This is a genomic window from Pelagovum sp. HNIBRBA483, assembly GCF_040931995.1.
In the GTDB taxonomy this organism is placed as follows: domain Bacteria; phylum Pseudomonadota; class Alphaproteobacteria; order Rhodobacterales; family Rhodobacteraceae; genus JAEPMR01.
On record NZ_CP162412.1, the window covers coordinates 450,450 to 674,742 of the forward strand.

The window sequence follows — 224,293 nt, forward strand, 5'->3', positions numbered from 1 at the left end:
CCGAGAGATTTTCGGCTGGCCAGCGCAGCGATCTCATCCACAGGGAACTCGCGCTCGGCGAGGATATTCAGCATTTCGCGACCCACATTACCCGTGGCGCCGACGACGACGACTTTGTAGCCCATTGGCTTTGCTCCTTCATTGAGACGGGCGCGTCTTATAAGGAACAAAGGCCAAGTAAAAGGGGAAAGCCGAAATATGCCTCCAAAAGCCACTACATTGCGCGGCTATGGCGGCCGTCGGGCATTTGGTAGGCATCAATCTCTTGTGCGGCGAGACGCGCGATGAGGCGCGCATCCCTGATCAAACGAATTTTTGATCCCGTGACCTCGATGTGATCGGCAAACCGCAACCTAAGTGATGTCGTCATGTCGAAGATTGCGAGTTGGGTCGTGCCGAAGCGATGGGCAAGCGAGGCGGCATCCAATTCGAAATTGCACATTAGCTCGTCAATCATCGTGCCACGCAGTTGATCGTCTGCGCTCATCGTGTGCCCGCGTGCGGTCGCAAGGTGCCCGTCTTCAATTGCCGCAGCGTATTTGGACGAGGTGGAGTGGTTTTGCGCGTAGCCTTGGGGGTAGCGCGAAATGGCAGACGCTCCAAAGCCGATCAGCACGTCAGCGCTATCTTCCGTGTAGCCCTGAAAGTTGCGGCGCATCGTCCCGTCCCGCGCGGCGACGGCGAGGCTGTCGTCAGGGCGGGCATAGTGATCAATGCCGATTTCTTCGTATCCGTCCCAAACGAACAGTTTGCGCGCGATTTCAAAAAGCTTCAGCCGATCTTCGGCGTGGGGCAAGGCCTCACTTGGGATCATCACCTGCCGCTTCGCCATCCACGGCACATGGGCGTAGCCGTAGAGCGCGACACGGTCAGGCGCTAGGGAAAGCACTTTTTGCACCGAGTCGGTCAAGCGGGCATTTGTTTGATGGGGCAGGCCATAGAGAATATCCATGTTGAGCGAATTTACGCCAGCTTCGTGCAACATGTGGACCACGTTCTTGGTGTCTTCGTAGCTTTGCTGGCGACCGATGGAATCCTGCACAAGCGGGTCGAAATCTTGCACGCCGATTGACGCACGGGTCATACCGATTTTGCGCAATGCGTCGATACGCTCTTGATCCACTTCGGTGGGGTCGATCTCCACCGAAAATTCCAGATCGTCCGATTTCGGGCGGAAGTTGTTGACCAGTTCACCGAGCCGTTCGATCAGGCTGGGGTCGAGGATGGTTGGCGTGCCGCCGCCTAAGTGAATGTGGCTGACCTTCACGTCTTTGGGAAGGTACTTGTCCACAATCTCGAACTCTTTGGCGATCTGCGCGAGGTAAGGGACCAAAGGACGGTTTGTTGACGTGCCTTGGGTGCGGCAGGCGCAGAACCAGCAGAGCCTTCGGCAATATGGGATATGCACATAGAGAGAAACGCGCCCTTTGATCGGAACTGCTGACAGCCATTTTGCTGTTGTTTCAGGGCCGTTGGCCTCCGTGAAATGATTGGCTGGCGGATAGGATGTGTAGCGGGGGACACGGGCGTCAAAAAGTCCAAGCTCTCGAAGGTCGCTATGTGTGGTCATTGTTCTTATGATCCGGTAATCTAACCGAAATCTCCGTTGATACCGGAGACGGCAGTTGTTGCATTTTGAGGGTTCGAATGGCTGTTTCGATGGCAAAAGCGGATTGTAGTGAGTGCCCTATCCGTCATCGTGCGGTTTGTGCGCGCTGTGATGCCGATGAGCTCGAACGGCTGGAACAGACGAAATACTATCGAAACTATGAAGCCGGTCAGACTATTGCTTGGGCCGATGACGAAATGCCATTTGTTGCTTCCGTCGTTGCTGGCGTCGCGACTCTCAGTCAAACGCTTGAAGATGGCAGGACGCAGATGGTCGGCTTGTTGCTGCCGTCCGATTTCATAGGGCGTCCGGGGCGCGCAACGTCTCCCTATGATGTCACTGCCGTCAGCGACGTAACGCTGTGCTGCTTCCGTCGGAAACCGTTTGAGGAGCTTCTGCTTTCCACGCCGCACATCTCCGAGCGCTTGCTTGATATGACGCTTGACGAATTGGATGCTGCTCGCGAGTGGATGCTGGTCCTCGGAAGAAAAACCGCGCGAGAGAAGATCGCCAGTTTGCTGACCATTATTGCGCGGCGAGAATCGGTAATTGGCATGGCGCCTTTGTCTGGGCCGATCGTGGTTCATTTGCCGCTGACGCGCGAGGCGATGGCGGACTATCTGGGGCTGACGCTCGAAACCGTAAGCCGCCAGATTTCCGCACTGAAGCGGGAGGGGATCATCCAGCTTGATGGAAAGCGCCGAATTATCATTCCTGATTTTCAAGGTCTTTTGATAGAAACCGGCGACGATATGGATGGTGGCTTGATCTCCTGACCAAGGCCCTCTGCCGCCGGTATCGAGACACTCCTGAAGCAAATCAATGTGCCAGCAGGAGTGGGCGTTTGGCGCCTTCGAGCATGTCGCGCGTCGCGCCACCCAGGATCGACTCGCGGAACCGAGAGTGGCCATAACCCCCCATCACGATCATTGAGCCGCCATGCTCTTCGGCGAATCTTTCGAGCACCTCTGATACGCGCGGCAACGTCTTGGAGAGGATGGAAACCTCGGCCTTGATGCCATGTCGCGCAAGCATCAGGCAGATTGCGCCACCCGGATCGGCTCTTTCAGGCGAATGCGCGGGCGGATCAACCATAACGATGTCTACATGCTGGGCGGCTTGTAGAAGAGGGAGAGCGCCACGAACTGCTGCGAAGGATTCGCTACTCTCGTTCCACCCAACGATGATGCGATTGAAAGCCTGCTTCTGCGTCCCTTCAGGTACCATCAAAACGGGTGCGCCCGTGCCAAATAATTCGGCTTCCAGCACAGTTACTTGAAGCGGTTTGCGCGACTGGCCGTAAGGCTGGCTGGCAATAATCAGATCGGAATAGCGGGTTTGGCGCGAAACCAGTGTATCAAGCCCTAAGTGGGGAATGACGACCGGATTGACGGATACTTTCGACAGTGTTGCAGGTAGAATGTCCTTGCACCAGTCGCTTAGGCGTTCGGCCTGCTCCATCGCCTCTGCCGCGCCAGTTTCGAGCACGATTGCCGCCGCGCCAGCTGGAAGGGGTTCGTAGCGAGCGGGATCAACGCCGACGCAGTGCACATCCAGATGTGCGTCTTGCGATTCGGCGAAATCGGCGGCGAAGCGAAGTGCCGCTTCGTCGGAGCTGCTGTCAGTGACGACAATACTGATTGTCTTGTAAGCCATCTGGGTTCTCCCTGGGGCAATCCGGTCATCGGCGCAATGTGATGCGACTTACGGCGCGCAAATCTTGCGTATCCAATCCCTATCAAACGCCGGTTTGAAAAAACTTGACATGGATCAAGGCGCCAGACCGAGCCTTTTGGGAAACCCACTACACAGCTGAACGACTGGGCGAAGTTTGCCCGGACGAAAAATAAGGGACAGATCTCATGTGGGATTGGATTAAGATCGTGGCGTTGGGCTTGGTGGCCCTTTTCGCTGCGCTTGCCGCGAACTGGGCGCGCGACCTGGCTTATCAGGTCCATGCTCTGATCGTATTTGCCGTCGCGACCGGCCTCTTCATCTGGACGGTGCGCAATGCGGGCGAGGGCCCCAAAGCCGCGCCGACCGGCTATGCCGATGGCGTTATTCGGGCCGGTGTTATTGCAACCTCATTCTGGGGGATTGCAGGGTTTCTGGTGGGCGTAATTATTGCATTCCAGTTGGCATTTCCGGCGCTCAACTTCGAGTTTCTGCAGGGATATGGCAACTTTGGGCGCTTGCGTCCGCTGCACACATCGGCGGTGATCTTTGCATTTGGCGGCAACGCCTTGATTGCCACGTCCTTCTATATTGTCCAGCGCACCAGCGCAGCGCGCCTGTGGGGTGGAAACCTTCATTGGTTCGTATTCTGGGGCTATAACCTGTTTATCGTGCTCGCCGCGACGGGCTACCTAATGGGCGCAACGCAATCCAAGGAATATGCGGAGCCCGAATGGTATGTCGACCTGTGGCTAACAATCGTCTGGGTTGCCTATCTGGCGGTTTTCCTTGGCACGATCATCAAGCGCAAAGAGCCGCATATCTATGTTGCGAACTGGTTCTTCCTCAGTTTCATCGTGACGGTTGCCTTGTTGCATGTGGTCAATAATCTTTCCGTCCCTGTCTCCATTTTTGGGTCGCGTTCGGTGCAGCTTTTCGCGGGTGTGCAGGATGCCATGACGCAGTGGTGGTATGGCCACAATGCGGTGGGCTTCTTCCTGACTGCCGGTTTCTTGGGCATGATGTACTATTTCATTCCCAAGCAGGCCGAAAAACCGGTGTTCAGCTACAAGCTGTCAATTATCCACTTTTGGGCGCTGATCTTTCTTTACATCTGGGCCGGTCCGCACCACCTGCATTACACTGCGCTGCCTGACTGGGCATCGACCCTCGGCATGGTGTTCTCGGTCATCCTGTGGATGCCTAGCTGGGGTGGCATGATAAACGGATTGATGACGCTTTCGGGCGCGTGGGACAAGATCCGCACCGATCCGATCATCCGCATGATGGTTATCAGTCTCGGTTTCTACGGGATGTCGACTTTCGAAGGACCGATGATGTCGATCCGTGCGGTCAACTCGCTGTCACACTACACGGACTGGACGATCGGCCACGTTCACTCGGGCGCACTTGGTTGGAACGGCATGATTACTTTTGCCGCTCTGTACTTCCTGACGCCACGACTGTGGAACAAGGAACGGCTCTATAGCCTGAGACTGGTTAGCTGGCACTTCTGGCTCGCAACGATCGGTATCGTTCTGTACGCCGCGTCAATGTGGGTGACCGGCATCATGGAAGGCCTGATGTGGCGTGAAGTTGATGCGCAAGGCTTCCTCGTCAACTCCTTCGCCGACACGGTTGAAGCGAAACTGCCGATGTACGTTGTTCGTGGCCTTGGTGGGGTTCTCTACCTCACTGGTGCTCTGATCATGTGCTATAACCTCTGGATGACAGCCTTCGGAAACCGCGTACCCGCGATCTCCGCTGCCGCTGCCACCCCCGCAGAATAAGGAGAACTGATCATGGGAATCCTTGATCGTCATAAGGTTCTGGAAAAGAACGCGACGCTTCTGCTGGTGGCCAGCTTTGCGGTCGTCACCGTTGGCGGGATCGTCGAGATTGCCCCGCTATTCTACCTGGAGAATACGATCGAGGACGTTGAAGGCGTCCGGCCGTATTCTCCGTTAGAACTCGCTGGACGTGAGATTTACATCCGTGAAGGGTGCTACGTCTGCCACAGCCAGATGATCCGTCCGATGCGGGATGAGGTCGAACGGTATGGGCATTACAGCCTCGCGGCTGAGTCGATGTACGACCACCCGTTCCAATGGGGATCGAAGCGCACCGGGCCTGATCTGGCGCGGGTCGGCGGCCGCTATTCGGATGAATGGCATGTAGATCACCTCATGGATCCACAGGCAGTTGTCCCCGAGTCGGTGATGCCGAAGTACAGCTTCCTCTCGAATGCGGAGATCGAAGCCACCTACATTCAAGACCTGATGGAAACCCATCGGTTCGTTGGTGTGCCTTACACGGACGAAATGATTGAGGCGGCAGCGGACGACTTTGAGGTCCAAGTGGATCCGTTCGGTGACTGGGACGGCCTTGTCGAACGCTACCCTGGTGCTCAGGTCCGCAACTTTGACGGACAGCCTGAACTGACGGAGATGGATGCGTTGATTGCTTATCTCCAGATGCTTGGAACTTTGGTGGATTTCTCCACCTTCACTCCAGATGCGAGCCGTTAGGGAGGGTATGAGATGGACTATCATTTTCTAAGAGAACTGGCCGACAGCTGGGTTCTGCTCGCGCTTTTCGTTTTCTTCGTTGGAACATGGGTCTGGGCGTTTCGCCCGGGCAGCCGTGACATCCACGGCGACGCTGCGAATGTACCTTTCCGTCATGAGGACAGGCCGATTGCGGATGATACCTGCGAAGGCAATTGCGCTGACTGTGCCTGTGCAAAGAATTTCAATTCCGTTCCGGAGGTCCGGTCATGAGCAAAGATGACAAGAAACAGGAAGTCGGCACGACTGGCCATCAGTGGGATGGGATCGAAGAGCTGAACAATCCGCTGCCGCGTTGGTGGGTATGGATCTTCTATGCGACCATCGTCTGGGGCATTTGGTATACCATCGCTTATCCCGCATGGCCTATGATGAAGGAAGCGACAGCAGGGTATCTTGGCTATTCGACTCGTCAAAACGTGGCGGACGACATCGCCGCTGTCGATGCGCGGAATGCTGATATCATCGCACGTTTGGAGGCGACTGATTTGTCTGCAATCGCAGATGATCCCGAATTGCACCAGTTTGCTGTCAATGGCGGTGCGGCGGTCTTCCTGGCGAATTGTTCGCAGTGTCATGGATCTGGTGCCGCTGGCGCAAATGGGTATCCGAACCTGCTCGATAATGATTGGCTCTGGGGTGGCTCTATTGAGGAAATCGCCTACACGGTCGAACATGGCATTCGGAACGAACAATCCCCCGATGCCCGTTGGACGGAGATGCCTGCTTTCGGCGACATTCTCAGCAAAGAGGAAGTTGGCGCTGTTGTGCAGCATGTTCTTGCGATTTCGGGACAGGAGCATGACGCTGCTCAACTCGCGCTCGGCGAAGAGGTCTACCTCACCAATTGCGCCGGCTGTCATGGCGATGCAGGCGAGGGCATGCGCGAAATGGGCGCGCCACAACTGAATGACGTGATCTGGCTCTATGGCGGTGATGAAGCGGCTCTGACCGAAACCGTGATGAATGCACGTTTTGGCGTGATGCCTGCTTGGGGGGCCGAATGGCAGCCCGCTGCGGGCCTGACCAACGCCGAAGTGAAGGCGGTTGCGTCCTACGTCCATCAGCTTGGTGGCGGCGAATGAGAATTATCCGGCGTATTGCAGCAACGCCGGATAAGTAGTCGATCGGGTTCTGTTCGCGCATGTCACCCGATCGAAGGCGCTCTCTGGCGAGAGGGCATGATCCCCGGGGCTGTCCGTCCCCGGGGATCACTTTTTCCGGATGCCGGTCATTCGTTGATCCATGTCAATGCAGGGTGACCGCACACGAGGCAAAAAGCGGACAACGCGAACAGTATTATCAGGACAAATATGTCTTCTTCGGAGAATCCCCCGTCCCTTTATGCGGCCCGTGAGCCCGTCTTTCCCAAAAGGGTCAGCGGCTGGTTTCGCAATCTCAAGTGGATCATCATGGCGGTCACACTTGGGATTTATTACCTCACGCCATGGATTCGTTGGGATCGCGGCCCTGAAATGCCAGATCAGGCTGTATTGGTTGATATGGCGGGCAGGCGGTTCTTTTTCTTCTGGATCGAGATTTGGCCGCATGAATTCTATTTCATTGCTGGCCTTTTGATCATGGCGGGGTTGGGGCTTTTCCTTTTCACCTCTGCATTGGGCCGAGTGTGGTGCGGATATGCCTGCCCGCAGACTGTTTGGACGGATTTGTTCATTCTGGTCGAGCGCTGGATTGAAGGGGACAGGAACGCGAGGGTGAAGCTTTGGAACGCGCCCTGGTCGCTGAGAAAAGCACGCTTGCGGATCACCAAGTGGGTCGTTTGGCTGCTAATCGGGTTAGCGACGGGCGGCGCTTGGGTGTTCTACTTTACCGATGCTCCGACGCTATTGGCTGATCTGGTGCAGGGTACTGCGCATCCGATTTCCTATACAACAATTGCCATTCTGACGGCGACGACGTTTTTCTTCGGCGGGATCGCTCGGGAGCAGGTTTGTATCTATGCCTGCCCATGGCCGCGCATTCAGGCTGCGATGACTGACGAGGATACGATTACCATTGGCTATCGCGAATGGCGCGGTGAGCCTCGAAAACATTCTGATGCGGTGAAAGCTGGCGCGCCGATGGGTGACTGCGTCGACTGTATGGCCTGCGTCAATGTGTGCCCTATGGGTATTGATATCCGCGACGGGCAGCAGATGGCATGCATTACCTGTGGTCTGTGCATTGATGCCTGTGACGATGTCATGGCCAAGCTTGGGAAGCCGCGTGGACTTGTCGATTATCTGGCGCTCAAAGACGAAACCGCCGAGCGGGCTGGCGAGCCGACACCGACATTGTATCAACACATCTTCAGGGCCCGCACGATACTTTACACAGTGCTTTGGACTGCCGTTGGGCTCGCACTGCTGTTCGCCTTGTTCATCCGTTCGGACTTTGATCTGACGGTGGCGCCGCTGAGGAACCCGACATTCATCGTTCAGTCTGATGGCAGCGTTCGGAATGTCTATGATATCCGCCTCCGGAACATGTCTCTGGAGCCGAAACTGATAACATTCTCGCTGACACCTGACCTGCCGCTGAACATTCGGCTTGAAGGCTATGCTGGACGTACAGTTGAGGTCGCCGCAGACGAATTGCTGCATGTTCGGGCATATTTGACGGCACCTGCTGGGACTGATCCCAGCCTATCAGAACGAACGGATCTGCGGATCTGGGTGCAGGACCAAGCAACGCGCGAACGGACTTGGCAAGACACCTTCTTTAACGGGAAAGGACAATAAGATGCTGCAACTCTTTAGAGGGCCGATTACGGGGCCGAAGTTCTTTATCATCTTCTCGTCGTTCTTTGTGGTGATCATAGCCGTGAACATGGTGCTGGCGTTCAAGGCGGTTTCGACATTTCCCGGGCTGGAAGTGAAGAACTCCTATGTCGCGAGCCAGAACTTTGATGCCGATCGTACGGCCCAGCTCGCGCTTGGATGGGATGTGCATGCTTTCGTGCGTGAGGAAAGCCTGCATCTGTCGATCCGCGATGATGCTGGTAATCCGGTGGAGGTTTCCTCGCTGGAAGGTGTTTTTGGCCGTGCGACGAATGTGCAGGATGATCAGACGCCCGCCTTCGCATTTGATGGTCTGGATTACATCGCGCCTGTCGTAACCTCGGGCGGAAACTGGAACTTGCGCTTTGAAGCGGTGGCGGAGGATGGAACCGTTTTCAAGCAGCGGGTCGTTGTGTTGGTGGAGTAGCGCATGAGTTTGGCTGAGCATTCAGGCGCTGCTGCCTGTCCGGGGTGCCTTGCGTCTCCGGCTGAGATATCCAAACAGGACGGCGATGCATCACAATCGGGCATCCATATTTCCTTGCCGACCATCCATTGTGCGGGCTGTATTTCGACCATTGAACGCGGCCTTTCGGCACAAGACGATATAGACTCCGTCCGAATAAATCTGACGCGCAAACGTGCCTTGGTTCAAGCCGCTGCGGGTGTGACCGCCGAGGAAATTGCGGCGCGGATTTCGGCGTTGGGCTATGAAGCGCAGCCATTGGATACAGCTACTTTGACGGCGCGTGATAGTGATCTTGCGGCGCGGGATCTGGCTATGAGGTTGGGCGTTGCGGGCTTTGCCATGATGAATGTCATGTTGCTATCGGTCGCGGTGTGGTCCGGCGCGACGGATGCGACGCGCGATTTGTTTCACTGGCTTTCGGCGGCGATTGCATTGCCGACGGTGACGTTCTCGGCGCAACCGTTTTTCAAATCCGCATGGCGTGCTCTTTCGGCGGCACGATTGAATATGGATGTTCCGATTTCGCTGGCCATCCTGCTTGCGGCGGGGATGTCACTGTTCGAGACGATTAATCATGGCGAGCATGCCTATTTTGATGCCGCACTATCGCTGACGTTTTTCCTGCTTGGTGGACGTTATCTGGATCAGCGGATGCGCTCGAATGCGCGCTCGGCGGCGGCGGAACTTGCCGCTCTTGAAGCGCCGACAGCCTTGCGGATAACGGTGCATGGAGGCACCGAGACGGTCGAAACGAAGGCCGTCGCCATTGGAGACATATTGCTTGTCCGACCTGGGGCGAAAGTCCCCGTTGACGGCGTCATAACCGATGGCTCAACCGAGCTTGACCGGGCTTTCCTGACTGGCGAAACAGACCCAGTTTCATCGGGTCCCGGTGATATGGTGCGTGCTGGCGAGATCAATTTGACCGGCGCGATCCGGATCAGAGCAGACGCCGTGGGGCAGGACACGCTTTTGCATGGGCTGGCGGACCTTATCACGGTCGCGGAGTCGGCTAAGTCGCGGTACAATTCATTGGCGGATCGTGCAGCGCGGATCTATGCGCCCGCAGTACACCTGTTGGCGTTCGTGGCATTTGTTCTCTGGCTATACCTTACAGGCGGAGATGTGCGTATCGCGCTGAACGTTGCGGTCGCTGTGTTGATCATCACATGCCCCTGCGCGCTGGGCTTGGCTGTCCCTGCGGTGAGCACTGTTGCCTCGGGTTTGCTTTATAAAAAAGGTATATTGCTCAAGCACGGGACTGCACTCGAGCGGATGGCGGAGATTGATGCCGCCTTTTTTGATAAGACCGGAACGCTGACGTCTGGCACGCCACGACTAATCGCGGCTGACGGCTATGATCCGCAGCAGCTTGCGATTGCCTCAGCGCTTGCGGCTGGTTCGGGGCATCCGCGCTCGATTGCGATCACTGAAGCGGCATCGCACCGGGGGATCGACCCCGCGCAGGTTGATGAAATCAAAGAAGTGCCTGGGTTCGGGGTCGAAGGACTACTGGACGGCCGGAAGGTGCGCCTTGGTCGTGGCAGCTGGGCTGGTGCAGGTGACCATGCCGAAGGTTCTTGGCTTGCGTTAGAGGGGCAAGAGGCCATTCGCTTTGACTATGAGGATGTGCTGCGCCCGGGGGCAAAGGAACTTATATCCAAGTTGAAGGCAGCGGGCATCCCCGTGACCATCCTCTCGGGGGATGCTGTGCCAGCTGTCGAGCGCATTGCGAATTTGGTGGGCGCGGATGGGTGGACGGCCGCGATGTTACCGCAGGACAAGGTTGAAGTGCTTGAAGCGCGCAGGGTAGCGGGCCAGCGGGTGCTCATGGTCGGGGATGGTTTGAACGATGCCGCGGCATTGGCAACTGCGCATGTGTCGGTCGCACCGGCGAGTGCGCTCGAAGCAACGCGCGTTGCTGCGGATGCTGTGCTGGTCGCAAAAGAACTGGATCGGGTTTGGGATATGTTTGTGACGGCGCGTTCGGCGCGACAGCGCATCCTCGAAAACTTTGGCGTTGCGGCTGTTTACAATGCGATTGCCATTCCCTTGGCATTTAGCGGTATTGCGACACCTTTAATGGCTGCCATTGCGATGTCTACTTCATCCATTGTCGTTTCGGTAAATGCGCTGAGGACGAAATAGGCGATGGAAGTACTTGTTATCCTTATACCCGTCTCGATTGGCCTGGGCGCTGTTGGGTTGCTTGCGTTTTTCTGGACGATGCGGTCCCGCCAGTATGATGATCCTGACGGAGACGCGGCGCGAATATTGCGTACCGACTACGACGACGCACCGGCAGACGACTGACCAAATGGGCTTTTTAATTTCGGGAAACTGGTCGGAGCGAGAGGATTCGAACCTCCGACCCCCTGCTCCCGAAGCAGGTGCGCTACCAGGCTGCGCTACGCTCCGACCGTGCTGGCGAACTACCTTCTCCGTAAGTGTTTGACAAGACCTTCTAGCGCGATTCCTGGCGCCGTTCGCGCAATCTTATCAGGCTCGAAATGCGGAAGCTTGTGGGACTCTCCGTGCGTGAGCGGGTGCGCAGAACGGGCGTTGTGGAGGAGTTGCCGCCACGGCTCTCACGCAGAACGATATAGATGCCACTGCCGATAATGATTGCCGCACCGATTGCGGTTGCCACGTCAATCGTCTCATCAAAAAAGAGGAAACCGTAGAAGGTCGCCCATAGGATTTGCGAATATTGCATCGGTGCGACGATAACGGCTTCGCCAGCACTATAGGCGGCAATCACGAAGCGGCCGGCAATGAGTCCGAAAATCGATATGATTGCCAAAAGTCCCAGATGCTCAACAGGCATTGGCTTGTAAACGAACCCAAGAGCCGCCCCCATAACAAGGAAGTTCGCGGCCATCGGGTATAGCATCAGGACCACGGGCCTTTCATCGCGCCCGATCTTGCGGACGATCACGGAGGCCACCGCGCCACCGAGTGCCGCGACCAATGCCGCCAGATGGCCCGGTTCTAATGGCTGTTGACCGGGGCGTAAGACGACAAGGACGCCGATCAGACCAACGAGAACGGCAACCCAACGCCGAATGCGGACGGTTTCACCAAGGACCGGAATCGCCAGAATTGTGATCAGCAAAGGGGCGGCGAACAGGATTGCATAGACCTGCGCCATTGGGAGTACTGAAAAAGCGTAGAATGCAGAAACGCCCGTGATCACTGCTGCGACGGTGCGTAGGGCTGTCCACCAAGGGTGCTTGGGGAGCAGTGTATCGGCGGTCGCGTCGCGCATGAGCATTATGGTTGCCCAAGGAAAGCTAAGCAAAACGCTGAAGAAAACGATCTGGATCGGGGAATAATTGCCGCCAAGAACCTTCACCACGACATCGTGCGTTGAGAAGATCGCAAATGCGAGGAGCGCGAAGAGGGCGCCTTTCGTATTCCCTGACATGGGGGTTTCTTTCATTCAGTTTCGCTTCGAATTTTGTCTCGAAGCGTCAAAAAAGAAAAGCCCCCGCCGGAGGCAGGGGCTCATCTTGATGGTTCTGGACTTAGAGGCTGGCGTTGAGCGCCGCGATGATAGCGTCACCCATTTCAGACGTCGAAACCGGCGTTACGCCTTCCTCACCCAGAAGATCAGCTGTGCGCAGGCCCTGTGCCAGCACTGTTTCGACAGCCTTTTCGAGACGATCGGCCTCTGCTCCTTGATCGAAGCTGTAGCGTAGCGCCATAGCAAAGGAGAGGACGCAGGCGATCGGGTTTGCCTTGCCTTGGCCCGCGATGTCAGGTGCGGAGCCATGAACGGGCTCGTAAAGCGCTTTCGGGCGGCCGTTTTCCATCGGTGCGCCGAGCGACGCGGAAGGAAGCATGCCCAATGATCCGGTCAACATCGCGGCTGCATCGGAGAGCAGGTCGCCAAACAGGTTATCGGTGACGATAACGTCGAACTGCTTGGGCCAGCGGCAGAGCTGCATGGCGCCCGCATCAGCGTACATGTGGCTGAGTTCTACATCGGGATACTCGGCCTGATGGATTTCGGTAACGACATCGCGCCAAAGAATACCCGATTCCATGACATTGGCTTTTTCCATCGAGCAGACTTTGTTGTTCCGTTTGCGAGCCATTTCGAATGCCGACCGTGCGACGCGGGCGATCTCGCTTTCAGTGTAGCGCTGGGTGTTGATGCCGATACGCTCGTTGCCTTCTTTGATGATGCCGCGCGGCTCACCAAAATAGATGCCGGAGGTCAGTTCGCGAACGATCATGATATCAAGACCGGCGACGACGTCTTTCTTAAGCGATGAGAAATCGGCCAGAGCGTCGAAGCACTGCGCGGGACGCAGGTTGGCGAACAGGTCCATCTCCTTACGAAGGCGCAGAAGGCCGCGCTCCGGCTTTACGCTGAAATCCAGATTGTCATATTGCGGGCCACCAACGGCGCCGAGGAGCACGGCGTCGACTTCCTGCGCCTTGGCCATAGTGTCGTCATGCAGCGGCGTACCGTGTGCATCGTAGGCGCTGCCGCCGACCAGATCTTCGGATACATCAAACGGCAGGTCGCGCTTCTCGCCGTACCACGCGATGATCTTCTTGACCTCGGGCATGACCTCGGGGCCGATACCGTCGCCGGCGAGGATGAGCAGGGAAGGATTGGACATTGGGATTTCCTCGTTTGAAAACGTTGGCACCGCGTAGCCCGTTGTGCGAGGAGCGTCAAGAAAGCCCTAGGGGATAACAATGTCAGCCCAGACAAGGCGGTGCGGACCTGCTTGATCGACCGCCGCATGGAGCGGGTGATGAGCGTCTGGCCAGACAACCCCCTTGGCCGCGACGCTTATGCTTCGCTCGGGCAGAAGATAGGTTGTGCGCATGTTTCCTGGCGAGGATTCAGGCCAATCGACGGTATCGGAGGCGCCACCTTGCCTTGCGGCAGCGCCTCCGGACGAAACTGGCGCTGGATCTTGCAGCAGTGGATGGTCGAGCAACATGCGGATGGCTTCGCGCCTGCCATCACCGCGGTCGGGGGCAATGTTGGCATTTCCCAGAATGGCAAACGGCGGCTGTGGTCGGCCAAAAACGCCTCCAAGCCACTGTATCCAGAACGTGCTTTCGGCCGCGTTTCGCAGTCCGTTCCTGTCATGCTCGTCGTCAAAGACGGGGGGCGTCGCAGAGTAGGCGAGGAGAGTGAGCGTATTGCCTCGCGGCAACGATACAGGGATTGCAAGATGCGCGGTTGAGGAGAAGCGCTGGGTGTCTCGCGCGTGTTCGCTCATGTTGTGAGGGAGGGTTGCATCAGGCAGGTCGCGCCAGAGGAGATCGTTGAAAGAGACGATGTTTTCAAAATCTATCGGGTAGCGGGAAAGGAGTGCGATGCCGCCGTCACCCGCGAAGCGGCCGTATCCTTGCCGGTCTTCGCGGCTGTGGTTTCGGCCGTCGGCGTTTAGGTCCAATCTTGTATGAAAAGCTGAATTGGGTGGTGATGCGGAATGGTATGAGAATTCTAAGCCATCGTCAGCGAGCATTTTCTGGAATGCCAGCAATGCGCTGTTGTTGGCATCATAGTCGAAATTTGTGAGCAGCAAGATGTCTGGCGCGGTATTGGTGATGACCTGCGCCGCTGCGACGACTTGCGGTTCGCCCGATAGGATATCCCTTAATAGAAGAGCCGGGCCATCCCTGCTTAGTGGTGCGGCGTAGACCGCAAGGCGCAGCGTGACGGGGTCATTTGCTGCGACGGGTGTTTGAAAAAACGCGCAGAGAAAAAGAGCCGTGGCGTGGCCGACTAGACCGGCGCGCCAATGAATTCGCCATTTGCATCGTAGTTGGCGCGACGCTGCTCTTTGATCATGTCGGCGACTTTGCCCATCGCGATGCCGCGCATGATAAGAGATGCAGGAATGACGCCCCATGCAGAAACCGTCCAGATCAAGGTATGTGGATTCATCAAGCTGATCGGGTTGAAGAGGTCTGACGTTAGATTGATGACCGCAGGGACAATGAATGGCAGCAAAAAACCTAAGATAATGTTAAGCTGGCTGTCGCGGTTCAAACGGTGAACGACGTCACCGCCCGCTGTTGGGTCAAAATTCGGAAGGTTTGTCCAGACATTGAAGGTCGTGTCGGAGTTTGGCCAATCGCGCAGGCGGACCGAAATGACGAAAACGGCAATCGCGATTACGGAAATTAGGTATGAAACGCCCGCTGCGGTGCGGACCGTTTCATAGAGGGCTGTGGGTGCGTTCTCGGGCAGCATAAGGACCATCAAGCGGACTGGCGAATAGGGGACATCAATCGCGCGGCCGATGGTGTCGCCAATGGCGGCGATGAAGGTCGAAAGTGTTGTCGGCGCGACTTTGCCACTCGTCGCAAGCGACAAGGCAAGGACACTGGCGAAAAGGGCGAGGAAGCGGATGCGGTTGAAGGGAGGCGCATCGCGGAACTCAAGCATGCTGGGCAGCTCGCTCTTGTACTCGAAGAACGTAAAAGCGGCGGCTACGAGGGCGACGAGCGTGATCAGGGTGATTGTGTCGGAATGGGTCCACGGCAATAGGAGGCACGGCGTGATGATCAACAGAATCACGAAGATGGCACGCCCTACGGCACCGGTTACACGGTTCATATTGTCAGTCCTGCTCTCGCCATGGTCCGGATCAGTACATTGCTGTTCCGTGTCCCAAATTCTTGTGCGAAGCGACAACTTGAAGTTTAGCGGCCGCCTCATTCTTGCCTTAATCCTGCCCAATTTGACCTCCCGATTCAACATCCCAAGTTGAAGTTGCAGGAAACTGAGGCGCAATTAGGACGAGAGTGGTGCGACATTGCCACCATTGGGTGTGCGCCTTGTGGCGGTCCGGAATCCATCCACAAGATATTGATTTTAAAGCGGTTCAATCGTTAAAAAATTGCGAACGCCGCTGCGCAGGGGTGACTTGATGCATATAAAACGGAGTGATTTCTGAAAACGCAAAAAAATACCGCCGACACTTATGGAGTATCGGCGGCATCGGTAAATGTGGCGTTAGGGCTTAGACCCAGGGGCGCGCTGCTTGGGCTTTTGCTTCGAATTCGTCGATCGAAGCGGCCTTTTCCATGGTCAGGCCGATGTCGTCGAGACCGTTCAGCAGGCAGTGCTTTTTGAAGCTGTCGATCTCGAAAGTGAAGACATCGCCATCGGAGCCGGTGACTGTTTGGTTTTCCAGATCGACCTCCATACGAGCGTTGGCGCCCTTCTCAGCATCCTTCATCAGAACGTCCACGGCCTCTTGCGGGAGGACGATCGGCAGGATGCCGTTCTTGAAGCAGTTATTGTAGAAAATATCAGCAAAACTGGTGGAAATCACACAGCGGATGCCGAAGTCCAAGAGCGCCCAAGGCGCGTGTTCGCGCGACGAGCCACAGCCGAAGTTGTCACCTGCGACAAGGATTTGCGCATCGCGGTAAGCGGGCTTGTTGAGAACGAAACTTTCGATCTCCTTGCCATCATCGTCATAGCGCATTTCGTCAAAGAGGTTCACGCCCAAACCGGAGCGTTTGATCGTCTTCAGGAATTGCTTGGGGATGATCATATCGGTGTCGATATTGACCAGCGGCATGGGGGCCGCGATCCCTGAGAGTTTGTTGAATTTTTCCATCGTATCCTCATGGCCCGAGGGGGCAAAACGGGGAAATCGCGTGATGCACAATCCATACACATCCGATGCACAACCTATGCATATCGCAGGTGCAGAAACTTGCCAGATCGTTAACGCGGTCCCCTTTGGTTATCCGGTGTCGGAAAGAGCGGCCCGACGCGATTTGCGCATCGGGCCACTGGATTACATCAGTTCGCGAACGTCGGTCAGCTTGCCGGTGAGCGCGGCGGCGGCGGCCATCGCCGGAGACATCAGGTGGGTACGGCCACCACGGCCCTGACGGCCTTCGAAGTTCCGGTTGGAGGTCGCGGCGCAGCGTTCGCCGGGGGCGAGCTGATCGGGGTTCATGGCGAGGCACATGGAGCAGCCTGCCATGCGCCATTCGAAGCCTGCTTCCTTGAAGATATCGGCGAGGCCTTCCTCTTCGGCTTGGGCGCGGACCAGACCGGAGCCAGGCACGACCATGGCGCGGAGGCCGTCCTTGATCTTTTTGCCTTTGACCACGTTGGCGGCGGCGCGGAGATCTTCGATCCGGCCGTTGGTGCAGGAACCGATAAAGACGGTGTCGATCTCGATATCCTGAAGGCGTTGGCCAGCGGTCAGGCCCATGTATTCGAGCGCGCGCTGGGCGGCGTCGACCTTACCACCGGAGAAGCTCTCGGGTGCGGGGACAACATCGGTGATTGGCAGAACGTCCTCAGGCGAGGTGCCCCAAGTAACGACCGGCGCGATATCTTCGCCCTTGATGGTGATGACTTTGTCCCAATGGGCATCGTCATCGGAGAAGAGGGTCTTCCAGTAGGTCAGCGCGGCTTCCCATGCGGCGCCTTTCGGGGCGTGCGGGCGGCCTTTGACATATTCGAAGGTTTTTTCGTCCGGCGCGATCAGGCCAGCGCGGGCGCCGCCTTCGATGGCCATGTTGCAAACCGTCATCCGGCCTTCCATCGACAGATCGCGGATCGCTTCGCCGCAATATTCGATGACGTAGCCGGTGCCGCCGGCGGTACCGGTTTTGCCGATGACGGAGAGCGTGATGTCTTTCGCCGTAACACCGGGGCGCAGTTTGCCGGTGATCTCGACTTTCATGTTCTTCGACTTTTTCTGGATCAGTGTTTGCGTGGCGAGGACGTGCTCAACCTCGGACGTGCCGATGCCATGCGCGAGCGAGCCGAACGCGCCGTGGGTGGCGGTGTGGCTGTCGCCGCAAACGACGGTCATGCCGGGGAGGGTCCAGCCTTGCTCGGGGCCGACGATGTGCACGATGCCCTGACGCACGTCAGAAACGGGGTAGTAGTGAATGCCGAATTCCTTGGCGTTCTTGTCGAGCGCGGCGACTTGAATGCGGCTGTCTTCGGGCATCTGGTCGGGGTTTTCGCGGCCGATGGTGGTGGGCACGTTGTGATCCGGCACCGCGATTGTCTTTTCCGGCGCGCGAACATCGCGGCCGGTCATGCGCAGACCTTCGAACGCCTGCGGCGAGGTTACTTCGTGAACCAAGTGGCGGTCGATGTAGAGCAGGCAGGTTCCGTCTGTGTCTTCGTGGGCGACGTGGGCGTCCCAGATCTTATCATAGAGCGTTTTGGGGGACATTGGTCCTCTCCCGTTATGTGTGTGAATGTTGAAACGTCATTGGGCGGCTCAAGAGCCGTTAGCGGGGTGGTGCGATCAAAGTCGGGCCAGAATGGTACGGGTCGCGCCAAAGAAGCGCCAAGGCAGACGGGCCCGATCATCCATATCAAATATGCGTTTCATGCAAGGGCAGATATACCCAAGTGCTGAGTCTCGCAAGGGTGTGCTGTTTGGGCTTGCTGCATGTCGCCAGAGGCTTCAGGATGGAAGAACGGAATGGAGGCCGATGGAAGAAGAAACACCACAGTCAGACGTTATCGAGATCGGGCAGGGTATCTGGGCCGATACGGAGATCTTCCTAGCCTCGCTCTTGCGCCCTTGGAACGCCTATCAAGTGCTCATCATGCTGGGGCTGCTGTTGGTGGCCCTGCTTTTGCGCCGGTGGCTCGCGCCGATCCTGCATGAATGGTTGCGGACCCGAGAGGGCTGGCCGAAATGGCGGCTGCGCTACCTGCTCGTCGTGCACAAACGGATGGGGCTGATCCTGTTCGTGGTGGGAATCTGGACCGTTGTTCTGGTGATGCGGGAGGTGACGTGGCCGTCGCGCTCGTACCTCCTTGGGATCGTTGCTGAACTCTCGCTGGCGTGGCTGATCGTGGCATTGGCGACGCGGTTGATTGCCAACAACCTGCTGCGGATGGTGATCCGCTATGGTGCGTGGGTTTGGGTTACGTTGAGTGTTCTGAATGTGACCGACGAGGCGGAGGCGATTCTTGACGGGATCGCGATTACGGCGGGTGAGATGCGGCTGTCGCTGCTCGTTGTGTTCCAGGCTGTTCTGATCGTCGGTGTTTTGTTTGCGGGAGCGCGGGTCGTTTCGCGGGCGACGGCGGTACGCATTCAGGAGACGACAGACCTCAGCCCGTCGATGCGGGTGCTGACGGTGAAGTTCCTGCAACTGGTGCTCTATGGCGCGGCGTTCTTTATCGGCTTGCGGGCGGTCGGGGTGGATTTGACGGGCCTTGCCGTGCTTTCGGGCGCCATCGGTGTGGGCCTTGGTTTCGGTTTGCAGAAGGTTGTCTCGAACCTTGTTTCGGGGGTGATCCTGCTCCTCGATAAGTCGATCAAACCGGGGGATGTGATCAGCCTTGGGCAGACCTTCGGATGGATCAACACGCTGGGCGCGCGCTATGTTTCGATCACCACGCGCGACGGGCGGGAATATCTGATCCCCAACGAAGACCTGATCACTGGTCAGGTGGTGAACTGGTCGCATTCTAATGATTTTGTGCGGCTCGATATCCATTTCGGCACGTCATATGACGACGACCCGCATCTGGTGCGGAAGATCGCGATTGAAGCGGCGCAGAGTGTGGAACGGGTTTTGAGCCACCAGAAAACCGTGTGCCACATCACGGGGTTCGGGGATTCGAGCGTTGATTATGTGCTGCGTTTCTGGATTTCGGACCCGACGCAGGGGCTGACCAACATTCGCGGTAACGTCTATCTGGCGCTTTGGGACGCGTTCAAGGCCAACAACATCTCTATCCCATTCCCGCAGCGGGAGGTGCGCATGCTTGGCGGAAACGGGAAACAGGAAGACGCGGAATAAATGCAGGAGGGCTTGCATCGGTTGCAGAATTGCGTCAGGTGCCGCAATCCGTTGACCGGCGCGATGCGGATTCGTTGAATTGCGCCGGTTGCGTTGTTATCTTGAAATCATCCTGGCGCCAGGGATCTGGTGGCGCGTAACAAGGGGGACAATGACCTGTCTTTCAACATCACGACGGAACAAGCCGTCAAACAAGGTGGACCGGCCATGACCGCACCTGATGAAGCGACGAGCCAGCAAATCCTCGCCGCGATCCTTAAATCTCTTGACGATGACAAAGCCGAAGAAATCGTGCAGATCCCGCTGCGCGGCAAATCCGAAATGGCTGATCATATGGTGATCGCCTCGGGCCGTTCGTCACGGCAGGTGGCCGCGATTGCCGAAAAGCTTACAGAGCGGCTGAAGGCTGATCTGGGCGTTTTGTGCAAGGTCGAGGGTGCAGAGATCGGCGATTGGGTGCTGATCGACTCAGGCGATGTGATCGTGCATGTTTTCCGGCCGGAAGTGCGTGAGTTCTACCAGCTTGAAAAGATGTGGCAGACGCCAATGAACTCGGCCACCGCCGGCTAGCCTGACGGCGGCGCGGGATGCGGGTTCATATAGTTGCTGTGGGCCGCCTGCGGGCCGGCCCCGAGCGCGACCTTCTCGACGATTACCTGACAAGATTTGACCGTACCGGCCGCGCTTTGGCGTTGGGGCCGGCTCAGGTCATTGAAGTTGAGGATAAGAAGGGTGGCGGCATGGCGGCGGAGGCTGCTTTGCTGTCGAAGGCTATCCCCAGTGGCGCGCTGATCTGCGTGATGGACGAGCGGGGCAAGGTGATGACCTCGCCCGCCTTCGCGGATCAGCTGGGCGGTTGGCGGGATCAGGGGCGGCAAGATGTGGCCTTTGTGATCGGCGGCGCGGATGGGCTGGACCCCAGTTTGCGCGGGCAGGCGGATGCTGCGCTTTCATTTGGCAAGATGGTGTGGCCGCATATGCTGGTGCGGGTGATGCTTTCGGAGCAGCTTTATCGCGCGGCTTCCATCCTCGCGGGAAGCCCGTATCATCGGGCGTGACAAGCGCCCACCGGTCCGGTAGCGCTGGCGGAAACCAGAGGGGGCAATGACCATGCAGATCGTTTCGGAAAACCGGTGTTTTGGCGGCATTCAGGGTGTTTACAAGCATAACTCGAAGAGTTGCGGTGGAGAGATGACCTTTGGTCTTTTCCTGCCGGAAGAAGCCAAGGAAGGGCCGGTGCCGGTGCTGTGGTACCTTTCGGGCCTGACCTGTACCCACGAGAATGCGATGGTTAAGGCTGGTGCGCAGCAATGGGCCGCCGAGCAAGGCATTGCATTGTGCTTTCCCGATACCAGCCCGCGTGGTGAAGGCGTTGCAGATGATGAGGCCTATGACCTTGGCAAAGGGGCAGGCTTTTATGTGAATGCGACGCAAGACCCTTGGGCGCCGCATTTCCAGATGTGGGATTATGTTGCGCAGGAATTGCCGGACGTGATCACTGACCAATTTGCGATTGACCCCGACCGGCAGGCAATCACTGGCCATTCGATGGGCGGGCAGGGCGCATTGACGCTGGCGATGGGGTTGAAGGGGCGGTTCCGGTCGGTTTCGGCCTTTTCGCCGATTTGCCACCCGACGCAGAGCGATTGGGGCCGCAAGCAGTTGTCGGCCTATCTCGGGACCGACGAAAGTGCATGGGCGCCGCATGATGCGTCTCTCTTGATGAGGGAAGTCGGTTTTGACGGGGAGATTTTGATTGATGTCGGCACCGACGACCAGTTCTGGGATCTGCTGAAGATTGGCGCGATGGCGGATGCGATGAGCGAACGCCGGCAGGCGGGGCAGTTGCGGCTGCAAAGCGGCTATGACCATTCCTATTTCTTTGTCTCGAGCTTCATCGAAGAGCATGTCGCTTTCCATGCTGAGGCGCTTTGGCGGTGATTTATGTGGACGCCGACGCTTGCCCTGTAAAGGCAGAGGCTGAACGGGTCGCGACGCGGCACAAATTGGCGATGGTCTTGGTGTGCAATGGTGGCATCAGGCCCTCGCCCAATCCGCTTGTTGAAACGGTGATCGTGCCAGAGGGGCCGGATGTAGCCGATAAATGGATCGCCGAACGCGCCACGGTGGGGGATGTCGTGGTGACTAATGATATCCCGCTCGCGGCGCGCTGCGTTGAGGGCGGCGCCTTGGTCATCAAGCCGGACGGCGAAATGCTCACAGACAAGAATGTGGGCCAAGCCTTGGCCACCCGTGATCTGATGACGGATCTGCGCGCGGCGGACCCGTTCCGGCAAGGTGGCGGCAGGGCCTTTTCCAAAGCGGATCGTGCGCGGTTTCTGGATGGTTTGGAGCGGGCCGTTCGCAAGGCAATGTCGCTCAAGGGGTAGACTTGGCGCTTTTGAACCTGTTGGTTCAGATTATGTTTTCATTTGCAAAAGATAATCCGGCCCTGCTCGGGTCGGTGAGTGCCATTGTCGCGGTGATCTGTTTTTCGATCAATGACGTGGCGATTAAGTTCCTAAGCGGGGGCTATGCGCTTCATCAGGTGGTACTTATCCGCTCGTTCATCGGGGTGATCTTCCTCATGGCGGTTATTGTGCCGATGTCGGGCGGCTTGCCGGCACTCAAGACGAAGCGGCTTGGCATTCACTTCCTGCGGGGAAGCTGCGTTGTTTTTGCGAATATGGCCTTTTTCCTTGGGATTGCGGCGCTGCCATTGGCGGAAGGGGTGGCGATCTTTTTCATCAGTCCGCTGGTGATTACTGTCTTTTCGGTGGTGTTCTTGAAAGAGCATGTCGGGCCACGGCGCTGGGTGGCGATTGCGCTTGGCTTGGTAGGTGTGGTGATCGTGTTGCGCCCCGGAACGGAGGCCTTCCAGTTTGCGGCGCTGCTGCCGTTGATGGCGGCGTTTGGATACGCGGGGCTGCATATGCTGACGCGCTATATCGGGCGGACCGAGTCTGCGGCGGCGATGTCTTTTTACATACAGATGACGTTTATCCTTGTGTCGAGCTCTCTCGGTTTGATCATGGGCGACGGAAAATTTGCAGGCGGCACGGACCCGTCGCTGGAGTTTTTGTTCCGCGCTTGGGTGTGGCCGCCGTTGGCCGATGTCAGCATCCTCATCCTGCTGGGCGTGGTGAGCGCCCTTGGCGGGTTCTTTATTTCGCAAGCCTACCGTGTGAGCGAGGCGGCGCTGGTGGCACCGTTCGAGTATATCGCGATGCCGATGGCGATTGTGTGGGGTATCCTCGTATTTGATGAGTGGCCTGATGGGGTGGCGCTTGCTGGTATCGCGCTGATCCTTGGCTCGGGGCTATACATGATTTGGCGTGAGGCGCGGGTGTCTAACGCCGAAGTGCCTGACACGCCGCGCTATCGTCGTTAAGGCTCTTCCCCCCTGTCCGCGCTCGTGGTTAGCTGAGGAGCGGGCAGGGAGGTGCGAATGGGGATTGAGGCGGTCGTTTTCGATATCGGGAACGTGTTGATCGCATGGCAGCCGGAGCGGTTTTACGACCGTGTGATCGGTGCCAAACGGCGCAAGGACATGTTTGCCGAGATTGATCTGCACGGGATGAATGACGAGATTGATCGGGGCGGCGACTTTCATGCTGTCATTGCGGAAACGGCTGCGGCGCATCCGCGTTGGCGCGACGAGGTGATGATGTGGCATGATCGCTGGATCGACCTTGCCTCCCCCAAGATCGACAGATCGGTGCGGTTGTTGCGGGCGTTGCGGCGCAACGGCGTGCCTGTCTTTTCGCTGACGAATTTTGGTATTGGAACGTTCGAGATCGCGCGGCGGGAGTACCCGTTTCTGGAAGAGTTTGACGAAAGCTTCGTTTCCGCGCGGCTGGGGGAGATCAAGCCTGATCCGGTGATCTATCAGATCTTGGAGGAACGATCTGGGCTTTCGGGGGCGCAACTTTTGTTCACCGACGACCGGCCCGACAACATTGCCGCAGCGGCAGCGCGGGGCTGGCAGGTACACCGCTTCGAGCGGCCAAGCGGCTGGGCGGCGGCGCTGGTGACGGCAGGATTATTGACGGAAGAGGAAGCAGAATGACGCCGGAATTTATTCCTTTCGATGAGGGGGAAGCGTGTCTGGACTGGATCGGGCTGACCGATGCGATAGCGCACGGGCATGAGATGGCGCGGGCGCAAGTGAAGGATGTGTTCCTTTATGAAGCAGAAAACACGCTTTTGAACCGCTCCGCGTGGAGCGCTGAGATGGGGCTTGCGGTCAAATGCGCGACGGTCTTTCCCGGCAATCCGGCGAAGGGCAAGCCGATGATCGGTGGCGCGGTGAACCTCTTTTCGGCCGAGGATGGCGCTTTGGAGGCGATCCTTGATTTCCATCTGGTGACGAAATGGAAAACGGCGGGCGACAGCCTACTTGCGGCGCGGCGCTTGGCGCGGCCGGATAGCAAGCGCATCTTGATCGTGGGCGCGGGGACTGTGGGGCATAGCCTGCGGCAGGCATTTGGCGCGGCCTTCCCGATGGCGGAGTTCACGGTGTGGAATCGGTCGCGAGCGGGGGCCGAACGGTTTGTTGAGACGTTCCCTGATGTTGCCATCGCGGATGACTTGGAAGAGGCAGTGGCACAGGCGGACATCGTCACCTCGGCGACCATGTCCACCGAGCCGTTGATAAGGGGCGAGTGGTTTCGGCCTGGCCAGCACATCGACCTGATTGGCGCATACCGGCCTGATATGCGGGAGGTCGATGATGGCGCGATGCGACGTGCGCGGATCTTTGTGGATAGTCGCGACACGACGATCGAGCATATCGGAGAGCTGAAAATACCGATCGCGGAGGGGGTGATCAGCGCGCAGGATGTGGTGGCGGATTTCTATGATCCTGCACATTTCCGGCGGCAATCGGAGACGGAGATCACCCTTTTCAAGAATGGCGGCGGCGCGCATCTCGATTTGATGGTTAGTCGCTATATTCTGGACGCTTGGAAGCGCGGATAGGGGCGGAAGATGCTTTTGTGGTTGGGTGTTCTAGGGGTGGTATTGCTGGTGGCGGCGCCGTTCCTGTGGGATTGGACCCGCCCAACGCCTGAGATCAGAGACGCACCGGGGGAGCTGGTTGCGCTGGGCCACGGTGCAACGCATTACCGTTGGTTCGGGCCTGAAGAGGGCCCTGTTGTGGTGGCTGTGCATGGGCTGACCACACCGATGCAGGCATGGCAGGCGGTGGCGGAGCAACTCGGGCAGGATGGCTACCGCGTGCTGTGCTACGACCTATACGGGCGCGGCTATTCGGACCCGCCTGTTGAGAAGCAGGACAAGGCGCATTTCCTTGGGCAATTGACGGATCTCCTCAGCGATCAGGGGATTGATGAGCCTTTCGTGCTGATGGGTTTTTCGATGGGCGGCGCGATCGTGACGGATTTTGCTGCCGCGCAGCCGGCGCGGGTGGCGCAGTTGGTGCTGGTGGCGCCGGCGGGCATCACGCAGACGTCATGGGACGTCGCCGCGCAGAAAGGCGCACGAGCGCTGTGGAATGCTTGGGTGTTCTTTGGCGTGAAACGGGTCGCTTTCTTGCGGGATCTCAAGAAGGCGGCGGGCCAGCCGAGCGAGGTTGCGAATATTGTACCGACGCAGATTTGGCAGCTTAATCAAGCGGGCTTTTGGCCTGCGGTGCGGTCAAGCGGGCGGGATTTCTTGGGAGCTGAGCACGCGGAAGCGCATCGGGTGATCCGCGACCACGACATCCCTGTTCTGGCGATATGGGCAGAAGAGGATGATGTGATCCCTCTTGCGAATATGGGCAAATTTGCGCGGTGGAACCCGAAAGCCCAACATGAAGTGATCAGGGGCGCGGATCATGCGGTGGCGTATACGCATGGGCGCGAGATCGCGGCCCTTGTGAAGGCGCGGATCGAGGCGCTTTAGGCTGCTAATGGCCGCGGGGTGCTTTTCTCGCGGATGGGCAGGTGAATAAGCGCTGAGAAAGCCCCGACCCCGATACCGACCCACCAGACATGCGTATAGGTGCCGTAGATATCGTAGAGCCGTCCGCCTAGCCAGACGCCAAGGAAGCTGCCCAACTGGTGGCTGAAGAAAACGATGCCGTAGAGCGTCCCCATATAGCGCAGCCCGTAGATATGGGCGATGAGGCCGGAAGTGAGCGGGACGGTTGCCAGCCAGAGGCTCCCCATCAGCAGGGAAAAGACGATGACCGTGGTTGGGGTCATTGGGGTCATGATGAACCATGCCGCCACGATGGTACGGCCCAGATAGATACTGGCGAGCAGGTACTTTTTCGAGAAGCGTTTGCCCGCCCAGCCAGCGGCTATGGTGCCAGCGATATTGGCGACACCGATCAGCGAGATGGCAATCGCGCCGAGCGCTGATGTGGTGGAGATGCCCATGCTCGTGAGAATGCCGCCCGTTGCGATGGGGCCGCACATTTCGGTGACGAAAGCGGGGAAATGGGCGGTGATGAAAGCGAGCTGATAGCCGCAGGAAAAGAACCCGAGGAAGATCATCGTATAAGAAGGGTCGCGGAAGGCGCGGGTGAGCAGGGCGCCGATGCTTTCCTCCAATTCTGCGCGGGAGGCTTGCGCTGGTGCTCGCATGAACGGGAGCATCAGGAGTGAGGCGAGGATTGCGATGGCAAAGACGATGAATACCATTTGCCATGACATGAACCCGAGAAGGTATTCGGCCAGCGGTGCGCCAAAGACCTGACCCGCGGACCCTGCGGCGGTGGCGATGGCCATCGACATGGAGCGGTTTTCGTCCGAGCTGGCGCGCCCGACAACGGCGAGGATCACCCCGAAGCCGGTGCCAGCGATGCCGAAACCGACCAAAATCTCGTACATCTGGTGCGCAATGGGGGTGGTGGCCCCTGCTGAAAGCAGGAGGCCAAGCGCATAGGCTACGGCGCCCATGATGATGGCTTTTCGATCCCCGATCCGCTCGGCAATCGCGCCAAAGATCGGCTGGCCGATCCCCCAAGCGAGGTTTTGAATGGCGATGGCGAGGCTGAAATCAGCGCGCATCCAGCCGAAATCCTCAGCGATGGGGATTTGAAACACCCCGAATGAGGCGCGGACGGCAAAGCCGATCAGGACGATCAGGCTGCCGACGATCAAAACGGGGGTGAAAAGAGGCGCGGATTTTTGCATGGCAAGACATGACGCCGGAATTGCAGCAGCGTCAATATATTTGACGGCCTATCGGGGCGAAGACCGCCAGCCGATTAGAATATCAGTGACATCGTCCGGCCCGTTGGGTCCTTCGACCTCCGCCAGCTCTATTCCACCGAGATGGCGATAGAAGGCGCGGGCCTGCACATTGGTGGACAGGCAGAGCGCGGTGAAAGGGTGGCGATACGCGGTCGCCATCAATCGGCGCCCGAGGCCGCGGCCTTGCGCGGCGCGAACGAGATAAAGTGCGAAGAGGAATTCAGGATACTGTGCTGCATGGGCGGGGTCTGGCTGGGGGCCGACCTGCACGAAGCCCATGTGGGGGATCAGGTAGGTGCGTTTGGCAGTATCGGCGAGCTGGTTGCGCCACTGCTGCTGGCGAACGTCGAAGGAGCGGGCGTCGATCTCCGGTTCGGGGAGGAGGCCGCGATAGGTTTCATCCCATGCCTGCACATGCAAAGCTGCGATGGCGTCCGCGTCGGCGGGTGTGGCCAAACGCGGCGCGGCGGCCTCAGCCATAGGTCGGGTGGAAGCGGCCCGATGGCGAGAGGGTGAAGATATCGCAGCCGTCGGCGGTGATCCCGATGGAATGTTCGAACTGGGCCGAGAGAGATTTGTCGCGGGTCACGGCTGTCCAGTCATCGGCAAGAACCTTGGTTTCGGGGCGACCGAGATTAACCATCGGCTCGATTGTGAAGAACATGCCTTCTTCAAGGGTCGAGCCGGTGCCGGGACGCCCGTAGTGCAGGACGTTCGGCGGGGCGTGGAATACGAGCCCAAGCCCGTGGCCGCAGAAATCGCGGACGACCGACATGCGGTTCTTTTCGACATAGGATTGGATCGCGTGCCCGATATCGCCGAAAGTGTTGCCGGGGCGGGCGGCTTCGATCCCTTTCATCAGCGAGTCATGGGTGACTTGAATCAGGCGCTCGGCTTTGCGGCTCAGGGAGCCTGCGACATACATGCGGCTGGTATCGCCGAACCAGCCATCGACGATAACGGTGACGTCGATATTCAGGATGTCGCCGTTCTTCAGTACTTTGTCCCCCGGAATGCCGTGACAGACGACGTGATTGACGCTGATGCATGAGGCGTGATGGTAGCCTTTGTAGCCGATGGTGGCGGAGGTCGAGCCTGAGGCTTCGACCATTTCGGTGATCAGTTTGTCGATCTGGCCTGTTGTTTGACCGGGAAAGACGTGCGGCGCGATATCATCAAGGATTTGCGCGGCGACTTTGCCTGCCGCGTGCATGCCGGCGAAATCGGCCTCCTGATAGATGCGGATGCCATCTTTGGTCACTGTTGCCTTGCCGTCGCTCACTTGAGAACCTCATGCTTCGTTCCAAGGGGCACATAAGCGAAAGTGGCGGGATGTTCTAGACCCGCAGCGGGATGGGTTTGCCGATGGTGATACCTTCGGGAGAAATCTGTGCGTCGTAACACATTGCCTCGACCCCTGCGGCGCGGGCGGCGGCGGAGGCAGCGGCGTAGGCCGGATCGAGATCGGCGGCGAGGGTCATCGCCGTGCAATCGGTGCGCTGAACGAGGTAGAACATCACCGCGCGGTGGCCTTGGGCGACCATTTCCGCCAGTTCACCCAGATGCTTTGCGCCGCGCGTGGTGACGCCGTCAGGGAATTCGGCCAGCCCTGCGTGCCTGCTGAGGGTGACGCTTTTCACTTCGATATAGGCATCGGGCAGCCCCTCTGCCTGCAAGAGGAAGTCGATCCGGCTGGATTGACCGTAGCGCACCTCGGGCCGCACTGAAGTGTAGGCTGCGAGTTCGGGAATGCTGCCCGATTCCAGCGCCAGTTTGAGCGCTCGGTTCGGCACGGCAGTATCGACGCCGGTGAAATGGCCATTTTCATGATCGACCAGCCGCCAGCCGAATTTGAGCTTTTTCTTCGGATCGTCGTTCGGCTCCAGCCAGATGCGCGTGTCGGGCGCGGCGAGCCCCAGCATCGAGCCGGGATTGGCGCAATGGGCGGTGATTTCGCGCCCATCGTCAAGGCGACAATCGGCGAGGAACCGTTTGTAACGGCGGATCAGGCGAGCGGGCACGAGAGGAGTGGAAAAGCGCATAGGGCAGGCCTATACCCAATGCTGAGACAGAGGAGAAGTATGATGCCAAATCCCACCGCCGCGATGCTTGTGATCGGGGACGAGATACTTTCGGGCCGCACCCGTGACGCCAATATGCATTTCCTCGCGGGCGAGCTGACCAAGCGCGGCATTGACCTGAAGGAAGTGCGCGTCGTCAGCGATGATCAAGCGGCCATCGTGGCGGCGGTGCGGGCGCTGAGCGATGCCTATGAGCATGTGTTCACCAGCGGTGGAATAGGGCCGACGCATGATGACATCACCGCCGACTGCGTGGCGGAAGCCTTTGGCGATCATATCGATGTGCGCGAAGATGCGCGGGCGATCTTGCAGGCGCGTTATGATGCGAGTGGACAAGAGCTGAACGCGGCGCGGCTGCGGATGGCGCGCATCCCCGATAGCGCGACGTTGATCGAAAACCCCGTCAGCGGTGCGCCGGGGTTCACGATCCGTAATGTGCATGTGATGGCAGGCGTGCCGAGTGTCTTTCAGGCGATGGTGGCCTCGGTTCTGCCGGGGCTGACCCGCGGCGCACCGCTGTTGAGCCAATCGCTGCGCATTGAACGCGGGGAGGGAGATATTGCGGGGCCGCTCGCGGCGCTGGCCACCGAATTTGCGGACCTGTCGATCGGGTCTTATCCGTTCCAACAGAACGGAATGTACGGCGCGAATATCGTGATCCGTGGCAGTGACGGCGCGCGGGTTGATGCCGCGATGATCCGTCTGCGGGATACATTTCCGGAATGACGCAACCGACAATCCAGCGGCTTTATGCTGTTACCGAAGCGACGTGGCCTGCGAAGGATCGTCGGCGCGTGGGGCGCTGGATTATCCGTGAAGGCGGCGGTGGCGGGAGCCGTGTTTCCTCCGCGACACTAGCTGCGGGGGAGGCTGACGCTTCAGATTTGCCGGAAGCCGAGGCCGCGATGCGTGCGCTGGGGCAGGTGCCGTTATTCATGGTGCGGCAGGGTGAGGATGCGCTGGACAAGCTGCTGGATGAAGCGGGCTACGCGGTTAAAGACCCTGTGCGCTTTTACATTGCGCCGCTCACATTCGACGGCGGACCGGCACGCGAATATGCGTGTTGGCCACCGCTGGAGATCCAAAAGGAGATTTGGCAGGCAGGCGGTATCGGCGCGGCGCGGCTGGACGTGATGCAGCGTGGCTGTGATCCAAAGACCAGTATTCTTGCACGCAATAAGGACCGGCCCGCGGGCACCTGCTACGTCGGGATCGACGGGGATATCGCGATGGTGCATGCGATAGAGGTGCTGGAAAGCGAGCGGCGACAGGGAGTGGGCGCGGCGCTGCTGAAGGCTGCGGGAGCGTGGGCCGCGCGGAACGGTGCCAAGTGGCTGAGTTTGATCGTCACCGAGGCCAATGAACGGGCGCATTGTCTCTATGCTTCCAACGGGATGACGGTTGTGGGACAGTACCATTATCGGATCAAGCCGGAGTGACGGGACGCTCGTGAACCAGTTGCAAGAAATCATTGCGGCCTTTGCGGCGGCCTTGGTGCTGGTGCCTGCGGTGGCCGGTGCGGTATCGCTTGAGTTGCCGAACAACGCGGCGCTTCAGGTGGAACGGTCCGTTCCGCTGGGATCGCTGCGTTTACCGATGGCGCCATTGCAAGCCGAGGGGCTTGCGGTGGATCGCATGGAAGGAGCGGTGCGCCACGAGGCGTGGCGGCTTGGCGGCGGCGGGATCACAACGCTGCAAATCATGCGCCCGATCAGAGAGCAGCTGTTGGAGAGCAGCTTCGAGATATTGCTGGAATGTCGCGCCGCGAATTGTGGCGGGTTTGATTTCCTGCGGGCGATTGATGTGCTGCCACCGCCGAAGATGTATGTGGACCTGACTGGTTTCCGGTATCTTTCGGCGCGGAGTGCGGATGGGACTACAGGCGTCACGATCCTTGTAAGCCGCTCAGAGGCGGCGGCTTTTGTGCAAGTGTCGAGCGTGGTGCCAGAAGATAGCGTGACGCAGGTACTTGCGACGGCGGGCGGCGTGGCGCTGGGCGGAACGCAGCGGATGGACGTGGCGGATCAGGCTGACGCGGCGCAGCTGGGCTTTGCCGGGGATCCGCGGGCATCCTTAGCCGAAGTGGGGCGGCTGGTGCTGGATGATTTGCGGTTCGATAGTGGTGCCGCGACATTGGCTGCTGGGCCGTTCGCCACGCTGGAGGCTGTGGCTGAATACCTCAAAGCCGATCCGAACCACCGCTTGGCGCTGGTCGGGCATACGGATGCTGTCGGGGCGCTTGAGAATAATGTCGCGCTGTCGCGGCGGCGGGCCGAGGCGGTCAAGGAGCGCTTAGTGGCGCGTTACGGGGTCGATGAGGCGCAGCTGACGGCGGAAGGCGTTGGCTATCTTGCGCCGATTGCCAGCAATGCCACGGAGGCGGGGCGCGAGGCGAACCGGCGGGTTGAGGCAGTTGTCCTGACGGTGCGTTAGAAAGCGTTGCACCGGCGGCGCCGGAGGAGCGCGACCGGTGAAAGATGCGTTTTCGTCAAGCAGCGGAAGTCTAGGTTTCTACCAAGTTTCCGGACCTTTATCCGAGAAAGAATGCGCAAGAAAATCAATGAAAGCGCGGACTTTCGGCTGGGTAAAGCGGCCCGGGGGATAGACAGCGTAGATACCTTGACGCTCTTCCGGCAGATCGGGGATGGCCTCTTCCACCAACCCAGCCTTCATCGCATCGGCGTAGAGGAAAGACGGCAGGTAGGCGATGCCGAGGCCCGCGATGCAGGCATTCAGGAGGGACTGGCCGTCATTCACCGTCAGCGAGCCGGAGGTGCGGACCTGACGCTTTTCGCCGGAGGGGGCGGTGAGTTTCCAGACTGCGGCATTGGCCTGATTGGAATAGTGCAGCAGCTTGTGATCGTTGAGGTCGTCGATCTTCATTGGGCGGCCATTGCGCTGGAAATAGGTGGGAGAGCCGATCATCCGTAGATTGGTTTCGGTCAGCTTGCGGGCGCGGAGTGTGCTGTCCTCCAACTCGCCGATCCGGACGGCCATATCGAAACCTTCGGAGATCAGTTCGACGTAGCGATTGTTGAGGACCATGTTGACCGTGATGTCTGGAAATTCCTTCAGGAACTCGCCCAGCACCGGGCTAAGGTGATTGACGCCAAAATCGGTGGCCACAGAAATCCGCAGAAGGCCGGAGGGTGCTGATTGCATCGAGGTGACGAGGGCATCCGCTTCGCCAGCATCGTTGAGGACGCGCCTTGCGCGGTCGTAATAGGCAAGGCCGATTTCCGTCGGGCTGACGCGGCGGGTCGTGCGATTAAGGAGCCGTGCGCCGAGACGGGCTTCGAGTGCGGAGACGTGTTTGGACACGGCCGATTTCGAGATGCCCATTTTCTTTGCGGCGTCGGTAAAACCACCTTGATCTACGACGGTAGCGAAGGCTTCCATTTCGGTGAGACGATCCATACTCGATCCTTGCAATTCCACTCGTTGTTCAGACTTTTGTGACGGCCAAATCGGGCAGGAAAGCGGCCTATGCCTGACAATATCGGGAATTTAGGTTCGACTGATAACTGGATCGAAACAGCCAGCTAGAGCGTGGCGGCGAGGCGAACCCCCTGATTTATAGCGCGTTTGGCATCAAGTTCGGCCGCGACATCGGCACCGCCGATGACATGAGCTTGCCTTCCTTCTGCCAAAAGTGCGTCTGCGAGGCTGCGTTGGCTGAGCTGGCCGGCACAGAGGACGATGGTATCAGCAGGGATCAGGCGCGGCTCGCCGCGGCCTTCGTCGGGGGTGATCCAGAGGCCTTTATCGTCGATCGCATCATAGCGGACGCCGCCGATCATCTTCACGCCCTTGGCGCGAAGGGTCGTGCGGTGAATCCAGCCGGTTGTCTTGCCGAGTCCGCGACCGGGCTTTTCGGCTTTTCGCTGAAGGAGGGTGATCTGGCGTTGGGGTGCTTCGGGGCGCGGGCCTTCGGGCGCGAGGCCGCCGCGCGCGTTTTCGGGGTCGGAGACGCCCCATTCCGCCTTCCAGGCGGCGAGGTCTTCTGTCGGGCTGTCATTGGTGGCGAGGAATTCCGCCACGTCGAAGCCGATCCCACCTGCGCCGATGATAACGACGTTTTCGCCCACGGGTGCGTTGCCGGACAAGACGTCAACGTAACTGAGGATGGAGCCGTGTTCTTGCCCCGAAATCTCTGGGATGCGGGGCGATACGCCGGTTGCGATGATGATCTCATCATATGCGGCGAGATCGGCAGGCGATGGGCTGGTGCCGAGGCGCAGGGTGACGCCGGATTCGGTGAGCATGGTGGTGAACCAGTCAACGAGGCCGTGAAACTCTTCCTTGCCGGGGATGCGGCGGGCCATGTTGAGCTGACCGCCTATCGCGTCTGCCTTGTCAAACAGAGTGGTGGCATGACCGCGCTGGGCCGAGGTGATCGCGGCGGAAAGCCCTGCGGGGCCAGCACCGACAACGGCAACCTCTTTGGGGGCATCCGTTGGCGTGATCTCCAGTTCAGTCTCATGGCAGGCGCGGGGATTGACGAGGCAGGAGGAAAGTTTGCCCGAGAAGGTATGGTCAAGGCAGGCTTGATTGCAGGCGATGCAGGGGGCGATGGTGCGGGATCTGCCTTGTGCCGCTTTGGAGATGAAATGCGGGTCGGCCAAAAATGGGCGCGCCATCGACACCATATCGGCGCAGCCATCGGCCAAGACCTGTTCAGCCACTTCGGGTGTGTTGATCCGGTTGGAGGTAATGACGGGGATCGATACCTCGCCCATCAGCTTTTTCGTGACCCATGTGAAGGCGCGGCGGGGTACGGATGTGGCGATGGTGGGGATACGGGCTTCGTGCCAGCCGATGCCGGTGTTGATGATCGATGCGCCGGCGGCCTCTATCGCGCGGGCGAGGGTGACAACCTCATCCCATGTGGAGCCGTTTGGAACGAGGTCGATCATCGACAGCCGGTAGATGACGATGAAATCATCGCCAACGGCGGCGCGAACGCGCTTCATGACCTCAAGCGGCAGGCGCATGCGGTTTTCATAGGAGCCGCCCCAGCGGTCTGTGCGGCGGTTGGTGTGCGTGACCAGAAACTGGTTCAGGAAGTACCCCTCTGAGCCCATGATCTCGACCCCATCATAGCCAGCCTCGCGGGCGCGGGTGGCGGCGGTGGCGATGTCTGCGATTTGTTTTTCAATGCCGGCTTCGTCCAGTTCCTTCGGTGGGAAAGGCGCGATCGGGGCGCGGATGGCAGAAGGGGCAACACAATCGGGCGAGTAGGCGTAGCGGCCTGCGTGGAGAACCTGCATCGCGATACGCCCGCCCGCATCATGAACGCGGTCGGTGACGATCTTGTGGTTGGCGATATCCTGCGGGCCAAAGAGGCCAGCGGCCCCTTTGAAAACGCCGCCTTCGGCGTTTGGTGCCATGCCGCCTGTGACCATCAAGCCAACGCCGCCTCGCGCCCGCTCTGCGTAAAACTCGGCGACGCGGTTCCAATCGCCGGTTTCTTCGAGGCCGGTATGCATGGAGCCCATCAGCACCCTGTTGGGGAGGGTGGTGAAGCCAAGGTCAAGCGGGGACAACAACAACGGGTAATGGGACATCGAAAACTCCTGTTGGCCGCACCTTGCCCGCGCTGAACGCGGGCGTCACGTTGAACGCGACGTCAACAAGTGGCTAGCTGCCCATCGTCTCGTTGCAATGGCGGCGGAAGGCGCGTTTGAGCATGTCCAGCTCGGCGCGGAGCATATCCAATTCGGCGCGAATATCTTCAGCCATCGCATCACCCGCCAGCAAGGCAAAGCTGCCAATGGCTTCGCCGGTTTCGCGGTCTGCAATGACGAATGTTTGCACGCCGTCGGTGATCAGTTCGGCGGGGATGGGGATGCGGAGGTGCCACTGGCCGCTTTTGTCAGCCGCTTCAAGTTCGAAATCCTCAAGGGGTGTATCGAAATGGGTGATGCGCAGAAGGGGCGGCAAGCCATTGTCGCTGTGGATGGTGACGATGCCTTCCCAGACACCGGCGGCGAGGCGCGTTTTTTCGAGGGATATTTCTGGCATCTGGAACCTCAGATTTCGGCGCGGGGATAGCGGCTGAAGGTCAGGTCACGGATGGTGACCTGATTCATTTGTGGGCTTTCGAAGATTAGATCGAGCCACATGCCCTCGATCCGCTTTTCGTTGAGTTTGGTGTAGGCGAGATCAAACTCCACGACGATTTCCTCCATGTGGAGGGGGAGTTCGCGGACGACTTGCTCGGTGTTGGGGCCATGGCGGACATTGAGACGCGCGAAGATTTCGAGCGGCTTTTCTACTTCGATGATGGTGGATAGCCGCACCAAATGGCGCTTCAGAAGCCCTTGTGCGCCTTCGGGAGGGATGTCGATCACCAGAGAGAGGAACGTGCCGTCGAAGCGGAACACATCCATCCGCAGGCCAAATGGCGCGAGATCTTCGGGCCGGATGTTGCGTAACTGGCGGAGGGTCAGTTCGCTCTCACGGCAATCGTGGAAAAGGGTGATACCGTCAGCCATTGCGGTTTTGGTCGGCACGGCGGTGATGCCTTGGCGGGCAAGCGGGCCGCGAAACAGCGGTGGACGCCATGACCATTCGGCATTGGGCGGTGCCTGCACAATATCGTTGCCAATGGCGGGAAGGGCGAGGCGACCGTCGGCCTTGTTTGCCAGTTCGTCGATGCGGGTGCGCAACTGGCGGGCGGCGGTGCGTGCGCGGCGCAGCTCGGCAAGGTCCATAGTGCCAGCGTCGCGTGCCATGCGCGACCAGCGGCGCAGGAGCCTGCGGTGCAGCAGTTTGTCTAGCAATGAAATATATCTGCGCATCGTTCCCGTGAGCCTGCTCTTTTCCCGTAATTATGCACGGTTCGGCTCAAGTTGCTACATAAGGTTGTGCCGAGGGCAAGTGGCCCGTCAGCCTGCGTCGGCAACGGCGGGTGCGGGATTTGCCGCCTTCATCGCTGCAACAGCCTGACGCAGGAGGACCGCGCCTTCCTGCTGGAGAAGGGGCGCACGGGCGAGGCTGCGCACGTTGATGGTGACGAGACGGCCCGCCACATCGGTGAAGGCGCGCCACTCGCCGACCTGAAGTGCCTCTGTCGGGAGGGGGCTGCTATCAGTGAAGCGGACCTCGACCAGCCCGTCGGAATGGCGGACATCTTCGATTTTGATCGCGCTGGCGTCGCCCGAGGCGCTGAGCAGTTCCGCGCCATCGTCGCTCTCAAGGAAACTGGCCAGAACATCTTCGGCGCCGTTGACGGTGGCGCTGTCTGCAACTCCGACCTGAACGGTGATGAGCGCTGGGTGCGCTGGCGCTTTGCCACGGGTGGCGATGACGTTGCAGCCTGCAAGAACCGCGAAGCCGTCGGCGCTGTTGCTGGCGGCGCCGTCGATGCAGAAATTTGCAGGGCCGCGCACGGTGACAGCGCCACCGCGCACGGCGATTTCCTGTGTGCCGCCGAACAGCCCACCCAGACCGCCATTAACGCAGGCGGTCTGGCTGAGCATAAGTGCCAACCCCGTTAGGAGTGGAGCAATCCGACGTACGCGCATCCGGTCAGAGATCGACGTAGATGTGCTTTTCGTGCTTGGCGCCCGGATGGGTCACAGCGCCAAGGCGGGTGGAACCGACAAGCTGGGCGTATTTCCACAGCGCACCGGAGGCGTAGATCGTATCGCGCGGGCCAGACCACGCTTCTTTGCGCTTGGCCAGTTCCTCGTCAGATAGTGCGACGCTGATTTCGCCTTTGATCGCGTTGATGGTGATCATGTCGCCATCTTCAAGAAGTGCGATCGGACCGCCATGCGCGGCCTCGGGGCCAACGTGACCCACGCAGAAACCACGGGTCGCGCCAGAGAAGCGGCCATCGGTGATGAGTGCCACTTTCTTGCCCATACCCTGACCAGAGAGCGCGGCGGTGGTGGCGAGCATTTCGCGCATGCCCGGGCCGCCAGCGGGGCCTTCGTTACGGATGACGAGGACTTCACCTTCTTTGTAGGCGCGCTGCTTGACCGCTTCGAAAGCGTCTTCTTCGCATTCGAACACGCGGGCAGGGCCGGTGAAGACTTGCTGTTCCTCGTCCATGCCGGCGACCTTAACGATTGCGCCTTCTGGGGCGAGGTTGCCTTGTAGACCCACAACACCGCCGGTTTTGGTGATCGGGGTTTCGATCGGGTAGATGACGCGACCGTCGGCTTCGCCTTTGATCATGTCCAGCTCTTCGCCGATGCTACGGCCAGAGGCGGTCATGCAGTCTTCGTGAATAAGGCCCGCTTTGCGCAGCTCCTTCATCACGACCGGAACGCCGCCTGCCTCGTAGAGATCTTTGGCAACGTACTGGCCGCCCGGCTTGAGATCGACGAAATACGGCGTGTCGCGGAAGATTTCGCAGACATCGGCCAGATCGAAGTCGATGCCGGCTTCGTGGGCGATTGCGGGCAAGTGCAGGCCAGCGTTGGTGGAGCCGCCGGTGCAAGCTACGACGCGAGCGGCGTTTTCGAGGCTCTTACGGGTGACGACATCACGGGCGCGGATGTTGCGCTCGATGAGATCCATCACCGCTTCACCGGAAGCGATGCCATACTGATCGCGGCTCTCATAAGGGGCCGGAGCGCCTGACGAATTCATCAGGGCGAGGCCGATGGCTTCGGACACACAGGCCATCGTGTTGGCTGTGAACTGGCCGCCGCAGGCCCCTGCGGAGGGGCAAGCGACGCGCTCGATGATTTCCAGTTCGGCATCGCTCATGTTGCCGGCCTGATGCTTGCCGACCGCTTCGAACACGTCCTGCACGGTGACGTCCTGACCGTTCAACCGGCCTGGAAGGATCGAACCGCCGTAGATGAACACCGACGGTACGTTGAGGCGCACCATTGCCATCATCATACCCGGCAGGGATTTGTCACAACCGGCGAGGCCAACGATGGCGTCGTAGCAGTGGCCGCGCATGGTCAGTTCGACAGTATCAGCGATGGCTTCGCGGGAGGCCAGCGACGAGCGCATGCCTTCGTGGCCCATTGCGATGCCGTCGGTAACGGTGATGGTCGTGAACTCGCGGGGCGTGCCGCCGCCAGCTTTGACGCCGAGTTTTACAGACTGTGCCTGACGGTTCAGCGAGATGTTACAGGGTGCGGCTTCGTTCCAACAGGTGGCGACGCCGACGAAGGGTTGTTTGATATCGTCCTCGTCCATGCCCATTGCATAGTAGTACGAACGGTGCGGGGCGCGTGCGGGGCCGACCGAAACGTGACGGCTGGGAAGTTTGGATTTGTCGAACTGGCGAGCCATCTTGGATCCTCCGAAAAAAACAGTCCACCACGGTCTAAAAGACAGCTTCGGCCTTCACAAGCAAGATATGGTGGAATTGCGCGAAGAGGCGAGGGGCGATAGGAGGAAAACATGACCCGTAACATGGCGCCCTATTACCCACGACATCCGCAATTCGTCGCGGCGGCCCGCGATGCGGCGGAGCTATCGCGGACGCTGACCGGTGTTGCGATTGTTGTGCTGTCGTTCTTTCTGGCGCCGCTGCTGATGGGGCTGATGCCGATGGATGCGGAGGCGTTCTCGGCATTCGCCAAGGGAGATAAACCGTTTTCGCTTATCGTGCAGCTGGGGTTCTTTGCGATCCCGTTGACGGCGCTGGTGTTTGTGGTGCGGCAGCTGCATGGGCGCCGGTTCGCAACGCTTTTTGGCGATAGCGTGGTTTTTGCTGATCTCAAACGTGCATTTTTGGGGGTGACTGCGCTTGCCTTGGCGATGGAGGTTTTGCCGCCTTGGGTGGGTGCTGATCTGGTGGCCGAGGTGCGCCCGTTGACACCGTGGCTATTGGCGGCGGTTGTATCGTTGCCATTTGTGCTCTTGCAGACCAGCACGGAGGAGTTGTTCTTTAGGGGATATTTGCAGCAGCAACTGGCGGTGCGCTGGCGTTCGCCGTTTGTCTGGATGGTCTTGCCGAGTGCGATTTTCGGGGCCAGCCATTACTTCAATGCGATGGGGCCGGCGGAGGGGGTGCTTTGGGCCGTTTGGGCGATGTTGATCGGCATCGCTGCGGCGGACCTTACAGCGCGGAGCGGATCAATTGGGGCGGCCATCGGGCTGCATTTTGCGAATAACGTTCATGCGCTGTTGCTCTACGGTTTTAAGGATAGCGAAGCCTCGGGGCTGGCGCTTGTATTGTTGGTTCCGGTTGATCCGGCACTGAGGGCGCGCGGGTTGGAGGCATTGGCCGACCCAACGGTGATTTTCGAGTTTATCTACATATTGCTGGCCGTGGGTGTAATGTGGCTGGCGGCGCGGGTGGCGATCAGGCTCTGATTGCAATTCATGGCGCTGCGGATTATCTCGGTCCCATCAAGGTAAGAGACTGCACATGAACTGGATTACCAATTACGTTCGTCCGACAATCAATTCGCTCTTCTCGCGCAGGGAAGTGCCAGAGAATTTGTGGAAGAAGTGCAGTGAGTGTGGAACCATGTTGTTTCACCGTGAACTGGCGGAAAACCTCAATGTTTGCACGAGCTGTGGACACCATATGGCGATTACGCCGCGTGCGCGTTTTGAGGCGCTGTTCGACAATGGCGCCTTTGCCGAGGTGAAGGTGCCGGAACCGATCGCCGATCCGCTGAACTTCCGCGATCAGAAGAAATATACCGAACGCCTGAAAGCGGCGCAGCGCTCAACCGCCGAAAAAGAGGCGATGCTCGTTGCGGAAGGTGAGATCGGCAAGACCCCGATTGTGGCTGCGGCGCAGGACTTTACCTTTATGGGCGGGTCTATGGGCATGTATGTGGGCAATGCGATCATTGCCGCCGCTGAACGTGCCGTTGAGCTGAAGCGCCCGTTGGTGCTGTTCTCTGCTGCGGGTGGTGCGCGGATGCAGGAAGGCATTCTGAGCCTGATGCAGATGCCGCGCACGACGGTTGCGGTGGAAATGCTGCGGGAAGCGGGCCTGCCCTATATCGTGGTGCTGACCCATCCGACTACCGGCGGGGTGACGGCATCCTACGCGATGCTGGGCGATGTGCAGATTGCCGAGCCGAATGCGCTTATTTGCTTTGCGGGTCCGCGCGTGATCGAGCAGACAATCCGCGAAAAATTGCCCGAGGGCTTCCAGCGGGCGGAGTATCTGCTGGATCACGGTATGCTGGACCGTGTGACGCCGCGCACGGAGATGCGTGACGAGCTGATCCAGATTTTGCGGATGCTTCTGGGGCTGGAACCGGCGCTGAAGGGCGATTTGCCTGCTCCGGCCCCCGTAGAGAATGAAGTTGACGGCAAAGCCGCCAAGAGCGGCGCGTAGAAAGCACCTCCTGTGACCCAAAGATCTGATGTCATCCTCGAACGGATGATGGCGCTTCACCCCAAGGTGATTGACCTGACGCTCGACCGCGTGTGGCGGCTTTTGGCTGCCTTGGATAATCCGCAGGACCGGCTTCCGCCGGTGATCCATCTGGCGGGGACCAATGGTAAGGGATCGACCCAAGCCATGATGCGGGCGGGGCTAGAGGCCAGTGGCGCACGGGTACATGCCTATACCTCGCCGCATCTGGCGCGGTTTCACGAGCGTATCCGGCTTGCGGGCGCAGTGATCAGTGAGGCCGCGCTCACCGAGGTGTTGGACCGGTGCTATGCCGCTAATGACGGTGAGAGCATCACCTATTTCGAGATTACCACGGTGGCGGGTTTGTTGGCTTTTGCCGAGACGGATGCAGACTATACCCTGCTAGAGGTTGGCCTTGGTGGGCGGCTGGACGCAACGAATGTCATTGATGCGCCTGCATTGACTGTGATCACGCCGGTCGATCTGGATCACCAGCAATTTCTGGGTGAAACCTTACCGGAAATCGCGGGCGAAAAGGCAGGGATCATCAAACGCGGTGTGCCTTGTGTCGTTGGTCCGCAGCATGATGAAGCCATGGCGGTGATCGAGCGGCAGGCGGAAAGATTGGGCGCGCCGCTGCTGGCCTATGGGCAGCACTGGCATGTTGGGACCGAGCGGGGACGGTTGATCTATCAGGATGAGGGTGGGCTGCTGGATTTGCCGCTGCCGAATTTGCGCGGGCCGCATCAGGTGATGAATGCCGGTGCGGCGATTGCAGGTTTGCGCGCGCTGGGGATGGACGATGCGGCATGTGAGGCGGCAGTGACGAAAGCCTATTGGCCTGCGCGTATGGAGCAGCTGACGCAAGGTGCGCTGGTTGACTTGGCGCGACCTGCCGAATTGTGGCTTGATGGTGGGCATAACCCCGCCGCAGGCGTTGTGCTGGCGGAAACCCTTTCCCAACAGCCGCCGCGCCCGACGCATTTGATCTGCGGGATGCTGAACACCAAGGACATCACCGGCTATCTGAAGCCATTGGCGGGCGTTGCGGCCAGCCTCACGGCAGTTTCGATCCCCGGAGAGATGAACACGCTCCCCGCTGAAACCACGGCCGACGCTGCACGGCGCGCGGGCTTTGCCGAGGTGTTGATTGCGGACGGTGTGCGCACGGCTATCGAGGAGATCACCGCGCGTGATCCTGCTGCGCGAATTTTGATCTGCGGATCGCTTTACCTTGCTGGTCATGTGATGCGCGAGAACGGCTGATCGCCGCCACTTTGGTTTCAATTGTTGACGGTGATTCGTTTTTGTCGCTAGATATGCCCAACGTGACATGTGCCATTGTGGAGACCTGCCTCCTGCGCATGTGAGAGTTTGGCAGGGCGGGGGGGCGGACAAATGTCCGTCCTTCTGTTTATCTGGCGGGCGTTACTGCCCCTAATCCACCGCTTGCATTTCCCTCAGACGGCTTGCCGTGCGCTCGAATTCGAAGGTGCCTTCGCCTTCGACATAGAGCATTTCAGGTTCGGCGGCGGCGGAACAGATGAGGCGGACTTTGGCCTCGTAGAGCGCGTCGATCAGGGTTACGAAACGCTTGGCCTCGTTATAATTCGAGCGCGACAGGCGGGGGATGTCCTCCAAGAGCAGAACCCGCGCGGCGCTGGCCAAGGCGAGGTAATCTGCCGCCCCAAGGGGCTGACCGCATAGGTCATAGAAACGTGCGCGGGCGACGCCGTTGTGGAAGGCGGGAATCTCAACTTCGCGGCCTTTGACATGAAGCACGAGTGGCTCTTTCGTGCCGTTTGTCAGATCTTGCCAGACGGCCTCCATCGTGGCGCGGCTGTCGGCGTTGATGGGGGTGAAATAACTTTGCGCCCCTTCGAGACGCCCCTGCCGGTGGTCCGTTGGGCTGGCGAGTTCGACGATATCGAGCTGCTCTTTGATCAGCGCAATAAAGGGCAGAAACAGCTGCCTGTTCAGCCCGTTTTTGTAAAGCTCATCGGGATGGCGGTTGGAGGTGGTGACGACGCATACACCGCCCTTGAACAGCGCTTCGAACAGTCGCCCAACGATCATGGCGTCGGTGATATCGGTGATCTGCATTTCGTCGAAGGCGAGCAGGCGCAGATTGTCGGTCAAATGGGCCGCAACGGGGGCAAGGGCGTCCTCCACGCCAGTTTTGCGGGCGGCGGTCATTTCGGTGTGGACCCACTGCATGAACACATGAAAATGCACCCTGCGTTTGGGGGCATCGACGTGCTCGTAAAGCATATCCATCAGCATTGATTTGCCGCGCCCCACGCCGCCCCAGATATAAAGACCGCGCACCGCGTCGGGAGCCTTTTTGCGGAAGAAGCCTTTTTTGACGGGTTTGGAAAGCTCGGTGACGATACGGTCGAGGTGCGGCAGCATAGCCTGTTGCGCGGGATCGGGTTTGATTTTCCCGGCGCTGACGACGCTTTCATATGCGGCACTGATGGTCATGGGCGTTGCCTAGACTGACTCGCTGTTATTGGGAAGGTCCGTCGGCCTCCAAGAAGGTGATCCATGTATCGCCGTAGCGGCGCTGGTCGCTCAGGGTAAAGCCCTGCGGTGCAGGTTGCGCGGCGTTTTCCTCGAATACGATCAGTGCGTCAGGGGCGATCCAGCCTTGGGTTGCGGCACTGGCGAGGGCTTGTTGGCCGAGGCCCTTGCCGTAGGGCGGATCGAGAAACACCAATGTAGCGGCGGGCTGGCCGAGCGGGCGTGCGGGCAGGCGCGTTGCGTCACTGGAGAGCGTCTTGGCGCGGCTTTCCATGCGGCAGCGGGTGATGTTGTCGCGCAGCAGGCGCTGGGCGGCGCGACCGCTATCGACGAGCGTAGCGTTGGCTGCGCCGCGGGAGAGTGCTTCGAGCGCCAGTGCGCCGGTTCCTGAAAAGAGATCAAGGACGATTGCCTCTTCGACCGGATCACCGAAACGGCCGCCCGCGAGGACGTTGAACAGGCTTTCGCGCACCCGATCGGAAGTCGGGCGCAGATGGGCGGCGGTGTCGCCTTTGCCCACGGCGGCCAAGGTCAAGCCACGGCATTGTCCACCGATGATCCTCACGCGCGGAGCAGGGCTTTCATGTCCGTTGCGGGATCGGTGATAACCTCGGGCGCGGGAGATTTGCCCGCTTCGATGAGGCGCTTGCCGATCATGTAGTTGCGTGGATCGTTCATCGCATCGACTGCGATGAGGTTGCTTTCCTTGTAGTACCAGTGGGACCGCGCGCCGTTGTCGCCTTCTTTGACGTAGACTTTATCGTAGCCGATGTTGAGGCCGGCGATCTGGAGTTTGCAGTCGTATTGGTCGGACCAGAACCAAGGCGCGGGCACATATTCCACATTCTGCCCTAGCATATTCTTTGCCGCGACTTCTGCTTGATCAATGGCGTTGCCGACGCTTTCGAGTCTTATCTGCTGACCTTTGAAAAGTAGGGTGGCGCAATCGCCTGCCGCGTGGATATCGGGGTTGGAGGTGCGGGTGTGGAGATCGGTGACGATGCCGTTGTCGACGGTGACACCGGCGGCCTCGGCCAGTGCCGTGGCGGGAGCGATGCCGACGCCGACAATGGCGAAGTCGATCGCAAGTTCGGTACCATCTGTCAGGTGGGCGGCGGTGACGCGGTCGGTCCCGACGAGGCGGTCGAGGCCGACACCTTCGCGAATATCCACGCCGTGGGAGGCGTGCAGAGCGCGGAAGTAATCGGATGTTTCAGGGCAGGCAACGCGCTGGAGGATGCGGTCGGCCATCTCGACCAGCGTGACCTTCAGGCCTTTTTTGGCCGCAACGGCAGCGGCTTCGAGGCCGATATAGCCTCCGCCTATGATCAGGACGCTGCGGCCTTCGACCAATTCGGGTGCCATTGCGTCTGCGTCCTGAAGATCGCGCATCGTGTAGACGCCATCGAGCGTGCCGCCGATTGCAGCGGGCAGGGTGCGCGGATGGGAGCCTGTGGTAAGGGCGAGTTTGTCATAGGTCAGGGTTTCGCCGGTGGAGAGCGTCAGGTTGCGTGCCTCGGCGTCGATATCGGTGACGCGGGTTTCGAGCCGCAGTTCGATATTCTGGTCATCGTAAAAGGACTGCGGGCGCAGGTAGAGGCGTTCAAGCGCCATTTCACCGAGCAGGTACGCCTTGGAAAGCGGCGGGCGTTGGTAGGGTGGATTGGCCTCGGCGCCGATGAGCGTGATGCGCCCCTCAAATCCCTCGCTGCGCAGCTTGGCAACGAGTGAGGCTCCGGCCTGGCCTGCGCCTACCACGACGAAATGTGCCATTCTCTTCCCTTTCCAGTGGTCGATTGACGTTGTCGACCCTATATCCCGCCAAAGGACATGTGCAATTCCGAAAAAGGGGAATCAGATGGCAATTTCTGTGGGCGACCGGCTTCCTGACGTTCAACTGGCGTACATGGGGGCTGAGGGGCCGGAATTCGTCTCTCTGGGAGAGAAGCTCAAAGGGCGTCGCGTGGTGATTTTTGCGTTGCCGGGGGCGTTTACGCCGACCTGTTCATCGGCGCATCTGCCGAGCTTTATCCGCACCAAGGCGCAATTTGATGCGAAAGGCGTGGACGAGATCATTTGCATCTCTGTGAACGATATTCATGTGATGAAGCTTTGGGCCGAAATGTCAGGTGCGGACGCGGCGGGGATCACGATGCTCGCCGATCCAGCGGCCGAATATACCAAGGCCGTAGGCATGAGCTTTACCGCCGAGGCAATCGGTTTCATCGATCGGTCAGTGCGCTATGCGCTGTTTGCCGATGATGGTGTTGTCAAAGTGATCAACGTTGAGGAGGCACGCGGGGTTTGCGAGCTTTCGGGCGGTGAGACGATGCTGGACGACCTCGAAAAGGTCATGGCTTGAGCCAAGAGAAAAGGGCGCCAAGCGGCGCCCTTTTTTGAGTGTCAGGCTGTTTCGTCCTGACGAATGACGGTTTGTGTCGGGAAGGGAATGTCGATCCCCTCGGCATCGAACGCCTCTTTCACGGCGCGTTTCATATCGGCTTGAAACTGGAAGAGATCGCCGCTGTTGCACCAGACGCGCACCAGAAAATCGACTGAGAAATCCCCGAGATTATTGACCTGAATGAAGGGTGTCGGCTCTGCAAGGGCGCGGGGGTCTTCAAGCACGACGCGCCGGATGATCGCCTCGGCTTTCTTGAGATCAGCGCCGTAGCCCACGCCAAACAGCCATTCGGCGCGGCGGGTACTGTAGACGGAATAGTTGGTGATCGTGTTGCCCCAAACCTGCGCATTGGGCACGATGACCTGTACATTGGCGGCGGTCGCCAGTTCAATGAAGTTCAGCGAGATGTCCTTCACGGTGCCCATTTGCCCACCGACCTCTACGAAATCGCCAAGCTTGAAGGGGCGGAACAGGATGATCATCACGCCAGCGGCGACGTTAGAAAGGGTGCCCTGTAGCGCGAGGCCAACCGCAAGACCGGCGGCACCGATCACCGCGACGAAGCTGGTGGTTTGAATGCCGAATGTGTTCAGAACGAACAGGAAGGCAAAGCCAAGGATCACATAGCGCGTTATATTGGCGAGGAAGTTGAACAGCGTATTGTCGAGCTGTTCAAAGCGGCTCCCCACCGCCATGATCCGTTTGCGTGCCCAGCCAGCGACGAACATGCCTGCAAGCAGGATGAGGAGCGCTGCGAGAATATTGCCCATCACGCCCGCGAAGAAATCCACCGTCAGAACATTGGCGAGGGTTTGCCCTGCCCAGATCTCGGTCGAAAGTAGTTTTTCCATAATTACCCAGCCAAACTATCCATTTTCTTGGCGAGTTTTATGTCCAGATCACTGAGGCCGTCAACATCATGGGTTGTAAGGGTGACAGTGACTGTCTTGTATACGTTGAACCATTCGGGGTGATGGTTGAGTTTTTCGGCCCAGATCGCGGCGCGGGTCAAGAAGCCGAAAGCCTCCACGAAATTGCGGAAAGTGAAGGTTTTCGTGATGGCGTCGCGGTCGTCACAGAGGCTCCAGCCTGCGTCGTAAAGCGGTGCGAGGGTGGCTTCGCGGTCGATGTCGTTCAATTTCTGGGTCATTCCTGCTCCTCCATTTCGGTGCGGCGGAAAGGGCCGTAGCTGGTGAGAACTTCGATTTCGTGATCAACGGCCTCTCGTTCAGCATCGAGATAGCGCGCGACGGCGTCGCGGAAGCCGGGATCAGCGATCCAGTGCAGGGAATGCACCGGAGCGGGAAGGTAGCCGCGGGCGAGTTTATGCTCGCCCTGTGCGCCCGCTTCGACGCGGAGGCCGTGGGCGATCGCGTAGTCGATGGCCTGATAATAGCACAGTTCGAAATGCAGGCAGGGGTGAAATTCGGTGCAGCCCCAGTAGCGGCCAAAGAGTGTCTCCCGCCCGATGAAATTCAATGCACCAGCGACAGGTATGCCATCGCGGGAGGCGAGGGCGAGGACCACATCATCGCGCATGGTTTCGTGCAGGATGTCGAAGAAGGCGCGGGTCAGGTAGGGAGAGCCCCATTTGCGGCTGCCGGTATCCTGATAGAACACCCAGAAGGCATCCCAGTGCTCTGGTTGGATCTGGTCGCCGGTGAGCGTGATGATTTCGCCGCCGAAGGCCTGCGCGGTTGCGCGTTCCTTGCGGATTGTTTTGCGCTTGCGGCTGGAGAGCGCGGCGAGGAAATCATCGAAGCTTTTATAACCTTCGTTTTCCCAATGGAATTGCTGGCCCGTTCGGCGCAGAAGGCCGATCTCTTCTCCGATCTGGGCCTCTGCCTCGGTGCAGAAGGTGACGTGGAAGGACGATAGCCGGTTTTCCTCGGACACATGTTGGGCGGCTTGTAGGAGCGCGCTGATGCCGGTAGCTTCGTGGCCGGGGCGGGTGAGGAAGCGGCGGCCAGTTGCAGGGGTGAACGGAACGGCGATTTGCAGTTTTGGATAATACCGCCCACCTGCCTGCTCGTAAGCATGTGCCCAGTTGTGATCGAAGACATATTCGCCCTGGCTGTGGCTTTTGGCGAAGGTTGGGGCGACAGCGATTAGTTCTCCGTCCAACCGCGCGGCGAGGTAGTGCGGTTGCCAGCCTGTACCGCGCCCGACTGAGCCGCTTTGCTCCAGTGCCAACAGAAAGCGATGGGTTGAGAACGGATCGGACGGACGGCCATCATTTGTTGCTTCGGGGCAGGCGCAAGCGTCCCACTCGGTGGCGGGGATATCCGCGATGCTGCTGTGGGTCAGGATTTCGACGGCGGTTTCCATAGGGCTGAAAGTGGGGGATTTCGGCCCTAGGTCAAGCGGCATAGCCCTCGAAAGTGATATTGTCGGCAACGCGGCGGGCTTGAGCCTCTTGTTCAGGGGAGGTGACTGTCCAGCAAAGGATGGGCAGACCCTTTTTCTTGAGTGCCAGAACAGCCGGATTGGTGAGATCGGCAACATCGTGACTGATGAACGCCGCACTGACATCGAACACGTCAGACAGCGTTGCCAATTCAGCGCAGCGGCGCGCGGGGATGGTGGGCCAGTCCTCCGGTTTCCAGTCGCTGGTGGTGAGGCCGATCGGGAGTGTGGGGGCGGCTTTAGCGAATGCTCGCATACTGAACGGGTTGAAAGACATCACCGCAACGGGGCCGGAATAACTTGCGAGCACCTGCGCTGTTGCTTGTTCCAGCGGGCCAGTGTTTGGCCCCATTGCGCCGTCTTGGTCCTTGATCTCGATCAGGAGCGGGGTACGCCCGTCGACGAGATTTAGCGCATCGGCAAGTGTGGGGATGTCGTGTTTCCCGCCGAGCAGCGGAATGGCTCCCAATTCCTTGGCGGAATGTCGGGCCACAGCGCCTTGACGCCCTGTGAGCCTGCCGAGGTCGTAATCGTGAAAGACCATCGGAACGCCGTCTGACGACAGTTGCAGATCAATTTCGATGCCGTAGCCGCTTTCGATCGCGGCGGTGATGGCCTCGATCGAGTTTTCAGGGCGGCCCTGCGCGCGGTCGTGCAAGCCACGATGCGCGATGGGGCTTTCCAAGAAGGTATTGGGCAGGATCATATGATTTCAAAAATGCCTTCGATTTCGACTGCGACGCCGAAGGGAAGGGACGCGGCGCTGACCGCGGAGCGCGTGTGGCGACCGGCATCGCCGAGCGCTTCGACGAGGAAATCGGACGCGCCGTTGATGACTTTTGGCTGGTCGTTGAAATCGGCCGTCGAGTTAACGAAGCCGGTCAGCTTGACGACGCGGCGCAGCCTGTCGAGGTCGCCTTCGCAAGCTGCCTTCAGCTGCGCAAGAAGGCTGATCGCGCAGGCGCGGGCGGCTTGGGCGCCGTCTTCGACGCTCATGTCCGCACCCAGTTTGCCGGTGATGAACCCGTCTTCGTTGCTCGAGATCTGACCGGAGACAAACACCAGATTACCCGATTGAATAAACGGCACATAGTTTGCTGCGGGGGCCGGTGCGGATGGCAAAGTGATGCCAAGTTCGGCGAGGCGGGCTTCGAAATTTGAGGACATTGGGCTCTCCAAGACAATTTGGCGCGAAGCTATCCTCGCTGCGCGGTCAAGGCAATCCAAGAGGATGCATTGAGGTTCTCTGTTCGGGAGTGCAGAATTGAAAACGAATGAAAAACCGCGCGGGCGATTCCTTGCTTGCTACGGGAGAAGTTGTTGAGGGTTTGATGCAGAGCCGAGTGTCCACAAGAACTGCTGTGTTGATTGGGTTTTTGCTCGCCGTCGCGGGGTGTAGCGCCCCGCAGCATGGTGGCTTTGTTCATGACCCTTTCGAGGAAAGCAACCGGCAGACGCACGCATTCAACAAAGCGTTGGACGAGGCTGTGTTCCGGCCTTTGTCGCGTGGTGGGAACGCTGTTCCGAAAGAGGTAACAGGCGCGGTCGTCGATTTTGCCGAAAATACCGCCCTGCCCGGTATGGTCGTGAATGGTGTTTTGCAGGGTGATCTGGAAAGCGCGGGCATCAATACGGTCCGGTTCCTTATCAACACGACCGTAGGGATTGGCGGGTTGATCGACGTTGCGGATCGCATGAAGATCTACGAGCGTGAAACTGATTTCGGCGCGACGATGGCGCGGTGGGGCATTCCGGAAGGGGCCTATGTGGAGTTGCCTGTTTACGGGCCTTCGACCCAGCGGGATACGTTCGGGCTGGTAGTGGACGTTGTGTTCGATCCGCTGCAACTCTTTGTGCCGGATGTCATTGAGCCTTATATCGCGCCGAGCCGGATTGCTGGCGAGGTGATCACGCGCGGGCGGTTCTCGACCTCGGTGGATACCGTTCTATATGAGAGTGCAGACAGCTATGCGATCACGCGGCAGATGTACTTGCAGAACAGACGCTTCGAATTGGGACGGAACGCCCCTGCTGTGCCGAGCACACAGGTGGACACGGCAGACCCATACGCCGACCCTTACGCCGACCCATATGCCGATCCGTATGCGGACCCATATGCTGACCCTTATGCCGATTTGACGGGAGAACAATAATGTCGTTCGACTACCGCCGCCGCGAAATTCTGGCTTTGGCAATGGGCGCCTTGGCGACTGGTGCGCCTGTTGGGGCTGCTGCGCAGAGTGCGGCGCAGGCGCGCGCGCTGGTGGATCGCATCGTTGCCGACATCAACGCAGTGATCGCTTCTGGTAAATCAGAGGCGGCGATGATCCGTGATTTTGAAGGGATCTTTGACCGATACGCGGACGTGCCGATCATTGCACGTTATGCGCTTGGCGTTGAGGCGCGGCGTGCCAGTGCGGACCAATTGCGCCGGTTCACGGAAGCGTTCCGCGGCTATATTGCCCGCCGTTATGGCCGCCGGTTTCGCGAATTTATCGGCGGGCGTGTTGAGGTACAGGGCGAGCGAGAGATTCCGCGCGGCATTCAGGTGGAGACGCTGGCAATATTGCAGGGGCAATCGCCTTTCCGCGTTGATTTCCATGTTTCTGATGCATCGGGGAAAGTCCTATTTTTCAACGTGATCATTGAAGGCATCGACATGCTGCTGTCTGAACGCACGGAGATGGGTGCCATGCTGGATGCGCGGCGCGGTGATCTGGATGCATTGATCGACGCCGTCAAGGAAATCTGATGCGCGGGATTGCGGCATCATCGCTCTGGCTATGGGCATTGCCTGTCGCTTTGAGTGCTGGCCCTTTTGATGGGATCTACCGGCAGGCGGCGAATGCCGAATGTGGGCTTGTCGGGGTTGACGGCGGGGCGTTGGAAATTCGTGACAATGTTTTCTACGGGGTAGAAAGCCGGTGTGAGATGACGCGGCCGGTGAATGTGGATCGGATGGATGCGGTTCTCTATACGCTGGAATGCACCGGCGATGGTGGTGCGTGGTCGGAGCGGGTGATGATGATGAACGCCGCTGATAGCGACGATTTGTTCATGATCTGGGACGGCTACGCATTCCGTTATGCGCGCTGCCCCGAGGCGCAATAGCCTATCTGCCGCTGAGCAGCGAATTAAGTAGATTGATCAAAATGTTGGTGTCCTCATCCTGACCGCTGGGGCGGGAGGCTTCTGGGCCTTGCAGGCCGCGCAGAGTCTCGTTGATGGCGTTTGGTTCCTCCATTGGCAGCGGGATCGGATCGCTTTCGCCCAGTACATTGACCATCGTTTCGCGCCAGATCTCTGCGGGGAGGCCGGAGCCTGTGACACCCGTGAGCGGGGTGTTATCGTCATATCCCATCCAGACACCTGTGACGTAGTTGGCGGTGAAGCCGATAAACCAAGCATCACGCGCGCCCTGTGTTGTGCCTGTTTTGGCAGCAATATCCCAGCCGGGTATCTTGGCGCGTTGGGCGGTGCCAATTTCTGATACTTGGTTCATCATCCAGACAAGCTGGCGCGCGGTGCGTTCCTGAATGACGCGCTCGCCGATGCCGCCTCGGGCGTCCATCATCGGGGTTGCGTCGCCTTGAAGGCGCAGATCGACAAGCCCATAGGGCGTGACCGAGGAACCGCCGTTGAGAATGCCCGCATAAGCACCTGTCATTTCGATCAGCGTGCTTTCGGACGCCCCCAGTGCAAGTGCGGGGCCATCCGCCAGATCGGAGGTGATGCCAAAGCCTTCGGCAATGATGCGGACATTATCGCGACCAAGTTCCTCGGTAAGGCGCACAGCGGGGATGTTCCGGCTTTCGGCCATCGCTTGGGTCAGGGTGATCGGGCCTTTGAACGCGTTGTCATAGTTGCGTGGCGTGTAGGGGCCGGAGCCGGGGATCTGGATTGTCAGTTCAGAGTCATCCACCAGATCAAGCGGAGAGTAGCCCAATTCGAGCGCAGCCCCATAGACAAACGGCTTGAACGACGAGCCTGTTTGCCGGCTGGCTTGGGTCGCGCGGTTGAACAGGCCAGATGCCGCCAGATTACGGCCGCCGACCATTGCGCGCACCGCACCATCGGCCGACATGACGACGATCGCTGCCTCGGCGCCCGATCCTTCGCTGACGCGGTTTTCGAAGACCCATGTAAGGGCCTCCTCTGCTGCGGTTTGAATCTCCGCATCTAGCGTGGTGCGGATGATGACATCTTCCGTGGTATTGCGGGTGAAGAATTCCGGCCCTTCGCTCATCACCCAATCCGCGAAATAACCGCCTGAGCTTTCTTCGGCGGCTTCGGACAGTGGGGCGGGATTGGCGCGGGCGAAGGCGGCCTCTTCTTCGGTGAGGTAGCCTTCGCGCTCCATCAGACCGAGCACGACATTCGCGCGGTCCCATGAACGCTGGAGGTTGTTGGTTGGCGCGTAGGTCGTTGGTGCCTTGAGGAGGCCCGCAAGAATGGCGGCCTGACTTGGAGTGACTTGCGCGGCGGAGATGCCGAAATAGCGCTGCGCCGCGGCCTCGAAGCCACGGGTGCCTGCGCCGAGATAGGCGCGGTTGAGGTAGATGGTCAGGATATCTTCCTTGGAGTATTTCAACTCCATCGCCATGGAATAAAGCGCTTCCTTACCTTTGCGCATCAATGTGGAGCGGCGGCAGTCGGCCTCGTAGGCTGATTCGCTCTCCCATTCTGACGGGTCGTAGGGCACGCCAAGGCAAAGGAGCTTTGCCGCTTGTTGCGTGATCGTCGAGCCACCGTGGCCGGACAGCGGGCCACGGCCTTCGCTGAGGTTGATGCGGATGGCGCTGGCGATACCGCGCGGGGAGAGGCCGAAATGGCGGTAAAAGCGCCGGTCTTCGGTTGCAATGACCGCGTTGTGCAGATGTGGCGAGACGGTAGCGGCAGTGATCATCCCGCCGAACTGCTCCCCGCGCCAAGCGAAAGGTGATCCGTAGCGATCTAGCAAGGTGACCGAGCCGCGAGCGCGGCCGTCAACGAGGTCGGTAATCGGCGGCAGGGTTGCAGCAAAAAACAGGACAGCAGCCGCAATGCCCAAACCGCAGACCGCGCCAATGCGCCAGCCAATACCCCAGAGAAGCCTGACCACCAAACGGACAAGCCAGCCAAAAAGCGCCCAGACAAGGCCCAGCGGCCCGCGTCTGCGCGTGGGTTTTGCGGGCTTGCGCTTTTGCGCATTGGCCTTCTTCGCCTTGGGTTTGCGCTCGGGTTCCCGCTTGGTTTCGGGGTAGCGCCTATCCGCAACGAGAGGCGGTCTTTTTCCGCCGTCAGCTGTCATTTTCTGCGTACTGCCTGCCTTGTTTGCTCGCAGCATAACGCTTCGGATTCGAAAAGTTGAGGCGGGAAACAGCAGCATTTCGGCTTTTTCATTTGTCTAAATTTTAATCAAACCAGACAATTTGTGCAAAAATTGTGCAACTAAGGGCAATTTTTCGATTTTGCATGTGCAGCATTCTCTTGAGGCTCGGACGGTTACGGCTCCTTCTTGCTCGCAGGCGGCCGCTGAGGGCCGACGGCAACAATGCGCAAGGGGAATAAAGTGAAACTCATTATCGCTACAATCAAACCGTTCAAGCTGGAGGAGGTGCGCGAGGCCGTCACCGCCGCTGGCGTGCGGGGTATGATGGTGACTGAGATCAAGGGATTTGGTTCCCAATCCGGCCACACTGAAATCTATCGCGGTGCCGAATACGCTGTGAACTTCGTTCCGAAGGTCCGGCTGGAAATCGTCGTGCCCGACAGCATGGCGGAAGAGATCGTTTCTACGATCGCAAGCACTGCCAAAACTGAAAAGATCGGCGACGGCAAGATTTTTGTTCTGGATGTCGAAAGCGCCATGCGTGTGCGCACCGGCGAAACCGGCGACGACGCGCTCTGAGATCATTCCCAAGGGGACCAATATCATGAAACTACTAAAGACACTTCCTATCGTAGGTGCCATCGCGGTACTGCCGACGCTGGGCCTCGCGCAAGAAGGGCCGGTGCCGGGGGTGAATGCCTCGACCGACTCCGTATTCATCTTTAACTCACTGCTGTTCCTTATGGGCGGCTTCCTTGTCTTCTTCATGGCGGCAGGTTTTGCCATGCTTGAGGCGGGCCTTGTCCGTTCAAAGAACGTGGCAATGCAGTTGACCAAGAACGTCGCGCTCTTCTCGCTTGCGGCAATTTTCTACTACCTCATCGGCTACAACCTGATGTACCCGCTCGGCACTTGGGCCGTTGAGGGTGTGCTTTCGGGCATTTGGGGGCCTGGAGTCCTTGAAGCGGTTGGCGTGAGCGCCGCCGATGCGGATGACTACTCCTATGCGGCGACTGGCTCGGATTTCTTCTTCCAGCTGATGTTCTGTGCAGCGACTGCTTCCATCGTATCGGGCGCGCTGGCTGAGCGCATCAAGCTGTGGCCGTTCCTCATCTTTACGGTCATTCTAACCTCGATCATCTATCCGCTTCAGGCTTCCTGGAAGTGGGGTGGTGGTTTCCTCGACGAGATGGGCTTCCTCGACTTCGCAGGTTCGACGGTTGTGCACTCCGTTGGCGGCTGGGCTGCGCTGACCGGCGCGATCATCCTTGGCCCGCGTATCGGCAAGTACAAAGACGGCAAGACCATCCCGATCCCCGGTTCGAACCTCGCACTGGCCACGCTCGGCACGTTCATCCTGTGGCTCGGCTGGTTCGGCTTCAACGGCGGTTCGCAGCTGGCAATGGGCACTGTTGGTGATGTCGCAGACGTAAGCCGTATCTTCTCCAACACGAACGCTGCTGCTGCCGGTGGTGCAATTGCCGCGCTGGTTCTGAGCCAGCTTCTCTACAAGAAGCCTGACCTTACCATGATCCTGAACGGTGCTCTTGCTGGCCTCGTCTCGATCACTGCAGAGCCGCTGACGCCGACCTTGGGCGCTGCAACTCTGATCGGTGCTGTTGGCGGTGTGATCGTTGTCTTCGCTGTGCCGATGCTCGACAAGCTGAAGATCGACGACGTGGTTGGTGCCATTCCGGTTCACCTGCTGGCAGGTATCTGGGGTACGATCGCTGTTGTCTTCACCAACGGTGATGCGTCGCTGGGTACGCAGCTCTACTCGATCCTCGTCGTCGGTGCCTTCACCGTAGTTGTCTCGGGGCTGGTCTGGTACATCCTGAAGGCGACAACGGGTATCCGTGTCGATCAAGAAGCCGAGATCAACGGGCTCGACATGACCGAGCTTGGCATGGAAGCCTATCCTGAGTTCTCGAAAGGCTGATCGTTCCTCCTGACGGTCAAAACCTCTGCCCCGGGCGCGCAAATCGCCCGGGCCATTTTTTTTGGGCAAACAAAAAGGGCGGCCAATGGGCCGCCCTTTTACGTTAATGTATCGAAGCGTTATACGCGGGCGTCGACGATTGCGCGTGCGAGGAGCGGAACGGTTTCGGCGTTGAGGCCTGCAATGTTCATCCGGCTGTCGGACACCATGTAGATGCCGTTGTTTTGGCGCATTGTCTCAACCTTCTCCGGCGTGGTGCCGATTTGTGAGAACATGCCACGGTGGTGGGCGATGAAATCGAAGCGATCCGAATTGGAAAGCTGCCGCAGCTCATCGGCCAGTTGCTGGCGAAGGCCAAGCATCGAGAGGCGCACCTCTTCCAGCTCGGCTTCCCAATCGGCGCGCAGGGTGGGATCGCCCAGAATGGTCGAAACGATGCGGGCGCCGTGATCCGGCGGGAAGGAGAAGTTCTGCCGGTTCAGGAAATTCATATTCGCTTGGGCGATTTTCGCTTCCTTGTCATCGCGGGCGATGGCCATGAGGATGCCGGTACGTTCACGGTAGATGCCGAAGTTCTTAGAACATGAGGCAGCGATCAGGCACTCATCCATCGCGGCAGCAACTTTGCGCGTGGCAGCGCCATCGGCGTCCAGCCCATCGCCAAAACCTTGGTAGGCGATGTCGACCATCGGCACGGCGCCTTTTTCCTTCAGCAGGGCGATAACCTCATCCCATTGGGCATCCGAGAGGTTGGCGCCTGTCGGGTTATGGCAGCAGCCATGCAGAAGCACGACATCACCAGTCGAAATGCCGGAGAGGTCCGACATCATGGCGGAAAAATCGACGCCGCGGGTGGAGTCATCGAAATAGCGGTACTCGCCCATCTTCATACCGAGGAACTTGATGATGGATGGATGGTTGGGCCATGTCGGTGCGGACACCCAGACAGTAGCGTCAGGCGCGGCGCGGCGGATCAGCTCGAGGCCTTGACGGATCGCCCCAGTGCCGCCAGGAGTGGCAACAGCGGCAATGCGTTCCTTGGGTGCCGCGCCGGAAAGAACAAGGTCGATCATGCCGCTTGTATAGGCGGGATCCCCTGCAAGGCCGGTATAGGCCTTGGTGGTTTGATCTTCCCAGATGCGCTTCTCGGCGGCTTTGACAGCCCGCATGACGGGTGTGTTGCCGCTTGCGTCCTTGTAGACGCCAACGCCGAGGTCGACTTTGTTCTCGCGGGGGTCTTCCCGATAGGACTGCATCAACATCAGAATTTTATCGGCAGGCTGTTCTTTGAGATGCTCCAGCATCAGCTTTCTCCGGTTGCAATGGGAAGGTCGGCGTACATGCCCCATTCGGACCATGAGCCATCGTAGAGTGAATGATCGTTCTTGCCTAAACGGGTAAGGGCAAGCGAAAGAACCGCAGCGGTCACGCCTGATCCGCAGGTGGTAATGGCGGGTTTCGAGAGGTCGACGCCTGCCTCTTCGAACACTTTTGCCAGCGCATCGGTCGGCTTCATCGTGCCGTCGGCGTTTAGCGTGGTGTTGAAGGGGACGTTCTTCGAGCCGGGGATGTGGCCGGAACGCAGGCCCTCACGCGGCTCTGGGACTTCGCCTTTGAAGCGGGCGGCGGCGCGGGCGTCGATGATTTCGTGATCGCGCAATTTCGCGGCGCGGGCGACTTGCGTTACGTCTTTTACGAGGGTGTTCTGACGACGGGTGGTCATGTGTCGATCGCGAATCACAGGCGGCTCGTCGGATACAGGGCGACCCTCGGCCTTCCACTTGGGGAAGCCACCGTCGAGTACGGCGATGTCGGTCTTGCCCATAAGGCGGAACAGCCACCATACGCGCGCAGCAGAAAACAATCCGGAGCCATCGTAGACAACGACCTGATGACCGTCGCCAATGCCCATCTGCCGCATCCGGCTCATGAACTTCTCGACGGGCGGGGCCATGTGCGACAGTTCGCTGCGCAGGTCGCTGATCTCGTCGATGTCGAAAAAACGGGCGCCCGGAATGTGCGCGGCTTCGTATTCGGCTTCGGCATCGCGGTTGGCGTCGGGCATATACCACGACGCATCAATGATGCGCAGATCGGGATCTTTGAGATGCGCTGCCAGCCACTCGGTGCTGACCAGCGTTTTAGGGTCACTTTGCAACGGCGCAGACATGGTTTTCCCCTCTGATCCACGGTCTGGAGGTCTGCTGCTGACTACCCCGTGACAGGGAAGGTGGCAACCCACTTAGCCTATGGATGCTTGGATCAGCCCTGCCTCCGGAATAGGCAGGAGCCGCCGTGTGCTCAAGAGTTCTGCCGAAGCAGGCGCTGCTTCTGCCGGTTCCAATCGCGCTTCGCGTCGGTGGCGCGTTTGTCGTGCAGTTTCTTGCCTTTGGCGATGCCGATCTTCAGCTTCACCAAACCGCGATGGTTGAAGTACATCAACAGCGGCACAAGCGTCATGCCCTTGCGCTGAGTGTCATTCCACAGTCGGGCCAGTTCTTTCTTCGAGACGAGCAGCTTTCGTTTGCGGCGCTCTTCGTGGCCCCATGTCTTGGCTTGTTCATAGGGAGCGATATAGGCATTGGTGAGCCAAAGCTCGCCATCGTCTACAGAAGCATAGCTTTCGGCGATGTTCGATTGGCCGATGCGCAGGGATTTGACTTCGGACCCCATGAGCATGATTCCGACCTCGAGATCGTCTTCAATGGCATAGTCGTAACGGGCACGCCGGTTCTCGGCGATCACTTTGTAGTTCGGATTGTCCTGTTTCTTTGCCATGATGCACAGGAGATATGGGAAGCGCCGCGCGGGTACAAGCGGTTGTGCCGGTCGGGGGTGAGGAAAACCGCTGCGCGCAATCGAGTGCGTCATGGGGGAACGGAATGGCGATACGCCAATTGAACAATGCCTTGACGCGGCGGATATTTCTGGCGCGGCACGGGCTTTTGGCGGAGCCAATAGGCAAGGCAGGGCCGCGTGAGATCGCCGCGTTGATCGGAGATCTGGGATTTGTTCAGGTTGATAGCGTCCTGACATTTGCGCGCGCCCACGACATGATTTTATGGTCGCGTCGTCAGCGCTACCGGCCGCAGGTTCTGGGGCTTGTGCATGCGCGGGACAGGGCAGTTTTCGAGCACTGGACCCATGATGCGTCTGTCATCGCGATGGAGGCGTTCCCTTTCTGGCGGCTTAAGTTCGAGCGGGAGCGGGAACAACTGGCAGCGCGCTGGGCGAAATGGCAGCGCACCGATTTTTTGGACCAGATTGACGCCGTGCGCGGGCAGATTGCGGAACGTGGGCCGCAATCGAGCCTTGATGTCGGTGTTGGTGAGAAACGCAACTCTGGTGGGTGGTGGGATTGGCATCCGTCGAAGACGGCGCTGGAGTATCTGTGGCGGACGGGCGAGCTGTCGGTGACGCGGCGCGAGGGGTTTCGCAAGATCTATGATCTGACCGAGCGGGTGATTCCGCCCGATATTCATGCGCGATACGCCGATGTGCAGGAAACGGTCGCATGGGCGTGTGCGACGGCGCTTGACCGGCTCGGGTTTGCAACGAACACGGAACTTGCCAATTTCTATGATCTGATCAGCAAGTCAGAGGCGCGGGAATGGTGCGCGGCGGCTGAGGCGCGCGGCGAGATCGTGCCGGTTGAAGTTGAAGGAGCGGACGGGCAGGTGAAGCGCTGTTTTGCGCGGCCCGATGTGTGGGAAGGCGTGGGTGATGTGGCGTCACCCAAGCGGGTGCGGCTGCTGTCGCCGTTTGATCCGGCGTTGCGTGACCGGAAGCGGGCGGAATGGCTGTTCGGTTTTCGCTACCGGATCGAGATTTTCGTACCGGAGGCGCAACGGACATTCGGTTATTACGTCTTTCCGGTAATGGAGGGAACGCGGCTGATCGGGCGGATTGATATGAAAACCGACCGCGCCGCAGATGCGTTGGTGGTGCGGGCCTATTGGCCTGAAGCGAATGCTGCGTTGGGCAAAGGGCGGTTGGCGCGACTGGAGGGGGAACTGGACCGAGCGCGGCGCTTTGCGGGTGTTGCGACGGTGGTTTTCGAAGATGGGTGGCAGCGTTTGCCAATAATGTGAGCCGTTAGTGGCGCGGAGGACGTGCGCGGTAGGTGGGCAAACGCCAACCGAACGCAAGGCTGCCGGAGCGCAGGGCCAAAGTGACAACCGCACAGATTGCTAGGGCGTTGGGGTCTGACAATCCAATGGAGCGGGCGATAAGCGTCGCCGCTGCGCCGGCAAAGGCTGCGGTCAGGTAGAGTTCGCCTTGTTTGAGGACCAGCGGCACTTCGTTGCACACCACATCCCGCATCAAGCCGCCGAAACAACCTGTCGAAACCCCCATGATCAAGGCGATGGCCCAATGGCTCTCTAGTGCGAGAGCGACGCCCACCCCCGCAGGGACGGCGACGGAGAGGGCGCAGGCGTCGAGCCATGTGAGAACTTTCAACCGGCTTTCGAAGAGATGGGCAGTGAAGAACATCAGGAGCGCAGCAGCGCACGCAACCGCGATGAGAGTTGGGTCGGCCACCCAAAAGAGTGTTTCACGCGAAAGAAACAGATCGCGGAGGGTGCCGCCGCCAACGGCTGTAAGGCAGGCGACAAAGATGAAGCCTACCAGATCAAGCTGGGCGCGGCTGGCGACAAGCGCGCCGGTGAGCGCGAAGATAAAAACAGATGCGTAATCGAGGCCGGTGAGGAAGGTCATGGTTTGAACGGAGCCATGCCACGGCGGGCCAGTTCGTCCGCGCGTTCGTTTTCGGGGTGGCCTGCATGGCCTTTCACCCACTCCCACGTCACGTTATGTTGCTGGCGGGCTGCATCGAGGCGCTGCCAGAGGTCCTCATTTTTAACCGGCTTTTTGTTGGAGGTGCGCCAGCCGTTTTTCTTCCATCCGAAAAGCCATTGGGTAATTCCGCCTTTAACATAGGCGCTATCGGTCACGACGGTGATGGTGGAAGGGCGCGACAGGCTTTCCAACGCATTGATCGCGGCGAGCAGTTCCATACGGTTGTTGGTCGTGTCTGCCTCGCCGCCGCAAAGTTCGCGCTCCTTCAGGACGGTTTCGCCGTCTTTCGCGAGCAGCAGTGCTCCCCAGCCACCGGGGCCGGGATTGCCGCTGCAAGCGCCGTCAGTATAGGCGAAGAGATCAGGCATCGTTTTGGAGTCTCGCGCAAATTGTCACGAATGGTTCCTGTTTTCCGGCCAGACCGGGGCCTTCATCTTCGTCTACATGGAGGGGCTCGAAGCCTGTATCATGTAGAATGGATTGCAGGTCAGTGACGGAAATGTAGGTATAGAACCGGCCAAGTGAGTCGCGCTTTTCGCCCTCTCCTGTCTTCATCGCGATGTGGAAGATTCCGCTTGGTTTGAGGGCGCGGGCGATGGCGTGCAGATGGCGGGGGAGATCGCCCCTGCGGGCATGCAGGAGGCTGAAATTGGCCCATGCACCATCATAGGTGGCTTGCTGCGTTATATCATCGAAACTGGCGACGCGGGCAGGAAGGCTGTAGGTTTCCTGCGCGAGGGCAACCATTTCCGCTGAGGCGTCGAAGGGATCGGGATCCAGACCGGCAGCCCGCATGAGAGCGGATTCGGTGCCGGGGCCACAGCCGATATCAAGTACTTTGGCAGAAGGGGGCAGGAGCGCCATGAAACGTTGCAAACTGGCGGTTGGCTGGGTTGTGGCCGTCATGCGCAGATAATCGCCAGCCTTTGCTGCATATGTCTCAATTGTTTTGGGATCGGCGCTCATGGAACCGCTTCCAGCGGGACATAGCCCGGCATTGCGGCGATGCGCGGGAGCCAGTCATTGAGCGCGGGGAATCGCGCCATATCGTAGCCGCCGCGCGAACCTGCGGTGTGGGTATAGGCATAAAGGGCAATATCAGCGACGGAGGCCTGAGTGCCGGCGAACCATTCGTTGCTTGAAAGGTGTTCTTCCATCAGCGCTAGGACTACATGACCGCTTTCGAGAAGTTCTTCCATGCGGGCCGGTGTCGCGAGGTGGGCGCGCTCGGGGTAGGTGCGCAGCGAGGCGCGGACTGCGATAACGGGTTCATGGCGGTTTTGCTCAAAAAACATCCACGCGAGCATTTGTGCTTGCTGGAGACTGTTCTCTGGCAGCCAGCCGGACCCTTGCGCGAGGTAACACAGAATGGCGTTTGACTCGGAGAGGATGTTGCCATCGGGCAGGTGCAGGGCGGGGAGTTTTCCCATGGGTGCATTGCCGCTTGCTTTGGCTTCGGCAAGGGCGGCGCTGCCGTTTTCGCAGGCGATGTGCGTGTATTCCAGACCTAGGAACGACAGCAGTAACCGGACCTTGTAGCTGTTGCCTGAACTGGGCATCGAATAGAGGCGTAGGCCAGACATCACAGCGCACCGATGGCGAGCGATAGGCAGACAATCGCTGTGAGCGTAATGCGCAAGCGCATCCACCAAGGCGGGGTCAAACCCTGACGCCAGAATAACCAATCAATCGCCAAGACCCCAAGAAACCCGATGATCAGATTTAGTGCGGCGGTGACAGGTCCGCCGCCGGTCATGAAAAATGCCCAGAGTGCGGGTATGACCGAGAGCGCATAACCTGTCGCGGCGACGGTGCCGGAGGTTTTGGCGGCGAAGCCCCATAGCACCCCAGACATAAATGAAAGGATGATCGTGCCGTAAAAAAGCTGGACATATGGGCCAACGAAGCGCCCGCCGAGCGTCGTGTAGCCCCAGTCAGCCAACGTCGGAGAGAGAAGCGTCGCGGCGCCCCAAAGGAAAGGGATCAATCCAGCGAAACCGAGGATCAGAGCGGAGCGGGGTATCTGGCTCATGTCGGTTGCCTCAGCACTCTGGGAACTTTGAATTCGACATTTTCCTGAGCGGTTTCCACGATCTCGACCGTTACATCGTAACGTGCCTTGAAAGCGTCGATCACCTCATTGATCAGCTCTTCGGGCGCGGAGGCACCGGCGGTGACGCCGACCGACTTGATGCCTTCCAGCGCGCGCCAGTCAATATCGGTGGCGCGTTGTACAAGTTGCGCGTAATCGCAGCCTGAGCGGGCGGCGACCTCCACCAAGCGCCGTGAGTTGGACGAGTTCGGGGCGCCGACGACGAGGAGCGCATCGCATTTAGGCGCGATGGCCTTTACCGCCTCTTGGCGGTTCGTCGTGGCGTAGCAAATATCTTCTTTGTGGGGGCCGACGATCTGCGGGAACCGCGCTTGCAGGGCGGCGACGATTTCGCGGGTATCGTCCACTGAAAGGGTCGTTTGAGTGACAAAGGCCAGCCGTGCTGGATCGCGCACTTTTACATGCGCTACATCATCGACCGTTTCGACCAACAGAACCTCGCCATCGGGCAATTGCCCCATGGTGCCGATGGTTTCGGGATGGCCGGCATGGCCGATCATGATCATTTGCAGGCCGTTTTCGCTGTGGCGGGCGGCCTCGATATGCACCTTGCTGACCAGCGGACAGGTAGCATCGACAAAGAGCATTTCCCGCTGCGCGGCTTCAGCCGGTACCGACTTCGGAACCCCGTGGGCGGAGAAGATCACCGGACGATCTGGCGGGCATTCTGACAGTTCCTCGACAAAAACAGCGCCCTTTGCACGCAAACCATCCACGACATAACGGTTGTGGACAATCTCGTGCCGGACATACACGGGCGCGCCCCATTTCTCGATCGCCATCTCGACAATTTTGATCGCGCGATCAACGCCAGCACAGAAGCCGCGCGGGGCTGCAAGGTAGAGGGAGAGGGGCGCTGACATTGCTTTCCTTTTTCGCTCTTTCCGGACGGGGATCAGGACGGTTTCAGGGTATGCGCGACTTGGGAGATGTTTTCCAGCAGGAATTGCGATTCGTCGTGTTCGCGCAAAAAGACATCATTCCAACCCTTATTTTTATAAAATAAATGCCTAAGTTGATTAATCTAAATCGCTTGGTCGCCGTATAATTGTAAAGCGTATCCGTTTGGCGAATTCTTCTTGTGGGTGCGCGCTTTCGTATAGCAAGCTTGACCAAAGAAGAGCGGAGTAGCCGATGGGAACGACTGAAAACGGACCAAGATCGGCGGAGTTGTTTAATAAGGAACGCCGTCTGCGATCCATCAAGATAACAGGATTTGTTATCTTTGGCATGATCACATTGTGGTTAGGGCTTAGCCTTTTCTTGGGGCTCGAAAAGATGTTGGTTTCGACAACGCCAACATTTTTGGGCACGTTCATTCTATTTCTTTGTATTCGTATGGACCGCGACGGTATCGGGCGCTTTTTATGGGTGATCGGGTGCCTTGCGGGAATTTTCATGGGGGCGCTTTTTACCGATCCGGCAAGTAGGCTCGACGTGCTATTTCTTGTCGCGGCCGGAGCGCCTTTTGTGCTTTTTTCGCTGCGGTCCGAAAAAGGTTATATTTTTGCGACGACTTTGGCAGCGCTTGGGCTTTGGGCGACCTACTGGATGATCGATGTAGAGGCGCTGGGACTGATTGATCCGCAGGCGGTCGTTTACAAAAAGGAGATTGGCGTTGCGGCCTCTCTGACCGCCTTCGCGGTGATCATGATCGAGATCTTCTATTTCGCCCAGTTGAACCGGCGGTTTAGCGATGTCCTTGTTGCGAATAACGAGGAGTTGAAGCAGGCGACGCGGACCAAATCAGATTTCTTCGCGGCGATGAGTCATGAGATCAGAACGCCGATGAATGGCGTGGTTGGCATGCTGGAAATGCTGGAAACGGGCGAGCTGGTGCCAGAGCAGCGCCGCATGTTGCGCACCGCTCGGGAGAGCGCTTTTTCGCTCCTGCGGATTATTGATGACGTTCTGGACATCAGCAAGATCGAGGCAGGTAAGTTGTCCCTGACACCTGTACCGACGAAGATGCTCTCGCTTTTTGAAAGTGCGGTTGAGGCGGTGAAGATTGTCGCGGACCAGAAGAACGTTGTGGTGCAGTTGGATGTATCGCCGGATATCCCCGACATCATGAGCTGTGATCCGGGGCGTTTGCGGCAAATCATCCTGAACCTGCTCGGTAACGGGATCAAGTTCTCTGCACGAAACGAGCAGACAGAATATGCCTTGGTACAATTGGTCGTGCATCGCTGGGACGCCGATACCCTGAAAATCAGCGTGATCGATAACGGAATCGGCATGGATGAAGAAACGCTCGCCAAGGTGTTCGCGCCGTTCGAGCAGGGGAAAGCGAGCGCGTCGCAGCTGCGTGAGGGCACGGGGCTTGGGCTGACGATCGTCAAGCAACTCGTTGACAAGATGGGCGGTTCCGTGGCCGCAAGTGGCCGGTCGGGGCAGGGCTCGCAAATTGACGTTTTTTTGCCGATGGTGGATGGGCAAGGAACGCTGGTTCGTGACGACTTGGATGGCGTGAACGTGATTGGACTGGCGGCAGGTCATCCGATGCGGGAAGCATGGCGGCGGGCGATGGAAGCTGTTGGCGCTAAGGTCGCATGGGCGGAATCCGAGAGTGAATTGAGCCGCCTTGTTCACATGGCGAAGCCAGATACGCTGGTGATGATTGCGGCGCTGGACAAGGAGTTCCAGTATGATGAAAATGTGGTTGCGCGGTTCCATCATGCGTTTCCGACCCAGCGCTATCTGACTGTGACCAATGACCGCCGGAAAAAATACGGATTGGTCGCTCCTACGCATTATGTCGTTGAATGCGCGCCGTTGTTGCCGTCGGAGCTGATCGAGGGACTGCGGGTTCTTTCGGGGCGCCAAACGCTGGATATATCGGTTTTCGGCGTCGCTGAAGAAGCGATTGCGCTTCAGGCACCGGCACATTCGGAAGGCGGGCAAAGCAACCGGCTATTGGTTGCTGAAGACAATTTGGTCAATCAGTCGGTGTTGAAACTACAACTCGAGAAGTTGGGCTATGAGCCGGTGATCGTTGATGACGGCGTTGCCGCGCTGGATCTGTGGCAGAAGGAAGATTTCCCGATCGTGGTGACTGATTGCCATATGCCGAACCTTGACGGGTTCGAGCTGACGAAAGAGATCAGAAACGCCGAGAAAACAGCCGATTATAAAGATCGTCCGCGAACGATCATCGTTGCCATCACCGCAAATGCGATGGCGGGCGAGGCCGAAAAGTGCCTGGAGGCGGGCATGGATGACTTCCTCGCGAAGCCGGTCCGGATGAATGATCTCGGCCGTATTTTGCGGCGCTGGAACGAGCACTTGGAAAGCCTTGCCAGCCTCCCAAGTGAACGCAAAAAAGCAGATGAAGTTCTGAAAGATCAGGACTGATCTTGTGTTTCCATAGGCTCGCGAGCGGGGCGACCGACAACATCGCGCAATTCCTCAAGCTCGATAAAGTTGTCGGCTTGGCGGCGCAGATCATCGGAGATCATTGGGGGTTGGCTGCGGATCGTGGAAACAACTGAAACCCGTACGCCCTTACGCTGAAGAGCCTCGACAAGGCGCCGGTAGTCGCCATCACCAGAGAACAAGACGATGTGATCGACGTGATCAGCGGTTTCCATCGCATCGACCGTAAGTTCGATATCCATGTTACCTTTGACGCGGCGGCGTCCTTGGCTGTCGGTGAACTCTTTGGCGGGTTTGGTAACCATGTTGTAGCCGTTATAGTTCAACCAATCGACGAGCGGACGGATCGGTGAATAGTCGTCATTCTCCAGCAGCGCGGTGTAATAGAATGCGCGTAGCATCTTGCCACGGCGCATGAATTCCTGACGCAGAAGTTTGTAATCAATATCGAAGCCGAGTGCTTTGGCTGCTGCGTATAAATTCGATCCGTCAATAAAGAGCGCAAGGCGCTCATCTCTATAAAACATTAATCAATTCCCTTTACTTGCTCCCGCCTGCATGATCCGTGAGTAGTGAAACGGCAGGAACCTGTTAGATTCAAATTCGGCGGCAACATGAACAAACACCAAAACCACCGCACTCTTTATATAGCGTTGGGGAGTAATTCTGCAGACTTCCCATCTGTCTCTGCAGATATTCTCCACCGCGCTAACTTGCAGATTTCGAAAGATATAGGCAACATATCCAAAAGTAGCAATGTGTTCAAAACACCGTGTTTTCCGGCCGGAGCGGGGCCAGATTTTGCCAATGCCGTGATTGCTGTTTCCACTGATATGGACCTGCATTCCATTTTGGCAAATTTGCACAGAATCGAAGCGGATTTTGGCAGGGAGCGAACGCAGCGATGGGGGCAGCGGACGCTTGATCTCGATATTCTCGCAGATGGGGACGTAATCGCGCCAGATCTGCACACCTACCAGAGTTGGAAAGACCTGCCGCTTGATCAGCAGGCGAAGCTGGCACCCTCAGAGCTGATTCTGCCGCATCCGCGGATTCAAGATCGTGCGTTTGTGCTCGTTCCATGGCGGGAGATAGCGCCGGAGTGGCGTCATCCGGTTTTGGGGCGAACTGTTTCGGAGTTATGTGCGGCCTTGCCGGAGAAAGATCGTGCAGAAGTCGTCCCAATTGGCGGGGAAACTGCGGAAAAATAAGCGAATCTGCTTGTCAATAGACTCTGCATTGCGTAAGAGCGGGGCTTCCTAGGAACGCCTGCAACGATTGGAGTGCGCAGATGGCCCGCGTGACCGTAGAAGATTGTGTCGACAAAGTCCCGAACCGTTTTGAGCTGGTGATGCTTGCAGCGCACCGTGCGCGGGAGATTGCGTCTGGATCGCCGGTAACGGTTGATCGCGACAACGACAAGAATCCGGTCGTTTCCTTGCGCGAGATCGCTGACGAAACCCAGCAAGCTGGTGACCTGCGTGAGCGCATGATCGAGAGCTATCAGTCACAGATCGAGGTAGACGAGCCAGAAGAAGACGCAATGGCGCTTCTGATGGGTCAGGAATCCGACAAGCCGGAAGAAGACTCCATGGACGAGGAGAAGCTGCTGCGTGCTTTGATGGAAGCCCAAGGTCAGCGCTGATCGCGATTGGGAGACGCGAGATCAGATGACGACTGTCGATGACCTGATCGGACTGGTTCGCGCTTACAACCCCCGTACAAATGAAAAACTGATCCGCGATGCATTCTCCTTTGGTGAGGAAATGCATCAGGGTCAGTTTCGTCATTCTGGCGAGCCTTATTTTACCCATCCGGTAGCGGTTGCGGCCATTCTGGCCGAACAGCAGATGGACGATGCGACGATTATCACCGCGTTGCTGCATGACACGATCGAGGATACCAAAGCCTCGTTTTCCGTGGTTGAGAAACGCTTTGGCCGCGATATTGCGGACCTTGTGGATGGCGTCACAAAGCTGACCAATCTTCAGCTTTCATCGACTCAGACCAAACAGGCTGAGAATTTCCGCAAACTATTCATCGCGATGAGCCGTGATTTGCGAGTGACTCTGGTGAAGCTCGCTGACCGTTTGCACAACATGCGCACGATCAAGGCCATGCGACCTGACAAGCAGGGACAGAAGGCGCGGGAGACAATGGATATCTACGCTCCCTTGGCGGGACGCATGGGTATGCAGTGGATGCGCGAAGAGCTTGAGGATCTTGCATTTCGGGTTCTGAACCCAGAAGCGCGAAACTCGATTATCCGGCGCTTTATTACGTTGCAGCGCGAAACGGGCGATGTCGTTGAAAAAATCACCGCAGATATGCGGATCGAGCTTGAGAAGAATGATATTCGCGCCGAAGTCACTGGTCGGGCGAAAAAACCCTATTCGATCTGGCGCAAAATGCAGGAGAAGGATCAGGGGTTCTCGCGGTTGTCGGATATCTACGGATTCCGGATTATAACCGCGACAGAAGCGGACTGTTATCGTGTGCTGGGTGCGATCCACCAGCGTTGGCGCGCGGTTCCGGGGCGGTTCAAGGATTACATCAGCCAGCCGAAATCGAACGGGTACCGTTCGCTGCATACCACCGTTTCGGGACGTGACGGAAAAAGGGTGGAAGTGCAAATTCGAACCCGCGAGATGCACGAAGTTGCGGAGACAGGTGTTGCGGCGCACTGGTCTTACAAGAACGGTGAGCGGGTGGAAAACCGCTTTGCCGTTGATCCTGTGCGGTGGGTGACAGCGCTTTCAGAGCGACTTGACGAGAGCCATGACCATGACGAGTTCCTCGAAGCGGTCAAGCTCGAGATGTATCAGGATCAGGTGTTCTGTTTCACGCCGAAGGGCGATGTGATTAAGCTGCCGCGTGGTGCGACACCGATTGACTTTGCCTATGCCATTCACACGCGGATTGGCGCGGCTTGTGTCGGGGCAAAGGTGGACGGGCTACGGGTGCCGCTCTGGACGCGCCTGAAGAATGGGCAATCGGTTGATATCATCACGGCTGAAGGCCAGACACCGCAGGCTACATGGATTGATATTGCGGTGACCGGGCGTGCGAAAAGCGCCATCCGCCGTTCATTGCGTGAAGAAGACCGCGAACGGTTTATCAAGCTGGGCCGTGAGCTTGCGCGTGTGGCATTTGAAAACGTTGGCAAGAAGGCAACGACAAAAGCGCTTCGGACGGCCGCCAAGACACTTGGGATTGAAGGCGAAGAGGACGAGTTGCTCGCGCGTTTGGGAAGTGCTGAGACGACTTCGCGCGAAGTGGTTTTGGCAATTTACCCTGAGCTGGCGGAGCGCAAGGGCGAGGAGATCGAGGAAGCCCGAGCCGTGATCGGTCTGGACATTGATCAGGTGCATCGGCGCGCGCCGTGTTGCCAGCCCGTACCAGGCGAGCGGATCGTCGGCATTACTTTCCGTGGGCAAGGGGTCGTGGTGCACGCGATCGATTGCGCGGCGCTCGCGGACTATGAAGACCAGCCTGAACGATGGGTGGACCTACACTGGCAGGAAGGCACGCACAAATCGGTGAATACCGTGACTTTTGACATGACCATTTCAAATGATGCAGGCGTTTTGGGACGTATTTGCACATTGATCGGTGAGCAGAAGGCTAATATCTCGGATTTGACATTTGTTGATCGAAAGCCAGATTTCTACCGCCTTTTCCTTGATGTCGATCTGCGCGACGTGGAGCATCTGCACCGCGTGACGACGGCGCTGGAAGCAGAGACAAACGTCTCGTCGATCATTAGGCATCGCGATCCGCAGCGTGCGGCAAGTGTCGGGGAAGTATCCAAGGCCTGATAAAAAGGGGCGCAGTTTGGTTTTCAAGCGACGGGATCGACGCCCAATTTGGCAGGTGGTTACCCATGTCATCTATCCGCGAGGCGGATGGATGCGCGCGTTTGAGTACGTCAAGCACCGGTTACGGCGGCTTCCCGATACACCGGAGAAGATCTCGAGAGGTGTTGCGGCCGGCGTCTTTATTGCGTTCACGCCGCTCTTTGGCCTGCATTTCGTGCTTGCAGCGCTGATTGCCAAAATCATCCGTGGGAATATCATCGCAGCCATTCTGGGGACGTTTTTTGGCAATCCGCTCACTTATGTGCCGATAGCGGCGGTGTCCTTCGAGATGGGGCATTTGATCCTCGGGCGGCGGTTGCCGGAGGATGGCATCGAGTTGACCCTTGGCGAAACATTTGCGGGCGCGGGGCGTGATCTTTGGAGCAATTTCCTAGCGCTTTTCGGGCCGGAGCGGATGGATTGGCACCGGCTGGATATCTTTTATCGCGACATCTTTTTACCGTTTCTCGTTGGCGGGATTCTGCCCGGAATCGTGACGGGTATCGTGATGTATTATATCTCGGTTCCGGTGATCCGCGCCTATCAGAACCGCCGACGGAAGAAACTACGCGCTAAGCTTGCGCAATTAGGCAATAATCCTCATGACATGCATGATCAGGAACCCGATCCGCACTAGGTTGATCCGTGGTTCATAATGGAGTTTCGAATGAGCAAGCAGCGACTGGGTGTGAATATTGATCATGTTGCCACGGTGCGGAATGCGCGCGGTGGTGCGGTACCCGACCCGCTGAGGGCGGCGCAGCTTGCGGAAGAGGCTGGCGCCGACGGGATTACTGCGCATTTGCGCGAGGATCGCCGCCATATTACGGATGCGGATATCGACCGCTTGGTCGCTGGCTTGCGGGTGCCGCTGAACTTCGAGATGGCAGCCACGGACGAAATGCAGGCGATTGCATTGCGGCATAAACCGCATGCAGTTTGCATCGTGCCGGAAAAACGGGAAGAGCGCACCACGGAAGGCGGGCTTGACGTGCTGCGCGAGGAAAGCAGATTGGCGCGGTTTATCGAACCGCTGCGCGACGCTGGAAGCCGCGTTTCGATCTTTATCGGGGCGCAGGAGGCCCAGATTGCGGCGGCGGCGCGTATCGGGGCGGCGGTCGTCGAACTGCACACGGGTGCCTATTGCGACGCGCATGCCGAGGGGCGGACCGATGCGTGCGACGCTGAGTTGAAAGCGATCACCGAAATGGCTGCATACGCGCATTCGCTCGGGCTGGAAGTTCATGCGGGGCACGGGCTTTCTTACGAGACGGTACCGCCGATTGCGGCGCTTCCCGAAGTATTGGAGCTGAATATCGGGCATTTCCTGATTGGCGAGTCGATCTTTCGCGGGCTTGGACCGGCGATTGCGGAAATGCGCCGTTTGATGGACGCGGCGCGGGGCGCGTAATCCACATGATTTTGGGCATTGGCACTGATCTGGCGAATATTGAGCGTATCGAAGGAACGCTGGATCGCTTTGGCGACCGGTTTCGCAATCGTGTCTTTACCGAAGTGGAACAGCGCAAGGCCGAGCGCCGCCGCGATGTGGCGGGAACCTATGCGAAGCGCTGGGCGGCGAAAGAGGCTTGCTCCAAGGCGCTTGGCACCGGTTTGCGCATGGGCATTGCGTGGAAGGATATGGCCGTCAGTAACTTGCGGACGGGTCAGCCCGTGATGCATGTGACGGGTTGGGCCAAGCAGCGGCTGGATGACATGACGCCTGCGGGACATGAGGCCATTATCCATGTCACATTGACCGACGATCACCCTTGGGCGCAAGCATTCGTGGTGATTGAAGCACGGCCAATAGTAACGGAATAAGGGCCGCTTGCTTGACTCGCAGCGGATGCGCCCCCATTGAAGCGGCAGGCAGTCGAGAAGGAACCAGAAGATGAGCGAAGAGACCACGGAGAGTGGCGTTTGGGCGAGCATCAAGGAAACGGTCAAAACAGTGGTATATGCGCTGTTGATCGCAGGTGTTTTCCGGACTCTGTTTTTCCAGCCTTTTTGGATCCCTTCCGGCTCCATGAAGGATACGTTGTTGATCGGTGACTTCCTTTTCGTCAACAAGATGGCTTACGGCTATTCCTACGCCTCATGTCCGTCGATCCGGCTCCCCTCGATTGGTATTGATATCGACGCTGAGGATTTCTGTGGTTTCCTCAAGGGTGATAACGATCGGATTTTGGGTTCCGAGCCGGAGCGTGGAGATGTCGTCGTATTCCGGCATCCGGTGACGGGGTTGGACTTCATCAAGCGGTTGGTCGGCATGCCCGGTGATCGGATTGCGATGATCGATGGTGTTCTACATATAAATGACCAAGCGGTCGGATTGGTGCCGGATGGAGCATTTGGCGAACTTTCCGAACGGCAGGGGCCGCAGGGGCAGTTCCCCATTTGCATGGGTGGGCTCCGAGCACCCGAGGGTGAAATTTGTTATAAAGAAAAGTACATTGAGACTTTGCCGAACGGAGTATCGCATTCCGTTTTGAATTTCATGACCCGAGAGACTGACAATGTCGGCGTGTTTACCGTGCCTGAAGGGCATTACTTCTTCATGGGTGATAATCGGGACAACTCGACGGATAGCCGTGTGGCGCAGGAAAACCGGGGCGTCGGTTTCGTGCCGTATGAAGACATTGTCGGGCGTGCCGATCGGGTGATGTTCTCGTCGGCGGGGAGGTCCATGCTGGCATTCTGGACTTGGCGGAGCGACCGGTTCTTCCACCCGATTGACTAGGGTAGAGGCAGACATGCGCGCGACGCTTAATCCGCTGCGCCTGTTTATTGCGGGCTTTGATTGGAGCGGCCGGACAGGGCGGCTCCAGTTGCTTGTGGTATTTTTTATGACGCTGGCGCCATCAGCCGCATTTCTTTTGGGTCAGCTCTACACCCGTTTTCCGCGCTGGGTGGATATCCTGCTGATCTTGGTTCTTGGAATTCTGACCATACCGCAGATCGGGCATGTCCTGCGGCGGCTGAACGATACCGGGCGCTCGGGTTGGTGGGTTTGGGCAGCATTGGTGCCATATACCGCTGTGCCGCTTTGGCTTTACCTTCTGTTCAAAGGTCCGAGCTACGCCCGCCCGTCCAGCGAGCTATCGACCGCGCGTTCAGTCGGGTTCGTATTGACCATTTTCCTCGCGGTTCTCATGGCCTCGCGCGTGTTCTGGACACCGTTTACGATCCCCACCGGCAGCATGAAACCGGCGCTACTGGTTGGGGACTACGTTATTGCAACTGTTGACCGGCGCTTGCCCGAGCGCGGTGATGTGATTGTGTTCTACAGTTCTGTTCGCGGTCAGATGCTGGTGAAGCGTGCTATTGGACTGCCAGGTGACAGGGTGCAGATGGCGGATGCTGTGGTTCTTCTTAACGGGGAGGCGCTGCCGCAAACAGATGCCGGACTTTTTACCGAGACGATGGTGAAACAAGGGTCTATGGGACTGTTCCCACGGTGCTATAATGGGGCGGTCGGAACGGGAGCGCTTTGTGAAAAGCGGATGTTTACAGAAAGGCTGCCTTCAGGACGAAGCCATGAGGTGCTCAACATCGGGGATACCGCGTTGGATACGACAACCGAAATGACCGTGCCTGCGGGGCATGTGCTTGTCCTCGGAGACAACCGCGACAATTCAAGCGACAGCCGGATTGCGCGCGCGGCGGGCGGTGTTGGTTTGGTTCCGCAGGACGCGCTTGTCGGACATGTGCGGCGCGTGCTGTTTTCGACGGAGGGGGCATCTCCCTGGGCCATCTGGAACTTGCGCTGGGATCGGTTTCTGGAGGGGGTTCGATGAAGTTGTCACGCGAGCTTCAGGCATTTTGCGAACGGTTGGGGCATCAATTTGAAAACCCAGAGCTTCTGGTGCGGGCGCTGACGCATCCTTCGATGACATCGCCACATCGTGACAATAATCAAAGGCTGGAATTCCTTGGGGACAGGGTTTTGGGATTGGTGATGGCTGAGGCGCTGTTTGAAGCCGATATGGGTGCAGCGGAGGGGATCCTTGCCCCGCGGTTCAACGCCCTCGTCAGGAAAGAGACATGCGCGGCTGTGGCCAGAGAAATTGATCTGGGTGCCGTGCTGAAGCTTGGGCGCTCGGAAATGAAATCGGGTGGCCGGCGGAAAGATGCGCTTTTGGGTGACGCGATGGAAGCGACGATTGCCGCTGTCTATCGTGATGCTGGTTTCGAGGCGGCGCGGCGGCTGGTGCTGCGGCTTTGGGGCGCGCGTATCGAGACGGTAGAGGAAGACGCCAGAGATCCGAAAACCGCCCTACAGGAGTGGGTGCAGGCGAATGGCGAGCCGCCGCCGAAATATGTTGAAACCGCGCGTTCTGGCCCTGATCATCAACCTGTCTTTACGATCGTCGTGCAATTGGCAAATGGCGAAACCGAAACCGGCAGTGCCGGCTCGAAACGCCAGGCGGAACAAGCGGCCGCCCGTGCGATGCTCGCAAAGCTAGAAAAGAGCGCAGGATAGGCGATGACCGCCTGTTGCCTGACGCGATAAAATGAATGGACCGATTATGACCACACGCGCCGGATTTGTAGCCTTCATCGGCGAGCCCAATGCAGGGAAATCGACCCTGACGAACTGGATGGTCGGGGCCAAGGTTTCGATCGTGACGCATAAGGTGCAGACGACGCGCGCCCGCATTCGTGGCGTGGCACTGGAAGGTGACGCGCAGCTTGTTATCGTCGATACGCCGGGCCTGTTTCGGCCACGCAGACGCTTGGACCGTGCGATGGTCGCGGCGGCGTGGAGCGGTGTGGCTGATGCTGATGTCGTGGTGTTGTTGGTTGAAGCGCATAGGGGCATTACCGACGGTGTGCAGGCAATCCTTGATGCGTTGTCGGAGCGGGTTGGGAAGGCAAAGATCGCTTTGGCTATCAACAAGATTGACCGCGTTCAAAGCGAGGTGTTGTTGAAGCTGACCGAGGATTTGAATGCGGCATATCCTTTTGCCAAGACATTCATGATTTCGGCTGAAAAGGGCTATGGCTGTGCCGATCTGAAGAAATGGTTGGCCGACGAAATGCCAGAAGGGCCGTGGTTCTACCCCGAGGACCAAATTGCGGATCTGCCACTGCGGATGATTGCTGCGGAGATGACCCGCGAGAAGTTGACGCTGCGGCTCCATCAAGAACTGCCTTATCAGCTCACCGTCGAAACGGAGAACTGGGAAGAGCGGGGGGACGGGTCTGCGCGGATCGATCAGATGATCTATGTGGCGCGCGACGGGCATAAGGGCATCATCCTTGGTAAGAAGGGGGAGACGGTGAAGGCTGTCTCCAAGGCTGCGCGCGAAGAGCTTGAAGAGTTTCTGGGGCGCAAGGTGCATTTGTTCCTTCAGGTGAAGGTGCGCCCGAACTGGCTGGAAGAGGCTGACCGATATTCCGAAATGGGGCTGGACTTCAGGGATGGTAATTCTTGAGGTTAACCGCTGATGTCTGGGTGTCGGCCTATCTTGCGCGGCTGAGGGCGTTGGCGATCCCTGCCTTTGTGGTGGCGCGGGGTGACAAGACGGCAGGGGCCGTTCTGGTCAAGCTCAATACGCTCGACGGGCAAGCGCGGGCTTTTCAAAGAAGCGTTGACCTGATGACCGGCGCGCGCACTTGGATGGTGCTTGTTGAAGGGGCGGAGGCGGAGGTGGATGCCTCGATCCAGAAACAGCGCAGTTTCGACACTGATCTTTGGGTGATCGAGGTGGAAGACCGCGATGGACGGCACTTGTTGGGTGAAGAAGGTCTTGAGTAGTCTCTGCTTGTCTGCCGCTTCGAAGCATGGCCTGATGCGGACATGATTGAGTGGCGGGATCAGGGGATTTTGCTTTCGGCGCGCCCGCATGGGGAATCGGCGGCGATTGTGGAAGTGTTGACCGAGCAGAAAGGGCGGCACGCCGGTGTTGTGCGTGGTGGAGCGAGCCGCAAATTGGCGCCTGTTTTGCAGACAGGCGCGCAGCTTGATCTCACATGGAAAGCGCGGTTGGAGGATCACCTCGGGAGCTTTTCGGTCGAGTTGATCAAGAGCCGTTCGGCGGCGGCGATGGGGGATCGGCTCTCTTTGGCTGGTGTCGCCGCAGTCGCGTCACTTCTGGTATCTGTGCTACCTGAGCGGGAGAGCCATACGGCGCTGTATTGGCGGACCGTTGGACTGTTTGACATGTTGGGCGATACAGCGCTCTGGCCCTTGGCCTATCTGCGCTGGGAAATGGCATTGTTGGAGGAGCTGGGCTTCGGTCTTGATCTTTCGGCCTGCGCTGCGACGGGGATCAATGAGGAACTGACGTATATCTCGCCCAAATCGGGGAGGGCTGTTAGTGCGCAGGGCGCTGGAGACTGGGCAGCACGGTTGCTGCCGTTACCGCCGGTGATGAAGGGTGAAGGCGACGGGTCGCCTGACGAAATCGTTCAAGCGCTGGGAACAACGGGGTATTTTCTGGAGCACAAGCTCTTTGCGGCTTTGGGAAAAAAGAGCCTGCCGGAGGCGCGGCATAGGGTGATTGCGGCGATCGGGCGGCTGGCCTAGTCCTGCGCGCGGAAGACCATTTTACCATCTTCGGTGTTCGAGAGGATCAGGATGTCGCCTGATGCTTCAGCGAGGGTCATGCTTTGGAGTGCGCGAAGGAATGCAGCTTCATCGGCCAGTTCGGGACAGGCGCGGCGGGTGACGGCAAGCGGACCCAGTTCGAACCATGGATAGGGGACAGTGATCGGGCCGGAGTAAGAGTTACATGGAGCGGAACCGGCAACCCGCCCCGGTTCGGGGAATTGCAGAGTGGCTTTTGATGGGAAGGGCTGCCCATCAATTTCCTCAAGGAGGAACACCCGTTCCATCGCCGCGAAGGCGGCGGCGGTTTCGTCCTTGTTGCAGCCCACCAGGAGCAGGAGAGCGATTAAGAGGGTGAAGTACTTCATCCCCACATTCTGCGGCGGAACGACGCGCGGCGCCAGTCCCTCGCTTAATCGAGGAGCCTGCGCGCGATCACTTGTGCCTGAATCTCGGCGGCGCCCTCGAAGATATTCAGAATGCGTGCATCACAGAGGATGCGGGAAATCTGATATTCCAGCGCGAAGCCATTGCCGCCGTGGATTTGCAAGCCATTGTCAGCGGCGGCCCATGCCACCCGAGCGCCGAGAAGCTTTGCCATACCTGCCTCAAGGTCGCAGCGGCGGTCGGCGTCTTTCTCGCGGGCGCTGTGGTAGGTCAGCTGGCGGGCAATCATCAGCTCAACAGCCATCATCGCCAGTTTGCCCGAAACGCGGGGGAAGTTGATCAGCGGCTTGCCGAACTGCTTCCTATCTTGCGCGTATTGCAGCGATATATCGAGCGCGGATTGCGCTACACCGATCGCCCGCGCCGCAGTCTGGATGCGGGCGCTTTCGAACGTTTGCATAAGTTGTTTGAAGCCTTTGCCTTCTGCGCCGCCAAGGAGGTTCTCGCCTTTGACATGGAAATTGTCGAAGCCAAGTTCGTATTCTTTCATGCCGCGATAGCCCAAGACCTCAATCTCGCCTCCGGTCATGCCCTCGGTGGGGAAGGGGTTTTCGTCCGTTCCGGGCGTTTTTTCCGCGAGGAACATCGACAGGCCGCGATAGTCGGAGGTTTCGGGATCGGTGCGGGCGAGAAGGGTCATCACATGGGTACGCGCCGCGTGTGTGATCCATGTCTTGTTGCCGGTGATCTTGTAGTCGTCGTTTTCATCCTTCACCGCGCGGGTGCGCAGGGCGCCGAGATCGGAGCCGGTATTCGGTTCGGTGAAGACGGCGGTGGGAAGTTTGGAGCCGGCGGCAAGCTCGGGGAGCCACTTCTCTTTCTGCTCTTGCGTGCCGCCGGCGATGATCAGTTCGGCAGCGATTTCGGAGCGGGTGCCGAGGCTGCCGACGCCGATATAGCCGCGGCTCAGTTCCTCTGAAACGACACACATAGATGCTTTGGAAAGTCCGAGGCCGCCGAACTCTTCGGGGATCGTCAGGCCGAAGACGCCCATTTCGGCAAGTTCGTCGATGATCTCCATTGGAATCAGTTCGTCGTTGAGATGCCACTCATGCGCGTGTGGTGCGACGCGCTCTTGGGTGTAGCGGCGGAATTGATCGCGGATCATTTCCAGCTCTTCATCAAGACCAGTTGCGCCGAAGGTTGTTTCTGCCGAGCGCTCCTGAATGAGTGCGACCAACCGTACGCGGGCGGCTTGTGTATTGCCGTTCATGCGGAGGCTGTTGATCTCGGGGGTAAGCAGGCTTGCAGCATCGAGGCCCAGATCATTGAGGCGCATGATCTCGCCTTGGCTCATGGGGATGCCACCAACGATCTGGTTGAGGTACTCGCCAAAGCCGATTTGAAGGATCAGGCCCTCTATCTCGCCGAAGCGTGCGTCCTCGGTGAGAGATTCGGCCCAGTTTGCCATTTGCCGAAGCGACTCGACATAAGTTGCGAGCCACGCGACGCCGTGCGCCATAGACTGATGCTGCTCAATCGCGGAGGACGAGATGCGACCGTCTTTTGTGACCGCGTTTCTAAGGGTTTGGATCGCTTGTTCGAGGAGCGTTTCGCAAGGGGCGACGGCAGCACGGCACAATGCAATGATGTCATCAAGCTGTGTGGGAATGGTCATCGTCATATCCTGTCCGTCATGTGCCATCGCGAAGACTCCTTTTTGCTACCGCAGCAATAATTGCTTTGCATCCGCAGCGCAACAAAAATACAAAATAAACCTATTTTTGCGCAGCAAAATGACTTCTTGAAATTGAAGATTGGTGCTGCGCATATCGCGTGATCAAGGTAGATCATTCTCATGGATATGGTCTTGGCTTCCCTTTCGGTCCAGCTTTTCTTTGCCGCATGTGTCGTCGCATTCGTAGCAGGGACGGTGAAAGGTATCGTCGGGTTTGCCATGCCGATCCTGATGATCTCGGGAATGTCGACGTTTATTGCACCGGATCTTGCGCTCGCGGGGCTTATTTTGCCGACGCTCGTCACCAACATCTATCAGGCAGGGCGGCAGGGGCCGCGAGAGGCTTGGCGAACGATTGTGCAGTTTCGCATTTTCCTCATCGCGGGGGGGATCACCCTCGCGCTTGGGGCACAGCTTGTCGTCGTGTTGGAGCGCGAATTGATGTTCATTGTGATAGGCGCGCCGGTTCTGCTTTTCGTTTCGCTCCAGCTGCTGGGATGGCGCCCCCGCTTGCAAAGACGCTCCACGCCGGTTGATACAACGGTCGGGGCGATTGCAGGGTTGTCAGGCGGTATGTCTGGTGTCTGGGGCCCGCCGACGATCCTTTACCTTACGGCGCTGGATATCCCGAAAATCGAACATGTGCGGGTGCAGGGTGTTGTTTACGGTCTTGGTTCGGTTTTGCTGGTTGTTGCGCATATCAAATCAGGCATTCTGAACTGGGATACCGCGCCCTTTTCGCTTGCGCTGATCATTCCTGCAACCTTGGGGATGGCGGTCGGGCTGAAGGTGCATGACCGTTTTGATCAGCAGACTTTTCGTAAGGTGACAATGATCGTGCTGCTGATCGCAGCGGCCAATCTTCTGCGCCGCGGAATAATGGGGTGAGCTTCCACCCATGAAGCAAAAGGCCCCGCGCGATGCGGGGCCTTGAACTTTGCCTGAAGACGAGACGATTCAGCCTATCGCGGCTGCTTTTACGTCTTCGTCGATGTAGGGGACGTATTGTTCGAAGTTTTCTGCGAACATTTCCACCAGTCTTGTGGCTTGTTTGTCATAGGCTTCTTTGTCTGCCCAAGTGCTGCGCGGGTCGAGGAGGCTGCTGTCGACGCCTGCAACAGTTACTGGAACATCAAAGCCGAAGTTCGGGTCTTTGCGGAAGGTTGCCTCGGTCAGGGAGCCGTCGAGGGCCGCAGAAAGCAAGGCGCGGGTTGCTTTGATCGGCATCCGCGATCCGGTTCCATAGGCGCCGCCGGTCCAGCCTGTGTTGACCAGCCAGCAGGTCGCGCCGTGGGCCGCGATCTTCTCTTGAAGCAGCTTGCCGTATTCCTCGGGACGGCGCGGCATGAAGGGGGCGCCGAAACAAGTTGAGAAGGTGGGCTCAGGCTCTGTTACGCCACGCTCGGTTCCTGCGACCTTGGAGGTGAAGCCCGACAGGAAGTGATACATCGCCTGAGCTGGCGTGAGCCGCGCGATCGGAGGCAAGACACCGAAAGCATCACAGGTGAGCATGATGATGTTCTTCGGGTGGCCACCGAGGGCAGTGCTGGATGCGTTGGAGATGTATTCCAGCGGGTAGGCGCACCGCATGTTCGCGGTCAGGCTGGTGTCGTTGAAATCCAGTTCCTTCGTTTCGGCATCGTAGACCATGTTTTCGATCACGGTGCCGAACTTCTGGGTAGTGGCATAGATTTCAGGTTCTGCCTCTGGGTCGAGGCCGATGGTCTTGGCGTAGCAGCCGCCTTCGAAGTTGAAAGTGCCACGCTCGGACCAGCCGTGTTCGTCGTCACCGATTAGCACGCGGCCCGGATCTGCGGAGAGTGTTGTCTTACCGGTTCCAGAAAGGCCGAAGAATACCGCTGTATCAACAGGGTTGCCCACTGCGTGGTTGGCCGAGCAGTGCATCGGCATGATGCCCTTCTCTGGCAACAGGTAGTTGAGTAGGGAGAAGACCGACTTCTTGTTCTCACCCGCGTATTCGGTGCCACCGATAAGGATGAGCTTGCGGTCAAAATTCAGCGCGATGACCGTGTCGCTGCGGCAGCCGTGCTTCTCGGGGTCTGCCTTGAAGGAGGGGCAGTTGATGATCGTGAAATCCGGGGTGAAGGAATTGAGTTCCTCGCGCTCGGGCCTGCGCAGCAAGTGACGGATGAACAAGCCGTGCCAAGCCAGTTCCGTGACTACACGGACGTCTAGCCGGTGAGCGGGGTCAGCACCGCCGAACAAATCTTGCACATAGAATTTGCCGCCACCCATGTGGGCGATCATGTCATCGTAAAGGCGGTCGAATGCATCCGCCTCCATCGGGGCATTGTTATCCCACCAGATGGTGTTTTCGGTGCTTGAGGTGCGAACAACGTGTTTGTCTTTGGGAGAGCGTCCGGTGAACTTGCCTGTGGAGACGAGAAACGTTCCGCCTTGGCCAATTTCGCCTTCGCCGTTCTTGACGGCTTCGCTCATCAAATCCGGCTCGATCAGGTTGTAATAGACATAACCGAGCCCCGTGATGCCTTGGTTCTCAAGCTTCATGGTGGGGTTGACCCGTCCGGTTTCCATTGTCTGTCTCCTGATAGTGAACCGCCAACTCGGTTCCGTGGGTTCACATAGCATCATGATTTTCTTTAAGAAAAGAACCGGTTGTCGCAGTTAGCGCAACCAATTGCGTGTTAGCGCAACCAATATGGGATGCCGTTCAGCCCTGCGGCAAAAAAGTCATTATTGAGGCATTTTTTACCACTCGAACGACTCAATGCTGGGGTCACGCGAGATTGTGATTGATTCGATTCGCCAAAAAGGCGAGAATCACTGGAAAAATTGGCAGGCATTAAACGAGCAATAAGGGGTTCAAGCCCATGCACAAGATCGCTTTGGTCGACGATGACCGCAATATTCTTTCTTCCGTATCAATGACTTTGGAAGCCGAAGGTTTCGAGGTCCAGACGTATAACGACGGACAGGCTGCGCTTGATGCGTTTAACAAGAAACTGCCTGATATGGCGGTTCTTGATATCAAAATGCCACGAATGGATGGCATGGACCTTTTGCAGCGGCTGCGGCAAAAGACGTCGATGCCGGTCATTTTCCTGACCTCAAAGGACGACGAGATTGACGAAGTTTTGGGCCTGCGAATGGGCGCGGATGACTACGTCAAGAAGCCGTTCAGTCAACGCCTTCTGGTTGAACGCATCCGCGCGCTGCTGCGCCGTCAGGAGGTGATTGCAGGGGATGGGGGCGAACCTGCGGAAGATGCAAAGGTCATGACGCGGGGCGATCTGACCATGGACCCGCTTCGCCATGCGGTGAAGTGGAAGGGTAGGGATGTTTCTCTCACAGTGACAGAGTTCCTTCTACTTCAGGCGCTTGCGCAACGCCCCGGATTCGTGAAGAGCCGCGATCAGTTGATGGACGTCGCTTACGATGATCAGGTCTATGTAGATGACCGGACGATCGACAGCCATATCAAGCGGCTGCGTAAAAAGATGCGTCAAGCGGACGACGAATTTTCGGCAATCGAGACGCTTTATGGTATCGGATACAGGTACAACGAAGAATAGGGGATGACGATCGCACCCAAGATCGACGTTCGGGATTTGAAGTCCGTCCGCAGCGCGGCGCGGAAATCGCCCAATGTTGCGCTTGGTGAGGACTTTGTCTCGCCTGATCGTACCCATGACAAAGAGCTGCAATCGCAGAGAAACCGACGGGGGCTTATCACGCTCAATAGGTCGCCGCTGGCGCGAAAGATCATCACCTTTAATTTGTTGGGGATGATCATTTTGGTGGCGGGTGTGCTTTTACTGACCCCCTCACGCGACAACCTCGCGTTCCAGCGGGCCAAAGGCTTGGTTAACGAAGCGGAGCTGATCGCAGATGTTTTCGAGGTGCAACTGCCGGCAAATGGAGCGGCTGAACTTGCTGCGGCGGCGGAGGTTGATGTCAGGCGTATTCTAGACGGGCTCGATCTGCGTGATGGTGTCGAGGTCTTTGTTTTTGACAGGGCTGGAACGCTGGTTGCGACCCGTCGGGCGCCTGTCAGCGGCGAGGTAGGCGGCCTATCGATCGACGACGGCGGCACCTTTATCACTGATCTTCTCAACTCAGGGTGGGAGCGCATCATTGGGTTGATCTCGCAGGGGAGTGAGCCCAAAACCCGCGTCATGCGGGAAGAAGAAGCGCGTTCGGTGCTCGAATTGGCGATGTCTCTGGGTACCCAAGCTCGCACCGACCTCGATGCGGCTGGGGGCGCGGTATTCCTCGTTTCGACGCCTATTCAGTTGTCCGGTGCGCCGGTTGGGGTCGTCTCTGTCGTCTCGGCGGCGGGGGAGGTCGATTCGCTTTTCCGACGTGAGCGCGAAATCATTTTGCAGATGTTCGTGGTCGGGATTGTGGTATCAATCGGGCTCAGTTTGATATTGGCTTCAACCATCGCAAACCCGCTGGCGGACCTTGCTGCCGCTGCAGAATTAGGGCGGGACAAAAATGCGCGGAAAATGTCACCCAGCCGGATCAGGATACCTGACCTGACCGCACGACCGGACGAAATAGGGCGGCTGTCGGCCGCGCTGCGCGGCATGGTAGCGGCGCTTTATGAGCGGATTGATGGGAACGAACAGTTTGCAGCTGATGTGGCGCATGAGATCAAGAACCCCCTAGCATCATTGCGGTCCGCTGTGGGGACGATGCGGGTCGCCAAACGAGAAGACCAACGAGAAAAAATGCTCGAAATTATCGAGCATGATGTGCGGCGGTTGGATAGATTGGTAAGTGACATTTCCAATGCGTCGCGATTGGACAGTGAATTGGTTAAGGAAGAAGAAGAACAGTTCAACTTGCTGAAGATGATCGGCAACATCAATGAGTTCCTTGGCCGTGAGGCGCAAGAGAAGGGTATTGAGTTCATCACGGATATGCCCTTAGAACCGTTGATGTTCACGGGATTGGAAGGGCGGCTGGCGCAGGTTTTCGTCAACCTGATAACCAACGCCATTTCGTTTTGCGAGGATGGCGACGCAATTCGCGTTTGGGCTCGAAAGCGAGACAACCGCATTCTGGTGGTGGTTGAGGATACCGGACCGGGTATTCCGGACGAGGCACTGTCCAAGATATTCAAGCGTTTTTACTCGGAGCGGCCGGAAAAACAGTTCGGCAATAACTCGGGCCTTGGGCTCGCGATTTCCAAGCAAATTGTGGAAGCGCATGGCGGTGTGATTTGGGCTGAAAACATCCGCCCGACCGAAGCGGACCCGGGTTCTGACCCGCTGGGCGCGCGGTTTGTTGTCGGACTTCCGATTTAGCGGGCGCACGATGCCCGAACCCAGCCCGATACATGCCACAACAGTCGCGATCGACGGTAAAGGAGTGCTCATTCGTGGGCCCTCCGGATCGGGGAAAACCGCGCTGGCGATCGAATTGATATCCCTCGGTGCCAAGCTTGTGGCCGATGACAGAACAATCGTGGTTCGAGAAGGTGAACGGATTGTCGCGCGATGCCCCGATACGCTGCGCGGTTTGATCGAAGCGCGCCATATTGGCATTCTGAATGCTCCATTCGAAGAAGAATGCACCATCACGCTGGTGGTTGATCTTTCAAAGGCGGAGCAAGAAAGGCTGCCGCCATTGCGAACGACAGAACTAGCAGGGCAGAAAGTGACGTTACTGTACAAAGGTGCAGGAAGCGCTTTCGCGGCTTCAATCCGGCACTACATTCTTTATGGTCGGAACCTAGGCGTTTGAGAACTCGAGAGCAGCGTGGATCAAGAACAAACCCAGCGCGTACTTTTTGTCACGGGACCATCCGGTGCCGGGAGGTCGACGACCGTGAATGCGCTGGAGGATTTGGGCTATGAGGCGCTCGATAACTTCCCCCTCAGCCTGATTGATGCGCTGCTAACCGGAAAGCCGTTGGCGCGGCCTTTGGTCCTCGGCATCGACGTACGTAATCGTGATTTCAATGTTGATGGGCTGTTGTCGGTTCTGAAGCATCTTGAGGATGATACGCGGTATGATCCTCAACTGCTGTTTCTGGATTGTGCCGAGGACAGGCTTGTTGCGCGGTTCTCGGAAACACGGCGGCGGCATCCATTGGCACCGGAAGATGCGCCAGTCGTGGGGATTCGCCGCGAAATGCAATTGCTACCGCCGGTTCGAGAGCGCGCTGACTTTGTCATCGATACGACGCAGATGACGCCGCATGACCTGCGGGATGAGCTGTTGCGCTGGTTCGGGAACGAAGGCAACGCGATCATGGGGGTGACGCTACATTCTTTCTCCTTCAAGCGCGGCCTCCCGAGCGGGCTTGATATGGTTTTTGACTGTCGTTTCCTGCGTAATCCTCACTGGGATCCTATGCTGCGTGAAAAGGACGGACGGGATGATCAGGTTGCGGATTTTGTGCGCCTAGATGAAAGGTTCGCACCTTTTGAAGGCCATGTCCTAGGGCTGATGGAGACGTTGCTTCCGGCATTCCAAGAGGAGGGAAAAACCCACCTTTCGGTTGGCTTTGGCTGTACGGGCGGGAAACATCGGTCGGTTATGATGCTCGAAACTGTCTATCGCGCCCTTGCAGAAAAAGGGTGGCAGGTGTCTAAGAGGCACCGAGAGCTAGAAAGAATGATCGAGGAACCGTTGAGCAAGAGGGGACCTTCTTCGTGATTGGGATCGTGATTGTTGCCCATGGCGGATTGGCGCGGGAATACCTAGCGGCTATCGAGCATGTTGTGGGCGTACAGCCGGGCATACAGGCTATTGCCATCGCTCCGGACGATGATCGCGCGGTCAAGCAAGACGAAATTTGCAACGCGGCTGACACAGTCGACACCGGAGATGGTGTGGTCATTGTTACTGATATCTTTGGCGGTTCTCCATCAAACCTCTCGCTGCGTGCATGCAGTCTAGCTAATCGTCGTATTCTTTACGGCATGAACCTTCCCATGTTGATCAAGCTGGCAAAGTGCCGGAGCAAATCCGTACCTGATGCCGTTGAAGCCGCGCTTGTTGCAGGGCGGAAGTATATTAACAGCCATACCGTTTCATCAGACATGGGTTTTCAATCATGAACTCGCGCGAATTAGAGATTGTGAATATCAAAGGGCTACACGCGCGTGCGTCAGCGAAATTGTCGGAATTGGTTGAACAATTCGATGCCTCTGCGACTGTCTCCAAAGATGGTTTGTCCACTGGGGGGGACAGCATCATGGGGCTTTTGATGTTGGCGGCCTCAAAAGGTAGCAAAATAGAGGTCTCGACCGCCGGAAACGATGCTGAGGCCTTAATGGAGGCGATTGCCGCATTGGTGGCGAACAAATTCGACGAAGAAAACTGACCTAGCGTTTTAACCCGCTGCCAGCACGATCTAGCGCGTGGGGACGGGCATATCACCGCGGTAGTCATAGAAACCACGTTGAGTTTTACGACCCAGCCATCCGGCTTCGACATATTTTGTCAGCAGCGGGCAGGGACGGTATTTCGTGTCTGCAAGACCGTCATGTAGAACGTTCATGATCGCAAGGCAGGTATCCAGACCGATGAAATCGGCCAGTTCCAGCGGCCCCATCGGATGGTTGGCGCCGAGTTTCATGGACGTGTCGATAGAGGCTACTGAACCGACCCCCTCGTACAGTGCGTAGACCGCTTCGTTGATCATGGGCATCAGGATGCGGTTGACGATGAATGCGGGGAAATCCTCTGATGAAGATGCGGTTTTTCCGAGCCGCTCGACCACGGCATGACAGGCCTTAGCGGTTGCATCATCGGTGGCGATTCCGCGGATCAGCTCAACCAGTTGCATCACTGGAACAGGGTTCATGAAATGGAAGCCCATGAACTTTTCCGGCCGGTCCGTACGGCTGGCAAGACGGGTGATCGATATCGACGAGGTGTTGGTGGTGAGGATCGTCTCGGGTTTGATATGAGGTAGCAGGTCTTCGAAGATCGCAGTTTTGATTGTTTCGCGCTCAGTTGCGGCTTCGATGATCAAGTCATTGGGGCCTAGATCAGTCAGAACAGGCGTAGTTTTGATTCGATTCAAAGCGCCCGTTTTTTCAGCCTCTGTAATCAGATCCCTTGAAACCTGACGGTCGAGATTTCGGGTGATCAGCGCCAATGCGTTTTGAAGCGCTTGTTCGCTTATGTCCGTCATGGTGACGTTGAAACCTGCGAGCGCAAATACATGCGCGATGCCATTGCCCATCTGCCCCGCGCCGACAATACCGACGTTCTGGATTTCCATGACGATCAACCTTTCATGCTGCACCCGCACATTAGGCGCAGCTAGCCTACCCTTCAAGGGCGATGACCTTTGAAAGTTCGTTACAAAATGGAACTTTAACAGGTTGGAAGGTTTTCCCGCCAATTCTCCCCCTTGGTGAGTGAAAAAAGGTGGGACACATGGAACATGTGGCGCTGGACAGATTTGTCCAAATGAAGGATTTGGGAATTTTCGGACGAACCCGGTTGGAGCTCAGAGAGGGCCTTTCGGCGACGGAAAACTATCTTGTTTGCCTCGGTGGGTCGCAGACATATGGGCGCGAGATTGAGCGTCCGGTCACCGCGCATTTGAGTGCCGCCACAGGGATGACCGTGGCGAATTTTGGGGTTCGCAACGCGGGTTGGGACGCCTTCATGCGCGAGGCGTCCGTGCTGGAGGCCGCCTCTTCTGCACGGATTTGCCTAATTCAGATAGTAGGGGCGCAAAACACCTCAAACAGGTTCTACCGCGTGCATCCGAGGCGCAATGACAGGCTTGTTGCCCCGTCAACCGTGCTTTCAGCGTTGTATAGCGAGGTGGATTTTTCTGAGTTCACGTTCACCCGCCATTTGCTTGGCGCGTTATACAGCGTGTCATATGAAAGGTTTGAAACTGTTGTTGAGGAATTGAGACAGGCTTGGGTCGCGCGATTGCGGGCCTTGATCCGTGAGATTGAGGCACCGGTGCTGCTTTACTGGCTTTCCGACAGGCCGTTGAGCGATCAACCTTGGGATCTGTTACGCGATCCGATGTCGCGCGATCCGCTGTTCGTCACGCGCTCGATGGTTCAGGCGGTGGCGCATCATGCGGACGGGTTTGTTGAGATTGCGCCGCCGGTCGGGAAACCGCGGTTGAAGCGCCCGTTCCTTTCATTGCGTGACAGTTCCGTCCCAGGCGAGGATCTGGACGAGGCTGCACATAGTGCCGCGGCCGACGCACTTCTCCCAGAGATTGAGGCATTGTTGGAAAAAAAGAAGGCCCGCCAAGATGACGGGCCTTCAGAATTACAAATCGATGATCAGATCAAAGCTTCTCGGTAAGCTCCGGCAGGGCGTCGAAGAGGTCTGCCACGAGGCCATAATCGGCCACCTGGAAGATCGGGGCTTCTTCGTCCTTGTTGATTGCGACGATGATCTTCGAGTCCTTCATGCCAGCAAGGTGCTGAATAGCACCTGAGATGCCGACTGCGACATAAAGATCGGGTGCAACCACCTTGCCGGTCTGGCCAACCTGCCAGTCGTTCGGGGCAAAGCCCGAGTCGACGGCGGCGCGGGAGGCACCAACGGCGGCGCCGAGCTTGTCAGCGAGCTTCTCGATGATCGCGAAGTCGTCCTTGGAACCGACGCCACGGCCACCGGAAACCACGACGCCCGCCGAGGTCAGCTCGGGGCGGTCGCTGGCAGCGACACGGTCTTCGATCCATGCGCTCAGCGCCGGATCAGCGACGGTGGCAATGGCCTCCACAGGTGCGGCGTTGCCGGTGCCGGCAGCGTCAAAGGTCGAGGTACGGAAAGAGACAACCTTCTTCGCATCGGTCGATTTGACGGTCTGGATCGCGTTGCCTGCATAGATCGGACGCTCGAAGGTCTCGGCATCCACAACGGCGGAGACATCGGAGATCACCATCACATCCAGAAGCGCCGCAACGCGCGGCAGGATGTTCTTGGCGTCTGTCGTCGCAGGCGCGACGATGTGCGTGTAATCATCCGCAAGCGCGACGAGCAAAGCGGCGGTCGGCTCGGCAAGGCGGTGGCCGTAGATCGCGTCTTCGGCGACGAGAACCTTGGAGACGCCATCAATAGTGGCAGCTTCCTTGGCGGCATCGGCAGCAGTGGCCCCTGCGCAGAGGAGGGTCACATCGCCAATGGCTTTGGCGGCGGTGACGGCCTTGGCGGTGGCATCCATTGCCAGCGCGCCATCGGTCACTTCGGCAAGAAGAAGTACAGACATTACACAGCTCCCACTTCTTTGAGTTTCGCAACAAGCTCATCGACGCTGCCGACGATCTCGCCCGCCTTGCGTGCTTCGGGCTCGCTGGTGCCGACGATGGTCAGGCGCGGCGTAACATCAACGCCGTAATCGGCTGGTGTCTTTTCATCGAGCGGCTTTTTCTTCGCCTTCATGATATTCGGAAGCGATGCATAGCGCGGCTCGTTCAGGCGCAGGTCTACGGTGATGATCGCAGGCATCTTGACCGAGATCGTTTGCAGGCCGCCATCGACCTCGCGGGTCACCTTGGCGCTGTCGCCGTCAACGTCCAGCTCGGAGGCAAAGGTGCCCTGCGACCAGCCCAGAAGCGCAGAGAGCATCTGGCCGGTGGCGTTCATGTCATTGTCGATTGCCTGCTTGCCACAGAGAACAAGGCCGGGCTGCTCCGCGTCGACAACACCTTTGAGGATTTTCGCAACCGCCAGCGGCTCGATGTCCTGATGCACGTCTTCGGTGGCAACGACGAGGATCGCGCGGTCAGCACCCATAGCGAGTGCAGTGCGGAGGGTTTCCTGCGCCTGCTTCACGCCGATCGACACCGCGACCACTTCTTCGGCCTTGCCAGCCTCTTTCAGACGAATGGCCTCTTCAACGGCAATCTCGTCAAACGGGTTCATCGACATTTTGACATTGGCAAGATCAACACCCGATCCGTCCGCCTTAACACGGACTTTCACGTTGTAGTCGATCACGCGCTTAACAGGTACCAAGACCTTCATCGGCGTAACTCCCTATAATTCTGCAGACGCAAAAGCATTCGCGGAGGTGTTAGCAAGGCCCGAAAGGAGAAAACAGTGCAAAATCGACGCGGCGAGGTTCGCCGACGCCACGTTTGCCTGAATGGGCCGAATTTATCTGTTGGCTCCGGGAACCCAAAGGATATCCGACCGCCCGTCATCATTTGCGATCCGCGCGGCGACGAAGAACCAATCTGAAAGTCGATTAAGGTACTTAACGGCCGCCGAGTTTACGGCTTCTTGGGTTGCGAGGTCGGTTGCCAGTCTTTCAGCGCGCCGGGAGACGGTACGGCAGAGGTGCAGATGTGCCGCCAATGCAGATCCGCCAGGCAGAATGAAGCTGCGCAGGGGTTCAAGCGCGTCATTCATTTCGTCGATCTCAGCTTCGAGCCGCGCGACTTGGGCATCGGTCATTCGCAGAACGGGGTAGGGTGCTTCGGCGTCTTTATCCATGTCGGGGCGGCACAGATCTGCGCCGAGATCAAAAAGATCATTCTGAATCGCGGCTAATTTGGCGCCCAAGTCACTATCCGCATGGAGGCGGGCAATCCCGACAGTTGCGTTCGTTTCATCCACTGTACCGTAAGTTTCAACACGGAGAGATTGCTTTGGTACACGCGTGCCGTTGCCGAGTGCTGTTTCGCCAGCGTCGCCGGTTTTGGTATAAATCTTGTTCAGAACAACCATCTTATCCTCCTTGGCGCCGGATGTAGACGAAAAGCAATATCAGGATCACGGCGACGAATTGTGCACCGATGCGCCAACGCATTATCCGGTTTGCATATTTGCGGTTGAAGTCGCCGCCTTTGCCGAAGGTGCCAATGCCAAACATCAGGATGGCGGCCACTCCGAGGCAAGCAACGGCAACGACGTAGAAGAGGGGATCGTCAGCCATGGGATTTCCTTTTTTTTCTCAACGCCGATCTAGCAGCCCCTTTCACAAAGGGAAGGGGCTAGCCCTTCGCGACGAGCCAATCGAACGTTCGTGTCGGCAGGATACGCTTCAGCGCCCCCATTACATAGGTCGGTAGCGTGACAAAATAGCGCGGCTTTGGTGCAGGGGAATTGAGCGCTTTCAAGAGTTTTGCGGTGACCGCCGACGGAGGAAGTTCGAATCGATCCTTCCCGCGATCCTCGTAGAGGCGGTGGCGCAGTTTGCTGTAGAGTCGCGAGAGGGCGGAGTTTTCCCAGTCTATCCAGCGTTCGAAATGGGGGGCGGCGTTTTGCCGGATCCTTGAAGTGATCGGACCCGGCTCGATCAGCACCACATGGATCCCGGTTCCGCGCAGTTCGATGCGAAGAACATCAGACAATCCTTCGAGCGCGAATTTGGTCGCGACGTATGCGCCGCGCCATCTGAAGGGAGTGAAGCCAAGAATCGAGGAGCAATTCACGATTCTGCCGTGGCCCTGCGCCCGCATGATCGGGATGACGCGGCGGGTTAGCTCGTGCCAGCCGAAAAAATTGGTTTCGAAAATTGCACGGAGGCCATCGACCGGAAGATCTTCGACCGCGCCGGGAAGCGCGTAGGCGCCATTGTTAAAGACCGCATCCAGCGTGCCGCCGGTCGCGGCCAGGACTTCTCCGAGTCCTGCTTCGATGGTTGCATGATCGGTGTAGTCAATGAGCGGCGCGTCGAAGCCTTCTGCAATGAGCCGGTCGCAGTCAGCTTGCTTTCGACAGCTGGCAAAGACCTGCCAGCCCGCATTGCGCAGATCGTGCGCAGCGGCGTAACCGATGCCGGAAGAGCATCCGGTGATCAGGATTGAGCGTTTTTGCATTATGGTGCTTTCTAGCGTGAAACCAAGAATTCTTCAGCCGTCCAGCCTTGCAGGCCGGAGTCGCTAATTTCGACCTGAACCCAGCCTTCATCTCCGGTGCTGAGGAGCAGGAGTTCAGTTCCTGGATTCATGGTGACAAGGACGGCGTTTTCGGTTCCGGGGCCGGTGCGGAGATTGAGGCGCGAGTCGCCGACGAAAAGAATATTCTGTTCTTGGGTGGGGGCTTCGGGCTGCGGTTCGGAGGTTTCTGCTGTGGTGGTGTCCGCAACCGATTCCGCGAGTGCGTCTGCCAGACTGTCGAATTGGATCTCCGACAGATCCGGTGATGCTGGGCTGGTTTCCAATTGGTCTTCGGGAACGTCGATAGTTGCCGTGGCAGCGGCGATTTCGGCAGCAGGCGTCGGCGTGGCTTCTATCGGCGCAGGGTCTTCAATACGGATTTCCGTTGGTGTCGGGGTATCGGTGATGGCAGTTTCCCGCACTGGAAGCGGATCAGGGATGGGGCGATCCGTTATGCGCACAGGCTGCGTTTCGGGAACGAAATCCGCCCCGCCGGACATCACATAATATGCGAACGCGAGGCTGACGAAGGTCAAAATGATGAACAAACGCAAGGTTCGATCCTTCGGACTAGAATAATCGTCGTTGCCTTATAGAGAAAGTTGAGCCGCCTGCAAAACATCACTCTGAGCGATTGTGCCGCTTTACCCTGCCTTGGGGTGGAGGTACACAACATGCATGAGTGATGATCTTCTCGACCCCAATATAGCGCCAACGGGCTTCACGGAAACGTTGCGTCGTGCAATCGGCGATAGGTATCTGACCTACGCATTGTCGACGATTATGCACCGTGCCCTCCCCGATGCCCGTGACGGCCTAAAGCCTGTTCACCGGCGCATCCTGTATGCAATGCGTGAGTTGAAGCTTGCATCAAACGGAGGCTTCCGCAAATCGGCCAAGATTTCGGGCGATGTAATGGGGAACTATCACCCCCATGGCGATGCGGCGATCTACGATGCGATGGCGCGGCTCGCGCAAGATTTCAACGTGCGTTATCCGCTTGTCGATGGTCAGGGGAATTTCGGTAATATTGATGGGGATAATCCGGCAGCCAGCAGATATACCGAAGCGCGGATGACCGCAGCCGCCGAAGCGCTGATGGAAGGCTTGGCGGAAAACGCGGTGGATTTCCGTGCCAACTATGACGGCACGTTGAGCGAACCGGTCGTGCTGCCGGCGGCGTTCCCGAATTTGCTTGCGAATGGTGCAAGTGGCATTGCGGTCGGGATGGCGACTAACATTCCGCCGCATAACCTGCATGAACTGATCGATGCTTGTTTGCACCTGATCAAGGCCCCGAATGCGCGGGACGAAACGCTGCTGGAATATGTCCCCGGGCCGGACTTTCCGACCGGCGGTGTGATTGTCGAGGCGCGGGAGGCGATCGCCGAGGCTTATCGCACCGGACGCGGCGGTATCCGTCTGCGTGCGCGCTGGGAGATCGAGGACCTCGGACGGGGACAATGGCAGATTGTTGTCACAGAAATCCCCTATCAGGTGCAGAAGTCGAAGCTGATCGAAAAGCTTGCCGAGGTTATCCAGACGAAGAAGGTTCCTTTGCTGGCTGATGTACGGGACGAGAGTGCCGACGATATCAGGATTGTGCTGGAGCCACGCGCCCGAACGGTCGAGCCGGATGTGTTGATGGGGATGTTGTTCCGTAATTCGGACCTCGAAACACGGTTCAGCATGAACATGAACGTGTTGATAGATGGGGTGACGCCGCGCGTGTGCTCGCTGAAGGAGGTTCTGCGGGCGTTCCTTGATCATCGGCGGGACGTGTTGCAGCGGCGCAGTCGGCATCGCATGGATAAGATCGACCACCGGCTTGAAGTGCTCGAAGGGCTGATCATTGCCTTCCTGAACCTTGATCGCGTGATCGATATCATTCGCTATGATGATGATCCCAAGGCGGCCCTGATGTTTGAGGATTGGGGGAAGGATCATCGCCGTGCAAGCAGTGAAGCCGATTATCTTTCTCCTTTTGCTGGCGGCAAACCTGCTGAAGGGGAAGAGCCCTCGCTGAGTGAAGTTCAGGCCGAAGCAATTCTTAACATGAGGCTGCGCTCGTTGCGTCGCCTTGAAGAGATGGAACTGGTCAAAGAGCGCGATGCCTTGATGCAGGAGCGTGCCGATCTCGAAGACCTTTTGGCTAGTGAAGACCTGCAATGGGGCAAGATCGCTGAGCAGCTGCGTGAAACCCGCAAGCAGTTTGGGCGGGACTCCGAAGGTGGCGCGCGGCGCTCGACCTTTGCCGAGGCTGGCAGTTTTGAAGAAGTACCTTTGGAAGCGATGATCGAAAAAGAGCCGATCAGCGTTGTGTGTTCGAAGATGGGCTGGGTTCGCGCGATGAAAGGGCACATCGCGCTCGATAGCGAGCTAAAGTTCAAGGACGGCGACGAGGGGCGCTTCCTATTCCATGCCGAGACAACCGACAGGTTGTTGGTCATTGGTAGTAACGGGCGTTTCTATACTGTTGCGGCTTCCAACTTGCCGGGCGGGCGGGGCATGGGTGAACCATTGCGCCTGATGATTGATCTGCCCAACGAAGCCGAGATCGTGGACATTCTGGTTCACAAACCGGGACGGAAGCTTGTGGTCGCTTCTTCGGCAGGGGACGGGTTCATCGTGACCGAAGACGAGGTCGTTGCGCAGACACGGACGGGGAAAGTCGTTCTGAACGTGAAGGACAAGATCGTCACCCGTACGGTAAAGCCAGTGACAGGGGACCATGTTGCTGTGGTAGGTGAGAATCGCAAAGTGCTGATTTTCCCGATCTCCGAATTGCCGGAAATGGCCCGTGGCAAAGGGGTTCGCTTGCAGAAATACAAGGATGGTGGACTGTCCGACCTAACGACTTTTGAGCTGGAAGAAGGTTTGAGCTGGCATGATCCGGCGGGGCGCAAGCGGACCGAAACCGAATTGGCTGAGTGGATAGGCAAGAGGGCAGGCACCGGGCGCATGGCCCCACGCGGGTTCCCGCGGGACAACCGTTTCAATTAGAGCGGATTTGTGCCGTCACGATGAGGTTTGTTGCCTCGCGCGGTCGCCACAATTAGCATGGCCGAAGCCAAGGAGATTTGGATGCTGAGAACTCTTGCTTCGTTGATTGCCCTGCTGGTGCTGGTGGCCTGCGGTGCGCCACGAGACGATCTTTCGCGTACGCCAGACCCCGTTGGCCGATTCCTGCTTGGGCATACGATTGTTGTGGCGCCGAACCTACAGGTTGGGCCGGTGTCGCGTGAAGTCGAGAGTGAGGTTTGGGTCGAGCAGGTGAAAGGCGCAGTGCAAGAGCGCATGTCCCGTTTCAACGGCGACGCCTATTATCATGTTGCAATCGCACTTCAGGGATATGTGTTGGCGGAACCGGGCATCCCGATCCTGTATGCACCGAATTCTGTCCTGATTTTCGAGGTGACATTTTATGAGGATGCGACACAGACCAAGTTGAATGAAGAACCAATTCAGCTCACCGTCTTCGAGCCATGTTGCCGGATCCCGTTAATTGGCTCAGGGATCACCTTAAGTGCTGAAGAGCAGATGGACGGGTTGGCCTTCAACGCGGCGCGCGCGATTGAACGCACTATCAGAGAGAACGGAGATTGGTTTGGCGGCACCAGAGAAATCCTGCCTGAGGATGAAACGATCCTGAACCGACAGGGCCTATCCCAGGCGATGGGAGCGGCGAATGAAGTTACGGCTCCGGACTCGGAGGATAGCGATATGGGTGGTGACGTTATTGGAGAAGAGATTTCAGTCACCATTCTGCCCGATGCTGCAATCGCGGCAGAATAACCGCAACTGGTGCTTGATTTTCCGACCAATTCCCAATACATCGCCCGCGATGTTGAAACGGGCCACCCAGGCCCCCAAAAGCACGAGGCGCCTGCGCAATGGCTAAGGAAAAGTTTGATCGTACGAAACCGCATGTAAACATCGGCACTGTTGGTCACGTTGACCACGGCAAGACGACGTTGACGGCAGCGATTACGAAGTATTTTGGTGACTTCAAGGCATATGACCAGATTGACGGCGCGCCTGAAGAGAAGGCCCGCGGGATCACGATCTCGACGGCGCACGTTGAGTACGAGACGGAAGCCCGTCACTACGCGCACGTTGATTGCCCTGGCCACGCCGACTACGTTAAGAACATGATCACTGGTGCGGCCCAGATGGACGGCGGCATTCTGGTTGTGAACGCAGCTGACGGCCCGATGCCGCAGACCCGCGAGCACATCCTTCTGGCCCGTCAGGTCGGCGTTCCGGCACTTGTTGTTTACATGAACAAGGTTGACCAGGTTGACGACGAAGAGCTTCTGGAGCTCGTCGAAATGGAAATCCGCGAGCTGCTGAGCTCCTACGAATTCCCGGGCGACGATATTCCGATCATCAAGGGCTCTGCGCTTGCTGCTATGGAAGGCCGTGACCCCGAGATCGGCGAGAACTCCATTCGTGCGCTGATGGAAGCAGTTGACAGCTACATCCCGACCCCTGAGCGCGCTGTTGACCAGCCGTTCCTGATGCCGATCGAAGACGTGTTCTCGATCTCTGGTCGTGGTACGGTTGTGACCGGCCGTGTTGAGCGTGGCGTGATCAATGTTGGCGACGAGATCGAGATCGTCGGCATCCGCGACACCAAGAAGACGACCTGCACGGGCGTTGAAATGTTCCGCAAGCTGCTTGACCGCGGTGAGGCAGGCGACAACATCGGTGCGCTTCTGCGTGGTGTTGACCGTGAAGGCGTTGAGCGTGGCCAGGTTCTGTGTAAGCCGGGTTCCGTTAAGCCGCACACGAAGTTCGAAGCTGAGGCCTACATCCTGACCAAGGAAGAAGGTGGCCGTCACACGCCGTTCTTCGCGAACTACCGTCCGCAGTTCTACTTCCGCACGACGGACGTGACCGGCACGGTTCAGCTTCCCGAGGGCACCGAGATGGTGATGCCGGGCGACAACCTGAAGTTCGCGGTTGAGCTGATTGCTCCGATCGCGATGGAAGACGGTCTGCGCTTCGCAATCCGTGAAGGCGGCCGCACCGTTGGTGCAGGCGTCGTCTCCAAAATCATCGAGTAATCGAGAGACTACCCAAGGTACGACAATCGAGGCCTGCCTCCCTTTTCGGGGGGTGGGCCTTTCTCTTTTTAAATGTGGGTTCTGCGGCTGTTTATTCGCATGGATTGCGTTCAGATTGCCCTTGATCTTGGGTGATTGCTGACGTAATCCACACTCGGCCATAGGGGTATAGCTCAGCTGGTAGAGCGACGGTCTCCAAAACCGTAGGTCGCGGGTTCGAACCCTGCTGCCCCTGCCACCGCCGGCCTGCCGGTCCGCCAAATCCCGAAGGGGAGTAAGTTGACCCGAACGATTTCGCTTTCCTTGCATCTTGGCGCGCACAAAACCGCCTCTACCCATTTGCAACATGCCCTTAAGGCGCATGAAGAGCAGTTGATCGCCGCCGGTGTCAGGTTCTACGGTCCGCAATACCTTCGGGAGCGGGATCGCAGCATCCCGCAGATGTTTGGCGTCGGTACGGCAGCGACGACAGGCCGGTCCGCGCCCTTGCAGCTTGAGTTTTTGGCTAAGGATTCTGATCGGGTTATTTTGAGTGAAGAAAACTTCCTCGGGAAACTCTTTGACGAGCGCGGTGTCGTGGGGGAACCACTCTATCCCTTGGCCGACATGAGGATAAACGGGCTTTCGCAGCGCCTACCACATTCAAAGCTCCGTGTTTTTTTGGCAGTCAGGCGGCCAGATACATTCCTCAACTCGATCTACAGTCAGGTTTTGTTCGGCGGGCTGATGTTGCCCCCTGAGAGATTTCGAGAAAGAAATGACGTTTCGGCGGTGTCTTGGTTGGGGCTCGTGCAACGGATTGCGAGGATTCCGGCCATTTCGGAGGTTTTCTTGTGGTGCTATGAAGACTACCCAAAGAACTTCACCCAGATTATCGAAAGGCTGGTGGGGCCTGGATTGGGCGCATATGTCGCTCCGCAAGAGGAGCCAGTCCACCCCGGTCTATCGGCCGAGGCTGCGGCATATGTCCTGAGGCAATATGCCGAGGGAAAGAAAGGCGCTCTAGCACAGCAGGCGCGGAAAAAGTTCCCCGTATCGGCGACGTCCCCGAAGCTGACGATCTACGATGAGGCTGATCAAGCGCAGGCTGAAATGATGTATTATCGGCAATTGCAGGAAATCGCGCGGATCGAGAAGGTGCAAATTCTGGGTGGTGAATTTGCCGATAGCCTCGGGGTGACTTGAAAGTAGACGCCATCGGGCGTATGTCGCGCGGGTCTGATCGAAAGGTGATAGAAATGGCACGGACGAATCCGGTTCAATTCATCCAGCAAACGCGCTCTGAGATCGCAAAGGTCGTGTGGCCTTCCCGCCGGGAAGTGTTGCTCACCACCGCGATGGTACTTGTGATGGCGGTGTTGCTGGCGCTGTTCTTTTCACTGGTAGATATTGGCCTCCGTTCGGGGCTTCAGGCAGTTCTCAATATTTTTGGATCCTGACAACCGATAGGGAAATTGGCGGCAGGCTCTTGAATTCATTGAGTTCGGGCGGTATGAGCGGCCAACTTTCCGGAATGGCGTGCGGCGAATCAAGTTGCGCGCCGATTTTTATTTTCCGGACGAGCGGTGCAACTGCTTGGAAATGTGGAATATTATCGGCTCAGTGCCGATTGCGACGAGGTGTCGAAAAAGATGGCCAAACGCTGGTACTCGGTTAGCGTACTCTCGAACTTCGAGAAAAAGATCGCCGAACAAATCCGCTTGAAAGTTGAAGAGCAGGGTTTGCAGGAGCAGATCGACGAGGTTCTCGTGCCGACCGAAGAGGTCATCGAGGTGCGTCGTGGGAAGAAGGTGACGGCCGAGCGCCGGTTCATGCCGGGTTACGTTCTGGTGCACATGGAAATGTCTGATGACGGGTATCACCTGATCAATAGCATTAACCGTGTAACTGGTTTCCTCGGCCCGCAGGGCCGCCCGATGCCGATGCGTGATGCCGAAGTGAACGCGATCCTCAACCGTGTTGAGGAGGGCCAAGAGGCACCGCGCACGCTCATCCACTTTGAAGTTGGTGAGAAGGTTAAGGTCAACGACGGCCCGTTTGAGGACTTTGACGGCCTTGTCGAGGAAGTTGATGAAGACAACCAGCGCCTCAAGGTGACGGTGTCTATTTTTGGCCGCGCAACGCCGGTCGAGTTGGAATTCACTCAGGTCTCCAAGCAGGCTTGAATGAGAACTGTGGGAGGTACGGCGATCGCGATCGTCAAGCCGAACCACGCAACGAAGAACCTCTGCGGCGCGCCGTCGGGGTGTTGAAAAAAAGGAGAGGCCACATGGCCAAGAAAGTAATGGGACAGCTGAAGCTGCAGGTTCCTGCAGGTCAAGCAAACCCGTCCCCGCCGGTTGGTCCTGCGCTCGGTCAGCGTGGCATCAACATCATGGAATTCACGAAGGCGTTTAACGCCAAGACGGCTGACATGGAGCCGGGTGCACCGTGCCCGACCGTGATCACCTACTACCAGGACAAGTCCTTCACGATGGATATCAAGACGCCGCCTGCGTCTTTCTATCTGAAGAAAGCTGCGAAGCTTAAGTCTGGAGCGAACAACCCGGGCAAGGAAACCGTTGGTACGGTAACTGTTGCGCAGGTTCGCGAAATCGCCGAGGCCAAGATGAAAGACCTCAACGCAAATTCTGTCGAGGGGGCCATGCAGATTATTCTTGGTTCCGCTCGCTCCATGGGCATTGAGGTGAAGTAATGGCAAAGCTTGGAAAGCGTACGCGCGCTGCTCGCGAAGCCTTTAACGGCAAAGAAAACCTCTCGGTTACTGAAGCTCTCGAACTGGTAAAGGGCAATGCCAATGCCAAGTTCGATGAGACCGTCGAAATCGCACTGAACCTCGGTGTTGACCCGCGTCACGCAGATCAGATGGTTCGTGGCACGGTTAACCTGCCGAACGGCACTGGTAAGACCGTGCGCGTTGCTGTTTTCGCTCGCGGTGAAAAAGCCGAAGAAGCGAAGAAAGCCGGTGCTGATATCGTTGGTGCTGAGGACCTGATGGAAACCGTCCAGTCCGGCAAGATCGACTTCGAGCGCTGCATTGCAACGCCCGACATGATGCCGATCGTCGGTCGACTTGGTAAGGTTCTTGGCCCGCGCAACCTGATGCCGAACCCGAAGATCGGGACCGTCACCATGGATGTCGCTGAAGCTGTTGCCGCTGCAAAAGGTGGCCAGGTTCAGTTCAAGGTCGAGAAAGCCGGTGTCATTCATGCCGGTATCGGCAAGGCATCTTTCGATGTGAAGGCGCTTGAAGAGAACCTTCTTGCTTTTGTCGATGCGGTGAGCAAGGCGAAGCCGTCGGGTGCCAAGGGTACCTACATGCAGAAGGTTGCGATCAGCTCCACAATGGGGCCGGGCGTTTCCGTCGACGTTGCATCGGCGACTGGTAACTAAGAATTCCGCTCGAATGAGCGCGAATGACAGGGCGGCCAAGGTTGCCCTGTCCTGTCCGAGACGGAGGGTTGGGCTTAGCCCTTTAATTCCTTCCTGAGATGGGGAACGAGACAAGATTTCCGTTTGGAAGGCCAGTGGCCAACCTTCGGGCGATCGAGGCCTCGGGAACCTGAAACGGACCCGAACGGCTCCTGCATTCGCGGGGGTCAACTTGAGCCGGGGGAAACCCCAAACTTGGAGTGAAACTGTGGATAGAGCCCAGAAAGAGAAAGTGGTCGAAGAACTCGGCCAGATCTTTGAAAGCTCTGGCGTCGTAGTGGTTGCCCACTACGAGGGTTTGACAGTTGCTGAAATGCAGGACCTGCGCGCTCAAATGCGTGAAGCGGGCGGTTCCGTGCGCGTTGCCAAGAACAAGCTCGCCAAGATCGCTCTTGAGGGTAAGCCCTGCGCAAGCATCGCTGAATACCTCACGGGCATGACCGTGTTGTCCTATTCTGAAGATCCTGTCGCTGCTGCGAAGGTTGTTCAGAAATTCGCCAAAGGGAATGACAAATTGTCCATTCTCGGCGGTGCAATGGGTGACACGGCGCTTGATCCTGCTGGTGTTAAAGCAGTCTCTGAAATGCCGTCCCGCGAGGAGCTTATTGCCTCCATCGTTGGCTGCATCGGGGCACCTGCTTCCAACATTGCCGGGGCCATTGGCGCGCCTGCTTCGAACATCGCGAGCATTCTTTCGACCATCGAAGAGAAAGCTGCATAAGCAACCTGAATACCTTCATGGGGCATGATGCCCTGACGTTGGAACACACATCAAACGAACGGAAAGCAAAATGGCTGATCTGAAGAAACTTGCTGAAGAGATCGTGGGTCTGACCCTTCTCGAAGCCCAAGAACTGAAAACCATCCTCAAGGACGAGTACGGCATCGAGCCTGCTGCTGGTGGCGCTGTTATGGTCGCTGGCCCTGCTGGCGATGCTGGCGAAGCTGCTGAGGAAAAGACTGAGTTCGACGTTGTCCTCAAGGACGCAGGCGCTCAGAAAATCAACGTGATCAAAGAAGTTCGCGGCATCACCGGTCTTGGCCTCAAAGAAGCCAAAGACCTCGTCGAAGCTGGCGGCAAGGTCAAAGAAGGCGCTGCAAAAGCAGAAGCCGAAGAGATCAAAGCGAAGCTGGAAGCAGCTGGCGCAACGGTCGAACTGGCCTAATCACGCCATTTGGGGTCTTTTGGCTCCGAATTTTGGCTGGATCCGCAGAAATGTGGGTCCAGCCGAACCTGTCTTAGCAAGCAGCAATAGCTGTTTCCTTGGGTAGGTTTTGGTCGGGAGGCGTACGGTGGGACGGACGCCAAGAATAGACCAAATCTCCCGTTCTCAAACTGCGCACATGCCGCGGCCCCGGCGGTAGGTGCACTGTAGAGATTGAAAGGTGACGACGCACATGGCTCAGTCCTTCCTTGGTCAAAAGCGCCTGCGAAAGTACTACGGTAAAATCCGCGAAGTTCTCGAAATGCCGAACCTCATTGAGGTTCAGAAATCCTCATATGACCTGTTCTTGCAGTCTGGCGATGGTGAAACCCCCGCTGACGGTGAGGGCATCAAGGGTGTTTTCCAGTCGGTCTTCCCGATCAAAGATTTTAACGAAACGGCTGTTCTGGAGTTTGTGAAATACGAGCTCGAAAAGCCGAAATATGATGTTGAGGAATGTCAGCAACGTGACATGACCTACAGCGCGCCGCTCAAGGTGACGCTGCGTCTGATCGTGTTCGATATTGACGAGGATACCGGTGCCCGTTCCGTAAAGGACATCAAGGAGCAGGACGTCTTCATGGGCGACATGCCCCTTATGACGCCGAACGGCACTTTCGTTGTCAACGGAACCGAGCGTGTGATCGTGTCCCAGATGCACCGGTCGCCCGGCGTGTTCTTCGATCACGACAAGGGCAAAACACACAGCTCCGGCAAACTGCTGTTTGCCTGCCGGATCATTCCGTATCGCGGCAGCTGGCTCGATTTCGAGTTTGACGCGAAAGATCTCGTGTTCGCACGCATCGACCGCCGCCGCAAATTGCCGGTGACGACGCTACTCTATTCGCTGGGCATGGATCAGGAAGGCATCATGGATGCCTACTACGATACGGTCACATACACGTTGGACAAGAAGGGCAAGAACTGGATTTCCAAGTTCTTCCCGGAGCGCGTACGGGGAACGCGCCCGACCTATGACCTTGTTGATGCTGCAAGCGGTGAAGTGATCGCGAAAGCAGGCGAGAAAGTCACGCCGCGCACGGTCAAGAAGCTGATTGACGAAGGCAACGTGAAGGAGCTTCTGCTTCCGTTCAACCACATTGTGGGCAAGTTCGCTGCGAAAGACATCATCAACGAAGAAACCGGTGCGATCTACGTCGAGGCTGGTGATGAGTTGACGCTCGAACTGGACAAAGAAGGCACGATCATCGGCGGCACAGTGAAGGAGCTCATCGACGCAGGTGAGACAGAAATTCCCGTGCTGGACATCGATAACGTGAATGTTGGTCCGTACATGCGTAACACCATGGCGGCCGACAAGAACATGAATCGTGAAACAGCGCTTCTCGATATTTACCGCGTTATGCGTCCGGGCGAGCCACCGACCCACGAGGCTGCCTCGGCTCTGTTCGATACCCTGTTCTTTGACAGTGAGCGCTATGATCTTTCGGCAGTTGGCCGGGTGAAGATGAACATGCGTCTTGCTCTGGATGCGGAAGACACCCAGCGGACCCTTCGCAAGGAAGACATCGTTGCCTGTGTGAAGGCACTTGTCGAACTTCGTGATGGTAAAGGCGATATCGACGATATTGACCACCTTGGTAACCGCCGCGTTCGTTCCGTTGGCGAGCTGATGGAAAACCAGTATCGCGTTGGCTTGCTCCGCATGGAGCGTGCAATCAAGGAGCGGATGTCCTCCGTCGAGATCGACACGGTCATGCCGCAAGACCTGATCAACGCCAAGCCTGCAGCTGCTGCTGTGCGCGAGTTCTTCGGTTCGTCGCAGCTCAGCCAGTTCATGGACCAAACCAACCCGCTCTCCGAAGTGACGCACAAGCGTCGTCTTTCGGCGCTTGGACCGGGTGGTCTTACGCGTGAACGTGCGGGCTTCGAGGTACGCGACGTACACCCGACCCACTATGGCCGGATGTGCCCGATTGAAACGCCTGAAGGCCCGAACATCGGTCTGATCAACTCGCTCGCGACCTTCGCTCGCGTGAATAAGTACGGTTTCATCGAGACACCGTATCGCCGTGTTGAAGGCGCGAAGGTGACGGATGATGTGGTCTACATGTCGGCCACCGAAGAGATGCGCCACACGGTTGCGCAGGCGAACGCCACGCTCGACAATGATGGCAACTTCATCAATGATCTGGTTTCGACACGCCAATCCGGTGAATATACGCTCGCTCCGCGTGAGAATGTTGATTTGATCGACGTTTCGCCGAAGCAGCTCGTATCCGTTGCGGCATCGTTGATCCCGTTCCTTGAAAACGACGACGCTAACCGCGCTCTCATGGGCTCGAACATGCAACGTCAGGCCGTGCCACTGCTGCAAGCAGAGGCACCGCTCGTTGGTACGGGTATTGAAGGTGTGGTCGCGCGCGACTCTGGTGCTGCCATTCTGGCGCGCCGTGCCGGTGTCATCGACCAAGTTGATGCGGAGCGTATCGTTGTCCGCGCAACTGCTGATCTGGAGCCGGGCGATCCGGGTGTGGATATTTACCGTTTGCGCAAGTTCCAGCGTTCGAACCAGAACACCTGCATCAACCAGCGCCCGCTGGTGAAAGTGGGTGACACTGTTGGCAAGGACGAGGTGATTGCCGATGGTCCGTCCACCGATATGGGTGAACTGGCGCTCGGCAAGAACGTCGTCGTCGCCTTTATGCCCTGGAACGGCTACAACTACGAAGACTCGATCCTGATCTCCGAACGCATCGTGCGTGACGACGTGTTTACGTCGATTCACATCGAAGAGTTTGAAGTCGCTGCTCGTGACACCAAGCTCGGGCCGGAAGAGATTACGCGCGATATTCCGAACGTCGGTGAAGAGGCTCTGCGGAACCTCGACGAAGCAGGCATCGTGTATATCGGTGCGGAAGTCGGACCTGGTGACATCCTTGTCGGTAAGATCACGCCGAAAGGCGAGAGCCCGATGACCCCGGAAGAGAAGCTGCTGCGCGCCATCTTTGGCGAAAAGGCATCTGATGTTCGGGATACATCGCTACGCTTGCCTCCAGGCGACTTTGGCACAATCGTTGAGGTGCGTGTCTTTAACCGCCACGGTGTGGAAAAGGACGAACGTGCGCTTCAGATCGAGCGTGAAGAGGTCGAGCGCCTTGGCCGTGACCGTGATGACGAGCTCGCGATCCTTGAGCGCAACATCTACGCACGCCTGAAGTCGATGATCCTCGGCAAAGTTGCTGTCAAAGGCCCGAAAGGCATCAAGGCAAATTCCGAGATCACCGAGGAACTTCTTTCCGAGTTGAGCCGTGGCCAGTGGTGGCAGCTTGCTTTGAAAGAAGAGCAGGATGCGCAGCATATCGAAGCGCTGAACGAGCAATACGAGGCGCAGAAGAAGCAACTCGATGCCCGTTTTGAGGACAAGGTTGAGAAAGTCCGCCGTGGTGACGACTTGCCACCGGGTGTGATGAAGATGGTCAAGGTCTTTGTTGCGGTGAAGCGTAAGCTTCAGCCGGGCGACAAGATGGCCGGTCGTCACGGGAACAAAGGTGTTATCTCCAAGGTTGTGCCTATGGAAGATATGCCGTTCCTCGCAGACGGTACGCCTGTTGACTTCGTTCTGAACCCGCTTGGTGTGCCTTCGCGTATGAACGTCGGGCAGATTCTTGAAACACATATGGGCTGGGCATCGCGCGGCTTGGGTGTGCAGATTGATGAGGCACTTCAGGAATACCGTCGCTCTGGTGATCTGACGCCGGTTCGTGATGCGATGAAGATCGCTTACGGCGACAACGTGTATGACGAAGGCATCGCCCCGATGGAGGAAGGCCAGCTGATCGAAGCCGCGGGTAACGTGACGCGCGGTGTGCCGATCGCAACGCCTGTCTTTGATGGTGCGAAAGAAGGCGACGTCAATGACGCTTTGGTTCGTGCTGGCTTCTCTCAGTCGGGCCAGTCGGTTCTGTTTGATGGTCGTACCGGTGAGCAGTTTGCGCGTCCGGTGACCGTCGGCATTAAGTACCTGCTCAAGTTGCACCACCTTGTGGATGACAAAATCCACGCGCGTTCGACCGGACCGTACAGCCTCGTCACCCAGCAGCCGCTCGGTGGTAAGGCTCAGTTCGGTGGTCAGCGCTTCGGTGAAATGGAAGTTTGGGCTCTCGAAGCCTACGGCGCAGCTTATACCTTGCAGGAAATGCTGACGGTGAAGTCGGATGACGTCGCAGGCCGCACCAAGGTCTATGAATCGATTGTCAAGGGCGAGGACAACTTCGAAGCCGGCGTGCCGGAATCGTTTAACGTGCTCGTGAAAGAAGTTCGGGGCCTCGGCCTCAACATGGAACTCCTGGATGCGGAGGACGAGGAGTGAGGCGTTTGTCTCACTTCTCCCCTTCCCCTGTTATGTAAGGACGCAAAATGAACCAGGAATTGACCAACAACCCGTTTAACCCGCTCACACCGGCAAAGACCTTTGATGAAATCAAAGTCTCGCTTGCTTCGCCCGAGCGGATTCTCTCTTGGTCTTTCGGCGAAATCAAAAAGCCGGAAACCATCAACTACCGTACTTTCAAGCCTGAGCGCGACGGCCTGTTCTGTGCCCGTATTTTTGGCCCGATCAAAGATTACGAATGTCTTTGCGGCAAATATAAGCGCATGAAGTATCGCGGCGTCGTCTGCGAGAAGTGCGGTGTTGAAGTCACGCTTCAGAAAGTGCGCCGTGAGCGTATGGGCCATATCGAACTGGCAGCACCAGTTGCGCATATCTGGTTCCTGAAGTCGCTTCCGAGCCGGATCGGCTTGATGCTCGACATGACCTTGCGTGATCTTGAGCGCATTCTCTACTTCGAGAACTATGTCGTAATCGAACCGGGCCTGACCGATTTGACCTTTGGTCAGCTGATGTCGGAAGAAGAGTTCCTTGACGCGCAAGACACCTACGGCATGGACGCATTCACCGCCAATATCGGCGCTGAAGCGATCCGCGAAATGCTGTCGATGATCGACCTTGAGGCGACCGCAGAGCAGCTGCGCGAAGAGCTGAAAGAGGCGACAGGTGAACTGAAGCCCAAAAAGATCATCAAGCGTCTGAAGATCGTTGAAAACTTCATCGAGTCTGGAAACCGTCCGGAATGGATGATCCTGACTGTCATTCCGGTTATTCCGCCGGAACTGCGCCCGCTTGTGCCGCTGGATGGCGGCCGTTTTGCGACATCTGACCTTAACGACCTTTACCGCCGCGTGATCAACCGGAACAACCGCCTCAAGCGGCTGATCGAACTGCGCGCTCCTGACATCATCGTCCGGAACGAAAAGCGGATGTTGCAGGAATCTGTCGACGCGCTCTTTGATAACGGTCGTCGTGGTCGTGTGATCACTGGTGCCAACAAGCGGCCGTTGAAGTCCCTTTCGGATATGCTCAAGGGTAAGCAGGGTCGTTTCCGTCAGAACCTTTTGGGTAAGCGGGTCGACTTCTCGGGTCGTTCTGTCATCGTGACCGGCCCCGAGCTCAAGTTGCATCAGTGCGGCCTGCCGAAAAAGATGGCGCTAGAGCTGTTCAAGCCGTTCATCTATTCGCGTCTGGAGGCCAAAGGTCTTTCCAGCACCGTGAAGCAGGCGAAAAAGCTGGTCGAGAAAGAGCGTCCTGAAGTTTGGGATATCCTCGATGAGGTGATCCGCGAGCATCCGGTACTTCTGAACCGCGCTCCGACGCTGCACCGTCTTGGCATTCAGGCGTTTGAACCGGTTCTGATCGAAGGTAAGGCTATCCAGCTTCATCCGCTCGTTTGTTCGGCGTTTAATGCTGACTTCGACGGTGACCAGATGGCGGTCCACGTCCCGCTCTCGCTGGAAGCGCAGCTCGAAGCCCGCGTGCTTATGATGTCGACGAACAACGTTCTGTCGCCTGCTAACGGCGCGCCGATCATCGTTCCGTCGCAGGATATGATCCTCGGTCTGTACTACACCACAATCATGCGTGACGGCATGAAAGGTGAGGGTATGTCCTTCTCGAATATCGAGGAGGTGGAGCATGCTCTGGCTGCTGGCGAAGTGCATTTGCATGCCAAGATCAACGCACGGATCAAGCAGGTTGATGAAGAAGGCAACGAGGTTATCCGGCGCTTTGAGACGACACCTGGCCGCTTGCGTTTGGGCAGCCTTCTGCCGCTCAACAACAAGGCCCCGTTTGATCTGGTGAACCGCTTGCTTCGGAAGAAGGAAGTGCAGCAGGTCATCGACACCGTCTACCGCTACTGTGGTCAGAAAGAGTCTGTGATCTTCTGTGACCAGATCATGACCATGGGCTTCCGCGAGGCTTTCCGTGCCGGTATTTCGTTCGGCAAGGATGACATGGTTATCCCTGACACCAAGTGGACATTGGTTGATGAGACCCGTGATCAGGTCAAGGATTTTGAACAGCAGTACATGGATGGCCTGATCACTCAGGGCGAAAAGTACAACAAGGTTGTTGATGCCTGGTCGAAGTGTAACGACCGCGTCACCGAAGCGATGATGCAGACGATTTCCGCCGAGCGGAGAGACGAGACTGGCGCTGTTGCAGAGCCGAACTCGGTCTACATGATGGCTCACTCCGGTGCGCGTGGCTCGGTGACCCAGATGAAGCAGCTGGGCGGGATGCGCGGCCTGATGGCCAAGCCGTCCGGTGAGATTATCGAAACGCCGATTATCTCGAACTTTAAGGAAGGCCTCACCGTTCTCGAGTACTTCAACTCGACGCACGGCGCACGAAAGGGTCTTTCGGACACCGCTCTGAAAACTGCGAACTCCGGTTATCTGACCCGTCGTCTCGTTGACGTGGCACAGGACTGCATCGTTCGCGAAAAGGACTGCGGAACCGATCTGGCGATCACTGTCGAAGCGGCCGTCAACGATGGCGAGGTCGTCTCGTCATTGGCAGAGCGGATCCTGGGCCGTGTTGCGGCTGACGATGTGCTGCGTCCGGGGACGGAAGAGGTTCTCGTCAGCGCGGGTGATCTGATTGATGAACGTACCGCCGACCTGATCGAGGATGCGAGCGTGGCGAAGCTGCGCGTCCGCAGCCCGTTGACCTGTGAATCCGAAGATGGCGTATGTGCCAAGTGCTATGGTCGTGACCTTGCGCGTGGTACAATTGTCAACATCGGCGAAGCGGTCGGCATCATTGCGGCGCAGTCCATTGGTGAGCCTGGGACGCAGCTGACAATGCGGACCTTCCACATCGGTGGTGTTGCTCAGGGTGGTCAGCAGTCGTTCCTTGAGGCATCTGCCGCTGGCAAGATTGAGTTCCGTAACGCATCGCTTCTGGAAAACGCCGCTGGCGAACAGATCGTGATGGGCCGGAACATGGTTATTGCCATCATGGATGATGCTGGTGAGGAGCTGGCACAGCACAAGGTGGGCTACGGCTCGAAGGTGTTTGTGAAGCAAGGCGCCAAGGTGAAACGTGGTGACAAGCTTTTCGAATGGGATCCCTATACCCTTCCGATCATTGCCGAGAAGAGCGGTAAAGCGCGCTTCGTTGACCTCGTAAACGGTATCGCCGTTCGTGAGGATACCGACGATGCGACAGGTATGACCCAGCGCATTGTGACGGACTGGCGCTCGGTGCCCAAGGGCAACGAGCTGAAGCCGGAAATCATCATTGTTGGTGATGATGGCGAGCCTGTGCGCAACGAAGCTGGCAATCCTGTGACCTATCCAATGTCTGTTGATGCCATCCTCTCTATTGAGGACGGTCAGATGGTCGAAGCGGGTGACGTTGTTGCGCGTATTCCGCGCGAAGGTGCCAAGACCAAAGACATCACCGGCGGTCTGCCGCGGGTGGCTGAACTGTTCGAAGCGCGTCGTCCGAAAGATCACGCAATCATCGCAGAAATCGATGGTTATGTGCGCTTTGGGAAAGACTACAAGAACAAGCGCCGCATCGCCATTGAAGCATCCGATGATAGTGGAAACCGCGTTGAGTACATGGTGCCCAAGGGCAAGCACATTCCTGTTCAGGAAGGTGACCACGTCCAGAAGGGTGACTACATCATGGACGGCAACCCTGCACCGCACGACATTCTGTCTATCATGGGTGTCGAGGCTCTGGCTGGCTACATGATCAACGAGGTGCAAGACGTCTACCGCCTGCAGGGTGTGAAGATCAACGATAAGCACATCGAAGTGATCGTTCGCCAGATGCTGCAGAAGTGGGAGGTCATGGACTCTGGTGACACCACGCTCCTGAAAGGCGAGCATGTGGACAAGGCCGAGTTTGATGATGCGAATGAGAAAGCCATCGCGCGCGGTGGTCGTGTCGCAACGGGTGAGCCGATCCTGCTCGGGATCACTAAAGCATCGCTCCAGACGCGTTCGTTCATCTCGGCTGCATCGTTCCAAGAGACGACGCGTGTCCTCACCGAAGCCTCTGTTCAGGGCAAGCGGGACAAGCTCATCGGCCTCAAAGAGAACGTCATCGTTGGTCGTCTGATCCCGGCAGGTACAGGTGGTGCGACGACCCGCGTTCGCCGGATCGCTTCTGAGCGTGATCAGGCCGTAATTGACGTGCGTCGTGAGGAAGCGGAAGCCGCCGCAGCACTCGCTGCTCCGGTTTTCGATGGAGAAACCTCAAGCGACGCCGCAGAAGAGTAAACCCTGCGACATGAGATCAAGAGAGGCCCCCAAATCGGGGGCCTTTTTTATTGCAATCAATTCTGTAGCGGGAAGCCTTGACGCCTGCTATCGAGCATCATGGCAAACGTTTCAGATAATATGCGCGGTGCGCTACTCATGATGGGGTCTATGACGGCATTCACCGTCAACGATACCTTCATGAAAACGTTATCGATGGGCCTTCCGCTTTTCCAAACACTTTTCCTGCGGGGGTGCACCACAACGCTGCTGCTGATCGTGCTGATCCGGTTCATCAGTCCTTTGCCAACCAGTTTGTCGCCAACAGATCGGCGCCTCTTGATCCTGCGAACGTTAATGGAGGTTGGCGCGACGTGGTTCTTCCTGACCGCGCTTTTCAATATGCCGTTGGCTAACGTAAGTGCGATTTTACAGGCCTTGCCGCTTTCCGTGACGCTGGCAAGCGCACTATTTCTTTCGGAGCCAATCGGGTGGCGACGTATCGGCGCGATCGTAATCGGGTTCCTTGGCGTTTTGTTAATCATCCGACCGGGGACCGAAGGGTTCACTCTCTACTCGGTTTCGGCGCTGCTCTCTGTTGCCTGTGTGACCGTGCGCGATTTAACCGCGCGCAAGCTCTCTGCGGCGGTGCCCTCGAGTGCAGTCGCTCTTGCTGCGTCGCTAGGTGTGACCGTTTTCGCGGCGCTTGGATCATTCAACTTTGCATGGCAGCCGCTCGACATAGGGTCGATGGCTAAGATCGGCGGCGCGTCTCTATTCCTAGTCGCAGGATATATTTTTTCGGTCGCCGCGATGCGGGTTGGTGATATCGGATTTGTCGCGCCTTTCAGATACAGTTCCCTGTTGGTTGCGCTGACCTTGGGATGGTTCGTTTTTGGAGATTGGCCAAAACCGCTGACGCTCCTTGGAACAGCCTTGGTCGTCGCCACTGGCGTCTTTACTTTCTTTCGTGAGCGTCAGCGAAAGCTCGGTGTGGCGAAGGCGCTCCGGAGCCGGTGAGATCAATTTTCGGTTGAACCAAGCGCGCAGTCTGGTGAAGGTTGTGCCTAGGGGGTTCGGGTCAAGGCATGCAAAAACTGCACATACAAGTCCTGCTGATATGCCGCTGGTCGGTGCCTTCTAGCGTTGAGGCATTTGATCATGACTTTGCGTCTGTCGAGGACTTGCGCGCATTTTTGTACGATCCGGAAAGATTGCGCCTGAGGGTGTGGCTTCTGCGGCATGTTCTTGTACCGTCGGTGCGTGCCCAACATGATGAACGCTTCAAGCTCTTGCTGATGCTTGGTGAAAACCTTCCCGAGCCGTTCCGTTCGGAGGTCATGAAGATTGTCGCGAGCGTGCCGCAGATACGGCCGGTGTTCGTTTCAGAAGGTCAGCCGCACCGCGACCAATGCCGCGAATTAATGGCGCGTTTCCGCGATCCAAGAGCTACCGTAGTCGCAGAGGGTAGGCTGGATGATGACGATGCGATTGCGGTGGATTTTGTCGCGATGGCCCGCTCGTTCTTTCCGCAGCTGCGTGGCTTTTTTAAAGAGGCGCCCAAACTGGCACTCGATTTTCCGCGCGGGTTTCTTCTGGACCTCCGCGAGAGAGAATTGGGAATCAAGCCAGCGGTTCACCGTCTCTGGACGCCGGCGCTTATTGTTTATACGCGACCAGCGGCTCCAACTGGCTTGCTTGATTTCAAGCATCATCTGCTGTGGCAGCATATGGATGTGTTTAGTTGGCAAGAGCAGCCGATGTACTTGCGTGGCCTTCATGGTTCAAATGACAGCGGGATCACAAGCGAGAGCGGGCGCGACACTGCGCGGACTTATACCGCCGATGAACTTGATGCACAGATGCGTTACAGGTTCGGCATAGAGCGACCCGAATTGCAGAAAGCCTGGGAAATATTCAACGGCGCAGGCAGCTGTTGACAGCCCATCCGACTCCCCCTATACGCCCCCCATCCGGGCGCGGGGCATTCCCCTTGTCCGCATATCAAAACTGAAGTGGTCACGATCCGGGCTAATGCTGCCCCGATCCTCTGAATGCTCACCGCACCGTTCCTCCGGTAAGGGAACGCCTGCGGATTTTTTGTGCTATTCGGACGCGTTTAGCACGTTGTCGATAACCGCGGACCTACGGGGCCGCTACACATGTGTAGGATAGGGAAAAAAGCCCAATGCCAACGATCCAGCAGCTGATCCGCAAGCCGCGTCAGCCTAAAGTTACGAAATCGAAGTCGCAGCACCTCGAGTCGTGCCCTCAGAAGCGCGGCGTATGCACTCGCGTTTACACCACCACCCCCAAGAAGCCGAACTCCGCTATGCGGAAAGTTGCGAAGGTTCGCCTGACCAACGGCTACGAGGTCATCAGCTACATCCCTGGTGAGAGCCATAACCTTCAGGAACACTCTGTGGTTCTGATCCGTGGTGGCCGTGTAAAAGACCTTCCGGGTGTTCGTTATCATATCCTGCGCGGTGTTCTTGATACGCAAGGTGTCAAAGACCGTAAGCAGCGCCGTTCGAAGTACGGCGCCAAGCGTCCGAAGTAAGGAGAGACCGCAATGTCGCGTCGTCACGCCGCTGAAAAACGTGAAGTTCTCCCCGATGCCAAGTTTGGTGATCGGGTGCTGACGAAGTTCATGAACAATCTTATGATCGATGGTAAGAAATCGGTCGCTGAGAAAATTGTCTACAACGCGTTCGATCGCGTTGAGTCCAAGCTGAAGAAGGCTCCTGTTGAGGTCTTCCACGAAGCTCTCGACAACATCAAACCTTCTGTCGAAGTTCGCTCCCGCCGTGTCGGTGGTGCGACTTATCAGGTGCCGGTTGAAGTCCGCCCTGAGCGCCGTGAAGCTCTCGCAATCCGCTGGTTGATTTCCGCTGCGCGTTCGCGCAACGAAAACACCATGGAAGAGCGTCTTGCCGGTGAACTGCTCGACGCCGTGAATGGCCGTGGTTCTGCGGTCAAGAAACGGGAAGACACCCACAAGATGGCCGACGCGAACAAAGCGTTCAGCCATTATCGCTGGTAACCCTAGAGGTATAGACCAATGGCACGCGATTATCCCCTCGACAGATACCGGAATTTCGGGATCATGGCTCACATCGATGCAGGTAAGACCACCTGTTCTGAGCGGATCCTGTTTTACACGGGCAAATCCCACAATATCGGCGAAGTTCACGACGGCGCCGCAACCATGGACTGGATGGAGCAGGAGCAGGAGCGTGGCATCACGATCACTTCCGCTGCGACGACCACTTTCTGGGAGCGCACCGAAGATGGCGAGACAGCTGATACTGAAAAGCACCGTCTGAACATCATCGACACCCCCGGCCACGTTGACTTCACAATCGAAGTCGAGCGTTCGCTTGCGGTTCTCGATGGTGCTGTTTGTGTTCTCGATGCCAACGCTGGCGTTGAGCCGCAGACCGAAACTGTTTGGCGTCAAGCCGACCGCTACAAGGTTCCGCGTATCGTGTTCGTCAACAAGATGGACAAGATCGGCGCTGACTTCTTCAACTGCGTTCGCATGATTGAAGATCGCACCGGTGCGCGGGCTGTTCCTGTTGCTCTGCCGATTGGCGCTGAGAGCGAGTTGGAAGGTCTTATCGACCTCGTCACCATGAAAGAGTGGCTGTGGAAGGGTGAAGACCTTGGCGCATCGTGGGTTCAGGTCGATATTCGCGACGAGCTCAAAGGCGTTGCCGAAGAGTGGCGTGGTAAGATGATCGAAGCTGCCGTCGAAGAAGACGACGACGCAATGATGGCTTACCTGGAAGGCGAAGAGCCTGATGTCGCGACCCTGCGCGCTCTGCTGCGCAAGGGCACCCTGGCGCTGCACTTCGTGCCGGTCCTCGGTGGTTCCGCATTCAAGAACAAAGGCGTTCAGCCGCTTCTCAACGCAGTGATCGACTATCTGCCGAGCCCGCTCGATGTTGTTGATTACATGGGCTTCAAGCCTGGCGACGAAGAAGAAGTTCGTAACATCGCTCGCCGAGCAGAAGACGACATGCCTTTCGCAGGCCTTGCATTCAAGATCATGAACGACCCGTTTGTCGGATCGCTCACGTTCACCCGGATCTACTCCGGCGTGATGCGCAAGGGTGACCAGATCCTGAACTCGACCAAAGGCAAGAAAGAGCGTGTTGGTCGTATGATGATGATGCACTCGAACAACCGCGAGGAAATCGAGGAAGCATTTGCAGGCGACATCATCGCTCTGGCCGGTCTGAAGGACACCACAACTGGTGACACCCTTTGCGACGCCAAAGACCCTGTTGTTCTCGAAACGATGACTTTCCCCGATCCGGTGATCGAGATTGCTGTCGAGCCGAAGACAAAAGGCGACCAAGAGAAGATGTCCGCGGGTCTGGCCCGTCTGGCTGCTGAAGACCCCTCCTTCCGTGTGGAAACTGACCTTGAGTCCGGTCAGACCATCATGAAGGGCATGGGCGAATTGCACCTCGACATTCTTGTTGACCGTCTGAAGCGCGAATTCAAAGTTGAGGCCAACATCGGTGCGCCGCAGGTGGCATACCGTGAAACCATCAGCCACGAAGTCGAGCATACTTACACCCACAAGAAACAGTCGGGTGGTTCGGGTCAGTTCGCAGAAGTCAAGCTTGTCATCTCTCCGACAGAGCCGGGCGAAGGCTACTCTTTCGAAAGCCGCATCGTTGGTGGTGCCGTTCCGAAAGAATACATCCCTGGCGTCGAAAAAGGTATCCAGTCGGTTATGGACAGCGGCCCTCTGGCCGGCTTCCCCGTCATCGACTTCAAGGTTGCCTTGATTGACGGTAAGTTCCACGACGTCGACTCGAGCGTTCTGGCATTCGAAATTGCTGCACGCATGGGTATGCGCGAAGGCATGAAGAAAGCCGGTGCAAAACTGCTCGAGCCGATCATGAAGGTCGAAGTGATCACGCCGGAAGAATACACCGGTGGCATCATTGGTGACCTGACCTCCCGTCGTGGCCAGGTGCAGGGTCAAGATACGCGCGGCAACGCCATCGCGATCAATGCTTTCGTACCGCTTGCCAACATGTTCGGCTACATCAACACGCTGCGTTCCATGTCCTCGGGCCGGGCGCAGTTCACGATGCAGTTTGATCACTACGAACCTGTTCCGCAGAACATCTCTGACGAGATCCAGAAACAGTACGCCTAATCCGGCGGTGCGCGGTTCGCCGCGCACCCTACAGCAACTCCGTAGGGTGCGTTTTAGGCGCACCGTGGAAGAAAAATAGAGGAGCCCATCATGGCTAAGGAAAAGTTTGATCGTACGAAACCGCATGTAAACATCGGCACTGTTGGTCACGTTGACCACGGCAAGACGACGTTGACGGCAGCGATTACGAAGTATTTTGGTGACTTCAAGGCATATGACCAGATTGACGGCGCGCCTGAAGAGAAGGCCCGCGGGATCACGATCTCGACGGCGCACGTTGAGTACGAGACGGAAGCCCGTCACTACGCGCACGTTGATTGCCCTGGCCACGCCGACTACGTTAAGAACATGATCACTGGTGCGGCCCAGATGGACGGCGGCATTCTGGTTGTGAACGCAGCTGACGGCCCGATGCCGCAGACCCGCGAGCACATCCTTCTGGCCCGTCAGGTCGGCGTTCCGGCACTTGTTGTTTACATGAACAAGGTTGACCAGGTTGACGACGAAGAGCTTCTGGAGCTCGTCGAAATGGAAATCCGCGAGCTGCTGAGCTCCTACGAATTCCCGGGCGACGATATTCCGATCATCAAGGGCTCTGCGCTTGCTGCTATGGAAGGCCGTGACCCCGAGATCGGCGAGAACTCCATTCGTGCGCTGATGGAAGCAGTTGACAGCTACATCCCGACCCCTGAGCGCGCTGTTGACCAGCCGTTCCTGATGCCGATCGAAGACGTGTTCTCGATCTCTGGTCGTGGTACGGTTGTGACCGGCCGTGTTGAGCGTGGCGTGATCAATGTTGGCGACGAGATCGAGATCGTCGGCATCCGCGACACCAAGAAGACGACCTGCACGGGCGTTGAAATGTTCCGCAAGCTGCTTGACCGCGGTGAGGCAGGCGACAACATCGGTGCGCTTCTGCGTGGTGTTGACCGTGAAGGCGTTGAGCGTGGCCAGGTTCTGTGTAAGCCGGGTTCCGTTAAGCCGCACACGAAGTTCGAAGCTGAGGCCTACATCCTGACCAAGGAAGAAGGTGGCCGTCACACGCCGTTCTTCGCGAACTACCGTCCGCAGTTCTACTTCCGCACGACGGACGTGACCGGCACGGTTCAGCTTCCCGAGGGCACCGAGATGGTGATGCCGGGCGACAACCTGAAGTTCGCGGTTGAGCTGATTGCTCCGATCGCGATGGAAGACGGTCTGCGCTTCGCAATCCGTGAAGGCGGCCGCACCGTTGGTGCAGGCGTCGTCTCCAAAATCATCGAGTAATCGAGAGATAACTTGATTGTCGGGTCGCTTTCGGGCGGCCCGTACACTTTAACGACGGGTTCGATGTGGGGGAGCAATCCCGCGACCTCCACCTCTCAATTCCAAGCCGCGAAAGGCAAATGAACATGGCAGTCCAAAGCCAAAACATTCGCATTCGGCTCAAAGCGTTTGATTACCGTGTGCTTGATGCAAGCACGGCGGAAATCGTGAGCACCGCAAAGCGGACAGGTGCGTCCGTGCGTGGGCCCATCCCGCTGCCGAACAAAATCGAGAAGTTCACCGTTCTGCGTGGACCTCACATCGACAAGAAATCTCGTGATCAGTTCGAAATCCGCACGCACAAGCGCTTGCTGGATATCGTTGATCCGACACCGCAGACCGTGGACGCGCTGATGAAGCTCGACCTCGCTGCTGGCGTCGACGTCGAGATCAAGGTTTAAGGAGGGCACTGAGATATGTTGCGCTCTGGTGTAATCGCTCGGAAAGTCGGGATGACCCGCCTTTTCATGGAAGACGGTCGGCAGGTTCCTGTAACCGTTCTTCAGTTGGAAAATCTTCAGGTCGTTGCTCAGCGTACGAACGATAAGGACGGCTATACCGCTGTTCAGCTCGGTGCTGGTGCAGCAAAGGCCAAGCGGACGTCGAACGCCATGCGCGGTCACTTCGCTGCCGCGAAGGTTGAGCCGAAGCGGAAAGTCGCGGAATTCCGCGTCTCTCCTGAGAACCTCATTGAGGTTGGTGAAGAAATCGTCGCCAACCATTACTATGATGGTCAGTTCGTTGACGTCTCTGGTACGTCGATTGGTAAAGGCTTTGCCGGTGCCATGAAGCGTCACAACTTCGGCGGCTTGCGGGCCACGCACGGTGTGTCGATCTCGCACCGTTCGCATGGTTCCGTTGGTCAGTGTCAGGATCCAGGTCGTATCTTCAAAGGTAAGAAGATGGCCGGTCACATGGGTGCTGCCCGCGTAACCACCCAGAACCTGCAGGTTGTCAAAACCGACACCGACCGTGGCCTCATCATGGTCAAAGGTGCAGTTCCGGGCGCCAAAGGCGGCTGGGTTACCATTAAGGATGCCGTCAAGAAGCCAGCAGGCGAAGGCGTGGTTTACCCCGCTGCACTGCGTTCGGCCCTGACGGAAGCAACGGCGGCCGAAGCGCCTGCCGATGCCGCTGAAGGAGGCGAGAACAATGAAGGCTGATGCGATCAAGCTCGATGGCAAGGCTGCCGGCTCTGTTGATCTCAATGAAGAGATCTTCGGCCTCGAGCCCCGTGCCGACATTCTTCACCGCGTTGTTCGCTGGCAACGTGCTCGCGCTCAGCAGGGTACACACTCTGTCCTGACGCGTTCCGAGGTGAGCTATTCCACCAAGAAAATCTATCGCCAGAAGGGCACGGGCGGCGCACGTCACGGCTCCCGCAAGGCGCCGATTTTCCGTCATGGTGGCATCTACAAAGGCCCGACGCCGCGTAGCCACGCACACGAGCTAACCAAGAAGTTCCGCAAGCTTGGCCTCAAGCATGCACTTTCGGCAAAGCTGAAGGCTGGTGAGCTTGTTGTGATCGACACTGCTGAAGTCAAAGACGCCAAGACAGGCGCCCTTGCAAAGCAGGTCAAGGATCTTGGCTGGAAGCGTGCACTGGTCATTGACGGAGCTTCCGTCAATGAAGATTTTGCGCGTGCTGCTCGGAACATTGCTAACCTGGACGTTCTGCCCACAATGGGTGCGAACGTTTATGACATCCTGCGCAGTGATACGCTCGTGATCACGAAAGCTGGTGTCGAAGCTCTGGAGGCTCGTCTGAAATGAGCGCGAAAGCAGAACACTATGATGTGATCCGCAAGCCGGTAATCACCGAGAAGGCCACTATGGCTTCTGAGGCGAATGCCGTTGTTTTTGAGGTCGCGATCGATGCGAACAAGCCGCAGATCAAAGAAGCTGTCGAAGCTCTCTTTGGTGTGAAGGTCAAGTCGGTCAACACCACGATCACCAAAGGCAAGTCGAAGCGTTTCCGTGGCCAACTCGGCACCCGCAAAGACGTCAAAAAAGCCTATGTTACCCTCGTTGAGGGCAATACGATCGACGTATCCACCGGCCTATAATCCGGCCACTGGATTTGAAATCAGCGCCAGCGCCCGAAAGGGGGCTGGTGTTTTCTTTTGGATTTGCTTCATCACTGGTCTAGCGTGAACGCGATGGAGACCGGAATGGCAAAGCACCGTATCTATAGCATGAAATTCGGCAGCCTTTATCCGGCCTACGTTAACAAGGTCGAACGCAAAGGCCGCAGCAGGGAAGAGCTTGAAAAGGTCATCGAGTGGTTGACCGGCTATGATAGCGACGAATTGGCAAAGGTTTGTGCCGACGAGACGGATGTGGAGCATTTCTTTCTCAAGGCGCCCAAGCTCAATCCCTCACGGTCCTTGATCAAAGGAAAAATTTGCGGCGTGCAAATCGAGGAAATCGAAGAAGACACGATGCGCGAGATCCGTTATCTCGATAAACTGGTAGATGAACTCGCGAAGGGTCGTCCTCTCGAAAAGATATTTCGGTCGTGAGCCTTTAATTTCAGGGGTTCCGGCTTTCGGCGCTTGACCTCATTTGGGCACTCCCCTAAGAGACCGCATCCGCTAGAGTCCCGGATTCGTCCGGGGCTTCATTTTTGTCGTTTGCGAAAGTGATGATGAGAGCGGTAACTATAACGTCGGGGACCTTCGGGGCCCTTTAACTGCCGGGACTAACCTCCCGCAAAGCAACGGAAGACAGAAAACATGGCACTTAAGTCGTATAAACCGACGACGCCTGGCCAGCGTGGGCTGGTGCTGATCGACCGCTCGGAGCTTTGGAAAGGTCGCCCAGTCAAGAGCCTCACTGAGGGTCTGACCAAGAATGGCGGCCGGAACAACACCGGACGGATCACGGCACGTCGTCGTGGTGGTGGCGCGAAGCGTCTCTACCGTATCGTGGACTTCAAGCGGAACAAATTCGATGTTTCAGGTGTTGTCGTACGCATTGAATATGACCCCAACCGTACCGCTTTCATCGCCCTCATCCAGTATGAAGATGGCGAGCAGGCATACATCCTCGCGCCGCAGCGTATCGCTGTTGGTGATAAGGTGATCGCATCCTCCAAGGCTGACATCAAGCCGGGCAACGCGATGCCTTTCTCGGGCATGCCGATCGGTACAATCGTTCACAACATCGAGATGAAGCCTGGTAAAGGCGGTCAAATCGCGCGTGCAGCTGGTACATATGCCCAGTTCGTTGGCCGCGATGGTGGCTACGCTCAGATCCGTTTGTCTTCGGGCGAGCTGCGTCTGGTGCGTCAGGAGTGCATGGCAACCGTCGGCGCTGTGTCCAACCCCGACAACTCGAACCAGAACTTCGGTAAAGCTGGTCGTATGCGCCATTACGGCAAACGTCCTGCAGTCCGTGGTGTTGCAATGAACCCGATCGATCACCCGCATGGTGGTGGTGAAGGCCGGACCTCCGGTGGCCGTACTCCGGTTACTCCGTGGGGTAAGGACACCAAGGGCCGTCGTACCCGTAACAAGAACAAGGCGTCGCAGAAGCTTATCCTTCGCTCGCGTCACGCCAGGAAAGGGCGCTAATCCATGGCACGCTCTGTTTGGAAAGGTCCGTTCGTTGACGCTTATGTCCTTAAAAAGGCTGAAGCGACTCGCGAATCCGGACGCAATGAAGTCATCAAAATCTGGTCGCGCCGCTCGACGATCCTGCCGCAGTTTGTCGGTTTGACGTTTGGTGTTTATAATGGCCAGAAGCACATTCCTGTGCTGGTAACCGAGGACATGATCGGTCAGAAGTTCGGTGAATATTCGCCGACCCGTACCTATTACGGGCACGCTGCCGACAAGAAAGCGAAGCGGAAGTAAGTCATGGGCAAGGCACAAAACCCCCGCCGCGTGGCTGACAACGAAGCAATGGCGAAACTTCGCATGCTTCGTACAAGCCCGCAGAAACTGAACCTGGTCGCCGCAATGATCCGTGGCAAGAAGGTGGAAAAGGCCCTTTCGGACCTGACCTTCTCCAATAAGCGGATCGCTGCTGACGTGAAGAAATGCCTTCAGTCGGCGATTGCGAATGCTGAGAACAACCACAACCTCGACGTCGATGAACTCGTCGTTGCTGAAGCATTTGTGGGCAAGAACCTGACGATGAAGCGTGGCCGTCCGCGGGCGCGTGGCCGCTTTGGCCGCATCATCAAGCCGTTCTCGGAGCTGACCATCAAGGTGCGTCAAGTTGAGGAGCAAGCCTAATGGGTAACAAAGTAAATCCGGTAGGCATGCGCCTGCAGGTGAACCGTACCTGGGACTCCCGCTGGTACGCGGACACCAAAGACTACGGCGATCTTCTTCTCGAAGACCTGAAGATCAAGGACTTCGTCAAGAAAGAGTGCAAACAAGCCGGCGTAAGCCGTGTGATCATCGAGCGTCCGCACAAGAAGTGCCGCGTCACGATCCACACTGCACGCCCCGGCGTCATCATCGGCAAGAAAGGCGCTGACATCGAGACGCTTCGTAAGAAGTTGTCGGCTCTGACCGCAAGCGAACTTCACCTGAACATCGTTGAAGTCCGCAAGCCGGAGCTGGATGCGGCTCTCGTTGGTGAATCCATCGCTCAGCAGCTTGAGCGTCGTGTTTCCTTCCGTCGCGCTATGAAGCGTGCGGTGCAGAACGCGATGCGCATGGGTGCCCTCGGCATCCGTGTGAACGTTGCTGGCCGTCTGGGTGGCGCAGAAATCGCGCGTACTGAATGGTACCGTGAAGGCCGCGTCCCGCTGCACACGCTGCGCGCTGACATCGACTACGCCCTCTCCGAAGCAATGACCCCCTATGGCATCATTGGGATCAAGGTCTGGATCTTCAAAGGAGAGATCATGGAACACGACCCGCAAGCCCGCGACCGCAAGGCGCAGGAACTGCAGGACGGGCCCGCGCCTCGTGGCGCTGGCGGCCGCCGGTAAGGAGATCGGATAATGCTGCAACCAAAGCGCACAAAATTCCGCAAGCTTCACAAAGGCCGGATCAAAGGCCAGGCGAAGGGTGGTTCGGATCTGAACTTCGGCACATATGGCCTCAAAGCTGTTGAGCCCGAGCGCGTGACTGCACGCCAGATCGAAGCTGCTCGTCGTGCTTTGACCCGCCACATGAAGCGTCAAGGTCGGGTCTGGATCCGTATCTTCCCGGACACCCCGGTGACATCGAAGCCTACCGAAGTCCGTATGGGTAAAGGTAAGGGTTCGGTCGATTTCTGGGCATGCAAGGTCAAGCCCGGTCGCGTGATGTTCGAAATCGATGGCGTCAATGAGACGATTGCTCGTGAAGCGCTCCGTCTTGCTGCGATGAAGCTGCCCATCAAGACACGGACCGTCGTTCGCGAAGATTGGTAAGTCGACGCATGTCGAGTGAAAATTGGGAAACCCCCGCTCTTGTTGGAGCGGGGGTTTTTCTTTGCTCGTTGTAAGCATTTTTGCATAATCGGCCTATGATTACTGACCCAGATGAGTTTTTCAAAGTTGGATGCGGGCGCTGCAAGCGTTTCGCGACCGCGGATTGCTCTGTCAAAAAATGGCAGGAAGGATTGGCGCTTCTGCGAGAGATTTGCCGCAGTGAAGGGTTAGAAGAGACGGCCAAATGGGGTCATCCCTGCTACATGGCGCATGACCGGAATATCGCCCTTATCGGCGCATTCCAAAATGATTTCACGTTGAGCTTCATGAACGCCAGCCTTATTTCTGATGTTCATGGTGTTTTGCAGAAGGCAGGTCCAAACGCGCAGGTTCCTAGTCTTATCCGGTTTGGTTCTGCCGCTGATGTGGCTGAAAGGGAGCCTATCCTGCGGGAATATTTACAGCATCTAATCGGGTGCGCCGAACTTGGCGAGAAGCCGATCAAGGCGCCAAGTCCCATCGACCTGCCGGATGAATTGGTCGAAGTTTTGGACGCTGATCCGGAGTTGGCTGAGGCGTTCGCGAGCCTGACGCCTGGGCGCCAACGAAGCTATGCGATTGGAATTTCGGGTGCCAAGAAAAGCGAGACACGGTTCGCGCGGATTGAGAAGTTCCGACCGAAAATATTATCCGGCAAAGGCGCGAACGAGCGCTAGAGCCTTATTCCCAACGGTAATTGAAGCTGACGGAGATCCGGTCGTCCTCAGCTAGGTTCATGGGGACTTCGTGCCGTAGCCAGCTCTCCCACAAAAGCACATCACCCGGTTGCGGCTTTACATAGATGAATTGGCGCAGCTCCTCGCGGGCCTCTTTTAAACGAGTTGGCGCCGCCATCATCCGTGCAGAGCGTGGATCTTCGAGCTTCAGGGCTGATGCGGCATCCGGCATGGAGACATATGTCGTCCCCGATATGACCGAATGCGGGTGAATGTGCGAGGCGTGCATCCCACCCTCCGGCAGAATATTGATCCAAAGGTCTTCGAGAACCAGCGCCCGCCCGTCTAGATCGAGTTCAAGATCTTTGACGAAGCTGGCGACGTGCTGATCAAGCGCCTCGGCAATTTGTTTGAAAATGGGAAAACGCCAAGGAAGATCGGTCAGCGAAGCGTAGGACGTGTAGCCCGGATAGCCGTTCTTCTCGCACCATTCTTGACCAGCTTCGTCGTCTTCGGCGATCGAGTAGCATGACGCCACCAACTCACTTATATCAATCTGGGCACCGAACTCGGAGAGGGCGGCAGAGTAAAGGCGGGTCACGAACAGAGAGCGGATGTTTGACATAAAGCGTTTCTAGCTCAGGCTTTTCCAAAGCGCGAGGGGCTAAAGAATTGGGGGTCCTCGCAGGGGACGGTAAAAAAGCGGGGAATCGTCCTTGCCAAGCGAGGGGAACCCCCCTATACGCCCACTTCTACACCCACTCCACTGGAATCAGGGTGACGTCTGTTTGGCGGCCCACCAGTGATGTTGAAAGGAAAAAGGCGATGGACGCCAAAGAACTGCGTGACAAGACACCGGATCAGCTCCGCGAAGATCTTGTCAATCTCAAGAAAGAGGCCTTCAACTTGCGTTTTCAGCAGGCTACTGGCCAGATCGAAAATACCGCACGGATGCGCAAAGTCCGCCGTGACGTTGCTCGTGTGAACACAATCCTGAACGAAAAGGCGGCCGCTGCCGCTGCGGAGGCTTAAGAACATGCCCAAACGCATCCTCCAAGGTGTTGTCACCTCGAACCAAAACGCCCAAACCGTGACTGTTCTTGTCGAGCGCCGCTTTAAGCACCCGCTGCTTCAGAAAACCGTTCGTAAGTCCAAGAAATACCGGGCGCACGATGAAGCAAACCAATTCAACGTCGGCGATACTGTCCGCATTCAGGAATGTGCGCCGAAGTCGAAGACCAAACGCTGGGAAGTCATCGCAAACTAAGCGATTGGCCATCAGTTAATCGAAACCCTGGGGAAAAGGGCACACTGCACGCCCCCCCATAGGTCGGGAGAAACCAAATGATCCAGATGCAGACCAATCTGGATGTTGCTGATAACTCCGGCGCTCGCCGGGTTCAGTGCATCAAGGTACTGGGTGGTTCCCACCGTCGCTATGCAAGCGTCGGAGACATCATTGTGGTGTCGGTAAAGGAAGCCATCCCGCGTGGCCGCGTGAAAAAAGGTGACGTCCGTAAGGCCGTCGTCGTGCGCACCGCCAAAGAGGTCCGTCGTGATGACGGCACAGCAATCCGTTTCGATCGGAACGCTGCGGTTATCCTCAACAATAACATGGAGCCTGTTGGCACGCGTATTTTCGGACCGGTTGTCCGTGAACTCCGCGCCAAGAACTTCATGAAAATCATTTCGCTTGCTCCGGAGGTGCTGTGATGGCTGCTAAACTCCGCAAAGGCGACAAGGTCGTCGTTCTTACTGGTAAGGACAAAGGCAAGACTGGAGAGATTTCCTCGGTTGACCCTAAAGCCGGCAAGGCTGTTGTCGATGGCCTGAACATCGCGATCCGCCATGTGAAGCAAAGCCAGACCTCGCAAGGTGGTCGCACGCCGAAAGCGATGCCGATCAACCTTTCGAATCTGGCAATCGTTGACGGTAATGGCAAAGCAACTCGTGTTGGCTTCCGCGAGGAAGATGGCAAGAAGGTGCGTTTCGCCAAGACCACTGGTGAGGTGATCTGATGCTTGATAATGCGACATACACCCCGCGTCTCAAGGCAGCATATGCATCGTCGATCAAGGCGGCTCTGAAAGAAGAGTTCAGCTACAAGAACGACATGCAGATCCCGCGTCTCGAGAAAATCGTTCTCAACATTGGTTGTGGTGCCGAGGCTGTCCGTGACAGCAAGAAAGCCAAATCTGCTGTTGACGATCTGACCACGATTGCTGGCCAGAAGGCTGTTTCCACGAAAGCAAAGAAATCCATCGCTGGTTTCCGCGTTCGTGAAGACATGCCGCTCGGTGCAAAGGTCACTTTGCGTGGCGACCGGATGTACGAATTCCTTGATCGTCTAATCACGGTGGCAATGCCCCGTATCCGCGACTTCCGCGGCGTATCTGGCAAATCTTTCGACGGCCGTGGCAACTACGCTACCGGCCTGAAAGAGCACATCGTGTTCCCTGAAATCAACTTCGACAAAGTCGATGAAGTTTGGGGAATGGACATCGTCATCTGCACCACCGCGAAAACTGACGCGGAAGCGAAGGCGCTGTTGAAGCATTTCAACATGCCGTTCAACAGCTGATCGCGGGAGGAGAAAGACCAATGGCAAAGAAATCCATGATCGAACGCGAAAAGAAGCGTGAAAAGCTTGTTGAGCAGTACGCTGCCAAGCGCGCTGCTTTGAAAGAAATCGCGAACGATGAATCGAAGTCGATGGAAGAGCGCTTCAAGGCACGCCTTAAACTGGCAAAACTGCCGCGTAACAGCTCGCCCACCCGTCTTCACAACCGCTGCCAGCTGACTGGCCGTCCGCATGCGTATTATCGCAAGCTGAAGGTCAGCCGGATCGCGCTGCGCGAGCTTGGCTCGAACGGCGAAATCCCCGGCTTGGTTAAGTCCAGCTGGTAAGGAGGGTTAGAAATGAACGATCCTATCGGTGATATGCTGACCCGCATCCGCAACGCTCAGATGCGCGGAAAATCCACCGTTTCGACTCCGGCTTCCAAGCTTCGTGCTTGGGTGCTCGATGTGCTCGCAGACGAGGGCTATATCCGTGGCTATGAGAAGGGTGCAGACGATCGTGGCCACGCCACGCTCGAAATCAGCCTCAAGTACTACGAAGGCACGCCTGTCATTCGCGAACTGAAACGGGTCTCCAAACCCGGCCGCCGCGTCTACATGGGTGCTAAGGACATTCCGCAGATCCGTCAGGGTCTGGGTGTGTCGATTGTCTCCACGCCTAAGGGCGTGATGTCGGATGCAGCTGCACGTGCCGCCAATGTTGGTGGCGAAGTGCTCTGCTCTGTCTTCTAAGGAGGTGGCTGATGTCTCGTATTGGTAAAAAACCGGTCGAGCTGCCGTCGGGTGTGCAAGCGTCCGTCTCCGGCCAGACCATTGAAGTCAAGGGACCGAAAGGCTCCCGCAGCTTCACTGCAACCGACGATGTAACCATCGCTGTTGCCGACAATGTTGTAACAGTGACCCCGCGTGGCAGCTCGAAGCGTGCGCGGCAGCAGTGGGGGATGTCCCGCTCGATGGTTGAGAACTGCGTCGTCGGCGTGACGGAAGGCTTCAAGAAAGAGCTGGAAATCACCGGTGTTGGTTATCGTGCGCAAATTCAGGGCAGCACTCTCAAGCTCGCTCTGGGCTATAGCCATGATGTCGATTTTGACATTCCGGCGGGCGTAACCCTCACCGCTCCGAAGCAGACCGAAATCATTGTGGAAGGTATTGACCAGCAGTTGGTTGGCCAAGTGGCAGCCAACATCCGCGAGTGGCGTTCGCCCGAGCCCTATAAAGGCAAAGGTATCCGCTACAAGGGTGAGTACATCTTCCGCAAAGAAGGTAAGAAGAAGTAAGGAACGCGAAAATGGCAAACAGCAAAAGAACCCTGTTTCTGAAGCGCCGCCTGCGCGTTCGGAACAAACTTCGGGCCGTCAACGCCGGGCGTCCGCGCCTGTCGGTGCACCGTTCCAACAAGAACATCAGCGTACAGCTGATCGACGATGTGAACGGCGTCACCCTCGCTTCGGCTTCTTCTCTCGAGAAGGATCTGGGCGTTGTCGGCAAGAACAACATCGAAGCCGCGAAGAAAGTGGGCGCAGCAATCGCCGAGCGGGCCAAGAAGGCCGGCGTCGAGAGTGCCTATTTCGATCGTGGTGGCTTCTTGTTTCATGGCAAGGTGAAGGCTCTGGCCGACGCTGCGCGTGAAGCTGGCCTGCAGATCTAAGGAGACGAGAATATGGCAGAACGTGAGAACCGCCGGGACCGCCGCGAACGCGACGAAGCTCCGGAATTCGCCGATCGTCTCGTGGCGATCAACCGCGTGTCCAAGACCGTGAAGGGTGGTAAGCGCTTCGGCTTTGCCGCACTTGTGGTTGTGGGCGATCAGAAGGGCCGGGTCGGTTTCGGCAAAGGGAAAGCCAAGGAAGTTCCTGAGGCGATCCGTAAGGCGACCGAGCAAGCAAAGCGCAACATGATCCGTGTTGCTCTGCGTGAAGGCCGTACATTGCATCACGATATCGAAGGCCGTCACGGCGCCGGTAAAGTGATCATGCGCACCGCACCGCAGGGTACCGGTATCATCGCGGGTGGTCCAATGCGTGCAGTATTCGAAATGCTTGGCATTCAGGACGTTGTTGCGAAGTCGAATGGTTCGCAGAACCCCTACAACATGATCCGCGCAACGTTGAACGGCCTGTCCAACGGTCAGTCGCCGCGTAATGTCGCACAGCGCCGCGGAAAGAAGGTTGCGGACATTCTTCCCAAGCGTGACGAGGCGCCTGCCGAGTCCAGCCAAGTAGCTGAGGAGGCCTGAGACACATGGCAAAAACCATCGTAGTCAAACAAATCGGCTCGCCGATTCGTCGCCCAGCCAAGCAGCGCGCAACGCTCGTTGGCCTTGGCCTGAACAAGATGCACAAGACTCGTGAACTGGAAGATACTCCTTCCGTTCGTGGTATGGTCGAAAGCATTCCACATCTCGTCGAGATCGTCGAAGAGCGCGGCTAGTTCGCGAATTTCATTGTAAATCGAGAGCGCCTCGGGACAATGTTCCGGGGCGCTTTTCTTTTGGGGCCATATCCTGTCGCTCGGAATAGCATCTGTATCCATGCAGTCGAAGGAGTTGTGAATGTCGGTTGGGCTGCTTGTCTACCTCGCTTTTGCTTTTGGGGTGCTTGGCTTTCTGGCAAGAGACGAGCTTCGGTTACGGTTGATGATGCTGTGCGCGAACAGCCTGTATATGACCTATTACTTCTTTGTAGCGGAGCGTCCCCTGTGGGATGCGATATTTGCCAATACAGCACTTGCGTTGGTTAACCTCTGGATGAGCGGGGTTGTGCTGATTGAACGAACGACACTCGGAATGACTGTCGAAAAAGCACAAATCTACCGGCAGTTTCCTTTGCTTTCACCTGGCCAGTTCAGGCGGATCATGAAGTTGGCGCATATTTTAGAACTGGGGGATCGTAAGGTCTTAACGGTCGAACAGACGCCGCTCAATGAAATATTCTATATGGTGAGTGGTAGCGTGGACGTAACGAAGCAAGGGGCGACATTCACGTTGGAAGGCCCTCGCTTCGTCGGGGAGGTCGCCTTTCTATTGTCACGACCTGCCTCAGCGACCGTGGTGGCCGCGAAAGGGTCGCGGGTCATCACTTGGAACAGCGCGGACCTTACAAAATTGACGAAGCGGGTGAAGGGCCTCGATGTTGCTATGTTTGCCACCCTGAACCGAGACCTCGCCGATAAGGTTGCCAATTCAGACCCGACCCGTGAACTGCAGTGATGGTTTCAACTTCTTGGGGATGTTTCTTCGCGCTTGAACTGTCGATTTCGAGAAGTTATACGCCCCCGGTGGCGTGAGACGACTCGCGGCCTTAACTCAACATTAATAGACCGTGTTTGCCTCTTAGGTCGCTCAGGAGGCAGTTCCGGTAGAGGAGAAGCGACATGAAACTTAATGAACTTCGTGATAACGAAGGCGCAACCAAGAAGCGCATGCGTATTGGCCGTGGTCCCGGCTCTGGCAAGGGTAAGATGGGTGGCCGTGGTATCAAAGGTCAGAAATCCCGTTCGGGTGTGGCTATCAAGGGCTACGAAGGTGGCCAGATGCCGCTCTATCAGCGCCTTCCGAAGCGTGGCTTCAACAAGCCGAACCGCCTGAAGTTCGCGATTGTGAACCTTGGACTGATTCAGAAATTCATCGACGCCAAGAAGCTTGACGCTGCGAACATCACCGAAGACTCGCTCGTTGAGAGCGGCTTGGTGCGCCGTAAGCTCGATGGCATCCGCGTTCTGGCAAAGGGCGAGCTGACCGCAAAAGCAAACATCACGGTAACCGGTGCATCTAAGGGTGCGATCGAAGTGGTCGAAAAAGCAGGTGGCTCTGTTACCGTCACAACCGCAGTCGCGGCGGAGTAAGGGGTTGTGAGCGCTCTTTTAGGCGCTTACATCACATAAGAGATTTCCCAAAGCCGCCGTCCGGGAAACCGGCCGGCGGCTCTTTTTCTAGAAAGAGAACCTGATGGCATCTGCAGCAGAACAAATGGCCGCGAACATGAGCTGGTCGGCCTTTGGTAAGGCAACCGAGCTACGGCAACGTATCCTGTTCACTTTGGGACTGCTGATCGTCTACCGGTTAGGGACTTTTATTCCGGTGCCGGGTATTGATGGAACCGCGCTGCGCGAGTTCATGGACAGCGCGGCGGCTGGCATTGGCGGTATATTGTCGATGTTCACCGGCGGTGCGCTCAGCCGGATGGGGATCTTTGCGCTTGGCATTATGCCATATATCTCGGCGTCAATTATCGTACAGCTGATGGGCTCCATGTACGAGCCTTGGAAGCAGTTGAAGAAAGAGGGCGAACAGGGACGCAAAAAGCTTAACCAATACACCCGTTATGGCACTGTCGTTCTAGCAACTTTCCAAGCATATGCACTGGCTGTGAGCCTGGAGGCTGGCGATCTGGCCGCTGAACCGGGTCTCTATTTCCGTGCGGCGACTGTTATTACTCTTGTCGGTGGAACGATGTTCTTGATGTGGCTGGGGGAGCAGATCACCTCGCGGGGCATCGGCAACGGCATTTCACTGATTATTTTCGTGGGCATTGTTGCCGAGCTTCCGGCCGCTGCTGCTCAGTTCCTGAGCCAAGGCCGCTCGGGCGCAATCAGCCCTGCGGTGATTGTTGGCGTCATTGTTATGCTCGCTGTTGTTCTGGCTTTTGTAGTGTTTATGGAGCGGAGCCTCAGAAAGGTTCATATCCAATATCCGCGCCGTCAGGTGGGCATGAAGGTTTATGATGGTGGATCGAGCCACTTGCCGATCAAAGTGAACCCTGCGGGCGTTATCCCTGCAATTTTTGCCTCAGCACTTCTGCTCCTGCCCACGACTTTGTCGACCTTTTCAGGCGGACAATCGGGGCCTGTGATGTCCACCATCCTCGCATATTTCGGACCAGGGCAGCCCGCATACCTGCTGTTCTTCACCGGCATGATCGTCTTTTTCACCTATTTCTACACCCGTGAAGTGGCGTTCAAAACCGAAGATGTTGCGGAAAACCTGAAGAACCAAAACGGCTTCGTTCCGGGCATTCGCCCGGGAAAGAGAACTGCTGAATATCTGGATTACGTTGTGACGCGGGTCTTGGTCCTTGGCTCAGGCTACCTTGCGCTAGTTTGTCTCATGCCGGAAATTCTTCGGTCCCAGCTCTCGATTCCATTCTACTTTGGCGGTACTTCCGTTTTGATCATTGTGTCGGTTGGAATGGATACCATCCAGCAAATCCAGTCGCATTTGCTTGCCCACCAGTACGAAGGGCTGATCGAAAAATCACAGCTGCGCGGAAAGCGCGGCGGTAGGAAACGGACAAAGGGACCCGCACGCAGATGAACATTATCCTCCTCGGCCCCCCTGGTGCAGGCAAAGGCACTCAGGCTCAGCGATTGGTGAAGCACCGCAACATGGTGCAGCTCTCCACTGGCGACATGCTCCGCGAAGCTCGGACCAGCGGTACCGAAATGGGTAAAGTGGTCGCAGCCGTTATGGATCGTGGGGATCTTGTTACTGACGAGATCGTCATTGGATTGATCCGCGAAAGGCTTGCCGCTGGCACTACAGATGGCGGTTACATTTTTGACGGATTCCCGAGGACGCTGGCACAGGCCGACGCACTCGGAGCATTGCTTGAGGAATTAGGCGAGAGCCTTGACCGCGTTGTAGAAATGCAGGTGGATGATGAAGCGCTCGTCGCGCGTATCACGGCACGCTCGACATGTGGCAACTGTGGTGAAGTCTATAACGACAACACCAAGCCCATTCCTGCAGATGGGGTTTGTACGTCTTGCGGTGAGGCCGCCGAGTTCAAACGCCGTGCAGATGATAATGAAGAAAGCCTGAAGACACGTTTGCTAGCTTACTATAAGCAGACCTCTCCGTTGATCGGCTACTACCACGCGAAGGGTACACTGGTATCGATTAATGGACTTGCCGCGATGGAAGAAGTCGCAACGTCGATGGATCAAGCGCTCGACGGGTGAATGTTCTGCTTCGGGGTTGACCCGAAGGCGAACAGCCAATAAGCAGCGCCATCCCCTACGGGAATCATTAACTGGTAATCGGGTCGCTCCCGAGAAGCAGTGAACACCTCGAATGACAGCGGCCCGTGGGAGATCCTTCGGGCCTCCGTTGTGAAAAAAGGTTCCGGTACGACGGAATCGCAACGAAAGGAAAAATAACGTGGCACGAATCGCCGGCGTGAACATCCCGACCGCAAAGCGGGTCCCTATCGCCCTTACCTACATCACCGGTATTGGCCCATCTTCGGCCAAAGCTATTTGCGAAGCTGTAAAAATCGACGAAACACGTCGTGTGAATGAACTGTCCGACGCTGAAGTCTTGGCAATCCGTGAACACATTGATGCGAACTACACTGTCGAAGGTGATCTTCGCCGTGAAGTGCAGATGAACGTGAAGCGCCTGATGGATCTGGGCTGCTACCGCGGTCTGCGTCACCGCCGCAATCTCCCTGTCCGTGGTCAGCGGACTCACACCAACGCACGCACCCGTAAGGGTCCTGCGAAGGCTATCGCCGGTAAGAAGAAGTAAGGGGAGATCAGAACAATGGCACGTGATACCCGTCGTGGAGGCAAGAAAAAGGTCTCCAAGAACATCGCCGCTGGTGTGGCGCATGTGAACTCGACTTTCAACAACACCAAGATCCTGATCTCTGACGTTCAGGGCAACGCAATTTCATGGTCGTCTGCTGGCACCATGGGCTTCAAAGGGTCGCGCAAGTCGACGCCTTATGCTGCTCAGCTGGCCGCTGAAGATGCGGGTCGTAAGGCACAAGAGCACGGAGTTCGCACACTCGAAGTAGAAGTGCAGGGCCCCGGTTCCGGCCGTGAATCCGCGCTTCGGGCACTGGCTGCTGTTGGCTTCAACATCACTTCGATCCGTGATGTGACGCCGATCGCGCACAACGGCTGCCGTCCGCCGAAGCGTCGCCGCGTATAAGTCTATTTGCATCGCTGGGGCTGTGTATTGGCACGGCCCCAGTTCGTCATTTTTAAACCTCGGGCGTCTGCCTTTTAGGACATGGAAGGCAGACAGGTATGGAGGGACGCATGATCCACAAAAATTGGGCTGAATTGATCAAGCCGACCCAGCTTGAAGTGAAGCCGGGAAATGATCCGGCACGTCAGGCAACTGTCATCGCTGAACCGCTCGAGCGGGGTTTTGGTTTGACACTTGGTAACGCGCTACGTCGCGTGCTGATGTCCTCCTTGCAGGGCGCAGCAATCACTGCGGTGCAAATCGACAACGTTCTGCATGAGTTTTCGTCGGTTTCCGGCGTTCGTGAAGATGTCACAGATATCGTTCTGAATCTCAAAGGCATCGCGATCCGCATGGATGTCGAAGGCCCCAAGCGCTTGACCGTGCAGGCGAAAGGCCCAGGCGTTGTGACGGCTGGTGATATCTCTGAGAGCGCAGGCATCGAGATCCTGAACAAGGAACACGTCATTTGCCATTTGGACGACGGTGCCGACCTGTACATGGAGCTGACCGTCAATTCTGGCAAGGGCTATGTGGCTTCTGACAAGAACAAGCCAGAAGATGCACCGATCGGACTGATCTCAATTGATGCGATCTATTCGCCGGTCAAGCGGGTCTCCTACGATGTTCAGCCGACCCGTGAAGGGCAGGTTCTTGATTATGACAAGCTTACCATGAAGATCGAAACAGATGGCTCCGTCACACCAGAAGACGCCGTGGCATTTGCTGCACGGATTCTACAGGACCAACTGCAGATCTTCGTTAACTTCGATGAACCGGAATCCGCAGGACAGCAGTCTGACGATGATGGCCTTGAGTTTAACCCGCTTCTGTTGAAGAAGGTTGACGAGCTTGAGCTTTCCGTTCGTTCGGCCAATTGCTTGAAGAACGATAACATCGTTTATATCGGTGATTTGATCCAGAAAACTGAAGCGGAAATGCTCCGGACACCGAACTTTGGTCGTAAGTCGCTCAACGAGATCAAGGAAGTTCTGTCTGGTATGGGGCTTCACCTCGGCATGGATGTAGAAGACTGGCCGCCAGACAATATTGAAGAACTGGCCAAGAAATTCGAAGATCAGTTCTAAATAGCATTTTGCGGGGCACGCGTGCCCTGCATTTTCGGGCATGTGCCCCAAGGTGAGCGTCTGACACGCATCAGGCGCCGGACAAAGCAAAACGCTAATGGAGAAATAAAATGCGTCACGCCCGCGGATATCGCCGCCTAAATCGTACCCATGAGCACCGCAAGGCGCTCTTTGCCAACATGGCCGGCTCGCTCATTGAGCACGAGCAAATCAAGACCACGCTTCCGAAAGCAAAAGAACTGAAGCGGGTTATGGACAAGCTCATCACGCTTGGAAAGCGCGGTGATCTTCATGCGCGTCGGCAAGCGGCTGCTCAATTGAAGCAAGACCAGCATGTTGCGAAGTTGTTTGAAATCCTCGGACCTCGTTACGCCGAGCGTCAGGGTGGCTATACGCGCGTTCTGAAAGCCGGTTTCCGTTACGGTGATATGGCTCCGATGGCGATCATTGAACTCGTTGATCGTGATCCCGCTGCAAAAGGCGCTGCCGATAAGGCGCGCCTCGAAGCAGAAGAAGTGTCTGTAGACGAATAAGCCAGACAGCCTGAATTTCGAAAGCCCTGCCTTAGGTGGCGGGGCTTTTTTCGTTTTCGAAAGCCAAATATCGATAATCTTTCAAGCCATTTAGCGGGTTCCAGCTTTGGCCTGCGCGCAAAGCGTTTTTCGGCGCTGCACCAATCATAAAATCAGTGACCGAATGTCTCTGCTGTTTGGTCAGTAAAGCGAGTGTGCTGAGTATGTCGCTGTCGCGCATGAGATTTTCCAGATGAAGCGCCTGTAAAATACAATTTAAAGTTGACCTTCTCTTCCTCAACTTGTCTAAAAATACATATACTTTAGTTAGCCACCCCAAATGGAGAACCTCTGTTTGAGGGCATGTCAGTGTTCCCCGCGCTGGCAGCGAGAAAAGAGGAGGACCAAAAAATCCGGCGCCGGCTGTCTCCGGGGGGTGCACGATGGCGAGACCGGAAGATTTTCACCGATTAGTCAATTGCCCGCAGGCATGTTTCGTATCTTGTCGCGCGGGTGTCCCGAAATTCGGGCCAATCAAAGTGGCCCTGTGGGTATTTGCGTGAGGGACACAGGTGAAGGTTACGTCGCAATTTCTGTTCCGGTGCTGTATCCCCCCAAGCGCAGCGCCCAAGTTGCCGAAATGAAATTCGGCTTTCTGTCGCGCGGCGGCACCCCTTTCATCGATCTGCACGTGCTCCACAGGGTTTTCCAACCTGTACACGAGGAGTACAAAATGCAGACGACGACACTTTCATTCAGCAACTTCCATCAACACGGCGAACTTTTTGCCAATATACTCCGCGCGCGGCGAGATTCGTTCATCGTCAAACGCCGCTGGGATCTTCCGCAGACGGAAGGAATGGAGTTTGATCAGTACGACACGCCAGCTTCGCGCTGGCTTGCCGTGCACAGTGACACGGGAGAAGTTCTCGCCGGGGCGCGCCTCACCCCTACCACAGCGCAATGTGGGATTTATTCGTATATGGTGCGAGATGCACAGCGCGGTCTGTTGGAGTCCATTCCGACCAACCTACTTAATACCGAGGCCCCCATTGAAGCGGGTATCTGGGAAGTCACGCGTGGGTTTATCTCCCAGAATATCCCGGACACGAAGCGCCTTAGAGTACGCCTGATGTTAATCGCCTTGATGATGCAAGCCGCGCGCGAAGAAGGAATTGGGCAGATGATCGCCTTGCTGCCTGCGAACTGGACGCGATGGTCGGCGCGAGCCAAGCTCGACGTCGAGCCTGCTGGACCCGTTATGGAAATGGGGGGCGTCAGCTATCAGGCGGTTTGGATAAATTGCACTAATCATCTTCACTAGTGCTTTTATTGTTGGGGGGGGCGGAATAGGTTCGCCGAATGGCGGACCTATTTGACAATTCATCTGAGAAGTTCCCTTCCGGAAGTGACCAACGCCCACTGGCGGATCGTCTGCGGCCGGCAGTCCTAACCGATGTGATCGGGCAGTCTGCGCTATTAGGGGCCGAGGGTGCCCTACGCAGTATGCTCGATGCCAAGATGATGACATCACTGATCTTTTGGGGGCCTCCAGGCGTAGGAAAGACCACGATCGCTCGCCTTCTGGCGTCCGAAACAGAACTGCACTTTGAACAGATAAGTGCGATCTTTTCAGGTGTCGCGGAGCTTAGAAAAGTCTTCGATCGTGCCAGCTTCAGGCGCAAGTCTGGGCGCGGGACGCTTCTTTTTGTGGATGAGATCCATCGCTTCAACAAAGCGCAGCAGGACAGCTTCCTGCCGTTGATGGAAGATGGGACAATCATTCTCGTAGGGGCAACTACGGAAAACCCCTCTTTTGAATTGAATTCTGCGCTGTTGAGCCGCGCGCAGGTTTTGACGTTAGAGCGGCTAAGCCCAGACGAGCTTTCACTGCTGGTACGCAGGGCAGAGGATGAATTGGGTAGACGGCTCGCTATCACCGAGGATGGCCGCGAAGCTATTGTGGAAATGGCTGATGGCGACGGGCGCGCGCTCCTCAATTTGATTGAGCAAATTGCCGCACGGAAATCGGATCAACCGCTTGACCGATCAGCTTTGGTTGCGCGGCACAGTCGCAAAGCGAGCCGCTACGACAAATCCGGCGACGAACATTACAACTTGATTTCGGCCCTTCATAAATCGGTGCGGGGCTCGGACCCTGACGCAGCCCTGTACTGGTTTGCGCGCATGTTGGAGGGTGGTGAAGACCCGCGTTATCTCGCCCGCCGCATCTTGCGGATCGCGGTCGAAGATATCGGCCTTGCAGACCCTCAGGCGCAAACAGTCTGTTTACATGCATGGGAGACATACGAGAGGCTCGGTTCGCCAGAAGGTGAGTTGGCGCTTTCGCAAGCGGTGCTCTATCTCGCACTCGCGCCGAAATCGAATGCCGGATATGCAGCCTATAAATCGGCGCGGGCAACCGCACGGCAGTTCGGCTCTGCTCCCCCGCCGAAGCACATCCTCAATGCGCCGACACGCCTGATGAAAGAGCAAGGCTACGGTGAAGGCTACGCATATGATCATGATCATGAAAACGGGTTTTCAGGCCAGAACTATTTCCCCGAGAGCATGAAGCGGGAAGAGTTTTACACGCCTGTCGATCGCGGTTTTGAGCGTGAATTGAAGCGCCGAGCTGGATATTTTGCAAAGCTTCGACGTGAACGGCGAGATGATTGACAAGCCGCCTGCCACGCGGCAAGGGGGCGCCATGAACACAACCTTACTCTACGTTGCGCTTGGCGGCGCCATTGGCGCGGCTCTGCGTTATCAGGTCAGTCTTTTGGTGGCGTTTCCTTGGGGAACGCTCACAGTGAATGTGCTTGGCGCATTTCTGATCGGGATTGTTTGGCATTTCGTCGCCAGTAAGGGCTCTTCATTTTGGGGGCCTTTCGTCATGACCGGTGTGCTCGGTGGATTTACAACTTTCTCTACTTTTTCCCTTGATGTGCTTCGCTTGATGGAAGTAGCGCGGTACGCGCAGGCTGTGGGCTACGTCGCGGCTTCGATTATTCTCGCTCTTGCGGCATGTTTCGCGGGGCAATCCTTGATGCGCGGAGTGGGCTGATGAGTGGTGTGCAAAATATCACAATTACTGAAGAAGATGACGGACTGCGGCTCGATCGCTGGCTCCGCAAACAATACCCCGTGCTAACCCAAGGCCGCATTGAGAAGATGTGCAGAAAAGGGGAACTTCGCGTTGATGGAAGTCGCGTAAAAAGCGCGACCCGCCTCGAAACTGGTGCAAAGGTTAGGGTTCCACCTCTTGGTCAAGAGGCCCACCAGCCCGCACCCGTCGTAGCCAGGCCCATCAAGCCTTCAGACGCGAAAATGATCCAGAGCTGTGTATTCTGGAAGGATGAGCACATCATTGCGCTGAACAAACCTTCGGGCCTTCCTTCCCAAGGCGGCTCGGGACAGGGATCGCGCCATGTTGATGCTCTCTCCGAAGCACTGAAATTCGGCTATAAGGAACGTCCGAAACTGGTTCACCGCTTGGACAAGGACACCTCCGGACTTTTGTTACTTGCCCGTACAGACCGTGTCGCGCGGCGCTTGTCGGAAGCCTTGCGTCATCGGAATGTGCGTAAAATCTACTGGGCTGCGGTGGCCGGAACGCCTCACCCGCGTGCAGGCACTATCAAGTATGGTTTGGTCAAGGCACCGGGCCGCGGGCGTGGCGGCGAGGGGGAGAAGATGATCTGCATCCACCCCCGCGAGGTTGACGCCACCGAAGGCGCGAAGCGGGCCGTGACAGACTATGCGGTGCTCACGTCTTTGGGTAGCCGCATGTCGTGGCTGGCGATGGTGCCGGTGACGGGCCGCACGCATCAATTACGCGCACATATCGCCGAAACGGGCCATCCCATTATTGGCGACGGCAAGTACGGTGGTTCCGCTCAGGAAAATCAGGGCGATGGCTGGGGCGCGGGTGTTGGCGGCGGATTGTCTGACTCAAAGCTACACCTTCACGCACGGTCCCTCGTATTCGAGCATCCGATTACCAAGAAGATTATCACCCTCGAGGCACCTTTGCCGGCGCATATGCAGGCCACTTGGGATTATGTCGGTTGGGATGTGACCCACGCGCCGCTCGACCCTTTTAATATGCCCGATGCGTAGACCTGGCCTCGTATTATTCGATGTCGATGGAACTCTGGTAGACAGTCAGGGCGATATCCATGCTGCCATGAGCCATGCCTTTTCTGCCCTCGATCTAGCGCCGCCTTCCCGCGTCGATGTACTCTCGATCGTTGGACTATCTTTGCCAGAGGCAGTTGAGCGGCTCATCCCCTCAATTTCGGCGGAAGACCGTGACCGGATGGTTACTGTTTACAAAGAAAGCTACATGACCCTGCGCGCGCAAGCACCGATTGAACAAACAAGCCCGATGTTTGATGGCATGCGCCAGGTTCTCGACCATTTTCGAACACACCCCTGGCTGCTATTGGGTGTTGCAACGGGAAAGTCCGCGCGCGGGCTTGATAAGCTCGCGCAAGGGCATGGAATCAGCGATTATTTCGTTACGCGTCAGGTTGCCGATCATCACCCTTCGAAGCCTCATCCCTCCATGATCATGACAGCGCTCGCTGAAACAGGTGTTGATTCCGCTGATGCCGTCATCATCGGCGATACGACATTCGATATGGAAATGGGTAGGAATGCCGGTATCAAGACAATTGGTGTTTCTTGGGGCTATCATCCTGTCGAGCGCCTGTGCGCGGACAGAGTTGCGCGCTCGGTAGCAGATATCCCACGTCTCGTTGCTGAAGTTCTGGAGATCGAATGATGAGCAATTGGAAACCCAAGAGGTTTTGGAAAACAGCCCATGTCGCTGAGATGGATGGAAGCTGGGCAGTGCTCCTTGATGAACGCGAATTACGGACTCCGGCCAAGGCCCCCTTACGGCTGAAAACACAACGACTGGCAGAGGCGGTCGCTGCAGAGTGGGATGCCCAGAGCGAAACTGTTGACCCAAACCTGATGCCGGTGACCCGTTCAGCAAACGCGGCGATCGACAAGCTCTCTGAGCAACGAAACGAGGTCATTGCACTCTTGGCTGCATACGGGGAAACCGATCTCCTCTGCTATCGCGCAGCAACTCCGCAAGAACTGCGGGATCGGCAAGCAATGCAATGGGATCCGGTGATTGAGTGGGCTGAGCAGAGGTTCAGTGTCCTCATTCAGGTGGGTGTGGGGGTCATGCATGTGCCCCAACCTGCGGAAACGGTTGCTAATCTGGCCCAACCGATGAATGAGTTCTGCGATTTTTCCCTAGCGGCCTTTCATGATTTAGTTGGCATTTCCGGTTCTATCATGATCGCGCTTGCTGTGGTGGAGGGCTTCATTTCACCTGAAAAGGGTTGGGAACTCAGCCGCCTTGACGAATCGTGGCAGGAAGAGAAGTGGGGCGCTGATGAAGAAGCGCGCGCGTTGTCAGATTCAAAGAAGAATGATTTCTTAAAGGCGATGGAGATTTTTCTTCTCGCAAATTCGTAGCTCCGACAGGACATTCTACCGTTTGACGCCACGTTAAAAAGCGTTTGTCCTGCGGGTGCGGCCAATTGAGACCAGACTCGGTCTTGACCTAATGGGAAAATTCTTAGCATTCTTAGGCGCTGAGGGGGTTAATTCTCTCGAGCTACCTCTGCTTGGCAGGGGCAGCTAATGCGACGTCCGACTCACGGGCGAAAAATCAGGAAGAGGTAAAAATGAAAAAAACCGTACTATTTGGCGCGATGGCTGTCGCAGGTCTCGCCGCAGGTGCAGCTTCTGCGGGTACACTTGACGATGTCCGTGCTGCTGGCACGCTTCGCTGTGGTGTAAGCACTGGTCTGCCGGGCTTTGCTGCTCCGGATGCGACAGGTGAATGGCAGGGCTTTGACGTCGCTGTTTGCCGCGCTGTTGCTGCCGCAGTTCTGGGCGATGCAAATGCCGTCGACTTCACGCCGCTGACCACTCAGGTTCGCTTTACTGCTTTGGCTTCTGGCGAGATTGATCTTCTGTCCCGTAACACCACATGGACCTTCTCCCGCGACGTTGACCTTAAGAATGAATTCGTAGGCGTGAACTACTACGACGGTCAGGGCTTCATGGTTCCGCGCGAGCTTGGTGTCACTTCTGCAAAAGAACTCGATGGTGCGACTGTTTGTATCCAAACCGGCACCACGACCGAACTCAACCTTGCAGACTTCTTCCGTGCGAACAACATCAGCTATGAGCCGGTTCCGATCGAAACCAATGCTGAAGCGCAGCAGCAGTATCTCGCTGGCGCTTGTGACGTCTACACCACGGACGCGTCTGGCCTCGCAGCAACGCGGGCAACCTTTGAAAACCCAGGCGATCATGTTGTTCTCCCCGAGATCATCTCGAAAGAGCCGCTCGGCCCGCTCGTTCGGCATGGCGACCAGGACTGGGGTGATGTTGTACGTTGGACCCTGAACGGTCTGATCGCCGCAGAAGAACTGGGCATCACTTCGGCAAACGTTTCGGAGATGGCTGCAGGAACCAACAACCCCGAGATCAACCGTATGTTGGGTAGCGAAGGTGAACTCGGTGCGATGCTCGGCCTCGACGCTGACTGGCTCGTTCGCGTGATCAGCTCCGTTGGTAACTACGGCGAGATCTTTGAAGCTAACATCGGCGAGAGCACTCCGATCGGTCTTGCGCGCGGCCTTAACGCGCAGTGGACTGATGGTGGCCTGCTCTACGCGCCGCCGTTCCGCTAAGATCTGACTTTTGTGAGGGCGCAGAATTTCTGCGCCCTCACTTACTAAGAAGGGACGTAAAACGTCCTGCTCCAATTGCAGATGTCATGGGGAAATGACCTGCAACAAATTAGGGGCCGCGGGGAGATACCAGAATGACGATGCCTTCAGAGGCGCCCAAACAGGCGTTCCGGCTCAGCCAACTTATTTACGACACACGCTATAGATCGATGACCATTCAGGTCTTCGCGATGATCATGCTTATGCTGGTTTTTTCGTGGCTGTTGTCGAACACAGTACAGAACCTACAAGCGCTCGGTAAGGACTTTGATTTCGGATTCCTTACTCAGCCCGCAGGATATGACATCAACCAACGGCTGATCGACTATTCCTCGCAAAGCACACACGGGCGTGCAGCGATCGTTGGTATTCTGAATACGGTCCTGGTGGCATTTCTCGGTTGTATCCTTGCCACTGTTGTTGGCGTTCTGGTTGGCGTTCTGCGCCTTTCCAAAAACTGGATCGTTTCCCGCCTGATGGCCGTTTATGTCGAGGGCTTCCGCAACGTCCCTCTGCTGCTCTGGATCATCGCCATTTTTGCGGTGATGTCAGAGAGCATGCCTCAGCCTCGTGCCTTCAGAGAAGGCGGCGGCGCTTCGATGATGTTGGGTGATAGCATTGCTGTCACCAATCGCGGGGTATATGTACCTGCGCCGATTTGGGCTGACGGATCCGCGTTCTTGATCGCGATCTTCGTTTTGTCGCTTGTCGCAATTGTCTTTTTCCGCAGATATGCGGCGAAGCGCCAAGAGGCGACTGGCGAAATCCTTCCTGTTTTCTGGATCTCCGCTGCGCTGTTTTTTATCCCTTCGGTATTGTTCTACTTCATCCTAGGGCGACCGGTTAGCCTTGAGTATCCGGAACTGGGCGGCTTCAACTTCAATGGTGGGTTTCATCTACGCAATTCGTTGATCGCGCTTTGGTTGGCACTTTCGCTCTATACTGGCGCTTTCATCGCAGAAATCGTTCGTGCAGGTATTCTGGCGGTTTCCAAAGGGCAGTCTGAGGCTGCATTTGCTCTGGGGCTTCGTCCGAACCGGACAATGTCCTTGGTGATTCTCCCGCAAGCGCTGCGGGTGATCATTCCGCCGCTGATTTCGCAATATTTGAACCTGACCAAGAACTCCTCATTGGCCATCGCCGTTGGATATATGGACGTCCGCTCAACGCTGGGGGGCATCACCATTAACCAAACCGGACGTGAGCTAGAGGGAATGCTGCTGCTCGGCACGTTCTACCTGCTACTGAGCCTGCTGATATCTTGGGTGATGAACATTTTTAACAACAGCAAGAAGCTGAAGGAGCGTTAATCATGAATACGCCATCCTCAAACGACTTCAGTTTCGTCCGCACAGAGATGATCCCTGAAAAAGAGCCGCCGTTGACGGAAAAGGGTATCATCAAATGGGCACGCGAAAACCTTTTCTCGGGCCCGTTGAACACGATCCTGACATTGGCCTCGCTTTATGTGATTTGGTTCGCAGTAAGCCACGTCTTTCCGTGGTTTGCGAATTCCATTTGGGACGCGGGGTCGCTAACTGAATGTAGAGAAATCCGAGATGCGCGTTTCGGGGAAGGCGTGTCGTCGGCCTGTTTCGCGGTTATTTCGGATCGCTGGCAACAGCTGATTTTCGGTTTCTACCCGAGCTCGGGATACTGGCGGCCGTTGGTGGCATTGTTTGTGTTCCTTGCCGCACTCTACCCGGTCCTGTTCTCTGAATCTTCGAGAAAACTTCTCCTGCTGTCTGCGGCGGCGCCATTTGTGATGTTCATGCTGCTCTGGGGTGGATCAATCTGGACGCCGATTTCGGTCGCCGTTGGATTTGGTGTCGGTGTCGCGGCATACAGGATCGCCCTGCCAATTGTAGGAAACCTTTTTGCGGTCGCTGCGACAGTCATTGCTCCGATCCTCTACTGGCTCTTCATGAGTGGTGTGATTGCGTCGACGCTGCATTTCGTACTTCCAATCGGCTTACCGTTTGTTGAATCGAAAGATTTCGGCGGCTTCACCTTGTCGTTCATCATCGGCATTTCGGGTATCATTCTGTCCCTTCCATTGGGCATCCTGCTCGCGCTTGGGCGTCAGTCGAATATGTTGATCATCAACAAGATTTCGGTGGCGTTTATCGAGGTTATTCGGGGTGTTCCGCTGATTGTGTGGTTGTTCACCGCGTCGCTGCTGCTGAATTACTTCCTGCCCCCCGGAACGAACTTTGACCTCATGTTGCGCGTGATCATCATGGTGACGTTGTTCTCGGCAGCTTATATTGCCGAAGTTGTTCGTGGCGGCCTCGCGGCGCTACCGAGAGGCCAATATGAAGCGGCAGATTCATTGGGACTCGATTATTGGAAGGCCATGCGCCTCATCATCCTGCCACAAGCGTTGAAGATTTCCATTCCCGGCATCGTGAACACCTTCATTGGATTGTTCAAAGATACGACGCTTGTTGTCTTCATCGGTCTTCTTGATCCGATTGGACTGTCCAATGCGATCCGTGCCTCGACCGATTGGAACGGTGTGTATTGGGAACTCTTCGTCTTTATTGGCCTGCTTTTCTTTGTGTGCTGCTTCAGCATGGGCCGCTATTCACTTTACCTGGAGAAGAAGCTCCAGCGTGAACACCGCTAAGGAGACCAGAAATGTCTGAACTCGCAATCGACCGCACTATCGACCGTAGCCAGATGACGGTTTCTGACGAAGTAGCCATTCAGATCAGTGATATGAACAAATGGTATGGCTCGTTCCACGTTCTCCGCGACATCAACCTGACGGTAAACCGCGGCGAACGGATCGTTATTTGCGGACCGTCCGGATCAGGGAAATCGACTTTGATCCGCTGTATCAACCGGCTCGAAGAGCATCAGGCGGGTACGATCATTGTGGATGGGACGGAACTGTCGTCCGATCTCAAGAACATTGATAAAATTCGCTCGGAAGTGGGAATGTGTTTTCAGCACTTCAACTTGTTCCCGCATCTCACCATTCTTGAGAATTGCACTCTCGCTCCGATCTGGGTTCGCAAGACCCCGAAGAAGGAAGCGGAAGAGATCGCGATGCACTACCTTGAGAAGGTCAAGATCCCAGACCAAGCCCTGAAATATCCGGGTCAGCTTTCCGGCGGACAGCAACAGCGGGTTGCAATTGCGCGGTCACTTTGCATGAAGCCTCGGATCATGCTTTTTGATGAGCCAACGTCTGCACTTGATCCGGAAATGATTAAGGAAGTTCTGGATACGATGATCGAGCTCGCCGAAGAGGGCATGACGATGCTCTGCGTAACCCATGAAATGGGGTTTGCAAGGCAGGTTGCCAATCGTGTTATCTTCATGGACCAAGGGCAAATCGTCGAGCAAAACGAACCTGAAGAGTTCTTTGGCAATCCGCAGTCGGATCGAACCAAGCTGTTCTTGAGCCAGATATTGGGTCACTAAACCGCTATAGCTCTTTCGGTATCACGAAGTTAGTTATTGCCCCTGTTTTTGGGGCAATTTCGTTCCAGTTGACGAAATCGAAATTGAAAACCGTGGTCGCGCCGGTCGGGTAATCTGCAAAACGCGCGTGTTTCGCCGGAGTACTTGCCAAAATTTGGGCGGTTAGGGCGATAGTCGGATTGTGCCCGACGATCATGGTGAGGTTGTCTGCCTGTATGGCAACCAGCTTCAAAATTGTCTGAGGGTCGGCGTGATAGAGCTCAGGTTCCGCCGATAATGTTGGCACCTTCGGGAACATGCTGGAAATCAGTTGTGCCGTCTCCGTTGTGCGCAGAGCATCAGAATGGAAGATGGTTCGTGGCTGGTATCCATGTGTGCCGAGCCATGAGCCTATTTTCACAGCCGCTTCTCTTCCACGCGCATTGAGCGGGCGGGCGTGATCTGAAGAAGCGCTGGTGCTCCAATCTGACTTCGCGTGGCGTGACAGTATGAGCGTCTTGTTCATCGGTGGAACTGCCTCATGTGATAAGCTGATTGTTCGGGCAATCGCTTTTCTTGTCCAACGGGGCAGGCGCGCCGCGCTTGGCAGCCGCTTGTCATGCAGGTGCTACCTGAGGGAGAGGAGAGATAGCCATGACAGGCTTGTACATCATAGGACGCGTGCTCTAAGGCTGATACGGGGCAAGCTATCATGCAAGGTTGTTCACAATATGTGCATGGGTTCGATTGCGTCTCGGATGGAATGAACTCGGGAACCGAGATCGCCCCGCGGTAAGAAATGAAGAGCCCTCGTGTTCTATGTACCAACAGACCAACAGGGGACTGCCAGCATTTGCCGGAAGCGAGCGCCCATTGAACAAACGGTGGGTAGCTCGGTCCGTCGCTAGGCATATAGGCCGTTCCACCAAACGCACGGGCAATATCTTCAATTACGCGCCGTGACCACCTGTCGAGAGGATCCGCAGCACCGTCCTGCCATTCTGAGGCTTCTTTGAAAAGTGGCCAAAAACGGGGTTCGTCGGGTGAAATCAGAAGGACAGTTTTGGCATTGTTCGGCATTAGCTGACGCGCGTTCACGATTCCGGAGATGAAGAGCCCCTGTTGCCCTAGAGAGCGTTCAAGGCTCTCAAGCAATTTCATGGGCGCCTTGGGCGTATACTGGGCGCAGTCGAGCGAATGATCGATCCTGCGCCATGTTCCGTGAAAAGCTCCAATAGGCTGGCGTTGGGCAGTCGCCCATCAAGGATCACAACAGCCCGTACGCCGTCTTCGATGGCCTTCAGCGCTGTCTCTGTCTTTGGGATCATACCACCAGAGATTACGCCACTTTTGGTTAGCTCTTTGACCTGTTCGGGGCTCAGCTGGGTCAGAACCTGCCCTGACTCATCTTTCACGCCGGCCACATCTGTCAATAGGAGGAGACGATCTGCTTGCAGGGCGCCGGCAATCGCGCCAGCCGCTGTGTCGCCATTAACGTTGAATGTTTCATTGTCGTTGACGCCCGTCGCAACGGGCGCAACGACAGGAATTATTCCGGCATCGAAGAGGTCCCTCAGGACTTGCACGTTCATCTCGACGGGTTTGCCGACAAAACCCAAATCGGGATCATCTGCCTCGCAAACAAGCAGGTCATCGTCCTTGCCCGATAGCCCGACTGCCCGACCGCCTTGGTCATTGATTGCTTGGACGATCCGTTTGTTGACCAAGCCGGATAGCACCATCTCGACGACCTCAACCGTCGGTTTGTCTGTGACGCGTTTGCCGCGAACGAACTTCGACTCGATCCCAAGTTTGCCGAGCAGATCATTGATCATCGGACCACCGCCATGCACCACGACAGGGTTCACCCCGACTTGCCGCATCAGCACGATATCACGCGCGAAATCTGCCATAGCGGCGTCATCGCCCATTGCATTGCCGCCGAACTTGATCACGACGATCGCGCCTGAATAACGTTGGAGATAGGGTAGCGCTTCGGAAAGGGTTCTCGCCGTTGCGATCCAATCACGATTCATATTCTGTTTCCTCACGTCGGGTCCTCTTGCGCAGATCAGTCGAGACTGGCGATTATTGATCGTAGCGTTTCTATCCCATCACCTTTTTCGGATGATGTCAGGAGAATTTCTGGAAAAGCAGCCGGATGCCGCGTCAGCGCTGCCCGCGTTCTTTCGAGAGAGCTTTCAAGATCGGCCTTTTTCAATTTATCTGTCTTCGTGAGGATCGCTTGGAAAGTTACTGCGGAATGATCCAGCAAGCTCATGATCTCTTCGTCAACGCCCTTTGCGCCATGGCGTGCGTCGATCAGTACGAAGACACGGCGCAACGAAGGACGCCCTGAAAGATACGCTTTCAGCAGCTTCTGCCATTTTTCAACCACTGCTAGGGGCGCGTTGGCGAAACCATAGCCTGGGAGGTCGACAAGGTAGAAATCATCTCCGATCGTGAAAAAGTTGATCTCTTGCGTCCTCCCCGGGGTGTTGGAGGCGCGGGCGAGTGCTTTTCGACCGGTAAGTGCGTTGATCAGGCTGGACTTCCCGACATTGGAACGGCCTGCAAAGCACACTTCCACACGATCGGCTGGTGGCAGGCCTGACATCGCCACGACGCCCTTGAGAAAATCTATTGGCCCCGTGAAGAGCTTTCGTCCGGTCTCTTTGGCGAGGTCATCGGGCGCTTCGCTGATCGGAAATGTCAGTTTCATTGGAGCACCTCTACGCAATCACCAGCGCTTATCTGTCCGGTTTTTATAACTTCGGCATATACACCGAAAACACGCTCGCCCAAAAGCTTGTCCAAAGTCCCGAGCGTATCCAAATCCCGAATTCCGGTTTGCGGATTGGCTTGTGTGTGCGGGCAGCGCACAATAGGCTCACGGATTGCCAATTCAGCACCACCAATGCGAAGTGTTTTGCCAATCCACTCAAGTTCCTCCCAAGGTGAGGTTCCGTCGATCCAGATATTACCGCGCCAACGTTCGGGGGCAACGTTGATGCCCGTGGCATGCTGGACGGCATCATGCGATGCACTTGTCATGATAGAGATCGACGGGAAGTCGGTATCTGTCCATGCCCTTTGGGGGAGGCTTACGATAGAAACAGGTTTGGTCCTTTGTGCATCGTAAAGGGGGATAACCCATTGGATGAAGCGCTCAACGTCCGACTCATCATCAGGATTGAATGAAACGCTGCCAATGTCCTGATGCTGAAGTGTAATGTTGTTCGCTGCTTCATCAAATTCGGCCCAAATGCCCGCAAGACTTGGCGTTCTCGTACCAATCATGAAGTTGCGGCAAGGAACCCATTGGCCTTCGGCGGCTTCGGGGGCTGTGCTTTTGTGCGTGACACCCCAACGGCGATCAAAGGGGAAGGGTCTGTGAGTGGCCAGGAGGGCGCAGGCGACCTGCTCCCTCCCGTGGCTCTTGATCGGGTGCCGCCAGAGGTTGGCGACTGAAAAGGTCACTTCTTGGTTCCCTTTGCGGATGACGTTTTGGTGTCAGCTTCAGCCTTCTTACGCTTGAAGCTCGACGTGATGTTTCCGAATACGTCCGGTTTGTGGCCGTGGCTTCGCATAATCGCGTATTGCTGTAGGAAAGTGATGGTGTTGTTCGCGATCCAGTAGAGAACCAAGCCGCTTGCGAAGCTGCCCAACATGAACATGAAGATCCATGGCATCCATGCGAAGACCATCTTCTGCGTTGGGTCGGTGGGTGCCGGATTCAGCTTTTGCTGCAGCCACATGGAAATCCCGAGTAGGATCGGAAGTACGCCCAGAGAGACGATCGCAAACAGGCTGCCCGGCTCAGGTGTGCCATAGGGCAACAGGCCGAACAGGTTCAGGATCGATGACGGGTCAGGGGCGGAGAGGTCGCGGATCCAGCCAATCCACTCTGCATGGCGCAGTTCGATTGTGACGAAGATAACTTTGTAGAGGGAGAAGAAGATCGGGATCTGAATGAGGATCGGGAGACATCCGGAAGCCGGGTTAACTTTATTCTCTTTATAAAGCTTCATCATGCCTTGCTGAAGCGCCTGCCGGTCGTCCCCCGCGCGTTCCTTGAGCTTCTCCATCTCTGGCTGAAGCTCTTTCATTTTTGCCATGGAGACGTAGGACTTGTAGGCCAGCGGGAGCACGATTGCTTTGATGATGAGGGTGAGTGCGATGATCGACCATCCCATGTTGCCGACGACGCCGTTCAGCCAATGGAGGAGAGAGAAAATCGGCTTGGTGAGGAAGAAGAACCATCCCCAGTCGATCGAGTCGACAAAGCGATCAACGCCTTGCTCATCTTGATAGGTGCGGATGGCTTCCCATTCTTTCGGGCCCACAAACAAGCGCGTCGTGACCTGTACGTCGCTTCCGTTTGCAATCGTCTCAACAGGCATCACTGCCTCGGACTGATAAATCTCACGCGACGCGAAATATTTAGACACTGATCGGAATGGCGTCCCTTGCTCGGGGATCAGCGTGGTCATCCAGTAGTGATCAGTATAGCCAATCCAGCCGCTCTCTGCGACTTCGATGCGTTCGGCTTGAGTGCCATCGTCAGCGCTGACGCCGTAGTCTTCAATATCCTTGTAGGACGTCTCTTCCAACGTGCCATCGGACATACGGACGAGGCCTTCGTGCAAGATGAAGAAGCGCTTGAGGTTATCGGGCAAGGTGTGCCGCCGGATCAAACCGTAGGGTCGGAGCACGACCTCTTCGCCTGACGCGTTGGAGACGGACTGCGTGATCGAGAACATGAACTGGTCGTCGACGTTGATTTCCTTGCGGAAAGTGAGCCCTTGCCCGTTATCCCAAACGAGCACAACGGGGGTTTCCGGTGTGAGCTTGTCGCCGCTCTCAATCGACCAAAGAGTATCGGGATCCGGCACGTTGACACCGTTTCCTGCCCATCCAAAGACAGCGAGATAAGCGTCGTTTTCGCCCTGAGGACGCATGAGCCGAACGGTTTCGGCGTCCTCATCGATCGTCTCGCGGTATTCGGTCAGATAAACGTCATCCAATCGCCCACCTTGTAGGGAAAGTGAGCCTGACAATTCCGGCGTCTCGATCGCGATGCGGGCCGCTTCAACGGTAGCGTCCTCGGTTGGCTGTGCCGGTGCGGTTGTCGTCGACGTGACGCCGACATCTGGCGTTTCGACGCTTTGCGTGGCGTCGCTGGCAACCTCGGTCGTGGTTTCAGGATCGGCAGGAGGCTCCGGTGGGAACAGGATCAGCCAGGTCAAAATAACCATAAAACTGAGGACAGTTGCCTTTAAAAAGTTCTTGTTCTGATCGTCCATGGGAACCAAAAACTCCGTCATTCGGGTAACGGTGGTTCAACAGGGCGGGCTTCTAAAGGTCAAGCGGTTTTCGGGGGAAATGTGCCTTGTTTGCGCAAGAAAACGGTCAATCGGAGGAATTCCGGCTAGGAAACAGCTTTGAGATTGATCCTTGTAGGAGTGGCAATCGTTGCCTGTTGTGCCAGCCAGGTGATGAAGGTTTCCAGTGGCGCAGGTTTGGCAAAAAGATAGCCTTGAAGCACATCGCAGCCAAGCGCGCGCAGTTTATCGGCCTCAGCGACGGTTTCGACCCCCTCTGCGAGGATGTCGAGTTTAAGTTGATTTGCCATTTGCACCATCGTGATGACGATGTTTTCTAGTTCATGTTCCTTATCTATTTCACGCACGAACGAACGGTCGATTTTGACTCTGTTAACGGAAAAGGACCGCAGCGTTGAAATGGAGGCATGACCTGTGCCGAAGTCATCAAGGTCCAGTTGAAATCCGCGCTGGGCCAATTGTGCCAGATTTTGCTCAATCTGCTGCCCCGCGCGACCGGCAATAACCGTTTCGAGGACTTCGAACCGAATCCTGTTGGGTGCGACCGCCATAAGGCGAAGTTGGGCCTCCACACGTTCGATCAGGTTTGAATCGCTTAGGTCTTCTTGCGAGAGGTTGATGGCAACTTGTGGTAAGGCAATGCGTTGCTCATCACAGCGATTGATGAGCGCTGATGCAGCGGCGAGCATGAGGTCAGTGAGGCGGGGGAGGAGGCCGGCTTCTGCGATGACGGGGAGGAATTCGGCGGGGGGAATCAGGCCCTCGACCGGGTGTTGCCAGCGGGCGAGAGCCTCCGCGCCGCAAATTTTTCCGCTTTTGGAAAATATTTGTGGTTGAAAATGCGCGACGATCTCGCCGCGGTCCATTGCGACCTCGATTTCGTGCAGATGGGCGCGGCGGGATGCGGTGCGGATCTTCATCGAACGAGAAAAACTGCGGATCGCTCCGGGGCCATGACGCGCGGCCTCGACGAGTGCGACGGATGCCGCGTGCAACAACGGCTCCCCGCTCGCGCCGGGCAGCCGTGAGGAGAGGCAAAAGCCGACGGAGGCGCTGAGTCGGATTGACCCTGCTGTAGTGGTTTGAACCGGTTCGCGCATCAGCGCCTGCAGCCGCGTGGCGAGTTGCAGCGCAGAACGGAGATGCATGTTGTGGCATGGCGCCGTACCCAGCGCGAATGTGTAGCCGTCAAGCCGCGTCAATGCATCGTCGCGCCGGACGCCGCGCCTGAGCTTGCGCGCCACGGCGTTAAAGAGAGCCTCCCGCGCAGGGTGATCGAGCCGCTCTTCGAGAAAATCGGGCGCATCGACGCGGATGAGAAGGACGAGGCAATTACGGCCATTTGCCTCCCCCCGCGCGATGGCCTGATCAATCTGCCGCACGAACGCTGCGCGGCCCGCGGGGGCGGGCCGGAAATGGTGCAGGACCGGCGGCGCGACCCTGCGGGCAAGCGCGTAGGCGGGCACCACCAAACCGGCCGCAACGAGCGGCGGCAACAGCGGCGCGGAGAGCGCGCCGACGCCAAGCGCGGCAACCAACGCGAGCCGGCTGACGGGAGTTCCACGAGGAGGAAAGCGCAGGTGCATGGCGGGCCCAAAGTTGAGGTTTCAGGGCCATACCTTAAGCAGCGAACATCGCCTGAAGGTTAACGCAGGAGCGGAATTTCCTGCGATTTTTCGGAATTTTCGAGCGATTCCGCGCGGCGTTCCAATCCAACGAAATCAAAGATCTTTGGATCGAGCAGATGTGAGGGGCGGGTGTTCATCAGGGCGCGGAACATCTTTTGCCGCCGCCCGGGGGCGCTCTTCTCCCAGCCGTCGAGGATGGCTTTGACCTGTTGGCGCTGGAGGCCGTCCTGCGATCCGCAAAGATCACATGGAATAATCGGATAGTTCATCGCCCGCGCGAAACGTTCGCAGTCGTCTTCGGCCACATGGGCAAGTGGGCGGTAGACGAAAAGATCGCCCTCTTCATTGACCAGTTTCGGCGGCATGGTCGCCAGCCGCGAGCCGTGGAAAAGGTTCATGAAAAAGGTTTCAAGGATGTCGTCGCGATGGTGGCCCAACACGACGGCGGTGCAGCCTTCCTCACGCGCGAGGCGGTAGAGATTGCCGCGCCTCAGACGCGAGCAAAGGGCGCAATATGTGCGGCCTTGCGGCACCTTATCGACGACAATGGAATAGGTGTCCTGATACTCGATACGGTGCGGAACGCCCATCTTTTCAAGGAATTCGGGCAGCACGGTGGACGGGAACCCGGGCTGGCCCTGATCGAGATTGCAGGCGAGCAAGTCAACGGGCAGAAGGCCGCGCCATTGTAGCTCGTGCAGCACGGCCAGAAGGGTGTAACTGTCCTTGCCGCCTGAAAGGCAGACGAGCCATTTGCCGCCCTTTTCGATCATGCCATATTGCTCGATCGCTTCGCGTGTGTATTGCACGATGCGTTTGCGCAGCTTCTTGAATTCGGTGCTCTTGGGAGCGCCGTGAAACAAGGGATGGATATCGTCCAGATCATCAAGCATAGCGGGGCTTTAGTGGGAATCCCCCCTTCAGGCAAGGGCGCGTTAATGATTGTGCAGGGGCAGAAAAAGCCAATGCACAAGTGATGCACAACTGATGCACAACTTATGCATATCGCACCTGCAGAAAGTTTCTGCGGGGTTAATCTTACAGGCGCGTTCGGTGGGGAAACCGATCCAAAACCTCTCACGCAGCGTAGAAGAGGAAACACTTGACCGGAGGGTTCCCCCATGCGCCGTGCCATTCTTGCCCTGACCGCCTTGATCGGGCTTGCCGCCTGTACGGGGAAGCCGTCTTTTGACGATCCGGTCATTTCGGACCGCGAGCTGGAATTGCATGAGTATTTTGCCGGTCACACGGTGGCCTATGGGCAATTTCAGGATGTGCTTGGAACGGTGCGCCGCAGCTTCAAGGTTGATATCCACGGGGACTGGGACGGCGAGCGACTGATCCTCACCGAGGACTTTGTTTATGAGGATGGAGCGACCGAGCAGCGGGTTTGGGCGCTGGTTCAGACGGGGCCTGAAACATGGGAAGGCACGGCAGCCGGTGTGACGGGCAAGGCCACGGGCATTGAGGATGGAAACCGCTTTAACTGGCGGTACGAGATTGATCTGCCGATCCCGTCTGCCGATGGAACGGTCGAGACGATGCGCGTGAGTTTTGACGACTGGATGTGGCTCTTGGAGGACGGGCGGCTATTCAACCGCGCCTACATGAAGCGTTATGGCGTCGATATCGGCGATGTCAGCATCATGTTCGAGAAGCGCGGGTAAGGGCGGGCCTAGTCCGGCACGTTGTCGATGCCGGAACCGCCCCAAGGGTGACAGCGGGCGATGCGGCGGGCGGCGAGATAGCTGCCCTTGAACGCGCCATGCTTTTCAAGCGCTTCGAGCGCGTAGGCCGAGCAGGTCGGGTGATAGCGGCAACCATGACCGACCCAAGGTGAGAGGGTCACGCGGTAGGCGCGTACCGGCAAAGAGACGATCCAAGCCAGCGGGCTCATTTATGCACCTTGCGCAAGGCGCGGCGGAGATCATCCATCAGCGCGTTGAAGTCACGCGCGGCTGTCGCCTGATTGCGGCCAACAAGCACATAATCAAAGCCCGCTTGGGCATCCGTGGGCAGGATATGGCGGGCCGCTTCGCGGAGGCGGCGCTTGGCACGATTGCGGGCCACGGCATTGCCGACTTTCTTGGAGCAGGTGAAGCCAACGCGCGGCGGCGCGTCATCGCCCCTATCAAAGGCTTGTAGGTGCAGGCCCGGCATGGCCTGACGGCGACCACGCGCGGCACGCACGAAATCGGCGCGCTTGAGCAGCACTTCGGGCAGACGGTTGCGTACAGCAACGAAAACCGCCGCAGGCTGCGCCTCGGCGGTTTTTGAAGATATCCTGTCCGGCGGTGTCATATGACCCCGCGCAACGCTTACGCGCTGAGCGATTTCCGGCCACGCGCACGACGCGCGTTCAGGATTTTGCGGCCGGCTTTAGTCGCCATGCGCGCACGGAAACCGTGGCGGTTTTTGCGCACCCGGTTCGAGGGTTGGAACGTGCGTTTCATCGCGTTCTCTCCGTAACCTTGGGGCCGACCCATAAGGATTCGAGGCCCGATAACATTCGAAGCCCTGCCTTTAGAGGCGGGCGGTGCAGGTGTCAACGGTTGCAAGGCGGAAAAGGCGGAAGAATTTCGCCAGTTGCGGCAGGACCATCGTGCTGCGGGGAAATGTTACAGAAACCGGCGCGAAAAGGCAAAAGCATCACTGCGGATCAACCGCGCGTGAGGTGGCTAGGCAAGGGCGGCCGGAAGGGGCATCTAGGGAAGGAAACCGATGTGATAAGGACGCGGCATGCAGGAACAGGCAAAGAGCAAGGCAGGGTGGGCGACGCGGTTGCCGATCTTGGTGATTGCGGTCGTGGCGGTGCTGGGTGCGGTTTTCCTCAAGGATTCGCTAGGGTTCGAGGCGTTGGCGGCGCATCGTGAAGCGCTGTTGGCCTATCGGGATGCCTATTACGGTGCGGCGGTGGTGCTGTTTGTGCTGGCTTACGCGGGGATCGTCACGCTCTCATTGCCCGGGGCGACGGTGGCGACGCTGACCGGCGGCTTTCTCTTTGGCACATTCCCGGGTGTGGTGTTCAACGTCACGGGTGCGACGCTCGGCGCGATCGGGATCTTTCTGGCGGCGAAGGCGGGATTCGGTGAGCGGTTGGCGGCGCGGATGGATGCCAGCGCGGGCGCGGTGGCGCGGATCAAGCGGGGGATCGACGAGAATCAGTGGTCGGTGCTGTTTTTAATGCGGCTGGTGCCAGCGGTGCCGTTCTTTGTCGCGAATCTGTTGCCCGCTTTGGTGGGCGTGCCGCTGGGGCGATATGTGGTGACGACATTTTTCGGCATTTTGCCGGGGGCACTGGTCTACACCTCGGTGGGGGCTGGATTGGGCGCGGTGTTCGCGCGGGGTGAAACGCCCGATCTGGGGATTATCTTTGAGCCACAAATCCTGTTGCCGCTCCTTGGCCTGTGTGCACTGGCGGCGCTGCCGATGGTGCTGAAGGCGCTGCGCAAGGGGCCGGTGGCGGAAGAACAAGGGAGCCAATGATGGCAGAAGAATTGAAGCCCGATCTGTGCATCATCGGCGCGGGTTCTGGCGGGCTGTCGCTGGCGGCGGGCGCGGTGCAGATGGGGGCCAGTGTTGTCCTCATCGAAGGCCATAAGATGGGGGGCGATTGCCTGAACTATGGTTGCGTTCCCTCCAAAGCGCTACTCGGCGCGGGGCGAATGGTGCCGCCGCTCTCTTACGCTGACGCACAGGCGCATGTGCGGGCGACGATTGAGAAGATCGAACCGCATGATAGCCAAGACCGGTTTGAAGGGCTCGGCGTGACGGTGCTGCGCGACTGGGCGCGCTTTACCTCGCCGCGGACCGTGGAAGCCGGTGGCCGGACGATCCGCGCGCGCCGATTTGTAATCGCCACGGGATCGAGGCCGTTTGTGCCGCCAATCGACGGATTGGAGGATGTGCCTTACCTGACCAATGAGACGATCTTTGATCTCGCAGAAAAGCCCGACCACCTGATCATTATCGGAGGGGGGCCGATTGGCATGGAAATGGCGCAGGCGCATCGCCAATTGGGCTGCGAAGTGACGGTGATTGAAGGGGCGAAGGCGCTGGGCCGTGATGACCCCGACATGGCCGAGATCGTGGTGCAGCACCTGCGGGGGCAGGGAATCACGCTGCATGAAAACACCAGCGCGCAGGCGGTGACGCGCAGCGCTGATGGCAAGATCACCGTGGAAACGGGCCAAGGACCGATCACTGGAAGCCATTTGCTGATTGCCGTGGGGCGGAAAGTGAACCTCGCGCAGCTGGATTTGGACACGGCAGGTGTGGAGCATACTGGCAAGGGGGTGACGGTAGGTGCCAATCTGCGGTCGGTGAGTAATCGGCGGGTCTACGCGATTGGCGATGCAGCGGGCGGGCTGCATTTTACCCATGTGGCGGGCTATCACGCGGGCGTTGTGATCCGCTCCATCCTGCTCGGCCTCCCCGCAAAAGCGCGGACGGATCACATTCCTTGGGTGACTTACACCGAACCGGAACTGGCGCATGTTGGAATGAGCGAGGCGGATGCGCGAGCGAAATACGGCGGTGCGGTCGAGGTGATTACACAGCCCTTCGCGGGTATGGATCGCGCCATTGCCACCGGCCAGACGGAAGGGCTTGCCAAGGTGATCGTCCACCAGGGGCGCCCCGTTGGCGCGACCATCGCGGGGCCGCAGGCGGGCGAGTTGATTGGCATTTGGGCGCTCGCCATCGCGAATAGCTTGAAAATCTCGGCGGTTGCGAACACGGTGCTTCCATACCCCAGTCTCGGCGAGATTAACAAACGCTTGGCTGGGAGCTACTTTAGCCCGCGGCTCTTTGAGAGCGCGATGGTAAAAAGGGTGGTCAGGACGGTGCAGCGCTTCCTTCCCTGATTGCCCTGCTGGGAGGGACGATGCTGAACACGCTCTCGGGGCGGTTCCTGATCTTGACGACGGTCTTCGTGATGTTGGCCGAAGTGCTGATCTTTGTTCCCTCGGTGGCGCGGTTTCGGGAGGATTACCTGCTGCTGCGACTGGAGCGGGCGCAGATTGCGGCGCTGTCGCTTTTGGCGGATGACATGATTTCGCCCGATCTGGAGCAGGAGTTGCTGAAAACGGCGGGCGTGTTCAACGTGGTGCTGCGGCGGGATGCGGTGCGGCAGTTGATGCTTTCATCTGAATTGCCGGGGCAGGTGTCTGAAACCTTTGACCTGCGTGACCCGGGCGCGCTGGTGCTGATCCGCGACGCACTGCGGACGCTGTTTTCGAGTGATGAGACGGTGATCCGCGTGGTTGGCAAGCCGGTGCAGCAGGCCGGCGAATTGATCGAAGTGACGATGGAAGAAGCGCCATTGCGCCGCGCGATGCTGGATTACGGGTTCAATATCCTGATCCTATCGGCGGTGATCTCGGTGATAACGGCGTTCCTTTTGTTCCTGTCGGTGCGAATATTCTTGATGAAGCCGATCAAGGGTGTGGTGCGCCATATCCAGACCTATGCGAAGGCACCGGAGGATGCGCGGACGATCATCACGCCAAAGGCGGGCATTCGTGAATTACGCGAGGCCGAGCAAGCCCTTCAAAGTATGCAGCAGGAGCTAACGCAAGCGTTGCGCCAGCGAGAGCGATTGGCGCAGCTGGGCGAGGGGGTGGCAAAGGTGAGCCACGATCTGCGCAATATCCTGACGACGGCGCAGCTATTCACCGACCGGATGGAGGGATCGGACGACCCGATGGTGCAGCGGCTCGCGCCGAAGTTGGTGGGCTCGATCAACCGCGCGGTCAACCTGTGCGAGACGACCTTGGCCTTTGGGCGGGCCACGGAGCCACCGCCGCGCCTTGGCCGGTTCAACCTTGCGGATCTGGTGGGCGACGTGATCGAGGCCGAGCGGCTGGCGGCGGCGGAAGTTCCGCTGTCATTCTCGGAGGATGTGCCTGCGCCGATGGTTGTGCGGGCTGATGCCGAGCAGTTGCATCGGGTCTTGATGAATTTGGTACGCAACGCGCGGCAGGCGATTGCGGCAACCGGCAAGGCGGGTGAGATTTGCGTTCATGCCGAGGAGGACGATACGGCCTGGTGGCTCTTTGTGCGGGATACCGGCCCAGGGCTGCCGCCGCGGGCGAAGGATTTTCTGTTTCGGCCATTCCAAGGGGGGACGCGCAAGGGCGGTGCCGGTTTGGGGCTGGTGATCGCGGCGGAATTGGTGCGCGGCCACGGCGGGCGGCTGGAACTGCGTAAGAGCGACGCAGAGGGGACCGAGTTTGCCATTTGCCTGCCGAAATCGGAGGTTCTGACCAAGGAATTGGCGGAAGAGTGAAATTCTGAACTTTGCCCCTTGCAATGGGCGACGTGGGTGGGTAAATCCGCCCCACTCTCCGCGGACTGGTAGCTCAGTTGGATAGAGTACTTGACTACGAATCAAGGGGTCGGGGGTTCGAATCCTCCCCAGTCCGCCACTTACTTTCCTCAAAATTTTGCTCGTGCGTTGGGTTGAATTCCCGCGTGTTCTCAAAGGCCTTATCGGCCTGTGTCGTGCCAATGTCGGCGCGCGGCGGACATCTGTTTGCGCATTTGGACATTCGTCTCGGTTGGTAGGTTGGATCGGTGCGGGTTTTCGGAGTATGCGAAGGCTTCAAATGTTCGCTGCCGTTTCCGAGTGGCGCTGACCTTGTGGAGCGTTTGCTGCGTGCGCCCGTTTGAGGGCGCCTGCACACGTCTATTCGCGAACCCGAAGCGGGGCTGGTGCGGCCCGTTTGAGGGTCGATGGCGCAGGACTTTTGCGCCGCGCAGAGAACTGGGACAAATCGATGCCGAAGGCCTTGGCTTTTGAGTATGCAGTGGTTGGCGCGATGCCCAACATCGCAGCGGTTCCTTTTGAGCCGGATACTTTGCCGCCAGACCGCTCCAATGCATTGCGGAAGTTTTCGATTTCAAGCTTCCGCAGCTCTTCCTGCGTTAAAATTCGGTCGGAGAGTGGTGACGGATCGTGCGATTTGTTATCGAGATCGAATTTCAGACGGCCCCCTTGCGCCAGAATTGCGGTGCGCTCGATCACGTTTTCCAGTTCGCGGACGTTACCAGGCCAGTCATACTGCTTGAGAGCTGAGATATTCGCCTTGGTCAGGCGCGCCTTGGGGAGCCGGAGGCGCCGCGTCGTGCGGTTCAGGAAATGGCGCGCCAGATATGGGATGTCCTCTGGTCGCTCTTTGAGAGGCTGACAGGAAATGGGAAGCAGGTTGAGTTCGAAATAGAGATCTTGCCGAAATTGCCCGCTTTTCACCTCGGAGGCCAGATTGCGCGAGGTTGTTGCAACAACCGTGATGGATACTGGTGTTTCGGCGCTATCCCCGATCCGCTTTACATGACCTGTCTCCAGCACATCGTGAATTCGGGCTTGGATTCTGGGAGGCAGCGCTGCCACTTCATCCAGATGGAGCGTTCCGTTGTGGGCCATTAACAGCTTGCCGGTCGTGTCGCGCGATGCACCTGGAAAAGCGCCTCGGCGATATCCGAAAAGCTCTGCCTCAAGATTTTCTGCACTGCTTTGATCGCAGTTGATCCGCACCAACGGACGCCGATGTCGCGAGCTGGCTTCGTGGATTGCCGATGCAGTAAGGCTTTTGCCTGATCCGGTCGGCCCAGTGACCAAGACATGCGCGTCACTCTTTGCGGCGAGATCAATTTGAGCATTCAACAGTTTGATCGAGGGTGACACCCCGACCACCCCTGTATGGGATCGTGCGGAACGGATTTCCGTCAGAAGGTAGTCGTTTTCCTGTTCAAGCTTGACTTTAAGGTCTTCGACCTGCGCAAGGGCCTCGCGTAGTTTTCGCTCGTTTTCCTTCCGCTCGGTGACATCTCGAAAGATGACAACGGCGCCGGCGAGGACATCATGGTCGTAAATTGGCGTCGATACATATTCGACGAGGATGGGCTTTCCATCTTTGCGCCAGAAGACGTCATCCTCGACGCGCATTGTTTCGTCGCGCCTGAATGATTTATATATGGGACATTCATGTGCAGGGAAATTGTCGCCATTCAGACGCTTGTGATGAATGATCGGATGCAGCTCGCGCCGGACGGTGTGGCGATTGGCCGGATCGCCCTGCCGGAACGCTGCGCCAACCTGTGCTTTGGCGGGCGGGCCAATAGCCGCCTGTTCATGGCGGCGAGCCACTCGATCTATGCGCTGTATGTCAACGTGGCAGGGGTTAAGGGTGGGTGAGCTCGCTGCCTGCAGCTGAGGACCGAATCCGCAGGACTGGGGAGCTTTATCGCTAAAGCTGGGGTGGGTAGGCTGCGCTTGGCGGTCTATGTTCGTGGATCGTGAAGGTGTCTCAGAAGTGAGACAGTTCTCCAGGAAAAATGTTTCAACAGGGCTTTGATGCTGTAGTGTTGGCGGTAGCACGCGCCACGAGGAGCCATGAGCCGCACGATCGCCCATATCAATCACGTTCTGGACGTGGCGAATTCACCGTCGGCGGCGGCGCGGTCACGGTTGGCGGCCAGTTGGCGGCGCTCGGCGGATCGCCACGGGCTTAACCCGGGTGAGCATCGTAGCCCGATCCGGCATGAAGAGGCGTTCTTGCGCGAGCGCTTTGCCTTTTACGAAAAATTCATGACGGTAGCCGCGCCACGGCTGGACAGTCTGTATTCATTGGTGGGGCAGTCGGGGTGCGCGGTTCTGTTGACCGATGACAAGGGCATTGTTCTGGATCAGCGGATCGCGGAAGCCGACGCGACGGTGTTTGAGGCGTGGGGGTTGTGCATCGGGGCGGACTGGAGTGAAGAGTTCGAGGGCACCAACGGCATTGGCACCTGCTTGGAAGAGAAGCGGCGGGTGATCATTCACCGTGATGAGCATTTCTTTGCGCGTAATACGGCGATGAGCTGTATCGACGCGCCGATTTATGATGCCGAAGGGCGGATCATGGCGGCGCTGGATGTGTCCTCGGCGCGGGTGGATCAGACAGAAGCCTTTAACCGCCTGATCGCAGCGCAGGTCGCGCAGACGGCCCGCGCGATTGAAGAGGCGAATTTCCGTGCCGCGTATGACAAGGCGCGGATCGTTGTTGCGGAAAGCGACGATGCAGACGCGGCAACGCTTTTGGCGATTGACGGCGACGATCTGATCGTGGGCGCGACGCGCGAAGCACGGCGGGTGTTCGGCTTTGCGGCCGCTGGGGCGCTCAGCCCGAAACCCGCCGCAGACGTATTGGGGCGCGATGATGGTCCGACCGGATTCGAGAAGGCGGAGCGAGCGGCGGTGATCCGCGCCTTGGCGCGAGCGGGTAACAACGTTTCGCAAGCCGCGCGGCAGCTTGGTATCGGCCGCGCGACGCTTTACCGCCGCATGAAGCGGCTGGGTCTGGATCAAAACTGATCGCAGTTGTCTCAGGCTTGAGACAGGTCTTATCCCCCTTGTGAACTCCCCTAGCAGACAGCGCACGGCGCGCTGGGCATCCTCAATTCAGTTTCCGGAGGAGGTCCGGACGAATGGAGGAAAACCACTATGAATGATATGACCCATACCGAGGCTGGCACCTATGTTTCGCCTTTCAAACCGCGCTATGACAACTTTATCGGCGGCAAGTTCACCCCGCCGGTAAATGGCCGGTATTTCACCAATGTGACGCCGATCACGGGTGAGGCGATCACCGAGTGTGCCCGCTCTGATGCCGATGATGTTGAATTGGCGCTGGATGCGGCACATGCCGCGAAGGAAGGCTGGGGAAAGACGTCACCTGCGGAGCGCTCGAACATCCTACTAAAAATCGCGGATGCCATTGAAGCCAATCTGGAGCGGCTGGCACAGGCCGAGACGTGGGACAATGGCAAGCCGATCCGCGAGACGTTGGCGGCGGATATTCCGCTCTCTGCGGACCACTTTCGCTATTTTGCGGGCGCCTTGCGGAGCCAAGAAGGCAATATGAGCGAGATCGACGCCGACACGGTTGCGTATCACTTCCACGAACCGTTGGGCGTGGTTGGCCAGATCATCCCGTGGAACTTCTCTATCCTGATGGCGGCATGGAAACTGGCGCCGGCGCTGGCTGCGGGCAACTGCATCGTGTTGAAGCCTGCGGAGCAAACACCTGCGGCGATTATGGTACTGGCGGAGATTATCGCCGAATACCTGCCTGCTGGCGTGCTTAACATCGTGAACGGCTATGGTGCCGAGGTTGGTGCGCCGTTGGCGCTCTCGTCCCGCATTGCGAAGATCGCCTTCACCGGCTCGACCGAGACAGGGCGGAAGATCATGGAAGCGGCGACGCAGAACCTGATCCCCGTGACGCTGGAACTGGGGGGCAAGAGCCCGAATATCTTCTTCTCGGATGTGATGGCGCAGGATGACGACTTCCTCGACAAGGCGGTTGAGGGCTTTGTTCTGTTTGCCTTCAACCAAGGCGAGGTGTGTACCTGCCCGTCGCGTGCGTTGATCCAAGAGGACATCTACGAAGAGTTCATCGCACGGTGTATCGAGCGGGTGCGGGCGATCAAACAGGGCGATCCGCGCAACCCTGAAACGATGGTCGGCGCACAAGCAAGCACCGAGCAGCAAGAGAAAATCCTGTCCTACCTCACCATCGGTGTTGAGGAGGGCGCGGAAGTCCTGACCGGCGGCGCCGCGGCGCGGTTTAATGGCGAGTTGGCGGGCGGTAACTACATTCAGCCGACGATCCTGAAAGGGCACAATAAGATGCGTGTGTTCCAAGAGGAGATCTTTGGGCCGGTGGTATCGGTCACGACCTTCAAGGATGAGGCCGAGGCGTTGGCGATAGCCAATGACACGATGTACGGGCTTGGCGCGGGTGTTTGGTCGCGTGATGCGAATACCTGCTACCGTTTCGGACGGGCGATCGAGGCAGGGCGTGTTTGGGTCAACAACTACCACGCCTATCCTGCGCATGCGGCCTTTGGCGGCTACAAGCAATCGGGCATTGGGCGGGAGACGCACAAGATGATGCTGGATCACTACCAGCAAACCAAGAACATCTTGATGAGCTATAACCCGAAAAAGCTTGGCTTCTTCTAGGATAAATTCGGCGGGGGCCATTGGCCCCTGCCACACTTGTATAAGTTACGACGCGCGCGCCCTTTGCGTCAGACGATGGTTGCCTCGGTCGCGGCGCGGATGTCGTCATGGCTCACACCGGGGGCCGTTTCGAGGATGTGGAGGCCTTTGCGGCCCACTTCCAGCACCCCGAGATTGGTGATGATCAGGTCAACCACGCCTTTGCCGGTCAGCGGCAGGGTGCATTCCTTCAGCACTTTGCTTTCGCCATGCTTGTTGGTGTGATCCATCACCACGATGACGCGGCCGACACCGGCGACGAGGTCCATCGCGCCGCCCATGCCTTTCACGAGTTTGCCGGGGATCATCCAGTTTGCCAGATCGCCCTTTTCGGAAACTTCCATCGCGCCGAGCACCGCTGCGGCGATCTTACCGCCCCGGATCATGCCGAAGGAGGTCGCGCTGTCGAAATAGGCGGTGCGGCTCAGTTCGGTGATCGTCTGCTTGCCCGCGTTGATCAGATCGGGGTCTTCTTCGCCCTCATAGGGGAAGGGGCCCATGCCAAGCATGCCGTTTTCGGATTGTAGGGTGATGTCCTTGTCTCCGACATAGTTGGCCACCAGTGTCGGGATGCCGATGCCGAGATTGACATACATGCCGTCTTCGAGTTCTTGCGCGGCCCGAGTGGCCATTTCATTGCGATCCCAAGGCATTATGCGTTCTCCCGCGTGCGTGTGGTGCGTTGTTCGATCCGTTTTTCGTGAGTGCCTTGGATCAGGCGGTGCACATAAATACCGGGCAGATGGATGAGATCAGGATCCAGTTCGCCACGGGGGACGATCTCCTCGACCTCGGCGACGCAGATCTTGCCGCACATAGCGGCGGGCGGGTTAAAGTTGCGCGCGGTCTTGCGGAAGACGAGGTTGCCGGTGTCGTCGGCTTTCCATGCTTTCACGATGGAGAGGTCGGCGAAGATGCCTTCTTCGAGGATATAGGTTTCGCCGTTGAAATCCTTGTGTTCTTTGCCCTCGGCGATCACCGTGCCGACGCCGGTTTTGGTGTAGAAACCGGGGATACCGCAGCCAGCGGCGCGCATCCGTTCGGCGAGGGTGCCTTGGGGGTTGAACTCCAGCTCCAGCTCGCCAGAGAGATATTGGCGCATGAACTCGGCGTTCTCACCCACATAGGAGGAGATCATTTTCTTGACCTGACGGCTTTGCAGCAGGATGCCGATGCCGAAATCATCGACGCCAGCATTGTTAGACGCGAAGGTCAGGTTCTTGACGCCGCTGTCCTTGATCGCCTGAAGTAAAAGCTCAGGGATGCCACAAAGACCGAAGCCGCCGGCTGCGATGAGCATATCATCGCGCAAAAGGCCATCGAGGGCCTCGTCAGCGGATTGATAGATTTTTTTCATGCCGCAATCTCCCACGGTAAGAGGATGCTTTGCGCTTCAGGCTATCGCCCCGCTGCGCATTCCATAAAGATAACGACCGCGCGTCGCATCTGAACCGCATAGGAAGGCACAAGCCAGCCATGGTCAAGGCGGGAGTGGTCGCTTATCTTGCCCTCAAACAGCGCAGGAATAGGCCATGACAGATCATTTCGACCGCCCCGAGGACTGGCGCCCTTCGCAGCGTTATCCTGACCCGTCGGTGATTTCGCTCGATCCGCGCTTTGATAGGTACCGGCTGCCGCTGGCGGGGGTGGAACGGTTGGCAACGGGGTGCCGCTGGTGCGAGGGGCCGGTATGGTTCGGGGATGGGCGGTATTTGCTGTGGAGCGACATCCCGAACAACCGGATCATGCGCTGGGACGCGGTGACGGGGCAGGCGTCGCCCTATCGCCAGCCGTCGAACTTTGCCAATGGGCAGACGCGCGACAGGCAGGGGAGGCTGATCACCTGCGAGCACGGAGGGCGGCGGGTCACGCGAACGGAATATGACGGCACGATCACCGTTCTGGCGGACAGCTATGAAGGTAAGCGGCTCAATTCGCCCAATGATGTGATCGTGAAATCCGACGGCAGCATCTGGTTTACCGATCCGCCCTTTGGCATTTCTGGCAATTACGAGGGCTATCGGGCGGCGCCGGAGCTGGGGCAGAATGTCTACCGGCTTGACCCTGAGAGCGGGGCGCTGACGGTTGTGGCGGATGATATCCTCGGGCCGAACGGATTGGCCTTTAGCCCTGACGAGAACCTGCTCTACATCGTCGAGTCACGCGGGGAGCCGACGCGCAAGATCCTCGCCTATGATGTGGCGGCGGACGGGATCACGCTCGCCAATAAGCGGGTGCTGATTGATGCGGGCGCGGGCACGCCGGACGGGTTTCGGGTCGATGTGGATGGTAATCTCTGGTGCGGCTGGGGCATGGGCAGCGCCGAGCTGGACGGGGTGATGATCTTCGCGCCGGACGGTGTGGCGATTGGCCGGATCGCCCTGCCGGAACGCTGTGCCAACCTGTGCTTTGGCGGGCGGGCCAATAGCCGCCTGTTCATGGCGGCGAGCCACTCGATCTATGCGCTCTATGTCAACGTGGCAGGGGTGACGGGCGGGTGAGGCCGCCGCCTGCCTAGGCGCGTATTTAAGCCGTGAGATTTGCCTCAAGCCCGTCGAGCATGGCGAGACATTTCTGTAATTGGTCGATCGCGAGATATTCGTCCGGCTTATGCGCCTGTTCGATGGAGCCGGGGCCACAAACGGCGACGTTCATGCCGATCTCGCTGAAGATGCCAGCCTCGGTGCCGAAAGGTACGACGCTGGAGTGATTGCTGCCGGTCAACTCCATCAGAATATCGCGGGCCTCGTTCACGGTGGCGGGTTCCAGACCGGCGACCTCGCCGATCACCTCGGTGGTGATGCTGGCGTTTGGGTCCACCTTGCGCATGGCGGGGAGGAGGACGGACTGTACATAATCTTCCACCGCGCCTTTGACATAGGTGAAATCGCTGTTCTGGACCGGGCGGAACTCCCATTGGACGGACGCTGTTTCGGGGATCACGTTGTGGATCGCGCCGCCGTTTAGAGAGCCGGTGTTGATCGTCGTCCAAGGCGGATCGAAGCGGCTGTTCGCGGGCGCGCGGGATTTGAGATCTTCGCCAATTTGCATCAGGCGGGTGACGTAGCGCACCGCGTATTCCACCGCGTTGATGCCGAGATCGGGCATGGAGCCGTGACCGGCGCGGCCATGAAAGTGCGTGGTGTATTCGCAGCAGCCTTTGTGACCTTCGATCACTTGCATCATTGTCGGCTCGCCAATGATCGCGAGGGCGGGGCGAATAGCGCGTTCTTGCAGCCATGGTGCCAGCGCCTGTGCGCCGAGGCAGCCGGTTTCCTCGTCATGGGTGAAGGCGAAGTGGACGGGGCGGGTCAGGGGCAGTGCTGCGTAATCGGCAGCCTTGCCGATAGCCGCCGCGATGAAGCCTTTCATATCGCAGGTACCGCGCCCGTAGAGGCGACCGTCGCGTTCGATCATCTCGAACGGATCGTGGGTCCAGTCCTGATCCATGACCGGCACCACGTCGGAATGGCCCGAGAGGACGATGCCTCCGGGGCCATCGGGGCCAAGCGTGCCAAAGAGATTGGCCTTTTGGCCGTCTGGTGTGAACTGGAGTTGCACATCGGCGCCGATTTCCTGAAGGCGCTGGGCCATGTATCCGATCACCTCGACATTGCTATTGCTCGAGATGCTTGGATAGCTGATCAGATCGCCCAAAAGGGCTTTGGTATGGTCCAGCGTTGCCATCGGGCTTAGTCCTTTACGAAGAGTTTGCGCTCGATGTTGCAAAGCGCTTCGGCGGGGCCGTCTTCTTTGATCAGGATGGTTTCGGTCGTCTCCAAGCCCCATGTGTCCATCCACAGGGCGGGCATGAAGTGGAAGGTCATGCCCGGTTGCAGAATGGTTTCGTCCTCGGTGCGGAGCGATGCAGTGCGCTCGCCCCAATCGGGCGGGTAGCTGAGGCCGATCGGGTAGCCCATGCGGCCGGAACGTTCCATCCCGTATTTGGCGAGAACACCCAAGAAAGCATTGGCGATGTCGCTGGTACGATTGCCTGCTTTGGCGGCGGCGAGGCCTGCTTCGATGCCTTCGATCTGGGCGGCTTCGGCGCGGCGCATGTCATCCGAGGGCGTGCCGAGGAAGACGGTCCTGCAGAGCGGCGCGTGATAGCGGCGGTAACATCCAGAAAGTTCGAAGAAGGTGGCTTCGCCTTCGCGCATCGGATCGCCATTCCACGTCATGTGTGCGGCGGTGGCATCGAGGCCTGAAGGGGTCAACGGCACGATGGCAGGATAGTCGCCCCATGCATCATCGACGCCGGTGATGCCTGCGTGCATGATATCGGCGACGAGATCGTTCTTGCGCACGCCGGGGGCGGCTTTTTCGATCGCGGTCGAGATCACCTTTTCGGAAATCTTCGCGGCCTTGCGGATGAAGGCGATTTCTTCGCCCGATTTAACGAGGCGCGGCCAGTTTACCAAGGCGGTTGCGTCAACAAAGGTTGCGTTGGAGAGCGCTTCGGTCAGCACCTGATGAGCCTTGGCGGAGTAGTAGTAGTTTTCCATCTCGACGCCGATACGCGCGTTCTCGAAGCCGCGGGCGCGCAGTTGTTCGGCCAGATCCTGCATCGGGTGATAGACAGTGGACTGGATGAAGTGATCGCCGTAACCGATGATGTCCTCGGCTTCCATCCAGCAGGTGCGGCGCCCGCCGAACATATCCATCATGCGGCCCCACCAGACCGGCGCGCCTTCCATCCCGAGCATGACGCCCTGATGCACATAGAAGGACCATCCGTCATAGCCCGTGAGCCATGCTTGGTTGGAGGGGTCGGTCACGAAAAGAACATCGACGCCTGCCTTTTCCATCGCTTGGCGCGTGGCGGCGATCCGGCGGTCGTATTCGGCTTGGGTGAAGGGCGCATTGCCTGCGGGCATGTGGCGGTTCTCCTGTTGGTTTCAATGACGAGGTAATGCGCTCTGCTGCGATTGACAGGCGCAATTGCCCCATGCTGTTCTGCGCCACATTCGGCGGTTAAGCCGGTGGTTTCTATCATGAATACGAACGAGGCTGTCATGTCTACGACCTTGGATTTCGGTATCGGTGATATCCGCGCGGCACAGGACCGTATCAAGGGCGTTGCGGATAACACCCCGCTGATACCGTCGCCTTACATGAGCAAGATCGCCGGACGGGATTTCCTGATGAAGATGGAAACCATGCAGCCGATTGGTGCGTTTAAGCTGCGCGGCGCGCTTTCGGCGGTGATGGCACTGCCTGAAGAGGTGCAAGGCGTGACCTGCTGCTCGACGGGCAATCACGGGCGCGGCGTGGCCTATGCCGCGCGGCAGCGGGGCATGCGAGCGGTTGTGTGCATGTCCTCCCTCGTGCCGCAGGCGAAGGTCGATGGCATTCGTACGCTGGGCGCGGAAGTGCGGATCGTGGGGCAATCGCAAGATGACGCGATGGCGGAGAGTGCGCGGCTCTGCGCGGCGGAGGGGCTGGTTGAAATATCTCCCTTCGACGACCCGCATGTAATCGCGGGGCAGGGGACGATCGGGATCGAGATGCTGGAACAGCGCCCCGATCTGGAAACGCTTTTGGTGCCGCTCTCGGGCGGTGGATTGGCGGCAGGCGTGGCCGTTGCGGCAAAAGCGCTGAAGCCGGATATCCGTGTAATTGGTATCTCGATGGAGCGCGGTGCGGCGATGCATGCGTCATTGGAGGCGGGGCATCCGGTGGAGGTGACGGAATATGCGTCGCTGGCGGATTCGCTGGGCGGGGGGATCGGATTGGAGAACCGGCTGAGCTTTCCGCTTTGCCGCGATCTGCTGGATGGGACGGTACTTGTGAGCGAGGAAGAGATCCGCGATGCGATGCAGGTGCTGTTCTTCGAGGACAGGATCGTGGCGGAAGGGGCCTGTGTGGTAGGACTTGCAGCGTTGCTGGCGGGTAAGTTGCCGCGGTGCGATGGCCCGATCGGGACGATCATCACCGGACGTAATCTGGATATGGGGCAGTTCCTGCGGGTTGTCTCGGGGCAGGATGTGACGCTTGGGGACATGGTGTTGAAGGGCAAGACATATGGCGCATGATATTCGCATTGTGACCGAGGCCGAGCTGCGGCAGGTGGTTGCGCTTGATTTGACGGTGGTGGATATCGTCGCGCAGGCTTTTGCGGCCTTGGGGCAGGGCAGCGTGGTGATGCCGCCGATCCTGTCGATGGAATTGGCTGAGGCCAATGGCGAGGTGGATGTTAAAACCGCCTATATCCCCGGTTTCGACAGTTTCGCGATCAAGGTGAGCCCGGGCTTTTTTGACAATCCCAAGCTGGGTTTGCCGAGCCTCAATGGGCTGATGATCCTGTTTTCCGCTAAGACCGGACTGGTGGAGGCGGTGTTTCTCGACAACGGCTATCTGACCGATATGCGCACTGCTGCGGCGGGCGCGGTGGCTGCGCGGCATCTGGCGCCGCAACGGGTGCAGGTGGCGGGAGTGTTGGGCACCGGCGTACAGGCGAGGCTGCAAATGCAGGCGGCGCATTTGGTGCGCCCGTTCGAACGCTTGCTGGTATGGGGGCGGGATGCGACCAAGGCGGAGGCCTGCGCCGCTGATCTGGCGGCTGATCTGAGCGTTGATGCCCGCGCAGTGGCGGATGCGGAAGAGGTGGTTGCCGAGAGCCAGCTGGTGGTGACGACAACGCCCGCGCGTACGCCGGTGATCCGCGCGGAATGGCTGCATCCGCGCCTGCACATTACGGCAATGGGGGCCGATCAGGCCGGAAAGAACGAGATCGACCCGAAGGCGCTGGCGGCTTGTGATCTCTATGTCTGTGACAGCGTTCGGCAATGCGAAGTTTCTGGTGAATTGGAGGCGGCACTGGCGCACAGGCTTTGGAGCAAACCGACGCCGCCGGAGCTGGGCCAGATTATCAACGGAACCGCCGAGGGCCGCAGCGGGGAGGAGGCGGTGACGATCTGTGATCTGACCGGCACCGGCGCGCAGGATACGGCGATTGCCAGCCATGTGCGGACGATCCTTGGTGCGGCAGGCACGACGATCCGCGCCTGAGCGAAGTAATTTCAATTGACGGCAATTTGGCGTGGCGGCTATTAAGGCGGCGTTCCGGCAATAAAGGCATTGCGCGCTGCTGCCGGAGTGAGCGGAGCAATCTGCCGCTAAGCGTGCACATGGCTCCACAAATCCGACGTACCGGCCGCGCGCCGCCAACCGAATAGGTGAGCCTTTGCTACATAATGATCAACTCGCTGAATGGGATCGCGAGAACTTTTTCCACCCGTCGACGCATCTTGCCCAGCATGCCCGTGGCGAAACCGCGACCCGCATCATCCGTACCGCAAGCGGCTGCCATATTGAGACCCGCGATGGGAACCGGCTGCTGGATGCGTTTGCAGGGCTGTATTGCGTGAACGTGGGCTATGGCCGTCAGGAAATCGCGGAAGCGATTGCCGAGCAGGCCCGCGAATTGGCCTATTACCATGCCTATGTTGGGCACGGCACTGAAGCCTCGGTGACGCTGGCGAAGATGATCCTTGATCGCGCTCCGGCGCATATGTCGAAAGTGTATTTCGGCTTGGGTGGCTCGGATGCGAACGAAACCAACGTCAAGCTGATCTGGTATTACAACAATATCCTTGGCCGGCCTGAGAAGAAGAAGATCATCTCGCGTTGGCGCGGTTATCATGGCTCGGGGATTGTGACCGGATCGCTGACCGGCTTGGAGCTGTTCCACAAGAAATTCGACCTGCCGCTGGCGCAGATTGTTCATACCGATGCGCCTTACTACTTCCGCCGTGAGGACACCGCGCAGACCGAAGCAGAGTTTGTCGCGCAATGCGTGGCCTCGCTGGAGGCGTTGATCGAACGTGAGGGCGCGGACACGATCGCTGCTTTCATTGGGGAGCCGGTGCTCGGTACCGGCGGGATCGTGCCACCGCCGGCAGGGTATTGGGACGCCATTCAAGCGGTGCTAAAAAAGCATGATATCCTGCTTGTGGCGGACGAGGTCGTGACCGGCTTCGGGCGTTTGGGAACGATGTTTGGCAGCACCCATTACGGGATCGAGCCGGATATCATCACCATCGCCAAGGGGCTGACGTCAGCCTATGCGCCGCTGTCTGGGTCGATTGTCTCGGACAAGGTTTGGAAGGTGCTTGAGCAGGGCACGGATGAAAACGGACCCATCGGCCACGGCTGGACTTACTCCGCGCACCCCATCGGCGCGGCGGCCGGTGTGGCGAACCTCAAGCTGCTGGACACGCTTGATCTGATCTCAAACGCGGGAACGGTTGGTGCCTATTTGAACGCTGCGATGAAGGATGACTTGGGCGATCATCCGCATGTGGGCGATATTCGTGGTGAAGGCATGCTGTGCGCGGTCGAGTTCGTGAAGGACCGCGAAAGCCGCAGCTTCTTTGATGCCGCTGACAAGATCGGGCCGCAGGTCGCAGGTGCGTTGTTGGAGCAAGGTGTGATCGGGCGGGCGATGCCGCAGGGTGACATCCTTGGCTTTGCGCCGCCATTCTGCCTGACCGAAGCGGAAGCGGATGAAGTGGTCGGCAAGACTGTCAAGGCAGTGAACGCCGTTTTCAAAAGCTAGGAGACAGATAATGAAACTTGACCGGCCGCAGCATGACGCCCCCGCAACCGCCGAGGAAATGCGCAACGTGCGGCCGGTTATTTGTTATCCGCCTGAAACCCTGCCGCCGGTCGATATTGTCGGCTTGCAGGCGCTGCGCGCGCGTTCGGAACTGGAGGCAACCCTCACCGTGGCGCCGCGCGATGCGGGCTGCATCACGGTTCCTGCGGGCGCTTTTTTCCGTATCACGTCGGTAGGCGGGCCGCAGGTGGGCGACCTGAATATCTGGAATGAGCATGACCTGAACGAACGGTTCTACTCGGGCAAGACGCGGGCGCTTCATGGTACGCATCTCTCAACCGGCGACCGGATGTGGAGCAGTTTTCCCTACATGCGACCGATGGCGACGATTATTGACGATACGCTTGACTGGTACGGATTTGATGAGTTTGGTGGCTCGGTGCATGATGTGATCGGCACGCGCTGCGACCCTTATACGGGGCGGCTCCTGTCGGGGGATGATTATCATTATTGCTGCCATTCGAACCTGACCCGCGCGCTGGCGGCGCAGAGCGGCCTGCCGCTCGATGAGGCTGAAAAATATGTGCATGACGTGCTGAATGTTTTCATGTGCACCGGCTTCACCCGAGATACGGGGCAGTATTTTATGAAAGCCAGCCCAGTACGCCCCGGAGACTACCTGGAATTCTTCGCGGAAATTGACCTTTTGGTCGGACTTTCGGCCTGCCCGGGGGGCGACTGTTCCGCGGAACATTCTTCCGATACTGCGGCTTGTTATCCGCTGGAAATAACTGTCTGGAATCCGGGCGAAACGGCGCGAAACAGGCATGAAGTGCCGCAAACTAACGCTTACAGCCGCACGCATGGCGTAGCTTGATGCAACGTTTCGAAGGGATGACTTGATCTAATGCAGTTTCGGTTTTTGTCCACTTGGAATCGTTTATGCAGCTGATCATCAATCCGCATCGCGGCGGAGAGAAACTCGCGCCGGATATGCCCTATCCATCGACGGATGCGGCACGGGTGGCGGCGCTGCTGGGGCAATGCCCGAAAGCCGCAGAGACACCATTGGTCAATGCCACACCACTTGCGCCGGTGGCTGCGCTTTGGGTCAAGGACGAGCGGCCTCGCATGGGGCTTGGGTCGTTCAAGGCGCTCGGCGCTGCCTATGTGATTGCGCGGCAGGCTGAGGCGGTGGACCCAAATCCCGGAGCGGACACGCTCGCAGGGCGCACCTATGTGACCGCAAGCGCGGGCAACCACGGAATGAGCGTCGCGGCTGGCGCACGGGTTTTTGGCGCGAAGGCGGTCGTCTATATCGCGGAGACGGTGCCAGAGAGCTTTGCCGGACGATTGCAGGCGCTGGGCGCGGATGTTGTGCGTGCCGGTGCGGATTATGCGGCCTCGATGCGGGCCGCGCAGGAGGCCGCCGTCGCAAACGGTTGGACCCTGCTCTCGGACAGTTCGTGGGAAGGCTATGCGGAGTTGCCGCACATCCTGATGGAAGGGTATTTGCAGATGGTGGCGGAAGCTGTTGCGCAATGCCCTGAAGTGCCAACCCATATCCTGTTGCAAGCCGGTGTTGGCGGATTGGCCGGTGCGGTTGCCGCCTATGCGCGCAAGGCGTGGGGCGACGGGCCGGAAATCATCGTGGTTGAGCCGGAAGCCGCGCCCGCATTGCAGGCGAGCATCTTGGCGGGCGAATGTGTTTTTGCCGACGGACCGGACAGTGTGATGGGGCGGCTTGATTGCAAAGAGCCATCGTTAATTGCGCTCAATGGGCTGGCGCGGGATGCGGATGCGTTTCTGACGATTTCAGACGCTGATGTTACCGCGCAACTGCCTGCGATGGCAGCTACGGGGCTGGAAACGACAGCGTCGGGTGGCGCCGGTATTGCCACTGTGATGGACGACGATGCGCGGCAAGCGATGCAAATCGGGCCAGACTCGCGGGTGCTTTGCTTCCTGTCGGAGGTTGCGGATTGAGGGGGTTTCCTGCCTCTGAATTCGCCGCGCGGACGGCGAAAGCCCAAGCCTTGATGGCCGAAAGCGGGCTTGCGGCTCTACTTCTGACAACCGAACCTGAACTGCGCTACTTTACCGGCTATCTGACCCGCTTTTGGGAAAGTCCGACACGCCCTTGGTTCCTTGTTGTTCCGGCAAGTGGCAAGCCGATTGCGGTGATCCCGTCGATCGGTGCGGCGCTGATGGGGCAGACATGGATCGACGATATTCGTACATGGGTTGCGCCGGATCTGCACGATGATGGCGTTGGCCTGCTGATCGAGACGTTGAACGAGGTCACGCAAGGTGGCCGGATCGGTGTGCAGGACGGGCACGAAACGCATGTTCGTATGCCACAGAGCGATTACCAGCGCCTGGCCACGGCAGTGGAGCTAGGTTCTGACGAAGGGATCATGCGCAAGCTGCGGATGGTGAAATCGCAAGCCGAAATCGACAAGGTGGCGGAGGCCTGCCGCATCGCGGGGCGGGCCTTTGCGCGGGTGCCGGAGATTGCCGCTGTCGGCGTGCCGTTGGAGCAGGTGTTTCGGGAATTCCAGATGCTGTGCCTGAGCGAAGGGGCGGATTGGGTGCCCTATCTGGCCGGTGGAGCGGGGCAGGGCGGTTATGCGGATGTCATCTCGCCTGCGACTGAAGCGCCTCTGGCGCATGGTGATGTGTTGATGCTGGATACCGGCCTCGTGCATGACGGTTATTTTTGCGATTTTGATCGGAACTGGGCGGTTGGCACGGCAAGCAGTGCAGTGAGCGCGGCCCATGCGCGGTTGATCGAGGCGAGTGATGCGGGTGCGGCAGTCGCGCGACCGGGCGCGACGGCGGCTGATCTGTTCCATGCGATGAACGATGTCTTGACCCGCGGTGCGGGAGGCACGGATGCGGGAAGGCTCGGGCATGGATTGGGCATGTCGCTCACCGAATGGCCGTCGCTCATTCCTACGGATCACACGGTGCTGGAGGCAGGCATGATCCTGACGCTTGAGCCGGGTGTTGCGGTGGGCGACAGGATCATGGTGCATGAAGAGAACATCGTTGTGACCGACGGTGGCGCTGTCTTTTTAAGCCCGCGGGCGGAAGCGGAGATACCAGTCCTATGAAGCCGCTACCGTTTGACCTGATCCCTGATGACGCACTGCCCACCCCGTTGGGGCTGATCGTTTTGCAGACAGATGAAACAATCGAACCGGAATTTCATAAAGCTTTCGCCGACGACAATGCCGCGCTTTATGTCAGCCGGATTGCGAGTGCCCCTGAAGTGACGCCCGAGGGATTGGGGGCGATGGAATCGCTGATTGCCGCTTCTGCCGATCTGCTGCCGAAGTCGCTGCATTATTCGGTCGTCGGGTACGGGTGTACCTCAGCCAGCGCGATCATCGGATCGGATGCGGTGGCGGAGTTGGTGAGGAAAAGCTGCAATGCCGACGAGGTGACGAACCCCCTGCGGGCGGCGATTGCGTTTGCGGAACATCATGGGCTGAGGCGGCTCGCGCTTGTCTCGCCATACATTATGGATGTGAATGTAGCGCTGCGGGCGGCCTTTGCGCGTGCGGGCATCACAACGGATACGTTCGGCACCTTTGGTGAGGCCGAGGAGGCCAAGGTTGCACGCATCGCGGAGCAATCAATCGTATCTGCAGCAATGGCGCTGGGCAGCAGCGCCGACGTGGACGGGGTCTTCTTGAGTTGTACCAATCTGAAGACCCGCACGGCGATACCAAGACTCACTGAAGCGCTTGGGAAGCCGGTTTTTTCGAGTAATTTTGCGCTTTCGTGGCATATGAAAAAGTGTGCAAAGCTATGAAAAATCAAGCATTTGCAACTTTATTTACGGTTCGCGGTTGCGACCTGCGAAAGCCAATGTTCTTATGGGCGTCAATAAGGGCCGATAAAGATGGTCCAAACCAAACGGGGAGAGACGTGTGACTGATTTGGGTAATAACCAGTCGTTCGTGAAATTTGATCGCGTTCAAAAATCTTACGATGGCGAAAATCTTGTTGTGAAAGATTTGAACCTCGACATGCCGAAGGGCGAGTTCCTGACGATGCTTGGACCGTCCGGTTCGGGCAAGACGACTTGCCTTATGATGCTTGCCGGTTTTGAAACGGCGACACATGGCGAAATCCTGCTCGACGGGAGGCCGATCAACAACATTCCGCCGCACAAGCGCGGCATTGGCATGGTGTTCCAGAACTACGCTTTGTTCCCGCATATGACGGTTGCTGAGAACCTCGCCTTCCCGCTGGAGGTGCGTAAGCTCGACAAATCGGTTCGGGAAGAGAAGGTGAAGCGCGCGCTTGATATGGTGCAGATGGGTGCCTTTGGTGGCCGTCGCCCAGCGCAGCTTTCGGGTGGTCAGCAGCAGCGTATCGCTTTGGCGCGCGCGCTGGTGTTCGAGCCGGAACTGGTGCTTATGGACGAGCCGCTCGGCGCGCTCGACAAGCAGTTGCGCGAACATATGCAATTCGAGATCACCCGTCTGGCGCATGATTTGGGCATCACCACCGTTTATGTGACCCACGACCAGACTGAGGCGCTGACCATGTCTGACCGCGTGGCGGTGTTCGAAGATGGCCGTATTCAGCAGCTGGCGCCGCCAGATACCTTGTATGAAGAGCCCGAGAACAGCTTTGTGGCGCAGTTCATTGGTGAGAATAACACCCTCGAAGGCGTGGTTACGGAGATCAAAGGGCCAGACCTTTGCGAGGTGAAGCTGGACGGCGGCGAGATCATCGACGCCAAGCCGGTGAACGTCTCGCAGGTGGGCGAGCGTACGCGCGTTTCGATCCGGCCTGAGCGGGTCGAGATGAACAAGGATCGCTTGCAGGAAGGTGCCCATACGCTGAAAGCCGAGGTGCTGGAGTTCATCTATATGGGCGACATCTTCCGCACGCGCTTGCGGGTTGCTGGTAACGAGGATTTCGTCGTTAAAACGCGAAACGCGCCGGACCAAGCGCGCTTGACACCGGGAACGCAACTGGAAATCGGTTGGTTGCCAGCGGATTGCCGCGCGCTCGACGCGTAAGAGTATTCTAGCGGGGCGCGGAAAAGCTGCGCCTTGCGAGAGTTCGGGTAAACTCGTGGCCCGCTACGAAAAATCACGAGAAAAAGTTTGGGAGTTACTATGAAAAAGACAACGATCGTTTCTGCGGTGTCCATCCTCGGCCTTACGGCTGGATTGGCGCACGCAGACGGCCACATGGCCAATGATATGACGCTCGTCAGCTGGGGCGGTGCCTATCAGCAGAGCCAGATCAACGCCTATACCGAGCCGTATATGGCGATGAACCCCGGTGTCACCACCACTTGGGACGAAAGCTCCGCTGAAGCCGTGGCCAAACTGCGCGCGATGAACGAAGCCGGCAACATCACTTGGGATGTGGTCGACGTTGTTGCCGCAGACGCGCTGCGCCTTTGCGACGAAGGTCTGGCAATGGAAATCGATGCCGACGAAGATCTCGCACCGGCACCGGATGGCACCTCGGCTGAGGATGACTTCGGTGACCTGCTGGTTGGCGACTGCTTCATCCCGCAGATCGTGTACTCGACCACCTTTGGCTACCGCACCGACATGGTTCCGGAAGGCGTAGAGGCACCGAACGACATCTGTGACGTGTTCGACCTCGCCACCTATCCGGGCATGCGTTCGCTCGAGAAGCGCCCGATCAACAACGTTGAATGGGCTCTGCTCTGTGACGGTGTCGCCAAGGAAGACGTCTATGACGTTCTGGCCACCGAAGAAGGTCAGGAGCAGGCACTTGCCAAGCTCGACACCATCAAAGACAGCGTGATCTGGTGGTCCGCTGGTGCAGACACCCCGCAGCTGCTGGCTGACGGCGAAGTCTTCATCGGTTCAACCTATAACGGCCGACTGTTCTCTGCCATCGAAGAGCAGGGCCAGCCGATCGGCATGATGTGGGACGCTCAGGTGTTTGACCTTGACGGCTGGATCATTCCGGAAGGTCTGTCGGACGAGCGTCTGGCACGCGCCATGGACTTCATCTACTTCGCCACCGATACGCAGCGTCTTGCGGATCAAGCCAAGTACATCTCCTATGGCCCGGCTCGTGCGTCTTCCGCACCCTTGGTTGGTCAGCACGCTTCGCTCGGCATCGACATGGCTCCGCACATGCCGACCGATCCGAACAACGCCAAGAACACGTTCCTCTACAACTACGAGTTCTGGGCTGACTATCGCGACGACATCGACGCGAAATTCCAAGCTTGGCTTGCTCAATAAGCCTTTACAAAAGGGAGGGGCCGAGTGGCCCCTCCTGACCAAGTTTTTCAGATAAACCGGCGGCGAAACGGCCGGATATCATAAACAAGAGAACACCAACGGGGTACACATGAGTGATACGACATCCTCCGGCCCAATGCTCGCTGCTGATGGCACGCCGCTAAAGACGAGCCTCGCACGCGCTTTGCGCCGCCAAAAGATCCGCGCGCTGGCACTGATCGCGCCGCTTTTGATTTTCGTGGTGGTAACATTCATCATCCCGATTGCGACAATGCTGTTCCGTTCTGTCGAGAACCAGATTGTCTCCGGTACCTTGCCCGAAGCGACCTATGAGCTTCAGGAATGGGATGCGAATTCGACCGAGGCGCCTGAAGAAGAAGTTTTCCAAGCGCTGTTTTTTGATCTTTTCAGAGCGGCTGAAGCCAAAGAGCATACCAAGCTCGGCACCCGCCTGAATTATGAAATGACCGGCACGTCGTCTCTGTTCCGGACCTCTGGCCGGAATCTCGACGATATTGGTGAAGAATGGCAGGACCCGATCGAAGATATCGCGCCTGCGCTGAAGGATGGCGAGACATGGTACGCCATGCTCTCGGGCACTGGCGGCGAAGCGCTGCTGGAGTCGCGACGCGACCTGTGGAACGGAATGGTCCCTGACGAATTTAACGGCGATGTGGGGCTTACGCTATCCGCCGATATGGTCGAGATGTTGCCCCTGACGGCTGCGGCCTATGCCGATTGGGCGATTTTCGAGGCGCTGGAGGAGGAACGCGACGTTTCCAAGCGCGATCCGTGGGAAGCGGTTTATGCCGCGCTCGGGCTTGATCTGCGCAACCCGGAAACAGTGGCAGCGGTGAACGCCTACACTGGCCCACATGCGGAAGACTTGCAGCTGGTTGCGGCGAACCTCGACCAGATGCCGGATCTGATGTTCCGCGATGCATTTGCCGGTCTGGACGAGGATTGGCTTGACCCCGAAGTGTGGAAGACAATCAAGATTTACAGCCCTGATTACACCTCGGGCTACTTCCTGAACTCCGTTGACATGGAAAAGGGCACCGACGGCGCACAGATGCGGCCGGAAAATCAGCAGATCTACATCAAGCTGTTCATCCGGACGCTGTGGATGTCGCTGGTGATTACCGGAAGCTGTATCCTTCTGGGCTATCCGGTGGCGTGGATTTTGGCGAACCTTCCGCTGCGCACGGCCAACGTGCTGATGATCCTCGTGCTTCTGCCGTTTTGGACCTCGCTTCTGGTGCGGACATCCGCTTGGAAGGTGCTGCTGCAACAGCAGGGCGTGATAAATGAAATCCTTGTTTGGCTTGGCTTTGTGGATGACGCGAACCGGCTGATCCTGATGAACAACGCGACGGGTACGGTCATCGCGATGACGCATATCCTGCTGCCGTTCATGATCTTGCCGCTTTATTCGGTGATGAAGACCATCCCGCCAAGCTACCTGCGCGCGGCGAAGAGCCTTGGTGCTACCAACTGGACAGCGTTCTGGCGGGTCTACTTCCCGCAGTCGGTGCCGGGCATCGGTGCGGGCTCGATCCTCGTGTTCATCCTTGCAATCGGCTACTACATCACGCCTGAAATCGTGGGTGGTACTGACGGTGTGTTTATCTCGAACCGGATTGCCTATCACATTTCCAGCTCGCTCAACTGGGGCCTCGCGGCTGCGCTTGGCACGATCCTGCTGGCGGTGGTTCTGTTGCTGTACTGGCTCTACGACAGGATCGTGGGCATTGATAACGTGAAACTGGGGGGCTGATTGATGGCATATGTAGGACCTTCTTTCCGTCCGGATCTGATGAGCTTCACCGCGCCTTGTACCGCGGCCCTTGGCGGCGCTTTCGGATTTGTCGTCGGCAATGCCTTCGACAACCATCCGTGGATCGGCGTGCTCATCGGTGCGGCTTTTGGGTTTGCGCTGGCATTCACCTTGAGCAAATTCGCAGTCAAGCGGACTGCGGGGCGCTGGGCGACGATTGCTCTTTGCGCGCTGGCCGGTTTCCTGTTCAGTAACCTCGGCGCGGCCGTGGCGGGCGGTTTGATCGGTGCGGTGCTGAGTTGGTTCTTTTACTGGCTTGATACTGGTGCCTATCGCAAGAACGTGCCGATCTACTATACGGCACGCGAAACGCTATGGTACAACACGTTCCTGTTCATCTGCGGGTTGGTGTTCTTCTTCCTGATCGCGCCGCTGCTGCCGGTGATGTGGTTGTCATTCAACGCGGAGGACTTCTTTACCTTCACGCCTGAAATGTTGGCCTTCGATCCGGTTGGTTATTCACTGAAGCATTATCGGGACTTCCTCGGTACTGACGAATGGATGGTGCCGCTGAAGAACTCGCTGATCATTGCGCCGATTGCGACGGTCATTTCGGTAAGCCTCGGGACGCTGGCGGCGATTGGCCTTTCGCAATCGCATGTGCCCTTCCGGCAGACGATCATGGCGATCATGATCTCGCCGATGATCGTGCCGCTGATCATCTCGGCGACCGGCATGTTCTTCTTCTATGCACCGCTGGGGAACTGGCTGGAGGCCACTCTGGGGCTGAACCAGTCCTTTGTTGGCTATGTTAAGGTCATCCTCGCGCACGCGGTTCTGGGAGTGCCGTTTGTCATCATCACGGTGACGGCGACGCTGGTCGGCTTTGACCGGTCGCTGACGCGGGCGGCGGCGAATATGGGTGCGAACCCTGTGACGACCTTCTTCCGTGTGCAAATGCCGCTGATCCTGCCGGGTGTGATTTCGGGTGGTCTTTTTGCCTTTATCACCTCGTTTGACGAAGTCGTGGTGGTGCTGTTCGTTGGTTCTGCTCAACAGCAGACCCTGCCGTGGCAAATGTTCACCGGCCTGCGCGAACAGATCAGCCCGACGATCCTTGCGGCAGCGTCGATCCTTGTGGCGGTTTCGATCATGTTGCTGACAACGGTTGAACTGCTCCGTCGCCGTTCCGAGCGGCTGCGCGGCTTGTCGCCGGGCTGATTGCGGACACTTCAAGAATGACAAAGCGCCCGATCCTGATGGTCGGGCGTTTTGCGTTTGAGTTAGCGGATCGCGCGGGCTTTACGCCTGATCCCAACCGATCTGATCGAAGAGCCGTGCGTAGGTGGCGCGCAGTCCAAGGAGCGTGTCGCGATCGGCTTGGTCTTTGCGGGCCCATGCCTTTGTCGCGATGCCCAAGATGCGGGGCGCAAGCATCGCTTCCATCTCATTGTCTTGGGTGGTGAACTCGGACCAGAAAGCGCCCTCGACGCCGATGATCTGCGCTTCTAGTTCCGGTTCGTCATCAGGGACGGGATCCCAATCGATCGTGTCTTCCAGTCCGATGATCGTGGCCCATGTCGCGCCCCAGTCATCGGGGGAGGCGGTTTGTGCCATGTCGAGATAGGTTTTCTGACCCGGCATCATAACGACCTGATTGCCCCTGCGGGCGGCCTCAAGACCGGGGCCTTGGCCTGTCCAGCTGAAGATGATGGCATCGGCGCCGATATTGGGAGTGCCAAGCGCGGATTCTTCCCATCCAGCAGGGGTTTTGCCCAAGGCGGACATGCGGGAAGCCATCTTATGCGTGATCCAACCCTGAAGATCTTGGGTGGTGTGCAGCCCTTCTTTCGCCATCAGGGCGCGGGCGGCGGGTGAGCCTGACCATGTGTCCTCGGGCAGTTCATCGCCGCCCAGATGGATCACATCAAACGGGAAAAGCGTGCTGATTTCGTCGGCCATTGATTCCCAAATGCGCCAAGTTTCGGGCATCGCAGGGTTCGCGACATTACGGAAATAGCCCTGAACCGATTGTTCGGTGCCTGTCTCTTCGGGGTCGCGAGTGTCGGGGTAGACGGCGCAGAGGGCGAAGGCGTGGGCGGGGATCTCGATCTCGGGAATGACCTCGATAGACAGTGCCTTCGCATGCGCCAGAATGCGGGAAACATCCGCACGGGAGTAGCTGCCGCCTGCATGTGGGCCGCCGCCGAACAACGCGGGGACAAGTGCGCCCTCGCCTCGGAAATGGGTTTTCGAGAGGTCTGGCAGGCTTGCCAGTTCGAGCCGAAAAGCCTCGTCATCAGCGAAGTGCCAGTGAAACCGGTTCAGCTTCAGAAGCGCCATCAGGTCGAGCAGACGCAGGATCGTCTCGACCTCGTAGAAATGGCGCGCGCAGTCCAGATGCTGGCCGCGCCACGAGAAGCGGGGCCGGTCCGTGATCGTGCCGCAGGGGACTGCGCCATCATGCAGGAAGATCAGCGAGGCGAGCGTGATGCCACCGTAGAAAACACCGGATTCCGTGCTGTGGCTGAGGGTGATCTTGGCTGGCGTGATCTCGAGGATATAGGCCTCGCTCGCCAGTGCCGCGTTGTGCTCCAAAACGATGGGCAGGCCATCCTCTGCCAGCAATTGCCCCAGACCGTTGCGCTGAAACAGTGCGTCCACCTCTTGCAGCGCGGAAGAACGAGAGCGAATGGATATGATGGGCGCCGAACCTCCGGAAGGCGCGAAGGAGGTGGGTTGGGGACACAGTAGAAGTGACGGCGCTGTTCCCGCGCCATAGGTCATCGCGCCGCGTTGAACGCCGGCTGGGCGCAGCTTGGGCAGGGTGATCACCTCATCTCCGCAGCGTAGATACGCGCCCATCGGTAGCCATGCTCTGTTTGCGGGGAGGAAGGCGGGGTTTTCGTACATCAACGAAAATGCGTAAGGCTGATCGGGTTGTAAATCGGGCAGCTGAATTTCGGTGTAGCCGCCGATGCTGGCCAAGCGCGTCAAGCCGTCAGCGGACAGGCTGGGCGCCATGCAGGAATAACACAATACCGGCGCGGCGAGGGCGCGGTCAGCGGTGATCTGGCAACGGATGATCGCAGCGTCGAGGGTAGCGGTGAATTTCACGCGGTGGCCCTCACGCTTGTTCGGGGCTGATTTCGGAGACGAAATCATAGATATCGGGCCGGTAAAGACCTTGGGTCAGTTCAATAGGGCGCCCGTTTTCAAGATAGCCGGTCCGATTGATTTGCAGGATCGCCGTGTTTTCCGGTACCTCCAGCAAATGCGCCTGTTGACCAGTGACGTTTACCGCTGTGACCCGCTGGATTGCGCGGCACGGAGCCAAACCTGACCGGCGCAACACTTCGTAGAGAGAAGTTTCGACGGCTTCAGGGCGCGGCAGGGCATCACTGGGGATGGCCGATTTTTCGAGCGCCATGGGGATGCCATCGGCGCTGCGCAGGCGTTCGATGCGGGAAATCTTTTGGTTGGGAGACAGGCCAAGCGCCATCATTTCGTCCGGCGTTGGGGTGTAAAGGCCGCGATCAATGATCGTGCTTGTGGCTTTGCGCCCACGGGCGGCCATGTTCTCGGAAAAAGACACGAGGCTGGAAAGCGATTGCTCGGTTCGCTGGGCCGGCCCGAGAACAAAGCTGCCGGAGCCGCGCTTTTGTTCGACCAACCCCGCATCGACAAGCTCGGCGACCGCTTTGCGGACGGTGACGCGACTGACATCGGCAATTTCGGCCAGATCGCGCTCGGCCGGAAGCTGATAGCCCTTCTCCAATTGGCCATCGGCAATCGCAGCGGCGATGTACCGAGAGAGCTGCAAGTAGCGTGAGCCCTCTTTGGGGCGGTACCACAGGTCTGTGCGGAAAAGATCTCTGTTCGCTTCCATGTGGCGCGCCCTTTTGGTATTTAATTTAGAATACCAATAACCAATTCTGGTAGCTGACAGCAAGAATAAAATCAAATAAACCCTCAATTTTGCTGCCTATTTTGAAAAAAATCATTAAAGGTATTATTTTGGTAGCATTTATTGGTAACATCCATATAGTTTGGGAATGGGCGGTGATTCCTTTGATGATTCACCGGCAATTCGGGAGGGGACATGACCAGTTCGTCACAAATTCAACACCCCAGGCGCCGCAGTTTGCCGGAGGCGTGGTTTGCGTGGTTGCTGATTGCGCCAGCGGTGATTTTCATCGGTGTAATCGTGGCGTGGCCCCTGTTCGAAACTTTTCGCCTGTCCTTTACTGACGCAAATCTGGGCGGTGAGAGCTATGTCGGGCTGGAGAATTACGCAGAGCTTGCCGATAGCCGTAAGTTCAAGCAGACGATCGTCCGGACCTTTTATTGGATGTTCCTATCGGTTGCTTTGAAGCTGGTGTTGGGCCTGATCGGGGCGACGCTGCTGAATGCGGCCGTGCCTGGCCGGGCGTTGTTCCGTGTTTTGGTGATGCCGCCTTGGGTGATCCCGATGGCGATCGGCATGATCGGCTGGCTGTGGCTCTATAATGGTGCCTTCGGCGTGCTTTCGGGGACGGCGCAGTATGTCGGCATTATCGACAAGGCGTTCGAATTCCTCGCCTACAAGCAGTCCGCTTTCTACTCTGCCGTGGTGGCCGATGTTTGGGTTGGCACACCGATGGTGACGCTGTTCTTCCTTGCGGCGATGCAAGGGGTAAGCCGTGACCTGTATGAAGCGGCGTGGGTCGATGGCGCGGGGCGCTGGTACCGTTTCCGCCGGATTACGATCCCGCAGATCATGCCGGTGATCGTGTCGATGGCGCTGCTTTCCGCGATCTTTACCTTCAACAGCTTCGAGATCATCTGGATCCTGACGGAGGGCGGACCGCGCAGCGCGACCACGACCCTTATCATCGATACCTACAAGACCGCGATCGGGAACTTCAAATTTGGCGAAGGCGCCGCGCGGGCGGTGGTGATCGTTGTCCTGCTGGCAATCTTCTCGCTGATCTACCTGTTCTTCCTGAACAAGGTGAACAAGCACTACGGGGTGAAGTAAGATGATGGACCGTTACACAAAGCTGCAAATGGCGGGCATCTACATTGCGGTTGCGATCTTCCTGATCTTCATCCTACTGCCGTTCTTCGAGATGTTCATGGCTTCACTTCGGCCGCTGGAGCATCTGTTCCGCAGTCCGTACCAGTTCTGGTCTGATGATTTTAGCTTTAGGGCCTATCGTGACATGTGGGTCACGGTGCCGCTCTTGGGGCGCTACATCCTCAATTCGGTGTTCATTGCCGGATCGGTGACGCTCCTGACGATGATATTGGTGGTGCCGGCGGCCTATGCCTATGCGCGGCTCGACTTCCCGTTCAAATCCGCATCGCTGGGGATGTTCCTTGGGGTCAATATGTTTACCGGCGCGGTGTTGTTGATCCCGCTCTATCGGGTGCTGAGCACGCTGGGCCTGCTGAACACTTATTGGGCGATGATTGTTCCCGGTGTGGCGTTCCTGATCCCGACCGGCATCTGGCTGCTGCGCTCGTATCTGGAAAAAATTCCTGTCGAGCTGGAAGAAGCTGCGTATGTGGATGGTGCGAGCCGCCTTTACACGTTGCGCCGTGTTGTGCTGCCGCTGGCGGTGCCGGGGCTGATCGTTGTCGGTACCGCGATCTTTATCGGTGCCTATGCGCAGCAATTCCTGTTCGCGATCACATTCAACCAAACGCGCGAATACCAGCCGTTGCCTGCCGGTTTGTTTGAGTTCGTCGGCTACCAGACGGTGACGTGGAACGAGATGATGGCTGCCGCGCTGACAGGCGTGCTGCCGGTGATGCTGATTTTCCTATTCTTGCAGAAATACCTTGTGGCCGGACTGACCGCAGGGGCTGTGAAAGAATAACAACCAAGGTCCAAAAAGGGAGAGACCAAGATGAGTAACCTGAAGACGTTAACAGTGGGAGCGGCGCTTCTTTGCGGGTCGGCGCTTTCGGCGCAGGCGGAAGAGCTGCACTTCATTATGTGCGGTGGTGAAGCCTTCCACGCCGACGAGAAGGTCGTTTCTGACTTTGAGGCTGCGAACCCGGGCGTGACGGTGAACCTTGAGCAGGTTCCGTGGGGCACTTGCCAAGACAAGGCGCTGACGCTCGCTGCCGCAGGCAACCCGCCCTCGATCGCCTATATGGGCAGCCGCACGCTGCGCCAGTTGGCCAACAACGATCTGATCGTTCCGGCGCAAATCTCTGACGAAACCCGCGGTGCGTACCAGCCGGGCATCCTGAACACCGTTACCATCGAAGGCACCGAGTGGGGCTACCCGCGCGCGTTCTCGACCAAGGCGATGTTCATCAACTGTGATCTGGCGGAAGCCGCTGGCGCTACCTGTGAAGCGCCTGAGACATGGGATGACATGTATGCGCTCGCCAAAGCGATCAACGACAACACCGACGCCGCAGGCGTTGGTCTTGCGGGCAAAGATTTCGACAACACGATGCACCAGTTCCTGAACTACCTGTACTCGAACGGCGGTGTTGTGATCGACTCGCAGACGGGCGAAAACATGCTCGACAGCGACCAGACCCGCGAAACGCTGGAGTTTTACGGCACGCTTGTGGAAGTGGCGCAGGAAGGCCCGACCGCTTGGGAGCGTTCTCAGCTGACCGACCTTTATAACGACGGTAAGATCGGTATGTACATTAACGGCCCGTGGGGACGTGGTGCGCATAACGACAGCATCAACGAGATCACCGTTCCGGTTCCGCATGGGCCGAGCGGCGATAACGGGACCATCCTGATCACCGACTCGATTGCCGTGTTCAAGGGCTCTGGCCACGAGGAACTGGCGCATGAGCTTGCAGCGATGCTGACAACTGGAGAGAGCCAATATGCGCTTGATACCGAGTGGGGCCTGACGCCGATCTTCGACTATGCGAAGCTCGGCTTCGAGAACCCGTATTACGAGGGTGACGACTACTGGCAGGTCTTTATCAACGGGATCGCGGCAGGTGGCCCCGAGCCGCTTGTTGAAGATTTCAAATCGCTTCAGTCGGTCTTCACCAACATGATCCAAGGCGTCATCCTCGATGACGACACCGTGGAAAACTTGGTTGAAATCGCGGGCGAAGAGCTCGACGACGCGCTGTAAGCGCAGCCTCCCTGATCCGGGCGGGTGGTGAGTGCCGCCCGGATCGCACTTCTCTCTCATTCGACAAACAGGATAAGCCCGTGGCAACTCTTGATCTGGAAAAAATCAGCAAATCATTTGGTGCAGCCAAGGTTCTGCATGACATTGACCTCGCCATTCGCGACAAGGAGTTCGTTGTCTTCGTCGGGCCGTCGGGATGCGGAAAATCGACACTGTTGCGTATCATCGCGGGGCTGGAAGAGGCGACAGCCGGCAAGATGGTCATTGGCGGTGAGGATGTCAGCGCCGCGCCGCCGGTCGAGCGGGGCATTTCGATGGTGTTCCAATCCTACGCGCTTTATCCTCATCTTTCTGTTTATGAAAATATTGCCTTCCCTTTGCGGGTCCAAAAGATGCCCGCTGGCGAACTGGACGCGCGGGTGAAGAAGGCCGCGGGTATCTTGCAGCTGACCGATAAGCTGCAACTGAAGCCGGGGCAGCTATCGGGTGGTCAGCGGCAGCGGGTCGCGATTGGCCGGTCGATTGTGCGGGAGCCACGGGTGTTCCTGTTTGATGAACCGCTCTCCAACCTTGATGCGGCCCTGCGCGGCGATATGCGGGTGGAGCTGTCGCAGCTGCACCGCGAGCTGGACGCCACGATGGTTTATGTGACGCATGATCAGGTTGAGGCGATGACGATGGCTGACCGGATTGTCGTTTTGAACGGTGGTCATGTAGAGCAGTTTGGAACGCCGATGGAACTCTACCATCATCCGGCGACCAAATTTGTAGCCAGTTTCATTGGCCAGCCAAATATGAATTTTGTCCCTGCCGTGGTGGCGGCAGTTGATGCGCAGGGCGTGAAGGTCGATCTGAAATCCGGCGGGAGCCTTGTGCTGCCTGTTGAGCCGGGGACTACCAAGCCGGGCGATGCGGTCGAGGTGGGTATGCGGCCCGAAGACCTGAGTGCTGGCGATGGCATGGCGCTTAACGTGAGGGTGCTTGAGCGCCTTGGCGGTGTGACGATTGCCTATGGCGCGCTCTCGGACGGGACCACCTTCTGCGCGTCTTTGGACGGGGTGACCGTGGCGAGCGAAGGAGAGCCGCTGGGATTGACGGTCAATCCGGCCGACTGTCACGTTTTCACTGCTTCCGGCGAGGTATTGCGCCGCAAGCAAGCCCCCATGTTTGACGTTTGAGGGGCTGCTGTGAGAGTAGCGACCGCTGGAATAGGGCTGAGGCCCGCGCATGTTCTTTCGATCTTTAAGGAGACGATGCCGGAGATCGAATTTGTAGGCTATGTCGACCCGCAATCGACCTACCTTGGGATGATCGGCGCGGAGGTTCCGCAGTTCGAAACCGTTGAGGAGATGCTGGCCGCATGCAAGCCGGATTTGTTCTTCGTGGGATCGCCGAACCGCTTTCACCTAGATCATATCCGCGCGGGGCTGGAGGCGGATGTTCCGCATATCTTCACCGAGAAGCCGGTGGTGGTTTCGATCCCCGAAACGATCGAGCTGGCACGCCTGTTGGCGCAGCATGGCGGGGCATCGCGGCTGATGGTGGGGCTGGTTTTGCGCTATTCCCAGCACATGGTGGATTTGCGGCAGGCGATGGCGGATGGGGCGCTGGGCAAGATCGTATCGCTTGAGGCCAACGAGCATATCGGGCCTTATCATGGCGCCTTTTTCATGCGCGACTGGCGGCGAATGGAGCATAACTCCGGCGGGTTCATGCTCGAGAAATGCTGCCACGACCTTGATATCTACAACATGGTCACCGGATCGCGGCCTGCGCGGGTGGCGAGCTTTGGCGGGCGCAAGTCCTTTGTGCCGGCCCATGCGCCGACTTCGAACGCGGAGGCGGAAATCTTTCATGTCAAGAAATCGATCTGGGATTCTGTCGACGATCCGTTCCATTCGGACGGGGACATCATCGATTTTCAAACGGCGATCCTCGAGTATGAAACGGGTGCGAGCCTTGCATTTCATACCAATCTGAACGTGCCCGACGAGCATCGCCGTTTCTGTATCCTCGGCGCGATGGGGATGGCGGAAGGGGATTTTGTGCGCGGTTTTCTGAAAGTGACGCGGCGGGACGGGTCAACTTATGCCGAACATGATTACACGCAGGGCGAACAGGCGCAGTTGAGCCATCATTACGGGGCGGATCATCTGATGGCGGCTGATATCGCCAAATATCTGCGCGGACAGTCTGCGACGCTCCCGGTTTCTATCGTGGATGCTTTGGAGGCTGGCGTTGCGGCGCTTGCGCTGGATCAGGCGCGTGCATCGCGGCAGGTCGTTGATTTGGCTGAGACGTGGCAGGAGTTCGACCAATACAAGCTGAGGGCGGTTTAATGATGGCAGAACAGCACGCAGCAGGCCGACTGATGGCGGCTGAACTGGCGGAGTCCGGCTTTGTGTTCAAAAGGGCGGCCATGCAAGATCACTCAGAGGCTGTGGCGCGGGTGGGTTTGGCGCAGGCGTCGGCTTTCTACACCATCGCGCGGGGGTCTTCGGACGCGGCGGCGAATATCATATCGTATGAATTCATGCGCGAGTTGGGCATTCCGGTGACGTCTTTGCCGCCGTCGGTCTTTTCCGTCGGGTCTGGAGTACGGATGGAGGGTAAGGCTGGATTGGTCATCTCCCAATCAGGGGCCAGCGAGGATTTGGTGCGTGCGACGAAGGGTATCCATCAGGCAGGTGGGCAGGTTGTGGCGATTACCAATGTTGAAGGCTCGGACGTGGAAGCTGCGGCGGACGTGACTTTCCGCATCGGGGCAGGGCCGGAGCTTGCGGTTCCGGCGACGAAAACGGTGATTGGTTCCATTGCTGCGGGATTGGCGCTGCTCGCTGCATTGAAGCCCAGTTACAAAGTTGCGTTGGAGGCGTCGGTCACGGCGTTTGATGCCATCGAAAATTTGCCGCCCGAGGTGCATGCGCGTCTGCGTGCGGCTTTGCTGCGCGCGCAGCATGTCTATGTCGTTGGGCGTGATACGGGCTTTGGTGCCGCGCATGAAGTGGCGCTGAAGATCAAGGAAACCTGCGCTATTCATGCGGAGGCCTATTCGGCATCCGAAGTGCTGCATGGCCCACTGCAATTGGCGACCAACCCGCTTACGGTGCTGGTGCTTGATACCGGCGCTCCAGGGACCGCCGAAAGCATCGACAATGCGGTCGCACGGTTCGGGGCAACCGGCGCGCATGTGGTACGCTTGACCCCAACAGCGGATGGATTGACACCGGCCGCAGCCGCGGCGGCGCTGTTACGCCATATCTATCCTGTTATTCTAGATGTTGCATTGGCCCTCGGGCTTGATCCAGATGCACCGACGACCCTTGCAAAGGTAACGATGACACGATGACAGGACGAGATCTCACCCGATGGGCCACATGGGACGAGATATGTGCGCAGCCGGATATCTGGAAGGATTGGGCGCGGACCTGCGATTTTGCAGCGCATCAAGGATGGATCGCGCAGCAGTCGTTTGACGAGGTGTGGTTCTGTGGCGCGGGAACCAGTGCGTTCATCGGCGACATCATCGTGGCGGGGCTTGAAGGCCAACGGGGTCTAGAGCGGTTTCGGTCGGTTCCGTCGACGGATCTCGTGGCGCGTCCGCAGGCGTTCCTGACCGGAAGGCGGCCACTGGTGGTGAGCTTCGGGCGGTCGGGGAATTCGTCTGAAAGTATCGGTACGCTTGATGCGCTGGATGCGCTCGCGCCGGATGCGCCACGTCTGAACATCACCTGCAACGGCGAAAGCACGCTGGCAATGCGGCAAGGGGTGAATAATCGTGTGATTGTTCTTCCCGAGGCGACGCATGACAGCGGTTTTGCGATGACAAGCAGCTTCTCGACGATGCTTCTGACGGCGTTGATGCTGTTTGCCGATGGTGAGAGCGACCCTGAGAAACTGCACCGCGCGGCGGTGGAATTTGCGCGGTTATTCCCGCAATTCGAGGCGGCGATTGGCGCGGCGCCTGAGCGCGCGGTGTTTCTTGGAACTGGCGCGATGACCTTTGCTGCGCGGGAAGCGGCGCTGAAGGTGATGGAGCTTTCGGCAGGGGCGATCCCGTGCCTGTGGGACAGCGTTCTGGGATTCCGTCATGGGCCGAAGTCGTTTGTGAATGACGGGACGCTTGTTGTTGTGTTCACCAGTGGTGCGGCCCCTGAAGCAAAATATGAAGCAGACCTGATCGCTGAATTGCGGATGCAGTTCCCTCAGGCCCGTGTGCTGGCCATCGGGCCTGAGGGGGACATTCTGATGGAGCATCCAGACGGGGCGGTTTGGGCCGCGCCGAATGCGATCCTCTATGCGCAACTTGCAGGCGCCTATTGGGCCGATGCGATGGGCTTGCACGTTGATGACCCCTTTGCAGGGCGGGGAACGCTATCAAGGGTGGTTTCCGGTGTGACGCTTTACGAGGTGGCGCGGTGATTGCCTATGCGGGGATAGATCTGGGCGGGACGAAGGCCGAGGCACAGCTGTTTGATACGGAGTGGCAGCTTGTCGAGCGGCGGCGTGTTTCGACGCCGGAGACGTATGAGGCTTTGGTCGAGGCGCTGGTGGAACTGGTTCGCTGGGTGAAGGACAAGGCGGAGATTGCGATCCCTATCGGGATCGGCGCGGCCGGTCTTGTTGATGAAAACGGCAATGCCTTTACCGCCAACCTGCCCGCTAAGGGGAGGCCACTACCGGCTGATATCGAGCGGGCGGTTGGCCAGAAGATCACATATGTGAATGACTGCCGCGCGCTGGCGCTTTCGGAAGCGGTGTTCGGGATCGGACAGGAACATAGAACGGTCGTATCGCTGATACTGGGAACCGGCGTAGGTGGCGGCGTCGCCTATGACACTTACCTACGACCCGGACCTGCCGGTGTTGGTGGTGAGTTTGGTCATATCGGCGCATCCGCTGCTGTTATTCAGGCACATGGTGTGCCGATATATCCGTGTGGATGCGGGCGGCGCGGCTGTATCGAGAGTTATATTTCGGGGCCGGGATTGGTGCGGATGGCACGCGACCTATGCGGGCTTGAGACGACGTCGCAGGCCATCGGCCAGCGGAAGGCAGACAACCCACAATTTGCGAAGGTTTGGAATGTATGGCTGGAGTTGACGGCGGATCTGTTGCTCACCCTCGTCCAGACCATTGACCCTGACGTGATCGTTCTTGGTGGTGGCTTGAGCCAGATACCGCATGTGGCTGACGAGTTGAGTGACCGATTGGCGAAGATCCAGATTGAAGGGTTCCGCGTTCCGCCCGTCGGGCTTGCAACGGGGGGGGATGCCAGCGGCGCGCGTGGCGCGGCTCTTGCCGCTGCGCAGGAGGCCGAGGGTGCCTGATATTTTGCGTGATATCGCCGCGCGGAACCGCGCGGAATGCCCCGAAAGTACGCTGGACCCTGATGAAGTGGGCAGCAAGGAGACACCCGATGAATAAAAAGACGTGGCTTCTTCCCCAAGCGGTCTTTGATGGACAAACCCTTCAGACAGAAGCGGCCATATGCATCGTTGATGGTGTGGTGGAGCGCGTGCAACCGGCATCGGAGGCGCCGGTGGGAGCAAAGGCTGTAGTTGGTATCGTCTCGCCGGGCTTGATCGATCTTCAGGTGAATGGTGGTGGTGGCGTGCTGTTCAATGCGACGCCGACCGTGGCGGGGATGGACAAGATCGCGGCTGCGCATCGGGTATTCGGGACAACGGCCATTTTGCCGACGATCATCACTGATGCGCCAGAGATTTTGGCGCAAGCGGTGGAGGCCGTTATCGCAGCACAGCCCAAGGCCGGCCTGTTGGGCCTGCACATTGAAGGGCCGCATATTTCGCTTTCGAGGCGGGGAACCCATGCGGCGCAATATGTGCGCCCGATGGATGACGCGACGCTGGCGCAGGTTTCGCGCCTGCGGGACGCGCATATTCCGGTGATGATCACCGTCGCGCCCGAAGCTATTACCAATGAGCAGATCAGCCAGCTTGCTGCGATGGGGGCTGTCGTGTCGATCGGGCATTCGGACGCCACATTTCATGAGGCGCGCGCGGCGATTGAGGCAGGGGTTTCCTGCGCGACGCATCTGTTCAACGCGATGTCACCGATGCTGAACAGGGCGCCTGGCGTAACAGGGGCGGTTATCAATTCGAGTGTTTATGCCGGGTTGATCGTCGATGGGATCCATGTGGATGACGAGATGATTGCGCTCGCGCGGCGTGCGCGGCCCGAAAAGGAGCAGCTTTTCCTTGTCTCTGACGCGATGCCGACGGTGGGTGGGCCTAGTCATTTCAGCCTTTATTCGCATGAAATTTCGGTCAAAGACGGGCGGCTTGTGAATGCGGAGGGGAGTTTGGCGGGGGCACATCTGACGCAGGCTGAGGGGCTTTATCGCTACGCGAATGTTATCGGGGTGCCTTATGAGGAAGCGCTGCGGGCAGTGATTACGGTGCCTGCCGAAGTGATCGGCTGCCCTGCGCTTGCGCGGATCGTGGGACGGCCCGCAAGTGACCTGATCCGGCTTTCGTCGGACTTGCGTTTTGAGGGGTATCTCGACCTCTGATCCGGTCCGTGATGGCTTGCGGACCAGTTGGCCTAATCGTGGGCGGCGAAAAGAACATTTTGAATTCGATTGGCGGCATCAGTGAGCAACTCAAGCCGTTCGAGCGCGCCCTCAATCGATATGCGTTGTGTCGGCCCATGAAAGGCTAGTGCAGCAAGGAAGCGGTCAGCTGGGTCGCAGATCGGCACCGCAATGGCGACCATACCTTCGAAGAACTCCTGTTCATCAAGCGCGTAGCCGCGTTTGCGAATGTCACGCAGTTCTTTGAGCAGCGTATCCGGCGTTGTGTGAGTGCGGTGGGTCATCGGCGTGAGATCGAGTGCAGAGACAAAATTCGCGCGGATCTTTGGAGAGAGGCTCGCCAAAAAGCATTTGCCGCTTGCGGTGCAGTGGAAGGGTACGTTTGTCCCGATTGGCAGCTGGATGCGAAACGGCCAATCAGTTTCGACGCGGTCAACATAGCGCATGCCTGAATCTTCCGCGACGACGAGGTTGACTGTTTCGCCCACTTTCGCGGCGACGTCGAGCAGGATCTGACGGCGGGCGATGTGATCGCGTGAATTGTAGAGCAGGCCGGACCCAAGCTCGCGCAGCCGGCGGGCGACGTGATATTTGCGCGAGTTTTCGTGGCGGGTGAGAAAACCCTCGGCTTCGAGCGTTGCGCAGAGCCGGTGGACGGTTTGCTTGGGCAGGGCGAGGTGTTCGTTGATCTCGGTTGCCGTCATTGGCGCATCGCTTTTGCCCAATACCTCAAGGATCAGGAGCGTTCTGAGATTGGTGGGGATGCGTTCGGAATCAGGCATCGGACCTTTGCCAGGAAGAAAAAAGTTGATTGCTACACGAATCATTGTACGCTCAACTCAAGATAAAAACGAGACAAAAAGTCTCATTTTTTGAAAAATGGGGAAAAATGAACTTCGACTTCATCGTTGTAGGGGCTGGATCGGCTGGATGTGCGCTGGCCAACAGGCTGTCGGAAAGCGGCCGCTACAGCGTTGCCTTGCTGGAGGCAGGACCCGTCGACCGGAATCCGTGGATCCACATTCCGGTTGGTTATTTCAAAACGATGGGGAACCCGCGCAGCGACTGGCGCTATAAGACGGAAGCTGACCCAGGCATTGCGGGGCGGTCGATCCCATGGCCGCGCGGGCGTGTTCTTGGCGGTTCAAGCTCGATCAACGGTTTGCTTTATGTGCGTGGACAGCCGGAGGACTACAACCACTGGGCGCAGTTGGGCTGTACTGGCTGGAGCTGGGAGGATGTTCTGCCCTATTTCCGCCGCTCCGAGAATTGGGAAGGTGAAGATGCGACCGGTTTGCGGGGCAAAGGTGGCCCGCTTTCGGTGCAGAATTCAAGGATCAAACGCGAGGTTGTCGATCTGTGGATCGATGCCGCGGAAGCTGCGGGATATAAGAAAAATCCCGACTATAACGGCGCCGATCAAGAGGGTGTTGGATACTTCCAGCTGACCATGAAGGGCGGGCGGCGGTGTTCGTCAGCAGCGGCCTATCTGGCGCCGGTGCGCGGGCGTAAGAACCTTGAGGTGATCACCGGTATCCAGACAGAAAAGGTGCTTATCGAAAATGGCCGCGCCGTAGGGGTGCGCGCGCGGCACAAGGGGGAGATGGTCGATGTGAAGGCACGCTGCGAGGTGATCCTGAGCGCGGGTGCGATCGGTTCGCCGCAGATTTTGATGCTGTCGGGTATTGGTGACGGAGAAGAACTGTCGCGGCACGGGATCGCCGTTAATGCGGACCTTAAAGGCGTTGGCAAGAACTTGCAGGATCATTTGCAGGCGCGGCCGGTGTTCAAGACAGACATCAGCACGATCAACACCGAGATGAACAACCTGTTCAAGCAGGCATTGATTGCGGCGGAATATGCGCTGACACAGCGCGGGCCGATGACGATGGCGGCAAGCCTTGGCACTGGCTTCCTGAAGACCGACGAGCGGCTGGAAACGCCGGACATCCAATTTCATATCCAGCCGTGGAGCGCGGACAGCCCTGCCGAGGGGCCGCACAAGTTTTCTGCGTTCACGGCATCGGTATTGCAGTTGCGTCCGGAAAGTGCCGGACATCTGGCGCTGCGTTCGGCCAATATGGATGACCATCCGGAGATTCACCCGAACTACCTTGCGACCGATACCGATTGCCGGACCATCGTGAAAGGCATTCAGATCGCACGGAAAATTGCCAATACCAGCCCCCTCAGAGCGCATATTTCGGAGGAGCATGCGCCGGGTGCAGGGGTCGGTGAAAACGATGAGGAGGCGATCCTGGATTGGGCGCGGCGGACCTCTGTTACGATCTATCACCCAACCGGAACGTGTAAAATGGGGGTTGACCCGATGGCTGTTGTCGACCCCTCATTGAAGGTGAGGGGGATAGACGGGCTGCGGGTCGCGGATGCGTCGATCATGCCGCAGATCGTCAGTGGAAATACCAATGCGCCAGCGATCATGATCGGGGAACGCGCCAGTGCGCTCGTTCTGGAGGAGGCGCGATGAAGAATTAGGCAGGGGAAACTTTGCCTTATGGCCGAGGGGAAGAGGAGCCCCGTTTCGGCAAAATTATGTGGTCAGGTGGATGCCTTCAGCCATGGCCGCAAAAAGCAAATCATGAGGGCAACACATCAAGGGAGGAAATTTGATGTTCAAATTTAAACACTTGGCAGCCGGTGCGACCGTGCTGGCACTTTCCGCATCGGCCGCGATGGCCGAGAAGGTGCTGCGCATCCAGTCGGTGCTGCCGAACACAGCTGACGAAGTCTACATGCTGGAGGATTTTGGCAGGGATGTTGCCGCTCTGACCGGCGGGTCTTTGACCATTGAAGTTCTGCCGGCAGGTGCCATCGTTGGTCCGCGCGACGTTCTGGACGCGGTTGACGCAGGTCTTGTCGAAGGCGGCTTTGCATGGACCCACTATTGGGGCGGCAAGCACGTTGCGGCCAACCTCTTTGGTGCGCCTGTTGCGGGTGCCGGTGTGGGCCTCGACAACATCGCATTCTTGAGCTGGTTCCAGTATGGCGGCGGCAGGGAGCTGTATGACCGCCTGTGGGATGAGATGGGCGTCAATGTGAAGGGCTTCCTGTTGCAGCCGGTTGGTCCGGAAGCGCTTGGCTGGTTCCCTGAGCCAATCGAGTCTATGGATGACTTCCGCCAGATGCGCTTCCGCGCTCCTCCGGGCATGGTTGGTGCAGCTTATGCTGACATCGGTGTGCCTGCTGTTGCAATGGGGGGCGGCGATATTCTGCCCGCTTTGGAAAAGGGCACGATTGACGCTGCTGAATGGTGCTGCCCGAAGCCTGACTCCGTGTTCGGCTTCCAGAAAGTTCTGAAGCACTACTACTTGCAGGGTCTGCACCAGGTCACCGTGAACGCTGACATGTATGTCAATGGTGACTTCTATGACAGCCTCACCGATCATGAAAAGCTGGCACTAGAAGTTGCAGCAAACGCTTCGCTTTCGAAGTCGCTTTCCTACCGTATCTACGAAAACGGCAAGGCGCTGCATGATCTCGTCACCAACGAGGGCGTCATTCTGGAAGATACCCCGGCAGACTACTTCACCGAGTACATGGCTGCTGCGAAGAACGCGCTGCAGGCTGCTGCGGATGAGAACGAGTTCTTTGCCGAAGTATGGCAATCTCAGAAGGATTTTGCGGATATCGCAGTTCCGTTCTGGGCCGGTGCACAGACATCGAACGCCAATCTGGGCCGCGCGCACGCCGCGACGCTTCAGCAATAAATCACAGATGCAGGGCCCTCGCGGGCCCTGCGCTTCCTTTTCGATGAAGGCCCCGGCCGGGACGCTCTGCGTCTCATGTGCGGCGGCGCCTTTTTCAAAAACGAAGAGCCCGGAAAAGGGCACTGAAAAAGGGAGAACGGGGATGGCTGCGGACGAGGTAAATCCGGACGAACTCGAGATAGCCGATGAACTGATTGCCGAGCGTCGTGCCGAAGCGCCGGGAGAAACGCCTCCCGACATGACCCCTTGGCAGCGGCCAATCACAGCGGCCATCGACCTGCTGAACTATCGGGCGGGACAAGCGATAGCGCTGTTGATGGTGCCGCTGATCGTTGTCGTGGTCTACGAGGTTTTATCGCGCAACCTGTTCTCTATCCTGTCGGACGCAGGTTTCGAAGAATTCGCGCGCTCAATGGGCCTTGGCCCGACCTTGTGGGTGTACGACACCAGCCGCATGTTGGCTGGGGTGCTGTTTATGGCCGCCGCTGGTTATGGTTTGATGCGCGGGGTGCATATCCGCGCTGACTTCCTGTATCGAAACTGGTCCGACAAGACACAGGCGACGGTCGATGCGACGCTCTATCTGCTGTTCTTCATGCCGTCGATGATCTGTTTCACGGTGGTCGCGTCTGAATTCTGGTGGCTGGCGTTCTCCAGAGGCGAAACAATGCAGATCGACAGCGCTTGGGGGCCGCTCTTGTGGCCGGCACGGCTTGCTATGCCGGTTGGTGGCTTGCTCTTGGCATTGCAGGGGATCCCAGAAATTTTCCGCGCGTTCCACAAGATGGGTAAGGCGCGGGAGAGGCTGTTTGTGCGGGCGCTGCCTTTCTATTTGATTGCAATGACATGGCTGATCCTTGCGATATTCGCACCGGATATCGTCCCGGGTGGTGAGTGGTTTACCGAGCTGATGAAGGCCAGCCCACAGATGTCTAAGCCGACGATCGGCCTGATCATGCTCGCAGCTATGCTCTTCGTGATCTTTGTTGGCTTCCCGATTTCGTTCACGCTGATCTTCCTCGCTTTCGTGTTTGGGATCTGGGGTGCAAACTTCAAGCTGACCACACTGCTGATGACCCTGAACACCAACTCCACAATGCTCAATGACCAGCTGATGGCGGTGCCGCTGTTCGTGTTGATGGGGATCGTGATGGAGGCGGCGGGCCTGATGGAGCGCTTGTTCGCCTCGATCCAGATGATCATGGCACGGGTGCGTGGTTCGCTTTTCATCGCGGTGTTGATCGTTTCGACGATTTTCGCTGCCGCAACGGGTATCGTGGGTGCCTCCGTTACGCTGCTTGGGATCATGGCTGGAGCGACGATGAGCCGGTCGGGGTACGACGTGAAACTGGCAGCGGGCTGTATCACCGCTGGCGGCACGTTGGGCATTTTGATCCCGCCTTCGATCATGCTGATCGTGATGGGGCCGGTGCTGGAGGTTTCGACACTCGATCTGTTCCGAGGTGCTTTTGTGCCGGGTGCGCTGCTGGCGTCGCTCTACCTGCTCTATACCTTGGGCCGGTGCTGGATTAACCCTGATCTGGGGCCGATCCTATCGCAAGAGGATCAACCGGACACATCGAAAATGTATGGCGTGGAAGTTGCGCTCATCTGCCTTGGCGTCCTGACCATCTGCCGCATATTCGGGCTTGGCCTCGGCGGCAGCTTCGGCGGTGTGGTGCCTTTCGGTGGCTTGTTCGTGCTGATCATCACCTTGGCAATAGCCTACGCGGCATACCGGAGCCTCGCAGTGTTGCGGATTGCGTTGCCGGTGGCGGTTCTGTTCCACCTCTATATGAGCCTTGGGACGGGCGGCGCAGACGGGATTTCGATCTGGTCGATGGTGTTCTCGGCATTCATCCTACTACTGACCTACCTTGCGCGCCCGATCTACAGGGCGCAGGCGGCCGAGGACTTCTATTTCTCGGATCTTTGGGATGAGTTCTTTGCCGGACTGATGCCGCCGACGATCCTGATCTCTTTTGCGCTCGGGTCGATCCTGCTTGGATTGGCAACACCGGCGGAGGCCGCAGCAATGGGTGCATTCGGTGCGATCTTGTTGTCGGTCGGCTACGGGAAGTTCACCATTCCGAGCTTCTTTGACAGCCTGATCAAGGCGCTCGAAATTACCGTGCTGATCATGTTCCTCGTTGCGGCGTCGAACTTCTTTGGTGCGGAGTTCAGCGCGCTGGGCACGCCGAAGATGATGACCGAGATGCTGTTGGGGTTGGAAATGTCGCCCTACTTGATCCTGATCCTCGTCATGGCGCTGATCTTCCTTCTCGGCTGGCCGCTGGAATGGGTGCCGATCGTGCTGATCGTCGTGCCGATCCTGCTGCCGACCGTGCAGGCATTGGATGTGTTCGGCCTGAACCGCTATGACATGATGGTCTGGTTTGGCATCTTGGTTGCGGTGAACCTGCAAACAGCGTGGCTGTCGCCGCCGGTGGCGCTGTCGGCGTACTTCCTCAAGGGGGTGGTACCGAATTGGGATCTGCGGGACATCTACCTTGGCATGATGCAGTTCATGCTGGTGCAGTTGCTCGGCCTGACGCTGCTGTTCCTCTTCCCACAACTGGTTCTGTGGCTGCCAGCTGCGATGTCTGGGAATTAACCGATGACGGCGAAGCGCAGTACAGTTTCCTACCTTAAGTGGCCGCTGATCGTGACGGTTGTCGGATTGGGACTTTCTGGATGGCTCGGCTGGGCCACCGAGGGGAGTACCTCAGGGATCGTGTCCTTCCTGATCGTCGGTGCGGTGCTTGCGGCATTGGAGATTGCGCTGTCATTTGACAACGCAATCGTCAATGCCAACAAACTGGAGGAAATGACCCCCGTTTGGCAGCGACGCTTTCTGACATGGGGCATCCTGATCGCCGTTTTCGGAATGCGGATCATCTTCCCGCTGGCGATTGTGGCGATTTTCGCGTGGATCAATCCCTTTGCGGCGATGCATCTCGCGCTGGCCGATCCAGAAGAATATTCGCGGATCATTGGTCATGCGCATGGGCCGATATCAGCTTTTGGGGGCACCTTTCTGATGATGGTGGCGCTGAAGTTTTTTGTGGACGAGGACAAATCTATCCATTGGATCGAGGTTTTGGAAAAACGGCTGCGCGTTTGCGGTTCGATCCGTGGCTTCGAGATTGCCTTGGTGCTGGTGATCGTGCTGCTGATTTGCCGATCATTGCCCGAATATGAACAGGTAGCCTTCCTGACATCTGCGGTAATGGGGCTTTTGGTCTTTACCATGGTGGATGGGTTGGGAACATACCTCGACAATATCGCGGGTTCGACGGCAGAAATTGGTGCCAAGGGTGGATTGGGGGCGTTTCTCTATTTGGAAGTGCTCGACGCCAGTTTCTCTTTCGACGGGGTGATCGGGGCTTTTGCGCTGACGACGAACATCCTACTGATTGCAATCGGCTTGGGGATTGGTGCGATGTATGTGCGCTCGATGACCATCATGCTGGTGGAGCGCGGCACTCTCGCGGAATTCCGCTATCTGGAGCACGGGGCCTTTTACTCGATCTTTGCGCTTTCGGTGGTGATGTTCCTGCAATCGCTGGTGCATGTGCCGGAGTTGATCACCGGCGGCGTCGGTATGGCGTTGATCGGTTTTGCTTTATTCGCCTCCGTCCGGCAGAATAGACGCGAGGCCTGAAGTGCCGACAGCAATCTGAAAGACTGCAAGGGGCGCGTGGCCCCAACAAAAGGAGCCTGCCATGTATAAGAAGATCCTCGTACCACTCGCCCTGAATCATGGGATATCCGAGCAAACGCTTGCGGTTGCGCATGCGCTCTGCGCGAAGGGTGGTGAGATTACCGCTTTGCATGTGTTCGAGCTTCCTCAAGGAACCGTTTCAACGATCATGGGCGAGGAGACTATTCAAAATGGCCTGATCCAAGCCCGCAAGCTGATGCAGGAAAAGGTCAAGGGAATGGCCGGCGTGCGCGGCGAGATCGTGCGCGGACATGCTTACCGATCGATTGTCGATTTTGCGACGGAGAATGATTACGAGTGTATCGTCATCGGGTCACATAAGCCGGGGCTGAGTGACTATCTGATCGGCTCCACCGCCGCGCGCGTGGTGCGGCATGCCCCTTGCGCGGTGCATGTGCATCGCGACGGCTGAGGCGCCGCACGGAAAGCCACGGCGACATTTTAAGGGAGAGCCTTTCCCAAGTCCGGTGGCGACGTGAGAATTGCCACCGGAACTGGATATGGCGCGGGCTACGGCCTCAGCGGAGGCGCTGTTCTGTTTCTGCGTCGAAGAACATCGCATGGGCTGGGTCGAAGGATAGGCCAACGGTATTGCCCTCGCTTGCGAGACTTTCGCCACGGGATTCTACGATAATCTTCTCGCCGGTCGGAGGGAGAAGGTAATCGTAGGATACGCCGCCCAGATGCTCGCGGATGTCGAGGCGGATGTCTCCCGCGTTCGGCTCGACCTGAAGATGCTGCGGGCGCAGACCAACGAAAACGGCGCTGCCCTCGGCAGGTAGGCTGGCGGGGCCGGTGATCTCTTTGTTGCCGAGAGCGGGGATCGAAACCTTGCCGCCTGCGGTGACGGTGCCGCGCAGAAAGTTCATGCTGGGCGAGCCGATGAAGCCGGCGACGAACTTGTTGTCGGGGTCATTATAGAGGTGCATCGGGGAGCCGACCTGCTCGATCCGTCCGGCGCGGAGAACCACGATCTTGTCGGCCAAGGTCATGGCCTCGACCTGATCGTGGGTGACGTAGATCATTGTCGCGCCGATTTCCTTGTGGAGGCGGGCGATCTCGACGCGCATGTCGACACGCAACTCGGCATCAAGGTTGGAAAGCGGCTCATCGAATAGAAAGACCTCTGGCCCGCGCACGATGGCGCGACCGATGGCGACGCGCTGTCGCTGACCACCGGACAGTGCCTTTGGCTTGCGGTTGAGGTAGTCGTCCAGCTTCAGGATGCGGCTGGCCTCGGCAACCTTGGCAGCAATTTCCTCTTTTGGGTGGCCGTTCATGCGAAGGCCGAAGCCCATATTCTCGCGCACCGTCATATGCGGGTAGAGAGCATAGGTTTGGAAAACCATCGCAACACCGCGCTCGGCGGGGTCAAGGCGGGTCACATCCCGTTCGCCAATGTGAATGTTGCCGGCGCTGGTTTCCTCCAGCCCTGCAATCATGCGCAGGAGGGTGGATTTGCCGCAGCCGGATGGGCCGACGAAAACACAGAACTCGCCATCGTCGATCTCAAGATCAATATTATGGATAACCTGTGTTTCGCCGTATCTTTTAACGGCTTGTTTCAGGGTGACGCCAGTCATTGGGGGTCTATCCTCCGGTCAATCCGGGAACTGCCAGTTTTCGGCAGCCTCGGCGATTTTCTGTGCGGTTTTTGTCAGTGGTTTGCGCAGTTTCCCAAGCTCTTCGAGCGTGTTGCGCTGGGTCGATGTGGTGACGGATAAGGCGCCAAGAACGCGGCCGCTTGCGGTGATGATCGGTGCGGCAATGCAGATAATGCCCGGTTCGTGTTCTTCGCGGTCGAAGGATATGCCGTCCGCGCGAATACGTTCCAGCTCGGCCGAGAAAGATTCGGGCGTGGTGTAGGTGTGTTCAGTATGCCTGAAAAATGCTTGCCGATTGATTGCATTCTGCCGCTCGGCGGGGGGCAGGAATGCGATCATCGCCTTGCCCACGCCGGTGCAATAGCCGGGACCGATCTTACCCGCTTCGGAAAACATTTCGATCGGCTTCCGGGCGTTGCGCTTATCGACGTAGAGGACCTGGCCTTCGTCGAGCTGGGCGAGGTGAATGGTTTCTTCGACTTCTTCTGACAAAGCGTCGATAAAGGGGCGCGCAAGCGGCGCGAGCGAACTTTGTCGCCACGCCGCATGGGCCAGCCGCAACAGCCGCAAGCCAAGCCCGTAAGTTTGTTGGTCGGGATTGTAGCTGAGCATGCCTTGGCTCGTCAGGGTTTGCAGCAGGCGATGTAGCGTCGCCTTTGGATGGGGCGACAGGGTCTGGATTTCAGAGAATCGCATGGGGCGCTTCTGCATCGCAACCTGATCGAGCAATTCGAGTGCCTTGCCGACGGTGCCATCCGCAGCAGGCTTAATATTTTGCTCTTTTTCAACGGTCGCCATGAATTCCTCCCACGCCCCGATCTGGCGCGATCAGGGGTATTGACATGTTTAGCCTCATTCCGCCATAGTTTCAATAGTTGGAATAAGGTTCCATTATTTGGAACTCCAGCGACAACATAATGGGAGGACACCATGTTGAAAAAAGTAACCACGGCAGCGGCAGCGCTGGCGTTGACCACTGGCATTGCAGGCCCGGCGTTTGCCGAGTTGAGTGGCACGCTCAAGATTTTCTCGGACATGTCGAACCCTGCTCCGCGCGCGGTGATCGAAAAGATGGCAGCCGATTTTGATGCGCTGCACCCTGATCTGACTGTCGAGCTGACTGTCATCGATCGTGAAGCCTACAAGACCCAGATTCGTAACTTCCTTTCCGCCAACCCGCCGGACGTCGCCAACTGGTACGCTGCAAACCGTATGGGCCCGTATGTACAGGCCGGCCTGTTTGAAGATGTCTCTGACCTGTGGGAGGAGCCTGAAATCGCCAACAACCTTGCATCGACCAAAGGCGCGATGACGATTGACGGCAAGCAGTGGGGCGTACCCTATACCTACTATCAGTGGGGCGTGTACTACCGCGAGGACATCTATAACGAGTTGGGTCTGGAAGAGCCGACCAACTGGGAAGAGTTCAAGGCGAACTGTCAGGCGATCATCGATTCCGGCCGGAAGTGCTTCACCATCGGGACCAAGTTCCTGTGGACGGCTGGTGGCTGGTTTGACTACCTGAACATGCGGACCAACGGCTTTGATTTCCACATGGATCTGACCGGCGGTGAAGTCGCATGGACCGACGACCGCGTGCGGCAGACATTCGCCAACTGGCGTGAGTTGATCGACATGGGCGCGTTCGTTGATAACCACCAGTCCTACAGCTGGCAGGAAGCGCTTCCGTTCATGGTGAACGGTGAGGCAACAGCCTACCTGATGGGTAACTTCGCTGTAGCGCCGCTGCGCGATGCGGGCCTTAGTGTTGATCAGCTGGATTTCTATCAGTTCCCCGCGATCAACCCGAATGTCGAGTTGGCTGAAGATGCGCCGACCGACACGTTCCACATCCCGAGCGGTGCGGAAAACAAGGAAGCTGCGCGCGAGTTCCTGCGTTATGTCGTTTCTGCCGACGTTCAGACCGAGATCAACAACGGCTCGAACCTCGGCCAGCTGCCGGTGAATGCTTCGGCATCTGTTGATGATGACGAAATGCTGAACCAAGGCTTCGAGATGCTGAGCTCCAACTCGCCGGGCGGGGTTGCGCAGTTCTTCGACCGTGATGCGCCGGCCGAGATGGCTGCCGCAGCGATGGAAGGCTTCCAGGAGTTCATGGTGTTCCCTGACAATCTGGACGACATCCTCGCCCGCCTTGAGCAGGTGCGCGGCCGCGTCTACTAAGGCGACTGCTGAAAATTCCCGAGGGCGCGGTTTGCGCCCTCGGGTCCAACGCCGAAGCGCCGCAGGCCATTCACAAAGTGCGTTGTTTGGCAAAGATTTGTGGCCGACGGTTCCGTGACGAGCGGAGCAACATGCAGAAGGAAACTGTCCATGACTGAGGCTGCGTATTCCCCGAGCCATAGGCCGGGTTCAGGCCCGCGTGACGGCTGGATACACCGCAACCGGCAAACTCTGGCGCCGTTGCTCTTCCTGACACCGGGTGTGTTGTTCTTTCTGTTCTATGTTATTTTTCCGATTTTCGAGAGCTTCACTATCTCATTCTACCGCTGGGACGGGCTTGGAGAGCCGAGCTATGTCGGGCTGGAAAACTATCGTGAACTTGCGACGGACCGTGCTTTCGAGGTGTCCTTGTGGAACAATCTCAAGTGGCTGCTGCTGTATCTTCTCGCGATTCCGGGTGGGCTTTTCATCGCGCTGTTCCTCAATCAGACGGTGACGGGGATAAGGCTTTATAAGTCCCTGTTCTTTTTCCCTTTCGTGATCAGCCAAGTCGTTGTCGGTTTGGTCTTTACATGGTTTTACGATCCGACCTTCGGGCTTTTGAATACCGTGTTGGAGGGGCTTGGCATGAGCCCTGTGAATGTTCTGGGCGATCCGACGCTGGCCACCTATGGCATTATCGCCGCCGGGCTGTGGCCGCAGATTGCCTATTGCATGATTTTGTATCTCACGGGCCTGAACGCCGTTGATCCAGAACAGATCGAAGCGGCGCGGCTTGATGGAGCAAAGGGCTGGCGGATGCTCTGGCATGTGATCATCCCGCAGCTGCGCCCAGCGACATTTATCGCCTTTGTTGTCACGATCATCGGCGCGCTGCGCTCATTCGATCTGATCTCGATCATGACAAACGGCGGGCCGTTCGGGTCGACGCGGGTGCTATCATTTTACATGTTTGAAAAAGCGTTGAGCGAATATGGCTTCCGCATGGGCTACGGCGCGGCAATCGCTGTGGTGCTGTTCCTGATTATGTTGTGCTTCATCGCATATTTCCTGTGGTCAATGTACCAAGACGAGAAGGGGGGGCGCTGATGTTTCCGAAGCCTATTCAGAGCGCCTCGCGCGGGTGGCAGGCCACCTATCAATCTATGGTTCCGCTGGCGCTGGTATTGTGGCTCCTGCCACTGATTGCGGTGGCGGTCTTCTCGATCAAACCGGATGTCGATTTTACCACGGGAAATTATTGGGGGATGCCGAGCACTTTTGCTGGTGCGGAAAACTACGGTAAGGTTTTCTTCCAGTCCGATATGCCGCGCTACCTGATGAATTCAGTCCTGATCACGGTCCCGACGGTGATTGGTGCGGTGGCGCTTTCGTGCATGACGGGCTTTGCGCTGGGTGTTTATCGTTTTAAGGGTAACCTTCTGATCTTCTTCATGTTTGTGGCGGGGAACTTTGTGCCTTTTCAGATTCTGATGGTGCCGGTGCGGGACCTGACGCTCGATCTGGGGCTTTACAACACAAAGACGGGGTTGGTGCTTTTCCATGTGGCATTCCAGACCGGATTTTGCACGCTCTTCATGCGGAACTTTATCCGCGCTCTGCCGTTTGATCTTGTCGAGGCGGCGCGGGTAGAGGGCGTCGCAGAATGGCGGATATTCTGGTATGTTGTCCTGCCATTGATGAAGCCGGCAATCGCGGCATTGGCGGTGCTGATCTTTACCTTCATCTGGAATGACTATTTCTGGGCGGTGGTGTTGACCCAAGGCGCCGAAAGCCAGCCAGTGACGGCGGGTATCACAAGCTTTAACGCCCAGTACCGCGCCGCCTATCATCTGATGAGCGCGGGTAGCATTGTGGCGGCGCTGCCGCCGGTTGCGATGTTCTTCCTAATGCAACGCCATTTCATTGCGGGGCTTACTTTGGGCGCTGTAAAATAAGCCGATGCAGGTGTGTTGAGCGCCACGGAGCGCATTGAATAAGTAGCTGAAACGGCTTGCGGACCGGCTCTGACGACGAGCGAGACGCAAACCATGCGGGTAAACAAAGGAACTCACTAATGACCACAGATCGGCGCAACCGCGGCTGGTATGGCAAGCTTGACAAAGATGGCTTCATTCACAGGAGCTGGATGAAGAACCAGGGCTTTCCGGACCATGCATTTGACGGGCGCCCTATCATCGGGATTTGCAACACTTGGTCCGAGTTGACGCCGTGCAACAGTGGCCTGCGCGAGCTGGCCGAGGGTGTGAAGCGCGGTGTTTGGGAAGCCGGCGGCTTTCCTGTCGAGTTTCCGGTGATGAGCCTTGGTGAGACGCAGATGAAGCCGACGGCGATGCTGTTTCGTAACCTGCTGGCGATGGATGTCGAGGAATCGATCCGTGCTTATGGCATGGATGGCGTCGTGCTTTTGGGCGGCTGCGATAAGACCACGCCTGGACAGTTGATGGGTGCTGCATCGGTTGATCTGCCGAGCATCGTTGTCAGCTCAGGCCCGATGCTGAACGGAAAGTGGCAGGGTAAGGATATCGGTTCCGGCACGGATGTGTGGAAGTTCTCTGAAGCTGTGCGTGCGGGCGAGATGACCTTGCAGGATTTCATGGCGGCGGAATCGGGAATGAGCCGTTCGAAGGGCGTGTGCATGACGATGGGCACGGCCTCCACGATGGCGAGCCTCGTGGAAGCGATGGGGATGAGCCTGCCGACAAACGCGGCATTGCCCGCAGTGGATGCGCGGCGGATGGCGCTGGCGCATCTGACCGGAAAACGGATCGTTGAGATGGTGGAGGAAGATCTGAAGCCCTCGAACATCATGACCAAGGAAGCGTTTGAGAATGCGATCCTCGCTAATGCGGCGGTCGGTGGATCGACCAATGCGGTGGTGCATTTGCTTGCGCTGGCGGGGCGGGTCGGCGTGGACCTGAGCCTTGAGGATTTCGAGATCGGATCTGAGATCCCGCTGTTGGTGAACTGTATGCCGTCAGGAAAGTACCTGATGGAAGACTTCTGCTACGCGGGTGGTATGCCGGTGGTGCTACAAGAGCTGGGCGACCGGCTGCGCAAGGCAAAGACGGTGCTCGGCGGGGATATTGCTGCTTATGCCGATGGTGCGGAATGCTGGAACCGCGATGTGATCCGCAGCATGGATGATCCGCTCAAACCAGCGGCAGGGCTGCGGGTTTTGCGTGGTAATCTGGCGCCGCGTGGGGCGATCGTGAAGCCTTCGGCCGCGACAGATGCGCTGCTGGAACATGAGGGCGAGGCCTATGTCTTTGAGAATATCGAGGATCTGAAGGCCAATATCGACCGTGAAGATTTGCCTGTGACGGCGGAGACAATCCTTGTGCTGAAGGGCTGCGGGCCGAAGGGCTATCCGGGGATGCCGGAGGTTGGCAATATGCCGATCCCGCGTAAGCTGGTGCGGGAGGGGGTGCGCGATATGATCCGCGTCTCGGATGCGCGGATGTCGGGCACGGCTTTTGGCACGGTGATCCTGCATGTCAGCCCCGAGGCGAATGACGGCGGCACGCTGGCGCTGGTGAAGACCGGCGACCGGATCAGGGTTTCGGCTAGCAAGGGTGAGCTGGAGTTGCTCGTCGATGATGCGGAACTGGAAAAGCGCCGCGCGGCGTGGTCGCCAGAGCCGCCCCATTACACGCGGGGCTATGCGAAGATGTATATCGAGCATGTGTTGCAGGCCGATCAGGGCGCTGATCTGGACTTTCTGGTGGGTAAAGATACGCGCCCAGTGACGCGGGAGAGCCACTAATGGAACCGAAAGTAACATTCCATGATCTCAAGGACAGAAGCGTTTTTATCACCGGCGGCGGTTCGGGGATTGGTGCTTGGCTGACTGACGCCTTTCTGGCGCAAGGGGCCAAGGTGGCTTTTGTGCAGCGCTCGGATGCCAGCGGCTTTTGCGATGAGATGGAGGCCAAATACGGCAACCGGCCGTTTTTCATCGCCTGCGACATCACCGATGTCAGCGCGCTCAAAGGGGCAATTGGCGCAGCGGCAGAGGCAAATGGCCCGATCACAGTGCTGGTGAACAATGCCGCCAATGATCAGCGTCACAGCGCGGCGGAGGTGACAGAAGAGTTTTGGGATTGGTCGACCTCGATAAACCTCAAGGCCTATTTTTTTGCCTGTCAGGCGGTTGTTGACGGGATGAAAGCGGCAGGCGGTGGGGCGATCGTGAACTTCACCTCGATCAGCTACATGATGGGCAATGCGGGGTATCCACTCTACACGACCTCCAATTCGGGCATCAATGGGATGACTCGCAGTCTCGCGCGCGAATACGGGCCGGACCGCATCCGCGTGAATGCATTGGCACCCGGCTGGGTTCTCACAGAAAAGCAGCTGGAGATGTGGGCGACGCCAGAGGCACTGGAGGCGCATTTGGAGCGGCAATGTCTGAAAGAGTTGTTGAAACCCGAAGACATCGTGGGCGCGACATTGTTCCTTTCGTCTGATGCCAGCCGTATGATGACCGGCCAAGCGATGGTTGTTGATGGTGGCGTGGTTGCGACAGGGTGACGTTATGACGAAGCAAAATGCAGACTGGATCGCAGTTGATTGGGGCACGTCGACCCTGCGTGCATGGTTGATGGCGGCCGATGGAACGGTGTTGGAACGGCGCCGCTCTGACAGCGGAATGGGAGCGCTGGCGCACGCCGAGTTTGAACCGGCACTGCTGGCACTGATCGGTGATGCACTGTCGTGTGACCGCGTGATACCTGTGGTTTGCTGCGGCATGGTCGGATCGCGGCAGGGCTGGGCGGAAGCGCCATATGCCAGCGTACCCTGCGCCCCGCCCGGCATCGCGCAGGCGACGCAGGTTGCGGGATCGGACCCACGGATCGCAGCCTTTATCTTGCCCGGCATCAAGCAAAACTCCCCCGCAGATGTGATGCGCGGAGAAGAAACCCAGATCGCGGGTGTGCTTGCCGCTGATCCAGATTTTGATGGCATTCTCTGCTTGCCCGGTACGCATACGAAATGGGTGCATATCAGTGCAGGAGAGATCGTCAGCTTTCGCACCTTCATGACGGGTGAGATGTTCGCTTTATTGAGTGGGCAGTCTGTTTTGCGGCATTCCGTAGCTGCCGAGGGATGGGATGAAGATGCGTTTGAAAATGCGGTATCCGATGCCATGTCGCGGCCGGAACGGGTTGCCGCGGCACTGTTTTCGCTACGCGCGGAGACATTGTTGAACGGCTTGAGCGGCGCTTCGGCGCGGGCATGTCTCTCGGGCCTATTGATTGGCACAGAGCTTGCGGCGGCGCGGCCTTACTGGCTGGGGCAAGCAGTGCGGATCGTGGGAGCGGAGGCAATAGCTGCGCCGTATCTCGCGGCATTACAGGCGCAGGCGGCTGATGTGACTGCGATTGCGGACGAAGAGATCACCTTGCGCGGGCTGATGCGCGCCTACGCAACTTTGCCGGAGACAGTAGAATGAGCCGTGAAATCATCGCCATCCTGCGGGGCGTTCGTCCAGAGGAAGCCGTTGATATGGCCGAGGCGTTGATCGCGGCGGGCATCACGAAGATCGAAGTGCCGCTAAATTCACCCAATCCGTTTGTCAGCATCGAACGGATGGTCAAGGCGGCTCATGGCAGGGCGGAAATCGGAGCCGGAACGGTGTTGGCGGTGGAAGATGTTGCACGGTTGGCAGAGATTGGGGCGCAATTGGTTGTTTCTCCCGATGCTCATGCGCCCGTGATAACGGCGACAAAGGCGGCGGGGATGCTCTCTTATCCGGGTATCATGACGCCGACGGAGGCATTTACCGCGCTGCGGGCAGGTGCGGATGGGCTGAAGCTTTTCCCTGCGTTCAAGCTCGGTTTGGATGGTTTCAAGGCGTTGTCCGCAGTGTTGCCATCAGGAACGAAATGCTACGCTGTTGGAGGCGTCGGGCCGGAGAATTTTGCGGACTGGATGGCGGCCGGGATCAGCGGGTTTGGGATTGGTACTGGTATCTACAAAGCGGGTGCCAGTGTGGACGCGGTGGCCGAGAATGCTGCGCGGATCGTGGCAGCCTATGACGCGGTTAACATATGACCTCTGTGAGCGTTCTGAGCACGGAGCCTTGCTTGCTCGGCGAGGGGCCGCTCTGGCACCCTGAGCGGGGTGGGCTTTTCTGGTTTGATATTCTGGGCAAGCGGCTGCATTGCAACGAAGCTGGTACGACGCGGTTTTGGCAATTTGACGAGTATGTATCGGCGGCTGGATGGGTGGATCGCGATACGCTGATCATGGCAAGCGCGACGGGTTTGTGGCGCTTTGATATTGAAAGTGGCACGCGCACGCCGCTTGCGCCGCTGGAGGCTGAGAACGCCGTGACCCGTTCAAATGACGGACGTGCGGACCCTTGGGGAGGTTTCTGGATCGGCACGATGGGGCTGAACGCAGAGCAAGACGCTGGTGCGATTTATCGTTATTTCGGCGGTGAGGTGCGGCAGCTTATTGCGAATGTGACAATCAGTAACGCCATCTGTTTTGCGCCCGATGGAAGCTGCGCCTATTTCACCGATACGCCAAAGCGACAGATTATGCGTATGGCGCTCGATAGCGATGGCTGGCCTGCGGGCGACGCGACGGTATTTATCGACCTCAATGATGCTGGTTTGAACCCTGATGGCGCGGTTGTAGATGCCGAAGGGTGCTTGTGGAATGCGCAGTGGGGGGCGGGGCGTGTGGCTCGCTATAGCCGTGACGGTGCGCTTCTCTCGGTCTGGCCGGTGCCGACCCCGCATTCCAGTTGCCCCGCTTTTGGCGGCGCGAAAATGCAGACACTCTTTGTGACGACAGCAGCGCAGGGGACGATTGATGACCCTGATGCAGGTAAGACCTTCTCGATACAAACAGGCATCACCGGACAGCGCGAACACCGCGTGCTGATATGAGGGTACTATGAAACGGACTTTGGGAACCTGTTATTATCCTGAGCATTGGGATCGTGCGATTTGGGAGGAAGACGCCAAGCGTATGGCTGAGGCGGGTCTGACATGGGTGCGGATCGGGGAATTTGCGTGGTCACGGATCGAACCGACACCCGGCGTGCTCATGTGGGAGTGGCTGGACGAAGCGATCGAAATTTTGGGAAAGGCGGGGCTCAAGGTTGTTCTGGGGACGCCAACCGCAACACCACCGCGCTGGATGCTGGACCGCCACCCCGATATGCTGGCGGTTGATAAAGAGGGACGTCCGCGCGGCTTCGGCTCGCGGCGGCACTACTGCTTTTCGCATGAGGGGTACCGGACGGAATGTGCGCGGATCGTCGAGTTGCTTGCGGCGCGTTATGGCGCAAACCCCGCAATCGCCGCGTGGCAGACAGATAACGAGTACGGCTGCCATGACACCACGATCTCCTACTCCGATGCGGCGCGTCAGGCGTTCCAAGGATGGCTCGCGAACCGTTACCAATCCACCGCAGCGCTGAATGCGGCTTGGGGCAATGTGTTCTGGTCGATGGAATATCAGGACTTCGAGCAGGTCGGTTTGCCGAACCTGACGGTAACGGAGCCGAACCCTGCCCATTCCATTGATTTCAGGCGGTTCAGTTCGGATCAGGTGGCGTCGTTTAACCGGCTGCAGGTGGAGATCATCCGCCGTTATTCGGAAGCACCGATTGCGCATAATTACATGGGGCGCGTGACCGACTTTGATCATTTCAAGGTGGGCGATGATCTTGAGATCGCCAGTTGGGACAGCTACCCGCTCGGCTTTTTGGAGGATCGTGGCGGTGCAAATCCTGCGCGGCAGCGGGCTTTCATGCGGCAGGGTGATCCGGATTTTCAGGCCTTTCATCACGACCTCTATCGTGCGGTTGGCCGTGGGCGCTGGTGGGTGATGGAGCAGCAACCCGGGCCGGTGAACTGGGCGCCGTTCAACCCGGCGCCATTGCCGGGGATGGTGCGTCTTTGGACATGGGAAGCCTTTGCACACGGGGCGGAGGCTGTATGTTACTTCCGATGGCGGCAGGCGCCTTTTGCACAGGAACAGATGCATGCGGGGCTTCTGCGGCCCGACAGTGTTGAGGCCCCAGCGATGGCCGAAGCGCGTGAGGTTGCCGCAGAGACTAAGGATGCGTCCGAGATCGCACCGCTTAAGGCGCAAGTGGCGTTGATCTTTGATTATGACGCGGAATGGGCGTGGCAGATTCAGCCACATGGGGCAGGGCTTAGCTACTTTGATCTCGTATTGGCGCATTATTGTGCGCTGCGTCGGGCGGGTCTTTCGGTTGATATTTTGCCACCGACAGCCGAGATCCCTGACCATGTGCGGATGGTGCTGGCACCCGGTCTTATGCATATGGATGCCGCGCTCAAAGAGCGATTGAACAAGTGCCGCGCACAGGTGCTGATCGGGCCGCGCGGCGGTGCGCGGGATGCGAACATGGCGACGCCGGTGCCACTGCCGCCGGCATTCCCCGATCTGGACGTCACGGTGGCGCGGGCCGAAAGCCTGCGCCCTGACATGCCTATGGCTTTGGCAGGTGGTGGGCATGTTACCGGCTACCGCGAAGAGATCGAGAGCACCGAAGAAGCCGTACTTTCGCTAAAGGATGGCACTCCTGTCGCGGTTCAGCGCGGCAACATTACCTATATGGCAGGGTGGGGCGATGACGCGGCGCTCGACAGGCTCGTGGCGATGATGGCTGCTGAGGCCGGTGTGCCCATAACGCCATTGCCGGATGGCGTGCGCGTAAGGGAAACCGCGACGGAGCGCTTCTGGTTCAACTATGGGGCAGAGCCGGCGGAATGTCCGGCTGGTGTGCTGCCCCCGGCCGGTGTCCTCCGTGAGGAGAAAGTCTAGCGAACTTTGCCAGCGGCTCGTTGGCAGGAGGATTTCTTTTGGACAGTGACGCGGTGCGCCTCAAGGGAGCGGGTCGGTTAGGTAGAGCTTTACCTTTAGACCGCCATGCGGGATCGGCGCGGTTTCGTGGGTGAAGGTCAGCCCTGTTGACCGCGCGAGGGGGGCGTCGGTGGTGATGATGCCTACGCGCCAGCCCGAGAATCGTTCCTTCATCACGCGCCCGAAGCTGTCGTAGAGGCCGAAGAGCGGTTTCTTGTTGGAGACGCGCGCACCGTAGGGAGGGTTGACGATCACCAGCCCTGCGGGGCCTTCGGGGCGCTGCAAATCAGAGATGGCAGAATGGCTGAAAGTCGTGATTGCCTCAACGCCTGCGCGCGCGGCATTGGCCGTGGCCATACTGACAGCACCTGAATCACGGTCAGAGCCGTGAAAATGCGGCGTTATGCCATTGCTGCTTGGCCGGTTGCGAAGCGCGGCCAGCGCGGCGGGGTCGAATGTCGCCAGATGTTCGAATGCAAACTCTCTGGCGCGACCCGGTTCGAGCCCTGCCGCGATTTCTGCCGCCTCGATGACGAAGGTTCCGGAGCCGCACATCGGGTCGAGCACAGGCTCGTTGCCGGTGTAGCCGCATTCGGTGAGAAAGAGCGCGGCAAGCGTTTCGCGCATTGGAGCCTTGTTCACGGCTTCCTTGAACCCACGCTTGTGAAGGGAAGGGCCGGATGTATCAACGCTGAACGTGACAAGATTATCATCGATGCGCACCTTCAATGTCAGGGGTGCTTCGGCTGAGATGGTTGCGCCCAAGCTCTCCTTCAGCGCGGTTTCGATGCGTTGGCTGGCTGCTCCGGCGTGGTAAATCTTTGATCTACGGGTTGTGACCTCGACGCGCAGCGGTACATCGGGGCGCAGTACGTCTCGCCACGGAAATTTGCGCGCGCGTTTGTCCAGCTGGGCCAAGTGAAAGGCGCGGAAGCTGCCGATGCGCGCGAGTACGCGGGTGGCGCCACGGAGCGTAACATTGGCGCGCCAGACATCCGACCATTGCCCCTGGAAAACCACGCCCCCGGGTGTGATCTGCGGGCTTGGGAACCCTTTGTTCACCACTTCGGTTAAAAGGGCGTTGTCCAGCCCTGGTGGGGCTACGAGGAAGATCTCAAAAGCGGAGTCTGGTGTTGTCATGCCTGACCCATAACGCGCAATAGGTGCGGGGGCGACAGGAAAACGCTTAGGTAGCGGCGCGACGGCGCCGCTGGATCAAGAGGATGATACCGCCCAGTAGGACAACCAGACCGTAATCGATGACCGGGATGCGGACGACTTCGTTCAAGTATTCCCAGCCACGATCACTGTATACCAGTACAATGCCCCCGACGAATGCTGCTGAGATGAGCCATTTCACCCAAGACGGAAGGCCGAGGCCGTGCATTTGGGTCACGACGAAAAGCGCGAGAAACCCGAAGAAGAACATCGGCCAGAACTCCTGACCGGCGACGATGGCAACCGTTACCCCGTGGATGACAACGGAGAGTTCGAGCGCGACGGTCCACCAGCGATTGGTGTGTACGCGGGTAAAAACAAAGGCGCCCTGAATCATCAGAAGGAACGTGTAGACGAAGCCGAGGATATGGCCTGCCGTGGTTTCCATCGGGTGGAACCAATATGTGTAGGTGACGGCCCAAGCGAAATAATATCCGTGGTAGCGGATGAGCCATGTTCGCGCAGGGGCGAGCCATTGACCACCCTTGCCGAAGAACAGCCCACGGCGCGGCGCTTCGATCATCAACACAATCACCAACAGGAAGATCACCGACAACTGCGAGGAAAATACGGAGGTATCTTGCGCGAGGCCATCATACCAGACCGCAGTTTGTAGATAGTGCAGGGCGGCAAATGCGCCGGTCCCAAAAAGGCCAATCCAGTTGACCATATGCATCTTGCCGCGATCTCGGAGTTCGTCTCGGTGAACAATGGCGTAGCGGATAAGGCCCCAGAAAAAGATCTGATGGAGGATGTAGAAGCCCCATGCCGTCGCGCGGGACCAGAAGGTGGGTTCAGGGAGCTTCCAGTAGTACCATGCCGCACCCTGATCTGGCAGCAGGTCAATGGCGGATAGGCGTGGCTCGAGCAGGAGGATCGACAGAGACACGAGGACCGCCAACGAGACAGCAGCCCAGAAGGATTTCCAAAGAACCGTCATGTTAACCAACCTACACCAAAAACTTGTACTAAATACGGCGTGAAGCTGTGCGTGGATCAGAAATTGGGCGTCACGTTGGGCAGGTTGAGTGCCTTGATCAGTTCACGCAATTCACGCCGCGCGGCGACGTTCGAGATGTTCAGTTGCGAGACGCCGAGATCACGCAGATCGAGGAGCGTCAGCCCGCGCGGGAACAGTTCGCGGAAGATGACGCGCTCGTTAAAGCCGGGCGCGGTGCGGAAACCGATGCGCTTTGCGAGCTTTTCAAGGACGCGCTCCATCTTTTCCTTATTGATCATTTGTTGCGCGCCGAGGCGGTTACGCAAGACGACCCAGTCAATCGGGGGCAGACCAGCCTGCGCCCGCAACTGACGCGCGTTCCAGACCATTTCGGAATAGACAGACGGGCCGGTAATATTTTGGCCTTCGTGATCGGTGTGCGCGAGGAGGTCGAAATCGACAAAACTGTCATTGAGCGGGGTGATCAGCGTGTCTGCCAGCGAATGCGCCACCTGACTGAGGCGCGTGTGGCTACCCGGACAGTCGACCAGAATGAAGTCGCATTCCGGCTCCAACGCGGCCACCGCCATCGAGAGGCGATGATCGTAGATATTGTCGTTCGGGCCGATGCTGCTTTGGTCGATTTCGGGTAGGTCCGAATAGAGCGGTGTCGGTAGCGCCAAGCCTTCGCGCTCCATATAACTCACGCGGTTACGGATGTAGCTGCCGAGACTTTTCTGCCGCAGGTCGAGGTCGAGGCAGCCAACGCGATGCCCCATCCGAGCGAGCGCTGTCGCCACATGCATGGAAACGGTTGATTTACCCGCTCCGCCCTTCTCATTTCCGACGACGATGATATGCGCCACGATCCCTGCCTCATGTGCTGTTTGCGCGGACTATATGGCCTGTGACCATCAAGGGGAAGCGATGGCGCAAAATTCGGTTGAAATCTGCTGTGGAAAACTCGGGCAATCAGTTCTTGGCTGCGTGGCGAAACGCTTTTGAGTATTCAAGTGGCGAGACATTGAAACGCCGCTTGAAGTTGAGAGAGAACGTATCGGCGCTGGCAAACCCGCAATCGATGGCGATTTGCACGATCGTCTTATTGGTTTGAACAAGCTGGATGCGCGCGCGTTCGAGGCGCAGGTTCTTCGCGTATTTTTGCGGTGATTGGCCTGTATACGTCTTGAAGAGACGTTCCATTTGTCGCCGTGAGATCGCGTGGCGGATTGCAAACTCGTCGCCGGTCATATCCCATGTTTCGGGGTCTTCTAGGTCTTCGAGGATGCGCAAGAAACGCGCGTTCCGAACGCCGTAGATATAGGCGAGCGAGGCGCGCTGTGTTTCGGAATCACTCCGCATCGATGTATGAAGGCACATCTCCATCACAACATTGGCTGCAAGCGGCCCAAAGCGTTGGCGGATGATCGATAGGATTAGGTCGGTAGATGCTGTGCCGCCGGAACAGGTCATGATCTTGCCGTCGATGGCGTAGAGCTTTCTGTTGGACATCAGCTTGGGGTAGCGCAGTTCAAAGGACTCGGTGTTTTCCCAATGCAGCGTAAAGGCGCGGCCTTCGAGGATGCCGGCCTCGGCAAGTGTGTAGGCGCCGGTGCAGATGCCGCCGACAGTATTGCCGTGGCGCCACGCCTTGCGCACGAGGGCGACCACTTCAGGACTGAGAGATTTCTCGGGTTCGACACCTGCGCAGACCATCAAGATGGCGTCGCGCGGGGGGGTAGTGGCCGAGCCGTCGGGGAGAAATTGCAGACCGCATGAAAATTGCGCAGTGGCTCCATCTACCGTGACGACCCGCCACGAAACGAGGGGACGCCCGACAAGCTGGTTCAGCACGCGCAGCGGTTCGATCGCGGAGCTAAAGGCCTGCATGGAGGCATTGGGCAGCACGACGAACTCGAATGCGAGCGGGGCATCTGCGACCGCCAGTTCGATTGTGGCGACGCCGCGTGGCACCTGCCGCTGGGCGGTTTCTGACATGATGAAGGGTGTCCTTTGTTCATCGAAAGAGGCGGAATGTTAGCTCATTAGCCGAAAATGCCGGAGTGGTGAATGGCAGCCATGCAATCAAAGACCTTGACTAGTGAGCGCGGAAGGCCCATATGCAGTCAATCCGAGACGTCCTGCCGCGTGAGCAGAGCATCAATGGCATTGCCGAGGTGCGAGACGCCGGATGAACGTGGTTCCCACAGTCACGCAGGGGTGCCGCGCCGGTCGGTTCGACGGCATGAGGCCATCGGATCAGCATCGCGCGCAGACCTGCAGACGGCCAGCTATGGATGCTGGCGTTTGGTGCATGGTGGTTTGCCATGCCGATAGGATAAATATGGATTTTGATATGCTGGGGCTCGCGCCCCGACTCGTGGCGAAGCTCAGTGAGCTTGGCCTGACCGACCCGACACCGATTCAGAAACAAGCAATCCCACACGCGATGAACGGGCGTGATGTGATGGGGCTGGCCCAGACCGGCACCGGAAAGACGGCTGCCTTTGGCTTGCCGATGCTGGATGCGCTTCTCAAGAACGGATCGAAGCCTGCCGCGAAATCGGCCCGTGCGCTGATCCTTGCGCCGACGCGCGAATTGGCGAAACAGATTGCCGATAACCTCTCCGCTTTCTCTGAGGGAACGCACCTGAAAACTGTGTTGGTTGTGGGTGGAGCTGGAATCGTTGGCCAGATGCGGCGACTGGAAAAGGGAACGAGCATTCTCGTTGCGACTCCGGGGCGCTTGATCGACCTGCTGGACCGCGGTGCTGTGCGTCTGGATATGACGGAATTCCTCGTTTTGGATGAAGCCGACCAGATGCTGGACCTCGGTTTTATCCATGCCCTGCGCAAGATTGCGCCGCTGTTGCCAAAAGAACGCCAGACGATGCTGTTCTCCGCCACGATGCCGAAGCAGATGGCCGAGTTGGCGGAAAGTTTCCTGACCAACGCGATCCGCGTGCAGGTGAACCCTCCGGGGCAGGCGGCGGACAAAATCGAGCAATCGGTGCACTATGTTGCGAAGGCCGTGAAAACCGATCTGCTGATTGAATTGCTGGATGGTCACCGCGACGAGATGGCGCTCGTCTTTGGGCGGACCAAGCATGGGATGGAGAAGCTTTCCCGCCAATTGGCAGCGAAGGGTTTTTCGGTGGCAGCGATCCACGGCAACAAGAGCCAAGGGCAACGCGACCGAGCTATAAAGGATTTCCGCGAGGGTAAGACCAAGATTCTGGTCGCGACCGATGTTGCAGCGCGGGGCATTGATATTCCGGGTGTGCGGTACGTCTATAACTATGAGCTGCCGAATGTGCCGGAGAACTACGTCCACCGGATTGGCCGGACGGCGCGGGCAGGTGCGGACGGAATGGCCGTCGCATTGTGCGCACCCGACGAGATGGGCGATATGCGTGATATCGAGAAGGTCCTGAAGGGGCCGATCCCTGTTGCGTCCGGTCGCCCTTGGGCACCATCTGAGGAAGAAAAGCCGAAGCCGCGTGGCGGGCGCGGTGGTCCGCGCCGTCACGGTGGCGGGCAGAAGCCTGGCAATACGGCGAGCAAGCCGCCGCGTCATAAGCGCCGCCGGAAGCCGGCTGGTGCACGCAACGCGGCATAGGGCGCGCTGCCTGCCTTCCACAAGACTTGAAAACAAAAACGCCGCCCCGAGGGGCGGCGTTCTTTCTTGCCAATTACGCGGCAGCTTAGAAGCCCAGACCGGCGTACTTGTTCTTGAACTTGGAGACGCGGCCGCCAGCGTCGAGCAGACGGGAGGTTCCGCCGGTCCATGCAGGGTGCACGGAGGGGTCGATGTCGAGGGAAAGCGTGTCGCCTTCCTTGCCCCAAGTGGATTTCATCTGGACGATCGTGCCGTCCGTCATCTTGACGTCGATCATGTGGTAGTCGGGATGGATGTCTTTTTTCATCTCATCGTCTCCTTACGCTTCAGCGCCGCCAAGCGGCTTGTAGTTCGACTGCTCGGCGATCCGTGCGGACTTACCGCGGCGCGAGCGCAGGTAGTAGAGCTTCGAGCGGCGGACACGACCACGACGCACAACGGTGATGCTGTCGATGTTGGTCGAGTAGAGCGGGAACACACGTTCCACGCCTTCGCCGAAGGAAATCTTGCGAACGGTGAACGAGCCGGCAATGCCTTGGCCGTTTTTACGGCTGATGCAAACGCCTTCGTAGTTCTGCACACGGGTGCGGGTGCCTTCGGTCACCTTAAAGCCGACGCGGATGGTGTCACCGGCTTTGAAATCGGGAATGTCTTTCCCGAGGGCGGCGATTTGTTCCGCCTCGATCTGTGCGATCAGGTCCATCTGATCCACTCCTATGATTGCTTGCGGTTTGTTCCGCAAAGTTTGCGCGCCCTAAGAGCTCTTGGTCTTCTTCCGGGTCCGCGTACCGCGCCCGCCAGAGATCAGGTCGTCGTTGCTTGTGTCGCTGTACTTTGGACAAAAACTGCCGAAGAAAGCAGCTCCAAAAGAACAACGTCCCGCAAGCCGATTCCGGCTGCGGACCTGCGTCGTATAAGGGGTGTGGTCCATGTGATCAAGAGGGATGTCGCGCCATATGAAGGCGGTGTAAATCCCTGCCGACGAGGGGCTAGTCGCCCTTGGGATCAGCTTTCTGCGCTTGATATGTTTCCCACATATCGGGGCGGCGGGATTTGGTGAGCGCCTCGGACTCGGATTTGCGCCACTTTTCGATTTTGCCGTGGTGGCCAGACATCAGGACAGGCGGTATTTCACGGCCTTGCCAGATGGCGGGGCGGGTATATTGCGGATGTTCCAAGAGCCCGTTGGAGTGGCTTTCTTCGTCGATCGAGCTGGTATTACCCAGAACACCGGGCAGGAGGCGAACCGTGGCATCGAGCACTGCCTGCGCGGCAATTTCGCCGCCGGTCATGACAAAATCGCCAAGGCTGATCTCTTCGATGTCGAAGTGATCCAGAACGCGCTGATCTACGCCTTCGAAGCGGCCGCACAGCAGGGTGACACCGTCACATGCGGCGAGCCGACGCGCCATCGCTTGGGTGAACGGCGCGCCGCGCGGGGAGAGGTATATCAATGGCATGACGCCACGATGCCGCTGGCGTGCATGGTCAACGGCGCGTCCCAGAACATCAGCGCGCAGGACCATGCCAGCGCCGCCGCCGGCTGGTGTGTCGTCAACATTGCGATGTTTGCCTTCGCCGAACGGGCGCAGGTCGATGGTGTCAAGCTGCCAGCGGCCATCTTGCAGTGCCTTGCCTGTCAGGCTTTCGCCCAAGGTGCCGGGGAAGGCTTGGGGAAACAGCGTGATAACCTGAGCCCGCCATGCGCGGGCCAGTTCCGGCGTTTCGCTCATCAGGTCGCGGGGCTGTAGGGTCGGGCGTATCGACTTCCGGCCGATGGCCTTGAAACGGGTTTCATCGCTCATTGGCGGTTCACTCGAAGAGCCCGGCGGGAGGATCGGCGATGATCCGGCCGGAGGCGAGGTCTACGGTGGGAACGGCGGCTTGAGTGAAGGGCAGAAGAACGGACGAGCGCGCACCGGGGCTGTGAACTTCGAGAAGGTCTGTTGCACCGTGGTTTTGGACGGCACGGACCGTCCCGAGTGCGACGCCGCCGGTATCAAAAACCGTCAGGCCGATCAGATCGGCATGGTAAAACTCGTCATCCGGCAGGGATGGCAGGCACTCCCGTTTGGCATAAAGATCGGTGCCCTTGAGCGCGTCGGCGTCTTCTTTGGTGACGATCCCGTCGATCCGGGCTGTGAGGCCGTTTTTCGTCTGGCCTGTGAGGACGATGGTGGTGAAGCTGTGCGCGCCGTCGGCCGTAAACAGAGGAGTGTATTCTGCGATGGCGGCAGGTTCGGCACAGTAGGATTTAAGACGCACCTCGCCGCGCACGCCAAAGGCACCGGCAATTGCGCCAACGATGACCCGTGAATCACTCATTGCTTCGCTCCATAGCAAACGCCTGCTGACCATGCCCCGCCGCGATCCAGACAGTTCTCTTGCGAGAGGCCGTACTGGATCCACATACCACATCCGAATGCGGCAACGGGGATCAGAAGTTTGCGAAAGAGCCAAAACATGACGAGACGAAGTGGCGGGGAGCCGAAGCCCCCCGCCATGCCTGATTATTCAGCAGATTCTTCGGCCGGTGCGGCAGCGGCTTCGGCCGCTTCTGCGGCTTTGGCAGCTTTGGCTTCAGCGCGGTCTTGAGCCGCTTTGCCCGGAACGGCCTTTTTCGGGTTGTTGCGCTCTTTCTTTGCGATGACGCCAGCTGCTTCGAGGAAGCGGGAAACGCGGTCGGTCGGCTGGGCGCCCTGATCGAGCCAGTGCTGAACGCGCTCGACGTTCATCTGAACGCGCTCTTCGCTGTCCTTCGGCAGGAGCGGGTTGTAGGAGCCGAGCTTCTCGATGAAGCGGCCATCGCGCGGCATGCGGCTGTCAGCAGCAACGATGCGGTAGAAGGGGCGCTTTTTGGAGCCGCCGCGGGCGAGACGAATTTTCATAGCCATGTGAGTTTCTCCTTTGAATGGCAGGGGGGCGGTCTGGCCGCCTTACGTCTGGTGTTGTTTGTGGTGTTGGATAACTTCCTGAATGATGAAGTTCAGGAATTTCTTGGCGAATTCGGGGTCGAGATTGGCCTCGTTCGCAAGATCGGTGAGCCGTGCGATCTGCTGCTCTTCGCGGGCGGGATCGGACGGTGGGAGGTCGTGCTCGGCTTTGAGACGACCAACGGATTGGGTGTGCTTGAAACGCTCGGCAAGCGTAAACACGAGAATGGCATCGAGGCGGTCGATGCTGTCGCGGTGTTCTTTGAGCAAATCTGCAGCGCGGGTGACGGCATCAGTCATCAGGAGAGCGCTCCTTTGGGCTGGATATGGCGATAGACGAGGCAAGGCTCATCTGCCGAGAGCATCATGCGGGCGGCATCATCGCTGACCGCGCCGAGGCTTTCGGCGAGGCGGATCGCGCGGGCATTTGCGGGATCAATGTAGCTGACAACCGTCTGCCAGCCGAGGAGGTCGAACGCGACATCGCGCGCGGCGCGGGTGGCTTCGGCGGCATAGCCGCGGCCCTCGCCTTCGGGCAGGAAGAGGAAGCCCAGCTCGGCTTCGGGATCGCCAAATTCATGCGCGAGAAGCACAAACCCGATTGGCGCGCCGCCGTCATTGCGCTCAACCGTCCAGAGCCCCGCACCGCGCAGAAGCCAGCCTGCGGTCAATTGATTGAAGTCGAGCCATGCTTCTTCATGGGTCATCGGCCCGCCGATATAACGGCCACGATCGCTCGTCACGATGCGGGCATAAGCATCGAAATCACTCAATCGGGGGACGCGCAGCAACAGCCGTGGAGTGCGCAATTCTGGCAATTGGTGCGAGATTTTGCGGGTGATTTCTGCAGCACCTCCGGTTGGTGCCATTTGCCAAGGATACCTCATGCGCCTGCCCCCTGTGAAGCGGGGTGACGATAGACCAGGCAGGGCTGATCCGGCTTAGGTTGTGGCGCTTCGGGGTCGAGCACGGCGCCGAGCTTCTCGGCCAAGCGAATGGAGCGGGTGTTGTTGGGGGCGATGTAGCTCACGATGGTTTGCCAGCCGAGCACATCCCATGCATGATTGATTGCGGCGCGGGCGGCTTCAGTGGCGATGCCGGTGCCTTCGACGCTGTCGTCCCAGATCATCCAGCCGATTTCGGTTTCAGGCCAATCGGCGGGGAACCAAGGTCCGATCAGGCCGAGAGCTGTTTCCTCTGCGCCGCGGCGGGTGACGATCCACATGCCATAGCCGCGCATATCCCAGTGGCCGATTTCGGCGGCAAGAATGCGCCACGCGCGGCCTTCGTCGGAAGGGCCGCCAATTGGTGCGGACCGCTCGGACATGAAAAATGCCCGTGCGGCCGGCCAATCCCGCGCATCCGGACGGCGCAGAACGAGACGCTCAGTTTCGAGGCGCTGGTCAACGGTGCTGACAGGGATATGAGGCGCTGCGCGGTTCACGTTACTTCTTCTTTCCGAAACCGGACAAGCCGGTGGGAAGGCCGCCCGCAGCACCGCCAAAGCCGGAGGGCAACTGCCCTTGGAGCGCTTTCGCTGCTTCCTGCATGGCTTTGGGGTCGTTCATATCGGGCATCGCGCCTGCGCCTTTGCCGAACATCCCCTTCATTGCCTGACGCAAAGCGCCGCCTTTGCCCATTTTGCCGATCTTTTTCATCATGTCGGCCATCTGGCGTTGCTGTTTCAGAAGCTTGTTGAGTTCCGAAACTTCAAGCCCCGCACCAGCGGCGATCCGCTTTTTGCGGCTGGCCTGAAGGAGGTCGGGATTGGCGCGCTCTTTCTTGGTCATTGAATTGATCAGCGCGATCTGGCGGCGCAGCATTGTGTCATCCATACCGGCGGCGGACATCTGCTTCGACATTTTACCCATGCCGGGCATCATGCTCATGACGCTTTCCATGCCGCCCATTTTGAGCATCTGCTCGAGCTGCATCTTCAGGTCGTTCATGTTAAAGCGGCCTTTTTGCAGGCGCTTGACCATGCGTTCGGCCTGCTCGGCTTCCAACGTCTGCTGGGCTTTCTCAACAAGGCTGACGATATCGCCCATGCCGAGGATGCGGCCCGCGATGCGCGACGGCTCGAAAGTTTCGATCGCGTCCATCTTCTCGCCCAAGCCGACGAAGCGAATGGGTTTGCCGGTCACAGCGCGCATGGAGAGCGCCGCGCCGCCGCGGCCGTCACCGTCCATACGGGTAAGGACAACGCCGGTGACGCCGATCTTGTCGTCAAACTCCTGCGCGACGTTTACTGCGTCCTGACCAGTGAGGCCATCGACGACGAGCAGTGTTTCGCGCGGGTTGGCGACATCGCGCACTTCGGCGGCCTGCTGGATCAGTTCCTGATCAATGTGCAAGCGGCCTGCCGTGTCGAGCATGTAGACGTCGTAACCGCCAAGGCTCGCTTGGGTTTTGGCCCGCTTCGCGATGGTGACGGGGTCTTCGCCCTTGACGATGGGAAGGGTATCAACGCCGATCTGCTTGCCGAGGATGGCGAGTTGTTCCATCGCGGCGGGGCGGTTGACGTCGAGCGAGGCCATCAACACGCGCTTGCCTTCACGTTCCATGAGGCGCTTGGCGAGCTTGGCTGTGGTGGTGGTTTTACCCGAGCCTTGCAGGCCGACCATCAAGATCGGTGCGGGCGGGTTGTCGATTTTCAACTGGCCCGGTTCATCCTCGCCGGTGAGGACATGGACGAGTTCGTCATGGACGATTTTGACGACCTGCTGGCCAGGGGTGACCGACTTGGTCACGGCTTGGCCGGTGGCTTTCTTTTCGACCGCTTTAACGAAGCTACGAGTGACGGGAAGGGAAACGTCGGCTTCCAGAAGGGCGACGCGCACCTCACGCAGGGCGGCGCGGACGTCATCCTCAGACAGCGCGCCCTGCTTTGTCAGACGGTCAAAGACGCCAGAGAGGCGGTCGGAAAGATTTTCAAACATGCCTTGGCCCTCCATGACCGTTGCTGTGAGTATCCGACAGGTAAGTGCCGAACGCGAAAATTCCAAACGACGCGCACCCCCACGGGCGCAACGCGCTGGTGGAGGGCGATCCCCGCACAGGCGCGAGGACCGGAAGCAATGAACTTCCGGGCAATGTGGGGCGTTTAGGCTGAGAGGGGGCACGAGTCAAGCCAAGTACAGGCGCCCCGTTTTTGGAGATGCTGCGCAGGGTTGCATAACCGAACAATCACCATAATGATTGCCCTATAATGTGAATTCTCGCACAGAAGGGCGTATGGCTCGTGATGGAAAATTGGGATGAGGTCCGGACCGCATATCAGGTCGCGCGACTCGGTACAGTCAGTGGCGCGGCAGATGCGCTGGGCGTACATCATGCGACGGTGATACGCCATATTGATGCGCTTGAGGCGCGATTGGGGGTTAAACTCTTCCAGCGGCACGCGCGTGGCTACACCGCGACCGAGGCAGGTATGGATTTGCTGCGGGTCGCGCAGGCGACTGATGACCAGTTCGCCCAGCTTGCGGGCCGCATTCGCGGACAAGGCGATGGGGTGACGGGCGAGCTGGTTGTAACGTCTATCGTCGCACTGGCACCGCAACTGACGCCCATCATCCTGCGTTTTCAACAGGAGAATCCGGGCCTCCTCGTGCGGTATTTGACGGGTGAGCGGCTTTTTCGGCTTGAATACGGCGAAGCGCATGTGGCCATTCGCGCGGGGACAGCGCCACAGGAACCCGACAATGTTGTGCAGCCTTTTGTGCAACAGCAGTACTTCATGGTGGCCGCGCCGGAATATATCGAGCGGCATGGGTTGCCCAAGAGCGAGGAAGAGCTTTCGGATCATTGGTTCGTCGGACATGACAGCGAAAACAACCGCGCGCCTTTCATGAGATGGCTCTCTGGCGTCGTGCCGCGCGAGCGGGTGGTCTTCCGAACCACGGAGGATGTCTCCTCGCAACTTGCGATCCTTTCCGGAGCAGGGATCGGTTTTTTGCCCTGTTGGACTTTGCGCGAGCACCCGGAAATGGTGCAGATTTTGCCCCCGAAACAGGAGTGGAGTGCGCCGCTGTGGCTCGTCACCCACGTTGACTTGCACCGGACGGCCAAGGTGCAGGCGTTTCTGGCAGCGCTGAAAGCAAGCGCGAGTGGCTGGACGCAAGTATGACGCCTGCCGGTCGTGGGCATTTGGCGATGCTGATTTGGTCTGCCGGAGTGGCCGGCTCCTTTGCACTGGGGCAACGGGTTGCGAATGATATAAGCCCCTTTGCGCTCAATGCGGTGCGTTTCTGGCTGGCCGCGCTTTTGCTGGGGGCTGTTGTTCGGGCAGGTGGCGGGCGGCTCAATCCGCGGTTGGGCGGTCACTGGCGTTATG

General features: G+C 58.0%; 238 protein-coding genes and 3 tRNA genes (2 of these 241 only partly in view). 157 read left to right on the forward strand and 84 right to left on the reverse strand.

Annotated features, from left to right (window positions below; genetic code table 11):
* A protein-coding gene (locus tag AB1E42_RS02245) for an aspartate-semialdehyde dehydrogenase (protein ID WP_368345377.1) crosses the window boundary here: on the reverse strand, positions 1-125 show its 5' portion. 898 nt of this gene lie to the left of the window's left edge; only the first 125 of its 1,023 coding nucleotides appear in the window; the start codon lies at positions 123-125; its stop codon lies beyond the left edge, outside the window.
* An 89-nt stretch (positions 126-214) separates the two neighbouring features.
* A complete protein-coding gene (gene hemN / locus AB1E42_RS02250; protein WP_368345378.1) occupies positions 215-1,570 on the reverse strand; it encodes an oxygen-independent coproporphyrinogen III oxidase in 1,356 nt (451 codons plus the stop codon).
* 77 nt (positions 1,571-1,647) lie between these two features.
* Between hemN and fnrL the strand changes: the two genes are divergently transcribed.
* Entirely contained in the window at positions 1,648-2,385 is a 738-nt protein-coding gene (gene fnrL / locus AB1E42_RS02255; protein WP_368345379.1) for a transcriptional regulator FnrL, read from the forward strand.
* Positions 2,386-2,428: 43 nt separating this feature from the next.
* On the opposite strand, the gene AB1E42_RS02260 is transcribed toward fnrL, so the two are convergent.
* A complete protein-coding gene (locus AB1E42_RS02260; protein ID WP_368345380.1) occupies positions 2,429-3,265 on the reverse strand; it encodes a universal stress protein in 837 nt (278 codons plus the stop codon).
* 206 nt (positions 3,266-3,471) lie between these two features.
* On the opposite strand from AB1E42_RS02260, the gene ccoN reads away from it, so the two are divergent.
* The 8 genes from ccoN (at position 3,472) to ccoS (ending at position 11,412) form a co-directional block, all read left to right on the forward strand.
* Positions 3,472-5,073 (forward strand): cytochrome-c oxidase, cbb3-type subunit I, encoded by a 1,602-nt coding sequence (gene ccoN, locus AB1E42_RS02265; RefSeq protein ID WP_368345381.1) that lies wholly within the window; start codon positions 3,472-3,474, stop codon positions 5,071-5,073.
* Positions 5,074-5,085: 12 nt separating this feature from the next.
* Complete coding sequence (gene ccoO, locus AB1E42_RS02270) at positions 5,086-5,811, forward strand: cytochrome-c oxidase, cbb3-type subunit II (RefSeq protein WP_368345382.1); 726 nt, start codon at positions 5,086-5,088, stop codon at positions 5,809-5,811.
* A gap of 12 nt (positions 5,812-5,823) precedes the next feature.
* Positions 5,824-6,063: a cbb3-type cytochrome oxidase subunit 3 gene (locus AB1E42_RS02275; RefSeq protein WP_368345383.1), complete on the forward strand. Its 240-nt coding sequence runs from the start codon at positions 5,824-5,826 to the stop codon at positions 6,061-6,063.
* A complete protein-coding gene (ccoP, locus tag AB1E42_RS02280) occupies positions 6,060-6,935 on the forward strand; it encodes a cytochrome-c oxidase, cbb3-type subunit III (protein ID WP_368345384.1) in 876 nt (291 codons plus the stop codon). The genes AB1E42_RS02275 and ccoP overlap by 4 nt, the downstream gene beginning before the upstream one ends.
* 228 nt (positions 6,936-7,163) lie before the next feature.
* Positions 7,164-8,591 (forward strand): cytochrome c oxidase accessory protein CcoG, encoded by a 1,428-nt coding sequence (gene ccoG / locus AB1E42_RS02285; protein WP_368345385.1) that lies wholly within the window; start codon positions 7,164-7,166, stop codon positions 8,589-8,591.
* Between the two features lies 1 nt (position 8,592).
* Positions 8,593-9,057: a FixH family protein gene (locus tag AB1E42_RS02290; protein ID WP_368345386.1), complete on the forward strand. Its 465-nt coding sequence runs from the start codon at positions 8,593-8,595 to the stop codon at positions 9,055-9,057.
* Between the two features lie 3 nt (positions 9,058-9,060).
* Complete coding sequence (locus AB1E42_RS02295; RefSeq protein ID WP_368345387.1) at positions 9,061-11,247, forward strand: heavy metal translocating P-type ATPase; 2,187 nt, start codon at positions 9,061-9,063, stop codon at positions 11,245-11,247.
* Positions 11,248-11,250: 3 nt separating this feature from the next.
* Positions 11,251-11,412 carry a cbb3-type cytochrome oxidase assembly protein CcoS gene (gene ccoS / locus AB1E42_RS02300; RefSeq protein ID WP_368345388.1) on the forward strand — a complete coding sequence of 54 codons (162 nt, stop codon included), beginning with the start codon at positions 11,251-11,253 and terminating at the stop codon, positions 11,410-11,412.
* A gap of 28 nt (positions 11,413-11,440) precedes the next feature.
* On the opposite strand, the gene AB1E42_RS02305 is transcribed toward ccoS, so the two are convergent.
* The 7 genes from AB1E42_RS02305 to leuC all read right to left on the reverse strand — a co-directional run bounded on the left by AB1E42_RS02305 (position 11,441) and on the right by leuC (position 18,296).
* Positions 11,441-11,517 (reverse strand) — tRNA-Pro (locus AB1E42_RS02305).
* Positions 11,518-11,563: 46 nt separating this feature from the next.
* Entirely contained in the window at positions 11,564-12,526 is a 963-nt protein-coding gene (locus AB1E42_RS02310; protein ID WP_368345389.1) for a DMT family transporter, read from the reverse strand.
* 100 nt (positions 12,527-12,626) lie between these two features.
* Positions 12,627-13,733, reverse strand: a complete 1,107-nt coding sequence (leuB, locus tag AB1E42_RS02315) for a 3-isopropylmalate dehydrogenase (protein WP_368345390.1) — start codon at positions 13,731-13,733, stop codon at positions 12,627-12,629.
* A gap of 66 nt (positions 13,734-13,799) precedes the next feature.
* Complete coding sequence (locus tag AB1E42_RS02320; protein WP_368345391.1) at positions 13,800-14,657, reverse strand: endonuclease/exonuclease/phosphatase family protein; 858 nt, start codon at positions 14,655-14,657, stop codon at positions 13,800-13,802.
* Between the two features lie 200 nt (positions 14,658-14,857).
* A complete protein-coding gene (locus tag AB1E42_RS02325) occupies positions 14,858-15,694 on the reverse strand; it encodes a hypothetical protein (protein ID WP_368345392.1) in 837 nt (278 codons plus the stop codon).
* A gap of 406 nt (positions 15,695-16,100) precedes the next feature.
* Positions 16,101-16,706 (reverse strand): 3-isopropylmalate dehydratase small subunit, encoded by a 606-nt coding sequence (gene leuD, locus AB1E42_RS02330; RefSeq protein WP_368345393.1) that lies wholly within the window; start codon positions 16,704-16,706, stop codon positions 16,101-16,103.
* A gap of 183 nt (positions 16,707-16,889) precedes the next feature.
* Positions 16,890-18,296 carry a 3-isopropylmalate dehydratase large subunit gene (leuC, locus tag AB1E42_RS02335; RefSeq protein ID WP_368345394.1) on the reverse strand — a complete coding sequence of 469 codons (1,407 nt, stop codon included), beginning with the start codon at positions 18,294-18,296 and terminating at the stop codon, positions 16,890-16,892.
* 265 nt (positions 18,297-18,561) lie between these two features.
* Here leuC and AB1E42_RS02340 point away from each other — a divergent pair, with 265 nt between their 5' ends.
* From AB1E42_RS02340 to AB1E42_RS02380, 9 genes are all read left to right on the forward strand, one after another.
* Positions 18,562-19,887 carry a mechanosensitive ion channel family protein gene (locus tag AB1E42_RS02340; protein WP_368345395.1) on the forward strand — a complete coding sequence of 442 codons (1,326 nt, stop codon included), beginning with the start codon at positions 18,562-18,564 and terminating at the stop codon, positions 19,885-19,887.
* Positions 19,888-20,094: 207 nt separating this feature from the next.
* Positions 20,095-20,457 (forward strand): ribosome silencing factor, encoded by a 363-nt coding sequence (gene rsfS / locus AB1E42_RS02345; RefSeq protein ID WP_368346351.1) that lies wholly within the window; start codon positions 20,095-20,097, stop codon positions 20,455-20,457.
* Between the two features lie 17 nt (positions 20,458-20,474).
* Entirely contained in the window at positions 20,475-20,945 is a 471-nt protein-coding gene (gene rlmH / locus AB1E42_RS02350) for a 23S rRNA (pseudouridine(1915)-N(3))-methyltransferase RlmH (protein ID WP_368345396.1), read from the forward strand.
* Positions 20,946-20,997: 52 nt separating this feature from the next.
* Positions 20,998-21,828: an S-formylglutathione hydrolase gene (gene fghA, locus AB1E42_RS02355; protein ID WP_368346352.1), complete on the forward strand. Its 831-nt coding sequence runs from the start codon at positions 20,998-21,000 to the stop codon at positions 21,826-21,828.
* On the forward strand, positions 21,819-22,277 hold the full coding sequence (locus AB1E42_RS02360) for a YaiI/YqxD family protein (protein ID WP_368345397.1): 459 nt from the start codon (positions 21,819-21,821) through the stop codon (positions 22,275-22,277). Before fghA ends, AB1E42_RS02360 begins: the two co-directional genes overlap by 10 nt.
* 32 nt (positions 22,278-22,309) lie before the next feature.
* Positions 22,310-23,278, forward strand: a complete 969-nt coding sequence (locus AB1E42_RS02365; RefSeq protein WP_368346353.1) for a DMT family transporter — start codon at positions 22,310-22,312, stop codon at positions 23,276-23,278.
* Positions 23,279-23,335: 57 nt separating this feature from the next.
* Positions 23,336-23,956 (forward strand): HAD family hydrolase, encoded by a 621-nt coding sequence (locus tag AB1E42_RS02370; RefSeq protein ID WP_368345398.1) that lies wholly within the window; start codon positions 23,336-23,338, stop codon positions 23,954-23,956.
* The gene (locus AB1E42_RS02375) at positions 23,953-24,867 is read left to right on the forward strand and encodes an ornithine cyclodeaminase family protein (protein WP_368345399.1); all 915 of its coding nucleotides are present in this window, start codon (positions 23,953-23,955) and stop codon (positions 24,865-24,867) included. The genes AB1E42_RS02370 and AB1E42_RS02375 overlap by 4 nt, the downstream gene beginning before the upstream one ends.
* A gap of 9 nt (positions 24,868-24,876) precedes the next feature.
* Entirely contained in the window at positions 24,877-25,794 is a 918-nt protein-coding gene (locus AB1E42_RS02380) for an alpha/beta fold hydrolase (protein WP_368345400.1), read from the forward strand.
* Here the strand turns inward: AB1E42_RS02380 and AB1E42_RS02385 are convergent.
* Genes AB1E42_RS02385 through sfsA form a run of 4 tightly spaced genes read right to left on the reverse strand, consistent with a single transcriptional unit; the run spans position 25,791 to position 29,134 of the window.
* Positions 25,791-27,032 carry an MFS transporter gene (locus AB1E42_RS02385; RefSeq protein ID WP_368345401.1) on the reverse strand — a complete coding sequence of 414 codons (1,242 nt, stop codon included), beginning with the start codon at positions 27,030-27,032 and terminating at the stop codon, positions 25,791-25,793. The genes AB1E42_RS02380 and AB1E42_RS02385 overlap by 4 nt on opposite strands.
* A gap of 48 nt (positions 27,033-27,080) precedes the next feature.
* Entirely contained in the window at positions 27,081-27,572 is a 492-nt protein-coding gene (locus AB1E42_RS02390; RefSeq protein ID WP_368345402.1) for an N-acetyltransferase family protein, read from the reverse strand.
* Entirely contained in the window at positions 27,565-28,374 is an 810-nt protein-coding gene (map, locus tag AB1E42_RS02395; protein WP_368345403.1) for a type I methionyl aminopeptidase, read from the reverse strand. Before map ends, AB1E42_RS02390 begins: the two co-directional genes overlap by 8 nt.
* A 55-nt stretch (positions 28,375-28,429) precedes the next feature.
* Complete coding sequence (gene sfsA, locus AB1E42_RS02400) at positions 28,430-29,134, reverse strand: DNA/RNA nuclease SfsA (RefSeq protein ID WP_368345404.1); 705 nt, start codon at positions 29,132-29,134, stop codon at positions 28,430-28,432.
* 42 nt (positions 29,135-29,176) lie between these two features.
* On the opposite strand from sfsA, the gene AB1E42_RS02405 reads away from it, so the two are divergent.
* The 3 genes from AB1E42_RS02405 to AB1E42_RS02415 are packed head-to-tail and all read left to right on the forward strand — an operon-like array spanning position 29,177 to position 31,606.
* Complete coding sequence (locus tag AB1E42_RS02405) at positions 29,177-29,899, forward strand: competence/damage-inducible protein A (protein WP_368345405.1); 723 nt, start codon at positions 29,177-29,179, stop codon at positions 29,897-29,899.
* Positions 29,896-30,612: a GNAT family N-acetyltransferase gene (locus AB1E42_RS02410; protein ID WP_368345406.1), complete on the forward strand. Its 717-nt coding sequence runs from the start codon at positions 29,896-29,898 to the stop codon at positions 30,610-30,612. The genes AB1E42_RS02405 and AB1E42_RS02410 overlap by 4 nt, the downstream gene beginning before the upstream one ends.
* Positions 30,575-31,606, forward strand: coding sequence for an OmpA family protein (locus AB1E42_RS02415; protein ID WP_368345407.1), 1,032 nt, complete (start codon positions 30,575-30,577; stop codon positions 31,604-31,606). Before AB1E42_RS02410 ends, AB1E42_RS02415 begins: the two co-directional genes overlap by 38 nt.
* A 78-nt stretch (positions 31,607-31,684) precedes the next feature.
* Here AB1E42_RS02415 and AB1E42_RS02420 read toward each other — a convergent pair whose 3' ends face one another.
* The 6 genes from AB1E42_RS02420 to ilvD all read right to left on the reverse strand — a co-directional run bounded on the left by AB1E42_RS02420 (position 31,685) and on the right by ilvD (position 38,437).
* Positions 31,685-32,590: a LysR family transcriptional regulator gene (locus tag AB1E42_RS02420; protein WP_368345408.1), complete on the reverse strand. Its 906-nt coding sequence runs from the start codon at positions 32,588-32,590 to the stop codon at positions 31,685-31,687.
* Between the two features lie 125 nt (positions 32,591-32,715).
* Positions 32,716-34,740 carry an FAD-dependent oxidoreductase gene (locus AB1E42_RS02425; RefSeq protein ID WP_368345409.1) on the reverse strand — a complete coding sequence of 675 codons (2,025 nt, stop codon included), beginning with the start codon at positions 34,738-34,740 and terminating at the stop codon, positions 32,716-32,718.
* A 73-nt stretch (positions 34,741-34,813) separates the two neighbouring features.
* On the reverse strand, positions 34,814-35,197 hold the full coding sequence (locus AB1E42_RS02430) for a hypothetical protein (RefSeq protein WP_368345410.1): 384 nt from the start codon (positions 35,195-35,197) through the stop codon (positions 34,814-34,816).
* Positions 35,198-35,205: 8 nt separating this feature from the next.
* Complete coding sequence (locus AB1E42_RS02435) at positions 35,206-35,976, reverse strand: DUF6478 family protein (protein ID WP_368345411.1); 771 nt, start codon at positions 35,974-35,976, stop codon at positions 35,206-35,208.
* An 87-nt stretch (positions 35,977-36,063) separates the two neighbouring features.
* Positions 36,064-36,657, reverse strand: coding sequence for a hypothetical protein (locus AB1E42_RS02440; RefSeq protein ID WP_368345412.1), 594 nt, complete (start codon positions 36,655-36,657; stop codon positions 36,064-36,066).
* Positions 36,658-36,706: 49 nt separating this feature from the next.
* Positions 36,707-38,437 carry a dihydroxy-acid dehydratase gene (gene ilvD / locus AB1E42_RS02445; RefSeq protein WP_368345413.1) on the reverse strand — a complete coding sequence of 577 codons (1,731 nt, stop codon included), beginning with the start codon at positions 38,435-38,437 and terminating at the stop codon, positions 36,707-36,709.
* Positions 38,438-38,548: 111 nt separating this feature from the next.
* Between ilvD and AB1E42_RS02450 the strand changes: the two genes are divergently transcribed.
* From AB1E42_RS02450 to AB1E42_RS02460, 3 genes are read left to right on the forward strand one after another with little or no spacing between them, the layout of a single operon-like run.
* Positions 38,549-39,466, forward strand: a complete 918-nt coding sequence (locus AB1E42_RS02450; protein WP_368345414.1) for a CPBP family intramembrane glutamic endopeptidase — start codon at positions 38,549-38,551, stop codon at positions 39,464-39,466.
* A gap of 55 nt (positions 39,467-39,521) precedes the next feature.
* Positions 39,522-40,451 carry an acetyl-CoA carboxylase, carboxyltransferase subunit beta gene (gene accD, locus AB1E42_RS02455; RefSeq protein ID WP_368345415.1) on the forward strand — a complete coding sequence of 310 codons (930 nt, stop codon included), beginning with the start codon at positions 39,522-39,524 and terminating at the stop codon, positions 40,449-40,451.
* A 12-nt stretch (positions 40,452-40,463) separates the two neighbouring features.
* On the forward strand, positions 40,464-41,738 hold the full coding sequence (locus AB1E42_RS02460) for a folylpolyglutamate synthase/dihydrofolate synthase family protein (RefSeq protein WP_368345416.1): 1,275 nt from the start codon (positions 40,464-40,466) through the stop codon (positions 41,736-41,738).
* Between the two features lie 171 nt (positions 41,739-41,909).
* Here AB1E42_RS02460 and zapE read toward each other — a convergent pair whose 3' ends face one another.
* Genes zapE through AB1E42_RS02475 form a run of 3 tightly spaced genes read right to left on the reverse strand, consistent with a single transcriptional unit; the run spans position 41,910 to position 44,768 of the window.
* The gene (zapE, locus tag AB1E42_RS02465) at positions 41,910-42,956 is read right to left on the reverse strand and encodes a cell division protein ZapE (protein WP_368345417.1); all 1,047 of its coding nucleotides are present in this window, start codon (positions 42,954-42,956) and stop codon (positions 41,910-41,912) included.
* Positions 42,957-42,981: 25 nt separating this feature from the next.
* A complete protein-coding gene (rsmD, locus tag AB1E42_RS02470; protein ID WP_368345418.1) occupies positions 42,982-43,560 on the reverse strand; it encodes a 16S rRNA (guanine(966)-N(2))-methyltransferase RsmD in 579 nt (192 codons plus the stop codon).
* Positions 43,557-44,768, reverse strand: coding sequence for an NAD(P)/FAD-dependent oxidoreductase (locus AB1E42_RS02475; protein ID WP_368345419.1), 1,212 nt, complete (start codon positions 44,766-44,768; stop codon positions 43,557-43,559). The genes rsmD and AB1E42_RS02475 overlap by 4 nt, the downstream gene beginning before the upstream one ends.
* An 85-nt stretch (positions 44,769-44,853) precedes the next feature.
* Between AB1E42_RS02475 and AB1E42_RS02480 the strand changes: the two genes are divergently transcribed.
* Complete coding sequence (locus AB1E42_RS02480; RefSeq protein ID WP_368345420.1) at positions 44,854-45,357, forward strand: peroxiredoxin; 504 nt, start codon at positions 44,854-44,856, stop codon at positions 45,355-45,357.
* 41 nt (positions 45,358-45,398) lie between these two features.
* On the opposite strand, the gene AB1E42_RS02485 is transcribed toward AB1E42_RS02480, so the two are convergent.
* Genes AB1E42_RS02485 through AB1E42_RS02505 form a run of 5 tightly spaced genes read right to left on the reverse strand, consistent with a single transcriptional unit; the run spans position 45,399 to position 48,972 of the window.
* Entirely contained in the window at positions 45,399-46,250 is an 852-nt protein-coding gene (locus tag AB1E42_RS02485; RefSeq protein ID WP_368345421.1) for a mechanosensitive ion channel family protein, read from the reverse strand.
* 2 nt (positions 46,251-46,252) lie between these two features.
* A complete protein-coding gene (locus AB1E42_RS02490; protein WP_368345422.1) occupies positions 46,253-46,549 on the reverse strand; it encodes a 4a-hydroxytetrahydrobiopterin dehydratase in 297 nt (98 codons plus the stop codon).
* Positions 46,546-47,727 (reverse strand): GNAT family N-acetyltransferase, encoded by a 1,182-nt coding sequence (locus AB1E42_RS02495; RefSeq protein WP_368346354.1) that lies wholly within the window; start codon positions 47,725-47,727, stop codon positions 46,546-46,548. The genes AB1E42_RS02490 and AB1E42_RS02495 overlap by 4 nt, the downstream gene beginning before the upstream one ends.
* Positions 47,728-47,758: 31 nt before the next feature.
* Complete coding sequence (locus AB1E42_RS02500) at positions 47,759-48,511, reverse strand: glycerophosphodiester phosphodiesterase family protein (RefSeq protein ID WP_368345423.1); 753 nt, start codon at positions 48,509-48,511, stop codon at positions 47,759-47,761.
* A complete protein-coding gene (locus AB1E42_RS02505; protein ID WP_368345424.1) occupies positions 48,508-48,972 on the reverse strand; it encodes a RidA family protein in 465 nt (154 codons plus the stop codon). The genes AB1E42_RS02500 and AB1E42_RS02505 overlap by 4 nt, the downstream gene beginning before the upstream one ends.
* Positions 48,973-49,148: 176 nt before the next feature.
* Between AB1E42_RS02505 and AB1E42_RS02510 the strand changes: the two genes are divergently transcribed.
* The 3 genes from AB1E42_RS02510 to AB1E42_RS02520 are packed head-to-tail and all read left to right on the forward strand — an operon-like array spanning position 49,149 to position 50,916.
* Positions 49,149-49,958: a VacJ family lipoprotein gene (locus AB1E42_RS02510; protein ID WP_368345425.1), complete on the forward strand. Its 810-nt coding sequence runs from the start codon at positions 49,149-49,151 to the stop codon at positions 49,956-49,958.
* The gene (locus AB1E42_RS02515; RefSeq protein WP_368345426.1) at positions 49,958-50,557 is read left to right on the forward strand and encodes a phospholipid-binding protein MlaC; all 600 of its coding nucleotides are present in this window, start codon (positions 49,958-49,960) and stop codon (positions 50,555-50,557) included. The genes AB1E42_RS02510 and AB1E42_RS02515 overlap by 1 nt, the downstream gene beginning before the upstream one ends.
* A complete protein-coding gene (locus AB1E42_RS02520) occupies positions 50,557-50,916 on the forward strand; it encodes a hypothetical protein (protein WP_368345427.1) in 360 nt (119 codons plus the stop codon). Before AB1E42_RS02515 ends, AB1E42_RS02520 begins: the two co-directional genes overlap by 1 nt.
* 1 nt (position 50,917) lies before the next feature.
* Here the strand turns inward: AB1E42_RS02520 and AB1E42_RS02525 are convergent, their stop codons facing one another.
* Entirely contained in the window at positions 50,918-53,095 is a 2,178-nt protein-coding gene (locus tag AB1E42_RS02525) for a transglycosylase domain-containing protein (protein ID WP_368345428.1), read from the reverse strand.
* Between the two features lie 261 nt (positions 53,096-53,356).
* Between AB1E42_RS02525 and AB1E42_RS02530 the strand changes: the two genes are divergently transcribed.
* Both AB1E42_RS02530 and AB1E42_RS02535 read left to right on the forward strand, forming a co-directional pair.
* Positions 53,357-53,695 (forward strand): P-II family nitrogen regulator, encoded by a 339-nt coding sequence (locus AB1E42_RS02530; RefSeq protein WP_368345429.1) that lies wholly within the window; start codon positions 53,357-53,359, stop codon positions 53,693-53,695.
* A gap of 25 nt (positions 53,696-53,720) precedes the next feature.
* A complete protein-coding gene (locus AB1E42_RS02535) occupies positions 53,721-55,055 on the forward strand; it encodes an ammonium transporter (RefSeq protein ID WP_368345430.1) in 1,335 nt (444 codons plus the stop codon).
* A gap of 119 nt (positions 55,056-55,174) precedes the next feature.
* Here the strand turns inward: AB1E42_RS02535 and AB1E42_RS02540 are convergent, their stop codons facing one another.
* From AB1E42_RS02540 to smpB, 3 genes are all read right to left on the reverse strand, one after another.
* Positions 55,175-56,359: an aromatic amino acid transaminase gene (locus tag AB1E42_RS02540; RefSeq protein ID WP_368345431.1), complete on the reverse strand. Its 1,185-nt coding sequence runs from the start codon at positions 56,357-56,359 to the stop codon at positions 55,175-55,177.
* Positions 56,359-57,225: a 3-mercaptopyruvate sulfurtransferase gene (gene sseA / locus AB1E42_RS02545; protein ID WP_368345432.1), complete on the reverse strand. Its 867-nt coding sequence runs from the start codon at positions 57,223-57,225 to the stop codon at positions 56,359-56,361. The genes AB1E42_RS02540 and sseA overlap by 1 nt, the downstream gene beginning before the upstream one ends.
* A 131-nt stretch (positions 57,226-57,356) precedes the next feature.
* A complete protein-coding gene (gene smpB / locus AB1E42_RS02550) occupies positions 57,357-57,833 on the reverse strand; it encodes an SsrA-binding protein SmpB (RefSeq protein WP_368345433.1) in 477 nt (158 codons plus the stop codon).
* Positions 57,834-57,937: 104 nt separating this feature from the next.
* Between smpB and AB1E42_RS02555 the strand changes: the two genes are divergently transcribed.
* Complete coding sequence (locus tag AB1E42_RS02555) at positions 57,938-59,146, forward strand: winged helix-turn-helix domain-containing protein (protein ID WP_368345434.1); 1,209 nt, start codon at positions 57,938-57,940, stop codon at positions 59,144-59,146.
* Between the two features lie 4 nt (positions 59,147-59,150).
* Here the strand turns inward: AB1E42_RS02555 and AB1E42_RS02560 are convergent, their stop codons facing one another.
* Genes AB1E42_RS02560 through ispH form a run of 6 tightly spaced genes read right to left on the reverse strand, consistent with a single transcriptional unit; the run spans position 59,151 to position 62,831 of the window.
* Positions 59,151-59,774: a trimeric intracellular cation channel family protein gene (locus AB1E42_RS02560; RefSeq protein ID WP_368345435.1), complete on the reverse strand. Its 624-nt coding sequence runs from the start codon at positions 59,772-59,774 to the stop codon at positions 59,151-59,153.
* Positions 59,771-60,223: a ribonuclease HI gene (gene rnhA, locus AB1E42_RS02565; RefSeq protein ID WP_368345436.1), complete on the reverse strand. Its 453-nt coding sequence runs from the start codon at positions 60,221-60,223 to the stop codon at positions 59,771-59,773. The genes AB1E42_RS02560 and rnhA overlap by 4 nt, the downstream gene beginning before the upstream one ends.
* Positions 60,216-60,821 (reverse strand): class I SAM-dependent methyltransferase, encoded by a 606-nt coding sequence (locus AB1E42_RS02570; protein ID WP_368345437.1) that lies wholly within the window; start codon positions 60,819-60,821, stop codon positions 60,216-60,218. The genes rnhA and AB1E42_RS02570 overlap by 8 nt, the downstream gene beginning before the upstream one ends.
* A complete protein-coding gene (locus tag AB1E42_RS02575; RefSeq protein WP_368345438.1) occupies positions 60,818-61,438 on the reverse strand; it encodes a glutathione S-transferase family protein in 621 nt (206 codons plus the stop codon). The genes AB1E42_RS02570 and AB1E42_RS02575 overlap by 4 nt, the downstream gene beginning before the upstream one ends.
* Entirely contained in the window at positions 61,438-61,887 is a 450-nt protein-coding gene (locus tag AB1E42_RS02580) for a DUF3429 domain-containing protein (RefSeq protein WP_368345439.1), read from the reverse strand. Before AB1E42_RS02580 ends, AB1E42_RS02575 begins: the two co-directional genes overlap by 1 nt.
* On the reverse strand, positions 61,884-62,831 hold the full coding sequence (gene ispH / locus AB1E42_RS02585) for a 4-hydroxy-3-methylbut-2-enyl diphosphate reductase (protein ID WP_368345440.1): 948 nt from the start codon (positions 62,829-62,831) through the stop codon (positions 61,884-61,886). Before ispH ends, AB1E42_RS02580 begins: the two co-directional genes overlap by 4 nt.
* A 271-nt stretch (positions 62,832-63,102) precedes the next feature.
* Here ispH and AB1E42_RS02590 point away from each other — a divergent pair, with 271 nt between their 5' ends.
* Entirely contained in the window at positions 63,103-65,322 is a 2,220-nt protein-coding gene (locus AB1E42_RS02590; protein ID WP_368345441.1) for an ATP-binding protein, read from the forward strand.
* On the opposite strand, the gene AB1E42_RS02595 is transcribed toward AB1E42_RS02590, so the two are convergent.
* Complete coding sequence (locus AB1E42_RS02595) at positions 65,313-65,870, reverse strand: NYN domain-containing protein (protein ID WP_368345442.1); 558 nt, start codon at positions 65,868-65,870, stop codon at positions 65,313-65,315. The genes AB1E42_RS02590 and AB1E42_RS02595 overlap by 10 nt on opposite strands.
* Positions 65,871-65,957: 87 nt before the next feature.
* Here AB1E42_RS02595 and folK point away from each other — a divergent pair, with 87 nt between their 5' ends.
* From folK to recO, 12 genes are all read left to right on the forward strand, one after another.
* Positions 65,958-66,554 (forward strand): 2-amino-4-hydroxy-6-hydroxymethyldihydropteridine diphosphokinase, encoded by a 597-nt coding sequence (gene folK / locus AB1E42_RS02600; protein WP_368345443.1) that lies wholly within the window; start codon positions 65,958-65,960, stop codon positions 66,552-66,554.
* An 80-nt stretch (positions 66,555-66,634) separates the two neighbouring features.
* Positions 66,635-66,988, forward strand: a complete 354-nt coding sequence (rpoZ, locus tag AB1E42_RS02605) for a DNA-directed RNA polymerase subunit omega (protein WP_368345444.1) — start codon at positions 66,635-66,637, stop codon at positions 66,986-66,988.
* A 25-nt stretch (positions 66,989-67,013) separates the two neighbouring features.
* Positions 67,014-69,161 (forward strand): bifunctional (p)ppGpp synthetase/guanosine-3',5'-bis(diphosphate) 3'-pyrophosphohydrolase, encoded by a 2,148-nt coding sequence (locus AB1E42_RS02610; protein WP_368345445.1) that lies wholly within the window; start codon positions 67,014-67,016, stop codon positions 69,159-69,161.
* 91 nt (positions 69,162-69,252) lie between these two features.
* The gene (locus AB1E42_RS02615; RefSeq protein WP_368345446.1) at positions 69,253-69,837 is read left to right on the forward strand and encodes a DUF2062 domain-containing protein; all 585 of its coding nucleotides are present in this window, start codon (positions 69,253-69,255) and stop codon (positions 69,835-69,837) included.
* A 30-nt stretch (positions 69,838-69,867) separates the two neighbouring features.
* The gene (locus tag AB1E42_RS02620; RefSeq protein WP_368345447.1) at positions 69,868-70,611 is read left to right on the forward strand and encodes a pyridoxine 5'-phosphate synthase; all 744 of its coding nucleotides are present in this window, start codon (positions 69,868-69,870) and stop codon (positions 70,609-70,611) included.
* 5 nt (positions 70,612-70,616) lie between these two features.
* Positions 70,617-71,024, forward strand: coding sequence for a holo-ACP synthase (gene acpS, locus AB1E42_RS02625; protein ID WP_368345448.1), 408 nt, complete (start codon positions 70,617-70,619; stop codon positions 71,022-71,024).
* A 70-nt stretch (positions 71,025-71,094) separates the two neighbouring features.
* Positions 71,095-71,943 (forward strand): signal peptidase I, encoded by an 849-nt coding sequence (gene lepB, locus AB1E42_RS02630; RefSeq protein WP_368345449.1) that lies wholly within the window; start codon positions 71,095-71,097, stop codon positions 71,941-71,943.
* A 13-nt stretch (positions 71,944-71,956) separates the two neighbouring features.
* Positions 71,957-73,000 carry a signal peptidase I gene (lepB, locus tag AB1E42_RS02635; protein ID WP_368345450.1) on the forward strand — a complete coding sequence of 348 codons (1,044 nt, stop codon included), beginning with the start codon at positions 71,957-71,959 and terminating at the stop codon, positions 72,998-73,000.
* Positions 72,997-73,686, forward strand: coding sequence for a ribonuclease III (gene rnc / locus AB1E42_RS02640; RefSeq protein ID WP_368345451.1), 690 nt, complete (start codon positions 72,997-72,999; stop codon positions 73,684-73,686). Before lepB (AB1E42_RS02635) ends, rnc begins: the two co-directional genes overlap by 4 nt.
* A gap of 46 nt (positions 73,687-73,732) precedes the next feature.
* Positions 73,733-74,641, forward strand: coding sequence for a GTPase Era (era, locus tag AB1E42_RS02645; protein WP_368345452.1), 909 nt, complete (start codon positions 73,733-73,735; stop codon positions 74,639-74,641).
* The gene (locus AB1E42_RS02650) at positions 74,638-74,964 is read left to right on the forward strand and encodes a DUF1491 family protein (RefSeq protein WP_368345453.1); all 327 of its coding nucleotides are present in this window, start codon (positions 74,638-74,640) and stop codon (positions 74,962-74,964) included. The genes era and AB1E42_RS02650 overlap by 4 nt, the downstream gene beginning before the upstream one ends.
* Positions 74,965-75,009: 45 nt before the next feature.
* A complete protein-coding gene (recO, locus tag AB1E42_RS02655; protein ID WP_368346355.1) occupies positions 75,010-75,735 on the forward strand; it encodes a DNA repair protein RecO in 726 nt (241 codons plus the stop codon).
* On the opposite strand, the gene AB1E42_RS02660 is transcribed toward recO, so the two are convergent.
* Positions 75,732-76,124 carry an META domain-containing protein gene (locus tag AB1E42_RS02660; RefSeq protein ID WP_368345454.1) on the reverse strand — a complete coding sequence of 131 codons (393 nt, stop codon included), beginning with the start codon at positions 76,122-76,124 and terminating at the stop codon, positions 75,732-75,734. The two genes, recO and AB1E42_RS02660, sit on opposite strands and share 4 nt — an antisense overlap.
* Before the next feature lie 44 nt (positions 76,125-76,168).
* Positions 76,169-77,848, reverse strand: coding sequence for an acyl-CoA dehydrogenase family protein (locus tag AB1E42_RS02665; protein WP_368345455.1), 1,680 nt, complete (start codon positions 77,846-77,848; stop codon positions 76,169-76,171).
* 153 nt (positions 77,849-78,001) lie between these two features.
* Between AB1E42_RS02665 and AB1E42_RS02670 the strand changes: the two genes are divergently transcribed.
* Positions 78,002-78,769, forward strand: a complete 768-nt coding sequence (locus AB1E42_RS02670) for a sulfite exporter TauE/SafE family protein (protein WP_368345456.1) — start codon at positions 78,002-78,004, stop codon at positions 78,767-78,769.
* A gap of 69 nt (positions 78,770-78,838) precedes the next feature.
* Here AB1E42_RS02670 and AB1E42_RS02675 read toward each other — a convergent pair whose 3' ends face one another.
* Positions 78,839-80,437 carry a phosphoenolpyruvate carboxykinase gene (locus tag AB1E42_RS02675; protein ID WP_368345457.1) on the reverse strand — a complete coding sequence of 533 codons (1,599 nt, stop codon included), beginning with the start codon at positions 80,435-80,437 and terminating at the stop codon, positions 78,839-78,841.
* 296 nt (positions 80,438-80,733) lie between these two features.
* Here AB1E42_RS02675 and AB1E42_RS02680 point away from each other — a divergent pair, with 296 nt between their 5' ends.
* The 6 genes from AB1E42_RS02680 to AB1E42_RS02705 are packed head-to-tail and all read left to right on the forward strand — an operon-like array spanning position 80,734 to position 85,202.
* Entirely contained in the window at positions 80,734-81,435 is a 702-nt protein-coding gene (locus tag AB1E42_RS02680) for a response regulator transcription factor (protein WP_368345458.1), read from the forward strand.
* A gap of 3 nt (positions 81,436-81,438) precedes the next feature.
* On the forward strand, positions 81,439-83,175 hold the full coding sequence (locus AB1E42_RS02685) for a sensor N-terminal transmembrane domain-containing protein (protein WP_368345459.1): 1,737 nt from the start codon (positions 81,439-81,441) through the stop codon (positions 83,173-83,175).
* A gap of 10 nt (positions 83,176-83,185) precedes the next feature.
* Positions 83,186-83,614, forward strand: a complete 429-nt coding sequence (locus AB1E42_RS02690; protein WP_368345460.1) for an HPr kinase/phosphorylase — start codon at positions 83,186-83,188, stop codon at positions 83,612-83,614.
* 15 nt (positions 83,615-83,629) lie between these two features.
* Complete coding sequence (gene rapZ, locus AB1E42_RS02695) at positions 83,630-84,532, forward strand: RNase adapter RapZ (protein ID WP_368345461.1); 903 nt, start codon at positions 83,630-83,632, stop codon at positions 84,530-84,532.
* Positions 84,529-84,936 (forward strand): PTS sugar transporter subunit IIA, encoded by a 408-nt coding sequence (locus tag AB1E42_RS02700; RefSeq protein ID WP_368345462.1) that lies wholly within the window; start codon positions 84,529-84,531, stop codon positions 84,934-84,936. Before rapZ ends, AB1E42_RS02700 begins: the two co-directional genes overlap by 4 nt.
* Complete coding sequence (locus AB1E42_RS02705) at positions 84,933-85,202, forward strand: HPr family phosphocarrier protein (RefSeq protein ID WP_368345463.1); 270 nt, start codon at positions 84,933-84,935, stop codon at positions 85,200-85,202. Before AB1E42_RS02700 ends, AB1E42_RS02705 begins: the two co-directional genes overlap by 4 nt.
* Positions 85,203-85,232: 30 nt before the next feature.
* Here AB1E42_RS02705 and AB1E42_RS02710 read toward each other — a convergent pair whose 3' ends face one another.
* Positions 85,233-86,108: a 3-hydroxybutyryl-CoA dehydrogenase gene (locus AB1E42_RS02710; RefSeq protein WP_368345464.1), complete on the reverse strand. Its 876-nt coding sequence runs from the start codon at positions 86,106-86,108 to the stop codon at positions 85,233-85,235.
* A 158-nt stretch (positions 86,109-86,266) separates the two neighbouring features.
* On the opposite strand from AB1E42_RS02710, the gene AB1E42_RS02715 reads away from it, so the two are divergent.
* Positions 86,267-87,166, forward strand: coding sequence for a DUF6473 family protein (locus AB1E42_RS02715; RefSeq protein ID WP_368345465.1), 900 nt, complete (start codon positions 86,267-86,269; stop codon positions 87,164-87,166).
* Here AB1E42_RS02715 and AB1E42_RS02720 read toward each other — a convergent pair.
* From AB1E42_RS02720 to AB1E42_RS02745, 6 genes are all read right to left on the reverse strand, one after another.
* On the reverse strand, positions 87,150-88,076 hold the full coding sequence (locus AB1E42_RS02720) for an FAD-binding protein (RefSeq protein WP_368345466.1): 927 nt from the start codon (positions 88,074-88,076) through the stop codon (positions 87,150-87,152). The two genes, AB1E42_RS02715 and AB1E42_RS02720, sit on opposite strands and share 17 nt — an antisense overlap.
* Positions 88,076-88,834, reverse strand: coding sequence for an electron transfer flavoprotein subunit beta/FixA family protein (locus AB1E42_RS02725; RefSeq protein WP_368345467.1), 759 nt, complete (start codon positions 88,832-88,834; stop codon positions 88,076-88,078). Before AB1E42_RS02725 ends, AB1E42_RS02720 begins: the two co-directional genes overlap by 1 nt.
* A gap of 132 nt (positions 88,835-88,966) precedes the next feature.
* Positions 88,967-89,539, reverse strand: coding sequence for a cob(I)yrinic acid a,c-diamide adenosyltransferase (locus AB1E42_RS02730; RefSeq protein ID WP_368345468.1), 573 nt, complete (start codon positions 89,537-89,539; stop codon positions 88,967-88,969).
* Position 89,540: 1 nt separating this feature from the next.
* Positions 89,541-89,747: a twin transmembrane helix small protein gene (locus AB1E42_RS02735; protein ID WP_368345469.1), complete on the reverse strand. Its 207-nt coding sequence runs from the start codon at positions 89,745-89,747 to the stop codon at positions 89,541-89,543.
* Positions 89,748-89,805: 58 nt separating this feature from the next.
* Positions 89,806-90,633 carry an SDR family oxidoreductase gene (locus tag AB1E42_RS02740; RefSeq protein WP_368345470.1) on the reverse strand — a complete coding sequence of 276 codons (828 nt, stop codon included), beginning with the start codon at positions 90,631-90,633 and terminating at the stop codon, positions 89,806-89,808.
* 11 nt (positions 90,634-90,644) lie between these two features.
* Positions 90,645-91,247: an SH3 domain-containing protein gene (locus AB1E42_RS02745; RefSeq protein WP_368345471.1), complete on the reverse strand. Its 603-nt coding sequence runs from the start codon at positions 91,245-91,247 to the stop codon at positions 90,645-90,647.
* Between the two features lie 124 nt (positions 91,248-91,371).
* Here AB1E42_RS02745 and AB1E42_RS02750 point away from each other — a divergent pair, with 124 nt between their 5' ends.
* The 30 genes from AB1E42_RS02750 (at position 91,372) to AB1E42_RS02895 (ending at position 121,547) form a co-directional block, all read left to right on the forward strand.
* Positions 91,372-93,696, forward strand: coding sequence for a DNA topoisomerase IV subunit A (locus AB1E42_RS02750; RefSeq protein ID WP_368345472.1), 2,325 nt, complete (start codon positions 91,372-91,374; stop codon positions 93,694-93,696).
* A gap of 81 nt (positions 93,697-93,777) precedes the next feature.
* Positions 93,778-94,488: a hypothetical protein gene (locus tag AB1E42_RS02755; RefSeq protein WP_368345473.1), complete on the forward strand. Its 711-nt coding sequence runs from the start codon at positions 93,778-93,780 to the stop codon at positions 94,486-94,488.
* A gap of 98 nt (positions 94,489-94,586) precedes the next feature.
* Positions 94,587-95,762: an elongation factor Tu gene (gene tuf, locus AB1E42_RS02760; protein ID WP_368345474.1), complete on the forward strand. Its 1,176-nt coding sequence runs from the start codon at positions 94,587-94,589 to the stop codon at positions 95,760-95,762.
* Between the two features lie 162 nt (positions 95,763-95,924).
* Positions 95,925-96,000, forward strand: a tRNA-Trp gene (locus AB1E42_RS02765).
* 41 nt (positions 96,001-96,041) lie between these two features.
* Positions 96,042-96,947, forward strand: coding sequence for a hypothetical protein (locus tag AB1E42_RS02770; RefSeq protein ID WP_368345475.1), 906 nt, complete (start codon positions 96,042-96,044; stop codon positions 96,945-96,947).
* Between the two features lie 53 nt (positions 96,948-97,000).
* Positions 97,001-97,201 (forward strand): preprotein translocase subunit SecE, encoded by a 201-nt coding sequence (gene secE, locus AB1E42_RS02775; RefSeq protein WP_368345476.1) that lies wholly within the window; start codon positions 97,001-97,003, stop codon positions 97,199-97,201.
* 192 nt (positions 97,202-97,393) lie between these two features.
* On the forward strand, positions 97,394-97,927 hold the full coding sequence (gene nusG, locus AB1E42_RS02780; protein WP_368345477.1) for a transcription termination/antitermination protein NusG: 534 nt from the start codon (positions 97,394-97,396) through the stop codon (positions 97,925-97,927).
* Between the two features lie 104 nt (positions 97,928-98,031).
* Positions 98,032-98,457 carry a 50S ribosomal protein L11 gene (gene rplK / locus AB1E42_RS02785; RefSeq protein WP_368345478.1) on the forward strand — a complete coding sequence of 142 codons (426 nt, stop codon included), beginning with the start codon at positions 98,032-98,034 and terminating at the stop codon, positions 98,455-98,457.
* The gene (rplA, locus tag AB1E42_RS02790; RefSeq protein ID WP_368345479.1) at positions 98,457-99,155 is read left to right on the forward strand and encodes a 50S ribosomal protein L1; all 699 of its coding nucleotides are present in this window, start codon (positions 98,457-98,459) and stop codon (positions 99,153-99,155) included. The genes rplK and rplA overlap by 1 nt, the downstream gene beginning before the upstream one ends.
* Positions 99,156-99,402: 247 nt before the next feature.
* The gene (rplJ, locus tag AB1E42_RS02795; protein ID WP_368345480.1) at positions 99,403-99,915 is read left to right on the forward strand and encodes a 50S ribosomal protein L10; all 513 of its coding nucleotides are present in this window, start codon (positions 99,403-99,405) and stop codon (positions 99,913-99,915) included.
* 70 nt (positions 99,916-99,985) lie between these two features.
* A complete protein-coding gene (rplL, locus tag AB1E42_RS02800) occupies positions 99,986-100,360 on the forward strand; it encodes a 50S ribosomal protein L7/L12 (protein WP_368345481.1) in 375 nt (124 codons plus the stop codon).
* A 232-nt stretch (positions 100,361-100,592) separates the two neighbouring features.
* Entirely contained in the window at positions 100,593-104,732 is a 4,140-nt protein-coding gene (gene rpoB, locus AB1E42_RS02805) for a DNA-directed RNA polymerase subunit beta (RefSeq protein ID WP_368345482.1), read from the forward strand.
* A gap of 47 nt (positions 104,733-104,779) precedes the next feature.
* Entirely contained in the window at positions 104,780-108,994 is a 4,215-nt protein-coding gene (gene rpoC, locus AB1E42_RS02810; RefSeq protein ID WP_368345483.1) for a DNA-directed RNA polymerase subunit beta', read from the forward strand.
* Between the two features lie 99 nt (positions 108,995-109,093).
* Complete coding sequence (locus AB1E42_RS02815; RefSeq protein WP_368345484.1) at positions 109,094-109,993, forward strand: DMT family transporter; 900 nt, start codon at positions 109,094-109,096, stop codon at positions 109,991-109,993.
* A 68-nt stretch (positions 109,994-110,061) separates the two neighbouring features.
* Positions 110,062-110,913 carry a glycosyltransferase gene (locus AB1E42_RS02820; RefSeq protein WP_368345485.1) on the forward strand — a complete coding sequence of 284 codons (852 nt, stop codon included), beginning with the start codon at positions 110,062-110,064 and terminating at the stop codon, positions 110,911-110,913.
* A 248-nt stretch (positions 110,914-111,161) separates the two neighbouring features.
* Positions 111,162-111,533, forward strand: coding sequence for a 30S ribosomal protein S12 (gene rpsL, locus AB1E42_RS02825; protein ID WP_368345486.1), 372 nt, complete (start codon positions 111,162-111,164; stop codon positions 111,531-111,533).
* A gap of 12 nt (positions 111,534-111,545) precedes the next feature.
* Entirely contained in the window at positions 111,546-112,016 is a 471-nt protein-coding gene (rpsG, locus tag AB1E42_RS02830; protein WP_368345487.1) for a 30S ribosomal protein S7, read from the forward strand.
* 18 nt (positions 112,017-112,034) lie between these two features.
* Positions 112,035-114,152: an elongation factor G gene (gene fusA / locus AB1E42_RS02835; RefSeq protein ID WP_368345488.1), complete on the forward strand. Its 2,118-nt coding sequence runs from the start codon at positions 112,035-112,037 to the stop codon at positions 114,150-114,152.
* Positions 114,153-114,242: 90 nt separating this feature from the next.
* Positions 114,243-115,418, forward strand: a complete 1,176-nt coding sequence (gene tuf, locus AB1E42_RS02840) for an elongation factor Tu (RefSeq protein ID WP_368345474.1) — start codon at positions 114,243-114,245, stop codon at positions 115,416-115,418.
* A gap of 125 nt (positions 115,419-115,543) precedes the next feature.
* The gene (gene rpsJ / locus AB1E42_RS02845; RefSeq protein ID WP_129678830.1) at positions 115,544-115,858 is read left to right on the forward strand and encodes a 30S ribosomal protein S10; all 315 of its coding nucleotides are present in this window, start codon (positions 115,544-115,546) and stop codon (positions 115,856-115,858) included.
* Between the two features lie 15 nt (positions 115,859-115,873).
* Entirely contained in the window at positions 115,874-116,620 is a 747-nt protein-coding gene (gene rplC / locus AB1E42_RS02850; protein WP_368345489.1) for a 50S ribosomal protein L3, read from the forward strand.
* A complete protein-coding gene (rplD, locus tag AB1E42_RS02855) occupies positions 116,610-117,230 on the forward strand; it encodes a 50S ribosomal protein L4 (protein ID WP_368345490.1) in 621 nt (206 codons plus the stop codon). The genes rplC and rplD overlap by 11 nt, the downstream gene beginning before the upstream one ends.
* Positions 117,227-117,523: a 50S ribosomal protein L23 gene (locus AB1E42_RS02860; RefSeq protein ID WP_368345491.1), complete on the forward strand. Its 297-nt coding sequence runs from the start codon at positions 117,227-117,229 to the stop codon at positions 117,521-117,523. The genes rplD and AB1E42_RS02860 overlap by 4 nt, the downstream gene beginning before the upstream one ends.
* Before the next feature lie 105 nt (positions 117,524-117,628).
* A complete protein-coding gene (locus AB1E42_RS02865; protein ID WP_368345492.1) occupies positions 117,629-117,979 on the forward strand; it encodes a DUF2200 domain-containing protein in 351 nt (116 codons plus the stop codon).
* 213 nt (positions 117,980-118,192) lie between these two features.
* Entirely contained in the window at positions 118,193-119,032 is an 840-nt protein-coding gene (rplB, locus tag AB1E42_RS02870) for a 50S ribosomal protein L2 (protein WP_368345493.1), read from the forward strand.
* Positions 119,033-119,035: 3 nt separating this feature from the next.
* Positions 119,036-119,314: a 30S ribosomal protein S19 gene (rpsS, locus tag AB1E42_RS02875; RefSeq protein WP_368345494.1), complete on the forward strand. Its 279-nt coding sequence runs from the start codon at positions 119,036-119,038 to the stop codon at positions 119,312-119,314.
* 3 nt (positions 119,315-119,317) lie between these two features.
* Positions 119,318-119,698: a 50S ribosomal protein L22 gene (rplV, locus tag AB1E42_RS02880; protein WP_368345495.1), complete on the forward strand. Its 381-nt coding sequence runs from the start codon at positions 119,318-119,320 to the stop codon at positions 119,696-119,698.
* On the forward strand, positions 119,698-120,405 hold the full coding sequence (rpsC, locus tag AB1E42_RS02885) for a 30S ribosomal protein S3 (protein WP_368345496.1): 708 nt from the start codon (positions 119,698-119,700) through the stop codon (positions 120,403-120,405). Before rplV ends, rpsC begins: the two co-directional genes overlap by 1 nt.
* Positions 120,406-120,417: 12 nt before the next feature.
* A complete protein-coding gene (rplP, locus tag AB1E42_RS02890; RefSeq protein ID WP_368345497.1) occupies positions 120,418-120,831 on the forward strand; it encodes a 50S ribosomal protein L16 in 414 nt (137 codons plus the stop codon).
* A 191-nt stretch (positions 120,832-121,022) separates the two neighbouring features.
* The gene (locus tag AB1E42_RS02895) at positions 121,023-121,547 is read left to right on the forward strand and encodes a YdeI family protein (RefSeq protein ID WP_368345498.1); all 525 of its coding nucleotides are present in this window, start codon (positions 121,023-121,025) and stop codon (positions 121,545-121,547) included.
* 4 nt (positions 121,548-121,551) lie between these two features.
* On the opposite strand, the gene AB1E42_RS02900 is transcribed toward AB1E42_RS02895, so the two are convergent.
* Entirely contained in the window at positions 121,552-122,172 is a 621-nt protein-coding gene (locus AB1E42_RS02900; protein WP_368345499.1) for a TIGR02466 family protein, read from the reverse strand.
* A 200-nt stretch (positions 122,173-122,372) separates the two neighbouring features.
* On the opposite strand from AB1E42_RS02900, the gene rpmC reads away from it, so the two are divergent.
* From rpmC to rplQ, 19 genes are all read left to right on the forward strand, one after another.
* Positions 122,373-122,579 (forward strand): 50S ribosomal protein L29, encoded by a 207-nt coding sequence (rpmC, locus tag AB1E42_RS02905; protein ID WP_368345500.1) that lies wholly within the window; start codon positions 122,373-122,375, stop codon positions 122,577-122,579.
* 4 nt (positions 122,580-122,583) lie between these two features.
* Positions 122,584-122,814, forward strand: coding sequence for a 30S ribosomal protein S17 (gene rpsQ / locus AB1E42_RS02910; protein ID WP_368345501.1), 231 nt, complete (start codon positions 122,584-122,586; stop codon positions 122,812-122,814).
* A gap of 77 nt (positions 122,815-122,891) precedes the next feature.
* Complete coding sequence (gene rplN / locus AB1E42_RS02915; protein ID WP_368345502.1) at positions 122,892-123,260, forward strand: 50S ribosomal protein L14; 369 nt, start codon at positions 122,892-122,894, stop codon at positions 123,258-123,260.
* Positions 123,260-123,565, forward strand: a complete 306-nt coding sequence (rplX, locus tag AB1E42_RS02920) for a 50S ribosomal protein L24 (protein ID WP_368345503.1) — start codon at positions 123,260-123,262, stop codon at positions 123,563-123,565. The genes rplN and rplX overlap by 1 nt, the downstream gene beginning before the upstream one ends.
* On the forward strand, positions 123,565-124,128 hold the full coding sequence (gene rplE, locus AB1E42_RS02925) for a 50S ribosomal protein L5 (protein ID WP_368345504.1): 564 nt from the start codon (positions 123,565-123,567) through the stop codon (positions 124,126-124,128). The genes rplX and rplE overlap by 1 nt, the downstream gene beginning before the upstream one ends.
* Positions 124,129-124,148: 20 nt before the next feature.
* Entirely contained in the window at positions 124,149-124,454 is a 306-nt protein-coding gene (rpsN, locus tag AB1E42_RS02930; RefSeq protein WP_368345505.1) for a 30S ribosomal protein S14, read from the forward strand.
* 12 nt (positions 124,455-124,466) lie between these two features.
* Entirely contained in the window at positions 124,467-124,859 is a 393-nt protein-coding gene (gene rpsH / locus AB1E42_RS02935; protein WP_368345506.1) for a 30S ribosomal protein S8, read from the forward strand.
* A gap of 11 nt (positions 124,860-124,870) precedes the next feature.
* Complete coding sequence (gene rplF, locus AB1E42_RS02940) at positions 124,871-125,404, forward strand: 50S ribosomal protein L6 (protein ID WP_368345507.1); 534 nt, start codon at positions 124,871-124,873, stop codon at positions 125,402-125,404.
* Between the two features lie 11 nt (positions 125,405-125,415).
* Positions 125,416-125,775 (forward strand): 50S ribosomal protein L18, encoded by a 360-nt coding sequence (gene rplR / locus AB1E42_RS02945; RefSeq protein WP_368345508.1) that lies wholly within the window; start codon positions 125,416-125,418, stop codon positions 125,773-125,775.
* Between the two features lie 12 nt (positions 125,776-125,787).
* Entirely contained in the window at positions 125,788-126,363 is a 576-nt protein-coding gene (gene rpsE / locus AB1E42_RS02950; RefSeq protein ID WP_368345509.1) for a 30S ribosomal protein S5, read from the forward strand.
* A gap of 5 nt (positions 126,364-126,368) precedes the next feature.
* On the forward strand, positions 126,369-126,557 hold the full coding sequence (gene rpmD / locus AB1E42_RS02955; protein ID WP_368345510.1) for a 50S ribosomal protein L30: 189 nt from the start codon (positions 126,369-126,371) through the stop codon (positions 126,555-126,557).
* A gap of 121 nt (positions 126,558-126,678) precedes the next feature.
* Complete coding sequence (locus AB1E42_RS02960; RefSeq protein WP_368345511.1) at positions 126,679-127,335, forward strand: Crp/Fnr family transcriptional regulator; 657 nt, start codon at positions 126,679-126,681, stop codon at positions 127,333-127,335.
* 164 nt (positions 127,336-127,499) lie between these two features.
* The gene (gene rplO / locus AB1E42_RS02965; protein ID WP_368345512.1) at positions 127,500-127,970 is read left to right on the forward strand and encodes a 50S ribosomal protein L15; all 471 of its coding nucleotides are present in this window, start codon (positions 127,500-127,502) and stop codon (positions 127,968-127,970) included.
* Positions 127,971-128,073: 103 nt separating this feature from the next.
* Complete coding sequence (gene secY, locus AB1E42_RS02970; RefSeq protein WP_368345513.1) at positions 128,074-129,438, forward strand: preprotein translocase subunit SecY; 1,365 nt, start codon at positions 128,074-128,076, stop codon at positions 129,436-129,438.
* On the forward strand, positions 129,435-130,085 hold the full coding sequence (locus tag AB1E42_RS02975; RefSeq protein ID WP_368345514.1) for an adenylate kinase: 651 nt from the start codon (positions 129,435-129,437) through the stop codon (positions 130,083-130,085). Before secY ends, AB1E42_RS02975 begins: the two co-directional genes overlap by 4 nt.
* 199 nt (positions 130,086-130,284) lie before the next feature.
* Positions 130,285-130,653 carry a 30S ribosomal protein S13 gene (gene rpsM, locus AB1E42_RS02980; RefSeq protein WP_368345515.1) on the forward strand — a complete coding sequence of 123 codons (369 nt, stop codon included), beginning with the start codon at positions 130,285-130,287 and terminating at the stop codon, positions 130,651-130,653.
* Between the two features lie 15 nt (positions 130,654-130,668).
* The gene (gene rpsK, locus AB1E42_RS02985; protein WP_368345516.1) at positions 130,669-131,061 is read left to right on the forward strand and encodes a 30S ribosomal protein S11; all 393 of its coding nucleotides are present in this window, start codon (positions 130,669-130,671) and stop codon (positions 131,059-131,061) included.
* A gap of 110 nt (positions 131,062-131,171) precedes the next feature.
* Positions 131,172-132,188 (forward strand): DNA-directed RNA polymerase subunit alpha, encoded by a 1,017-nt coding sequence (locus tag AB1E42_RS02990; RefSeq protein ID WP_368345517.1) that lies wholly within the window; start codon positions 131,172-131,174, stop codon positions 132,186-132,188.
* A gap of 110 nt (positions 132,189-132,298) precedes the next feature.
* Positions 132,299-132,721 carry a 50S ribosomal protein L17 gene (rplQ, locus tag AB1E42_RS02995; protein WP_368345518.1) on the forward strand — a complete coding sequence of 141 codons (423 nt, stop codon included), beginning with the start codon at positions 132,299-132,301 and terminating at the stop codon, positions 132,719-132,721.
* A gap of 31 nt (positions 132,722-132,752) precedes the next feature.
* Here rplQ and AB1E42_RS03000 read toward each other — a convergent pair whose 3' ends face one another.
* Positions 132,753-132,941 carry a hypothetical protein gene (locus tag AB1E42_RS03000; protein ID WP_368345519.1) on the reverse strand — a complete coding sequence of 63 codons (189 nt, stop codon included), beginning with the start codon at positions 132,939-132,941 and terminating at the stop codon, positions 132,753-132,755.
* A 318-nt stretch (positions 132,942-133,259) separates the two neighbouring features.
* Here AB1E42_RS03000 and AB1E42_RS03005 point away from each other — a divergent pair, with 318 nt between their 5' ends.
* From AB1E42_RS03005 to AB1E42_RS03050, 10 genes are all read left to right on the forward strand, one after another.
* A complete protein-coding gene (locus tag AB1E42_RS03005; protein WP_368345520.1) occupies positions 133,260-134,024 on the forward strand; it encodes an acyl-homoserine-lactone synthase in 765 nt (254 codons plus the stop codon).
* A 38-nt stretch (positions 134,025-134,062) separates the two neighbouring features.
* Entirely contained in the window at positions 134,063-135,379 is a 1,317-nt protein-coding gene (locus AB1E42_RS03010; protein ID WP_368345521.1) for a replication-associated recombination protein A, read from the forward strand.
* 31 nt (positions 135,380-135,410) lie between these two features.
* Positions 135,411-135,767 carry a fluoride efflux transporter CrcB gene (gene crcB, locus AB1E42_RS03015; RefSeq protein WP_368345522.1) on the forward strand — a complete coding sequence of 119 codons (357 nt, stop codon included), beginning with the start codon at positions 135,411-135,413 and terminating at the stop codon, positions 135,765-135,767.
* Complete coding sequence (locus tag AB1E42_RS03020) at positions 135,767-136,822, forward strand: RluA family pseudouridine synthase (RefSeq protein WP_368345523.1); 1,056 nt, start codon at positions 135,767-135,769, stop codon at positions 136,820-136,822. Before crcB ends, AB1E42_RS03020 begins: the two co-directional genes overlap by 1 nt.
* Positions 136,815-137,489, forward strand: a complete 675-nt coding sequence (locus tag AB1E42_RS03025; protein WP_368345524.1) for an HAD-IA family hydrolase — start codon at positions 136,815-136,817, stop codon at positions 137,487-137,489. Before AB1E42_RS03020 ends, AB1E42_RS03025 begins: the two co-directional genes overlap by 8 nt.
* Positions 137,489-138,199 (forward strand): ATP12 family chaperone protein, encoded by a 711-nt coding sequence (locus tag AB1E42_RS03030; RefSeq protein ID WP_368346356.1) that lies wholly within the window; start codon positions 137,489-137,491, stop codon positions 138,197-138,199. The genes AB1E42_RS03025 and AB1E42_RS03030 overlap by 1 nt, the downstream gene beginning before the upstream one ends.
* 212 nt (positions 138,200-138,411) lie before the next feature.
* Entirely contained in the window at positions 138,412-139,428 is a 1,017-nt protein-coding gene (locus AB1E42_RS03035; protein ID WP_368345525.1) for an amino acid ABC transporter substrate-binding protein, read from the forward strand.
* A 134-nt stretch (positions 139,429-139,562) separates the two neighbouring features.
* Positions 139,563-140,777: an amino acid ABC transporter permease gene (locus AB1E42_RS03040; RefSeq protein ID WP_368345526.1), complete on the forward strand. Its 1,215-nt coding sequence runs from the start codon at positions 139,563-139,565 to the stop codon at positions 140,775-140,777.
* Positions 140,778-140,779: 2 nt separating this feature from the next.
* Positions 140,780-142,096: an amino acid ABC transporter permease gene (locus AB1E42_RS03045; protein WP_368345527.1), complete on the forward strand. Its 1,317-nt coding sequence runs from the start codon at positions 140,780-140,782 to the stop codon at positions 142,094-142,096.
* 11 nt (positions 142,097-142,107) lie between these two features.
* Positions 142,108-142,899, forward strand: coding sequence for an amino acid ABC transporter ATP-binding protein (locus tag AB1E42_RS03050; protein ID WP_368345528.1), 792 nt, complete (start codon positions 142,108-142,110; stop codon positions 142,897-142,899).
* A gap of 4 nt (positions 142,900-142,903) precedes the next feature.
* On the opposite strand, the gene AB1E42_RS03055 is transcribed toward AB1E42_RS03050, so the two are convergent.
* The 7 genes from AB1E42_RS03055 to ttcA form a co-directional block, all read right to left on the reverse strand.
* The gene (locus AB1E42_RS03055) at positions 142,904-143,404 is read right to left on the reverse strand and encodes a histidine phosphatase family protein (protein ID WP_368345529.1); all 501 of its coding nucleotides are present in this window, start codon (positions 143,402-143,404) and stop codon (positions 142,904-142,906) included.
* 631 nt (positions 143,405-144,035) lie between these two features.
* Positions 144,036-144,914, reverse strand: coding sequence for an acetylglutamate kinase (argB, locus tag AB1E42_RS03060; protein WP_368345530.1), 879 nt, complete (start codon positions 144,912-144,914; stop codon positions 144,036-144,038).
* Positions 144,915-144,949: 35 nt separating this feature from the next.
* A complete protein-coding gene (yihA, locus tag AB1E42_RS03065) occupies positions 144,950-145,600 on the reverse strand; it encodes a ribosome biogenesis GTP-binding protein YihA/YsxC (RefSeq protein WP_368345531.1) in 651 nt (216 codons plus the stop codon).
* A complete protein-coding gene (locus AB1E42_RS03070; protein WP_368345532.1) occupies positions 145,597-146,358 on the reverse strand; it encodes an MOSC domain-containing protein in 762 nt (253 codons plus the stop codon). Before AB1E42_RS03070 ends, yihA begins: the two co-directional genes overlap by 4 nt.
* On the reverse strand, positions 146,355-148,184 hold the full coding sequence (gene yidC, locus AB1E42_RS03075) for a membrane protein insertase YidC (protein WP_368345533.1): 1,830 nt from the start codon (positions 148,182-148,184) through the stop codon (positions 146,355-146,357). Before yidC ends, AB1E42_RS03070 begins: the two co-directional genes overlap by 4 nt.
* Before the next feature lie 125 nt (positions 148,185-148,309).
* Complete coding sequence (locus AB1E42_RS03080; RefSeq protein WP_368345534.1) at positions 148,310-149,809, reverse strand: putative bifunctional diguanylate cyclase/phosphodiesterase; 1,500 nt, start codon at positions 149,807-149,809, stop codon at positions 148,310-148,312.
* A 59-nt stretch (positions 149,810-149,868) separates the two neighbouring features.
* Positions 149,869-150,744, reverse strand: a complete 876-nt coding sequence (gene ttcA, locus AB1E42_RS03085; RefSeq protein WP_368345535.1) for a tRNA 2-thiocytidine(32) synthetase TtcA — start codon at positions 150,742-150,744, stop codon at positions 149,869-149,871.
* 228 nt (positions 150,745-150,972) lie between these two features.
* Between ttcA and AB1E42_RS03090 the strand changes: the two genes are divergently transcribed.
* The gene (locus tag AB1E42_RS03090; RefSeq protein ID WP_368345536.1) at positions 150,973-151,518 is read left to right on the forward strand and encodes a DUF3833 family protein; all 546 of its coding nucleotides are present in this window, start codon (positions 150,973-150,975) and stop codon (positions 151,516-151,518) included.
* Between the two features lie 8 nt (positions 151,519-151,526).
* On the opposite strand, the gene yidD is transcribed toward AB1E42_RS03090, so the two are convergent.
* From yidD to rpmH, 3 genes are read right to left on the reverse strand one after another with little or no spacing between them, the layout of a single operon-like run.
* Positions 151,527-151,748 carry a membrane protein insertion efficiency factor YidD gene (yidD, locus tag AB1E42_RS03095; protein WP_368345537.1) on the reverse strand — a complete coding sequence of 74 codons (222 nt, stop codon included), beginning with the start codon at positions 151,746-151,748 and terminating at the stop codon, positions 151,527-151,529.
* Positions 151,745-152,152 (reverse strand): ribonuclease P protein component, encoded by a 408-nt coding sequence (rnpA, locus tag AB1E42_RS03100; RefSeq protein ID WP_368345538.1) that lies wholly within the window; start codon positions 152,150-152,152, stop codon positions 151,745-151,747. The genes yidD and rnpA overlap by 4 nt, the downstream gene beginning before the upstream one ends.
* Positions 152,153-152,169: 17 nt before the next feature.
* A complete protein-coding gene (gene rpmH, locus AB1E42_RS03105) occupies positions 152,170-152,304 on the reverse strand; it encodes a 50S ribosomal protein L34 (protein WP_026757035.1) in 135 nt (44 codons plus the stop codon).
* Between the two features lie 286 nt (positions 152,305-152,590).
* Between rpmH and AB1E42_RS03110 the strand changes: the two genes are divergently transcribed.
* The 4 genes from AB1E42_RS03110 to AB1E42_RS03125 all read left to right on the forward strand — a co-directional run bounded on the left by AB1E42_RS03110 (position 152,591) and on the right by AB1E42_RS03125 (position 156,279).
* The gene (locus tag AB1E42_RS03110) at positions 152,591-153,337 is read left to right on the forward strand and encodes a TVP38/TMEM64 family protein (protein ID WP_368345539.1); all 747 of its coding nucleotides are present in this window, start codon (positions 152,591-152,593) and stop codon (positions 153,335-153,337) included.
* Positions 153,337-154,716: an NAD(P)/FAD-dependent oxidoreductase gene (locus tag AB1E42_RS03115; RefSeq protein ID WP_368345540.1), complete on the forward strand. Its 1,380-nt coding sequence runs from the start codon at positions 153,337-153,339 to the stop codon at positions 154,714-154,716. Before AB1E42_RS03110 ends, AB1E42_RS03115 begins: the two co-directional genes overlap by 1 nt.
* A gap of 20 nt (positions 154,717-154,736) precedes the next feature.
* A complete protein-coding gene (locus AB1E42_RS03120; protein ID WP_368345541.1) occupies positions 154,737-156,140 on the forward strand; it encodes a sensor histidine kinase in 1,404 nt (467 codons plus the stop codon).
* Positions 156,141-156,202: 62 nt separating this feature from the next.
* Positions 156,203-156,279 (forward strand) — tRNA-Arg (locus AB1E42_RS03125).
* A 260-nt stretch (positions 156,280-156,539) separates the two neighbouring features.
* Here AB1E42_RS03125 and AB1E42_RS03130 read toward each other — a convergent pair.
* On the reverse strand, positions 156,540-157,799 hold the full coding sequence (locus AB1E42_RS03130) for a sigma-54 interaction domain-containing protein (RefSeq protein ID WP_368345542.1): 1,260 nt from the start codon (positions 157,797-157,799) through the stop codon (positions 156,540-156,542).
* Between the two features lie 39 nt (positions 157,800-157,838).
* Between AB1E42_RS03130 and AB1E42_RS03135 the strand changes: the two genes are divergently transcribed.
* The 3 genes from AB1E42_RS03135 (at position 157,839) to adh (ending at position 160,859) form a co-directional block, all read left to right on the forward strand.
* Positions 157,839-158,048, forward strand: coding sequence for a hypothetical protein (locus AB1E42_RS03135; RefSeq protein ID WP_368345543.1), 210 nt, complete (start codon positions 157,839-157,841; stop codon positions 158,046-158,048).
* Between the two features lie 198 nt (positions 158,049-158,246).
* Positions 158,247-159,206 (forward strand): helix-turn-helix domain-containing protein, encoded by a 960-nt coding sequence (locus AB1E42_RS03140; RefSeq protein ID WP_368345544.1) that lies wholly within the window; start codon positions 158,247-158,249, stop codon positions 159,204-159,206.
* A gap of 129 nt (positions 159,207-159,335) precedes the next feature.
* Positions 159,336-160,859: an aldehyde dehydrogenase gene (gene adh / locus AB1E42_RS03145; protein ID WP_368345545.1), complete on the forward strand. Its 1,524-nt coding sequence runs from the start codon at positions 159,336-159,338 to the stop codon at positions 160,857-160,859.
* 68 nt (positions 160,860-160,927) lie between these two features.
* Here the strand turns inward: adh and AB1E42_RS03150 are convergent, their stop codons facing one another.
* Together AB1E42_RS03150 and AB1E42_RS03155 are read right to left on the reverse strand one after the other, a co-directional pair.
* Positions 160,928-161,551 carry a 3-oxoacid CoA-transferase subunit B gene (locus AB1E42_RS03150; protein ID WP_368345546.1) on the reverse strand — a complete coding sequence of 208 codons (624 nt, stop codon included), beginning with the start codon at positions 161,549-161,551 and terminating at the stop codon, positions 160,928-160,930.
* Positions 161,551-162,255: a CoA transferase subunit A gene (locus tag AB1E42_RS03155; RefSeq protein ID WP_368345547.1), complete on the reverse strand. Its 705-nt coding sequence runs from the start codon at positions 162,253-162,255 to the stop codon at positions 161,551-161,553. Before AB1E42_RS03155 ends, AB1E42_RS03150 begins: the two co-directional genes overlap by 1 nt.
* Positions 162,256-162,430: 175 nt before the next feature.
* Between AB1E42_RS03155 and AB1E42_RS03160 the strand changes: the two genes are divergently transcribed.
* Positions 162,431-163,399, forward strand: a complete 969-nt coding sequence (locus tag AB1E42_RS03160; RefSeq protein WP_368345548.1) for an SMP-30/gluconolactonase/LRE family protein — start codon at positions 162,431-162,433, stop codon at positions 163,397-163,399.
* Between the two features lie 25 nt (positions 163,400-163,424).
* Here the strand turns inward: AB1E42_RS03160 and argE are convergent, their stop codons facing one another.
* The gene (gene argE / locus AB1E42_RS03165; RefSeq protein ID WP_368345549.1) at positions 163,425-164,585 is read right to left on the reverse strand and encodes an acetylornithine deacetylase; all 1,161 of its coding nucleotides are present in this window, start codon (positions 164,583-164,585) and stop codon (positions 163,425-163,427) included.
* 5 nt (positions 164,586-164,590) lie between these two features.
* On the reverse strand, positions 164,591-165,775 hold the full coding sequence (locus tag AB1E42_RS03170) for a M24 family metallopeptidase (protein ID WP_368345550.1): 1,185 nt from the start codon (positions 165,773-165,775) through the stop codon (positions 164,591-164,593).
* 138 nt (positions 165,776-165,913) lie between these two features.
* On the opposite strand from AB1E42_RS03170, the gene eutB reads away from it, so the two are divergent.
* From eutB to AB1E42_RS03225, 11 genes are all read left to right on the forward strand, one after another.
* Positions 165,914-166,933 (forward strand): hydroxyectoine utilization dehydratase EutB, encoded by a 1,020-nt coding sequence (gene eutB, locus AB1E42_RS03175; RefSeq protein WP_368345551.1) that lies wholly within the window; start codon positions 165,914-165,916, stop codon positions 166,931-166,933.
* A complete protein-coding gene (locus tag AB1E42_RS03180) occupies positions 166,923-167,909 on the forward strand; it encodes a cyclodeaminase (RefSeq protein ID WP_368345552.1) in 987 nt (328 codons plus the stop codon). Before eutB ends, AB1E42_RS03180 begins: the two co-directional genes overlap by 11 nt.
* Before the next feature lie 175 nt (positions 167,910-168,084).
* On the forward strand, positions 168,085-169,458 hold the full coding sequence (locus AB1E42_RS03185; RefSeq protein WP_368345553.1) for an aspartate aminotransferase family protein: 1,374 nt from the start codon (positions 168,085-168,087) through the stop codon (positions 169,456-169,458).
* A 10-nt stretch (positions 169,459-169,468) separates the two neighbouring features.
* Positions 169,469-170,335, forward strand: coding sequence for an urea carboxylase-associated family protein (locus AB1E42_RS03190; RefSeq protein WP_368345554.1), 867 nt, complete (start codon positions 169,469-169,471; stop codon positions 170,333-170,335).
* A gap of 65 nt (positions 170,336-170,400) precedes the next feature.
* Positions 170,401-171,444, forward strand: a complete 1,044-nt coding sequence (locus AB1E42_RS03195) for a pyridoxal-phosphate dependent enzyme (protein WP_368345555.1) — start codon at positions 170,401-170,403, stop codon at positions 171,442-171,444.
* Entirely contained in the window at positions 171,441-172,574 is a 1,134-nt protein-coding gene (locus AB1E42_RS03200) for a M24 family metallopeptidase (RefSeq protein WP_368345556.1), read from the forward strand. The genes AB1E42_RS03195 and AB1E42_RS03200 overlap by 4 nt, the downstream gene beginning before the upstream one ends.
* Entirely contained in the window at positions 172,571-173,278 is a 708-nt protein-coding gene (locus tag AB1E42_RS03205; protein WP_368345557.1) for an Asp/Glu racemase, read from the forward strand. Before AB1E42_RS03200 ends, AB1E42_RS03205 begins: the two co-directional genes overlap by 4 nt.
* A 118-nt stretch (positions 173,279-173,396) precedes the next feature.
* On the forward strand, positions 173,397-174,500 hold the full coding sequence (locus AB1E42_RS03210; protein ID WP_368345558.1) for an ABC transporter ATP-binding protein: 1,104 nt from the start codon (positions 173,397-173,399) through the stop codon (positions 174,498-174,500).
* A gap of 99 nt (positions 174,501-174,599) precedes the next feature.
* A complete protein-coding gene (locus AB1E42_RS03215) occupies positions 174,600-175,715 on the forward strand; it encodes an extracellular solute-binding protein (protein WP_368345559.1) in 1,116 nt (371 codons plus the stop codon).
* A gap of 109 nt (positions 175,716-175,824) precedes the next feature.
* On the forward strand, positions 175,825-177,492 hold the full coding sequence (locus AB1E42_RS03220) for an ABC transporter permease (RefSeq protein ID WP_368345560.1): 1,668 nt from the start codon (positions 175,825-175,827) through the stop codon (positions 177,490-177,492).
* 3 nt (positions 177,493-177,495) lie between these two features.
* Positions 177,496-178,713, forward strand: a complete 1,218-nt coding sequence (locus tag AB1E42_RS03225) for an ABC transporter permease subunit (RefSeq protein WP_368345561.1) — start codon at positions 177,496-177,498, stop codon at positions 178,711-178,713.
* A gap of 81 nt (positions 178,714-178,794) precedes the next feature.
* Here AB1E42_RS03225 and AB1E42_RS03230 read toward each other — a convergent pair whose 3' ends face one another.
* Together AB1E42_RS03230 and AB1E42_RS03235 are read right to left on the reverse strand one after the other, a co-directional pair.
* Positions 178,795-180,609 carry a beta-N-acetylhexosaminidase gene (locus AB1E42_RS03230; RefSeq protein ID WP_368345562.1) on the reverse strand — a complete coding sequence of 605 codons (1,815 nt, stop codon included), beginning with the start codon at positions 180,607-180,609 and terminating at the stop codon, positions 178,795-178,797.
* Positions 180,610-180,619: 10 nt separating this feature from the next.
* Entirely contained in the window at positions 180,620-181,381 is a 762-nt protein-coding gene (locus tag AB1E42_RS03235) for a GntR family transcriptional regulator (RefSeq protein ID WP_368345563.1), read from the reverse strand.
* 213 nt (positions 181,382-181,594) lie between these two features.
* On the opposite strand from AB1E42_RS03235, the gene AB1E42_RS03240 reads away from it, so the two are divergent.
* The 9 genes from AB1E42_RS03240 (at position 181,595) to nagA (ending at position 191,133) form a co-directional block, all read left to right on the forward strand.
* Positions 181,595-182,512: a carbohydrate ABC transporter permease gene (locus AB1E42_RS03240; protein WP_368345564.1), complete on the forward strand. Its 918-nt coding sequence runs from the start codon at positions 181,595-181,597 to the stop codon at positions 182,510-182,512.
* 1 nt (position 182,513) lies between these two features.
* Complete coding sequence (locus AB1E42_RS03245) at positions 182,514-183,356, forward strand: carbohydrate ABC transporter permease (RefSeq protein ID WP_368345565.1); 843 nt, start codon at positions 182,514-182,516, stop codon at positions 183,354-183,356.
* A 30-nt stretch (positions 183,357-183,386) separates the two neighbouring features.
* A complete protein-coding gene (locus AB1E42_RS03250) occupies positions 183,387-184,598 on the forward strand; it encodes a sugar ABC transporter substrate-binding protein (RefSeq protein WP_368345566.1) in 1,212 nt (403 codons plus the stop codon).
* 80 nt (positions 184,599-184,678) lie between these two features.
* The gene (locus AB1E42_RS03255; RefSeq protein WP_368345567.1) at positions 184,679-185,776 is read left to right on the forward strand and encodes an ABC transporter ATP-binding protein; all 1,098 of its coding nucleotides are present in this window, start codon (positions 184,679-184,681) and stop codon (positions 185,774-185,776) included.
* A 9-nt stretch (positions 185,777-185,785) separates the two neighbouring features.
* Positions 185,786-186,937 (forward strand): Gfo/Idh/MocA family protein, encoded by a 1,152-nt coding sequence (locus tag AB1E42_RS03260; RefSeq protein WP_368345568.1) that lies wholly within the window; start codon positions 185,786-185,788, stop codon positions 186,935-186,937.
* Positions 186,937-187,947 carry an SIS domain-containing protein gene (locus AB1E42_RS03265; RefSeq protein ID WP_368345569.1) on the forward strand — a complete coding sequence of 337 codons (1,011 nt, stop codon included), beginning with the start codon at positions 186,937-186,939 and terminating at the stop codon, positions 187,945-187,947. The genes AB1E42_RS03260 and AB1E42_RS03265 overlap by 1 nt, the downstream gene beginning before the upstream one ends.
* Positions 187,944-189,020 carry an SIS domain-containing protein gene (locus tag AB1E42_RS03270; protein WP_368345570.1) on the forward strand — a complete coding sequence of 359 codons (1,077 nt, stop codon included), beginning with the start codon at positions 187,944-187,946 and terminating at the stop codon, positions 189,018-189,020. The genes AB1E42_RS03265 and AB1E42_RS03270 overlap by 4 nt, the downstream gene beginning before the upstream one ends.
* On the forward strand, positions 189,017-189,928 hold the full coding sequence (locus AB1E42_RS03275; RefSeq protein WP_368345571.1) for an ROK family protein: 912 nt from the start codon (positions 189,017-189,019) through the stop codon (positions 189,926-189,928). Before AB1E42_RS03270 ends, AB1E42_RS03275 begins: the two co-directional genes overlap by 4 nt.
* An 89-nt stretch (positions 189,929-190,017) precedes the next feature.
* Positions 190,018-191,133 carry an N-acetylglucosamine-6-phosphate deacetylase gene (nagA, locus tag AB1E42_RS03280; RefSeq protein ID WP_368345572.1) on the forward strand — a complete coding sequence of 372 codons (1,116 nt, stop codon included), beginning with the start codon at positions 190,018-190,020 and terminating at the stop codon, positions 191,131-191,133.
* Positions 191,134-191,165: 32 nt separating this feature from the next.
* Here nagA and AB1E42_RS03285 read toward each other — a convergent pair whose 3' ends face one another.
* A complete protein-coding gene (locus AB1E42_RS03285; RefSeq protein ID WP_368345573.1) occupies positions 191,166-191,936 on the reverse strand; it encodes an IclR family transcriptional regulator in 771 nt (256 codons plus the stop codon).
* Between the two features lie 107 nt (positions 191,937-192,043).
* Between AB1E42_RS03285 and AB1E42_RS03290 the strand changes: the two genes are divergently transcribed.
* The 5 genes from AB1E42_RS03290 to AB1E42_RS03310 all read left to right on the forward strand — a co-directional run bounded on the left by AB1E42_RS03290 (position 192,044) and on the right by AB1E42_RS03310 (position 199,018).
* The gene (locus AB1E42_RS03290) at positions 192,044-193,642 is read left to right on the forward strand and encodes a GMC family oxidoreductase (RefSeq protein ID WP_368345574.1); all 1,599 of its coding nucleotides are present in this window, start codon (positions 192,044-192,046) and stop codon (positions 193,640-193,642) included.
* A gap of 142 nt (positions 193,643-193,784) precedes the next feature.
* Positions 193,785-194,882: a TRAP transporter substrate-binding protein gene (locus AB1E42_RS03295; protein ID WP_368345575.1), complete on the forward strand. Its 1,098-nt coding sequence runs from the start codon at positions 193,785-193,787 to the stop codon at positions 194,880-194,882.
* 142 nt (positions 194,883-195,024) lie between these two features.
* Positions 195,025-197,496 carry a TRAP transporter large permease subunit gene (locus AB1E42_RS03300; protein ID WP_368345576.1) on the forward strand — a complete coding sequence of 824 codons (2,472 nt, stop codon included), beginning with the start codon at positions 195,025-195,027 and terminating at the stop codon, positions 197,494-197,496.
* Between the two features lie 3 nt (positions 197,497-197,499).
* Positions 197,500-198,546 carry a DUF475 domain-containing protein gene (locus AB1E42_RS03305; protein WP_368345577.1) on the forward strand — a complete coding sequence of 349 codons (1,047 nt, stop codon included), beginning with the start codon at positions 197,500-197,502 and terminating at the stop codon, positions 198,544-198,546.
* Between the two features lie 61 nt (positions 198,547-198,607).
* Positions 198,608-199,018 (forward strand): universal stress protein, encoded by a 411-nt coding sequence (locus AB1E42_RS03310; protein ID WP_368345578.1) that lies wholly within the window; start codon positions 198,608-198,610, stop codon positions 199,016-199,018.
* A gap of 106 nt (positions 199,019-199,124) precedes the next feature.
* On the opposite strand, the gene AB1E42_RS03315 is transcribed toward AB1E42_RS03310, so the two are convergent.
* Both AB1E42_RS03315 and AB1E42_RS03320 read right to left on the reverse strand, forming a co-directional pair.
* Complete coding sequence (locus tag AB1E42_RS03315) at positions 199,125-200,189, reverse strand: ABC transporter ATP-binding protein (RefSeq protein WP_368345579.1); 1,065 nt, start codon at positions 200,187-200,189, stop codon at positions 199,125-199,127.
* A gap of 18 nt (positions 200,190-200,207) precedes the next feature.
* Positions 200,208-201,008: an IclR family transcriptional regulator gene (locus AB1E42_RS03320; protein ID WP_368345580.1), complete on the reverse strand. Its 801-nt coding sequence runs from the start codon at positions 201,006-201,008 to the stop codon at positions 200,208-200,210.
* A 132-nt stretch (positions 201,009-201,140) separates the two neighbouring features.
* On the opposite strand from AB1E42_RS03320, the gene AB1E42_RS03325 reads away from it, so the two are divergent.
* The 9 genes from AB1E42_RS03325 (at position 201,141) to AB1E42_RS03365 (ending at position 211,211) form a co-directional block, all read left to right on the forward strand.
* Positions 201,141-202,394 carry an ABC transporter substrate-binding protein gene (locus AB1E42_RS03325; protein ID WP_368345581.1) on the forward strand — a complete coding sequence of 418 codons (1,254 nt, stop codon included), beginning with the start codon at positions 201,141-201,143 and terminating at the stop codon, positions 202,392-202,394.
* A gap of 150 nt (positions 202,395-202,544) precedes the next feature.
* Positions 202,545-203,483 (forward strand): carbohydrate ABC transporter permease, encoded by a 939-nt coding sequence (locus AB1E42_RS03330; RefSeq protein WP_368345582.1) that lies wholly within the window; start codon positions 202,545-202,547, stop codon positions 203,481-203,483.
* Positions 203,483-204,331: a carbohydrate ABC transporter permease gene (locus AB1E42_RS03335; protein ID WP_368345583.1), complete on the forward strand. Its 849-nt coding sequence runs from the start codon at positions 203,483-203,485 to the stop codon at positions 204,329-204,331. The genes AB1E42_RS03330 and AB1E42_RS03335 overlap by 1 nt, the downstream gene beginning before the upstream one ends.
* 119 nt (positions 204,332-204,450) lie before the next feature.
* The gene (locus AB1E42_RS03340; protein ID WP_368345584.1) at positions 204,451-206,160 is read left to right on the forward strand and encodes an IlvD/Edd family dehydratase; all 1,710 of its coding nucleotides are present in this window, start codon (positions 204,451-204,453) and stop codon (positions 206,158-206,160) included.
* Positions 206,160-206,930, forward strand: a complete 771-nt coding sequence (locus AB1E42_RS03345; RefSeq protein WP_368345585.1) for an SDR family NAD(P)-dependent oxidoreductase — start codon at positions 206,160-206,162, stop codon at positions 206,928-206,930. Before AB1E42_RS03340 ends, AB1E42_RS03345 begins: the two co-directional genes overlap by 1 nt.
* A gap of 4 nt (positions 206,931-206,934) precedes the next feature.
* The gene (locus AB1E42_RS03350; protein WP_368345586.1) at positions 206,935-207,852 is read left to right on the forward strand and encodes a 2-dehydro-3-deoxygalactonokinase; all 918 of its coding nucleotides are present in this window, start codon (positions 206,935-206,937) and stop codon (positions 207,850-207,852) included.
* A complete protein-coding gene (locus AB1E42_RS03355; protein ID WP_368345587.1) occupies positions 207,849-208,454 on the forward strand; it encodes a 2-dehydro-3-deoxy-6-phosphogalactonate aldolase in 606 nt (201 codons plus the stop codon). The genes AB1E42_RS03350 and AB1E42_RS03355 overlap by 4 nt, the downstream gene beginning before the upstream one ends.
* A complete protein-coding gene (locus AB1E42_RS03360; RefSeq protein ID WP_368345588.1) occupies positions 208,451-209,299 on the forward strand; it encodes an SMP-30/gluconolactonase/LRE family protein in 849 nt (282 codons plus the stop codon). The genes AB1E42_RS03355 and AB1E42_RS03360 overlap by 4 nt, the downstream gene beginning before the upstream one ends.
* A gap of 7 nt (positions 209,300-209,306) precedes the next feature.
* Positions 209,307-211,211, forward strand: a complete 1,905-nt coding sequence (locus tag AB1E42_RS03365; RefSeq protein WP_368345589.1) for a beta-galactosidase — start codon at positions 209,307-209,309, stop codon at positions 211,209-211,211.
* Positions 211,212-211,271: 60 nt separating this feature from the next.
* Here AB1E42_RS03365 and AB1E42_RS03370 read toward each other — a convergent pair whose 3' ends face one another.
* The 4 genes from AB1E42_RS03370 to AB1E42_RS03385 all read right to left on the reverse strand — a co-directional run bounded on the left by AB1E42_RS03370 (position 211,272) and on the right by AB1E42_RS03385 (position 215,406).
* Positions 211,272-212,390, reverse strand: coding sequence for a class I SAM-dependent RNA methyltransferase (locus tag AB1E42_RS03370; protein ID WP_368345590.1), 1,119 nt, complete (start codon positions 212,388-212,390; stop codon positions 211,272-211,274).
* Between the two features lie 46 nt (positions 212,391-212,436).
* A complete protein-coding gene (locus AB1E42_RS03375) occupies positions 212,437-213,408 on the reverse strand; it encodes a hypothetical protein (RefSeq protein WP_368345591.1) in 972 nt (323 codons plus the stop codon).
* Between the two features lie 56 nt (positions 213,409-213,464).
* Entirely contained in the window at positions 213,465-214,274 is an 810-nt protein-coding gene (locus tag AB1E42_RS03380) for a division plane positioning ATPase MipZ (RefSeq protein ID WP_368345592.1), read from the reverse strand.
* Between the two features lie 106 nt (positions 214,275-214,380).
* Complete coding sequence (locus tag AB1E42_RS03385; RefSeq protein ID WP_368345593.1) at positions 214,381-215,406, reverse strand: GlxA family transcriptional regulator; 1,026 nt, start codon at positions 215,404-215,406, stop codon at positions 214,381-214,383.
* A 346-nt stretch (positions 215,407-215,752) separates the two neighbouring features.
* Here AB1E42_RS03385 and AB1E42_RS03390 point away from each other — a divergent pair, with 346 nt between their 5' ends.
* Positions 215,753-217,027, forward strand: coding sequence for a DEAD/DEAH box helicase (locus tag AB1E42_RS03390; protein ID WP_368345594.1), 1,275 nt, complete (start codon positions 215,753-215,755; stop codon positions 217,025-217,027).
* An 85-nt stretch (positions 217,028-217,112) separates the two neighbouring features.
* Here AB1E42_RS03390 and rpmE read toward each other — a convergent pair whose 3' ends face one another.
* The 9 genes from rpmE to ffh all read right to left on the reverse strand — a co-directional run bounded on the left by rpmE (position 217,113) and on the right by ffh (position 222,899).
* Positions 217,113-217,334 carry a 50S ribosomal protein L31 gene (rpmE, locus tag AB1E42_RS03395; protein ID WP_368345595.1) on the reverse strand — a complete coding sequence of 74 codons (222 nt, stop codon included), beginning with the start codon at positions 217,332-217,334 and terminating at the stop codon, positions 217,113-217,115.
* Between the two features lie 12 nt (positions 217,335-217,346).
* A complete protein-coding gene (gene rplS, locus AB1E42_RS03400; protein WP_368345596.1) occupies positions 217,347-217,730 on the reverse strand; it encodes a 50S ribosomal protein L19 in 384 nt (127 codons plus the stop codon).
* A 286-nt stretch (positions 217,731-218,016) separates the two neighbouring features.
* A complete protein-coding gene (trmD, locus tag AB1E42_RS03405; RefSeq protein ID WP_368345597.1) occupies positions 218,017-218,832 on the reverse strand; it encodes a tRNA (guanosine(37)-N1)-methyltransferase TrmD in 816 nt (271 codons plus the stop codon).
* Positions 218,833-218,839: 7 nt separating this feature from the next.
* Positions 218,840-219,352, reverse strand: coding sequence for a ribosome maturation factor RimM (gene rimM / locus AB1E42_RS03410; RefSeq protein ID WP_368345598.1), 513 nt, complete (start codon positions 219,350-219,352; stop codon positions 218,840-218,842).
* Between the two features lie 185 nt (positions 219,353-219,537).
* Positions 219,538-219,921, reverse strand: a complete 384-nt coding sequence (gene rpsP, locus AB1E42_RS03415) for a 30S ribosomal protein S16 (RefSeq protein WP_368345599.1) — start codon at positions 219,919-219,921, stop codon at positions 219,538-219,540.
* A 42-nt stretch (positions 219,922-219,963) separates the two neighbouring features.
* Entirely contained in the window at positions 219,964-220,260 is a 297-nt protein-coding gene (locus AB1E42_RS03420) for a chorismate mutase (protein WP_368345600.1), read from the reverse strand.
* The gene (locus AB1E42_RS03425) at positions 220,260-220,847 is read right to left on the reverse strand and encodes a GNAT family N-acetyltransferase (protein WP_368345601.1); all 588 of its coding nucleotides are present in this window, start codon (positions 220,845-220,847) and stop codon (positions 220,260-220,262) included. Before AB1E42_RS03425 ends, AB1E42_RS03420 begins: the two co-directional genes overlap by 1 nt.
* Positions 220,844-221,404: a GNAT family N-acetyltransferase gene (locus AB1E42_RS03430; RefSeq protein WP_368345602.1), complete on the reverse strand. Its 561-nt coding sequence runs from the start codon at positions 221,402-221,404 to the stop codon at positions 220,844-220,846. The genes AB1E42_RS03425 and AB1E42_RS03430 overlap by 4 nt, the downstream gene beginning before the upstream one ends.
* Before the next feature lies 1 nt (position 221,405).
* Positions 221,406-222,899 (reverse strand): signal recognition particle protein, encoded by a 1,494-nt coding sequence (gene ffh / locus AB1E42_RS03435; RefSeq protein ID WP_368345603.1) that lies wholly within the window; start codon positions 222,897-222,899, stop codon positions 221,406-221,408.
* 305 nt (positions 222,900-223,204) lie between these two features.
* Here ffh and AB1E42_RS03440 point away from each other — a divergent pair, with 305 nt between their 5' ends.
* Both AB1E42_RS03440 and AB1E42_RS03445 read left to right on the forward strand, forming a co-directional pair.
* Positions 223,205-224,086 (forward strand): LysR family transcriptional regulator, encoded by an 882-nt coding sequence (locus tag AB1E42_RS03440; protein ID WP_368345604.1) that lies wholly within the window; start codon positions 223,205-223,207, stop codon positions 224,084-224,086.
* Positions 224,083-224,293: the 5' end (the start) of a DMT family transporter gene (locus tag AB1E42_RS03445; RefSeq protein WP_368345605.1), read on the forward strand. It continues 665 nt past the right edge of the window; the window shows 211 of its 876 coding nt (coding positions 1-211); its start codon is at positions 224,083-224,085; its stop codon lies off the right edge, out of view. The genes AB1E42_RS03440 and AB1E42_RS03445 overlap by 4 nt, the downstream gene beginning before the upstream one ends.

Coding starts and splice junctions, on each gene's coding strand:
- AB1E42_RS03390 (WP_368345594.1), top strand. CDS start 215,753: ATGGATTTTGATATGCTGGGGCTCGCGCCCCGACTCGTGGCGAAGCTC.
- AB1E42_RS02610 (WP_368345445.1), top strand. CDS start 67,014: ATGACGACTGTCGATGACCTGATCGGACTGGTTCGCGCTTACAACCCC.
- AB1E42_RS02900 (WP_368345499.1), bottom strand. CDS start 122,172: ATGTCAAACATCCGCTCTCTGTTCGTGACCCGCCTTTACTCTGCCGCC.
- AB1E42_RS03335 (WP_368345583.1), top strand. CDS start 203,483: ATGTTTCCGAAGCCTATTCAGAGCGCCTCGCGCGGGTGGCAGGCCACC.
- AB1E42_RS03120 (WP_368345541.1), top strand. CDS start 154,737: ATGCTGAACACGCTCTCGGGGCGGTTCCTGATCTTGACGACGGTCTTC.
- era (WP_368345452.1), top strand. CDS start 73,733: ATGACCACACGCGCCGGATTTGTAGCCTTCATCGGCGAGCCCAATGCA.
- AB1E42_RS03190 (WP_368345554.1), top strand. CDS start 169,469: ATGAAACTTGACCGGCCGCAGCATGACGCCCCCGCAACCGCCGAGGAA.
- AB1E42_RS02420 (WP_368345408.1), bottom strand. CDS start 32,590: ATGGATCGTCTCACCGAAATGGAAGCCTTCGCTACCGTCGTAGATCAA.
- AB1E42_RS02580 (WP_368345439.1), bottom strand. CDS start 61,887: ATGAGCCAGATACCCCGCTCCGCTCTGATCCTCGGTTTCGCTGGATTG.
- yidC (WP_368345533.1), bottom strand. CDS start 148,184: ATGGACGATCAGAACAAGAACTTTTTAAAGGCAACTGTCCTCAGTTTT.
- AB1E42_RS02450 (WP_368345414.1), top strand. CDS start 38,549: ATGACCCGTAACATGGCGCCCTATTACCCACGACATCCGCAATTCGTC.
- AB1E42_RS03195 (WP_368345555.1), top strand. CDS start 170,401: ATGCAGCTGATCATCAATCCGCATCGCGGCGGAGAGAAACTCGCGCCG.
- AB1E42_RS02720 (WP_368345466.1), bottom strand. CDS start 88,076: ATGTCTGTACTTCTTCTTGCCGAAGTGACCGATGGCGCGCTGGCAATG.
- AB1E42_RS02590 (WP_368345441.1), top strand. CDS start 63,103: ATGGGAACGACTGAAAACGGACCAAGATCGGCGGAGTTGTTTAATAAG.
- AB1E42_RS03160 (WP_368345548.1), top strand. CDS start 162,431: ATGACAGATCATTTCGACCGCCCCGAGGACTGGCGCCCTTCGCAGCGT.
- AB1E42_RS02540 (WP_368345431.1), bottom strand. CDS start 56,359: ATGCTGGAGCATCTCAAAGAACAGCCTGCCGATAAAATTCTGATGTTG.
- AB1E42_RS02505 (WP_368345424.1), bottom strand. CDS start 48,972: ATGTCCTCAAATTTCGAAGCCCGCCTCGCCGAACTTGGCATCACTTTG.
- rpsE (WP_368345509.1), top strand. CDS start 125,788: ATGGCAGAACGTGAGAACCGCCGGGACCGCCGCGAACGCGACGAAGCT.
- acpS (WP_368345448.1), top strand. CDS start 70,617: ATGATTTTGGGCATTGGCACTGATCTGGCGAATATTGAGCGTATCGAA.
- AB1E42_RS03035 (WP_368345525.1), top strand. CDS start 138,412: ATGAAAAAAACCGTACTATTTGGCGCGATGGCTGTCGCAGGTCTCGCC.
- crcB (WP_368345522.1), top strand. CDS start 135,411: ATGAACACAACCTTACTCTACGTTGCGCTTGGCGGCGCCATTGGCGCG.
- ccoS (WP_368345388.1), top strand. CDS start 11,251: ATGGAAGTACTTGTTATCCTTATACCCGTCTCGATTGGCCTGGGCGCT.
- AB1E42_RS02375 (WP_368345399.1), top strand. CDS start 23,953: ATGACGCCGGAATTTATTCCTTTCGATGAGGGGGAAGCGTGTCTGGAC.
- rplS (WP_368345596.1), bottom strand. CDS start 217,730: ATGGACCTGATCGCACAGATCGAGGCGGAACAAATCGCCGCCCTCGGG.
- rnc (WP_368345451.1), top strand. CDS start 72,997: ATGAAGTTGTCACGCGAGCTTCAGGCATTTTGCGAACGGTTGGGGCAT.
- ccoP (WP_368345384.1), top strand. CDS start 6,060: ATGAGCAAAGATGACAAGAAACAGGAAGTCGGCACGACTGGCCATCAG.
- AB1E42_RS02425 (WP_368345409.1), bottom strand. CDS start 34,740: ATGTCCCATTACCCGTTGTTGTTGTCCCCGCTTGACCTTGGCTTCACC.
- trmD (WP_368345597.1), bottom strand. CDS start 218,832: ATGAGCGATGAAACCCGTTTCAAGGCCATCGGCCGGAAGTCGATACGC.
- AB1E42_RS03350 (WP_368345586.1), top strand. CDS start 206,935: ATGACGAAGCAAAATGCAGACTGGATCGCAGTTGATTGGGGCACGTCG.
- AB1E42_RS03025 (WP_368345524.1), top strand. CDS start 136,815: ATGCGTAGACCTGGCCTCGTATTATTCGATGTCGATGGAACTCTGGTA.
- AB1E42_RS03050 (WP_368345528.1), top strand. CDS start 142,108: ATGTCTGAACTCGCAATCGACCGCACTATCGACCGTAGCCAGATGACG.
- AB1E42_RS03340 (WP_368345584.1), top strand. CDS start 204,451: ATGACCACAGATCGGCGCAACCGCGGCTGGTATGGCAAGCTTGACAAA.
- AB1E42_RS03215 (WP_368345559.1), top strand. CDS start 174,600: ATGAAAAAGACAACGATCGTTTCTGCGGTGTCCATCCTCGGCCTTACG.
- AB1E42_RS02440 (WP_368345412.1), bottom strand. CDS start 36,657: ATGCTCAGCCAGACCGCCTGCGTTAATGGCGGTCTGGGTGGGCTGTTC.
- rplV (WP_368345495.1), top strand. CDS start 119,318: ATGGGCAAGGCACAAAACCCCCGCCGCGTGGCTGACAACGAAGCAATG.
- rplQ (WP_368345518.1), top strand. CDS start 132,299: ATGCGTCACGCCCGCGGATATCGCCGCCTAAATCGTACCCATGAGCAC.
- rplC (WP_368345489.1), top strand. CDS start 115,874: ATGTTGCGCTCTGGTGTAATCGCTCGGAAAGTCGGGATGACCCGCCTT.
- AB1E42_RS02710 (WP_368345464.1), bottom strand. CDS start 86,108: ATGGAAATCCAGAACGTCGGTATTGTCGGCGCGGGGCAGATGGGCAAT.
- lepB (WP_368345450.1), top strand. CDS start 71,957: ATGCGCGCGACGCTTAATCCGCTGCGCCTGTTTATTGCGGGCTTTGAT.
- AB1E42_RS03355 (WP_368345587.1), top strand. CDS start 207,849: ATGAGCCGTGAAATCATCGCCATCCTGCGGGGCGTTCGTCCAGAGGAA.
- rplO (WP_368345512.1), top strand. CDS start 127,500: ATGAAACTTAATGAACTTCGTGATAACGAAGGCGCAACCAAGAAGCGC.
- rplK (WP_368345478.1), top strand. CDS start 98,032: ATGGCCAAGAAAGTAATGGGACAGCTGAAGCTGCAGGTTCCTGCAGGT.
- ccoN (WP_368345381.1), top strand. CDS start 3,472: ATGTGGGATTGGATTAAGATCGTGGCGTTGGGCTTGGTGGCCCTTTTC.
- fghA (WP_368346352.1), top strand. CDS start 20,998: ATGCAGATCGTTTCGGAAAACCGGTGTTTTGGCGGCATTCAGGGTGTT.
- rpsP (WP_368345599.1), bottom strand. CDS start 219,921: ATGGCTATGAAAATTCGTCTCGCCCGCGGCGGCTCCAAAAAGCGCCCC.
- AB1E42_RS02325 (WP_368345392.1), bottom strand. CDS start 15,694: ATGAACCGTGTAACCGGTGCCGTAGGGCGTGCCATCTTCGTGATTCTG.
- AB1E42_RS02975 (WP_368345514.1), top strand. CDS start 129,435: ATGAACATTATCCTCCTCGGCCCCCCTGGTGCAGGCAAAGGCACTCAG.
- AB1E42_RS02380 (WP_368345400.1), top strand. CDS start 24,877: ATGCTTTTGTGGTTGGGTGTTCTAGGGGTGGTATTGCTGGTGGCGGCG.
- rplB (WP_368345493.1), top strand. CDS start 118,193: ATGGCACTTAAGTCGTATAAACCGACGACGCCTGGCCAGCGTGGGCTG.
- AB1E42_RS03360 (WP_368345588.1), top strand. CDS start 208,451: ATGACCTCTGTGAGCGTTCTGAGCACGGAGCCTTGCTTGCTCGGCGAG.
- ccoO (WP_368345382.1), top strand. CDS start 5,086: ATGGGAATCCTTGATCGTCATAAGGTTCTGGAAAAGAACGCGACGCTT.
- rplF (WP_368345507.1), top strand. CDS start 124,871: ATGTCTCGTATTGGTAAAAAACCGGTCGAGCTGCCGTCGGGTGTGCAA.
- AB1E42_RS03420 (WP_368345600.1), bottom strand. CDS start 220,260: ATGACTGATGCCGTCACCCGCGCTGCAGATTTGCTCAAAGAACACCGC.
- rpoB (WP_368345482.1), top strand. CDS start 100,593: ATGGCTCAGTCCTTCCTTGGTCAAAAGCGCCTGCGAAAGTACTACGGT.
- AB1E42_RS03285 (WP_368345573.1), bottom strand. CDS start 191,936: ATGCCTGATTCCGAACGCATCCCCACCAATCTCAGAACGCTCCTGATC.
- AB1E42_RS02670 (WP_368345456.1), top strand. CDS start 78,002: ATGGATATGGTCTTGGCTTCCCTTTCGGTCCAGCTTTTCTTTGCCGCA.
- rplR (WP_368345508.1), top strand. CDS start 125,416: ATGGCAAACAGCAAAAGAACCCTGTTTCTGAAGCGCCGCCTGCGCGTT.
- AB1E42_RS02555 (WP_368345434.1), top strand. CDS start 57,938: ATGGCGATACGCCAATTGAACAATGCCTTGACGCGGCGGATATTTCTG.
- AB1E42_RS03330 (WP_368345582.1), top strand. CDS start 202,545: ATGACTGAGGCTGCGTATTCCCCGAGCCATAGGCCGGGTTCAGGCCCG.
- AB1E42_RS02525 (WP_368345428.1), bottom strand. CDS start 53,095: ATGACAGCTGACGGCGGAAAAAGACCGCCTCTCGTTGCGGATAGGCGC.
- AB1E42_RS02735 (WP_368345469.1), bottom strand. CDS start 89,747: ATGGCTGACGATCCCCTCTTCTACGTCGTTGCCGTTGCTTGCCTCGGA.
- AB1E42_RS02405 (WP_368345405.1), top strand. CDS start 29,177: ATGCCAAATCCCACCGCCGCGATGCTTGTGATCGGGGACGAGATACTT.
- ccoG (WP_368345385.1), top strand. CDS start 7,164: ATGTCTTCTTCGGAGAATCCCCCGTCCCTTTATGCGGCCCGTGAGCCC.
- argB (WP_368345530.1), bottom strand. CDS start 144,914: ATGAATCGTGATTGGATCGCAACGGCGAGAACCCTTTCCGAAGCGCTA.
- AB1E42_RS02370 (WP_368345398.1), top strand. CDS start 23,336: ATGGGGATTGAGGCGGTCGTTTTCGATATCGGGAACGTGTTGATCGCA.
- accD (WP_368345415.1), top strand. CDS start 39,522: ATGAACTGGATTACCAATTACGTTCGTCCGACAATCAATTCGCTCTTC.
- AB1E42_RS03315 (WP_368345579.1), bottom strand. CDS start 200,189: ATGACTGGCGTCACCCTGAAACAAGCCGTTAAAAGATACGGCGAAACA.
- AB1E42_RS02310 (WP_368345389.1), bottom strand. CDS start 12,526: ATGTCAGGGAATACGAAAGGCGCCCTCTTCGCGCTCCTCGCATTTGCG.
- AB1E42_RS03290 (WP_368345574.1), top strand. CDS start 192,044: ATGAACTTCGACTTCATCGTTGTAGGGGCTGGATCGGCTGGATGTGCG.
- rpsQ (WP_368345501.1), top strand. CDS start 122,584: ATGCCCAAACGCATCCTCCAAGGTGTTGTCACCTCGAACCAAAACGCC.
- AB1E42_RS03320 (WP_368345580.1), bottom strand. CDS start 201,008: ATGGCGACCGTTGAAAAAGAGCAAAATATTAAGCCTGCTGCGGATGGC.
- AB1E42_RS02295 (WP_368345387.1), top strand. CDS start 9,061: ATGAGTTTGGCTGAGCATTCAGGCGCTGCTGCCTGTCCGGGGTGCCTT.
- argE (WP_368345549.1), bottom strand. CDS start 164,585: ATGGCAACGCTGGACCATACCAAAGCCCTTTTGGGCGATCTGATCAGC.
- AB1E42_RS02515 (WP_368345426.1), top strand. CDS start 49,958: ATGTCGTTCGACTACCGCCGCCGCGAAATTCTGGCTTTGGCAATGGGC.
- AB1E42_RS03225 (WP_368345561.1), top strand. CDS start 177,496: ATGGCATATGTAGGACCTTCTTTCCGTCCGGATCTGATGAGCTTCACC.
- rimM (WP_368345598.1), bottom strand. CDS start 219,352: ATGAGTGATTCACGGGTCATCGTTGGCGCAATTGCCGGTGCCTTTGGC.
- AB1E42_RS03385 (WP_368345593.1), bottom strand. CDS start 215,406: ATGTCAGAAACCGCCCAGCGGCAGGTGCCACGCGGCGTCGCCACAATC.
- AB1E42_RS03055 (WP_368345529.1), bottom strand. CDS start 143,404: ATGAACAAGACGCTCATACTGTCACGCCACGCGAAGTCAGATTGGAGC.
- fusA (WP_368345488.1), top strand. CDS start 112,035: ATGGCACGCGATTATCCCCTCGACAGATACCGGAATTTCGGGATCATG.
- rnpA (WP_368345538.1), bottom strand. CDS start 152,152: ATGACACCGCCGGACAGGATATCTTCAAAAACCGCCGAGGCGCAGCCT.
- AB1E42_RS02500 (WP_368345423.1), bottom strand. CDS start 48,511: ATGATCCTGCCCAATACCTTCTTGGAAAGCCCCATCGCGCATCGTGGC.
- rpsG (WP_368345487.1), top strand. CDS start 111,546: ATGTCGCGTCGTCACGCCGCTGAAAAACGTGAAGTTCTCCCCGATGCC.
- secE (WP_368345476.1), top strand. CDS start 97,001: ATGGCACGGACGAATCCGGTTCAATTCATCCAGCAAACGCGCTCTGAG.
- AB1E42_RS02690 (WP_368345460.1), top strand. CDS start 83,186: ATGCCCGAACCCAGCCCGATACATGCCACAACAGTCGCGATCGACGGT.
- rpmH (WP_026757035.1), bottom strand. CDS start 152,304: ATGAAACGCACGTTCCAACCCTCGAACCGGGTGCGCAAAAACCGCCAC.
- AB1E42_RS02865 (WP_368345492.1), top strand. CDS start 117,629: ATGGCAAAGCACCGTATCTATAGCATGAAATTCGGCAGCCTTTATCCG.
- AB1E42_RS03040 (WP_368345526.1), top strand. CDS start 139,563: ATGACGATGCCTTCAGAGGCGCCCAAACAGGCGTTCCGGCTCAGCCAA.
- AB1E42_RS03265 (WP_368345569.1), top strand. CDS start 186,937: ATGATGGCAGAACAGCACGCAGCAGGCCGACTGATGGCGGCTGAACTG.
- AB1E42_RS03270 (WP_368345570.1), top strand. CDS start 187,944: ATGACAGGACGAGATCTCACCCGATGGGCCACATGGGACGAGATATGT.
- AB1E42_RS03375 (WP_368345591.1), bottom strand. CDS start 213,408: ATGACGGTTCTTTGGAAATCCTTCTGGGCTGCTGTCTCGTTGGCGGTC.
- AB1E42_RS02290 (WP_368345386.1), top strand. CDS start 8,593: ATGCTGCAACTCTTTAGAGGGCCGATTACGGGGCCGAAGTTCTTTATC.
- AB1E42_RS03370 (WP_368345590.1), bottom strand. CDS start 212,390: ATGACAACACCAGACTCCGCTTTTGAGATCTTCCTCGTAGCCCCACCA.
- leuB (WP_368345390.1), bottom strand. CDS start 13,733: ATGTCCAATCCTTCCCTGCTCATCCTCGCCGGCGACGGTATCGGCCCC.
- ispH (WP_368345440.1), bottom strand. CDS start 62,831: ATGTCAGCGCCCCTCTCCCTCTACCTTGCAGCCCCGCGCGGCTTCTGT.
- hemN (WP_368345378.1), bottom strand. CDS start 1,570: ATGACCACACATAGCGACCTTCGAGAGCTTGGACTTTTTGACGCCCGT.
- tuf (WP_368345474.1), top strand. CDS start 114,243: ATGGCTAAGGAAAAGTTTGATCGTACGAAACCGCATGTAAACATCGGC.
- AB1E42_RS02620 (WP_368345447.1), top strand. CDS start 69,868: ATGAGCAAGCAGCGACTGGGTGTGAATATTGATCATGTTGCCACGGTG.
- AB1E42_RS03345 (WP_368345585.1), top strand. CDS start 206,160: ATGGAACCGAAAGTAACATTCCATGATCTCAAGGACAGAAGCGTTTTT.
- leuC (WP_368345394.1), bottom strand. CDS start 18,296: ATGTCCCCCAAAACGCTCTATGATAAGATCTGGGACGCCCACGTCGCC.
- AB1E42_RS03180 (WP_368345552.1), top strand. CDS start 166,923: ATGGCGCATGATATTCGCATTGTGACCGAGGCCGAGCTGCGGCAGGTG.
- AB1E42_RS02410 (WP_368345406.1), top strand. CDS start 29,896: ATGACGCAACCGACAATCCAGCGGCTTTATGCTGTTACCGAAGCGACG.
- AB1E42_RS02385 (WP_368345401.1), bottom strand. CDS start 27,032: ATGCAAAAATCCGCGCCTCTTTTCACCCCCGTTTTGATCGTCGGCAGC.
- AB1E42_RS02680 (WP_368345458.1), top strand. CDS start 80,734: ATGCACAAGATCGCTTTGGTCGACGATGACCGCAATATTCTTTCTTCC.
- AB1E42_RS03365 (WP_368345589.1), top strand. CDS start 209,307: ATGAAACGGACTTTGGGAACCTGTTATTATCCTGAGCATTGGGATCGT.
- AB1E42_RS02755 (WP_368345473.1), top strand. CDS start 93,778: ATGCTGAGAACTCTTGCTTCGTTGATTGCCCTGCTGGTGCTGGTGGCC.
- folK (WP_368345443.1), top strand. CDS start 65,958: ATGAACAAACACCAAAACCACCGCACTCTTTATATAGCGTTGGGGAGT.
- sseA (WP_368345432.1), bottom strand. CDS start 57,225: ATGTCTGCGCCGTTGCAAAGTGACCCTAAAACGCTGGTCAGCACCGAG.
- nusG (WP_368345477.1), top strand. CDS start 97,394: ATGGCCAAACGCTGGTACTCGGTTAGCGTACTCTCGAACTTCGAGAAA.
- AB1E42_RS02575 (WP_368345438.1), bottom strand. CDS start 61,438: ATGTCTGGCCTACGCCTCTATTCGATGCCCAGTTCAGGCAACAGCTAC.
- rpsC (WP_368345496.1), top strand. CDS start 119,698: ATGGGTAACAAAGTAAATCCGGTAGGCATGCGCCTGCAGGTGAACCGT.
- AB1E42_RS03205 (WP_368345557.1), top strand. CDS start 172,571: ATGAAGCCGCTACCGTTTGACCTGATCCCTGATGACGCACTGCCCACC.
- AB1E42_RS02490 (WP_368345422.1), bottom strand. CDS start 46,549: ATGACCCAGAAATTGAACGACATCGACCGCGAAGCCACCCTCGCACCG.
- rpsK (WP_368345516.1), top strand. CDS start 130,669: ATGGCACGTGATACCCGTCGTGGAGGCAAGAAAAAGGTCTCCAAGAAC.
- AB1E42_RS02475 (WP_368345419.1), bottom strand. CDS start 44,768: ATGGCACATTTCGTCGTGGTAGGCGCAGGCCAGGCCGGAGCCTCACTC.
- AB1E42_RS03030 (WP_368346356.1), top strand. CDS start 137,489: ATGAGCAATTGGAAACCCAAGAGGTTTTGGAAAACAGCCCATGTCGCT.
- AB1E42_RS02480 (WP_368345420.1), top strand. CDS start 44,854: ATGGCAATTTCTGTGGGCGACCGGCTTCCTGACGTTCAACTGGCGTAC.
- AB1E42_RS02660 (WP_368345454.1), bottom strand. CDS start 76,124: ATGAAGTACTTCACCCTCTTAATCGCTCTCCTGCTCCTGGTGGGCTGC.
- rpoZ (WP_368345444.1), top strand. CDS start 66,635: ATGGCCCGCGTGACCGTAGAAGATTGTGTCGACAAAGTCCCGAACCGT.
- AB1E42_RS02495 (WP_368346354.1), bottom strand. CDS start 47,727: ATGGAAACCGCCGTCGAAATCCTGACCCACAGCAGCATCGCGGATATC.
- AB1E42_RS02815 (WP_368345484.1), top strand. CDS start 109,094: ATGGCAAACGTTTCAGATAATATGCGCGGTGCGCTACTCATGATGGGG.
- AB1E42_RS03140 (WP_368345544.1), top strand. CDS start 158,247: ATGAGCCGCACGATCGCCCATATCAATCACGTTCTGGACGTGGCGAAT.
- AB1E42_RS02990 (WP_368345517.1), top strand. CDS start 131,172: ATGATCCACAAAAATTGGGCTGAATTGATCAAGCCGACCCAGCTTGAA.
- AB1E42_RS03000 (WP_368345519.1), bottom strand. CDS start 132,941: ATGCGCGACAGCGACATACTCAGCACACTCGCTTTACTGACCAAACAG.
- AB1E42_RS03245 (WP_368345565.1), top strand. CDS start 182,514: ATGATGGACCGTTACACAAAGCTGCAAATGGCGGGCATCTACATTGCG.
- AB1E42_RS02260 (WP_368345380.1), bottom strand. CDS start 3,265: ATGGCTTACAAGACAATCAGTATTGTCGTCACTGACAGCAGCTCCGAC.
- AB1E42_RS02725 (WP_368345467.1), bottom strand. CDS start 88,834: ATGAAGGTCTTGGTACCTGTTAAGCGCGTGATCGACTACAACGTGAAA.
- rpoC (WP_368345483.1), top strand. CDS start 104,780: ATGAACCAGGAATTGACCAACAACCCGTTTAACCCGCTCACACCGGCA.
- AB1E42_RS03135 (WP_368345543.1), top strand. CDS start 157,839: ATGTGCAGGGAAATTGTCGCCATTCAGACGCTTGTGATGAATGATCGG.
- rplA (WP_368345479.1), top strand. CDS start 98,457: ATGGCAAAGCTTGGAAAGCGTACGCGCGCTGCTCGCGAAGCCTTTAAC.
- AB1E42_RS02340 (WP_368345395.1), top strand. CDS start 18,562: ATGGAAGAAGAAACACCACAGTCAGACGTTATCGAGATCGGGCAGGGT.
- zapE (WP_368345417.1), bottom strand. CDS start 42,956: ATGACCATCAGTGCCGCATATGAAAGCGTCGTCAGCGCCGGGAAAATC.
- adh (WP_368345545.1), top strand. CDS start 159,336: ATGAATGATATGACCCATACCGAGGCTGGCACCTATGTTTCGCCTTTC.
- secY (WP_368345513.1), top strand. CDS start 128,074: ATGGCATCTGCAGCAGAACAAATGGCCGCGAACATGAGCTGGTCGGCC.
- AB1E42_RS02715 (WP_368345465.1), top strand. CDS start 86,267: ATGGAACATGTGGCGCTGGACAGATTTGTCCAAATGAAGGATTTGGGA.
- AB1E42_RS02485 (WP_368345421.1), bottom strand. CDS start 46,250: ATGGAAAAACTACTTTCGACCGAGATCTGGGCAGGGCAAACCCTCGCC.
- smpB (WP_368345433.1), bottom strand. CDS start 57,833: ATGGCAAAGAAACAGGACAATCCGAACTACAAAGTGATCGCCGAGAAC.
- AB1E42_RS03170 (WP_368345550.1), bottom strand. CDS start 165,775: ATGCCCGCAGGCAATGCGCCCTTCACCCAAGCCGAATACGACCGCCGG.
- AB1E42_RS02820 (WP_368345485.1), top strand. CDS start 110,062: ATGCAAAAACTGCACATACAAGTCCTGCTGATATGCCGCTGGTCGGTG.
- nagA (WP_368345572.1), top strand. CDS start 190,018: ATGAATAAAAAGACGTGGCTTCTTCCCCAAGCGGTCTTTGATGGACAA.
- AB1E42_RS02275 (WP_368345383.1), top strand. CDS start 5,824: ATGGACTATCATTTTCTAAGAGAACTGGCCGACAGCTGGGTTCTGCTC.
- rpsJ (WP_129678830.1), top strand. CDS start 115,544: ATGGCAGTCCAAAGCCAAAACATTCGCATTCGGCTCAAAGCGTTTGAT.
- AB1E42_RS02740 (WP_368345470.1), bottom strand. CDS start 90,633: ATGCAAAAACGCTCAATCCTGATCACCGGATGCTCTTCCGGCATCGGT.
- AB1E42_RS02665 (WP_368345455.1), bottom strand. CDS start 77,848: ATGGCACATGACGGACAGGATATGACGATGACCATTCCCACACAGCTT.
- AB1E42_RS02730 (WP_368345468.1), bottom strand. CDS start 89,539: ATGGTTGTTCTGAACAAGATTTATACCAAAACCGGCGACGCTGGCGAA.
- AB1E42_RS03045 (WP_368345527.1), top strand. CDS start 140,780: ATGAATACGCCATCCTCAAACGACTTCAGTTTCGTCCGCACAGAGATG.
- AB1E42_RS03090 (WP_368345536.1), top strand. CDS start 150,973: ATGCGCCGTGCCATTCTTGCCCTGACCGCCTTGATCGGGCTTGCCGCC.
- AB1E42_RS03305 (WP_368345577.1), top strand. CDS start 197,500: ATGACGGCGAAGCGCAGTACAGTTTCCTACCTTAAGTGGCCGCTGATC.
- leuD (WP_368345393.1), bottom strand. CDS start 16,706: ATGGAAAAATTCAACAAACTCTCAGGGATCGCGGCCCCCATGCCGCTG.
- AB1E42_RS03295 (WP_368345575.1), top strand. CDS start 193,785: ATGTTCAAATTTAAACACTTGGCAGCCGGTGCGACCGTGCTGGCACTT.
- AB1E42_RS02570 (WP_368345437.1), bottom strand. CDS start 60,821: ATGAGCGCCGATCCCAAAACAATTGAGACATATGCAGCAAAGGCTGGC.
- tuf (WP_368345474.1), top strand. CDS start 94,587: ATGGCTAAGGAAAAGTTTGATCGTACGAAACCGCATGTAAACATCGGC.
- ffh (WP_368345603.1), bottom strand. CDS start 222,899: ATGTTTGAAAATCTTTCCGACCGCCTCTCTGGCGTCTTTGACCGTCTG.
- AB1E42_RS03425 (WP_368345601.1), bottom strand. CDS start 220,847: ATGAGGTATCCTTGGCAAATGGCACCAACCGGAGGTGCTGCAGAAATC.
- AB1E42_RS03080 (WP_368345534.1), bottom strand. CDS start 149,809: ATGCACCTGCGCTTTCCTCCTCGTGGAACTCCCGTCAGCCGGCTCGCG.
- eutB (WP_368345551.1), top strand. CDS start 165,914: ATGTCTACGACCTTGGATTTCGGTATCGGTGATATCCGCGCGGCACAG.
- AB1E42_RS02750 (WP_368345472.1), top strand. CDS start 91,372: ATGAGTGATGATCTTCTCGACCCCAATATAGCGCCAACGGGCTTCACG.
- AB1E42_RS03020 (WP_368345523.1), top strand. CDS start 135,767: ATGAGTGGTGTGCAAAATATCACAATTACTGAAGAAGATGACGGACTG.
- AB1E42_RS03155 (WP_368345547.1), bottom strand. CDS start 162,255: ATGAAAAAAATCTATCAATCCGCTGACGAGGCCCTCGATGGCCTTTTG.
- AB1E42_RS03235 (WP_368345563.1), bottom strand. CDS start 181,381: ATGGAAGCGAACAGAGATCTTTTCCGCACAGACCTGTGGTACCGCCCC.
- rpsH (WP_368345506.1), top strand. CDS start 124,467: ATGAACGATCCTATCGGTGATATGCTGACCCGCATCCGCAACGCTCAG.
- AB1E42_RS02860 (WP_368345491.1), top strand. CDS start 117,227: ATGAGCGCGAAAGCAGAACACTATGATGTGATCCGCAAGCCGGTAATC.
- AB1E42_RS03310 (WP_368345578.1), top strand. CDS start 198,608: ATGTATAAGAAGATCCTCGTACCACTCGCCCTGAATCATGGGATATCC.
- AB1E42_RS02595 (WP_368345442.1), bottom strand. CDS start 65,870: ATGTTTTATAGAGATGAGCGCCTTGCGCTCTTTATTGACGGATCGAAT.
- AB1E42_RS02960 (WP_368345511.1), top strand. CDS start 126,679: ATGTCGGTTGGGCTGCTTGTCTACCTCGCTTTTGCTTTTGGGGTGCTT.
- AB1E42_RS03325 (WP_368345581.1), top strand. CDS start 201,141: ATGTTGAAAAAAGTAACCACGGCAGCGGCAGCGCTGGCGTTGACCACT.
- AB1E42_RS03150 (WP_368345546.1), bottom strand. CDS start 161,551: ATGCCTTGGGATCGCAATGAAATGGCCACTCGGGCCGCGCAAGAACTC.
- sfsA (WP_368345404.1), bottom strand. CDS start 29,134: ATGCGCTTTTCCACTCCTCTCGTGCCCGCTCGCCTGATCCGCCGTTAC.
- rnhA (WP_368345436.1), bottom strand. CDS start 60,223: ATGCCTGATCTCTTCGCCTATACTGACGGCGCTTGCAGCGGCAATCCC.
- rplP (WP_368345497.1), top strand. CDS start 120,418: ATGCTGCAACCAAAGCGCACAAAATTCCGCAAGCTTCACAAAGGCCGG.
- rpmD (WP_368345510.1), top strand. CDS start 126,369: ATGGCAAAAACCATCGTAGTCAAACAAATCGGCTCGCCGATTCGTCGC.
- ilvD (WP_368345413.1), bottom strand. CDS start 38,437: ATGGCTCGCCAGTTCGACAAATCCAAACTTCCCAGCCGTCACGTTTCG.
- AB1E42_RS02675 (WP_368345457.1), bottom strand. CDS start 80,437: ATGGAAACCGGACGGGTCAACCCCACCATGAAGCTTGAGAACCAAGGC.
- rlmH (WP_368345396.1), top strand. CDS start 20,475: ATGCGGGTTCATATAGTTGCTGTGGGCCGCCTGCGGGCCGGCCCCGAG.
- rpsS (WP_368345494.1), top strand. CDS start 119,036: ATGGCACGCTCTGTTTGGAAAGGTCCGTTCGTTGACGCTTATGTCCTT.
- AB1E42_RS03110 (WP_368345539.1), top strand. CDS start 152,591: ATGCAGGAACAGGCAAAGAGCAAGGCAGGGTGGGCGACGCGGTTGCCG.
- lepB (WP_368345449.1), top strand. CDS start 71,095: ATGAGCGAAGAGACCACGGAGAGTGGCGTTTGGGCGAGCATCAAGGAA.
- AB1E42_RS02430 (WP_368345410.1), bottom strand. CDS start 35,197: ATGCCAGAAATATCCCTCGAAAAAACGCGCCTCGCCGCCGGTGTCTGG.
- rpmC (WP_368345500.1), top strand. CDS start 122,373: ATGGACGCCAAAGAACTGCGTGACAAGACACCGGATCAGCTCCGCGAA.
- yihA (WP_368345531.1), bottom strand. CDS start 145,600: ATGAAACTGACATTTCCGATCAGCGAAGCGCCCGATGACCTCGCCAAA.
- AB1E42_RS03250 (WP_368345566.1), top strand. CDS start 183,387: ATGAGTAACCTGAAGACGTTAACAGTGGGAGCGGCGCTTCTTTGCGGG.
- AB1E42_RS03115 (WP_368345540.1), top strand. CDS start 153,337: ATGGCAGAAGAATTGAAGCCCGATCTGTGCATCATCGGCGCGGGTTCT.
- AB1E42_RS02365 (WP_368346353.1), top strand. CDS start 22,310: ATGTTTTCATTTGCAAAAGATAATCCGGCCCTGCTCGGGTCGGTGAGT.
- yidD (WP_368345537.1), bottom strand. CDS start 151,748: ATGAGCCCGCTGGCTTGGATCGTCTCTTTGCCGGTACGCGCCTACCGC.
- rplX (WP_368345503.1), top strand. CDS start 123,260: ATGGCTGCTAAACTCCGCAAAGGCGACAAGGTCGTCGTTCTTACTGGT.
- AB1E42_RS03220 (WP_368345560.1), top strand. CDS start 175,825: ATGAGTGATACGACATCCTCCGGCCCAATGCTCGCTGCTGATGGCACG.
- AB1E42_RS02390 (WP_368345402.1), bottom strand. CDS start 27,572: ATGGCTGAGGCCGCCGCGCCGCGTTTGGCCACACCCGCCGACGCGGAC.
- AB1E42_RS03300 (WP_368345576.1), top strand. CDS start 195,025: ATGGCTGCGGACGAGGTAAATCCGGACGAACTCGAGATAGCCGATGAA.
- rpmE (WP_368345595.1), bottom strand. CDS start 217,334: ATGAAAAAAGACATCCATCCCGACTACCACATGATCGACGTCAAGATG.
- rpsL (WP_368345486.1), top strand. CDS start 111,162: ATGCCAACGATCCAGCAGCTGATCCGCAAGCCGCGTCAGCCTAAAGTT.
- AB1E42_RS03010 (WP_368345521.1), top strand. CDS start 134,063: ATGGCGGACCTATTTGACAATTCATCTGAGAAGTTCCCTTCCGGAAGT.
- AB1E42_RS03440 (WP_368345604.1), top strand. CDS start 223,205: ATGGAAAATTGGGATGAGGTCCGGACCGCATATCAGGTCGCGCGACTC.
- AB1E42_RS02685 (WP_368345459.1), top strand. CDS start 81,439: ATGACGATCGCACCCAAGATCGACGTTCGGGATTTGAAGTCCGTCCGC.
- fnrL (WP_368345379.1), top strand. CDS start 1,648: ATGGCTGTTTCGATGGCAAAAGCGGATTGTAGTGAGTGCCCTATCCGT.
- AB1E42_RS03130 (WP_368345542.1), bottom strand. CDS start 157,799: ATGCGCGTCGAGGATGACGTCTTCTGGCGCAAAGATGGAAAGCCCATC.
- rplL (WP_368345481.1), top strand. CDS start 99,986: ATGGCTGATCTGAAGAAACTTGCTGAAGAGATCGTGGGTCTGACCCTT.
- AB1E42_RS02520 (WP_368345427.1), top strand. CDS start 50,557: ATGCGCGGGATTGCGGCATCATCGCTCTGGCTATGGGCATTGCCTGTC.
- AB1E42_RS02435 (WP_368345411.1), bottom strand. CDS start 35,976: ATGCGCAGATATATTTCATTGCTAGACAAACTGCTGCACCGCAGGCTC.
- ttcA (WP_368345535.1), bottom strand. CDS start 150,744: ATGCTTGATGATCTGGACGATATCCATCCCTTGTTTCACGGCGCTCCC.
- AB1E42_RS03240 (WP_368345564.1), top strand. CDS start 181,595: ATGACCAGTTCGTCACAAATTCAACACCCCAGGCGCCGCAGTTTGCCG.
- rplD (WP_368345490.1), top strand. CDS start 116,610: ATGAAGGCTGATGCGATCAAGCTCGATGGCAAGGCTGCCGGCTCTGTT.
- AB1E42_RS02705 (WP_368345463.1), top strand. CDS start 84,933: ATGAACTCGCGCGAATTAGAGATTGTGAATATCAAAGGGCTACACGCG.
- rplN (WP_368345502.1), top strand. CDS start 122,892: ATGATCCAGATGCAGACCAATCTGGATGTTGCTGATAACTCCGGCGCT.
- AB1E42_RS02535 (WP_368345430.1), top strand. CDS start 53,721: ATGAAACTACTAAAGACACTTCCTATCGTAGGTGCCATCGCGGTACTG.
- AB1E42_RS02560 (WP_368345435.1), bottom strand. CDS start 59,774: ATGACCTTCCTCACCGGCCTCGATTACGCATCTGTTTTTATCTTCGCG.
- rpsN (WP_368345505.1), top strand. CDS start 124,149: ATGGCAAAGAAATCCATGATCGAACGCGAAAAGAAGCGTGAAAAGCTT.
- rsfS (WP_368346351.1), top strand. CDS start 20,095: ATGACCGCACCTGATGAAGCGACGAGCCAGCAAATCCTCGCCGCGATC.
- rplE (WP_368345504.1), top strand. CDS start 123,565: ATGCTTGATAATGCGACATACACCCCGCGTCTCAAGGCAGCATATGCA.
- AB1E42_RS02615 (WP_368345446.1), top strand. CDS start 69,253: ATGCGCGCGTTTGAGTACGTCAAGCACCGGTTACGGCGGCTTCCCGAT.